This window comes from Psychrobacter sp. WY6 (genome assembly GCF_018448495.1).
GTDB lineage: Bacteria > Pseudomonadota > Gammaproteobacteria > Pseudomonadales > Moraxellaceae > Psychrobacter.
Genome location: NZ_CP049902.1, coordinates 1,787,815 through 2,018,500 on the forward strand (window position 1 = coordinate 1,787,815; position 230,686 = coordinate 2,018,500).

Annotated in this window: 218 protein-coding genes, 2 tRNA genes, 1 other RNA gene, 44 pseudogenes and 1 other annotated feature (2 of these 266 running past the window's edge); of the genes and pseudogenes, 143 read left to right on the plus strand and 122 right to left on the minus strand. The window is 43.0% G+C overall.

What is annotated here, in order from left to right:
* Positions 1–712, plus strand: partial view of a chorismate synthase gene (aroC, locus tag G7Y90_RS08820; RefSeq protein WP_201501569.1) — the 3' portion only. The gene continues 392 nt to the left of window position 1, outside the view; 712 of the gene's 1,104 nt are visible here — the last part of the coding sequence; the start codon falls outside the window, past its left edge; its stop codon occupies positions 710–712.
* Positions 713–864: 152 nt separating this feature from the next.
* Here aroC and G7Y90_RS08825 read toward each other — a convergent pair whose 3' ends face one another.
* The 3 genes from G7Y90_RS08825 to G7Y90_RS08835 all read right to left on the minus strand — a co-directional run bounded on the left by G7Y90_RS08825 (position 865) and on the right by G7Y90_RS08835 (position 3,900).
* On the minus strand, positions 865–1,065 hold the full coding sequence (locus G7Y90_RS08825; protein WP_193009458.1) for a hypothetical protein: 201 nt from the start codon (positions 1,063–1,065) through the stop codon (positions 865–867).
* 162 nt (positions 1,066–1,227) lie between these two features.
* On the minus strand, positions 1,228–3,039 hold the full coding sequence (creC, locus tag G7Y90_RS08830; protein ID WP_201553615.1) for a two-component system sensor histidine kinase CreC: 1,812 nt from the start codon (positions 3,037–3,039) through the stop codon (positions 1,228–1,230).
* 69 nt (positions 3,040–3,108) lie between these two features.
* Complete coding sequence (locus G7Y90_RS08835) at positions 3,109–3,900, minus strand: response regulator (RefSeq protein ID WP_250162175.1); 792 nt, start codon at positions 3,898–3,900, stop codon at positions 3,109–3,111.
* 358 nt (positions 3,901–4,258) lie between these two features.
* Between G7Y90_RS08835 and G7Y90_RS08840 the strand changes: the two genes are divergently transcribed.
* Both G7Y90_RS08840 and ssrA read left to right on the plus strand, forming a co-directional pair.
* Complete coding sequence (locus tag G7Y90_RS08840) at positions 4,259–4,930, plus strand: alpha/beta hydrolase (protein ID WP_201553616.1); 672 nt, start codon at positions 4,259–4,261, stop codon at positions 4,928–4,930.
* Between the two features lie 90 nt (positions 4,931–5,020).
* Positions 5,021–5,398: a transfer-messenger RNA gene (gene ssrA, locus G7Y90_RS08845) on the plus strand.
* A 71-nt stretch (positions 5,399–5,469) separates the two neighbouring features.
* Here the strand turns inward: ssrA and G7Y90_RS08850 are convergent.
* The 14 genes and pseudogenes from G7Y90_RS08850 to G7Y90_RS18990 form a co-directional block, all read right to left on the minus strand.
* The gene (locus G7Y90_RS08850; protein WP_250162176.1) at positions 5,470–5,787 is read right to left on the minus strand and encodes a hypothetical protein; all 318 of its coding nucleotides are present in this window, start codon (positions 5,785–5,787) and stop codon (positions 5,470–5,472) included.
* A gap of 10 nt (positions 5,788–5,797) precedes the next feature.
* Positions 5,798–6,954, minus strand: a pseudogene (locus G7Y90_RS08855) (tyrosine-type recombinase/integrase).
* 192 nt (positions 6,955–7,146) lie between these two features.
* Complete coding sequence (locus tag G7Y90_RS08860) at positions 7,147–7,350, minus strand: hypothetical protein (RefSeq protein ID WP_250162177.1); 204 nt, start codon at positions 7,348–7,350, stop codon at positions 7,147–7,149.
* Between the two features lie 11 nt (positions 7,351–7,361).
* Positions 7,362–8,243 (minus strand): DNA polymerase III subunit beta family protein, encoded by an 882-nt coding sequence (locus G7Y90_RS08865; protein WP_250162178.1) that lies wholly within the window; start codon positions 8,241–8,243, stop codon positions 7,362–7,364.
* Positions 8,244–8,259: 16 nt separating this feature from the next.
* The gene (locus tag G7Y90_RS08870; RefSeq protein WP_250162179.1) at positions 8,260–8,604 is read right to left on the minus strand and encodes a penta-EF hand family protein; all 345 of its coding nucleotides are present in this window, start codon (positions 8,602–8,604) and stop codon (positions 8,260–8,262) included.
* Positions 8,597–8,776 (minus strand): hypothetical protein, encoded by a 180-nt coding sequence (locus tag G7Y90_RS08875; protein WP_250162180.1) that lies wholly within the window; start codon positions 8,774–8,776, stop codon positions 8,597–8,599. The genes G7Y90_RS08870 and G7Y90_RS08875 overlap by 8 nt, the downstream gene beginning before the upstream one ends.
* 16 nt (positions 8,777–8,792) lie before the next feature.
* On the minus strand, positions 8,793–8,990 hold the full coding sequence (locus G7Y90_RS08880; RefSeq protein WP_250162181.1) for a TraR/DksA C4-type zinc finger protein: 198 nt from the start codon (positions 8,988–8,990) through the stop codon (positions 8,793–8,795).
* A 1-nt stretch (position 8,991) separates the two neighbouring features.
* Entirely contained in the window at positions 8,992–9,117 is a 126-nt protein-coding gene (locus G7Y90_RS17855) for a hypothetical protein (protein WP_284143704.1), read from the minus strand.
* An 8-nt stretch (positions 9,118–9,125) separates the two neighbouring features.
* Positions 9,126–9,293, minus strand: a complete 168-nt coding sequence (locus G7Y90_RS08885) for a hypothetical protein (RefSeq protein ID WP_250162182.1) — start codon at positions 9,291–9,293, stop codon at positions 9,126–9,128.
* 769 nt (positions 9,294–10,062) lie between these two features.
* The gene (locus G7Y90_RS08890) at positions 10,063–10,332 is read right to left on the minus strand and encodes a hypothetical protein (protein ID WP_250162183.1); all 270 of its coding nucleotides are present in this window, start codon (positions 10,330–10,332) and stop codon (positions 10,063–10,065) included.
* A gap of 63 nt (positions 10,333–10,395) precedes the next feature.
* A complete protein-coding gene (locus tag G7Y90_RS08895; RefSeq protein ID WP_250162184.1) occupies positions 10,396–10,587 on the minus strand; it encodes a hypothetical protein in 192 nt (63 codons plus the stop codon).
* 78 nt (positions 10,588–10,665) lie between these two features.
* Positions 10,666–10,842, minus strand: a pseudogene (locus G7Y90_RS18985) (HIRAN domain-containing protein); the annotation flags it as partial.
* Positions 10,843–10,908: 66 nt separating this feature from the next.
* Complete coding sequence (locus tag G7Y90_RS08900; RefSeq protein ID WP_250162185.1) at positions 10,909–11,514, minus strand: S24 family peptidase; 606 nt, start codon at positions 11,512–11,514, stop codon at positions 10,909–10,911.
* Positions 11,507–11,668 carry a helix-turn-helix domain-containing protein gene (locus tag G7Y90_RS18990; protein WP_502937343.1) on the minus strand — a complete coding sequence of 54 codons (162 nt, stop codon included), beginning with the start codon at positions 11,666–11,668 and terminating at the stop codon, positions 11,507–11,509. Before G7Y90_RS18990 ends, G7Y90_RS08900 begins: the two co-directional genes overlap by 8 nt.
* Positions 11,669–11,792: 124 nt before the next feature.
* Between G7Y90_RS18990 and G7Y90_RS08905 the strand changes: the two genes are divergently transcribed.
* The 29 genes and pseudogenes from G7Y90_RS08905 (at position 11,793) to G7Y90_RS09035 (ending at position 26,252) form a co-directional block, all read left to right on the plus strand.
* Positions 11,793–12,014 carry a transcriptional regulator gene (locus G7Y90_RS08905; protein ID WP_250162186.1) on the plus strand — a complete coding sequence of 74 codons (222 nt, stop codon included), beginning with the start codon at positions 11,793–11,795 and terminating at the stop codon, positions 12,012–12,014.
* A 54-nt stretch (positions 12,015–12,068) separates the two neighbouring features.
* On the plus strand, positions 12,069–12,509 hold the full coding sequence (locus G7Y90_RS08910; RefSeq protein ID WP_250162187.1) for a phage regulatory CII family protein: 441 nt from the start codon (positions 12,069–12,071) through the stop codon (positions 12,507–12,509).
* 2 nt (positions 12,510–12,511) lie between these two features.
* The gene (locus tag G7Y90_RS08915) at positions 12,512–12,709 is read left to right on the plus strand and encodes a hypothetical protein (RefSeq protein ID WP_250162188.1); all 198 of its coding nucleotides are present in this window, start codon (positions 12,512–12,514) and stop codon (positions 12,707–12,709) included.
* A 40-nt stretch (positions 12,710–12,749) separates the two neighbouring features.
* The gene (locus G7Y90_RS08920) at positions 12,750–13,451 is read left to right on the plus strand and encodes a Rha family transcriptional regulator (RefSeq protein ID WP_250162189.1); all 702 of its coding nucleotides are present in this window, start codon (positions 12,750–12,752) and stop codon (positions 13,449–13,451) included.
* The gene (locus G7Y90_RS08925; RefSeq protein ID WP_250162190.1) at positions 13,451–14,833 is read left to right on the plus strand and encodes a DUF1376 domain-containing protein; all 1,383 of its coding nucleotides are present in this window, start codon (positions 13,451–13,453) and stop codon (positions 14,831–14,833) included. The genes G7Y90_RS08920 and G7Y90_RS08925 overlap by 1 nt, the downstream gene beginning before the upstream one ends.
* On the plus strand, positions 14,830–15,150 hold the full coding sequence (locus tag G7Y90_RS08930) for a hypothetical protein (protein WP_087814132.1): 321 nt from the start codon (positions 14,830–14,832) through the stop codon (positions 15,148–15,150). Before G7Y90_RS08925 ends, G7Y90_RS08930 begins: the two co-directional genes overlap by 4 nt.
* A 12-nt stretch (positions 15,151–15,162) precedes the next feature.
* Positions 15,163–15,360 (plus strand): hypothetical protein, encoded by a 198-nt coding sequence (locus G7Y90_RS08935; RefSeq protein WP_250162191.1) that lies wholly within the window; start codon positions 15,163–15,165, stop codon positions 15,358–15,360.
* Entirely contained in the window at positions 15,357–15,707 is a 351-nt protein-coding gene (locus tag G7Y90_RS08940) for a hypothetical protein (RefSeq protein WP_250162192.1), read from the plus strand. The genes G7Y90_RS08935 and G7Y90_RS08940 overlap by 4 nt, the downstream gene beginning before the upstream one ends.
* Positions 15,704–15,844 (plus strand): hypothetical protein, encoded by a 141-nt coding sequence (locus G7Y90_RS08945; RefSeq protein WP_250162193.1) that lies wholly within the window; start codon positions 15,704–15,706, stop codon positions 15,842–15,844. Before G7Y90_RS08940 ends, G7Y90_RS08945 begins: the two co-directional genes overlap by 4 nt.
* On the plus strand, positions 15,841–16,308 hold the full coding sequence (locus tag G7Y90_RS08950; RefSeq protein ID WP_250162194.1) for a hypothetical protein: 468 nt from the start codon (positions 15,841–15,843) through the stop codon (positions 16,306–16,308). Before G7Y90_RS08945 ends, G7Y90_RS08950 begins: the two co-directional genes overlap by 4 nt.
* A 327-nt stretch (positions 16,309–16,635) precedes the next feature.
* Positions 16,636–16,812, plus strand: a complete 177-nt coding sequence (locus G7Y90_RS08955) for a hypothetical protein (RefSeq protein WP_250162195.1) — start codon at positions 16,636–16,638, stop codon at positions 16,810–16,812.
* Entirely contained in the window at positions 16,812–17,123 is a 312-nt protein-coding gene (locus G7Y90_RS08960; protein ID WP_502937426.1) for an HNH endonuclease, read from the plus strand. Before G7Y90_RS08955 ends, G7Y90_RS08960 begins: the two co-directional genes overlap by 1 nt.
* Before the next feature lie 88 nt (positions 17,124–17,211).
* Positions 17,212–17,673 (plus strand): terminase small subunit, encoded by a 462-nt coding sequence (locus tag G7Y90_RS08965; RefSeq protein WP_250162196.1) that lies wholly within the window; start codon positions 17,212–17,214, stop codon positions 17,671–17,673.
* 2 nt (positions 17,674–17,675) lie between these two features.
* Positions 17,676–19,394: a terminase large subunit gene (locus G7Y90_RS08970; protein WP_250162197.1), complete on the plus strand. Its 1,719-nt coding sequence runs from the start codon at positions 17,676–17,678 to the stop codon at positions 19,392–19,394.
* 10 nt (positions 19,395–19,404) lie between these two features.
* A complete protein-coding gene (locus G7Y90_RS08975) occupies positions 19,405–19,611 on the plus strand; it encodes a YhcB family protein (RefSeq protein WP_250162198.1) in 207 nt (68 codons plus the stop codon).
* Between the two features lie 56 nt (positions 19,612–19,667).
* Positions 19,668–20,306, plus strand: coding sequence for an HK97 family phage prohead protease (locus G7Y90_RS08980; RefSeq protein WP_250162199.1), 639 nt, complete (start codon positions 19,668–19,670; stop codon positions 20,304–20,306).
* 3 nt (positions 20,307–20,309) lie between these two features.
* On the plus strand, positions 20,310–20,807 hold the full coding sequence (locus G7Y90_RS08985; protein ID WP_250162200.1) for a hypothetical protein: 498 nt from the start codon (positions 20,310–20,312) through the stop codon (positions 20,805–20,807).
* Positions 20,774–21,103, plus strand: a complete 330-nt coding sequence (locus G7Y90_RS17860) for a phage major capsid protein (protein ID WP_284143705.1) — start codon at positions 20,774–20,776, stop codon at positions 21,101–21,103. The genes G7Y90_RS08985 and G7Y90_RS17860 overlap by 34 nt, the downstream gene beginning before the upstream one ends.
* Positions 21,100–21,648 carry a phage major capsid protein gene (locus tag G7Y90_RS17865; RefSeq protein WP_284143706.1) on the plus strand — a complete coding sequence of 183 codons (549 nt, stop codon included), beginning with the start codon at positions 21,100–21,102 and terminating at the stop codon, positions 21,646–21,648. The genes G7Y90_RS17860 and G7Y90_RS17865 overlap by 4 nt, the downstream gene beginning before the upstream one ends.
* 113 nt (positions 21,649–21,761) lie before the next feature.
* Positions 21,762–21,950 carry a hypothetical protein gene (locus G7Y90_RS08995; protein ID WP_250162201.1) on the plus strand — a complete coding sequence of 63 codons (189 nt, stop codon included), beginning with the start codon at positions 21,762–21,764 and terminating at the stop codon, positions 21,948–21,950.
* A gap of 152 nt (positions 21,951–22,102) precedes the next feature.
* Positions 22,103–23,238 (plus strand): annotated as a pseudogene (locus G7Y90_RS09000) (phage portal protein).
* Positions 23,231–23,524, plus strand: coding sequence for a head-tail connector protein (locus tag G7Y90_RS09005; RefSeq protein ID WP_250162202.1), 294 nt, complete (start codon positions 23,231–23,233; stop codon positions 23,522–23,524). Before G7Y90_RS09000 ends, G7Y90_RS09005 begins: the two are co-directional and overlap by 8 nt.
* 118 nt (positions 23,525–23,642) lie before the next feature.
* The gene (locus G7Y90_RS18995; RefSeq protein WP_502937427.1) at positions 23,643–23,765 is read left to right on the plus strand and encodes a hypothetical protein; all 123 of its coding nucleotides are present in this window, start codon (positions 23,643–23,645) and stop codon (positions 23,763–23,765) included.
* A gap of 17 nt (positions 23,766–23,782) precedes the next feature.
* Complete coding sequence (locus G7Y90_RS09010; protein ID WP_250162203.1) at positions 23,783–24,016, plus strand: hypothetical protein; 234 nt, start codon at positions 23,783–23,785, stop codon at positions 24,014–24,016.
* A 5-nt stretch (positions 24,017–24,021) separates the two neighbouring features.
* A pseudogene (locus G7Y90_RS19000) lies at positions 24,022–24,377 on the plus strand (phage head closure protein).
* Positions 24,378–24,554: 177 nt separating this feature from the next.
* Complete coding sequence (locus G7Y90_RS09020; RefSeq protein WP_349773330.1) at positions 24,555–24,977, plus strand: HK97-gp10 family putative phage morphogenesis protein; 423 nt, start codon at positions 24,555–24,557, stop codon at positions 24,975–24,977.
* Positions 24,978–25,053: 76 nt separating this feature from the next.
* Positions 25,054–25,416 (plus strand): DUF3168 domain-containing protein, encoded by a 363-nt coding sequence (locus tag G7Y90_RS09025; RefSeq protein ID WP_250162204.1) that lies wholly within the window; start codon positions 25,054–25,056, stop codon positions 25,414–25,416.
* A gap of 28 nt (positions 25,417–25,444) precedes the next feature.
* Complete coding sequence (locus tag G7Y90_RS09030) at positions 25,445–25,930, plus strand: phage tail tube protein (RefSeq protein WP_250162205.1); 486 nt, start codon at positions 25,445–25,447, stop codon at positions 25,928–25,930.
* 76 nt (positions 25,931–26,006) lie between these two features.
* A complete protein-coding gene (locus G7Y90_RS09035; protein ID WP_250162206.1) occupies positions 26,007–26,252 on the plus strand; it encodes a phage tail assembly chaperone family protein, TAC in 246 nt (81 codons plus the stop codon).
* 30 nt (positions 26,253–26,282) lie between these two features.
* On the opposite strand, the gene G7Y90_RS17875 is transcribed toward G7Y90_RS09035, so the two are convergent.
* The gene (locus G7Y90_RS17875) at positions 26,283–26,417 is read right to left on the minus strand and encodes a hypothetical protein (protein ID WP_284143709.1); all 135 of its coding nucleotides are present in this window, start codon (positions 26,415–26,417) and stop codon (positions 26,283–26,285) included.
* A gap of 284 nt (positions 26,418–26,701) precedes the next feature.
* Here G7Y90_RS17875 and G7Y90_RS09040 point away from each other — a divergent pair, with 284 nt between their 5' ends.
* From G7Y90_RS09040 to G7Y90_RS09110, 15 genes are all read left to right on the plus strand, one after another.
* On the plus strand, positions 26,702–27,418 hold the full coding sequence (locus G7Y90_RS09040; protein ID WP_250162207.1) for a hypothetical protein: 717 nt from the start codon (positions 26,702–26,704) through the stop codon (positions 27,416–27,418).
* Positions 27,419–27,667: 249 nt separating this feature from the next.
* The gene (locus G7Y90_RS09045; protein ID WP_250162208.1) at positions 27,668–28,894 is read left to right on the plus strand and encodes a hypothetical protein; all 1,227 of its coding nucleotides are present in this window, start codon (positions 27,668–27,670) and stop codon (positions 28,892–28,894) included.
* On the plus strand, positions 28,870–29,262 hold the full coding sequence (locus tag G7Y90_RS17880) for a transglycosylase SLT domain-containing protein (RefSeq protein WP_284143868.1): 393 nt from the start codon (positions 28,870–28,872) through the stop codon (positions 29,260–29,262). Before G7Y90_RS09045 ends, G7Y90_RS17880 begins: the two co-directional genes overlap by 25 nt.
* Positions 29,263–29,363: 101 nt before the next feature.
* Complete coding sequence (locus tag G7Y90_RS09055) at positions 29,364–30,611, plus strand: hypothetical protein (protein ID WP_250162210.1); 1,248 nt, start codon at positions 29,364–29,366, stop codon at positions 30,609–30,611.
* A complete protein-coding gene (locus G7Y90_RS09060) occupies positions 30,608–30,973 on the plus strand; it encodes a hypothetical protein (RefSeq protein ID WP_250162211.1) in 366 nt (121 codons plus the stop codon). The genes G7Y90_RS09055 and G7Y90_RS09060 overlap by 4 nt, the downstream gene beginning before the upstream one ends.
* 105 nt (positions 30,974–31,078) lie before the next feature.
* Positions 31,079–31,606, plus strand: a complete 528-nt coding sequence (locus G7Y90_RS09065) for a DUF1833 family protein (protein WP_250162212.1) — start codon at positions 31,079–31,081, stop codon at positions 31,604–31,606.
* Entirely contained in the window at positions 31,603–31,977 is a 375-nt protein-coding gene (locus G7Y90_RS09070; RefSeq protein ID WP_250162213.1) for a hypothetical protein, read from the plus strand. The genes G7Y90_RS09065 and G7Y90_RS09070 overlap by 4 nt, the downstream gene beginning before the upstream one ends.
* A complete protein-coding gene (locus G7Y90_RS09075) occupies positions 31,952–34,813 on the plus strand; it encodes a host specificity factor TipJ family phage tail protein (RefSeq protein ID WP_250162214.1) in 2,862 nt (953 codons plus the stop codon). The genes G7Y90_RS09070 and G7Y90_RS09075 overlap by 26 nt, the downstream gene beginning before the upstream one ends.
* Before the next feature lie 38 nt (positions 34,814–34,851).
* Complete coding sequence (locus G7Y90_RS09080; RefSeq protein WP_250162215.1) at positions 34,852–35,175, plus strand: hypothetical protein; 324 nt, start codon at positions 34,852–34,854, stop codon at positions 35,173–35,175.
* Positions 35,176–35,481: 306 nt separating this feature from the next.
* Positions 35,482–37,044 carry a M14 family metallopeptidase gene (locus G7Y90_RS09085; protein ID WP_250162216.1) on the plus strand — a complete coding sequence of 521 codons (1,563 nt, stop codon included), beginning with the start codon at positions 35,482–35,484 and terminating at the stop codon, positions 37,042–37,044.
* 136 nt (positions 37,045–37,180) lie between these two features.
* Positions 37,181–37,444 (plus strand): hypothetical protein, encoded by a 264-nt coding sequence (locus G7Y90_RS09090; protein ID WP_250162217.1) that lies wholly within the window; start codon positions 37,181–37,183, stop codon positions 37,442–37,444.
* Between the two features lie 99 nt (positions 37,445–37,543).
* Positions 37,544–37,942, plus strand: a complete 399-nt coding sequence (locus tag G7Y90_RS09095; protein ID WP_250162218.1) for a hypothetical protein — start codon at positions 37,544–37,546, stop codon at positions 37,940–37,942.
* Positions 37,943–37,989: 47 nt separating this feature from the next.
* A complete protein-coding gene (locus G7Y90_RS09100; RefSeq protein ID WP_250162219.1) occupies positions 37,990–38,499 on the plus strand; it encodes a hypothetical protein in 510 nt (169 codons plus the stop codon).
* The gene (locus tag G7Y90_RS09105) at positions 38,496–38,774 is read left to right on the plus strand and encodes a hypothetical protein (RefSeq protein ID WP_250162220.1); all 279 of its coding nucleotides are present in this window, start codon (positions 38,496–38,498) and stop codon (positions 38,772–38,774) included. Before G7Y90_RS09100 ends, G7Y90_RS09105 begins: the two co-directional genes overlap by 4 nt.
* A gap of 23 nt (positions 38,775–38,797) precedes the next feature.
* Complete coding sequence (locus G7Y90_RS09110; RefSeq protein ID WP_250162221.1) at positions 38,798–39,568, plus strand: hypothetical protein; 771 nt, start codon at positions 38,798–38,800, stop codon at positions 39,566–39,568.
* Between the two features lie 242 nt (positions 39,569–39,810).
* On the opposite strand, the gene G7Y90_RS09115 is transcribed toward G7Y90_RS09110, so the two are convergent.
* From G7Y90_RS09115 to G7Y90_RS09125, 3 genes are all read right to left on the minus strand, one after another.
* Positions 39,811–40,467: a GerMN domain-containing protein gene (locus G7Y90_RS09115; protein WP_250162222.1), complete on the minus strand. Its 657-nt coding sequence runs from the start codon at positions 40,465–40,467 to the stop codon at positions 39,811–39,813.
* Between the two features lie 142 nt (positions 40,468–40,609).
* Positions 40,610–41,134 carry an IS630 family transposase gene (locus G7Y90_RS09120; protein WP_201541007.1) on the minus strand — a complete coding sequence of 175 codons (525 nt, stop codon included), beginning with the start codon at positions 41,132–41,134 and terminating at the stop codon, positions 40,610–40,612.
* Positions 41,109–41,375 (minus strand): IS630 transposase-related protein, encoded by a 267-nt coding sequence (locus tag G7Y90_RS09125; protein ID WP_349773331.1) that lies wholly within the window; start codon positions 41,373–41,375, stop codon positions 41,109–41,111. Before G7Y90_RS09125 ends, G7Y90_RS09120 begins: the two co-directional genes overlap by 26 nt.
* 680 nt (positions 41,376–42,055) lie before the next feature.
* Between G7Y90_RS09125 and G7Y90_RS09130 the strand changes: the two genes are divergently transcribed.
* Positions 42,056–42,472 (plus strand): hypothetical protein, encoded by a 417-nt coding sequence (locus G7Y90_RS09130; RefSeq protein ID WP_250162223.1) that lies wholly within the window; start codon positions 42,056–42,058, stop codon positions 42,470–42,472.
* Between the two features lie 325 nt (positions 42,473–42,797).
* Here the strand turns inward: G7Y90_RS09130 and G7Y90_RS09135 are convergent, their stop codons facing one another.
* The 8 genes and pseudogenes from G7Y90_RS09135 to G7Y90_RS09170 all read right to left on the minus strand — a co-directional run bounded on the left by G7Y90_RS09135 (position 42,798) and on the right by G7Y90_RS09170 (position 50,828).
* Positions 42,798–43,289, minus strand: a complete 492-nt coding sequence (locus tag G7Y90_RS09135) for a GW dipeptide domain-containing protein (RefSeq protein ID WP_250162224.1) — start codon at positions 43,287–43,289, stop codon at positions 42,798–42,800.
* Positions 43,286–43,804: a toxin-antitoxin system YwqK family antitoxin gene (locus G7Y90_RS09140; protein ID WP_250162225.1), complete on the minus strand. Its 519-nt coding sequence runs from the start codon at positions 43,802–43,804 to the stop codon at positions 43,286–43,288. The genes G7Y90_RS09135 and G7Y90_RS09140 overlap by 4 nt, the downstream gene beginning before the upstream one ends.
* Before the next feature lie 145 nt (positions 43,805–43,949).
* Positions 43,950–45,167 (minus strand): annotated as a pseudogene (locus G7Y90_RS09145) (IS3 family transposase).
* Positions 44,776–44,892: a sequence feature (AL1L pseudoknot), on the minus strand. It overlaps the preceding pseudogene by 117 nt.
* A gap of 266 nt (positions 45,168–45,433) precedes the next feature.
* Positions 45,434–46,318 (minus strand): LysM peptidoglycan-binding domain-containing protein, encoded by an 885-nt coding sequence (locus G7Y90_RS09150; RefSeq protein ID WP_250162226.1) that lies wholly within the window; start codon positions 46,316–46,318, stop codon positions 45,434–45,436.
* Positions 46,319–46,584: 266 nt separating this feature from the next.
* The gene (locus G7Y90_RS09155; RefSeq protein ID WP_201541007.1) at positions 46,585–47,109 is read right to left on the minus strand and encodes an IS630 family transposase; all 525 of its coding nucleotides are present in this window, start codon (positions 47,107–47,109) and stop codon (positions 46,585–46,587) included.
* On the minus strand, positions 47,084–47,434 hold the full coding sequence (locus G7Y90_RS09160; protein WP_201541006.1) for an IS630 transposase-related protein: 351 nt from the start codon (positions 47,432–47,434) through the stop codon (positions 47,084–47,086). The genes G7Y90_RS09155 and G7Y90_RS09160 overlap by 26 nt, the downstream gene beginning before the upstream one ends.
* 161 nt (positions 47,435–47,595) lie before the next feature.
* A complete protein-coding gene (locus G7Y90_RS09165; protein WP_201553631.1) occupies positions 47,596–48,339 on the minus strand; it encodes a hypothetical protein in 744 nt (247 codons plus the stop codon).
* 47 nt (positions 48,340–48,386) lie between these two features.
* Complete coding sequence (locus G7Y90_RS09170; protein WP_250162227.1) at positions 48,387–50,828, minus strand: DUF2345 domain-containing protein; 2,442 nt, start codon at positions 50,826–50,828, stop codon at positions 48,387–48,389.
* A 143-nt stretch (positions 50,829–50,971) separates the two neighbouring features.
* On the opposite strand from G7Y90_RS09170, the gene G7Y90_RS17885 reads away from it, so the two are divergent.
* The gene (locus G7Y90_RS17885; protein ID WP_284143710.1) at positions 50,972–51,535 is read left to right on the plus strand and encodes a formylglycine-generating enzyme family protein; all 564 of its coding nucleotides are present in this window, start codon (positions 50,972–50,974) and stop codon (positions 51,533–51,535) included.
* The gene (locus G7Y90_RS17890) at positions 51,492–51,953 is read left to right on the plus strand and encodes a formylglycine-generating enzyme family protein (protein ID WP_284143711.1); all 462 of its coding nucleotides are present in this window, start codon (positions 51,492–51,494) and stop codon (positions 51,951–51,953) included. The genes G7Y90_RS17885 and G7Y90_RS17890 overlap by 44 nt, the downstream gene beginning before the upstream one ends.
* 51 nt (positions 51,954–52,004) lie before the next feature.
* Here the strand turns inward: G7Y90_RS17890 and G7Y90_RS09180 are convergent, their stop codons facing one another.
* The 6 genes and pseudogenes from G7Y90_RS09180 to G7Y90_RS19005 form a co-directional block, all read right to left on the minus strand.
* Complete coding sequence (locus G7Y90_RS09180; protein ID WP_250162228.1) at positions 52,005–52,463, minus strand: hypothetical protein; 459 nt, start codon at positions 52,461–52,463, stop codon at positions 52,005–52,007.
* A gap of 53 nt (positions 52,464–52,516) precedes the next feature.
* Entirely contained in the window at positions 52,517–53,275 is a 759-nt protein-coding gene (locus G7Y90_RS09185) for a hypothetical protein (RefSeq protein ID WP_250162229.1), read from the minus strand.
* A gap of 56 nt (positions 53,276–53,331) precedes the next feature.
* Positions 53,332–54,930 carry a hypothetical protein gene (locus tag G7Y90_RS09190; RefSeq protein WP_250162230.1) on the minus strand — a complete coding sequence of 533 codons (1,599 nt, stop codon included), beginning with the start codon at positions 54,928–54,930 and terminating at the stop codon, positions 53,332–53,334.
* Positions 54,878–55,258: a hypothetical protein gene (locus tag G7Y90_RS09195; protein ID WP_250162231.1), complete on the minus strand. Its 381-nt coding sequence runs from the start codon at positions 55,256–55,258 to the stop codon at positions 54,878–54,880. The genes G7Y90_RS09190 and G7Y90_RS09195 overlap by 53 nt, the downstream gene beginning before the upstream one ends.
* Complete coding sequence (locus G7Y90_RS09200; RefSeq protein ID WP_250162232.1) at positions 55,258–55,944, minus strand: DUF2345 domain-containing protein; 687 nt, start codon at positions 55,942–55,944, stop codon at positions 55,258–55,260. Before G7Y90_RS09200 ends, G7Y90_RS09195 begins: the two co-directional genes overlap by 1 nt.
* A gap of 253 nt (positions 55,945–56,197) precedes the next feature.
* Positions 56,198–56,302 (minus strand): annotated as a pseudogene (locus G7Y90_RS19005) (hypothetical protein); the annotation flags it as partial.
* Here G7Y90_RS19005 and G7Y90_RS19010 point away from each other — a divergent pair.
* On the plus strand, positions 56,303–56,455 hold the full coding sequence (locus G7Y90_RS19010) for a hypothetical protein (RefSeq protein ID WP_502937344.1): 153 nt from the start codon (positions 56,303–56,305) through the stop codon (positions 56,453–56,455).
* On the opposite strand, the gene G7Y90_RS19015 is transcribed toward G7Y90_RS19010, so the two are convergent.
* The 3 genes from G7Y90_RS19015 to G7Y90_RS09215 all read right to left on the minus strand — a co-directional run bounded on the left by G7Y90_RS19015 (position 56,442) and on the right by G7Y90_RS09215 (position 58,030).
* Positions 56,442–56,630 (minus strand): hypothetical protein, encoded by a 189-nt coding sequence (locus tag G7Y90_RS19015; protein ID WP_502937345.1) that lies wholly within the window; start codon positions 56,628–56,630, stop codon positions 56,442–56,444. The genes G7Y90_RS19010 and G7Y90_RS19015 overlap by 14 nt on opposite strands.
* Positions 56,631–56,728: 98 nt before the next feature.
* Positions 56,729–57,331, minus strand: coding sequence for a hypothetical protein (locus G7Y90_RS09210; protein WP_250162234.1), 603 nt, complete (start codon positions 57,329–57,331; stop codon positions 56,729–56,731).
* 30 nt (positions 57,332–57,361) lie between these two features.
* Complete coding sequence (locus G7Y90_RS09215) at positions 57,362–58,030, minus strand: contractile injection system protein, VgrG/Pvc8 family (RefSeq protein WP_250162235.1); 669 nt, start codon at positions 58,028–58,030, stop codon at positions 57,362–57,364.
* A 341-nt stretch (positions 58,031–58,371) separates the two neighbouring features.
* Here G7Y90_RS09215 and G7Y90_RS09220 point away from each other — a divergent pair, with 341 nt between their 5' ends.
* From G7Y90_RS09220 to G7Y90_RS09350, 28 genes and pseudogenes are all read left to right on the plus strand, one after another.
* A complete protein-coding gene (locus G7Y90_RS09220) occupies positions 58,372–58,623 on the plus strand; it encodes a hypothetical protein (protein WP_250162236.1) in 252 nt (83 codons plus the stop codon).
* On the plus strand, positions 58,620–58,817 hold the full coding sequence (locus G7Y90_RS09225; RefSeq protein ID WP_250162237.1) for a hypothetical protein: 198 nt from the start codon (positions 58,620–58,622) through the stop codon (positions 58,815–58,817). Before G7Y90_RS09220 ends, G7Y90_RS09225 begins: the two co-directional genes overlap by 4 nt.
* 19 nt (positions 58,818–58,836) lie before the next feature.
* Entirely contained in the window at positions 58,837–59,622 is a 786-nt protein-coding gene (locus G7Y90_RS09230) for a tetratricopeptide repeat protein (protein WP_250162238.1), read from the plus strand.
* A gap of 21 nt (positions 59,623–59,643) precedes the next feature.
* Positions 59,644–60,153, plus strand: a pseudogene (gene tssB / locus G7Y90_RS09235) (type VI secretion system contractile sheath small subunit).
* 3 nt (positions 60,154–60,156) lie between these two features.
* A complete protein-coding gene (tssC, locus tag G7Y90_RS09240; protein WP_250162239.1) occupies positions 60,157–61,650 on the plus strand; it encodes a type VI secretion system contractile sheath large subunit in 1,494 nt (497 codons plus the stop codon).
* 51 nt (positions 61,651–61,701) lie between these two features.
* Positions 61,702–62,205, plus strand: a complete 504-nt coding sequence (locus tag G7Y90_RS09245; protein WP_025651832.1) for an Hcp family type VI secretion system effector — start codon at positions 61,702–61,704, stop codon at positions 62,203–62,205.
* Positions 62,206–62,303: 98 nt separating this feature from the next.
* Complete coding sequence (locus tag G7Y90_RS09250; protein ID WP_250162240.1) at positions 62,304–62,582, plus strand: hypothetical protein; 279 nt, start codon at positions 62,304–62,306, stop codon at positions 62,580–62,582.
* Positions 62,554–62,793: a GPW/gp25 family protein gene (locus G7Y90_RS09255; protein ID WP_250162241.1), complete on the plus strand. Its 240-nt coding sequence runs from the start codon at positions 62,554–62,556 to the stop codon at positions 62,791–62,793. Before G7Y90_RS09250 ends, G7Y90_RS09255 begins: the two co-directional genes overlap by 29 nt.
* A 77-nt stretch (positions 62,794–62,870) precedes the next feature.
* Positions 62,871–64,097 (plus strand): type VI secretion system baseplate subunit TssF, encoded by a 1,227-nt coding sequence (gene tssF, locus G7Y90_RS09260; RefSeq protein ID WP_284143712.1) that lies wholly within the window; start codon positions 62,871–62,873, stop codon positions 64,095–64,097.
* Positions 64,088–64,691 (plus strand): annotated as a pseudogene (locus G7Y90_RS17895) (type VI secretion system baseplate subunit TssF). Before tssF ends, G7Y90_RS17895 begins: the two are co-directional and overlap by 10 nt.
* Positions 64,655–65,692 (plus strand): type VI secretion system baseplate subunit TssG, encoded by a 1,038-nt coding sequence (gene tssG / locus G7Y90_RS09265; protein ID WP_250162242.1) that lies wholly within the window; start codon positions 64,655–64,657, stop codon positions 65,690–65,692. Before G7Y90_RS17895 ends, tssG begins: the two are co-directional and overlap by 37 nt.
* Positions 65,693–65,912: 220 nt before the next feature.
* Positions 65,913–68,863, plus strand: a pseudogene (gene tssH, locus G7Y90_RS09270) (type VI secretion system ATPase TssH).
* A 93-nt stretch (positions 68,864–68,956) separates the two neighbouring features.
* Positions 68,957–69,354: pseudogene (locus G7Y90_RS09275) on the plus strand (type VI secretion system protein TssA).
* Positions 69,355–69,476: 122 nt separating this feature from the next.
* Entirely contained in the window at positions 69,477–70,004 is a 528-nt protein-coding gene (locus G7Y90_RS09280; protein ID WP_250162243.1) for a hypothetical protein, read from the plus strand.
* 106 nt (positions 70,005–70,110) lie between these two features.
* Entirely contained in the window at positions 70,111–71,235 is a 1,125-nt protein-coding gene (locus G7Y90_RS09285; protein ID WP_250162244.1) for a contractile injection system protein, VgrG/Pvc8 family, read from the plus strand.
* A gap of 89 nt (positions 71,236–71,324) precedes the next feature.
* Positions 71,325–73,019 carry a DUF2345 domain-containing protein gene (locus G7Y90_RS09290; protein WP_250162245.1) on the plus strand — a complete coding sequence of 565 codons (1,695 nt, stop codon included), beginning with the start codon at positions 71,325–71,327 and terminating at the stop codon, positions 73,017–73,019.
* 2 nt (positions 73,020–73,021) lie between these two features.
* Entirely contained in the window at positions 73,022–73,381 is a 360-nt protein-coding gene (locus G7Y90_RS09295; protein ID WP_250162246.1) for a hypothetical protein, read from the plus strand.
* Positions 73,382–73,544: 163 nt separating this feature from the next.
* The gene (locus G7Y90_RS09300) at positions 73,545–74,471 is read left to right on the plus strand and encodes a hypothetical protein (protein ID WP_250162247.1); all 927 of its coding nucleotides are present in this window, start codon (positions 73,545–73,547) and stop codon (positions 74,469–74,471) included.
* Positions 74,472–74,960: 489 nt separating this feature from the next.
* The gene (locus G7Y90_RS09305) at positions 74,961–75,284 is read left to right on the plus strand and encodes a hypothetical protein (RefSeq protein WP_201553640.1); all 324 of its coding nucleotides are present in this window, start codon (positions 74,961–74,963) and stop codon (positions 75,282–75,284) included.
* A 1-nt stretch (position 75,285) separates the two neighbouring features.
* Complete coding sequence (locus tag G7Y90_RS09310) at positions 75,286–76,956, plus strand: DUF2345 domain-containing protein (protein WP_201553641.1); 1,671 nt, start codon at positions 75,286–75,288, stop codon at positions 76,954–76,956.
* A gap of 64 nt (positions 76,957–77,020) precedes the next feature.
* A complete protein-coding gene (locus G7Y90_RS09315; RefSeq protein ID WP_250162248.1) occupies positions 77,021–78,457 on the plus strand; it encodes a hypothetical protein in 1,437 nt (478 codons plus the stop codon).
* A gap of 7 nt (positions 78,458–78,464) precedes the next feature.
* Entirely contained in the window at positions 78,465–79,001 is a 537-nt protein-coding gene (locus G7Y90_RS09320) for a hypothetical protein (RefSeq protein ID WP_250162249.1), read from the plus strand.
* Positions 79,002–79,087: 86 nt separating this feature from the next.
* The gene (locus G7Y90_RS09325) at positions 79,088–79,387 is read left to right on the plus strand and encodes a hypothetical protein (protein WP_250162250.1); all 300 of its coding nucleotides are present in this window, start codon (positions 79,088–79,090) and stop codon (positions 79,385–79,387) included.
* A gap of 140 nt (positions 79,388–79,527) precedes the next feature.
* On the plus strand, positions 79,528–79,989 hold the full coding sequence (locus G7Y90_RS09330; RefSeq protein WP_250162251.1) for a hypothetical protein: 462 nt from the start codon (positions 79,528–79,530) through the stop codon (positions 79,987–79,989).
* Positions 79,990–80,104: 115 nt separating this feature from the next.
* Positions 80,105–80,899: a DUF6708 domain-containing protein gene (locus G7Y90_RS09335; protein WP_250162252.1), complete on the plus strand. Its 795-nt coding sequence runs from the start codon at positions 80,105–80,107 to the stop codon at positions 80,897–80,899.
* On the plus strand, positions 80,896–81,105 hold the full coding sequence (locus G7Y90_RS09340; protein ID WP_250162253.1) for a hypothetical protein: 210 nt from the start codon (positions 80,896–80,898) through the stop codon (positions 81,103–81,105). The genes G7Y90_RS09335 and G7Y90_RS09340 overlap by 4 nt, the downstream gene beginning before the upstream one ends.
* Positions 81,106–82,871: 1,766 nt before the next feature.
* The gene (locus tag G7Y90_RS09345; RefSeq protein WP_250162254.1) at positions 82,872–83,420 is read left to right on the plus strand and encodes a hypothetical protein; all 549 of its coding nucleotides are present in this window, start codon (positions 82,872–82,874) and stop codon (positions 83,418–83,420) included.
* Positions 83,421–83,470: 50 nt separating this feature from the next.
* Positions 83,471–84,211, plus strand: a complete 741-nt coding sequence (locus tag G7Y90_RS09350; RefSeq protein WP_250162255.1) for a hypothetical protein — start codon at positions 83,471–83,473, stop codon at positions 84,209–84,211.
* A gap of 730 nt (positions 84,212–84,941) precedes the next feature.
* Here G7Y90_RS09350 and G7Y90_RS09355 read toward each other — a convergent pair.
* From G7Y90_RS09355 to G7Y90_RS09385, 6 genes and pseudogenes are all read right to left on the minus strand, one after another.
* Positions 84,942–85,028 (minus strand) — tRNA-Leu (locus G7Y90_RS09355).
* Positions 85,029–85,550: 522 nt separating this feature from the next.
* On the minus strand, positions 85,551–86,495 hold the full coding sequence (locus tag G7Y90_RS09360; protein ID WP_250162256.1) for a formate dehydrogenase accessory sulfurtransferase FdhD: 945 nt from the start codon (positions 86,493–86,495) through the stop codon (positions 85,551–85,553).
* A gap of 300 nt (positions 86,496–86,795) precedes the next feature.
* The gene (locus tag G7Y90_RS09365; RefSeq protein WP_087815048.1) at positions 86,796–89,168 is read right to left on the minus strand and encodes an FdhF/YdeP family oxidoreductase; all 2,373 of its coding nucleotides are present in this window, start codon (positions 89,166–89,168) and stop codon (positions 86,796–86,798) included.
* Positions 89,169–89,314: 146 nt separating this feature from the next.
* Positions 89,315–90,621, minus strand: a pseudogene (locus G7Y90_RS09370) (RNA-guided endonuclease InsQ/TnpB family protein).
* Positions 90,622–90,908: 287 nt separating this feature from the next.
* A complete protein-coding gene (locus G7Y90_RS09380) occupies positions 90,909–91,877 on the minus strand; it encodes a c-type cytochrome (protein WP_250162259.1) in 969 nt (322 codons plus the stop codon).
* Complete coding sequence (locus G7Y90_RS09385) at positions 91,877–93,253, minus strand: cytochrome c (protein WP_227675911.1); 1,377 nt, start codon at positions 93,251–93,253, stop codon at positions 91,877–91,879. The genes G7Y90_RS09380 and G7Y90_RS09385 overlap by 1 nt, the downstream gene beginning before the upstream one ends.
* A gap of 254 nt (positions 93,254–93,507) precedes the next feature.
* Here G7Y90_RS09385 and G7Y90_RS09390 point away from each other — a divergent pair, with 254 nt between their 5' ends.
* Genes G7Y90_RS09390 through G7Y90_RS09405 form a run of 4 tightly spaced genes read left to right on the plus strand, consistent with a single transcriptional unit; the run spans position 93,508 to position 96,321 of the window.
* The gene (locus G7Y90_RS09390) at positions 93,508–94,482 is read left to right on the plus strand and encodes a phosphate/phosphite/phosphonate ABC transporter substrate-binding protein (RefSeq protein ID WP_250162260.1); all 975 of its coding nucleotides are present in this window, start codon (positions 93,508–93,510) and stop codon (positions 94,480–94,482) included.
* The gene (locus G7Y90_RS09395; RefSeq protein ID WP_250162261.1) at positions 94,440–95,420 is read left to right on the plus strand and encodes a histidine kinase dimerization/phospho-acceptor domain-containing protein; all 981 of its coding nucleotides are present in this window, start codon (positions 94,440–94,442) and stop codon (positions 95,418–95,420) included. Before G7Y90_RS09390 ends, G7Y90_RS09395 begins: the two co-directional genes overlap by 43 nt.
* Positions 95,398–95,607 (plus strand): hypothetical protein, encoded by a 210-nt coding sequence (locus G7Y90_RS09400; RefSeq protein ID WP_250162262.1) that lies wholly within the window; start codon positions 95,398–95,400, stop codon positions 95,605–95,607. Before G7Y90_RS09395 ends, G7Y90_RS09400 begins: the two co-directional genes overlap by 23 nt.
* A 36-nt stretch (positions 95,608–95,643) precedes the next feature.
* On the plus strand, positions 95,644–96,321 hold the full coding sequence (locus G7Y90_RS09405) for a response regulator transcription factor (RefSeq protein ID WP_176393072.1): 678 nt from the start codon (positions 95,644–95,646) through the stop codon (positions 96,319–96,321).
* 100 nt (positions 96,322–96,421) lie between these two features.
* Here G7Y90_RS09405 and G7Y90_RS09410 read toward each other — a convergent pair whose 3' ends face one another.
* The 6 genes and pseudogenes from G7Y90_RS09410 to G7Y90_RS09435 form a co-directional block, all read right to left on the minus strand.
* Positions 96,422–97,216 (minus strand): ABC transporter ATP-binding protein, encoded by a 795-nt coding sequence (locus tag G7Y90_RS09410; protein ID WP_045446787.1) that lies wholly within the window; start codon positions 97,214–97,216, stop codon positions 96,422–96,424.
* 31 nt (positions 97,217–97,247) lie between these two features.
* Positions 97,248–98,147: an ABC transporter permease gene (locus G7Y90_RS09415; RefSeq protein WP_045446789.1), complete on the minus strand. Its 900-nt coding sequence runs from the start codon at positions 98,145–98,147 to the stop codon at positions 97,248–97,250.
* A 430-nt stretch (positions 98,148–98,577) separates the two neighbouring features.
* The gene (locus tag G7Y90_RS09420; protein WP_087815043.1) at positions 98,578–99,618 is read right to left on the minus strand and encodes an ABC transporter substrate-binding protein; all 1,041 of its coding nucleotides are present in this window, start codon (positions 99,616–99,618) and stop codon (positions 98,578–98,580) included.
* 173 nt (positions 99,619–99,791) lie between these two features.
* A complete protein-coding gene (locus tag G7Y90_RS09425; protein ID WP_250162263.1) occupies positions 99,792–100,844 on the minus strand; it encodes an ABC transporter substrate-binding protein in 1,053 nt (350 codons plus the stop codon).
* Between the two features lie 312 nt (positions 100,845–101,156).
* Positions 101,157–103,269: pseudogene (gene metG / locus G7Y90_RS09430) on the minus strand (methionine--tRNA ligase).
* 396 nt (positions 103,270–103,665) lie between these two features.
* On the minus strand, positions 103,666–105,081 hold the full coding sequence (locus G7Y90_RS09435) for a GntP family permease (protein WP_250162264.1): 1,416 nt from the start codon (positions 105,079–105,081) through the stop codon (positions 103,666–103,668).
* A gap of 343 nt (positions 105,082–105,424) precedes the next feature.
* Here G7Y90_RS09435 and G7Y90_RS09440 point away from each other — a divergent pair, with 343 nt between their 5' ends.
* The 9 genes and pseudogenes from G7Y90_RS09440 (at position 105,425) to dcd (ending at position 113,086) form a co-directional block, all read left to right on the plus strand.
* Positions 105,425–106,138 (plus strand): CoA transferase subunit A, encoded by a 714-nt coding sequence (locus G7Y90_RS09440; RefSeq protein WP_198329730.1) that lies wholly within the window; start codon positions 105,425–105,427, stop codon positions 106,136–106,138.
* 175 nt (positions 106,139–106,313) lie between these two features.
* Positions 106,314–106,943, plus strand: a complete 630-nt coding sequence (locus G7Y90_RS09445) for a CoA transferase subunit B (RefSeq protein WP_045455208.1) — start codon at positions 106,314–106,316, stop codon at positions 106,941–106,943.
* Between the two features lie 61 nt (positions 106,944–107,004).
* A complete protein-coding gene (locus G7Y90_RS09450; RefSeq protein WP_250162265.1) occupies positions 107,005–107,805 on the plus strand; it encodes a 3-hydroxybutyrate dehydrogenase in 801 nt (266 codons plus the stop codon).
* Positions 107,806–107,976: 171 nt separating this feature from the next.
* Positions 107,977–109,328, plus strand: a pseudogene (mgtE, locus tag G7Y90_RS09455) (magnesium transporter).
* 171 nt (positions 109,329–109,499) lie between these two features.
* A complete protein-coding gene (apbC, locus tag G7Y90_RS09460) occupies positions 109,500–110,723 on the plus strand; it encodes an iron-sulfur cluster carrier protein ApbC (RefSeq protein ID WP_201559744.1) in 1,224 nt (407 codons plus the stop codon).
* A gap of 652 nt (positions 110,724–111,375) precedes the next feature.
* Complete coding sequence (locus G7Y90_RS09465; RefSeq protein WP_250162267.1) at positions 111,376–111,552, plus strand: hypothetical protein; 177 nt, start codon at positions 111,376–111,378, stop codon at positions 111,550–111,552.
* Positions 111,527–111,814, plus strand: a complete 288-nt coding sequence (locus tag G7Y90_RS09470) for a hypothetical protein (protein ID WP_250162268.1) — start codon at positions 111,527–111,529, stop codon at positions 111,812–111,814. The genes G7Y90_RS09465 and G7Y90_RS09470 overlap by 26 nt, the downstream gene beginning before the upstream one ends.
* Positions 111,815–111,929: 115 nt before the next feature.
* Entirely contained in the window at positions 111,930–112,316 is a 387-nt protein-coding gene (locus tag G7Y90_RS09475; RefSeq protein WP_250162269.1) for a DUF2804 family protein, read from the plus strand.
* Between the two features lie 199 nt (positions 112,317–112,515).
* A pseudogene (dcd, locus tag G7Y90_RS09480) lies at positions 112,516–113,086 on the plus strand (dCTP deaminase).
* Positions 113,087–113,193: 107 nt separating this feature from the next.
* Here the strand turns inward: dcd and G7Y90_RS09485 are convergent.
* The 6 genes and pseudogenes from G7Y90_RS09485 to G7Y90_RS09510 all read right to left on the minus strand — a co-directional run bounded on the left by G7Y90_RS09485 (position 113,194) and on the right by G7Y90_RS09510 (position 119,597).
* A pseudogene (locus G7Y90_RS09485) lies at positions 113,194–113,630 on the minus strand (ClpXP protease specificity-enhancing factor).
* Between the two features lie 252 nt (positions 113,631–113,882).
* Positions 113,883–114,496, minus strand: a pseudogene (locus tag G7Y90_RS09490) (glutathione S-transferase N-terminal domain-containing protein).
* A 192-nt stretch (positions 114,497–114,688) separates the two neighbouring features.
* Entirely contained in the window at positions 114,689–115,402 is a 714-nt protein-coding gene (locus G7Y90_RS09495; protein WP_250162270.1) for a cytochrome c1, read from the minus strand.
* Positions 115,402–116,618, minus strand: a pseudogene (locus G7Y90_RS09500) (cytochrome b). Before G7Y90_RS09500 ends, G7Y90_RS09495 begins: the two are co-directional and overlap by 1 nt.
* 1 nt (position 116,619) lies before the next feature.
* A pseudogene (gene petA / locus G7Y90_RS09505) lies at positions 116,620–117,200 on the minus strand (ubiquinol-cytochrome c reductase iron-sulfur subunit).
* Between the two features lie 471 nt (positions 117,201–117,671).
* A pseudogene (locus tag G7Y90_RS09510) lies at positions 117,672–119,597 on the minus strand (ATP-binding cassette domain-containing protein).
* Between the two features lie 86 nt (positions 119,598–119,683).
* Here G7Y90_RS09510 and G7Y90_RS09515 point away from each other — a divergent pair.
* The 3 genes and pseudogenes from G7Y90_RS09515 to G7Y90_RS09525 all read left to right on the plus strand — a co-directional run bounded on the left by G7Y90_RS09515 (position 119,684) and on the right by G7Y90_RS09525 (position 123,424).
* The gene (locus G7Y90_RS09515) at positions 119,684–120,115 is read left to right on the plus strand and encodes a SlyX family protein (protein WP_250162271.1); all 432 of its coding nucleotides are present in this window, start codon (positions 119,684–119,686) and stop codon (positions 120,113–120,115) included.
* 221 nt (positions 120,116–120,336) lie between these two features.
* Positions 120,337–121,529, plus strand: a pseudogene (locus G7Y90_RS09520) (OmpP1/FadL family transporter).
* 392 nt (positions 121,530–121,921) lie between these two features.
* Positions 121,922–123,424, plus strand: a pseudogene (locus tag G7Y90_RS09525) (outer membrane protein transport protein).
* 764 nt (positions 123,425–124,188) lie between these two features.
* Here the strand turns inward: G7Y90_RS09525 and putP are convergent.
* Together putP and G7Y90_RS09535 are read right to left on the minus strand one after the other, a co-directional pair.
* On the minus strand, positions 124,189–125,685 hold the full coding sequence (gene putP / locus G7Y90_RS09530) for a sodium/proline symporter PutP (protein ID WP_250162272.1): 1,497 nt from the start codon (positions 125,683–125,685) through the stop codon (positions 124,189–124,191).
* A 477-nt stretch (positions 125,686–126,162) separates the two neighbouring features.
* Positions 126,163–127,035 carry a LysR family transcriptional regulator gene (locus G7Y90_RS09535; RefSeq protein WP_045446822.1) on the minus strand — a complete coding sequence of 291 codons (873 nt, stop codon included), beginning with the start codon at positions 127,033–127,035 and terminating at the stop codon, positions 126,163–126,165.
* 476 nt (positions 127,036–127,511) lie between these two features.
* Here G7Y90_RS09535 and leuC point away from each other — a divergent pair, with 476 nt between their 5' ends.
* The 7 genes and pseudogenes from leuC to G7Y90_RS09570 all read left to right on the plus strand — a co-directional run bounded on the left by leuC (position 127,512) and on the right by G7Y90_RS09570 (position 134,072).
* The gene (gene leuC, locus G7Y90_RS09540; RefSeq protein ID WP_201559757.1) at positions 127,512–128,930 is read left to right on the plus strand and encodes a 3-isopropylmalate dehydratase large subunit; all 1,419 of its coding nucleotides are present in this window, start codon (positions 127,512–127,514) and stop codon (positions 128,928–128,930) included.
* Positions 128,931–128,955: 25 nt separating this feature from the next.
* On the plus strand, positions 128,956–129,213 hold the full coding sequence (locus tag G7Y90_RS09545) for a hypothetical protein (protein WP_250162273.1): 258 nt from the start codon (positions 128,956–128,958) through the stop codon (positions 129,211–129,213).
* 247 nt (positions 129,214–129,460) lie between these two features.
* Positions 129,461–130,111 carry a 3-isopropylmalate dehydratase small subunit gene (gene leuD / locus G7Y90_RS09550; RefSeq protein ID WP_201559759.1) on the plus strand — a complete coding sequence of 217 codons (651 nt, stop codon included), beginning with the start codon at positions 129,461–129,463 and terminating at the stop codon, positions 130,109–130,111.
* A gap of 141 nt (positions 130,112–130,252) precedes the next feature.
* Entirely contained in the window at positions 130,253–131,014 is a 762-nt protein-coding gene (locus G7Y90_RS09555; RefSeq protein ID WP_198329721.1) for a hypothetical protein, read from the plus strand.
* Between the two features lie 310 nt (positions 131,015–131,324).
* Positions 131,325–132,426 (plus strand): annotated as a pseudogene (leuB, locus tag G7Y90_RS09560) (3-isopropylmalate dehydrogenase).
* 450 nt (positions 132,427–132,876) lie between these two features.
* Positions 132,877–133,752, plus strand: coding sequence for a peptidoglycan-binding domain-containing protein (locus G7Y90_RS09565; RefSeq protein WP_250162274.1), 876 nt, complete (start codon positions 132,877–132,879; stop codon positions 133,750–133,752).
* Entirely contained in the window at positions 133,725–134,072 is a 348-nt protein-coding gene (locus tag G7Y90_RS09570) for a L,D-transpeptidase (RefSeq protein ID WP_250163959.1), read from the plus strand. The genes G7Y90_RS09565 and G7Y90_RS09570 overlap by 28 nt, the downstream gene beginning before the upstream one ends.
* 304 nt (positions 134,073–134,376) lie before the next feature.
* On the opposite strand, the gene infA is transcribed toward G7Y90_RS09570, so the two are convergent.
* The 9 genes and pseudogenes from infA to dinB all read right to left on the minus strand — a co-directional run bounded on the left by infA (position 134,377) and on the right by dinB (position 142,873).
* Positions 134,377–134,598 (minus strand): translation initiation factor IF-1, encoded by a 222-nt coding sequence (infA, locus tag G7Y90_RS09575; RefSeq protein ID WP_045446828.1) that lies wholly within the window; start codon positions 134,596–134,598, stop codon positions 134,377–134,379.
* A gap of 121 nt (positions 134,599–134,719) precedes the next feature.
* Positions 134,720–135,504 (minus strand): annotated as a pseudogene (gene truA, locus G7Y90_RS09580) (tRNA pseudouridine(38-40) synthase TruA).
* Positions 135,505–135,614: 110 nt separating this feature from the next.
* Complete coding sequence (locus G7Y90_RS09585; RefSeq protein WP_198329822.1) at positions 135,615–136,700, minus strand: asparaginase; 1,086 nt, start codon at positions 136,698–136,700, stop codon at positions 135,615–135,617.
* A gap of 176 nt (positions 136,701–136,876) precedes the next feature.
* The gene (locus tag G7Y90_RS09590; protein WP_198329718.1) at positions 136,877–138,505 is read right to left on the minus strand and encodes a FimV/HubP family polar landmark protein; all 1,629 of its coding nucleotides are present in this window, start codon (positions 138,503–138,505) and stop codon (positions 136,877–136,879) included.
* Between the two features lie 51 nt (positions 138,506–138,556).
* Entirely contained in the window at positions 138,557–140,311 is a 1,755-nt protein-coding gene (locus G7Y90_RS09595; protein WP_250162275.1) for a type IV pilus assembly protein FimV, read from the minus strand.
* A gap of 111 nt (positions 140,312–140,422) precedes the next feature.
* Positions 140,423–141,574: a tRNA preQ1(34) S-adenosylmethionine ribosyltransferase-isomerase QueA gene (gene queA / locus G7Y90_RS09600; protein ID WP_250162276.1), complete on the minus strand. Its 1,152-nt coding sequence runs from the start codon at positions 141,572–141,574 to the stop codon at positions 140,423–140,425.
* Between the two features lie 242 nt (positions 141,575–141,816).
* Entirely contained in the window at positions 141,817–141,939 is a 123-nt protein-coding gene (locus G7Y90_RS17900) for a hypothetical protein (protein ID WP_284143713.1), read from the minus strand.
* Positions 141,887–142,129, minus strand: a complete 243-nt coding sequence (locus G7Y90_RS18470) for a DinB/UmuC family translesion DNA polymerase (RefSeq protein ID WP_349773417.1) — start codon at positions 142,127–142,129, stop codon at positions 141,887–141,889. Before G7Y90_RS18470 ends, G7Y90_RS17900 begins: the two co-directional genes overlap by 53 nt.
* Before the next feature lie 33 nt (positions 142,130–142,162).
* Entirely contained in the window at positions 142,163–142,873 is a 711-nt protein-coding gene (gene dinB, locus G7Y90_RS09605; protein WP_250162277.1) for a DNA polymerase IV, read from the minus strand.
* 607 nt (positions 142,874–143,480) lie between these two features.
* Between dinB and G7Y90_RS09610 the strand changes: the two genes are divergently transcribed.
* The gene (locus tag G7Y90_RS09610) at positions 143,481–143,624 is read left to right on the plus strand and encodes a hypothetical protein (protein WP_250162278.1); all 144 of its coding nucleotides are present in this window, start codon (positions 143,481–143,483) and stop codon (positions 143,622–143,624) included.
* A gap of 65 nt (positions 143,625–143,689) precedes the next feature.
* Here the strand turns inward: G7Y90_RS09610 and G7Y90_RS09615 are convergent.
* Together G7Y90_RS09615 and G7Y90_RS09620 are read right to left on the minus strand one after the other, a co-directional pair.
* Positions 143,690–143,775 (minus strand) — tRNA-Leu (locus G7Y90_RS09615).
* A gap of 143 nt (positions 143,776–143,918) precedes the next feature.
* The gene (locus tag G7Y90_RS09620) at positions 143,919–144,692 is read right to left on the minus strand and encodes a ferredoxin--NADP reductase (RefSeq protein ID WP_055124273.1); all 774 of its coding nucleotides are present in this window, start codon (positions 144,690–144,692) and stop codon (positions 143,919–143,921) included.
* A 553-nt stretch (positions 144,693–145,245) separates the two neighbouring features.
* Here G7Y90_RS09620 and tsaA point away from each other — a divergent pair.
* The 8 genes and pseudogenes from tsaA to gspK all read left to right on the plus strand — a co-directional run bounded on the left by tsaA (position 145,246) and on the right by gspK (position 153,249).
* Positions 145,246–146,090 (plus strand): annotated as a pseudogene (gene tsaA, locus G7Y90_RS17905) (tRNA (N6-threonylcarbamoyladenosine(37)-N6)-methyltransferase TrmO).
* Between the two features lie 72 nt (positions 146,091–146,162).
* Positions 146,163–147,950 carry a type IV pilus assembly ATPase TfpB gene (gene tfpB, locus G7Y90_RS09635; protein WP_198329714.1) on the plus strand — a complete coding sequence of 596 codons (1,788 nt, stop codon included), beginning with the start codon at positions 146,163–146,165 and terminating at the stop codon, positions 147,948–147,950.
* A gap of 148 nt (positions 147,951–148,098) precedes the next feature.
* Positions 148,099–148,887, plus strand: a complete 789-nt coding sequence (locus G7Y90_RS09640; protein ID WP_198329713.1) for a TatD family hydrolase — start codon at positions 148,099–148,101, stop codon at positions 148,885–148,887.
* A gap of 233 nt (positions 148,888–149,120) precedes the next feature.
* On the plus strand, positions 149,121–149,771 hold the full coding sequence (locus G7Y90_RS09645; RefSeq protein WP_250162279.1) for a TetR/AcrR family transcriptional regulator: 651 nt from the start codon (positions 149,121–149,123) through the stop codon (positions 149,769–149,771).
* Positions 149,772–149,976: 205 nt separating this feature from the next.
* Complete coding sequence (locus tag G7Y90_RS09650) at positions 149,977–150,804, plus strand: prepilin-type N-terminal cleavage/methylation domain-containing protein (RefSeq protein ID WP_227675913.1); 828 nt, start codon at positions 149,977–149,979, stop codon at positions 150,802–150,804.
* A 3-nt stretch (positions 150,805–150,807) separates the two neighbouring features.
* Complete coding sequence (gene gspI, locus G7Y90_RS09655; RefSeq protein ID WP_198329712.1) at positions 150,808–151,302, plus strand: type II secretion system minor pseudopilin GspI; 495 nt, start codon at positions 150,808–150,810, stop codon at positions 151,300–151,302.
* Positions 151,299–152,075 carry a type II secretion system minor pseudopilin GspJ gene (gene gspJ, locus G7Y90_RS09660; protein ID WP_250162280.1) on the plus strand — a complete coding sequence of 259 codons (777 nt, stop codon included), beginning with the start codon at positions 151,299–151,301 and terminating at the stop codon, positions 152,073–152,075. The genes gspI and gspJ overlap by 4 nt, the downstream gene beginning before the upstream one ends.
* Before the next feature lie 118 nt (positions 152,076–152,193).
* Positions 152,194–153,249 (plus strand): type II secretion system minor pseudopilin GspK, encoded by a 1,056-nt coding sequence (gene gspK / locus G7Y90_RS09665; protein WP_250162281.1) that lies wholly within the window; start codon positions 152,194–152,196, stop codon positions 153,247–153,249.
* A 57-nt stretch (positions 153,250–153,306) separates the two neighbouring features.
* On the opposite strand, the pseudogene G7Y90_RS09670 reads toward gspK, so the two are convergent.
* The 5 genes and pseudogenes from G7Y90_RS09670 to ychF all read right to left on the minus strand — a co-directional run bounded on the left by G7Y90_RS09670 (position 153,307) and on the right by ychF (position 157,347).
* A pseudogene (locus tag G7Y90_RS09670) lies at positions 153,307–153,986 on the minus strand (TetR/AcrR family transcriptional regulator).
* A gap of 104 nt (positions 153,987–154,090) precedes the next feature.
* On the minus strand, positions 154,091–155,497 hold the full coding sequence (locus tag G7Y90_RS09675; RefSeq protein ID WP_198329709.1) for a deoxyguanosinetriphosphate triphosphohydrolase: 1,407 nt from the start codon (positions 155,495–155,497) through the stop codon (positions 154,091–154,093).
* Between the two features lie 62 nt (positions 155,498–155,559).
* Positions 155,560–155,748 carry a hypothetical protein gene (locus G7Y90_RS09680; protein WP_250162282.1) on the minus strand — a complete coding sequence of 63 codons (189 nt, stop codon included), beginning with the start codon at positions 155,746–155,748 and terminating at the stop codon, positions 155,560–155,562.
* The gene (locus G7Y90_RS09685) at positions 155,732–156,070 is read right to left on the minus strand and encodes a hypothetical protein (protein WP_250162283.1); all 339 of its coding nucleotides are present in this window, start codon (positions 156,068–156,070) and stop codon (positions 155,732–155,734) included. Before G7Y90_RS09685 ends, G7Y90_RS09680 begins: the two co-directional genes overlap by 17 nt.
* Positions 156,071–156,255: 185 nt before the next feature.
* Positions 156,256–157,347 (minus strand): redox-regulated ATPase YchF, encoded by a 1,092-nt coding sequence (gene ychF / locus G7Y90_RS09690; RefSeq protein ID WP_201501482.1) that lies wholly within the window; start codon positions 157,345–157,347, stop codon positions 156,256–156,258.
* A 363-nt stretch (positions 157,348–157,710) separates the two neighbouring features.
* On the opposite strand from ychF, the gene G7Y90_RS09695 reads away from it, so the two are divergent.
* The 5 genes and pseudogenes from G7Y90_RS09695 to G7Y90_RS19020 form a co-directional block, all read left to right on the plus strand.
* A complete protein-coding gene (locus G7Y90_RS09695) occupies positions 157,711–158,679 on the plus strand; it encodes a UvrD-helicase domain-containing protein (protein WP_284143714.1) in 969 nt (322 codons plus the stop codon).
* Complete coding sequence (locus G7Y90_RS17910; RefSeq protein WP_284143715.1) at positions 158,672–158,914, plus strand: UvrD-helicase domain-containing protein; 243 nt, start codon at positions 158,672–158,674, stop codon at positions 158,912–158,914. Before G7Y90_RS09695 ends, G7Y90_RS17910 begins: the two co-directional genes overlap by 8 nt.
* A gap of 14 nt (positions 158,915–158,928) precedes the next feature.
* Positions 158,929–159,336, plus strand: a complete 408-nt coding sequence (locus tag G7Y90_RS09700) for a 3'-5' exonuclease (RefSeq protein WP_250162284.1) — start codon at positions 158,929–158,931, stop codon at positions 159,334–159,336.
* A complete protein-coding gene (locus tag G7Y90_RS09705) occupies positions 159,260–159,760 on the plus strand; it encodes a 3'-5' exonuclease (RefSeq protein ID WP_502937346.1) in 501 nt (166 codons plus the stop codon). The genes G7Y90_RS09700 and G7Y90_RS09705 overlap by 77 nt, the downstream gene beginning before the upstream one ends.
* Positions 159,730–159,900: pseudogene (locus G7Y90_RS19020) on the plus strand (hypothetical protein); the annotation flags it as partial. The gene G7Y90_RS09705 and the pseudogene G7Y90_RS19020, both read left to right, overlap by 31 nt.
* Positions 159,901–159,949: 49 nt before the next feature.
* On the opposite strand, the gene G7Y90_RS09710 reads toward G7Y90_RS19020, so the two are convergent.
* The 4 genes from G7Y90_RS09710 to G7Y90_RS09725 all read right to left on the minus strand — a co-directional run bounded on the left by G7Y90_RS09710 (position 159,950) and on the right by G7Y90_RS09725 (position 164,586).
* On the minus strand, positions 159,950–162,046 hold the full coding sequence (locus G7Y90_RS09710) for a PDDEXK-like endonuclease domain-containing protein (RefSeq protein WP_250162285.1): 2,097 nt from the start codon (positions 162,044–162,046) through the stop codon (positions 159,950–159,952).
* A gap of 292 nt (positions 162,047–162,338) precedes the next feature.
* Positions 162,339–162,713 carry a hypothetical protein gene (locus G7Y90_RS09715; RefSeq protein ID WP_250162286.1) on the minus strand — a complete coding sequence of 125 codons (375 nt, stop codon included), beginning with the start codon at positions 162,711–162,713 and terminating at the stop codon, positions 162,339–162,341.
* Positions 162,671–163,360 carry an AAA domain-containing protein gene (locus G7Y90_RS09720; RefSeq protein ID WP_349773418.1) on the minus strand — a complete coding sequence of 230 codons (690 nt, stop codon included), beginning with the start codon at positions 163,358–163,360 and terminating at the stop codon, positions 162,671–162,673. Before G7Y90_RS09720 ends, G7Y90_RS09715 begins: the two co-directional genes overlap by 43 nt.
* Entirely contained in the window at positions 163,309–164,586 is a 1,278-nt protein-coding gene (locus G7Y90_RS09725; RefSeq protein ID WP_250162287.1) for a hypothetical protein, read from the minus strand. The genes G7Y90_RS09720 and G7Y90_RS09725 overlap by 52 nt, the downstream gene beginning before the upstream one ends.
* A gap of 392 nt (positions 164,587–164,978) precedes the next feature.
* On the opposite strand from G7Y90_RS09725, the pseudogene G7Y90_RS09730 reads away from it, so the two are divergent.
* Positions 164,979–166,225 (plus strand): annotated as a pseudogene (locus tag G7Y90_RS09730) (NAD(P)/FAD-dependent oxidoreductase).
* Between the two features lie 59 nt (positions 166,226–166,284).
* On the plus strand, positions 166,285–166,623 hold the full coding sequence (locus G7Y90_RS09735) for a RidA family protein (RefSeq protein WP_055124581.1): 339 nt from the start codon (positions 166,285–166,287) through the stop codon (positions 166,621–166,623).
* A gap of 600 nt (positions 166,624–167,223) precedes the next feature.
* Here G7Y90_RS09735 and G7Y90_RS09740 read toward each other — a convergent pair.
* Both G7Y90_RS09740 and G7Y90_RS09745 read right to left on the minus strand, forming a co-directional pair.
* Positions 167,224–168,036, minus strand: a complete 813-nt coding sequence (locus tag G7Y90_RS09740; RefSeq protein ID WP_201559764.1) for an enoyl-CoA hydratase — start codon at positions 168,034–168,036, stop codon at positions 167,224–167,226.
* Between the two features lie 192 nt (positions 168,037–168,228).
* The gene (locus G7Y90_RS09745; RefSeq protein ID WP_201559765.1) at positions 168,229–168,729 is read right to left on the minus strand and encodes a lactoylglutathione lyase family protein; all 501 of its coding nucleotides are present in this window, start codon (positions 168,727–168,729) and stop codon (positions 168,229–168,231) included.
* A 107-nt stretch (positions 168,730–168,836) separates the two neighbouring features.
* On the opposite strand from G7Y90_RS09745, the gene G7Y90_RS09750 reads away from it, so the two are divergent.
* Positions 168,837–169,706, plus strand: a complete 870-nt coding sequence (locus G7Y90_RS09750; protein ID WP_201559766.1) for a LysR family transcriptional regulator — start codon at positions 168,837–168,839, stop codon at positions 169,704–169,706.
* 33 nt (positions 169,707–169,739) lie between these two features.
* On the opposite strand, the pseudogene G7Y90_RS09755 reads toward G7Y90_RS09750, so the two are convergent.
* Together G7Y90_RS09755 and G7Y90_RS19025 are read right to left on the minus strand one after the other, a co-directional pair.
* Positions 169,740–170,928 (minus strand): annotated as a pseudogene (locus G7Y90_RS09755) (glycerate kinase).
* A 118-nt stretch (positions 170,929–171,046) separates the two neighbouring features.
* Positions 171,047–172,306: pseudogene (locus G7Y90_RS19025) on the minus strand (GntP family permease).
* A gap of 225 nt (positions 172,307–172,531) precedes the next feature.
* Between G7Y90_RS19025 and cobT the strand changes: the two are divergent.
* From cobT to G7Y90_RS09785, 3 genes and pseudogenes are all read left to right on the plus strand, one after another.
* Positions 172,532–173,559: pseudogene (gene cobT / locus G7Y90_RS19030) on the plus strand (nicotinate-nucleotide--dimethylbenzimidazole phosphoribosyltransferase).
* On the plus strand, positions 173,559–174,434 hold the full coding sequence (locus G7Y90_RS09780) for an adenosylcobinamide-GDP ribazoletransferase (protein ID WP_201581174.1): 876 nt from the start codon (positions 173,559–173,561) through the stop codon (positions 174,432–174,434). The pseudogene cobT and the gene G7Y90_RS09780 overlap by 1 nt, the downstream one beginning before the upstream one ends.
* Positions 174,435–174,471: 37 nt before the next feature.
* Positions 174,472–175,023, plus strand: a complete 552-nt coding sequence (locus tag G7Y90_RS09785; RefSeq protein ID WP_250162289.1) for a histidine phosphatase family protein — start codon at positions 174,472–174,474, stop codon at positions 175,021–175,023.
* Between the two features lie 10 nt (positions 175,024–175,033).
* Here the strand turns inward: G7Y90_RS09785 and G7Y90_RS09790 are convergent, their stop codons facing one another.
* The 8 genes and pseudogenes from G7Y90_RS09790 to ppsA all read right to left on the minus strand — a co-directional run bounded on the left by G7Y90_RS09790 (position 175,034) and on the right by ppsA (position 180,541).
* Entirely contained in the window at positions 175,034–175,342 is a 309-nt protein-coding gene (locus G7Y90_RS09790) for a hypothetical protein (protein ID WP_250162290.1), read from the minus strand.
* Between the two features lie 258 nt (positions 175,343–175,600).
* The gene (locus G7Y90_RS19035; RefSeq protein ID WP_502937429.1) at positions 175,601–175,726 is read right to left on the minus strand and encodes a hypothetical protein; all 126 of its coding nucleotides are present in this window, start codon (positions 175,724–175,726) and stop codon (positions 175,601–175,603) included.
* Positions 175,690–176,019, minus strand: coding sequence for a 50S ribosomal protein L9 (rplI, locus tag G7Y90_RS19040; RefSeq protein ID WP_502937428.1), 330 nt, complete (start codon positions 176,017–176,019; stop codon positions 175,690–175,692). Before rplI ends, G7Y90_RS19035 begins: the two co-directional genes overlap by 37 nt.
* Positions 176,012–176,119 (minus strand): hypothetical protein, encoded by a 108-nt coding sequence (locus G7Y90_RS19045; RefSeq protein WP_502937347.1) that lies wholly within the window; start codon positions 176,117–176,119, stop codon positions 176,012–176,014. The genes rplI and G7Y90_RS19045 overlap by 8 nt, the downstream gene beginning before the upstream one ends.
* Positions 176,120–176,138: 19 nt before the next feature.
* Positions 176,139–176,366: pseudogene (gene rpsR, locus G7Y90_RS09800) on the minus strand (30S ribosomal protein S18).
* Positions 176,367–176,382: 16 nt separating this feature from the next.
* Positions 176,383–176,783: pseudogene (rpsF, locus tag G7Y90_RS09805) on the minus strand (30S ribosomal protein S6).
* Between the two features lie 409 nt (positions 176,784–177,192).
* Positions 177,193–178,033, minus strand: a pseudogene (locus tag G7Y90_RS09810) (RDD family protein).
* 140 nt (positions 178,034–178,173) lie between these two features.
* A pseudogene (gene ppsA / locus G7Y90_RS17920) lies at positions 178,174–180,541 on the minus strand (phosphoenolpyruvate synthase).
* Positions 180,542–181,132: 591 nt separating this feature from the next.
* Here ppsA and ppsR point away from each other — a divergent pair.
* The 4 genes and pseudogenes from ppsR (at position 181,133) to sthA (ending at position 184,307) form a co-directional block, all read left to right on the plus strand.
* On the plus strand, positions 181,133–182,029 hold the full coding sequence (gene ppsR / locus G7Y90_RS09840; RefSeq protein ID WP_045446910.1) for a posphoenolpyruvate synthetase regulatory kinase/phosphorylase PpsR: 897 nt from the start codon (positions 181,133–181,135) through the stop codon (positions 182,027–182,029).
* 142 nt (positions 182,030–182,171) lie between these two features.
* Positions 182,172–182,576 (plus strand): DUF4377 domain-containing protein, encoded by a 405-nt coding sequence (locus G7Y90_RS09845; RefSeq protein WP_045446913.1) that lies wholly within the window; start codon positions 182,172–182,174, stop codon positions 182,574–182,576.
* 81 nt (positions 182,577–182,657) lie between these two features.
* Positions 182,658–182,789 (plus strand): hypothetical protein, encoded by a 132-nt coding sequence (locus G7Y90_RS17925; protein ID WP_284143718.1) that lies wholly within the window; start codon positions 182,658–182,660, stop codon positions 182,787–182,789.
* A 31-nt stretch (positions 182,790–182,820) separates the two neighbouring features.
* Positions 182,821–184,307, plus strand: a pseudogene (gene sthA / locus G7Y90_RS09850) (Si-specific NAD(P)(+) transhydrogenase).
* A 147-nt stretch (positions 184,308–184,454) separates the two neighbouring features.
* Here sthA and G7Y90_RS17930 read toward each other — a convergent pair.
* The 12 genes and pseudogenes from G7Y90_RS17930 to G7Y90_RS09910 all read right to left on the minus strand — a co-directional run bounded on the left by G7Y90_RS17930 (position 184,455) and on the right by G7Y90_RS09910 (position 190,886).
* Positions 184,455–185,111 carry an ABC transporter permease gene (locus tag G7Y90_RS17930; RefSeq protein WP_284143719.1) on the minus strand — a complete coding sequence of 219 codons (657 nt, stop codon included), beginning with the start codon at positions 185,109–185,111 and terminating at the stop codon, positions 184,455–184,457.
* On the minus strand, positions 185,054–185,500 hold the full coding sequence (locus G7Y90_RS17935) for an ABC transporter permease (RefSeq protein ID WP_284143720.1): 447 nt from the start codon (positions 185,498–185,500) through the stop codon (positions 185,054–185,056). The genes G7Y90_RS17930 and G7Y90_RS17935 overlap by 58 nt, the downstream gene beginning before the upstream one ends.
* A gap of 29 nt (positions 185,501–185,529) precedes the next feature.
* Complete coding sequence (locus tag G7Y90_RS09860) at positions 185,530–186,336, minus strand: hypothetical protein (RefSeq protein WP_250162293.1); 807 nt, start codon at positions 186,334–186,336, stop codon at positions 185,530–185,532.
* Between the two features lie 2 nt (positions 186,337–186,338).
* Entirely contained in the window at positions 186,339–186,944 is a 606-nt protein-coding gene (locus tag G7Y90_RS09865; protein WP_250162294.1) for an ABC transporter permease, read from the minus strand.
* A gap of 12 nt (positions 186,945–186,956) precedes the next feature.
* Positions 186,957–187,337, minus strand: a complete 381-nt coding sequence (locus G7Y90_RS09870) for an HlyD family secretion protein (RefSeq protein WP_250162295.1) — start codon at positions 187,335–187,337, stop codon at positions 186,957–186,959.
* Positions 187,309–188,139 carry an HlyD family secretion protein gene (locus G7Y90_RS09875; protein WP_250162296.1) on the minus strand — a complete coding sequence of 277 codons (831 nt, stop codon included), beginning with the start codon at positions 188,137–188,139 and terminating at the stop codon, positions 187,309–187,311. The genes G7Y90_RS09870 and G7Y90_RS09875 overlap by 29 nt, the downstream gene beginning before the upstream one ends.
* Before the next feature lie 48 nt (positions 188,140–188,187).
* A pseudogene (locus G7Y90_RS19050) lies at positions 188,188–189,052 on the minus strand (YihY/virulence factor BrkB family protein).
* 210 nt (positions 189,053–189,262) lie between these two features.
* On the minus strand, positions 189,263–189,607 hold the full coding sequence (locus G7Y90_RS09890) for a TolC family protein (protein ID WP_349773419.1): 345 nt from the start codon (positions 189,605–189,607) through the stop codon (positions 189,263–189,265).
* Positions 189,502–189,948, minus strand: coding sequence for a TolC family protein (locus G7Y90_RS09895; protein ID WP_250162299.1), 447 nt, complete (start codon positions 189,946–189,948; stop codon positions 189,502–189,504). The genes G7Y90_RS09890 and G7Y90_RS09895 overlap by 106 nt, the downstream gene beginning before the upstream one ends.
* Before the next feature lie 68 nt (positions 189,949–190,016).
* Positions 190,017–190,184, minus strand: a complete 168-nt coding sequence (locus G7Y90_RS09900; protein ID WP_250162300.1) for a hypothetical protein — start codon at positions 190,182–190,184, stop codon at positions 190,017–190,019.
* Entirely contained in the window at positions 190,177–190,593 is a 417-nt protein-coding gene (locus tag G7Y90_RS09905) for a hypothetical protein (RefSeq protein WP_250162301.1), read from the minus strand. Before G7Y90_RS09905 ends, G7Y90_RS09900 begins: the two co-directional genes overlap by 8 nt.
* A gap of 44 nt (positions 190,594–190,637) precedes the next feature.
* Complete coding sequence (locus G7Y90_RS09910; protein WP_250162302.1) at positions 190,638–190,886, minus strand: hypothetical protein; 249 nt, start codon at positions 190,884–190,886, stop codon at positions 190,638–190,640.
* Between the two features lie 696 nt (positions 190,887–191,582).
* Between G7Y90_RS09910 and glpK the strand changes: the two are divergent.
* The 4 genes and pseudogenes from glpK to G7Y90_RS09930 all read left to right on the plus strand — a co-directional run bounded on the left by glpK (position 191,583) and on the right by G7Y90_RS09930 (position 196,145).
* Positions 191,583–193,170: pseudogene (gene glpK / locus G7Y90_RS09915) on the plus strand (glycerol kinase GlpK).
* Positions 193,171–193,436: 266 nt separating this feature from the next.
* Positions 193,437–193,946 carry a hypothetical protein gene (locus tag G7Y90_RS09920; RefSeq protein WP_250162303.1) on the plus strand — a complete coding sequence of 170 codons (510 nt, stop codon included), beginning with the start codon at positions 193,437–193,439 and terminating at the stop codon, positions 193,944–193,946.
* 243 nt (positions 193,947–194,189) lie between these two features.
* Entirely contained in the window at positions 194,190–195,218 is a 1,029-nt protein-coding gene (locus G7Y90_RS09925; RefSeq protein ID WP_201581177.1) for an endonuclease/exonuclease/phosphatase family protein, read from the plus strand.
* A gap of 238 nt (positions 195,219–195,456) precedes the next feature.
* Positions 195,457–196,145: pseudogene (locus G7Y90_RS09930) on the plus strand (TetR/AcrR family transcriptional regulator).
* A gap of 142 nt (positions 196,146–196,287) precedes the next feature.
* Here the strand turns inward: G7Y90_RS09930 and G7Y90_RS09935 are convergent.
* The 14 genes and pseudogenes from G7Y90_RS09935 to G7Y90_RS10000 form a co-directional block, all read right to left on the minus strand.
* Entirely contained in the window at positions 196,288–196,809 is a 522-nt protein-coding gene (locus tag G7Y90_RS09935) for a hypothetical protein (RefSeq protein WP_250162304.1), read from the minus strand.
* Positions 196,810–196,851: 42 nt separating this feature from the next.
* Positions 196,852–197,061: a hypothetical protein gene (locus G7Y90_RS09940; protein WP_250162305.1), complete on the minus strand. Its 210-nt coding sequence runs from the start codon at positions 197,059–197,061 to the stop codon at positions 196,852–196,854.
* 164 nt (positions 197,062–197,225) lie between these two features.
* Entirely contained in the window at positions 197,226–198,746 is a 1,521-nt protein-coding gene (locus G7Y90_RS09945; protein WP_250162306.1) for an outer membrane protein, read from the minus strand.
* Complete coding sequence (locus tag G7Y90_RS09950) at positions 198,743–201,097, minus strand: SdrD B-like domain-containing protein (protein WP_250162307.1); 2,355 nt, start codon at positions 201,095–201,097, stop codon at positions 198,743–198,745. The genes G7Y90_RS09945 and G7Y90_RS09950 overlap by 4 nt, the downstream gene beginning before the upstream one ends.
* A 122-nt stretch (positions 201,098–201,219) precedes the next feature.
* Positions 201,220–202,032, minus strand: a complete 813-nt coding sequence (locus G7Y90_RS09955; RefSeq protein ID WP_250162308.1) for a hypothetical protein — start codon at positions 202,030–202,032, stop codon at positions 201,220–201,222.
* Positions 202,001–202,552, minus strand: a complete 552-nt coding sequence (locus G7Y90_RS09960; RefSeq protein ID WP_250162309.1) for a hypothetical protein — start codon at positions 202,550–202,552, stop codon at positions 202,001–202,003. The genes G7Y90_RS09955 and G7Y90_RS09960 overlap by 32 nt, the downstream gene beginning before the upstream one ends.
* A gap of 201 nt (positions 202,553–202,753) precedes the next feature.
* On the minus strand, positions 202,754–202,978 hold the full coding sequence (locus G7Y90_RS09965; protein ID WP_250162310.1) for a hypothetical protein: 225 nt from the start codon (positions 202,976–202,978) through the stop codon (positions 202,754–202,756).
* Between the two features lie 37 nt (positions 202,979–203,015).
* Positions 203,016–204,224 carry a hypothetical protein gene (locus tag G7Y90_RS09970; RefSeq protein WP_250162311.1) on the minus strand — a complete coding sequence of 403 codons (1,209 nt, stop codon included), beginning with the start codon at positions 204,222–204,224 and terminating at the stop codon, positions 203,016–203,018.
* 82 nt (positions 204,225–204,306) lie between these two features.
* A pseudogene (locus G7Y90_RS09975) lies at positions 204,307–205,387 on the minus strand (IS3 family transposase).
* A 68-nt stretch (positions 205,388–205,455) separates the two neighbouring features.
* Positions 205,456–205,716 carry a hypothetical protein gene (locus tag G7Y90_RS09980; protein WP_250162312.1) on the minus strand — a complete coding sequence of 87 codons (261 nt, stop codon included), beginning with the start codon at positions 205,714–205,716 and terminating at the stop codon, positions 205,456–205,458.
* 1 nt (position 205,717) lies between these two features.
* Entirely contained in the window at positions 205,718–206,047 is a 330-nt protein-coding gene (locus G7Y90_RS09985; protein WP_250162313.1) for a hypothetical protein, read from the minus strand.
* Positions 206,044–206,502: a hypothetical protein gene (locus tag G7Y90_RS09990; protein WP_250162314.1), complete on the minus strand. Its 459-nt coding sequence runs from the start codon at positions 206,500–206,502 to the stop codon at positions 206,044–206,046. The genes G7Y90_RS09985 and G7Y90_RS09990 overlap by 4 nt, the downstream gene beginning before the upstream one ends.
* A 337-nt stretch (positions 206,503–206,839) precedes the next feature.
* Positions 206,840–207,679, minus strand: a complete 840-nt coding sequence (locus G7Y90_RS09995) for a hypothetical protein (protein ID WP_250162315.1) — start codon at positions 207,677–207,679, stop codon at positions 206,840–206,842.
* Positions 207,645–208,463 carry a hypothetical protein gene (locus G7Y90_RS10000; RefSeq protein WP_250162316.1) on the minus strand — a complete coding sequence of 273 codons (819 nt, stop codon included), beginning with the start codon at positions 208,461–208,463 and terminating at the stop codon, positions 207,645–207,647. The genes G7Y90_RS09995 and G7Y90_RS10000 overlap by 35 nt, the downstream gene beginning before the upstream one ends.
* Positions 208,464–209,091: 628 nt before the next feature.
* Here G7Y90_RS10000 and aceE point away from each other — a divergent pair.
* Positions 209,092–211,904: pseudogene (gene aceE / locus G7Y90_RS10005) on the plus strand (pyruvate dehydrogenase (acetyl-transferring), homodimeric type).
* A gap of 24 nt (positions 211,905–211,928) precedes the next feature.
* A complete protein-coding gene (locus G7Y90_RS10010; RefSeq protein ID WP_250162317.1) occupies positions 211,929–213,665 on the plus strand; it encodes a 2-oxo acid dehydrogenase subunit E2 in 1,737 nt (578 codons plus the stop codon).
* A gap of 227 nt (positions 213,666–213,892) precedes the next feature.
* On the opposite strand, the gene G7Y90_RS10015 is transcribed toward G7Y90_RS10010, so the two are convergent.
* Positions 213,893–214,537, minus strand: a complete 645-nt coding sequence (locus tag G7Y90_RS10015; protein ID WP_250163967.1) for an OmpW/AlkL family protein — start codon at positions 214,535–214,537, stop codon at positions 213,893–213,895.
* A gap of 842 nt (positions 214,538–215,379) precedes the next feature.
* Between G7Y90_RS10015 and G7Y90_RS10020 the strand changes: the two genes are divergently transcribed.
* A complete protein-coding gene (locus G7Y90_RS10020; protein WP_087814355.1) occupies positions 215,380–216,363 on the plus strand; it encodes an ion transporter in 984 nt (327 codons plus the stop codon).
* A 112-nt stretch (positions 216,364–216,475) separates the two neighbouring features.
* On the opposite strand, the gene G7Y90_RS10025 is transcribed toward G7Y90_RS10020, so the two are convergent.
* The 5 genes and pseudogenes from G7Y90_RS10025 to G7Y90_RS19065 all read right to left on the minus strand — a co-directional run bounded on the left by G7Y90_RS10025 (position 216,476) and on the right by G7Y90_RS19065 (position 221,346).
* The gene (locus tag G7Y90_RS10025) at positions 216,476–217,123 is read right to left on the minus strand and encodes a TerD family protein (RefSeq protein ID WP_201559782.1); all 648 of its coding nucleotides are present in this window, start codon (positions 217,121–217,123) and stop codon (positions 216,476–216,478) included.
* 88 nt (positions 217,124–217,211) lie between these two features.
* On the minus strand, positions 217,212–218,330 hold the full coding sequence (locus tag G7Y90_RS10030) for a helix-turn-helix transcriptional regulator (RefSeq protein WP_201559783.1): 1,119 nt from the start codon (positions 218,328–218,330) through the stop codon (positions 217,212–217,214).
* A gap of 241 nt (positions 218,331–218,571) precedes the next feature.
* Complete coding sequence (locus G7Y90_RS19055; protein WP_502937430.1) at positions 218,572–219,696, minus strand: Lon-insertion domain-containing protein; 1,125 nt, start codon at positions 219,694–219,696, stop codon at positions 218,572–218,574.
* A gap of 111 nt (positions 219,697–219,807) precedes the next feature.
* Positions 219,808–220,766, minus strand: a pseudogene (locus tag G7Y90_RS19060) (AAA family ATPase); the annotation flags it as partial.
* Positions 220,735–221,346 carry a Lon-like protease helical domain-containing protein gene (locus G7Y90_RS19065; protein ID WP_502937348.1) on the minus strand — a complete coding sequence of 204 codons (612 nt, stop codon included), beginning with the start codon at positions 221,344–221,346 and terminating at the stop codon, positions 220,735–220,737. The pseudogene G7Y90_RS19060 and the gene G7Y90_RS19065, both read right to left, overlap by 32 nt.
* A 372-nt stretch (positions 221,347–221,718) precedes the next feature.
* Here G7Y90_RS19065 and rsmG point away from each other — a divergent pair.
* The 10 genes and pseudogenes from rsmG to G7Y90_RS10085 form a co-directional block, all read left to right on the plus strand.
* A pseudogene (gene rsmG / locus G7Y90_RS10040) lies at positions 221,719–222,433 on the plus strand (16S rRNA (guanine(527)-N(7))-methyltransferase RsmG).
* Positions 222,434–222,653: 220 nt separating this feature from the next.
* Positions 222,654–223,431, plus strand: a pseudogene (locus tag G7Y90_RS10045) (ParA family protein).
* Positions 223,432–223,583: 152 nt separating this feature from the next.
* A complete protein-coding gene (locus tag G7Y90_RS10050) occupies positions 223,584–224,729 on the plus strand; it encodes a ParB/RepB/Spo0J family partition protein (RefSeq protein ID WP_201581187.1) in 1,146 nt (381 codons plus the stop codon).
* Positions 224,730–224,813: 84 nt separating this feature from the next.
* A complete protein-coding gene (locus G7Y90_RS10055) occupies positions 224,814–225,548 on the plus strand; it encodes a MotA/TolQ/ExbB proton channel family protein (protein ID WP_055124227.1) in 735 nt (244 codons plus the stop codon).
* 100 nt (positions 225,549–225,648) lie between these two features.
* Positions 225,649–226,080 carry an ExbD/TolR family protein gene (locus G7Y90_RS10060; protein WP_025651795.1) on the plus strand — a complete coding sequence of 144 codons (432 nt, stop codon included), beginning with the start codon at positions 225,649–225,651 and terminating at the stop codon, positions 226,078–226,080.
* A 94-nt stretch (positions 226,081–226,174) separates the two neighbouring features.
* A pseudogene (gene msbA, locus G7Y90_RS10065) lies at positions 226,175–227,957 on the plus strand (lipid A export permease/ATP-binding protein MsbA).
* 85 nt (positions 227,958–228,042) lie between these two features.
* Positions 228,043–229,182 (plus strand): tetraacyldisaccharide 4'-kinase, encoded by a 1,140-nt coding sequence (lpxK, locus tag G7Y90_RS10070; protein WP_201581188.1) that lies wholly within the window; start codon positions 228,043–228,045, stop codon positions 229,180–229,182.
* Positions 229,183–229,218: 36 nt separating this feature from the next.
* On the plus strand, positions 229,219–230,031 hold the full coding sequence (gene kdsB, locus G7Y90_RS10075) for a 3-deoxy-manno-octulosonate cytidylyltransferase (protein ID WP_201581189.1): 813 nt from the start codon (positions 229,219–229,221) through the stop codon (positions 230,029–230,031).
* Between the two features lie 84 nt (positions 230,032–230,115).
* Positions 230,116–230,391, plus strand: a complete 276-nt coding sequence (locus tag G7Y90_RS10080) for a hypothetical protein (protein ID WP_250162318.1) — start codon at positions 230,116–230,118, stop codon at positions 230,389–230,391.
* Positions 230,310–230,686, plus strand: the 5' portion of a protein-coding gene (locus tag G7Y90_RS10085) for a DNA polymerase III delta subunit-related protein (RefSeq protein WP_250163968.1). 577 nt of this gene lie beyond the right edge of the window; 377 of the gene's 954 nt are visible here — the first part of the coding sequence; it begins with the start codon at positions 230,310–230,312; its stop codon lies off the right edge, out of view. The genes G7Y90_RS10080 and G7Y90_RS10085 overlap by 82 nt, the downstream gene beginning before the upstream one ends.

A 230,686-nucleotide genomic window follows, 5' to 3' on the forward strand; every position in this document is an offset into this window, starting at 1 on the left:
TGCGATGCGCGTGGCGGCAGGTGCTATCGCTAAAAAATATCTACAAGAGCGCTTAGGTGTGCAAGTCCGTGGTCATGTCACCCAAATTGGCAGTGAGTACAGCAATGTCCTAGACTCAAGCCAAATTGATTGGGACTTTGTGAATAGCAATCCGTTTTTTTGCGCCGATGCCGATGCTGTCAGTCGTTTTGAGACCTTGATAGATAGTTTACGCCGTGAAGGCACTAGCTGCGGGGCACGCCTAGAGATTATCGCTAGCGGTGTGCCAGTCGGACTTGGCGAGCCAGTATTTGATCGTTTGGATGCAGATATTGCCCATGCGATGATGAGCATCAATGCTGTTAAAGGCGTTGAGGTCGGCGACGGCATGGCAGTGGCAGGACAGTTCGGTCATAGCTCTCGTGATGAGCTGACACCAGACGGTTTTACTGCCAATCATGCTGGTGGTATTTTGGGCGGTATCTCTTCAGGGCAAGACATCCGTGTCAGTATTGCCCTGAAGCCAACCTCTAGTATTACGACGGCTGGCAAGAGTATCAATACACAAGGCGAGTCGGTTGATATGTTGACTAAAGGTCGTCATGATCCTTGTGTAGGGGTACGTGCCACGCCTATCGCAGAAGCCATGCTGGCCATTGTTTTACTCGATCACTATTTGCGCCATCGCGGCCAAAATGCGGATGTGAAGCCGCCAGTAGCATCTATTACTTAGATTGTTTACCGTAAAATTATAAACCCTCTATCATTTCTAACTAGCGTTTCTAACTAGATATGATAGAGGTTTTTTTTTGACTGATTTTTTATAAATAATTAACAAGCCAGCAATTCAGTTAATAAGATTTAATCATTAAATTGAATGAATTCTTAAGCTGCTACTTGATAGTGGTCAACTGCCACACATTGCTGGTGGCGAAATACCAATAGTAGTTGTTGACTGGGAATGGCTAACCAATGCCCAAAAGCGATACTATCAATCCCTTCATCTGACAGCGCTTGTAGGCAAAAATGGCGACTACCGCCTAAACAGTTTTCTATAATTTGGTTTTGTTCAATAGCGTCTTTCATGGTCTTTCTATCCTTAATAGGGGTTACGAATTTGAATAACGCTATCGTAAAACAAGCAGATAGAAAACCTGTGTAGGAATGATGGAAAATCCATGAACTGGCATTATTGCCAATCGAAAATAATTTAATGAATTTGAGTAACTGTCTATTTTATCTAAGCCTCTATTCTTTAGTCAAAGGCAAGGTAATACTAACCATCACGCCTGAATATCGCTTAATAGCAGCGTTTTTTTCATTACTATTTTGATTACTGTCATCGCTATTTTCTTGAATATTAGTAATGGCAACATGACCGCCATGATGCTCAATAACTTGCTTCACAAGAGTTAAGCCAAGGCCAGTGCCTTTTTTTAGGGTATTGCTAGCCATGCTAGGCTGTATCTGCGTAGTATCGAATGTTGAGTGATTCTCTACTGAAAAGTCTGATAGATGCTCTGAGGTTTTTTCAGCAGCTTGACTCTGATGCGATAAGCTAAAATAACGGTCAAACGCTTTATCAACGGCATACTCAGGGAGTAATTTACCATTATTAAAGATATCAATAGTGACAGTTTGCGCTGTGTTATGAATATGAATACTGACAATGCTATCGGCAAAATGAATGGCATTGTCCAATACATTTTGCAGCACTTGTACCAACCAAAACTGGTCAGCGAAAACGCTGGTATTTGCCAAGGCATTTGGTGATAAAGTCGCTGTTTCAGTCACCCATTTATCATTAAGATAGATGTCGATAGGCGCTAGGTGCTGCTGTTGCAATTTAGCGCTATTGTTTTTTGCAAGGGTTTGCAACAACGGTAGTAGAGGGGTCAGCTGGCGATTCAGCTTAAAAGTCGGTTGCTCAACTTTGGCAAGTAATAGCAGCCGATCAATCAATTGCTGCATTTTGATACTTTGTTCACCAATGGACTGGATGAGCATCTGTTGATCTTCTTTATCAAGCCCGTCGTCTTCTAGCAACTCACTACTGGCACGAATGGCGGTTAACGGACTTTTGAGCTCATGGGTCAGGGTATGAACATAGTCAGTAACATAGGCGCGATTTTCCAATCGATGTTTCATAGACTCAATGGTATCCGTTAGGCTATTAAGTTCATGACCTAAGTAAAAATAGGGCTTTTTGGTGTCTTCTGCCAGTGCACTGGTATATTGGGTCACCAAACTGATGCTTTGCTTGAGCCACCATGCGACCAGTCCTGCTAATATAAGGGCAGCAATACTCATGAGCAGTGCTGTGATAAGCATGCGATTGCGCGTATCGTCCAAATAAGGCAACACGCTAGCGACAGGTTTGCCAACGCTGATGATACCAATCAAGTTGCCAGTTTCATCCTTTATCGGCTGTGCCACATACATCACCGTACCATCTCGCTGATTATGATCTAGCGTTGTACTTCTCGCGCCATATTGACCATTTAACGTTAGATAGACATCATTCCAGCGGCTGTAATCTTGTCCTTCATCATTGTCAGGTTCGGGTAGTGAGTCGTATATGACAACGCCTTTATCATCGGTGACATATATCCGAAAGCTGCTAGGGCTTTTATTTTTATATTCTGGATCTGTTGTTTTACTTATCGTGGGCGTGCCGATAAATGCCGCATCGAGTTTCGTTTGATACTGCTCATCGTATAGCTGTCCTGAAGATAGCGGCATCTGCAAACTTGCTGCCAGCAATTTGCTGGTATCTAACAACGTATCTTCGATCACTTGCTGCGCCGTCGGTTTGACATAACCAAACAGCTGAGTAAATGCGACCACACCGCAGATAATCAGCACTAACGCCAACGCGAGCCAAATCCTAAAAAATATACTTAAATTCAGCAGTCGTTTTGGTTTAGTCGTTTGCTGCGCGGTGCCGATAGGATGCAGTTTTGCATACCAATTGCTTTGGCTGGCATGCGCGCTGTTATCAGCCTTATTAATATGAGTATTAGGATGGCTGTTAGCACTATCGTTGGTTTTATGATTCATATTTTTAGGTGTATTATTTGACGTTATAGAAGGTCGGTTTTAATCAAAATATGGCTATGGGTAGTGCAGCTAGGCGGGACACAAGGCGTAACCCAAGCCGCGATGGGTATGGATAACATCAATGCTGGCATCGACGGTCGCTAGTTGCTTACGAATGGACTTGATATGACTGTCTATAGTTCTCGCCAAGCGATGATCAGGGTAATCGCTCACCGCGCTCAGCAGTTGCTCACGGCTAAAGACTTGATTGGGCGCTTTTAACAGGGTCAATAAGATTTTGCGTTCGGTGTTACTCAGCTCAAGCTTCTGCTCTTGCCACATTAACGAATAATTAAGTGGTTGGTAGTGCCAGATGCCAGACTGACATTCAAACGTTAAGGCTTGCCCCGACATATTGCTAGAAGAATTGTCATTAACGGTATTATCTGCTGCTGTTGTATGATTAGTAGACTGGGACAATAATTGCTCACGTCGCCAAATGGCTTTTAGGCGAGCAACCAACTCGCGCGGGCTAAATGGCTTGGCACAATAGTCATCGCCGCCCATTTCCAAACCCAAAATACGATCGACCTCATCGCTACGAGCCGTCAAGAAGATGATAGGAATGTCCTTTAAGCCAGCAATATCAGGGGTGTGGCGTATTTGTTGACAGAGACTGAGACCATCACCATCTGGCAGCCCAACATCCAAAATAATTGCCGATAGATCTTGCGCTTCAGCACTATTATGTAAATTGCGCAGAAAAGGCAACACGCTACTGGCGTTATCAAGCCAAGTGATTTGCCAGCCTTCACGCTTGCAAGTGACTTTCAGTGACATCGCGATAGCAGGATCGTCTTCTACCAATAAAATATGGGTCATAAGCTCTATATCGCTATAAAGAAAAACTGTTTAAGATAAAGGGGTTATTAATATCTAATGAGATAGGAACATTGAAAAATGAGTGTAGGGCATCATACAGTAGCTAGAGTCAGTAGCTATGTTAATAAATTTATCGTAGCACAAAAGTCGCACTCGCTTTTGCTATCAGGCCTTAAAAGATGTGAAAAGTTGATGGAAATTGGCATTATTAGCGAAGATTTTTTGACTGGCGGTTTTGATGAAAGGCTGTAAAATAATCAGTATTATTATAAAAAATATTGAAATATAGTGCGAATATCAGTTTTACTAAAAATAAGTTTGATGTACCTACCATTTTTATTTAAAGGAATTTAAAAATATGAGTGACTATTTAGATGCGGTCATCGTTGAGCATAATCCAACGCAAAAAAAGATAGATAGAGCCGTTATTTGGCTACATGGTTTGGGCGCGAGTGGTCATGATTTTGAGCCAGTGGTACCACAGCTAGGTTTAGCGGATAATATGGCAGTGCGTTTTATTTTCCCGCATGCACCAAAGCGCCCAGTGACGGTGAATGGTGGTATGGTAATGCCAGCATGGTACGACATCTTAGAGATGAGCCTAGAGCGTAAAGTCGATGTCGCTCAGATTGAAGAGTCTGCGCAGCAAATCCGTGATTTGATCAGCCGTGAGATAGAGGGTGGCGTTAAGCCTGAACACATTGTGATCGCAGGATTTTCGCAAGGTGGGGCAGTGGCATATCATGTGGCACTTGGCTACCCGCAGCGTTTAGCTGGCTTGATGACACTCTCTACTTATCTAGCGACTAATGATAATATTAGCTATAGCGCTGCTAATAAAGATATGCCAATATTGATTGAGCATGGTACGCATGATCCAGTTGTTCCTGTAATTTTGGGCGAGCAGGCGCAGCAGTTATTATCCGCTAAAGGCTATAATGTTGCTTATCATACTTATCCGATGGCACATCAAGTTTGCATGCCGCAGATTCAAAATATTGGTAAGTGGTTCAATAAAGTACTGGCTTAGAGCGCGCAGCTGTAACGTAACGTAATGTAATATAGATATTATATATGTTGAAAGTCGACCTATAAGTCCTATATAATTGATGACCTTATTGGGGATGTTCTGGCTTCGACGCTGGTAATGAAACTCAATGATGCATGTCGAGAGTATATGTCCTCTCGTTAATCAAACATATATTGTTATAGTCGCAAACGACGAAAATTACGCTCTAGCAGCTTAAACCCTGTTTACATGGTTTAAACCTGTTTACTTAGTTGCTGATCACCTACAGTTGGTCAACTAAGTTGAAGCGTCCGCATGTAGGCTCGCCACAAGTGATTGTCTCAATCGCTTGGGTTCAAAAGTAGAGAATCGTCCAATCCATCCTGACTGTCGGATCGGTGCGGATTAAATCTAAAGACAGAAACTAAACATGTAGATTCATGAGCGTAATGCTGGCGGACGCGGGTTCAACTCCCGCCATCTCCACCAAATATATCAAATAAAGTCAGTCACTTAGGTGGCTGGCTTTTTTCTTGACATGATTTTGACATGATTGGTTTTTATATGTCATAAAATTTAAAGCCAGGGGTATATCTTGGTATGCAATATTCATCATTTTGTAGCAGGTCAAGTTCTATCGTTTCACGTTGTATCTCCATATTTATCCTATACGGTTGGCCTAGGTGATGCTCTACTGTAATTGGTAGCCCCTGCCAGATTTGGCAGATAGTAGAGTGGTTACATCTAAAATAAGCGCGCTTTTCTAGCTCTCTATACAATTCTAAAGAAACATCTACACTTAAAGTAGCTTTAAGCCCAGAGCTTAGTAAGCGCAAAACCTCTGCTTCTAGCTTATCGATAATTTCTTGTACTTCCACAACACACTCCTCACTCTATATTTAACTTCGATATCTCAAGTTTGTTCTGATCACCATGCAGCCAACGTCCATATCGCTTAATTAGCATCTGCAAGCTATGGCCCAATTGGTTGGCAACGAATACCGGATTCACATCTGACATTAATAACATTGTGGCATAGGTGTGCCTAGCATTATATGCTGGGCGATGTCTCACCCTCGTAGATTGCATTGCTTCAATCAAGCGCATTCGGGCAGGCTTTTCATTGTAGAACGGCTCATTCGTTTCTGGACATATCATCACATAGTCATCACTCAGCTTCATAGCGTCCAGTGCTTCAAATGCACGCTTCGAGCGGTCATTCAAATATACTTCACGTGCTGTATGAGTTTTAGTGACTTGTTTCTCAACGCCGCGCACACGGCTTTTATTGATGATCACTGAGCCGTTGAACCAGTCAATATCTTTCCATCTTAGAGCATTCAGCTCACTAGGACGACACCCTGTCCAAAAGGCCACTTCAAAATACCAATAATAAAAATGGTCTTTATCTGTCAAATTCTTATCTAACCAATTTAGTAATGCATTCATTTCAGCGCGGGTAAATGGGTCGGGTAGTCCTGACTGTACTTTTTTATTCTTAATCATGGCCATGGGGTTTTCTGCAGGCGTGATTAATCGCAGCTCAATGGCTTTATCAAAGACACCGCGTAGTGGTACCAGGCAATTATTAAAGGTCTTGTCAGATTTAAAGTTAATGTCAGATATGATGTCACGTATTAGATCAGAGACGTTATTTCGTGAATGGGTATCAGTGCCATTTCAGGCATCCAGTGCTTGTTCAATGCACTCACGTAGTCTTTTTTGGAGTCAGTATTGGCTTCACAGTGCTTCAGATACTTTTGGGCGATTTCTTGGAATAGGGCGCCATCACCGACGATAACGCTATCATCATTAACCATTTCGCCTTTAGCGCTGGCGAGGTCTGCTTCTGTGAGCACACCCCATTCAGCCTTTGTGATTAGGTCGCGTCTAATTTTAGCAGCTGCCTTGATGCCTTCCGCAGTGACTGGGTGCGGGAGCGTGACGTGATAGGACTTACCGTCTCGTCTAAAGTAGATCTGGATACGCCCCGATCTAAGCCGGACGCCCTCCGGTAACGTTGCTCTGCTTGCTGAGTCATCCATTTATTATATCCTCTCATTGAGTAATACAGATTACCAGCTTCCTTCATCCAAACAACGTTTTCTGGCCACTCTCGCTTACGGTGAGTAAGCTTTTGCTCGTCGATACCAGTTAGCGCGGCAAACTGCTTGGCGTCCACCCAATCAAGCGGCGTTAGACCCATTTGGTGGAGTAGGTCGATTATGGCTTGAGATTCATTTGGCATCTTCACTCTCCTTTAGTTTATCTAGCTCTTTAACCAAGTCGTCGCGGCTATCTAGAGCAGATGCATAAATCAGGTTTCCACCGCGCCACATATCAGCATTCGTCATCAAACTTGCAATCCGTTGGTATCTGGGATCGTCTTTGTCGTCAAAATGAACTGCGAATATGCAATTAACCTCCTGTTTTTTACTCACAATCACTCTCCTTATGCAGTAACGGGATTTGGCTCAACAGCGTCAATGAAATGCACAAAACGCCAAATTTTGCCTGTTGAGTCCATATAGCCATCGTCGTCATAATCAACAATAACTTTTCGATTTATAGCAAATTCACCAAAGCCTTTGGCGTCATCTGGAGATTTATTGCTGACGCTGCATATCGCTCCAAAACCTTCGTCAATCCATTGCTGAGTTTCATTTTTTGGGATTGGGTATTCATCAAGCAAAACGGCATGATGCTCTTCATCTGTAGTGCCTGCAGACCGGCAACTGGTCACGATATACATAAGATTTTTGTTGCCGTTGAATGTAAATATATTAGTAATTGCATTCACTGGTTTTGAGCTATAAAGACGTATTGGCACATCTTTGATTTTGTAATGCTTTCCGACTGTTTTACCTATCTTGCTTAAGCTTTTTAAGTAGCTGGCATTGATCAATATATTTTCATCTTTCTCTGACTTCATGTTGTCAACGTAGCCTGAAACCGCACGCTTAACGTCTGGGTACTTACCATCAATCAAACCTTTAAATGCTCTGAAGTCTTCATCTTTAGCGCAAACAAGGTCACCAGTTGAGGCTTCCAAGTGAATATAGTATTTAGTTTTGATGGCATCTTTAATAGCACGACGATTAATAATGTAAGAGAAATCTTTACCTTGATAGTCTTCACTCACAATCCAGCGCAGTAGCTGACGACCATCAGTAGAGTAGGCCAATACCTTGTTTTCGCCACCGACGAAGCACACGCCTTCCAAGTAATACCTAACATCCGATTTGGCGGCTGCGCATAACATAGCTTTTAAATAAGCTCTTTTTAATTCGATTAGGTCCACGGTATATTCCTTTTTGCGTTCATTTACGTTCATTTACGTTCATTTACGTTCATTTACGTTCATTTGCGTTCTGCACACTGCACTGATAGTTATCAGCGATACATAGCGATTTGCCGTATCTAGCGATGACACCATCAATGACTGACACCCAATAGCCCGCTTTGTCTAGCACTGGCCTACGCTCGAAGTATGCAACAGCGCCACTCTTATCGATTGCACGCCATGCCATATCAGGATATTCCCAGCGCACTTCTTTGATGGACTTAGGTACTTGGATACCACTTCTTGACGATGGAGGCTCTACAAACATATCTGGCTGAATACTGCCAAACCGAGCCTCAAAGTATTGAATCAAGTCTTCAGGATCGGCATTTAAGTCAACCGGCTCAGCCAAGCAATGCTGTGCGCCATTGAGTTAGCAGGTTGTCTTTGATAGCAAAGCGCTGCGCATGCTTATGTCTGATAACACCAGCCTTGGTCACATCATCGAATACAGCGTACATACGGACTGCATCAACACCATTGACGGTATCGCGTGCTACTGAGCTGTTATTTAGTCTTAGCATGTGCCAATCCTTACGTTCAACGACGCCCTTCAAAGTGATTTTGACAATCAACGCACCGGGTAACACCACCAATGGCACGTCGCTTGCTTGGTATTTCTTCACCGCATGCTTGGCAATCAAGCAATGAAGGCATACTAAATGTTGGCAGGATGCGCAGACGAGCTGCCATCTCAGCATCTATGCGCTCACCAGCGCGATCAATATCATCAGCCATCTTAATTACTCTCCATGTTGCTGCCACAGATAGGGCAAGTCTTTGCTGGCATGTCTAGGTTTAAATCAATAGCCAACAACTCTTCGGCTAAGGCTTCCATTTCTTGCGGTGATTTATAGTCTGGCATGGGTATCCCTAAAACGTATCGGTGATGAAGTTGCGAATACCAAGCATTTCAGCATTTTGCTTTAGATTGGTGGTTTCGATGTAAGGGCGATTTAACCTATGCTTACTACGTTCAATGTAGGCAGTGGCAGCTTCATGCGTGAAGCAAGCAGTAACGAACTTAGGTACAAGCATCACCGTCAACTTAATGTATCATCTAACGGTTACCTCATTAGCTCCGTCAGCAAGCTCTTCGAGTGCAGTGAATCGGTCTTCCCAATCCTCATAAGTGTTACCTTCGCATCGTCAAGCAACCAAATCTCTTCAGTTTTATAAAAACCGCTGAAACGACCTTCTTCATTGGCGCATACAAGGTCAATCTCATATACGCAAAACAACTGACGATAAGAGCTAACATCATTAAGGCGTCTAAGCTCTGTTGCTGTTTTAGTCAAATTAACCAAGCTCATTACTCTCTCCCGTAAGCGCTAGAAATAAAAAGATTGGCATGCCTTGCTGTACCTGCCTGCTCAGATGCATACACCTCATCATCAAAGCCATTCATCGGGTCGGTAACATAGTTGCCATCGTCGCTAGGCAGTGACAGGCCTTATGTTCAGCAATCATCGCGTCGTGGCCTGCTTGCGAGCGGTCAAATGCCTTATTTATTGTTGCACGCCAGCCGTTGCTGCTGTCATACCAAGTACTAATAACGTGAGGATGCCAATGCTGGCTAGAAAGTCTTTTATTGAGTTCATAACAGTTACTCTGCTTCGTTGTGATGAATATAATAACCATAGTTATAATTACTGTCAATAACTAAAGTAATTAAATATATAAATATTTATTACTTTGGCTCTTTTATAACCACTATAAAACTGTAAGTAATTGTTAAAATGAAATATGAGGCATAAAAAAACCGCCCATATAGGACGGTTATTAGAGTCTAAGAAGGAGATTTTATGATTTAGTTTTTTAGCCAGTCGGTAGCGCCTTTTTGGACGTTATATGAGTGCCAATTATCTACATCTACTTTTATGACAAACAAAATATCATCATGATCAATGTAATTTAACAAAAAATCTCTAACTTGCTCAGACGTCTTTTCAGAATGTATTATCCACTGAGATGCTGTTGGTTTAGCCCAAGCGTCATTAGAAATATTTTTAATACCACGCGCTATCTTTTCATAGTCTCTGTTCCTAACTAAATCATAAGTTATAGAGTAAAAAGCCATTTTCTCACCTCATGCTGTCGCCAGTCTCAAGCGCGCTGGCACGGACGCTTATTATCCTTAGCCTTAAAAGACTATTGAGAAAACAAAAATCAATATTATCGCGCCTACGACAATCGTTGTCATCGATATTTTTTGTTTAGGGCTTTCCGGAATTGGTGGTGGTGTAGGTTGGCTCGGCGTATCGTTATATTTTTTTAAACTTTGCGAAGATCCAGCTAAGTCCTCCAGATTTAAATCAACCCAAGCACCGTACATAGGATGATCTCCTCTATATATCTTACATCTTACAGACAGAGTATCTCTATTGCCTTCGCATAGGTGGCGATAACGAATAGCATCTTGCTTGGATAAATACCCTAATACCCCATGAGCAGAAACAACAGCTACTGCATTTTTGTCGTAAGGGTTATTTGGCTCATATACTAATTCGACATCAACAAAAGCGGATGCGCCTTTCTTAAAAGAATTAGGGTCTTTGTAGTTTTGTCTAAAGCGGGTTGGTAGTTCGATTCACCCACAATTGGGGTGTTGAACTCATACCCAAAATGCCAGTCCGTCATCTGCAAAATCCTTTTATTAATGTTTTAAAAACGAATATCGCACCCGTCCAAATAGCGCAAACTGATTAAACGTATCACGAGTAATTAACTGATCTGGGTAGGTGTCTTTGTCAGTATTATCTGATTTTAATATCACTGTGCCATCTAGGTTTTTAATGGTGCGCTTACACATCATTTCGCCATCGGCATTAAACACGTAAATCTTATTATTAATAAAATTATCGTATTCGCTCTCATTGGTATTTACTAGCATTAGAGTGCCATGCGGTATGGTATTACCCATACTGTCACTACAAGCGTGCATCAACACCAATCCATGGCCGTCGATAGGCAGGTCGTTATCTCTTAAAAACTCAACGGTAAACGCTTGGGTATGAGAATCAGGATGTTCAAGATTGACGTACCCATTTCCACAGCTGGCTTTGATGTCCAAATATTTAATATCAACCAACCCATAGTCTGTACGACCGCCAATAATAATATGCTCTGATTTATTGGTATTCTTTGAGTAGCCCCTGTCTTTCTCGTTAGACAACGCTGACTTAGTCACGCTTTCTATAGTGCCTTGATCAAGCATCTCTCCAATGCCGTTTGCCAGCCAATCAATATTAACCTCAAACACCTTGGCTAGCTCGCTTATAAATAGTTCGCTTGGTAAGCCCTTTCTCTATCTTGTAATAACTTGGCTGAGACATGCCTGTGGCATCTGCTACATCTTGTTGCGACAGATTTAGCCTATCTCTAGCCAGCTTAACCCTCTCCGCTAATGTGCTCATTACTATCCTCCAGTTATTGTGATCATTCTAATAACCTAGGTTATCAATGTAAAATGCCTAAAGTTATTGATTTATAATAACTAAAGTTATATTATTAAGGCATAAATTACCCAAGGTAATAAAAATGAAACCTAACAACTCTTATGAAGCCTTAGTTAGCTATTTCGGGAATCAGCATAAGACGGCTAAAGCACTGGGCTGTAGCCAGCCTGGTGTATGTAAATGGGTTCAAGGCAAAGCTAATATGTCAGCGCCACTGGCTTTAAAAGCTGAGCGGCTAACCAATGGTGAGATTAAAGCCGTAGACCTTTGCCCTGCATTAGCCTCACTCGAAGCCACTGATTAAATACTACAACCAACCACTCATCAACAAAACGTTTTTATAAATAGGTAGGACACGATGGACGTAATAGACGCAGCACACAGCACAGTACATAACCCAAAGCATGGTGGCAGTATCGCATTGGCAGCACGCATGGGTATGTCGAGCACTGTGCTTAACAACAAGGTTAATCCAAACACAGATAGTCATCATCTGCGCTTAGACGAAGCAATCACCATTATGGAGTACACAGGCGACACTAGTATCATCCAAGCCATGGCGCAGCGTCTTGGTGGCGTGTTTTATCAGGTTGATGGTGAGGCGACGCAGGCAAGCATACTCATGACAGCATTATCTACGTCAGCATGCCAGGGCGACATTATGTCTGAGATGCACAAAGCATTAGAAGACGGTCGTATCGATTGTAATGAGCATGACGCAATTCAAACCGGCCATTCAGCACGCCATCGTAACGTTTCGCACATTGAGCGTTCAAATCGCAAAGCATTGTGGGGCTGATCATGTGTAACGACAAGTGCAAAATCTGCCGTTTAAGAGAGAGAGTCGAAGTCGCTGGTAATGATGCAGATATCAAACGTGAGTTTGAATGCATCGAGCGCAATCAACAGATAATTGATTTGGGTGACAAGTTAGAAGCGATTGATTACCTAAGAGCCGAACAAGCAAAAAGCCCATCAACGGACATTGATGGGCTTTAGGTGTTTCTGTAATACAAACTCTGATAAAAGGAATACTACAATGAATATTCAATTGATGCAAGTAAATAACGATAAGCGCATGTCTAGCCGTGAAATTGCAGAGCTTTGCGATAAACGTCATGAGCATGTTTGCCGTGATATCGAATTGGTTAATAAAGATTATGAATCTGAGGGTCTCCCCAAAATTGGGGAGACCCATTATTACAACGAGCAGAATGGACAGCGCTATCGCCAGTACGAGCTGACAGAAATGCAATGCCTTGATTTGGTGAGTGGCTATAGTCGTCCACTACGTTTCCGTATTAATCGCAGATGGGTTGAGTTAGAGCGTCGTGCACAATCTAATTCTCCAGTAGTAGCGATGCCTGATTTTACTAATCCAGTAACAGCAGCACGCGCTTGGGCTGATGAGCTAGAAGCAAAGCAGGTTGTACAAGCACAATTAACTATAGCTCAGCCTAAGATCAATCATTATGACAACGTGGTTGAGCGTGCTGGCTTGCTCAATGCTACTCAAGTTGCTCAAAAGGTACGCCTATCAGCTGTTGCTATGAACAAGATACTTGATGAGCTTGGTGTCTATAACAAGGCTGTGAAGCGTTCGCGTGTATTCCAGCAATGGTTTATCGATAAAGGCTTGGGCGAAGTCAAACAGACTGACCAAGGCTACTCGCAAGCTATGTTCACCAAGCGCGGCGAAGCATGGATCATTGAGCGTTTGATTAGTGAAGGAGTCGCATAATGCATTTCGTTAATCACAACTTTACTGATATCGACTTTGAAACCAAGCATATGAGCCGTATTGAGAAAACCATCTATCTTGATTTGCGCTCATTGTACTTATCAGCAGAAAAGCCTATCGATGGTAGTGACATGGACCTATTGCAGCGCCGCCTATCTGTCACTGACGACGATGAAAAGGCAGCATTGGCGTTTGTACTAAAAGACAAGTTCAGCAAGGCAGGCAAGTACTACAAGCGTGCAGCTTGGGACAAGATACTCAAAGATTATCAATGGGGTAATAAAAACAAAGGTAACGCTACTCGTAACGCTGTAACGAATGATGTAACGCAGGGTGTAACGTCAAGTAACGATAGCTGTAACGTTACGTGTAACGATGATGATACGCCAATGACTGCTGCTGAACGTACTCGTAAGTCACGCCAAGACCGTAAGATAATGATTGATAGCCTTACTAATATAGGTGTGACAGTAGATAAGAGTATTAAAGCTGCTGACCTAAGAGAGTTATATGCAACTCACGCCGAAACTATTACAAGTAACGTTACAAGCAGCGTAACGCAATCTGTAACGCCTAGTAACGATGACGGTAACGCTAGTAACGCAAAAAACGCTGCTATAACTACGAACCATGAACCAGTAACCAATAACCATAAACCAGTTAGTGAAGACGCACACACAAACACAGGCGAGGGGATTGTGGATAAGTTTAATCATGGTTCTGTGGATAACTCTACTGCCAACAATCAACCATCAAACAGCCAACCAGTACCAGTTGAACCAGTAGCAGCTCAACCATCAGTCAACCAGCCAGCAACCAAAGCTGATCAGATACGTGACCAACGTGCTGATGATATTGAGAATTGGGAAGCACCAACCATCGATGAAATGCGTGGCCAGTTATTCAAGGCAGGCAAGATGATTCAGCTGACTGATGACCAGTATGATTTTGAAGTTTCAGCATTCAAAGCTTACTACGCAGAGCAAGCACTAATCGGCAGACCACTTGCCACAGAATCAAACCGCAAGGTCAGACTGGTCAAATGGATGATACGTGAAGCAAACAACCAAAAAGCCGATCAAGCACGTCAGGAAAAAGCTAAGGGCCGCTTCTCTACTGATAATGAAGATTGGGGCACCACTGCAAGCAAGGGCAGCTCAAACTTTGACAGCGATTTACCGCCTATCTACCACCCCAGTCACAGCACTAGTGATGCCGCTGATGAGTATGCGCCTTTATCTCTGAATGGTTGTAAGCGTCCACCACTGGAAGGCATGACCACTGCGGAAACCGAGGCTTATGTAGATAGATATGTTCAGTCTGGTGAAGCTCGAGTAACAGCATATGATCGTTTATCAAGAGAAATGAAGGAGGCGGTATGAAGCAATTAACGCAAGAGATATTTAATGGCATGCCCAAATGGGTTAAGAGCGCGCGTATAGATGCGAAAGGGAAGCTGGTTGTTTACAGCCTAGAGAAATCTTTAGTCACTAGAATTTTAAACAATGAGATTCTATTGCCGTGGAACTGCGGCATATGGGATTCAGGGTACGACACTACGGACTGGAAAAACAGTGCGATAGATAGAGTTGTTATTGAAGTTAAGCCTGGCTATACATGTGGTGACTGCGGATATCATCACGAGCCGCACCAGTGCCGGACGACATTTTGCGAAGGCTGCGACGCTCTACTTAGTTAAGGTGATGTCAGTATGAAAACCACAAAGGGATTCAACGTCGCAGGACTGCAAAAGTCATTTGATACAAAGGTTTATTCTTATCAAGGCTGGTCTGGTCGAGTGAGAGTGGTTGAAGGCAACCCTTTCTATGATGACTACGCCAAGTGGACAGATAGCGGTAAGGCTAGAGATCATGAATATGGTGATATTAATTTAAAGGATGATAAGTGATGATATTAATCGGTATCGATACAGGCGTTAAGACAGGCTTTGCTCATAGCATTGATGGTGTGCTCCAAGAGGTATCAACACAGACCATTCTTAGTGCACAGGATAGAGTCTTAGAGATTAGAGATGAAGCTGCACAGTCAGACGTTGAGCTGGTCGTTTGCATTGAGGACGTTCGTAAGCGTACATGGGTAGACCCTAGTATTGGTAAGGAGCGCTTGAAAGGGGTGGGTCAGTCACAAGAGATTGCAGCATCTGGCAAGAGTTCTGTGAGCGTAACGGCCTACGTCATATATTGGTACCGCCATCTCACATCGATACCAAACGCAAAGCCAAAGACTTCGCGATGATCACCGGCTGGACGGCACGCACATCTGAGCACGCTCGAGACGCTGGCATGATGATTTATAAATACCATCGATTGATTGAAAAGGGTGTGGTCGACGTGCCAGCAGCCAAGCCGATGAAGAAAGGTGGTAAAAAATGAGCGATATAATCGACAGGGACGTTAAAGTAAAGTTGGCAGCATGGGGTGCTTGGACCCGTAACATCGGTAACACTGGTGGTTGCTCAAGCCCAGCGCAAGCACTTATCAATTGCGCACCAGTCTGCGACAGCGACATCAAACGCTACGCCAGATACGAATCGTTTGAGCATATAAGTGATGATGAGGCGTTGGAAGTGGAAGGCGCTATGGCTACGCTTAAACGCTACTCAGCGCGATTAGATGTAGCGTTAGGGCATATGCTAGAGCATGAGCTTGATGATGATAATCTACTTATCTGTGTATTGATGTATCCAGTTTTGAATAGGTACTACAAATCTGACGAGTCGCTTAGATGTATAGCGAGCCAACTTACCAAGGATCTAGGAAGGAAAATAACCCATGTAAAGGTTCAAGTGATATTAGAGCGCGGCATAGGATTTATTGACGGTAGATTAATGTCTTGACTTTGTATTACAGCATAGGGTAGTATCCATTTATGCTCCGCATTTTATGTGATGAGCCACTAATTCAAAGCCCTACTTTAACGAGTGGGGCTTTTTAATGTCTGATTGATAAGCTGGTGCCCTCATTCATGAGGGTACCAAAGCATTCCTTACCCACGCTAGAAATAGCGTGGGCTTTTTTATGCCTGACTTTCAGCTATGAGGGTTTGTTATGTCTGATCAGTTTAACAGCACAACACACAGCGAACTCTTACATGCATTAGGCAGCAGCTTCACCAAGAAGTATTACACCGTTATGTTTCTTTGTCTGCCTTCTAGCTAACGAGCGTGAACGCCATGTGTGACCTAACCAACCAACAGGCTTATGATTATTACGATGAGCTGACAGAGCAGAGTGCCAAGGACTACTGGCTTGATTTTTTAAAGGCTAGAGCTGACAGAGGTTTCCCTGGTGCCAAGGCGTATGTGGACAAGATTGAATGGTATAACAATAAGGATCAATGATGGCCCTTAAAGCATTAAAGCCAAGATTGGGCACGATGGGTGCCAAGGCAATCGGCAATGATACTCATCAGCCCAAATCAAGATGGGGTCATGGCCGTGGTGGTAGACCATGGCGCAGACTGAAAGATAGAATACTAAAGCGCGATATGCACACCTGTCAGCACTGCAAACGTGTAGGCGGTGAGCTTGAGCTAGACCACATCGTCAATGTTGCCGTTGGTGGCACCGATGAAGATGCAAACTTGCAGATTTTATGCGTTGATTGTCATTTAATCAAAACGAAAAGTGAAAGTAAGGTGGGGGGAGGTTAAAAATATTTCGGCTGAAAGCCAGCGGACACCGCCCCCAATCTCACGCATAAAAAAAATTCCTTCTCAAAAATAAGTTAAAGGATTTGGCATGGCGTTAACTCCGAAAAAAAGGTTGTTCGCTGACTGCCTTTTTTCGGGTATGTCAAACAAAGAGGCAGCCATCGAAGCAGGGTACAGCAAGGCGACAGCATCACAACAAGGCAGCAAACTTGCCAAAGATGAAGACGTACTTCGCTACCTAAAACAATTGAAAGATCAGGCAAAAACTGAGGTTAAAAAAAAACAAGAAGTTAAAGTTTTGCCGGAAGTTAAATACGTTGATGATGACGAGCCTAAAATAACAGACCCTAAAGAAGCGCTACTAAAATTAATGAACGACCCAGATCCTGCAATGCAATTAAAAGCTGCGACTGCATTGATGCCATATATGCACGCAAGAATTGCACCCGCTGGTAAAAAGAGGGTGAGAAAAAAAGCGCAATCGAAGCAACTAAGACTGGTCGATTCGCCACACTCAGTCAGCAGTCAGACAAAATACAATAAGAGATAGTAATGATTACTAAATGGACAACGGCGTTACCTGATTGGGAAAAACGCATAGTCCAAAAACAATCATTATTACCTTGTCCACCACTTAATCAAGAAGTCGCTGACATTGCATTAAGGGTTTTTAATAGTCTTGTACTAGTCGATGTGATTGGTCAGCCAACATTGGGTGAGGCATCACTCAAGTGGTCAACGGATTTTGTGGCATCTATCTTTGGTGCGTATGATCCTGAGACTGGCATACGAATGATTACTGAGTTTATGCTGCTCATCGCTAAGAAGAACGCAAAGAGTACGCTGGCAGCAGGCATTATGATGACTGCCTTGATATTGAATGAGCGCCATTCTGCTGATTTGGCAATCATTGCACCGACTAAGGAGGTGGCCAACAACTCATTTAATCCTGCGCGCGACATGATTGCTGCTGACCCTGAATTGTCAGCTATGTTTAACGTCAGCGAACACACAAGGACAATTACACATTTAGGTACTAACGCAAAACTAAAGGTAATCGCCGCTGAGTCAGAGGCGCTGGCAGGTGTTAAAGCCTCTTATATTCTAGTCGATGAGCTATGGCTGTTTGGTAAACGTGCAAACGCTGGCTCGATGCTACGAGAAGCAACTGGTGGTTTGGCGTCACGCCCTGAAGGTTTTGTTATTTATCTGACAACTATGCCTGACGAGCCGCCAGTTGGTGCAATGAAACAAAAGCTGGATTATGCGCGTGGCGTTCGTGATGGCAAGATTGATGATCCACAGTTTTTAGGCCTGCTTTATGAGTTCCCGAAAAAGTATATTGATGATGAGTTATACCTGCAGCAGCAATGGTGGTTTATAACCAATCCCAATATGGGTGCTTCTGTCAATGAGAAGTACATCGAGCGTGAGTTTAAAAAAGCGGCCGACGAGGGTAAAGAAGAGTTGCAGGATTTCACCGCCAAGCATTTGAATGTGCAAATTGGCGTGTCAATGAGAGCCAATCGCTGGGCAGCTTCTGAGTTTTGGGAGAAGGCAGCAGCGCCAAAGCCATTTACCCTTGAAGAGTTAATCGAAGCATCAGAAGTTATCACCATGGGTATCGATGGTGGTGGACTTGATGATTTGCTAGGTATGGCGGTCATTGGTCGTCTGCCAACTGTCATTCGTGAGTACGAAGATAGAGTCAGTAAAAAACAGGTGCAAGTTAAGCCGTGGTGGGTATGGACCCGCGCATGGTGTCATGAGATTGCGCTTGAGCGTCGCAAGTCTATTGCACCCACATTAGAGGGATTTGCTAAAGATGGCGACTTGTCTATTGTTAAAAACATCGGCGATGAAACAGACGAGCTTGCCAAAATTGCTAAGCAAGTATTTGACAGTGGCAAGCTTGACCAGATAGGGCTTGATCCACTGGGTATCGGCGCATTGATTGATGAGCTCGTTATGATTGGCATACCAAGCGATAAGCTGATAGGTGTCACACAGGGCTTTAAAATGTCCGGTTATATCAAGACCGCTGAGAATAAGATTGCGCGAAAAGACATGCTGCACGCTAGTCAAGATATTATGGCGTGGTCAGTCGGCAACTGTCGCACAGTGGTCAGAGGTAGTGGCACAATGTTATCAAAGGCTGAGAGTGGTACCGCCAAGATTGACCCAGTAATAGGTATGCTCAACGCTGTCGCATTAATGAGTCAAAATCCAGAGCCACCAAACAATTCAGCGCCTACTATGTTTTTTGTATGAGGGTTTAATCATGACGATTGTCATAAGCGATAATGCGATGCTGATGTTGGTTTTTATTGCTGGCTTGATTATAGGTGCTATAGCTTATCGAATAATCACAGCACCACTGAACAACCAAGACAGAAAGAATCTTAAGGCGATGCGTGATGCGCTTGATGCTTTTGAAATGCGCAGCCGTCCACCACCACCCAAGCCTGACTATAACCCACATAAATAATCAGCCACTTTAACGAGTGGTTTTTTATTGCTAAAAATTTATAACGAGAAATCAATATGACCAAAGCTTATAGCGTACTCAAGGTCAAAGCGATAACTGAAGATGCGGACACTCGCACTATCACTGGTATTGCATCGACGCCTTCGCAAGACCGTGACAATGATGTGATGGAAATGGAAGGCGCAAGATTTGCTTTGCCTATTCCTTTGCTATGGCAGCACAACCACAACGAGCCTATTGGCGAAGTTACATCGGCAACGGTGACCGCTGAAGGTATCGAGATCGTAGCAACCATTGTCAAGATTGACGAAGAGGGCGCCTTAAAAAGCCGAACCGATGAAGCATGGCAGTCTATCAAGTCGGGTTTGGTTAAGTGCTTATCGATTGGCTTTCGATTGCTTGAGTATAACTACCTTGAAGATAGCTATGGGCTGCACATCAAGGAGTGGGAATGGTACGAGCTGTCCGCTGTGACGGTTCCCGCTAATCCTGATGCCCTGATTACCAGCGTCAAAAAAATCAAACAAGCATTTTCTGATGCTGATAAATCGAAGTCAGAACCTAAAAAAGAGATCGAGACAGCTCCTATTGATTCAGAGTTGACCAAACCTAGTGATTCAAACCCACCACCAGTACGAATCATCACCTTAGTTGACCCTAATCAGGGCAGCGTATCATTACTATCCGGAGAATAAGTTATGTGGGAAAAACAACGTGCGCAGCTACTTGCGACAATCAAATCAAAAAAGGGTCAGCTTAAAAGTCTGATGTCAAAATCTGCGGAAGAAGGCCGCACTACTGATGACGACGAAGAAGCTAAAGTCAAAGCGGTTGAAGATGACATTGCTCGTCTCGAAGCCAACCTTGCTCGTGTCGAAAGCTTTATTGCCGATGTTGCAGTAGCTTCAAACAATGCGACTCCTGCTGCTGGTGAGAGCGAAGAAGAAGCTGGTGCCAGTGCTGAAGGTGAGTCTGAACCTGAGAAAGCCGCCAAAGGCGAAACTTCTGTTAAGCCAAACAATGCCAAAAAGGGTATTGCGTTTGCACAGCTTGCCAAAGCCAAAGCGCTTGCGGTGCTACAACAAAGAAAGGTAATATTTCTTCTCCGCTTGATATCCCACAAGGCATGGACTCACGAGTTATCAAAGCACTTGAGAAAGCAGTGGTTCTTGATACGTCTAACTCTAGCGCTCTGATTGTAGAAAATCAGCTTGCCAATGAGTTCATTGAGTTGCTACGAGCAGAAACTATCGTTGATAAGTTATCGTCCATGATGCGCGTTGCTCCTTTTAATTCTACTATTCCGGGTATGGCCACTGGTTCTGTTGCAGCTTGGGTAGGTGAAGGTGCTGCGAAACCAGCAACCAATCCTACGTTTAACACTGTTGATATTAAGCATCACAAATTGGCTGGTATCGTGGTCCGTACTGATGACTTGCTAAAGCTATCAACGCCTAGCACTGACCAAATGTTTGCTGAACGACTTGGTTGAAGCATCGACCCCCTTTTGATACCACGTTTATGGATGATGAAGCGCAAACAGCAGTACGACCTGCTGGTGTGTTAAATGGTGCTACCAAAGTCACCGCTACAGGTGTGACTGTCGCTGATTATGATGCGGATTTGGCAAACCTAAACAACAACTTCATCACCAATAACCTGTCATTAACTGGTGCTTACTACATCATGAGCGCCACACGCGCTAGCGCGATGGGTCGTTTACGTGACGCATTGGGTAATCCGTACTATCGTGGTATGGCTAATGGCCCTGGTGATAAAACGCTAGATGGATTGCCGGTCATTGAATCTGAAAACGCTGGCGATGTTATTGCATTGGTCAAGCCATCAGAGTTATATCTTGCTGATGATGGTGAAGTTGAAGTTGCATTCAGTGATCAAGCGACTATCGACATGGGTGCCACTACATTGGTTAACCTATGGCAGCAAAATATGACGGCTATTCGTGCTGAGCGTCATACTTGGGCGAAACGTCGCACTATCGCAGCCGCTTACATCGACTACAGCACCTTACCTTAGTCCTTGGCTTTAAAGTTATAGATTGGCTAAAACCCTGACCACTGTGTCGGGGTTTTTTACGAGTGGGTATTGGTGTTCGCTAGTATCTATTCGTAAAAAACAAGAGGCTGATTATGAAAATAAAATATATCAAAGATGCACCCAATGGTGCTGCTGGCATGAGTGATGATGTCAGTGACTTTCATGGCAATATTTTGGTCAAGGCAGGATTTGCCGAAGTTGAACCTGATGCCAGTGAAGCACCTAGAAAAACCAAAGCCAAACCAAAGGCTAAAGCAATCACCAAAACAGATAGCGAGTAACAATTATGGGCATGCTTGATTGGTTTACAGGTAAGAAATCCGCAAGCACCGCCCAACCTGTCAATGGTGGCGATGTTTGGCATACGATACATGAGCCTAGTATGGGTGCATGGCAGCGTAACGAAGAAATTGAAGTGAGCAAAAACGACCAGATGCGCCATCATGCGGTGTTTGCTTGTGTGTCATTGATTACTCGTGACATCGGAAAGCTGAAAATTAAGACCAAAAAAAAGGTTGATGGTGTGATGCAGCCGTGTGATAGCCGCGTCAATTCATTATTAGCGAAGCCAAATGAGTTTCAGAACTGGCAGCAGTTCGCTGAAGCATGGGCGACCAGTAAATCAACCAGTGGCAACACTTATGTTTTAAAGGTTCGCAATATATTTGGTGATGTATGGAAGTTGCACATTCTTAATCCCGAACGCACTAAGCCGTTGGTTGATCCAAACGGTAATGTTTTTTATCAGGTGCGCCGTGACCGTTTGTTTAACTTAGATGAAGATGTGGTGTTTCCTGCATCTGAAATCATCCATGATCGCTTTAATTGCTTTTATCATCCGTTGGTTGGCTTATCACCTATCACTGCTTGCGCACTATCTGCCAGTCAAGGCATTAGTATTCAGCGCAATGCACAGGCGTTCTTTGCTAATGCTTCTCGACCTTCTGGAATATTGGTTGCACCGGGCGCTATTAGTGAATCGACAGGTGCAGAGTTAAAGGCTAACTGGGATAGAAATTACTCAGGCATGGGTAATGGCCGCACAGCGGTGCTAGGCGACGGCATGACTTATGTGCCTATATCGGTGGCTGCTAACGATGCGCAGTTGGTTGAGCAATTGAAGTTATCAGGTGAGATTGTATGCACTGCGTTAGTGTGCCAGCCTTTAAAGTTGGTCTTGCTTCTTTACCAGGCGGTAAAATTAGTGATCACAATGATATTTATTATAGTGACTGCTTGCAGCATTACATTGAGTCAATCGAAACTTTACTCAATCAGCACTTAGACCTTGAGGATGGTGTTGAGGTTGAGTTTGATTTAAAGGCTCTATTACGAATGGATTCGGGTAGCCAGATGGCATACCTGAAAGAAGGTATTGGTAGCTCGATATTATCGCCTAATGAGGCACGGGCTGAGCTTGGCTACAGTCCGGTTGATGGTGGCAATAGCCCAATGATACAGCAGCAGAATTACAGCCTAGCAGCATTGGCGGCGCGTGACGCTACTAATCCACTTGCTGTAGTCGCAGAGCCTACAGCAGCCAATGACGAGGTGGTTACTAATGACTAACTGGGTGACGCTAGAAGAGGCCAAGTATCACTTGCGCTATGACGATGACAGCAACGATATGATGCTTCAAGGTTATATCGCCGCTGCTGAGGCTGCAACCAATCGATACATCACCGAATCCGTGGTTGCTGAAGATACGCCTGATATCAAAGTGGCTGTATTGCTGTTGGTCGGTTACTACGACTACCACCGTAATATGGATAAAGACATGCCATCAGATGGCAATTATTTGCCGCCACCAGTTCGGGCTTTATTATGGCCTTATCGGAAACCATCTGTTAATTAGATGCTATTAACAAGGACAATGTTATGTATGTGTACAGCTTAAAACGCATGATGATCGGCAGAAAAATCGTGCAAAAGGCGAAACCGTTTCTGTTAGCCAAAAAGAAGGTCGTGAGTTAATAGAAAAAGGGTCTGTGGTTAATGTAAAAACGCCTGACCCTGCGGATTTTAAAGCCAAAACCACTAAGAAAAAAACAGTGGCAGCTGCAGATGCGGTCGAGATTGACAACAATGACTTGTAAAGGATGCGAGGCACGCCGTGAGTGGATTAAACAACGAACCGATGAAGCCAGAAAACGAGCAAAGCAGCTTGCCAAGCTTAATAACACTGGTGACCAAACTGGTCGAACAAAATAACGTACTCATTCAGAAGTCCAGTGAAAAAGAGCAAATCATATTACGACTGCTTGATCAGCATGATGAGATATTAAACGAGCTCGTTGAGCAGCAAGACGACGATGACGAAATGGGCTCTCCGTTTTTAGATGGGTGAATGATATGGCAGTCAATGCTGGCGAGTTAAGGCACCGAGTCACAATACAAGTCTACGCGAAAGGTGGTCGTGATGGCGATGGGTATGAGCTGCCATCGGAATGGATCGAATATAAAAAATCTATGCCAAAATTACACCGCTATCTACTAAAGATTTGCTTAGCGCACAAGCTGCAGATTCTGAAATAACTGCTCGAATGAAAGTCCGGTATAGCACTGGCCTTGATATCGACACCACTATGCGCGTTGTTTGGAAAGGCCGGTTATATGCAATAGATAGCCAAGGTCTTGATGATAGCGATAGTGGCTTGGAATATACAACGTTCGCTCTGTCAGGCGGTGTCGAACAATTTAAGGGCTAACTTCATGTCAAAAATATATCAAGGTGAAGACGATTCGATTGTCGTTATAGAGAAAGTGCGCGGCAAGATTTATTTATCAGATGATCTAGATGACAGCATTATTACTATTTGTCCTAAAAGCTGGCCACAAATAAAAGAGACTAGATAAAAAGCTATCCTCTATAAGTGATGGCGATTATGCCAAATGAAATTACTGGTCTTGACGAAGTGCAGGCAAAGTTACGTCAGCTTGGTAATCAACGTAAAGCCAAGAACGCTGCTACTCGCTCATCGCGCAAAGCAATGAACATCGTTAAAAAAGCGGCTGTGGTCAACGCCAAAGCGTTTGATGACAAAGACAGCCCCGAAAAGATTTGGAAAAACATCGTTACTAAGCCCGGTAAAACTAAGGGTGTTGATAATGTTGTGATGAAGGTTGGTGTAAAAGGCGGTGCGAGAAAGTACGGCACTAATGCAGATAATAGACGTGCAAACCGAATAGGTCGAACCTATCAGACGCAGGGCGATAAGAAAAACCCCGGTGGTGATACCTGGTACTGGCGCTTTAAAGAGTTCGGCAGTGCAACCAATAATGCAGAGCTTTTTTGCGACCGGCACTAAACAACAACATGGCCGCGGTGCAAGCTGAATTTACCAGGGCATACAAAGAAGAGCTCGACAAGGAGATTGCCAAGCTATGAGCTTTATACCGATATACCGAGCCTTGGCAGCCAGTGCTGACGTGACCAGCCTTGTTAATATAGAGACACAAGCGTTTGAAGACGTAGCACCGTTTGGCACAGCACCACCTTACATCGTTTGGCAAACCATGTCAGGGCAATCACAAAACCACTTGGATGAACCTGCAAATTTTGACGACACGCAATATCAGGTGATGGTGTACGCCACCAATGCACGCACCGCATATGAGATTCGTGATGCGGTGCGATCAGCACTCGAACAACACTCTTGGATATTGAACCCATCCATTAGTCAGTATGACAGCAAAGCCAAGCTATACGGTCGCGGCTTTGATGCCAACTGGATACTAGCAAGATAAACCACTTTTAATTAATAGGATAAAGCTCATGGCTAAAGTCGAAAGAGGTGTACTATCACAAGGTACGAAAGTATGGATTAAGCATGGCGATACGCCTGAGCTTACTAAAATGATTTGTATCACTAATATCCAAATTGGTGATGATAGTGATAACGACATTGATGATACGTGTCTGGAAGAGGAGGACGTTACCACCTCAGTGGCAGGCCTAACCACTCCCGGTGAAGGGTCAATCTCTATCAACACCGACCCAAAAAACGCTACACACATGACACTATTACAGCTTGCTAGCGAGAAAGCGGTTATTGAAGTGTTCATCGGATGGAGTGACGGCACTGTCGAACCTACGCTAGCAACTGATACGGTGACGTTACCCGAAGGTCGCACATGGACTTCATTCGTAACTCAGCTAAAAGACACTAATCCTACGTTTGAACCCAACGATCTGGTTAAGCACGCGATACCAATGAAGCGGCAATCGAAGGCTATCACCGCGTTTAAAACAACGCCGTAAACGTGCTGTAATCAGCAATTATCGCTAACACTAAGCCTCTTAATTGAGGCTTAACTATTTTTAGAGGATTGGAAAGATGGCAAAGTTAAATCTAGCAGACATTAAGTCAGGCAGTCTTGTCTCGCAAGTTCGTGATGAAACGGTGACGTTCTTTCATAATGGCGAAGAGTGCAGTGTTGATATTCGCATTAAGCAACTGCCGTTCTTTGAAACCGAGGCGCTATTGAAACGTATGCATGATGGCGAAAGTGTGGCATCAGACTGGATTAGTAAGGCGCTGGTCGATGACAAGGGTGAAGTGATGTTTACCAAAAACAGGTAGAAAATAGCTTTGTACAAACACTGGCTTCTGCTACTTTTGATAAAGTATGGGATACTGATAATATAAAAAGGCGATGCAGGCCAAGAGCAAAAAGGCTTCATAGCTGGTGAAAAGGAGCTTCTTTTTGAGCTTGCGCTGGCTGGCATTGGCGGCAATACCATCCATCAAGTTAAATCAAATCTGACCATGCTTGAGATAAACCAATGGGCTGAGTATCGCCGTAGGGGCAGCCTAACATTGGCAGGCGTGTCGAGCAAGCATCGGCAAACATCATCGCAATGAATATATAAAGCGCTTAAGTTGAAGATTTGGGTGGAGCCGCTTGAGTTTTGCCAATAAGATGACGTTGAGGTGGTTTGAAGAGAAGACGCTAATCTTACAAATGTGCTGATTGTTTTGATGATTTATAGTGATATCTTTATTACCGATGAAGATGGTAGGAATAGAGTATGTCGAAACTCATTAATTGTAAAGATTGTGGAAATGTCATTAGTAAAAATGCAGGCGCGTGTCCTAATTGTGGTGCTAAGGTCAAACGAACGTCGTTCCTTACATGGGTTGCTGTAGTATTTATTGGGATTATGGTTTTATCCGTGGTAATGGCTGGGGTGTCTGGTGATAATGTTGGTAGTGAGGCTGCTACCAATAAAGAATTGCCGTCTGATATTCAATCTGCGCCGTCTTCTTCAGTAAATAGCACTAATGAAGAAGTATTGGTTGAAGCACCAGTCACTACAAGTAGCTGGCAGTACGATGAATCCATCGATGAAATGCGTGGGGAATCATCTTATTTTGCGATTAACAAATCAACCAATGCTGTAGATCTAGGGTTTCCATATGGTCAAGATATTGAGCTTAATATAATAATTCGTGATGACGTTCAATATGGCAAGGATGTATTATTTGCTGTTGATAAAGGTCAGTTGTTTTGTACTTATCAAGATTGTTATGTCAGTGCTAAGTTTGATGATGGTCCTGTACGAAAATTGGTTGCTAGCGAGGCTGAGGCTGGTAGTAGCGAGGTTTTATTCTTGGCAAGCGATATTTCCGGCTTTGTTGAGAAGCTAAAAAAATCTGATAGTGTGATGATTGAGGTGAATTTCTACGATCATGGTAAAGAGCAATTTAAATTTAATGTCTCTGGATTAGAGTGGTCTAGGTTTTAGTTTGAAAAACTGACACGGTTCAATATATATGAAGCACTTCCCGCGCCGAAAGCTACCTGCTCAACAACTAAACTGGGCACAGATATGGGTACAAAATTTAATTGATTATAACCATTGGTCATTAGTTGATTCGATACCAACTGGTTATTACGTGTATCTATATTTAGATGATGAATAAAAACGACAAATAATAAAAACCTCACTCAGAAATGATTGAGGTTTTTTTATCTAAAATAAGGACAACCCATCATGGCCACAAATTCCCTTGGCAGACTAACCCTCGACTTGGCAGTGCGCCTAAGTGAGTTCACTGATGGTCTAACACAAGCTGAGCGTGAAGCAAGAGACAGTACAGGCCGCATTAGTGAAACAGTAACCAAAAACATGGGCAGGGCAGCACTTGCGTTTGGCGCAATGGCAGCGACTGGCGCAGCAGCTATCGGCGTGATGGTTAGAGAGCAGATAGAGCTGGGTACTGAGATAACGCGATTATCTCGTATTGCCAACACTGGCGTAGAGGACATGCAAAAACTGGCGATTGCGGCAAGGTCTGTTGGCGTTGAGCAAGACACATTGGGCGATATATACAAAGACACGCAAGACAAAATTGGTGATTTTTTGAGCAGTGGCGGCGGCGCGATGGCTGACTACTTTGAGAATATAGCACCGCTTGTCGGGCAGACGGCAGAGCAGTTTAGAGAGTTATCAGGGCCAGACGCGCTACAGCTCTACTATGACGGACTACAGCAAGCAAATATAAGTCAATCTGAAATGGTGTTTTATCTTGAGGGTATCGCGTCTGATGCCTCCGCACTAATACCGTTGCTGCATGATGCTGGCGCAGGGTTTGACGTATGGGCAACCGCTGCGCAAAACGCAGGCGCTGTCATGGACGCTGAAACCATACGCGCCACGCAAGAGCTTGAGGCCGCCACAGATCTGATGATGATCTCTTATGACGGTGCAAAAAAACAGTTTACTCGTGCGATTATTCCCGTGCTGTCAGACGTGGCAGGGAAGTTGGTCGAGAACGGCAATGCGGCTGATTTTGCGCGTGAAGCGGGTGAGAGCCTAGCTATCGGGCTAAAAGGCGTTGCAAAAGTGGGTGTGGGCGCAGCAGCCGTCTTTGACACCGTGGGCAGCTCGATAGGCGGTGTGGCAGCGACTATTGCAACGCTCATGGACGGCGTAGACCTTTGGGACGGCGGCATAGCAATTGCTATAAAGATGGCTAGAAACCTAAAAGCTGCTGGCGATATAAATCAAATAGTAGATCAGGATATACGCGCAAAAATTGCCAGTTATGGCGATATGATGCACGAGATAGACAAGATAGGCTCTGGCAATACTAATGAGTTTGTATCTACTGTGATGGCGCAGAATGAGGCGCAGAGAGAGTTGGGACGAACGCTTGGGGTAACTGGGCACAGTATCAAGCTCAACAAGAGGCCATCGAAGCCAGAACAAAAGCATTAGAAAAAGCGCAAAAAGTAGCTGGAGAAGTTAAATTAAAACCAAACGCCAAGGCGCTTGCCAATGCAGAGGACTACGGATTCGCAGGTTATGAGGCTCAATATGGTTTGCCACAAGGATTAATGACTGGCATTCATATGCAAGAGTCACACGGGAAAACTAACGCAACTGGTCCAGCTACCAAGTGGGGAACAGCGAAAGGCGGATTTCAACTTATAGATGCCACTGCCAAGAGATTCCAAGTTGATAACGCTTACAACATGGAGCAAGCGACAGAGGGTGCTGCTAAGTATCTGAGCTACTTATACAAACGTTTTGATGGCGACCTTGAAAAACCATTGCGGCATACAACACAGGCGAGGGCAATGTAGATAATAACCCAATGTCTTTAATCTTATCAGACCGATGGGCTAGAAACAAAAAGACAGGTATTGGCCAGACCAAGGAGTACACCAAAAACGTACTTGCTTATATGAAGTCAGCCACGACAGATACAAGTAAATTAGTTTATGACACCGTGTCCAAGCAAGCGCAAGATGCCCAAAAACTGCAAGAAGAAACTTTGAAAAAGCAAGTATCTCTGCTAGAAGGCTATATGACTGGCGAGGAAAAAATCACATATAACCACAAGAAAAAAATAGAAAGCATTGATGCTGCATTTTCTGAAAACGACAAATACAGAAAAATGCTTACTGACTTACAAAATGCTGAGTATCAAAAAGATTTAGCTAACTTCAAATTTGCATCACAAGCCAAAGCGCGTGAACAAGACAAGATGTACCAATCACTTGCCAATAGCATGAAAGCCAACGGTTTGTCTGCTGCTAGCACTGGTCTTGATGCAATGGCTCAGCGCACTATGTCGGCAGAGGGTTATGCAGGGTGGCGGTTTGGTCAAGACAAAGACGAGGCTTATAACTCGATAGATACGGATTACAAAAAACGTCAGGCTGATATTAATGTAGAAGATGAGCGCGGTGAGTTTGCACTACCAGAGCTTGAACGCTTTGAATTACTAGAGGCTGCCAAGCAAGAACACACTGACGCAATGTGGGCGATGGATCAAGAGTATGCGCTCAAGCAGCAAACGCTTGATCAACAAACAGCAGACGCCCGAACAGCTATACAAGCAAATGCTTTTAGCGCTATGACAAGCGTAGCTGCTATGTTCTTTGGTGAAAACTCGAAGATGCAAAGAGTGGCATTTGCCATGGAAAAAGCTTTTGCGGTGCAAAAAGCACTAATGACAGTGAAAACGACTTACTCAAACACTTTTGATGCTTTATCTGCCATTCCTTTGATTGGTCCGTATATTGCTATGCCAGGTGCGGTAGCAGCATCAGCGATACAGATAGCGCAAGCTGCTGGTATCGGTGGAATGGCAGCGCCAAGCGTGTCAGGGATTGCCCACGGTGGTTTGGATTACGTGCCCAAAGAATCTACCTACTTACTCGATAAAGGCGAACGCGTCTTATCACCGCGCCAAAACAAAGACCTAGCTAACTTTATGTCGAACGGTCAAAAATCCAGTGCCGGCAATATCACAATCAACAACAATTCATCTGCTCAAGTGAGTGCGAGCCGAGGACCTAACGGCGAGGTAACTATTGAAATGGTTGACAAGATGATGGACAAGCGATTCCGCAACATCGGTCGCGCCAACTCATTAGAGAGCAAGAGCATACAGCGCGGCACAACAGCAAGGGTGAATCGCCGATGAATAATTTTGCACTCTGTCCATTACAGCGCGGCTACACGCCAGAAGTGGCAAACAATTTATTAGAGCAAGCACTAATGGGCGGTTTCGCGCGTCAGCGCGTGCAGTTTGTCAATAATGTGCACACCGTCACAGCGTCTGTACTGCTCAGTGAGAAAATCAAACAGCAGTACTTTTGGGCATTCTGGCGCAGTCATCAGGAAAATCCACGTCCGTTTCTTTGGCGATTGATGGTCGATGACACTGAGATGACCACTTACACTTGTCAGTTTGTTGCTGGCTCGCTACAGCTTGGTGAGCGTGACGGCAAAGTCTATAGTGTGTCGTTTGGTCTGCGCCTAAAGCCAAACCCGCAAAGACTTTGACCAAACCATCATCGATCTGTGGGAGTCGGGCGACCCACGCGAAATGCTCAACTTGCTCGAAAAATTGGTCAATGAAGATTTGCCAGATGCACTAGGGAGTTTGTAATGGCAGTAACGATTGATGATATCAAAGACCTGCATCTTGACAGCTCTCCCAGTATCGCCGCGCTCGAGACAATAGAAGTTAGGCACAGTTTATGGCCCACGCCAATACGTATCGTGACTAATCATGCTGATGGTGTTGATGCCATGCTTGAGACTTGCGAAGTGGTGAACTTTGAGTTTGCGCCATTGCTAATCAACCGCGGTAAAACCTCTGATGATCTTGATCAAAGCTTCAATATCACTTTGGGCGACCTGGGTGAGATTGTACCACCGCTAATCAAGCAGATAAGAGCATCTGATAGCGACGAGTACCCACAAGTAATTTACCGCCAATATGCTTACGACGTGACCTCTATGTCCTTTGCTAAGGACAAACCTATCGATGTTGTAAAAGGCTTATTTATTGAACAAATGAGCCGTGACCATCAGGCAACAACGTTTGATGCTAAGACGCCAGATAAGAATACTGTGCCCACAGGTCGAACTTACAGCCTTGAGGAATATCCTGATTTAAAGGCGTTGTTATGAAAAGCATTGATCCTTTATTGAATCGTCAGTTTGACCGTGACAATTATCACTGTGTCCACTTGCTCATAGATGCTGGCAAGCACCTGTTTGATTATGACTTTAGCCATTGCTTTTTGGGATTGACTGGCTCGCTTGACGATACATTAATACCAACCAAAGAAGGAATGGGGCAGGGTGATTTAGTTGCTAGGCCACGTGACGGCACTATCATCCTCATGATGACCCTAGACAATAGACATCATGTGGGCTTGTACTATTGCGGACGCATACTGCATCTATCAGAAAGCGGTCCACGTTTTGAAACCCTTCGAAGCATCAAGAGACAGTATAAAAAGGTGCGATTTTATGATGTTAAAAATTTTTCACAATGAGCTTGATGCTAGCGAATTTGCTGAGCATTTCTATACGTGCTTATTAACCGAATGGATAGCTGTCCGCGAACATTATCCGCAAGCCCGCTTGTATAAAGGCACAATTTGCGTACAGAACGATATTACCCCAAAGACCAAGCTGGACGCATGGGCGCTCAAAGACGTGACTGGCGACTATCAAGTACTATGCCATGCGGGCGAACCAGTTACTTTGGGAATCATTGCTGCTGTTATATCAGTAGGTGTGGCAGTTTACACTTACATGAATATGCCAGAAATGAACGCACCGCAAGATGTGGCAGGTTCACCCAATAATAGCCTTGCCCAGCGTCAAAACAAGCATCGTGTGGGTGAGCGTGTGCCAGACATTTACGGAAGACGCAAAGTTATGCCCGACTTGATATCAACTGTTTATCGATATTATGAAGGCAGTGTGCAAGTCGAAGAGTGTTTGTTGTCTATCGGCACGGGCTCCTTTGCTATAAACGAAGATACGATCAACGAGGGTGAAACTCCTATCAATACGATTGATGGTGCGTCCATCAGCATCTATGAACCTGGTCAATCAACCATAAGTCCAAATCCACAAATACAAATAGGCTCTGTCTTTGATAAGTTGCAGATTGTCGCTAAGCAGGTAAGCGCCATCGATGGCAAACAAACATTACTATCGCCTAACAGCGCTAGAATATCTACGCGCTCAGTAACCATAACCAGTCCAAATGAAATCAGCGTGCCCAGTGACACGATAAATGAGTCTGGCCGTGAGTGGAATGATGATTTTGGCGCTTGGGTAGACTATAAGATTGAAGGTTCTGTTGATTTTTCTTATAAATTTACCGCTGGCGAAAAAGTAACGATCAGCAATGCTATTTATGGCACGGTCGAAGACATTAGATTGTCGGGTAACACCAATGTGGCGATGGATGGTGTACTAACCATTGCAACTTCTATCGATGTGGTTAATCCAGATAATTACAAAAGAGTTCGAATTGCGTCGTTATTAATCAATGACCCAGTAAGCGGGGCACTCGATTTGGCGGGCGAGTATGATGTTGCTTCAATAACAAAGTCAGGTTCACCGGGCGCTTATTTTTACGAGGTCACATTGTCGGACAGCTTTGCTGCTACGAACCCTAGTTTTTCATTACTGACAGAAGACGCTGTTGCACTTACAGCGTCAGTATTGACGGGTAATAGCAATAATGTGGATTTGAGTGGTACATATACAGTCGCTAGTACAAACGGCGGGGTATTAAAGTTAGTGAATCCCGTGGCGACCAATGCGGATTGGAGCAAGGTTGATAGTTTGACCGCCGCTCAAAAACAACAGTTTCTGAGCAGGCAGGTTTTAATCAAGGGCTCAAAGGATAATTTCATTGGTTGGTATTACGCCGGTAGCAAAGACAGTACTGGTTTCATCCTTAACTTTTTAGCGCAAAACGGCATATATGATGGTGACGACAGTAAGCAGGTGACCATTGAGGTTGAGTATCAAATGGTCGTTGACGGTGTGCCCACAGGTCAGGTCTATCGCTACGGTGATGTCATGCAAGGTGTTGCAAATAACAGAAATCCAATTGGTATTACGCTTAGAAAAGAGTTACCACAAACTGGGCAGTTTAGATTCCGAGTTAAACGTGAGAATGATAACGGTGATAGTGCAAGTTTAATAGATGATGTGGTTTTTGAGAGTGCATACAGCTACTACGAAACTAAGAAATCAGTCTATGAGCATGACACGATTGTCAGATTACGGCGCATGGCCATTGGTTCTGGTACCAACGCTAGTGAGCTAAATATGATTGCTCATCGTAAGCTTGATACGCCCAACGGCTTTATGGCAACAAGCAACTTTTCTGACATATCGATTGCAATGGCACTAGACCCTTTCATCGGACGTATGGATGCAACCGAAGTCGACAGCGAATCTTTTTATGATGTTAGTAATGAGATAGCCGCTTACTTTGGCACTGGCAAAGCATGTGAGTTTAACTACACGTTTGATGATAAGTACAGCAGCTATCAAGAAATGATATTTACAGTTGCTGAAGCGGTATTTTGTACGGCTCGTCGTGAGGGTGGCTTGCATTACTTTAGCTTTGAGCGCGAAACACCTAATAGCCTAGCTTTATTTAATCATCGTAATATCGCACCAGAGAGCATGGTGGTTACTGAGTTCTTCGGCATCCAAGATAATTATGACGGCATTGAGTTTAAATGGCGTGACCCATCTGATAATTATAGTGAGGCGATTATCAGGCTGCCTGATGACTTGCGCACCAACTACAAGACGATTGATAGCCAAGGCGTCACCAATTACGCACAGGCTCATTTCTTGGCGCACAGGGCATGGAATAAGCTGCGGTATAACCGTAAAGCCATTGAGTTTACCGCTTATGGTGAGGGTGACTTGGTGACGCGCATGGATAGAATCGCAATCGTTGATTCTACGGTGCCGATACTGTGCAGCGGTCAAATTGAATATCAAGAAAACACGATATTGACTTTAGATTATCCAGTTGAGCTCGATGCTGGCAAGAGCTACGTCATCCACCTACAGCTTAAAAACAGCACAGTCGATGTGATTGAGATCATCGGTCATATTGATGACTATCAGATTGAGCTGGCACGCATACCAATGATGGCGCTAGTCACATCGGGCGTGACTCATGCGGTGTTTAATATCACTGAAGCCACGGAGGTTGAAGCTGATGCGTATCTGGTCAGCGAAAAGGCTGGCAAGGGGGTGTTTGAGTCAACGATAAGCGCAATGGCTTATGACAGCAGGTACTATCCAAACGATAAAGACTTTATAAACGGCTTGATAGCCTAAATTGATTTAAACATACGCCTCCTTGATCGGAGGCTTTTTTGTGGGGAAAAGAAATGCCAGAGATTATGACCACACAGGATTTTGTAGACGGACGATTAGATGTTAAATCGTTAGGCGAAGCTGCTAATGGTGACGAGAACACACAGGTTGTTACGCGAACAGGCGAAACTTATCCGTCTGCTAAAAAAGCTATTAAGACAATGATTGAAAGTGGTGCGCTACCTGCGCCCTTATTTAAGTCTAAGTACCACTTAGAAAGCAGCGGGTTAACTGACGGCAAGTACGGCTATGTTACAGATAGCATCGTTGAGTCAGCGAACGGACGGACTTTGGTACAACGATGCAGGTACGTGGGTTTTTAGTAAATACAACGCCGCAAACAATGTCAAAAACCTATTGCAAGCTATTCAAACTCTTACGTATCCCGTGGTTGCGTCTAACAATTTAGTGAGAGGCTTAACCTCGTAGCTGCTGCTGTCTATAGCGGTAGTCCTGCTATATCAGCGGCGAACGCAGGTAAGCATAGCTACGCCTTAAAAGTCGATCCAAATACTACTTACACGTATTGCGTGGCCGCAAGTATAAGATCAGTAACGCTTCGGGGCTTTTATAGCAAGCCCGAAACTTGGTTTAACTACCAACTGGCGGATACAGGTAGCACCCTGTCTTTGGTTGCTGAGCCGAGCTTGGGTTTCCACGGCACATTCACGACAGACGATCAGACAGAGTGGCTTGTTGTTGATAAAGGCGCTTATGCTGGCTATCTGTTTGCCTTGTTTGATGGTGAATATGATAAGAAAATGTGGGACGGCTTATCAACACTAAATATCAACAAACAAATGGTTATTGATAGTGCAACTATAAAGTCAATAAGCTCAGACGACTTCGTGGACACCAAAAACCTGTTTAGAGGCTACGCTTTTGGCTTGAGAATAAACACTGTGGCTACGCTAGATGCTAACACTACTGATATTTATAGTGGCGCAGGGGCCGTTGGGACAACTGAGAGAGAGCTTAGCATATATTCTTTAATAGAAATTGAGCCTAACACTACTTACACAGTAAGCAAGGCATCGAGTGATAGGTTTAATGTCGGACTAATTAAGAGCGGTGCTTCCGGTAGAGTTATCTTGCGAGATGCAGCAAAGCGCAGTCTTACTATAACGACTGGCGCTGACGACAAGCTACTGTTTGTGCAAGTATCAGAGAAGGGGTTGCGCCCAAAAATTCAGATAGAAAAAGGCTCTAAAGCAACCAGTTATGAGAGTTATGGGCGCAAGTTCAAAGATGCGGCAATGCCCATCGGTCTTGATGTTACAAAAGATGATTATCAGACTGACAACACCTTCATAGATTTGGGCGTACAGACCGACAGGTTTAGATACCCATCGGGCGCAAACACATATAACACAGATACCATATTGAATGAGTTTTATGAGCCGTTGCTAGCCGATTATCCCACCCATGTGACAAAAAACACACTAGGCAAAGATTCGTCAGGTTTATATGATATTTACGAGTATGTCTTTGAGCCTGATAATTACGAGCAAACCATACTACTTACATCGGGTATGCACCCGACAGAGCGAGTTCCACCGTTTGCACTTGGTTTACTGATAAATGAGGTATACAGAAACCCAAGCAAGCACGAAGGGTTAGCGTACTTAAAAAATAAGGTTAAAATTGTAGTCATACCCGTGGTCAATCCGTGGAGCATGAATGCTGAAAACAAAGTTGAGCCTGATAATTACGCTAACTTTAGGGGCGTAAACCCAAATAGGAATTTCCCCTCTCGTTGGGATTTAGTGCCAGTTAATAATGATCCTTACAACCAAAAAGGAGAGTATGCGCTAAGTGAGGCAGAGGCAGAGGTTATATACACTGTTTTAAATCGTGAGCATGAAGACCTGTCATTTTACTTTGATTTGCACACAGCTCAAGGTTGGATTCGTGATTCCCTTGTTTACTGGCTTGAAGATGACGACCTATTGCGACCTGTCATGCAGGGTGTGGTGTCAATGTATAATGACGTTGTTAGGGATAAGTACAATAGAGAGCCTGTGAATTTGACGCAAGAAACACAGAGGGCGCTTGGTTTATACTACTCACACCGCGTATTAGGTGTCCCTGCTGCAACGATAGAATTTGGCGCAGCAGACACAATAAACTTGATAGCTCGCAAACGACTTACTTTGTTAATCACTTATTCAATCACTTGCATTATGCACTAAAAGCGAAGATTAAAGACAGCATAGAGCAAAGCAAAACGAATGAAGATAACAAACGTATATCAGCCTATATAACACGCTCGATGGTCACAGCGAGCCACTTAACGTAGTTTGGAGTTATGCAGAATTACAAGCTAATTTGTATGACAATCTAGACTTGGTTAAAAGCGTGGTCGGCTCTATTAGCGGCGGTTATAACTTAGTCGCTTACACTCATGAGCCTGATAGTTTTGATAACACGATTGTGCTATGTGCAGGTATGTATGGCTCTAGCAAAAAAGACGTTGTATCTTTGGCATTTACTGCGCTAAAGCTATTTACCGACGACAATCCGCATTTAGTTGCATTGCGATCTAATACAAATTGTGGTTATACCTGTCTTAAATCCATACGGCTACGATAACGCAAGTGATTTAAACGCAAACTCAGTCATGGCGTATGCTGGGTTTTCGACTTCGACTGAGCCTGAATCTGTTGCGTTAAAAAATACTTAGATGGTCTTATGCCTGATATGTTGATTCAGTTTGACATACCTAATACTGAGTTAATGCCGTCAGGTTACAAAGATATGCAGGTTGTGATTAACGATAAGGCTAATGTTAATTATAATGCTATGTTTAAAAACCTAGCAATTAAGTACAGCACCAGTCACACCACAAGCGTTGTTAATAATACAAACTACACTGCTAACGGTAATTTTGGTGCATACATTACCTCACTAGGCGCTGCTTATCAGTACATTTACCAAAAGCAGAATGTGCTACCTAAGCGCACCTTGTCAGTCGGAGGTTATAGAGATGACGGGTACGAGCCACATGAGTTGGCATATTACGCTGACTTCGCTCTAAACAGCGTTAATGCAATCAATGAGCGATTAAGTCTGGCTAAGTATCTAATTTAACCCCGCCTCACAGGGCGGTTTTTTATTATCTAAAAATAGGGGGCTTTATGCCAGACCGATACTACTCCGCTGTCAATGCTACTAGATTATTAGCAGCGTCAGGCAGCGGAACGGCAATAAGTGCAGTAAGCGTGATGGTACAGCTTAATGAGCCACACGCTTTTTTGCATTTACAACTGCCATATTGGTATTTTTTAATAGCGACAATAATGCTCGTTTTTGTTGGGGCTGTACTCGCAATGACCAATGACTACATGAAAAAGCAAGGCACGTTTTTGGGTAACTTGCTACTAGCAATCGTCGTCGGCTTTGTTATCTCGTTTGTCATACTGCCAGCCATCAACGATAAACCAACGGTAGTCGTTATGATGCTAACCGCTTTCTTTGGTGGCCTACTCGGTACGATATTTTTACGCATGATACTTGAGGTTGTCGCAGATGACGAACTTAGAGCGTCAGTCGTTAATATCCTAAAGTCATCAATACTTGAGAGCATAGAGCTAATCAGCAATGCACTCAAAAACTTTGTTGGTCGATGGTTCGGGGGTCGCAAATGATACCTTTAATTAATGCGATACTGGCATTGCTAGGGCTTGCTATCTGCACGGTGTTTTTAATATCAGACAGATTTAACACGGCATCAAAAGAGACGATTTTACAGTTGAGCCTGTGGATCACAGTATGGATATTTTTAGTCGAAGCAGCATTGCCGAGTAGCAGCTTTGAACCGTCATGGTCAACGACAATTGCAAGAGCAACGTGCTTGCTGTTAAACGTCTGGCACTTTAAGCAGTTAATTATCAGTCGATGCAAAAACAAACACGCCCCTTAATGGGGATTTTTTTGGAGCTGGATATGAGTGTAAAAGATAGCGTAAAAAGGCTACAGGCAGACATGGGTATCGACCCAGACGGTTATTGGGGTGGCTTATCTCAAGAAGCCCTAGAGGTCGGTTATAAGTTAGATTTTGATTTTGCTAAATTCAAAGAGGTATTTAAAGTCAGCTCAATCAGTCAAGGTTTTTTAGATGGGGTAAACGGCTTGTTTGCAGCCTTTAATCACTACAAAGAATTAGACTCAAGCAATCCGCTATACGTCAGCTACAATCTCGCCACGGCGTATCATGAGACAGCTTTTACAATGCAAGCAATCACCGAGTATGGCGGTGTTAGATACTTTGATAAGTACGACACAGGGCGATTGGCTGAGCGACTAGGCAACACGCCAGAAGCTGACGGTGACGGTTACAAGTACCGTGGTCGTGGTCACGTCATGATTACAGGTTATGGCAACTATAAAAAGTTTACCGATATTCTAGGCATCGACCTAGTTAGCAGCCCTGATCTAGCATTAGACCCTATTGTCAGCGCAAAAATACTAACTATCGGCTCGCTAAAGGGCACGTTTACAACTCGCAGATTAAACCAGTATATCAAGTATGGTCTTGAATATAACGAATGGGTAAATGCTCGCAGGGTGATTAATGGTGTTGATGACAATAAAGCGATTGCAGATTATGCCATTAAGTTTTTACAGTGCATCAAAGTTGTTGCAGCGAATGTACAAGATAGCGTTGTTTGCGAGTGCTGCGGGCATCTATTGCCGCCAGAAAAAATGGCAATCTAAAGATAGGTTAATCGCTCTTGACATGATTCTTGACAGCCTGCCATGATACGCTATCACATCTAATCACATTGCATAATCGTAAGTTATTGATATTATTGATAGTGTATTTGATAGCGTGTGATAGAATATGATGTAATCGGGTTCAACTCCCGCCATCTCCACCAAATATTAAAAATCCGATCACTTAATGTGGTCGGATTTTTTTTTGGTTTAATTTTAAATGTAGATAGTTGAAATAAAAGTTAAAAGGGACAATCAACTGATTCTTCATTAGCAAAAAAAGTTATTTCGTAATTATAAGTATTATTGACGCAAATCTGTGCATCATTAACAGCATCAAATTGCTCGGCTGTTAAAGTGATAGCCATTGTAAAATCGATCACTTGCTGTGGCGATCTCAAATCTTTAGTTAAGTCATTAGCAGTAAAATGAATCTTAGCGATGTGGTTCTCAATTTTCACTGTAAAATTTTCATTGCCGAAATTACTAGACTCAAACCCTAGCTTTTTCTCCTCTGGTGTTAGACCGTTTAAGTATTCTTGAATCGCATTCTTAAGTGGCGATTCTTTATTCACAAATCTAATGACATAGTCTGAGTCATCTAGATTTGGGTTTTCAAAATAAACTTTCACAGCTAATTTGTCTTTAATTGACTGCTTGCTAATTTTATTAAGATAGCTTTTATAGTTTTTGGTATATATAAATGATATCTTAGTCATCATCGCATCAGCTAATTTAGGATTATCTCTTATAGTTGACTCTGTAGCAAAACCCCATAAAAATGGCTTAGAACAACTATCTTTATTACAGATTAAGTTGATAACTTCATTTCCATTTGATAGTTGGACTCTAGAATTTGGAAAAATATTAGCCTCATAACTCTTGTTTTTATAATACATATTTGTAGTTGTAAAAAAATTATATTCAGTCGGAGATAATTCATGGACTTCTATAAGCGAAGGGTAAATTTCATATTCTTGGATTTTTATCTCTTCCTTAAATTTCTCAGAGTTTTTCCAGTAGGTACATACAGTATTATAGTCAGTTCAAAACAAAAGTGTTATGTCTAGGACAAACATCATAAAATAATTTGGATAAGTCATTTTCCATCCACCCTTGGCGTAGAAACTTCACTTGAGCCCATTTTTTCTCAATAGGGTTCAAGTCTGGGCTGTACGGCGGCAGCCATAGGATACGATGACCATGCCTGTTCAGTAATTTTTGGATACGTCTACTTTTATGAAACCGAGCGTTATCCATGACAATCACGCATTTGGTTTTAAGGCTTGGGATTAGGGTGTGTTTGCACCAATCGTAGAATATGCCGCTGTTAATGTTGTGTTCAAAGTAATCCAGTGCAAATAGCATCTTTTCATATAGAGCCCCAATGACGTTGGTTCGCTTTTTACCTTGCCAGTTGTAGCTGTCGATACAGGGTTTGCCTATCGGTGCATAACCATGAGGACGAATGGTCTGGCTTTCAAAACCGCTTTCGTCCATATACACAATGGGATAACCTTGCTGTTTAAAGTTATCAAGCTTACTCTGATACGCCGCTCTTTTTATTGGACATGCTTTTGGATGCTCTAAGGTCTTTTTTTTGACTGATGCCTAGGCGTTTTAAAGCCTCACAAATGGCTGGGGCAGTACAGTTGAACCGTCTTGCTCTCTCATAGTGATAGTCATCAGGGTAACGCTCAACGTCTTTGCGTAGTGCATCATCCGGTATTTTTGATGGCGTAACATTGCGAGTGCTCTTACTATGCAGCCGTTTCTTCCACTTTTGAATAGTGGTTGGACTAATCATAAAAAGAGGCTGCCTCGGCAAAGGTCATGCCATCTGCTAAGCTTTTAAGAACTTGTTTGCGATAATCTAGTGAGTAAGTCATGATAATTGAGTATATCTGTTGAGATGTTTTATCTTATAACATTTTTATACTTAATGCACACTATATCTAGATTAAACTGTGCGCATTTTAATTGAGGTTCGGATGTTTTTGATGATTGCATTTTTGGTTTATCTAAAAAAATATCTTCTTTATTAGTCTGAGGTAGCACTGATTGATTTTTATTCTCCGCATTACTGCAACCTGCTAATGTAATAGATAATATTGTCAGTAAAATCCTATAAATATTTTTTTTCATTTCTCATCCCTCAGGAAATCTTGGATCAAGTATAAGCTTACTATTATGATAAGGTGTGGGTTTGTTTCCAGAAGGAGGATTTTGTAAGTATTTTTCATTAAAGCCACCAGTAAGTAATGGTGATCTTAGAGCAAATCAAGGCGCTAGGATTTTCGATCATTACGTTTTCTTTAATACTTTAACACGTAAGCTATACAGTCAAAACGCCTTTATTAATACCCTATAAAATATAGGCTATAAAGGAGAAGTATTTTATTCAACTTTAAGGACTTTTTAACGTTTGATGAAGTAGGAGGAAGCAAGCTTGCCTAATGATTTAGACATCGTGTATTGTAGGTACATTTGAATAAAACTGAGAGTAAACAATACAATGAAAGCATTAAACCAATTATTTACATTTCTATCAGGTGTAATAACTTTGACTGTTTTTACTTTGGAGTAGCAAATGCCCATAATGAATATGCCATGGCTGCAGCCAAACAACCTAGTGTAGAAGCATACACAAAAGCACACGCAGCAGAAAAAGTAGCTAGGGCAGAAGCCATTGCGAAAGCAGACGTAGCCATTGCAAAAGCGAACGCAGCCATTGCAAAAGTAGAATCTGCTAGGGCAGCAGAAAAAGCAGTTAGGGCAGAAGAGAAAATAGCTAGGGCTAAAGCATACGCAGCTTGGGCAGAGTCCAATGCAGAAGCAGCTAGGGTAAAACCAGAAAAGAGGATTGAGCGACTATCCACAGTTAAGCACTACAACCTACCATAAGTAATTGTAAGATAATAAAGTCCACAGCGTAGCAATGACCTATCAATACAAGGGCCAGAAAGGCGTGCCACTATGACATCGAACTATTAAAGATCAAATGCAATTATGAGCGCCCGAGCATGGGCAATGGTGGCTTTACGCCAATACAGAAACTAAACCATACAGCTTAATTCTATTTGATAAGTGTCTTATGGTTGGGATGATTACCTCTCCACCAAATATTAAAAATCCGATCGCTTAATGCAGTCGGATTTTTTTGGTTTTTTTATTAGCTTTTCTAGCTACTATCATCGGTAAAGCTTGTAATGAATGTCTTTGCCTCGAGTTAGTTTGGTATAGGCGTCAAATCACGCTTATCGATCCAACCAAATTTAGTACCATTTTTATAAGATACTTGTACCCAGTCTTCATTTTGATCAATAGCTTCAATAGTATCTTTTTGGATATAGTAATTTGGTGGTGATCTAGATTCAAAGGTGTCAGACAATATTTCTGCCTTATCTGACGTGACGACGTACTTGGTGGGTGGTGGGGTACAGGGCTTAGTATCATCAGCAGGCGGCATACTATTAGTATATTCTTTTATGTGTTTTTGATTATTATCAATACAATAATATTCTCCACTAGGCATAGACCCTCCCATCGTAGTGGTTGAAACATACCAATCTTTATTTTTAAAGGTAAAAGTAATAATGTTTGGTTGACCTTTACTTGAAAAATATGTGCCAAGAATAAAACCATTATAGTTCGGTCGAGGTAATATATCGTATAAAAAGTAACCTCCATCGCTGGCATAATTTGACGTACTCAAGCTCAATTGTATTTACCACCTTTGTCTCCAATAAGAACATAAAGTTCGTCACCTTGATATAGATTAGCATTATCATTGATACGACTAATCACTAAATCATCTATGCCATCTGCAGTAACATCAAGAGTAAATATTTTAAACTGATTTTTTGTCAAATCCTTTTCGATTTCCTGCAGAGATAGTGGCCCATTAAATATGAATTCTTCAATGGTACCATCTATATTCCATGATTTAGAAATACCAAATCTTTTACCATTCTTATATTTACTGTCAGAGTGATAGATATTAGGATATAACGTGAATTTTGAATAACAGCGACCATTTTTGACACCATGGTCATAAGTGCATTCACCTGTTAGGTCACCTTGCTCATTCCATTTCTTAGATATACCATGCAAAACCCCATCTTTGTAAGTATCTTCACTCTTTTTTTGTCCATTTTCAAAATACTCAATCCAAGTCCCTGTTGGCAAATTATTTTTATAATAGGATTGTATTTTTTTACTACCAGACTCAAACAATACGGTTCTTATTCCTTCCCTTGGATAATAATTATTGGGATGGGCTACGTCCTCGTTATCGGTATAATCAAGCTTTCCCTCTGTCAATATATACGGATCTGTAAACTGAACCGCCCCGACTATATCGGAGAGTGATTTACTTGAGTCAGGCAGCCATGCCTGACAGGATTAAATTATCATAATACCGCTTTTCAAACTCAAAGGGTGACACATAACCAATCGTGCTATGCAGTCGTATTTTATTAAACCAATCCACCCATTCAAGGGTTGCCAGTTCAACATCATTGATACCAGTCCAGTTCTCCTTTAAATAGTCAATTACCTCAGATTTATAGAGTCCATTGACCGTTTCAGCCAGTGCATTATCGTATGAATCACCAGTCGTGCCGACAGAAGCGATGATACCAGAGTCACACATTTTGTCAGTATAGCGAATGGATAAGTACTGAACCCCTCGATCGCTGTGATGAATCACATCTTTGGGATGGTTCCTATCTGCTATCGCCTGATTTAGCGCAGCCATAACCATATCGGTATTCATGCGATTAGATACTTTCCAGCCCACAATAGCGCGAGCAAATACATCAATAATAAAGCGGTATATACCCAGCCGCTAGTTGTTTTTATATAGGTGAAGTCAGCTACCCAAAGCTGATTGGGTTGACGTGCATTAAAGTTACGATTGACTAGGTCATCAGCGCGCTTTGGTCGTCACGGCTGTTGGTGGTAATCTTGCTTTTGCCACGCCAGACACCTTGCATACCATACTGCTTCATTAAACGCTCTACGGTACACCGAGCAACCTTTAACCCGTCAGCTTTCATCTGCTGCCAGACTTTGCGCGCACCGTAACGGCACTTGCTGTCCCGCCAAATACGTTTAATCTCACCGATGTAATAGGCGTCATGCTGACTGCGCAGTGAACGCTTGTGTGGGTTGTCGCTTAAGGCTTGAACACGATAATAAGTTGACGGGGCAATCGGTAGGACTCTACAGATCAGCTCGACCCCATAAAGGTGTTTATTGTCGTCGATGAAGTGAATCATGATTTTAGTCAGCGGTCGAGCTCCGCCTGGGCGAAAAAAGCCGCAGCCTTCCTGATGATTTCATTAGCTTGCTTAAGTTCTTTATTCTCGCGTTCAAGCTCTTTGATGCGTTCTTTATCACTTTGCGCTTGTACTGAGGCAGGAATAGTTTGATCGATGTGCTTTTTATGCCAGGATCGCAGGGTCTCAGGTGTGCAGCCAATCTTAGGGGCGATGGCTTGAATCGCTGACCAGGTAGAGGGGTAGTCGCCTGCCGCTTCAATGAGCATGCGAACGGCGCGTTCTTTAATCTCAGGAGTATAATGTCGTGTTTTCATTGTCGTATTCTCTCAGAATATTAGGTCTCCGACAATCCCGGGGCGGTTCAAAGCTTTAAATGGGCTTTTCAAAAGTTTTTTGCCATTACTCGTAATAGTTGCAGTTCTATACAGATTTTCCCAACTATAATTTAAACTTTCTCCATTTTTTATATTAAATTTATTTCCGACTTCTTCCATTATGTGAGCAAAGAAAAAAGCTTTATTTAAACAGTTATCCATCAGAAAATTTGAATTTACACTATTAAAGGCATCAATACATATCTTTAATTTTTTCGCTGTATCAGGGTCCTGTGAAAAATAAAATGCAGCTCATCAAGAGTCAGTGTTTGACATCTTGGGCAACCATCCGTGGTCACATCAAACTTCGGCGTTCCAGTCTGACCTCTATCTTCACTTGCTTGTGTTTTAATAGGATTTGATGGTTGCTTAGATTGTGATGAATTAGCAGAGTCAGAGTTATCTGATTCTTCATTGTTCTTTCTTTGGGTTGGCTTACTTGGAAAAGAACGAGGACTATCTGCTGATTCTCCCTCTTTAGTACCACTAACGGCATCATTGAAATCTTCAAACCCTTCTTTAAGACTGTCAGCTGCTTCTTTAAGGGCTTCTTGCCCTCTATCGATCAGTCCTTTTTCTTCATTATTAGGGCTATTAGAATTAGAGTTACTAGATGAATTTGGAGGAGTCGAGGGCTTCGCTGTCGGTTCAGCAGTAGAAGGGCGGGCTGAACTAATATCACGCAGCTTAATCGTCTGCCCAGATTTTAGTTTCTTAGGGTCTGTTATGCCATTGAGTCGTTTTAAATCTGCAACCGATACTCCACTTCTTGCTGATATACCTGAAAGGGTTTCATTTTTTCCTACGGTATGTTCATTTTTTAGTGATAAGTCACCATCTTTAGAACTATTTTGGGGACTTGAATCTGTGGAGGTTTTTTGCCTTGCTTTTGTGGGTGGTAATTTTAAAAAGTCCTTTGGTCGTATTTTGTAAGGCTCTTTTAAATTATTAAGTTGGGCTATTTGCTGCCACTTTACTCCATATATTTTGGCAATAGAGGATAAAGTTTCTTCAGCTTCAACTTCGTGAGTTTTTCTTAAAGTCTCCTGCAGACCCTTCGAACATTTTAAGTTTAAATTTGTGCTTTGCAAAAGGAGCTTGCGCTTCGAATGTCATTTCCCTAATAGGTACGATAAGGTCTTTTATGATACTTACCATTGAACCATTACGAGGATCTTTTATAGATATATTAACGAGTGTACCTGCTGGTCTGGTTATCCATACCGTATATCCTCCAGCTATAGACGTTCCTGAACAAGCGGTTCGTCCATTTATCGTTACTATATGGTACAAGCCTTCCAGTGGCATTTTATACAAATCTACAAACTTTATTCTGAATTTTATAATTTTAGTATAGTCAGTTCAAAACAAAAGTGTTATGTCTAGGACAAACATCATAAAATAATTTGGATAAGTCATTTTCCATCCACCCTTGGCGTAGAAACTTCACTTGAGCCCATTTTTTCTCAATAGGGTTCAAGTCTGGGCTGTACGGCGGCAGCCATAGGATACGATGACCATGCCTGTTCAGTAATTTTTGGATACGTCTACTTTTATGAAACCGAGCGTTATCCATGACAATCACGCATTTGGTTTTAAGGCTTGGGATTAGGGTGTGTTTGCACCAATCGTAGAATATGCCGCTGTTAATGTTGTGTTCAAAGTAATCCAGTGCAAATAGCATCTTTTCATATAGAGCCCCAATGACGTTGGTTCGCTTTTTACCTTGCCAGTTGTAGCTGTCGATACAGGGTTTGCCTATCGGTGCATAACCATGAGGACGAATGGTCTGGCTTTCAAAACCGCTTTCGTCCATATACACAATGGGATAACCTTGCTGTTTAAAGTTATCAAGCTTACTCTGATACGCCGCTCTTTTTATTGGACATGCTTTTGGATGCTCTAAGGTCTTTTTTTTGACTGATGCCTAGGCGTTTTAAAGCCTCACAAATGGCTGGGGCAGTACAGTTGAACCGTCTTGCTCTCTCATAGTGATAGTCATCAGGGTAACGCTCAACGTCTTTGCGTAGTGCATCATCCGGTATTTTTGATGGCGTAACATTGCGAGTGCTCTTACTATGCAGCCGTTTCTTCCACTTTTGAATAGTGGTTGGACTAATGTCATAAAAAGAGGCTGCCTCGGCAAAGGTCATGCCATCTGCTAAGCTTTTAAGAACTTGTTTGCGATAATCTAGTGAGTAAGTCATGATAATTGAGTATATCTGTTGAGATGTTTTATCTTATAACATTTTTATACTTAATGCACTATATTACTCACGCATTAGACTCCTGCGATTTTTTATAGAAAATTAATTAGTAAATCTATAGTGGATAAATTTTTTAAATCAGTAGCACTACTATCAGATTATTAATAGTAAATCCACTGACTATCTACTTTATCACCGTCAATGGTTGTCAAGTAATAGTAAGTTGGTACTGAGGTATTGACCGTGATGAAGTAGTAGTTTTTATTATTATGAATAGCTACTTGATTAATATACATGGAATACTCTTTAGGCTCGTATTCGTCCACACAAGCAACATTGTCGTACTGATCAATAGAACAGTCGACGTTTCGATTTTCAGAAATTCTAGAAGGAATACTATCTACTATTTTTTTTAAATGCTTATCTGCTATAGGTATAAATTTGCTATTTTTATATTTGTCATTCAATGCAATAATATTTGAGTCATTAGTGATATCTTTGATTAGAATACAAGCTCTTTTTCTTGTTAATAATATATTTCGATCACTATTTGCAATGTTTGATGTCTCTCTTAGATCATAGGTTATTAGATCGTTACAATTGCTGATTTCAATCTTTCGGTCTAAATAATCAATATCTTTGAATTCGCCATCAATGAACTTGTCAATAAAAGTTAATTGATTATCTTTTTTTATTGGTTTTATGAATCCTGCCGTAAGTTCATTAATATTATAAATAGAAGTATTTTCGATTGAATTGCCACTATCTAAATTTGAAGATAAAGAATCTTCTATGCTTGTAAAAGTATTAGGAATAGGCTCAATACTATCAGGTAGTATTTTCATACATCCTGATCCAAAAGCTAGTACAAACGATGAGGCAACCAAAATTAAAAAAGGTTTCATTTACTGTCTCAATTTCTGTTGTTGATCGGCTAGCAATAAAAGCTCTCTTACGTGCACATTTCTAGAATTACGAATTGTGGTCTATTTGATTCAGTAGCAGCAGATGCGAAATCTTTATTCTTAAGATGTCTATTAAAACTAGGAAATTTCGAAATACCTGTGCTAGATATCCCTAAGTTATAAGCCATATCTAAAATAGCTTCTTGAGCTGGGACTGGATAATTATCAAACTCTGAAAATGCTTCTCGAGCAGAATCGAGATTACCCTGAATATGAGCGAGTGTTATTGCTTTTGCATCTTCTTCTGTCATACGAATTGTTGTCAAAGATTCAAAATAAGATGCTCGACTATTGTTTCTACCGTGAACCGAATTGTAAACTATACGCCACGCTTGTTTTATTTGAACATCGGTTGCTGATACATTTCCGATATAAAAAGGATATTTTGTCGCTTCATCCGCAGACGACAGCATTTTGCCATAGCCTACGGTTACAAGGCTTTTAGGTTCGGCGCTATCAAGATACATGTGATTGTAGAAGCCTTCCTCTTTTACAATTGCTTCAAAGACTTTGTTTAAGTCTAGGTCGTCAGCCTGCTCTAAAGCTAAATCATTCACATCTTCCTCTTCAGAAATATACGATACGCCCCAGTCGGTATCTCTAAAGCCCACATAGGCTTCAACCTCTTCTTCTTTATCACTAATAACTGGTGCGGTACGTCCATGCTCATCTAATGCACCTTCTATCAGTTGCCCATCAGGTCGTAGCATCTGGAACTCGATATCTTCAAAATTGTGCTGATAAAACAAATCATAAACATCTAGCTTATTACTAAACAGTGGAACAGTTTCAGGCATCATCGGTAATGAATAATTAGCTCTTGCCCCACCCACCAAACCCTTCTTCACCGCTTTGATCTTAATCGTCCCCGGACACACCAGCTTAATCCCGCTGTCATCGATCGTAATCGACGCTCCTGCTGACGTTTGCAGCTTGATCCGCTTAGGACTCGACACATTCACCTGTCCTGACGCGCTACCAATCGTCATACCTTGCTGAGAGTGCAATTGCAACTCACCGCCTTGTGCCTGTACCGCCAGTGGCTCTCTATTGGCGCTGATATGTAAGCCTGATAGATCAACTTGACCACCAACCCCAGAGAGCGAGTCAATCGTATTTGCCGTCAGCGTATAATTGCATGCCACCACATCCGACTGGGTGCTGCCTGATTGTCTGACGATTGTTTTCGCCGTCCATAGGGTATTACTTGCTGACGCTAAGATACTGTCTTTACTGACCAGCATCACATCAGCAGCGCCCAATACTTCCGTATTTAGCGTCTCATCGATGATTTGTGCGCTGGTTTTAAACGCTTTTATCGATTGATTGGCGGTCTGCATGGCTGTCGTGGATTGCAAATGTGCCTGCTTGGTCTCTTGAAAGGTCTCACTCAGCTCAGCTCCTAAGCCTAATTGCCGCTGTCCTGCATCATTGACCCAAGCAGACTCGTGCTCGCTTTGACTATGTCTGATATCAAAGGTGGATAGCAGTACACCGGTATCACCAGTGATTTGCAAGCCATGATCGCTTGCCAGATTAATCCCTTGACCACTGGTTGATGATTGATGATTACTATAACGATGACGCAGTACGCCAAGCTCAAGCACGTGCTCATCAGGGGCAAAGGTGGCGCTAGAAGTGATGGTTGGTGTCTCAGCATTGGCACGTGATCCTGTATTCACCGACCACTGCATTCCTATCTGGTTGGGCGTATCATCAAAGCTTAGGGTCACTTCAGAATCAGACGTCAGCCCATATTGAGCAATACCAGAGATCCATCCACTGTGAGTATCATCTTCATTAATTTGCGAATGACCCAAACCACCACCATGCCACCTAGGGGACGCGCCGCCTTGTAAGTTATGTCGATTAGATAAGCCTGCATCACGAGTGGTGATGTCTTTGTCATCGATATCGCCCATACCGATACCGTCATAAAGCGACCTGCTAATTACAGGACTGTCAATATCGCCATACCAGTAATTAAGCAGTACCGACTGTCCCAGCCTTGGCGCAAACTGCCAACCATGAGTGCTACCCGATGACAGCTGCAATGAGCGCAGGGGCGGGGTGGTGCCATCATCATGAGGGCTGATACCTGACCAGACAGACGTAGTAATAGTTTGCTGTAGATTGTCAGTGCTGACACTTGAGTCATAGCTGGGGGAAGCTGATAAACCTGTGTCACCAGTACGAGCTTGGGCGAGACCCGTGTAAGTGCTACTGGCAAAGGATAAAGAACTGGGATAAGGGCAATAAGGAATAGCAGCGTCAAGTAACGTCGCTGATACCCAAACCCCAGTATCACGAGCGATGTCAAAGCCATGATCGGGTATTGAAAAGTGATTGTGATTCATTGCATGACAGTGCATATGCTGAGCAGTGCGCTGTAACCACTGCTTGATAAATACTTGATGATGGTATGACACCAGATATTATAATTTGGGCTGATGTTTTTGATCCTTTTTATTAACCCAATCTATCTCGACAGTAGTTTAATATTTCCACTTAGACAATCCATGCAAATTATATAATCCTCTAAATTCACAACAAAATATCACTGTAGCTTATTATGACGCTTAAGCCTTTATTTTTATTTTTGTCTATTTTGCCGCTATTTACTATGACTGCCTGTGCTAAAGATCCTGCGACTTCGGTTGATAGTAATGGTATCCCCCAAACCCGTAGCAATCTAACGGCAGATGAACAGCAGCAGCTAGATGACTTCTTAACGCAGCAAAAAGCGAACATGCGCTTTATTGAAGGCGGTAGCTATGAGATGGGCGACTTCGGTTCTAAAGTGACTATCAATGATGGTGGTCCTATCAGGAGTGAAAGTGACAATAAACCACTGCACAAGGTGACGCTTGAGAGTTTTAGTATGAATGCTTATAAAACGACTTATAGTGACTTTGATATCTATAGTATGGCGACTAAACAAAAAAAAATTGGTATGCAAGATACTACGATAGAGCTACGTCAATCTAATGCTGCTGCTGGTGTAAACTGGCAAACGGCACAGCACTACTGTCAATGGCTTGGTCAACAGTTAGAGGTTCCAATGAGTCTACCAACCGAAGCGCAGTGGGAATATGCCGCACGCAATCGCGGTAAATATATTATTTCCAACCGATAACGGTAAAATAAATGGTGGACACAATATATGGACGTTTGATGAGAAGTCAGCACTCTCAAGAAAATATAATACTAATTTAGCTATACCTATTGTAGGACTATATCCTCCTAATCCTTTGGGTCTGTATGACATGACCAATCAAAATAATGAATGGATGAATGACTGGTATAGCGAGGATTACTATGCCAACAGCCCTGAGCATAATCCCCAAGGCCCTGACACGGGTACTGAAAAAGTTTTGCGCTCAGTAAACGCTGAATGGGGTTCGGCACAAAACATACAAGCCAATGGGTCAATTACTCTAATGCGAATAAAACGCTTGCCTAATCCACCGTTGATAGAGGAAGCACAAGATGCTAATCAGAATGCTTTTACCTCAGCTCGCTGTGTCGCTAATAGCCAGCAAGCGATAAGTTAATCGTGTTATTAATATCCTCTTACCGAAATAGTCCTTAACCTTGAATAACCCTTAAGCATGGTAGATGCCATCAGCTGGTTTATCCCTTGGATTTAAGATGTTAGCATCAAAGTGCTGTGGGTTTTTAGCTGTATAAAATCTAGGACTAACATAATCGACTTTAGCCAACATACGATACTTCTCATAAGCAGGATCAGTATTAAGGACTACACGCTCGCCTTTAGGATAGTAATTTTTAATGAGTCCACCTAGCATGTTGAGATATTGATCTATAAAGGTATTGCCAGTATCATTTTTTTCAGTGATTTTATCTTTGATATCATTTAATAGTGTGAGCAAGGGCGTGTCTATATTATTAAGACCATAACTTAAAAACCGTAGAACGTGTGCTTCATTTTCTTGACGAAAGCTTTTATTAGAGCGACTACTCAAACCTTGCAAATGATAGTCTTTCACTCCGTCCCTGTTCATGTGCTGTAGTACATTGTCCCACTCAGGATAAGTGGTCACTGTAGTAAATATCTTTATAATGGCTTTTTTGCGTTCAGTAAGCAGTTTTATACTTAAGCCCTAAAAATACTAAAGTCAAAGTCAGGCCAGCTAAGTGCATGACTATACCATCCATGGCGACTGATATTATAAATTAGTATGCCTTTACCATTGGGCGTAGCGCATAATAGCATTTGCTTTTTCTCACCCTTCATAATCTCAATAGCTAGATCATGCCGCTTTGAATCAGTATCTAAGGCATTAGAAAAAGCTCTGAATCTTGTTCCAATATTTATTAGGGATTTAGAAACACTAGAGTTACTTCCTAAATAAATGACAGAAAACTGGGTCAATGCGATAAAAGCCTCTTCTAGGATATGGACGACTTTACGAAAGCCTGCATTGACCAGCTGATAGAATGTCCACCTAAGAAACGATTCGATCTGACCGCCATCCACCTCAAATAAGAATCCAAGCTTGCCTCCTGCCCCAAAGCAAGCAGCGGCTTTGGCTCTGATTTTAAATTTGCCTGCTCGAGCGTCGAGGAAAACATAAAAGTCTAAAGAGCCTCCGATACCGTAGCTACCTGCAACAGTTGCCGATATCGATGCAAAGGATACAAAATCCTCTTCTTCTGGCGGTAGCCACTCTATACCACCCTTTGGCTCTATTCCTCCTTCTACACCGATAAATGCAGAGATAGCTGCAGACCCTTTTACGTTATGCTTCTCTTGTAACTGCTCTATCTCATCATCACTAGTTGGATGACTAATACCTTTATAGTCTAGGCTAAGAGCAGGCATGTTTTTATTTGCATCCCAAGCACTCATCATTGTTTGCCTAGGATCACGAGCGGCTGAGACCAGTTTTTGTGCACCGTCTTTTATTTTTATACTACCAGCCTTCTACCTTCTATCCCGATATTGACGCCTGCAAATCCACTAATCTCACAAGAAACTATCAAGCGTAGTGAGCCTAAATCTATTTTGATACCATCTTCAAAAGTGGCTTTTAAGTGCCACCCTTCTAATGAAGGTAGCGCCATTATAGGAGAGATGCTCGCCTCACATAGAATAAGCTTACCATTTGCATTAAAGCCGCCTTCAATACCTATCTTATCTTCAAGATTCCAACTAGCTGAGCCGTTGGCACCAGCGCTACCTACCATTCGTAGCCATTGTGCCTCGCCATCTACTTGGTATTTATCAGACTTAATAATGAGACCACTAATCTCATTCGCTGAAGGTAGTAGATAGTCTAGAACATTTAAGTCTTTTTGCCCCTCAGTACCTATCTCACCTTCAATTGAAGCAGATATCTCTTTAATCCTATCAGCAAGCGCTTCTTTAGCAAAGCCTGCTGGATCATATAGCAGACTTGGTTCGTCTGGTGGCGGAGGGTCGCCTTCAGGAGTAGGAATGTCTGTCTGTGATTGATTGATACGTGTTGGCTGGATTGTATCTTCGAAATAATCTCTTCTCACATAGCGTCGTTCAATAGTGGTTCCATTTGAGTCCGCACTGGCAACGGCTGTCTTGACTAAGAATATTTCTTTCATATCAGCAATGGTCGAAAAATCCTGCTCAATTTCATCTTGAGCGTCTGCTTCTGCTTTTATCATTGCATCTTCTGCAGTTTTTAGCATACTAGCATCCCTAGCTTTGAGCGCGTCTGCTACTTGGGATCTATGCATGTGCACTTTTGCCATTAGTTTATCGACATTGCTTAGGTTTTTAACAAGGTTTTTGTAGTCATTACTTTTAAATACAGACAACTCTCTACTTTCAAGATCATAAACGATAGGAAGTCGGGTATTGGCAGCTAAAATAGCTTCATGATTAGGTTTGTTTACTGCTGTAGGTATCTTAATTGTTGGTATAGTAAGTGTTCTAAGATAGTCACAAGGTGATGGAACAACATCTCCTTGTGAATCTTTAACATCAAGCCTAGCTGTTACTGGATTACCAGATACTAAAACTTGTACTGTTCTTTTATAGTCAGCACTTATTTTCTCAGTTAAACCTGTTTTAGGATCGACCTTTAGTGTTTTGACCACTGTTTTTTTATAATCAATTAGCTGGACTTTTACATCATTAGGAATATTACTACTACTTTTAGCTTTTACTTTGAACTGTAGAAAGGTTTGTAGCTGGTAGCCTTTGATAAATGGACTGCTTATCTTTTCATCCGACTTTATAGTCAAAATAAGAGGCTTTTGTTTTTCTCCTTTTAATTGCGGGTCATAGAGTCTTCTATTTTTATCCAAAAAATATATCCGATATGCTGTAGAGCGTATTAATGGTATCTCTTTAGTAAATGACAGATTAGAACCTAGCTCTGCTACAGGAGCCGTTTTTCCAGTTACTTTTTTAGACGCGTAGTCTATTTGATATTCTAAGCCATTGACAATACTTGATGCTGTCGATGTACCACTTTTATTTTCTTTTACTAAAGCATAGGTTAACTCGCATCGGTACTGCGACATCATCTAAAACTATACGATCATAAGTAGCAGTTCCATAACTATTACTGTCTCTAAGATGTGGCTTCGAGCTTCTTGAACTTTTGAGTTTAATGGTTTTTTGATTAGGCAAATCTACAACGCTAATATTATCTATATCGTCCCATTCTTTTAAGCGTATTTTAATTTTACCATTAGCAGGCACTTCATAGCTTTTGTTTAAATTATCATCACCTATATATACCTCTCCTTTTTTAATAGGAATCGCACCTCCACCGCTCAGATTTTGTCTTAAAATCCACAATGATAACTCTCTAGTTTTTCTTCTTGGTCTGCCGTCTGCTATTTTTCCCATTACTCATCATCCTCAAAGCTTAATGCAAACCCTTCGTGTTCGTCACCAACGATATGTATACCGACTTCTTCAGGGGTATCAGTGATTACTTGCTCAGTACGACCTTGCGCATTTGTCTTACCACTTTTGACCGTACCGTCTTCCATAAATAATAGATACTCAGTATTAGCGATAGGTTCACCGAACATGTCCTTAGCAACATAAGTCAGATAAGACTTAACCTCTGAGCCACCTAGCGAGGGCAGTGTTGGTGTAATGTTCGCCCCCGCAACCAGCCCTTTCTTCACCGCTTTGATCTTAATCATCCCCGGACATACCAGCTTAATCCCGCTGTCATCAATCGTAATGGATGCTCCTGCTGAGGTTTGCAGCTTAATCCGCTTAGGACTCGACACATTTACCTGTCCTGACTCACTACCAATCGTCATACCTTGCTGAGAGTGCAATTGCAACTCACCGCCCTGTGCCTGTATTGCCAGTGGCTCTCTATTGGCACTGATATGCAGTCCTGACAGATCGGCTTGACCACCTACGCCTGAGAGTGAGTCAATCGTATTTGCCGTCAGCGTATAATTACCCGCCACCACATCCGACTGGGTAGCACCTGATTGCCTGACTATGTTTTCGCCGTCCATAGCGTATTGCTGGCTGCCGCTAAGATACTGTCTTTGCTGACTAACTGACATCGGCTGCGCCCAATACTTCCGTATTTAATGTCTCATCGATGATTTGTGCGCTGGTTTTAAACGCTTTTATCGATTGATTGGCGGTCTGCATGGCTGTCGTGGATTGCAAATGTGCCTGCTTGGTCTCTTGAAAGGTCTCACTCAGCTCAGCTCCTAAGCCTAATTGCCGCTGTCCTGCATCATTGACCCAAGCAGACTCGTGCTCGCTTTGACTATGTCTGATATCAAAGGTGGATAGCAGTACACCGGTATCACCAGTGATTTGCAAGCCATGATCGCTTGCCAGATTAATCCCTTGACCACTGGTTGATGATTGATGATTACTATAACGATGACGCAGTACGCCAAGCTCAAGCACGTGCTCATCAGGGGCAAAGGTGGCGCTAGAAGTGTGTGGTTGGTCTCAGCATTGGCACGTGATCCTGTATTCACCGACCACTGCATTCCTATCTGGTTGGGCGTATCATCAAAGCTTAGGGTCACTTCAGAATCAGACGTCAGCCCATATTGAGCAATACCAGAGATCCATCCACTGTGAGTATCATCTTCATTAATTTGCGAATGACCCAAACCACCACCATGCCACCTAGGGGACGCGCCGCCTTGTAAGTTATGTCGATTAGATAAGCCTGCATCACGAGTGGTGATGTCTTTGTCATCGATATCGCCCATACCGATACCGTCATAAAGCGACCTGCTAATTACAGGACTGTCAATATCGCCATACCAGTAATTAAGCAGTACCGACTGTCCCAGCCTTGGCGCAAACTGCCAACCATGAGTGCTACCCGATGACAGCTGCAATGAGCGCAGGGCGGGGGGTGGTGCCATCATCATGAGGGCTGATACCTGACCAGACAGACGTAGTAATAGTTTGCTGTAGATTGTCAGTGCTGACACTTGAGTCATAGCTGGGGGAAGCTGATAAACCTGTGTCACCAGTACGAGCTTGGGCGAGACCCGTGTAAGTGCTACTGGCAAAGGATAAAGAACTGGGATAAGGGCAATAAGGAATAGCAGCGTCAAGTAACGTCGCTGATACCCAAACCCCAGTATCACGAGCGATGTCAAAGCCATGATCGGGTATTGAAAAGTGATTGTGATTCATTGCATGACAGTGCATATGCTGAGCAGTGCGCTGTAACCACTGTTTGATAAATACTTGATGATGGTATGACACGCTATCGTTGTCAGGCTCAATACCGATTAAGGTAACCGCGATACAATGCGTGGATAAGCTACCAATAGAGGGTAGGTTATTGATACTCACTGGACTACTGACGCTCAGACCACGCAGGGCACCCGTCGCTTGATAAGTTTCGCGCTGACAGCGATTGGCAGATATCCATTGCTCTGCTATATAAGTAGCGGCGTCCTCGCTGTTCACGCGAGAGGGTGCACCAATTAATACCGTGTGTCATCTATCGCAAGCAGTGACATCTACTGCTTGACCTTCATAAATGGTATCTGCCGCCAACCCATCTGCTCGTACTATTACCCTATCACTGCCAAGTTGCTGCGACCTCATTTGTAGCGTATTGACACTATCTTGACCTGATTGTACGGATGACTGAGCATAACTATAGGTCAGCGGTATGAGCTCGCCTGTGTCTAAACCATCAACCAACCACCACGTGCCAAGCTCAACGGAATTCCCTGACACCCATAAAGTCGATATACCAATATCAGCGAGCAGACCGGTAACAAATTCATAGTCGCTGACATCCGACTGTATACGCATGGATAAAGGTGCCGATAAACGTGCGGATGATTCATCATCTGATGACAAAAGAGACTCAGATATTTGCCAATTTAAATCGTAATCACTAAGGATGAGGGTAACAATATCGAGCGTCGATTGATTGATAAAACTGCGGGTATGTATCGACTGTGCCAACTGCCAATCGGGGCTAACAACTTCTAAAGTATAAAAGTGCATCGCGCCATCAGATTGCTGATAACGGATGCCGCGTATCAGCCCAGTACGACAGCTAGCGGTACGATCAGCGGAAAACGTGGTTGAGCATATCGGAGCATTGATTAATGATAAACAAGCGTTCGATTCGATAAAATTATAACTAAACACTAGTATGTCAATATTGTCAGATTGATTAATGCCGCTTGCACCGCAAAACGAAACAGGGTAAAAGGTGTTTATCGTTGGATTAGCAGTATGAACGGTAATTATGTAGACGATTGGTTAGAAGGCATAAGAAGGGTACCGTTACTGCGTATTTTATACCAAGAAAATGGCTTGAATGGGTGATTTACTAAATTATTTATTAAGAAAAGTATAGAGTTTATTGAAATATTGTCAAGTATATGTATAATCAACCTCATTGATTTTTTATGATTAATGAACTTTAGTTATATTTATTTCTTTTAAAAAATCTATCCTTTTATATTTTTAGTGATGATCCTGTTGTTATGAATCCTATTTATCGTACTAAACTTGCCACCGCAGGTCTGCTATCAGTCTTACTTAGCGCGTCTTTATTGACAGCGGGTTGTGGCACCACTGCTCAGAAAAATGTACAAACCACGGTCAGCAAACCGATAGTGAAGCAGTTGAGTGAGCCTTCGCTTGCCTATTTGTCAAACGGCAATCAACTTAGCAGTGAAGCGTGGATGACTATTGCCAAAATAACTACGACGCAAAACGCTATGCACGGGCATTGAGAGCGGCTAATGAGGCTCTAAGCGTTGATAATGAAAGACTTGATGCACGTCAGCTTGCCATGCTTTCAGCAGTTAAAGTGATGGAAAGTAATATTGATGCTTATCACGATAATAGTTTGATGAATAGTAGTGATAAGGCAACACTGAATGAAACGCTCACCAATATCACCACTTTAGTTAACGCGTCTAATTAAAATAATTTTGAGCAGGCACATGTATTTATCTCACACCAATAATGGCGAGCACCGACTTACAATGACCAGTATCAGAAGCAATATTAGAGTCAGTTTTACGCTATCCAAAGCGTTTTTGACAGGTCTGTTCATCATGGGTTCAGCAATGACTACCGCCCATAGTGAACTTGTCATACAAGAAAAAGACCCCGGTTCTAGCATCATAAATCAATTTTCGGCACTCAAAAATGCTGATGCAAAATCACCGCAACTGCATCAACTGGTCGCGGATTTGAATCAAAGAGTATCTCGTAATCCTAATGACTCGCTAGCATGGGAGATTTTGGCGCAGATTTATTCTAACAATGGCTATCATGCTTATGCTGTTTACGCAGCCAGTGAAGCCATTGATTTGGGTCAAAGCACTGCTAAGCTAAAAAAAATACTACTAAATAGCAGCGCTATCGTCTCCCAAAGCCAACTGCAATCAGATTATCTCACTGATGAAGTGGACGCAGCGTTTTTGAAGGAGTATCAGTACGCTTTAAGTAAAATATATGGTGATATCTATGGTTTCAATTACGATGAGTCTTTGCCGAAACCACCAGCGCCAGTCGTCAAGCCTAGAAGCGGTAGCGGTAGATCAGGTACTAAATCAAAACCTCAGCCCCACGTGTCTGTAAAAAAAGCATCGAAGCCTATGAAAAAACCAGCCGTAAAAAAACCGCCACGACCACCAAAAGTTAAGCCTGTTACTAAACCTTCACCTACCAAAAAAAGTAACGCCAAATCGACTGATCCATTCAGTATATTGCGTTCAAACTAGACATTGCTGAGGTAACTTATTATGGCAAAGCAAGACAGTGTACAAAAGAAACTCGCAAAAGTACGTGCGCCTCGGGTGCATCTGACTTATGACGTTGAAGTAGGCGATGCGATCGAAACCAAGGAAATTCCTTTTGTGGTCGGCGTTTTGGGAGAGTTTTCAGGAGATTCAACCCTTGAACAACCACGCTTTAAAGACAAAAAATTTGTCGAAGTAGATTTAGATACCTTTGATGAGGTGATGTCAGGTCTAGCACCGCGTGCGACCTTTCGAGTAAGCAATGACTTAAGTGAAAGGCGGCGAATTCGCAGTTGATTTGGCATTCATAGTATCAACGATTTTCGTCCTGAAGCGGTTGATGATCAAATTGAGCCACTAAAGCAATTGGTACAAGCACGAGATCGCTTAGCAGATTTACGCAATAAAATATCGGCCAACGAAAAACTTGAAGACCTATTAGATGACGTGCTTAAGAACACTGAGCAAGTCAAAAAAATGGCGGAACAAAATCAAACCGATGGTGAGGATTAAACGATGAGTGCCCAAGCCCAGCAAAATCTAGCACCTGATGCGTTAAATAATGACAGTTACGACTTACTCGAAGAAATCGTCAATAAAAGTAACGTTGCCAAGTCTGATGACGAAAAAAATCGTGCCAAGTCGCAAATTGCAGAGCTTGCCAATGAAGTCATGCAAGGAACCGTAACGTTGTCAGATAATTTGGCCGCATCGATTGACGCGCGTATTGCCCAAATTGACGCGTTGATCTCCAAGCAGCTGACCACTGTCATGCACGCGCCCGAGTTTCAAAAGCTAGAGTCCAGCTGGCGTGGCTTGCATTATTTATGTAGCCAGACTCCGTCGGAATCCATGCTAAAGATTCGTATGATGAATACTACGAAGCGCGAACTGACTAAAGATTTTCAATCGTCAATTGATTTTGATCAAAGCACGCTGTTTAAGAAAATATACGAAGAAGAGTTCGGTAGCTTCGGTGGTGAACCTTATGCCGCTATCGTTGGTGACTTTGAATTTACTCGCCAAAACTCAGACATGTATCTGCTTGAGCAATTGTCTCATGTTGCGGCCGCTTCTCATGCACCTTTTGTGTCGGCGGCTTCCGCTGAAATGTTTGGTCTCGACTCCTTTACCGACATTGGTCGCCCGCGAGATTTGTCAAAGATATTTGAAACCGCTGAATATATCCGCTGGCGCGCGTTCAGACAGTCAGAAGATGCGCGATATGTTGCGTTAACCGTGCCTAGCTTTTTAGGTCGTCTGCCTTACGATCCTAAAGATGGCACGGTGGTTGAAGGATTTAATTTTACGGAAGAAGTCTCTGGTAATAATCATGACGATTATCTATGGGTGAACGCGGCTTATGCGTTCGCTTCACGCTTGACGGCTGCTTTCTCTGACTATCGCTGGTGTGCTGCCATTCGCGGCGTTGAGGGTGGTGGCTTGGTTGAAGGGTTACCTGTTCATACCTTTAAGACTGACGAAGGGGATTTGGCACTTAAGTGTCCAACGGAAATCTCTATCACCGATCGCCGAGAAAAAGAGTTAAGCGACTTAGGTTTTATCCCGTTAGTCCATTGCAAAAATACCAATTACGCTGCCTTTTTTGGGGCGCAGTCGGTGCAAAAAGCCAAAACTTATCAAAACGATGATGCCAACGCCAATGCTGCGCTATCGACGCAGATCCAATACATTATGGCGGTGTCACGTATTGCCCATTACCTAAAAGCAATGATGCGCGATAAGGTAGGTAGCTTCTTAGCACCTGGTAATGTTGAGTCGTTTTTAAATGACTGGATTTCTCGTTATGTCTTGCTAGATGACGGCGCCTCACAAGAAGCAAAAGCCCAGTACCCGCTGCGCGAAGCTTCTGTACAAGTTGTAGAAGTGCCGGGTAAGCCTGGTGTCTACAAGTCCGTGGTCTTTTTGAGACCACACTTTCAACTTGACGAACTGTCTGTTTCTCTGCTGCGTCTGGTCACTCAACTGCCGCAATCTAGCAACAGCTGATCGTTTATTAAAAACTAACGTGAAATTTAAATTTTAAAAAAGGTATGTGATATGAAAGATATTTATATTCAGTTCCGCGGTAAATATAAAATTGATGGCGAGTCTCGTGATAGCGAGCATAAAGGTTGGCTTGAAGTAAATACTTGGGATCACTTGATCCGTCAGCCAAAATCAGCGACAGCAAGTAGCGTTGGTGGCCATACTTCTGAGCGTTGTGAGCATGCTGACATGACGTTTATGAAAGATTTGGACTCAACCAGTCCTAAACTATGGGAAGCGTGTTCTGCTGGTTATACTTTTGATGAGATTCAAATTGATTTTTATCGTGCCAACGGTGACAAACGCGTTAAATATCTTGAAGTAAAACTTAAGCATGCGCTGATCGCAAGTGTCGAGCCAACGGTACGTTCTGAAGGCGTACCAATCGAAAAAGTCGGTATCAAATATGCTGCTGTTGAGTGGACTTACACCCAGCAAGATATCGATGGTACTGCTAAAGGCGCTGTGACTAAAAAATGGTCACTAGCCAACAACACTGCTACTTATACCGCCTAATTTAGGTTGTATCAGGTGTCATCTATTGTGTCGTACCGAAAAAGAAAGGTTTATATCTAGGCCTTTCTTTTTTGTTTGTTAAATAGGAATGATTATCAATGAATTACGCCACTAACGCCTCTAACAAAGAAATTGGCTTTCGTCCAAATTTGTTCGAGCAGTTATTTGATGATCAGCCCCGTCATTTGTCGCATGAGCTCGTGGTTCGTCGTCTTAATATCGATGAGCTAAAGTCTTCGGTCGCACGAGACCTTGAAGCTTTATTAAATACGCGTTGTGTGGTGTCAAGTAAGCACAGCCTATCAACACGTGCGCTCATCGATATTGAATTTTGGCATATTAGATTTTGTGGGACTCAGCAGTGCCAATCCTACTGACTGTGATTATATCTGTCGCCAAATAGCCCAAACAGTCGAGCAACAAGATACCCGGCTAAAAAACGTTCGCGTATCGCTAGATATTGGCGCTGTTGATGTCAATCAACTGTGTTTTTCTATTGAAGCATTATTAAAGGTTTATCCAGCACAAGAGCTGGTCAGCTTCGATGCGTTCTTTGAGCCAAGCTCTCAGCGTTACTTAATAAAATAATCATTATCCCATTAATGAAATAACTACTACTACCGCTCAATTTATACAGTTAGCAGCGATCAATATATTGAGGCGTCATGGACAGTTTACTTCCTTACTTTGAGCATGAGCTTAGCCTGTTTAATAAACAGTCAAAAGAATTTGCCAAAAAATATCCCAAAATAGCCAATCGGTTGTTGATGGGGCACGATACCGTCGATGATCCGCATATAGAGCGGTTGATACAGGCTTTTTCGCTCATCAGTGCGCGCATCAATAAAAAATTGGACGATTCATACGCTGATTTTACCGAATCTCTATTAGAAGTCGTTTATCCCGATTATCTCAAACCTTTTCCATCGGTCTCTATTGCACAGTTTAATCTAGGCGTACAGGGCAATGCGATGAGCGAGGCAGTCTTAGTCCCTAAAAACAGCCCTTTCGCCAGCCAAAAAATAAATGGCACGCCTTGCCAGTTTCAGTCAACCCAAGATGTGACCTTGCTGCCGCTACAGATAGATAGCGTCGACTTTGAAACTCGTCAAGAGGTGTATGACAATCAGCATGGACTGCTGAATGGCTGTATCAGTATCAAATTTAAGGGGCTTAATTCAAGCTTTGACTATCAAGCCTTATTAAACCACTCGTTAGATTTGTATATAGACGAGGACGCCAGTCAGGGTACTAGTCTATGGGATTTACTAGGGTGTGATGTCAAGCAAACGCATCTGCATGGTAGGCAGGTCAATAAGATTACGGGTAGTCCGTTTGAGATTATAGGCTTCGATCCTGAGCAGCAAATTCTTCCGAGTCATCGAGTGAGTAATGCTGCCTCTGCCTTATTAAAGGAATACTTCTATTTCCCTGAAAAATTCAATTTCTTGCGCCTTAATCTTGGTAAGGTTTGTCCAAATTTAAAGATCGATAGCAATGGCTTTGAGATTCGCTGTTACTTTAGATTTGATAAAAAAAATACCATCCGCCTAAAAAACTTGCAGCAGCTCAGTGCCAGCAGTATCAAGCTGTTTTGTACGCCCGTTGTCAATTTATTCAAGGCGGCTGCCAAGCCTATTCAAGTGACCCATCGTTCGATCTATTACGATTTAGTGCCCGATACTCGTGCGCTGTTTCAACATGAAATCTATGAGGTTAATAAAGTCATAGAGTCCAAGCAAAGTGACAATCGTTTGATACAACGTGAATATCATCCATTTTATGCGCTCAATCATTATGAGCAGCAAGATGATGGTCGTTATTACCATATCAAACGTGATAAGGATATGGCTGAGTTCAAACAGGGTTTGAATATCAGATTATGTTTGTAGAAAAAAATCGCGAAGATTTATCAGGTGCGGTGAGCATGAGTGCGTCTTTATTGTGTACCAATAGAGATTTGCCGGCTCAAGTGGTATTCGGTCAAAGCCGTGGCGATTTGTTTAGCGAAGGGATGACTGGCTTTAGCAGCTTATCGTTGCTAAAGCAGCCGACCAGAACGGCACGCTTCGACTATACAGGTGAGGAACGTTGGCGCTTGATATCGCTGATTAGTCTGAATTTTTTCGCTTGCCGCCCAAGATGCGGAGCTGATGAAAGAGTATTTATCGCTATACGACATTACCCAGTCTGCTTCTAACAAACTGTTGGTCGAAGGTATTGTGTCTGTCGAAACCAGTATCGAAGCTCGACGTATTCAGCGCTTGCCACAGCCTGGTTTTGTGCGCGGTACACTGATCAATATTCAAATCAACCAAAAGAATTTTGCTGGAGTGAGTATCCGCCAGTTTGCCCATTTATTGGCGCATGTGTTTGGCTATCACGCTAGCTTAAATAGCTTCGTCGAGTTGGCCATCAGTGATGCCGTAACCAAAGAGGAGATATACAGATGTCAGCCACGCAGCGGTCTCAGTCCTCTTATTTAACGGCTTTAATGGCGGCGCCGCAATCTTATGAGTTATTACAAGCACTACGTTTGGTTCGGCATGAAGTCAGTATGGGGTATACACCTATTGAGGTACGTTACCGTGCCTCGTTGTCATTGGCCTATCCGCAAGCTGAAATTGAGTCGATGGCGCTCATTGCTCAGGATAATATGGAAGACAGTGGCAGCTCATTAAAGGATGGTCAAGTAAAGGCTAGTTCATTAAAAATCAGACGGATAGAGGTTTGCCCCGCAATTATTGGATTAACTGGCCCGTTGTCAGCCTTGCCAGCGATGTATACCGACCATCTAGCCTCGCGAGTCAATCATGCAAATAAAGCGGCACCAGCATTTTTAGATTTATTTAACCATCGATTGACGGATTTGTACGTGCAAGCGAGTTGGTTTTATAACTTGCCATTACAGTATGAGATAAATAATAAAAAAGACAACTATCTACTGAGCTTGCGGGCATTGGCGCGTCAGCCGAAGAAGCTAACCGCCATCGATAGCTTGATTGCTTATGCTGGCATGATCGCCCCAGGACGCCTGACAGCCGATCAGTTGTCACATGTACTGTCGCATTTTTTAGATAGCACCGTCAGTGTCGAGCAATTCGTACCGGAGTGGTTTGATCTACCAGCCAGTGAACAGACAGCACTTGGTGGTCAGCATGCTGCCCTTGGGTTGTCCGCATTTTGCGGTGCGCGCGTCGTACAGTTTGATAGCAAGATTAGAATTGTGTTTCATCAGTTGGATGCCAAACGCTATTTAAGACTGTTACCAGCAGGGGATATGTATCAAGTCATTATTGATTTTATCCGTAAATGGTGCGGTGTTTGCTTGGCGGTCGAGATGCAACTCGAGTTAGACAAGCAATACATCACCCCGTTGTCATTATCAGAGAGCAGTTTTGGTGGTTTGGGTCAGGGTGGGTTTTTGATATCGCAGCCTGCGACGCAGCATCATGATGACACTCGCTATGCGCTGCCGATTCAGTAAGTATTTCATGGTTAATAGACAGATTTTACCTATTATGAAGAGCCATGCATCAATTTTATATTGCTGTTTAATAAAAATAATTTATACCATTCACAGAAATTAGAGTGGCAAGGAAAACGAGTGAAAGTACTACGTCTTGTAGGCTAAGCGAGTTTGACACAGCTAATCTTACTTTTTGGGTTTGGTATTAAGTCTAATAAGAATGTTAAAGGAAAAGATTATGAGCCAGTTAAAAGCTGTGATTACCCGCTTAAGCCCAAGCTGTCGACAGTGTTTGCAGCAGGCAGCTAGGCTTTGTATTAATAATGGGCATCGTGAAGTCGATACTGTCCATCTATTGCATGAACTGATTGCCACGCCGCACAATGATGTGGCTCAAATACTTAAATTTAATAAGATTCATCAGCAGTCATTACTAGCAGATATAACTGATTTGCTAAACACCTTTGGTCAGGCAACAGGCTCAACGCCAGTATTTAGTCAAGGTTTGATGGCGTTACTAGAAGATGCGTGGGAGCTAGCCAGTAGCCAATATAATCAAAGTGCTGATAAAAATAGCCCGCTAGAAATTCGCTCTGGTCATATATTGCTCGTGCTATTGGCGTATGAGCGTTATCAGTCGCTACTCAAAACTCTTCCTGAGCCACTACAGTATATCGACCGCTTTACCCTAAAAGATGATTATGAGCGTCAATGTCTCGGTAGTACTGAGGGCAGTGGATCAAGCAGTAATAAAATTACCAATAGTAAAGGCGTCAATAAGGGTGCTGATGATGGTGCGAATAGTGCAGACAATGATGCTAACAATCAAGAATCTTTAGACACTAAGAAAACTGAAGCTAAGCCAACCCCTGCGTTGGATAATATACTTATGACTTGACTGCTAAAGCCAGTTCAGAGCAAATAGACCCTGTCATTGGCCGTGAGTTTGAAATTCATCAGTTGATCGATATTTTGATTCGTCGCCGCCAAAATAACCCTATTTTGACGGGTGAGGCAGGGGTAGGTAAAACAGCAGTGGTAGAAGGATTGGCGCAAAAGATAGTCGCCGGTCAAGTGCCTGATCAGCTCAAAGATGTGACGATACGTAGTCTTGACATGGGCTTGCTGCAAGCAGGGGCAAGCGTCAAAGGGGAGTTTGAGAACCGTCTCAAGCAAGTCATTGAAGAAGTACAAGCCTCGCTACAGCCTATTATATTATTCATTGATGAAGCGCATACTTTGATTGGTGCTGGTGGGCAAGCGGGTCAAAATGACGCGGCGAACTTACTGAAGCCTGCGCTGGCTCGTGGTGAGCTCAGAACCATTGCGGCGACGACATGGTCAGAATATAAAAAGTACTTCGAAAAAGACGCAGCATTGTCACGTCGCTTCCAAGTCGTCAAAGTCGATGAGCCTGATATAGAGACAGCAGTAGCGATGATTCGTGGTCTAAGTGCCAAGATGCAGAATCATTTTGGTATATTGATCGATGACGATGCGCTACAAGCGGCGGTTGAGTTATCCGCACGTTATATCAGCGATAGGCAGCTGCCTGATAAAGCGGTCAGTGTATTAGACACGGCGGCGGCACGGGTGAGCTTATCCAAGACCGCCATACCCAATCAACTTGACAGATTAAACGCCAAAGGGGTGCAGTTAGAGCAGCATATCAATAATCTCAGTCAGCAGCTCGAGCGTATCGGCGGTGTGGACGAAAAAGAAAAAGTCAGCCAAAAAATTGCCGTATTAGATGAGCAGCGCCAAACCAATCAGCAAAGCATTGCTGATATGACCAGTCGTTGGCACGAACAGCGCGAGCTTAATGATCAGCTTGATTCCTTGAATCAGCAGTTGAATGACAAGACAGATGGTTCTGATGCGCTTAGTGCAAAAGAGCGCTTAGACAAACAAGCTGAATATCAAAGTATCGAGCAATCGTTAAAACAAGTACAAGAGACGCAGCGCCTTATTCATCCCGTATTGGATCGTCAGGTCATCAAGCAGATCATCTCAGATTGGACTGGAATACCGCTGAATGATATGGCAGGTAATGAAAAAGACCATATCTTGGGTTTGGCTGATACCTTGCAAGCCCGGGTCATCGGCCAAGATCATTCGGTGGCCGCTATCGTCAAGCGGATTCATACCGCAAAAGCCCGCTTAGATGATCCCAATCGTCCGCAAGGTGTGTTTATGCTCGTCGGGCCAAGTGGTGTAGGCAAGACCGAAACCGCGCTGGCGCTATCAGAGGTGCTGTACGGCGGTGAGCGTAACCTTATTACGATTAACCTGTCAGAGTATCAAGAAGCCCATAGCGTTGCTTCGTTAAAAGGCTCGCCTCCAGGTTATGTTGGCTATGGTGAAGGTGGTGTATTAACCGAAGCGATTCGCCGTCGTCCTTATAGCGTACTCTTACTTGATGAAGTAGAAAAAGCCCATCCAGACGTATTGGATTTGTTTTATCAGGTCTTTGATAAAGGGGTGATGGAAGACAGCGAAGGGCGTTTAATTGATTTCAAAAACACGCTTATTTTATTGACAAGTAATGTTGGTTCGTCTGCGATTATGCAGGCATGTATCAATACAGATCCGAGTGTTACTGACTTTAGCCTGCCAGACAGTGATAGCCTAAAACAAGTCATTAATCCGCATTTGTATAAAGCCTTTAAGCCCGCGTTTTTGGGTCGTTTAACGGTCATTCCTTATTATCCATTAACGGATGATGCGCTCGCAGAAATTATTCGCCTTAAGCTGGACAAAATCACTGGCCGTATTCATAACAATTATGATGTGCCTTGTGTCATTGATGATGAGGTGATTGAGCTGATTTTATCGCGTTGTCATGAGGTCGATTCTGGTGCACGTAACGCCGATGCGATTATCAGTCATACCTTGCTGCCGCAGATGGCGGGTCAGCTACTGGCTCATGATGACAGTCAAAGTGTGTTAAAGAAAATTACCGTATTCGTCGATGCGGACGATAATTTTGCCTACCGTCTGGATACTGATGCCGTTGTGGCGCTCAATCAAATGGCGCAACACAGCGAAGATGAAACTGAATATCAAGTTGAGGATCAAGTTAAAGAACCACCAAGAAAACCCCTTTCAGCTAAAAAGCCGACAGTGAAAAAAGTCGCCAGCAAAAAACCTACTAAAAGGCTATTAAAGAGGAGTCATTATAATGAGTAACGATAACTCTTTAGTAAATAAATTGACACTCTTATTGCGCCGATTGAAGGCAGTCGTCATGGGGTCGGTGAAGACTTAATATTCGATCCACGTATTAATGCCATCGTTGCTGCTCGTCAAGAAGATGACCCATTACTGGCACAAGGCAATTGGGTCACTGAACTAAAAGTGGCTGACTGGGATTTTGTCAAAAACCAATGTGCCGATTTGCTCAGCCATACTAGTAAAGATATGAAGCTGGCATTTGGTATGTCGATGCGTTGAGTCACACCGACCATTTAGCAGGTATTAGTCAGGGGTTAAGTCTGCTACAGACACTCAATGACGAGTATTGGCTCACTATGTATCCGCCGCTAGATGGTGAAGAAGACAGTATGGACATCAGAGCAGGGCTGTTGTCATGGTTCGTCAAAGCGCTATCCGATGATATTAAGCAGCTATCACTTTCTGATACAGACAGAAAGAAAAATATAACTACAATTACTATCTAACCGCGCGTGATCATGATAAGCAGCGTCAGCAAAATCCCGATAGCGAAACGTCCAATCAATTAACGCTAAGTGACTATAACCACGCCATCAAGACCAGTAGTGAGACTTGGCAACAAGCACTGATGAGTAATCTTAAAAAAGTTACTGAGCAGTGGCAGGCCCTGACTGATCAGTTAAATGATTTGATGGGCATGGATGCGCCAGTCTTCGCACCAGTCACGGATTTATTGGTTGCCCTGACCCAACATTTGCGACCGTTGATACCAGAATATTCTGATACTAGTAGTGTTTCTGCTCAAGAAAGCGTAGCCGATACTATGGACAGTATTGGTGAAAGTGCAATGTCTGATAGTAGTGGACAAGCTGCTAGCACAAAAAATATTAGCTCAACCAGTTTTAATCCTAGTAACCGAGATCATCAAAGCAATCGTCAGCAAGCGCTTAAACTATTAGGTCAAATTCAAGATTATTTTTCGACCAATGAGCCGCACAGCCCGGTGACGTTTTTACTCGGTCGGGCGATTGATTGGGCGGATATGCCGCTCGACCAATGGCTCACTCATATCATCAAAAACGAAGATCAGTTAGCGATACTCTCTGACATGATTGGAATCAAACCCAAACGTGATTCATCTGACGATGGCTATTAATTGAATCAACGACAAATGAATACTTAGTTAACGGGCAATCTGTGCACAAATTATAATCTTGCAATATTAAACTTTCCACCTTTGGACTGATAAAAAAGGGCTTACCATGGTATGGACTCAAACAAAGCGGCATGTGCAACTGAGTAGTGCCCATCTTGATATTGCTACCAGTCTCATTCAACAGGCTGACTTGATTGAAAGCTTACTTGGCATGCCTTTGCCCGACAGCGTTTGGAGTAAGCCCGCGCTTATGCCAGTGCCTACTTCCTACCCAAGCCCTTATCATCAAGATCAACGACAGCAGTCTTATCAGCAGCGCCAGCTCGCCCTCTATTGCGGCTACCGTATTAGCATTACTCTACTGCATCCACGGGCAGGACTGGATATAAAGCAATGGCTAGGGCAAAGTCTCTCGATACATTGGCATACGGGCGACACGCTACTGCCAAGCCAAACCCGTCACGGTATCATCACCGAAGTCGTTGCTCTCGGTAGTAACAGTGGTATGGCCGCCTACCGCATCATCTGTGAACCTAACTTAGGTCAATTACGCCTGAACAGTCATAATCGCCGTCATCATCATCTCAGTCTCAGTGAGCTAATTACCGATATTATCAGTCCATACGATATGAACGTTGAGATTGACGAGCGCCTCAGTGATGACAGCAACTATCATATTCAGCACAGCGTCCAATACAACCAAACCGATCTTGCTTATCTAACCCAATACCTTGCTCTCTATGGCATCACAGGCTATTACCGTCACGACATCGACAAGCACACTCTAATCTTACTACCTAGTGATGGAGAAGAATTGCGTCCTGATGTCAATGATATCCAAAGCATCCTCAGTCAAAACCCTGCCAACCTTGCTGATAGACAAGACCGCATCACTGCCATTCGTCCCCGTATTGCGCAGCATACTCAGCAAAGCGACTTACATCGTTATGACAGTCGCTTGATGAGTATCTATACTGGCAGTAGCAGTAGCGAGCAACCTATCGACTCATCAAACAGCACGCATCAGCGCTTTATGCACAGTCATAGCCGTTTTGATGATGACAGTCTCGATAAGCTCGCCACCCGCTACCAGCAGAACCAGCAGCAGCGTGCCAATCTAGGCAGCCTCACTGGTAATATCCGTCATCTGAGTTTGCCAAGTAGCCACTATATCGATGGCAACCCTTATTTAACCGATCCCATCAGTTTAGTGTATTCATCAGCACATTAATAATCATATTCCTACGGATTGGTTGGGGGCAGCACCCTTTGATCCTATTACCTTGCAGTCCAATACGAACCTTGATAATGATGACGACAATGATAATAACGTCCATCATATCAGCGCCTGCTACCTGCCAGCACCATCACCATATTCCCTATGGGGAACAGCTGGACAAACTTGGACAACCGCATCCGAGCCTGACAGGTCTGATGAGTGCCAGTATTATTGATACAGACAGCAGCGCCATTACTCATGACCGTAACCATCGTGCCCATATTAGATATCACTGGCAGCAAGAAGAAGATGGGCAGGATAACAATAGTGACAGCGCGCATTGGATACCCATCGCCAGTCACCTCGTCGCTGACCACATGGGACAGACCCATCCTTTGCGTCATGGACAGCACGTCCTTATCGACTTCATCGGTGGCGACATTACTCATCCTATCATCATCGGTAGCACCCATAACGGCCAGGGTAATTCTGATGCTCAGCACAATAGTCTGACTAGCGATTCTGACCACATAGACGCCACTAGCCCCGCATGGTTTATCAATCAAAGCCATGCTCATCCTATAGACGGTATCAAAACTCAAAGCATCGATAGCAGTCGCAGCGGAGAGGCGACCAAAGACAGCCTCATTAATGGCTACAATCAGCTAATGTTTGATGCCCATCCTGACAGTCCGCAAATTAATGTCTATAGCAGCAGCTTCCAGTCTAGCCTGACCATTGGACATCTGTATCAGCAAACCGACCATACACGTGGTAAAGCTAGAGGACGCGGTATTAGCATCGAAACCCAAGCAGCTAGTACTATACAAGGCAGCAGCGGTATTCATATTAGCAGTCACAATATGAATAATGCATCGAATAGCCACATGGGTCATGACAGTCATAGCAAACTGCAAACTGCTGACCAGCACCAAAAAGCTTACGCTCAGCTAGCTGACATCCATCAGCCCGTGGGATTAGAAAGCAGCAGCAATAACAAGCAAAGCAGTAGTAAAGAAGATGCGCAAACACCTTTTGCCCAATTTAGCGAAGATACCAATGACTCAAGTTTAAGCGAGTCAGGACAATGGCAACAACCTAATCTACTGATCGACTCTCAGCGTCATCTCGCGATGCTAAGCGGACAACACAGTCAGCATACCAGCACCAAGAATACACATAGCCACGCGACAGACAATACTCATCATCACAGCCAGACGCAAATGAATCAGCTGGTGGCAGGAGACATTCACTACTATTCAAACAAAGCCCAAACCCATACCGCCGCTCATGGTGATGTGACTATACAAGCGCACCAAGCGCAAATGCGACTTGATAGTGAGCAAGTCCTACGTATTCATAGTCGAGACAGTATTGAGATTATCGCGCCTGATACGCTAACCCTAAAAGCGGCGGGCAGTGGCATCGAGATATCGGGTGGTAATGTGACGTTTATCACACCAAGTCAGGTGGGCTATAAGGCCAGTAAAGTGGATTGGGGTAGTGGGGGTGGAGCAGGATCTCCTGCTGTACACTTACCGACAGCCAAACTACCTGAAAACTTAGACTATTATCTACGCTATATAGTACATGACCAAGATGATAACCCGCTTGCTTTTACCAAATGTATGCTTATTAAACCTGATGGTTCGACAGAAATTCATATTACTGACTATGAAGGTAAGTTAAAACTATTAGTTGATGAAGAATCGAAGGACTATGAGTTGCATGTGATTGTTCATGAAGTGGAGGAAGCAGTAGAGGATGATGAAGTGGATGTAGAGGGAGAAGACTAGATATGGCTAAATATTATACAAAACTTAAATTAGAAGTATCAGACATGGTCGATATTAGCTTAATTAGATATGATGTTACAGTCACTTATAAGAGTCTTTCGGCAAAACCCACAAGTAGTAAGCCACATTCATTAGGTAAAAATAGAAGGTTCAGTAACAATGGTCTATCTGAAAAACATAATCTCTCTAACCGTGGTGTCGAAGAAGTCAGATATTACATCAAAGATATAAAAGGTAAGCCTATAAAAGATATTACGGCAAATCCACTATCTAAGGAAGGGCGAGCTAGTAGATATAAGCTCAAAACAACGCCAGCATCACTCAAAAGGACCCGAAGAATAATAAATAGTAGGTGTAGATAATACTGAAGTTGCTTGGTATTTAGTTAAAAAACAAGAATCTATTGAAAGTTTTTTAACAAGAGCTTATAAATACACACCAACCAAATTAGAAGAGAACATCTTTCGAGCTAATAATCCACATTTAATCGGTACGCCTGTTCTTACTTTACAACCTGGTGACGTTGTGATTTTATCCAACTCATCTCATAGCAGTAATACTGAACTTCAAAAGATGAAAAAATATGCAAAAGATGCCAAAAATAAAATTGAAAAAATGAAGAGAGAGAAAGGTTTTAATCCAGAGCTTTTTGTTTATTTGTCAGATTTGACCACAAGTACTTTATCTGATGCTGATTTTGTTGGCGTATCTTCAAACCCTGTGCCAACTGAAATAACAAATGATAATAAGGATAGTGATAAAACCCTTCTTGACTATTTTGCAGATGGTTCTAGTGCTGTAATAACATTCTCAAGTCAAACTAATAAAGATACATTAAAGAATTTTGGAACACTAGTGAGTAACTATAATGAAGCACAAGGTACGAAATCTGGTAATTCAAAACATTTCTCTCAATTTAGAACGGACAACGCAAAAATATATAAAGCTTTGAACAATAAATTATCATTACGGTTTTTAAAATGGGATCAAGGGGTAAGAACTGATAAATTGAGTAAGTCGATCAAGTCCGAAATGAAAAGATCGACATCATTTAATGGAGGCTTGGATGCTTACGTAAATAATATGGAGAAAAATGGAAAAGTAACAAAGACTTTGAAACTTGGTGGTAATCTAGTTGTTGGATACAACGCATTTAAAGGTAGTAAAGAGATTCATGACGCATACAAATCTAAAAACTCAGATAAACTTCATAAAGCTGTAGCCATTGAGCCATTAAAGCTATCAGGATCTGTAATAGGCGCTGAATATGGAGCTGCACAAGGTGCGGTAGTTGGCGCTATAATTGTAGGTTTTACTGTAGGAACAGGAGGTATAGGAGGTGTCGTCATTGTAGGTCTCAGTGCAGTGATTGGGGGTTTTGGGGGTGGGTTACTTGGGGGCAGTTTAGGAGAGATAGCAGGTAATATTGTTTATGAAAATACTAGGAATTAAATTGTGAAAAAAAAATCAATCCTACACTTATTATCATTTGTATTCTTCACATTTCTATTTGTTTACTGGTTATTTTTTATTGATAGCAAATCAGATAGTGAGATTTATGCAGTACCGGTTGTATATCTAATGTTCGCAGTAGCTCCTTTACTAAGCCTAGCTTTACAATACGAAGTTATTAAAGATAAGGAGTTTTTCAACAACTTTACAAGTAGCACTACTAAAGTTTTTAAAATGAACGATTATCTGCGCATATCTTTTCTGCTTCTCTATAATTTGGGAGCTTACGCTGGTATTCAGATGAGAAAAAAATTTTAAAAAAAGAATATAGAAAAACAGATATAAGACACATAGAGCTAGTCAATGAAATTATAGATAGGAAAAGGATTTTACTCATTATTCTAACTATTCAATTATTGATAACTATTTTATTTCAGTAGTTTCTTCTTTATTTGAGATGTATCGATAGAATAGTATTGAGCTTGTGGAATGGGTAATAACAGTACCAATACTGATATACAGGTGGGTGACTGGATTATTAATACCCTATGTAATTTGCAGCCTGACCTAATCTCTTTAATCAAACAACAAGAACAAAAGAGCGTCAACACTGACAGACTTTATGACTCATTGAAAGGAGATATACAAGCTTCGTTCACTGTGCTATCAGAGTTCATTGGAAAGAACGAAAGTAAATACGGCAAGTTGTTTGGCCAATTAAGCGGCAATAAGTTATCTCAAGATACAGCAACTGCTATATCAGTGTTGATTTCAAATAGCTATCAAACCATATTGGGAGATCAACGACAATAACGTGCATCACATCAGCGCCTGCTACCTGCCATTTCCGCACCATCACCATATTCCTTATGGAGAGCAGCTTGCTACACTTGGGCAACCGCATCCGAGTCTAACAGGACTTATGAGCGCCAGCATCATAGACACAGACAGCAGCGCTATCACTCATGACCGTAACCACCGTGCCCATATTAGATACCACTGGCAAAGCGAAGGCGGCGACAGCGCGCATTGGATACCCATTGCCAGCCACTTAGTCGCTGATCACATGGGACAAACCCATCCGCTACGCCATGGGCAACACGTACTTATCGACTTTATCGGTGGCGACATCACTCATCCCATCATCATTGGTAGCACCCATAATGGCCAAGGCAATTCTGATGCTCAGCACAACAGTATCGTCAGTGACTCAGGTAGCATTGATGCCACCAGTCCAGCTTGGTTTATCAACCAAAGCCATGCTTATCCCATAGACGGTATCAAGACTCAAAGTATCGATAGCAGTCGAACAGGCGAGGCGACCAAAGACAGCCTTATCAACGGCTATAACCAGCTAATGTTTGACGCCCATCCTGACAGCCCACAGATTAATGTTTATAGCAGCAGCTTCCAGTCTAGCCTAACCATTGGTCATCTATACCAGCATACCGACCATACTCGCGGTCAAGCACGGGGCAAAGGCATCAGCATCGAGACCCAAGCCGCCGCCAATGTGCAAGGCAGTACAGGTATTCATATCAGTAGCCACAATATTAACAGTGCATCGAATAGCCACATGAGTCATGACAGTCATAGCAAACTGCAAACTGCTGACCAACATCAACAAGCTTACGCTCAGCTAGCTGACATCCATCAGCCCGTGGGATTAGAAAGCAGCAGCAATAACAAGCAAAGCAGTAGTAAAGAAGATGCGCAAACACCTTTTGCCCAATTTAGCGAAGATACCAATGACTCAAGTTTAAGCGAGTCAGGACAATGGCAACAACCTAATCTACTGATCGACTCTCAGCGTCATCTCGCGATGCTAAGTGGACAACACAGCCAGCATACCAGTACCCAAAGCACGCATAGCCACGCGACAGACAATACTCATCATCACAGTCAAACGCAAATGAATCAGCTAGTAGCGGGCGATATCCATTACTACAGTAATAAAGCCCAAACCCATACCGCTGCTCATGGCGATGTGACCATACAAGCACATCAGAACGAGATGCGTTTAGATAGCGAGCAAGTACTGCGACTCCATAGCCGAGATAGTATTGAGATTATCGCGCCTGATACGCTAACGCTGAAAGCCGCAGGTAGTGGCATTGAGATATCGGGTGGTAATGTGACGTTTATCACGCCAAGTCAGGTGGGCTATAAGGCAAGTAAGGTGGATTGGGGCAGTGGGGGTGGAGTTAAAACTGAATTACCCTTCTTGCCGTCGGCAGAAATGAAAAATTGGATTGGTCTTAAGCTTTTAGGAGTTGATGGTGAAGGTATACCTGATGTTGGCTACAAGATATTTTTTGATAGCGGACAAGTTATTAAAGGAAGACTCGATAGAAAAGGTGAAGCACATCATGAAAATGTGCCTGAGCAGGCTAACCGTGTTGAATATGAAGAAAAAGATTTTGAAGACGCTACTCCTGATTCATTTCTTAAAGTTTTAGAAGCTGCTAAAAGCTTTATTAAATAATAGAAGGTGCAACTATGAGCTTTTTACCGAAAAAGAAGAACTTTCAAATGCGCTTGCATGGTTTATGGTACCTGTTAATGGCGCTGTGCAAAAGGGTAAAGAAACAGCAAATGATATTGCCGATTGGCTTTGGGTAGTCATACAAGGTGATTTTGCAACGGAACCATCTACTGCTCAAGTCGTTACTGGTACTGTCGTTTCTATGATTCCGTTGGTAGACCAGATTTGTGATGTTCGAGATATCTGCGCTAACTGTAAAAAAATAAATGAAGATGACAGTAATCCTTGGGCATGGGTGGGTCTAATTTTGACCTTGATCGGTCTGTTTCCAGTTTTAGGATCGCTATTTAAAGGAATATTTAAAGTACTACTTGCCCCTATTAGACGCTTCATGATGAGACCTTTATCTAAAGCTGGCAAATTTTCAGGTAGCCTGATATATAAAGCAGTTGAACCAGCTATTGAGCAAGGTATAAAAGAGCTTAATAAGTTTTTAGGACGTCCTGCCGTAAAAAAGCTAATACGCAAAGAAGCCTCTGGGAACGTATACAGGTGGTCAGCTAAGCAACTAAGGAGTTTAAAAGCTAAAGTCAATAAGACGCAGATTTTAACAGTATTTGACGAGCATATTGGCTATCTAAAGGAGACTGTTGAATTTGTACAAAAGTATGGCAGCTCAGGTATAGGTAAAAAAGCAGCTGATATACTTAAAGTAGTAGTAGACATACGAAATCGTGCTAACAGACGTCTTGGTGAATTTTTAGCGCCTGTGCAAGACTTTTTAGAGCGGCTAGCAATACGTTTAGATGCTGAAGGAGGCTATAAAGCAGTAACCAACTTGACAAACGTTGCGAATTTTAGAAAAGTCCATACTGATGGTGAGGTGCAACTTATAAAAATCAGTTCGCCTAAATGGGTAGATGTGACCAGAAGAATTAAATATCCTAAAGTAGAAGAATGTCCCAAAATACCTAAAGGTTATCCCAATATTTCTGATAAAGGTAAAGGACCATTATGGAAAAAGTTTAACACATTTCATGATATGAAGGCAGTAGAACTAAAACAGGGGACGAGTTTATATCGCGTTGTTGACCCTACTAGTAATGATAATAGTATATGTTGGATGCGAGCTTCGGAGTATTTGAAACTTAAAAAACGAGAAGATTGGCGCAGACGTTTTGCAGTATGGGCAAGCTGGAATAGTAATGGAGAAGTCGTCCATTACATTGTTCCTAAAGGTGGTATGAAAGTTTGGGAAGGTAAAGCCGCCAGTCAAATACTTGAAAATAGTAAAGGTCAAATCCAAACGGCTAATGGACGCGGTGCTATGTATGTGTTAGAGGGTGGTGGCAAACAAATTGTACTTGATCCAGCACAATTAATTAAAAGCAGAGTAAAACCACGCAGAAAAACAGGATGGGGCTATGGTAGTGATCTAAAGGGTTTAGAAAATACAGATATGGTTGGCGTGCCAACCCTCAAACAAAACTGGTATAAGTGAGCAAACAATGGAAAACTATATAATAAGACCTCAAGAAATCTATTTATTAGAACGCTACAGCTCACCCGCTTATTTTAAAGAGATGCGCGATGCCTTTGCAACTATGTTAGAAGCTGCTGAGCAGGCGCTTGAGCTGTTTGTCAATGATTTACCGTTTGATTACCGTACACGTCCTATCAATAGACAGCCTGATATCGTCTGGGGCGAACGGGTATTGCCAAACCTGCGTGATACTCTAGACAGCTTAAATGTTGGTTATCAAGAGCTGTTAAAAGGGGATCTAGCGGCAATAAGATATGGCGGTAATGTTGAGAGTGATTTTCGGGCTATCAGTATGGATTATGATATCGATTGGATGCCTGAGCAGCAACAACTTGATTATGAAAAATGGCGGAGAGAGGCAAGCACGCGCGCTTTTAACTTAGAAATAACCAGTTATTTTGGCTGGAAAATTGGTAGTTTAATTGAACGCTATACTACTGAATCGCGAGGACCACTTAACCCACCCGAATCGTGGCCTATTTATCGTCTTAATCCAAAATAGCGTTGAGTTAGGATGAAGTCGTCCCTGTCGCAGGTATTTATGTACCTAGTAGAGCAGATGCCAGTGCTCAAGTGTTATTGGATGGCATGTTAGCAAATGAAGCTTACGTCGGTTATGATCCTGAAACCATGCAAGCGGTTGGTGATGCACCAGTCACTTGGATGTTGGTTGAGCGTATCGCGGATACTGGCGGCGGTAACCATAATGTCGAGCCAAAACGTTTACGTTGTGAGTCGGGTAAACCTTGTCCATTCACAGGCTACTGGTGGTCACCATCAAGTAAAGATGTCAAACACTTCAAAGCAGGCGACATCATGCCAAAGATGAAGCGACTTGAATGGCAAACTATCTGGTATTTCAACGAGACCAATCAGTTAGACGATTAAGTTAATCAATATTTTATCAATCAACTTATAATAAATGAGTTTTACATATGGTAAATCATTCAATTCCAAAGACCTTATTTAAAATGTGGCTGTGTGTGTCCCTACTATTTACGATAGGAGTTAGTCAGTCGCAACTTGCTATGGCAGCTGACACTTCTTATGCTGATAATACGTCCAAGACCGCAGAAGAGTTGAGATTAGAGTATCTCGAAGCGCTTGAAGAAGAGCAGAACAAGCTATATTTTGAAAACTTTGCAACCAATCCTGATGACATTCCGATCAGTGAGTATGAAGGAGGGACAGATCGATACTTTGGCGATTTAAGAGTTGAAGGTGATGAGCTTATATTAGAAATTTCAGGTGGTGAGCTACTTATTATCACCAGAAACGAGCGTCAAGAACAGCTTACAGCAACTTATAAGTTTGTATCAGAGCATAGCGATGTGTCAGTTAATGTTGGCATACAAGGTTTGATAAATGTAGATAGTGAGCCAACGACAGAGGACTTGGATGAATTGGTTCTTGTGAATTACAATAATTTAAAAGCTAACGCCACTCATAATCTTTTTAAGATGCTTAGCACAATTAATGATCAGGAATGAGGTTTGTACTTGATAAGAGTCTGCTCAAACTGCCACGACATTAAGGACAACTAAAAATGAGTGGATTCGTTGTAGACATGGAAGGGCGGTTTCGACTGACAAGAAACCGCCATTTTTGACCCCAGGTTATCAAGCGGTAGGGCAGAAGCTTGTAGACGTTAAAGGCATCCATGAGACAGTGCCTTTGGATAAATATAAAAACTATGATGTGCCATTGCACCCTCAACAAACGGTGGTACAGTTTAACTCGACTTATCTTGAGACTACAGGGCGCAATGAAAGACGACGTGGTGATGCGGTAGGATGGGGATTATGTTTAGGGTTTGTGGGGCTATCTGTGAGTAATGGTATCCTCTATCTGATTGTAAAATCCACAATAGATTTTGACATCGTATTTCTTAGTATTGGTCTTATTCTCGCTTTTTCTATGATTCTATTCTTCGCTCCATTAATCAATGTGCTCTCAACCGAACTATTTACCACATGGCATTATCCCATCCGTTTTAATCGTAAAACCCGTAAGGTCTATGTCCGTCAATACAATCGTAAAGTAGAAGTATATAACTGGGATGACTTAACTTTTTTTATTGCCTATATCAATGAAGATAGAGACATCAGAGCCGTGACCTTTGATAAAAACGGCGAAACCATTACGGGTATGTTTGCACTTGCCTTTCAAAACAATGTCTTTGATAAAAGTTTAATCAGTTATTTTGAGTTTATCCGTCGTTATATGGAAGGTGACGATCAGCAACTAAAAGAAGTCAAAGAGGCCATACGTTACATCTATCCCATACATAAGAAACGTGAAACCCCGCTGATGTCATTTAAGCGTTTGATATTGAACGTAGTACATTACTCTCACGAAAACATGGAGTACCCTGAACGAACTTTTAGGTTTACCCAGTGACAATAGTTATTCTACCTTTATTAGCTCTGCGTTATGTTGGCCGTGTGATCTCAATGCTGACCAGCTACCGCCATCAGTTTAGCAAAGCTATTGAAGCGGAATGTCAGATTGATCCCAATGACCCTTATGATTTAAACAAACATTTACCAGAGGGCAACCTTGAACAGAATAACCGCCTATTTGGAAGACCATTGTTTACAGTGTAGGTTATTGCTACTATTATCATGCTGTTTATCGGTGCATTTATTATAGACATGATAGGCGCGGCAAGACCACATGGTGACTATCCGAGCATGGTCGATAAACTCTGGTATGTGATTGGTTTGGGGTGGTTGTCTTAATAAATCATTGGCTACCTTTTTATTACTGTATGTGATTGCTTAGATAAAAGTAATTAGGGATAATAACATGCCTACGCGATGATTTCGCTACCCACCTTAGTAAGCTTCACAATCCTATTGACCGTCCTTATACCGCCAGTATAGACAAAAGCTTATTAAAGAGCACTGAAGAGATTGAACTTAACAAGAAATTCATGATGTTAATCCTGATTACTTAACCTTCCTACCCGCATACTTCTGGGTGTTTTATTTTGCTGTTGGCTGGGTTTATTTTTCTTCATTTTGGTTAGGTAATTATTTTCTTCAAGATATTGGAGAGGTTGTCTTTATAGATGGTGAATTTAGTATTTTGATTAGTATTCAGCTTCTTATGGATTGTTGTATTTGGTACGCCACTAATTTTATTTCTCTATCAACTCATCAGCGCTTCATTCGTACCCAGTACTACTTTTTAAAAAAAGAACAGAAATAGCTATTATTACCGTCCATTATGGAATTTTAGACAGCCTTATGCGCTTAAGATAGTCGACTATAAGATGTGCATCCAGACTTACATCAAGACCCTATAATCGAGCCTACACACCGCTTAATCTGTATGTCGCTGATCCTGAGACAGGCGATATCACCCATCATAAAGCTAGAAGATATAGAGTCCCCGCGTGTACAATGGGCATTTATCCGTACCTATGGAAAATGAAGCCGATGACTTACCGATAAATCCTGAGTTTCTGCGAAGCTTACCCAGCTGACACTAGTAAATCACTGTTTGCTTGCTGATATTATCTATCGTAAAAACAGCATACTGCCTAGTGATCATTTGGCGGTGGTCAAATCATGGTCATAATAGGCTCATAATAGCCTTAGGTAATCTATTTCAGGCTAATCATTACCAATGTACCAAACGCGCCATCTTGCATCCCGACGTGCAAAAGCTACTCACATGGGACGGTCAAGATAACCCGTATCCAATACAGCCCATAACTTATGAAGCCAAACTAGCGTTTGAAGGTAGAATTGGGAGGTTAATGTCAGATGGGTATGTATCATACTCATCAACGTTGGCTTATTTGTATGGGCAGTGGTGGCTTATAATAGCTAGTTGCTAACTACATTGTATAACTATGATCTTACCTGTTCCTCCTATACCTCCTGTCGGTAAAATACTCAGTCGCCCTTATGAAGGAGAGATTGGTAATTTCCAAGAAAAAAAGCCAGTATTGATAGAATAAGTACACTTATTCATGATGTGAATCCAGACTATCTGCTATTTCATCCTATCATTAACTCTATTCAAAATGTATGGCTTTTAGCGTCATATTGTGGTGCATGGTTGTTTGGACAGTTTTTATTTTTATTTTTATATGTAGTTCTTAAATATTTTTTATTGAAGAGTTTGAGCTAATAGTTTTATTTCCAATTATTATGCTTATAATATTCCTAACATGCTTGGCTTTTCACCATATTTAACTCTAAAGCAACTAAAAAGAAAGCAATCTCGATACCATAAAATTCTACTACTAAAAAATACCCAGCAGATTGCTTACTACGAACATAACGGTAAGCAAGCCCCTATCTTTCATCTGATTAATTATAAAGATATCACAGCCTCCATAAGGCGTAATGAAGGTTTGGTGTATGAAGTACTGAATCTGCATGTCATCGATGAATCAACAGGAGAACCAAGCTTATCTATTAACTTTGAAGACATGCAGCTTAACCCTTATGACCAATGTACGTTTATCCGTACCTATATGGAACGTCCCGCTGACGAGTTACCGCTTGACCCACGATATGCTCATGCCTGTCCGACAGACATCAGTACCTCACTCTTTGCCTGTGCTGATATTGCTCAAGAGAAGAAAAACAAAGGCTTAACAGGACTACGCCACGAGGTGACTTTTATGGGTTGGTTGCGCGCTTGTACGGTTAGCTACTTAGATTTAGCCGAGGGTAATATATACCAGTCGAGCGCTAATCCTGCACTACATCCGGAAGTTCAGCGTCGGCTTATGTGGGATGGTCAAAACAACCCATATAACATCTTGCCTGTCACAGCAGAGCGCCAAGCAGCTTTTGCAAACCAAAATCAAACCGTTAAGCGGAAATGGTATTCAGGTATTGCTGTGAATGCGACATGGTTTATTAGCTCGATACTGTATGTGATGCTGGTGATTGCTTAGATAAAAACTTATCAGCCAACCTCTATTAAGCAGTATGAGAACCGCTAAAAATGAACAACTACATCATCAGACCGCAAGAGATTTACTTATTAGAACGCTACAGCTCACCCGCTTATTTTAAAGAGATGCGCGATGCTTTTGCGAATATGCTAGACGCTGCTGAGCAGGCGCTTGAGCTGTTTGTCAATGATTTACCGTTTGATTACCGTACACGTCCTATCAATAGACAGCCTGATATCGTCTGGGGCGAACGGGTATTGCCAAACCTGCGTGATACTCTAGACAGCTTAAATGTTGGTTATCAAGAGCTGTTAAAAGGGGATCTAGCGGCAATAAGATATGGCGGTAATGTTGAGAGTGATTTTCGGGCTATCAGTATGGATTATGATATCGATTGGATGCCTGAGCAGCAACAACTTGATTATGAAAAATGGGAAAGAGAGGCAAGCTTATGCGCTTTTAACATGGGAATAACCAGTTATTTTGGTTGGTGTTTATACGACTTAATAGAAAATTATAGCATTGAATCAAGAGGAGCGCTCAATGCGCCTGAATCATGGCCTATCTATAGTCTCAACCAACAATATAGCGTTAAGGTAGATGAAGTCGTCCCTGTCGCTGGCATTTATGTACCAAATCGAGCAGATGCCAGTGCTCAAGTGCTATTGGATGGCATGTTAGCAAATGAAGCTAATGTCGGTTATGACCCTGATACGACACCGCTGTCGGTAGAGCTCCTGTTACTTGGATGCTCGTTGAGCGTATCGGAGATGGTGGTGGCAGTAGTGTAGTACTGGAATCTTCACGTTGTGAGGCAAATCAGCCTTGTCCGCAGACAGGATATTGGTGGTCACCTGCCAGTCAGGAGTTGCAACATTTTCAAGCAGAAGACATCATGCCAGACATGACTAAAGGAAGGTGGGAAACCATTTGGTATTTTAACGCAACCAACCCGATGACTATTCAACCTACCACGAGTTATATAAAAAGGAAAAGAGCCAGGCGACTCAAAGTTACCAACGACACAATGGAAATGCGTATTTAAATAGCTCTGTTAAACATGCCTTTTTCACTATGATCATCGTAGATATATCGATTCTGCTGTTTGTGAACAAACTCGCGGTCCTTTAATCTATGAGCAATTATTAAAGGCTATCTTTATGCAGGCACTGTGTTTATTTATGCTCACGGATTCCAAATTAATGCTTGCGCTGGCTAGTGTCACCAATAGGCCGTTAAGTACTATGAAAGTGGCTGCTTTTTTTATCATGTTAGGATCGTTCTATCTATTTTTATTACGACACAAGGTTTGCCTTTTCAGAATGGGATAATAGGATGTGGCTAACTATTGATTATAACAATTGATATAGCTTATTACCCTAAACGTGAGAAGGACGTTAACAGTAAAGCTAGCAGTTCATTACTAGTAAATTGTCTAAATAGTGGAAAAAAATTAGTTTAATAAGAGAAAATGCACAATAAGAAAAAGGCTTCCAATTGCTTGGAAGCCTTTTAATATAATGGTACCCGGAGCCGGACTTGAACCGGCACGCTATTACTAGCGAGGGATTTTAAATCCCTTGTGTCTACCAATTTCACCACCCGGGCAAAACTTGTATTATCTAAAAGTAAGCTTTCTACTTGTTAGATAGTGGTCGCTATTATAAGCATTTATATTAATAAAGCAAGCTAAATTAATATAATATGAATAAAATTTTAACCTAAATAATTGGAGGGGAGGTCGGAATCGAACCGGCGTTAACGGAGTTGCAGTCCGCTGCATGACCACTCTGCCACCCAGCCAATCAAGGACGCCTATTTAGCAAAATAATTTAAATTACAAGTTATTTTTTAGCTAAATGCGAAATCTACTCAATTCTCCTTATTTGACCATAAATTAATGGCTATTCAAAGTATTAAGAGGTCAAATTAAGCTATTATCAAGCTTAAAATTAGGAATGGTTCGTCAAAAAACATCATAATTATCAAACACACAACGAAATAATATCTTATTATTTCGTTGTGTGTTTGATAAAACGAGATAGGGAATAGATAGTGTTTTAAAAAGGTCTTGTTTGAGCTAAAAAGGAGACCGTTTATTATCGAAAAATCAGCGTTATATGTCTGTCATTAAAGCGCTGCAAATGAGAGTTTATGAATAAGTGCGCTTAATGAGAGAGTCGAGCATAAAACTTTATAGGTCTGAATAATTTGATAGTAAGTGACTCTGTTATCACGCAAAAAACCCGCTAATCCTAAGCCATAACGCTCAGCGACACGCACTGCGGTACTGGTAGGTGCAGACATACCGACTAGCCAAGGGATGCGCCCACGAATCGATTTTTGTATCAGTTCAATCGATAGGCGCGAGGTCATAAGGACGCAGCTAATCTCTATTTTATTGCGCAGTTGCCAACCGATCAGCTTATCAAGCGCATTATGGCGTCCTACATCTTCGAATAGGTATAGCTGCTGATTATACATCGTCGCAGCGGCGTGTACGGCACCAGTCAATTGGTGAGTATGCTGCATCGCATCGACTTGCTGGCGTATTGCTAATAGACAGTCAAGACTTGGTGTATCTGCCTTTTGTCTGTTTTGACGATAGATACTCAAGTCAGGCAGTGCTTGTGTTAGCCCTGTGATGCCGCATATACCACAACCTGTACGCCCTGCTAGCTGACGTTTTTGCGCTTGGATACGCTGATGGCAACGCTGGTTTAGTACTAGCTCCACCACATAAATGTCATAATCTTGCAGTGACGATAAGCTTTGTTCAAATGCTGCAGATTCAAAAATTTCATCCGTAGCATCTCTTATAAATCGTTCCTTTATAAATGAATCTTGCGTGAGATTTTGATAATCTGCAATATCATTCAGTTGGGTAACTTCCCAATCAAGCAGCTCATGACTATGCTGAATTAAGCCTTCGCTAGACAAAAAGCCGACGGCTAAATACTCTAGCTGGTGAGGGCTTGCCATCAGTACCGCATAGTGAATACCATTGATAACGATAGCAACCGCAGCTTCCACTGCTAAGCTCGCTGATTGGCAGTCGATACTGATTTGCTGCATATGGGTCTGTGCAATATTAGTCTTAGCAACACGGGTCTCAATAATGTTGTTAGAGTTATACTTATCTGTCGGATAATGATGCTTTTGCGCCCAATGATTACGTGCAAGCGGCGTTGCAGATGACTCTATAGTTTCTGACGTCTTATCTGTTAGGGTGTTTACCGAAAAATTATCGCTATATTTGCGTCAGTTTCAGTATCACTTTGGGCAATCATAATACCTCGTTATATCGTATGGTCATTACCAAAATTATCATCTCCTTTAAATATATGCATCATTCAATGATTCGCCCGTTGCTGACTATGCATGATCGGTCGTAACAGCATTTGCCTCAACGCGTTGCAAAACAACGGTCGTCGATTTATACGCTGGTATGTGAGAGTCTGGTGCATGCGTGTCTAAATCAAATAAATCATTACATTCAGGATAATAAGTTGCGACAGCGTTAGCGGCGATATCCATCTCAGTCAATACTAACGGCCCTAGCGTGCGTGGCTGAGCGGTACCGTCTGTGTTATTTGAACCATTTGAGCTGGCATGGCGAGATACCATTACTCGGTCACCTGCTTGCCAACCCAAACGAGTCATTTCATCTGGGTGCATAAACAACACATCACGGCGAGTGGTTTGGCGATAGCGATCTTCAAATCCGAAAATCATGGTATTAAATTGGTCATGGCTACGGACACTGGTCAATTGCCAAATTTTTTGTTCATTGTTTGGCGCACTATTAGTATTATCATTGGGTTTTTTGTCATGGTGAAAGGCTAAAGAGGTCTCTGCCATTTGTGCTGCGACGTAGGTGATAGGGTATTGTGGTACTTCAAATTGCGCTTTGCCACTGTCAGTATTCCACACACGATGCCGCGCAGAATGGTACAAATGAAAGCCACGCTCGGTTTCGCGAATACGCTGATTAAAGTCTTCAAAACCGTCAATCGCTTGGGCGATATAATCACGAACGATGTCAAAGTCTTCACTCATTGCTTGCCAAGGAATGGACGAATCAGCACCAAGCACATGAGTGGCGATATCTGCCACAATTTGTGCTTCAGACTTCAACGTATCGCTGACAGGTTTCAGGTTGCCTCGAGTGGGTACAATCTGACACATGGAATCTTCGATAGTGGCAAATTGCTCACCTTTGGCAGTAATAATACGTTCGGTACGACCTAAGCAAGGCAGAATAAGATTATTCGCGCCCGGATACAGCATAGTTTCATTAAGTTTAGTACCGACAAAAATATTGAGCTGAGTGGTGGTTAAAGCTTGTTGAATCGCACTAGTATCAGGTGCTGCCACGGCATAATTACCGCCCATACTCATAAATACTTTTAGCTTACCGGTAATCAATGCTTTCGCACCAGAGACCACATCAAAGCCATTTTCTTGCGGCATCGGACGTTCAAACACACGCTCAAGGCTGTCTAGTAGCTTTTGTGCAGGGCGCTCATGGATGCCCATGGTACGGTCGCCCTGTACGTTAGAGTGACCACGAACGGGAGACGCGCCTGCGCCATCAATACCAATCATCCCCATCAATAATAATAGGTTGGTAATCATCGCTACATTATCATCGCCTTGGACGTGCTGAGTGATGCCCATACCCCACGTGCAAATGGTCGCAGGACTCGCCGCTACCAGTTTTGCTATATTAATGATTTCCTCTTTACTGATACCAGACCCACGTTCCACATCCGGCCATGATTGTTGGCGGAGCCATGCGTCGAGTGCCTCATATCCTGACGTATGCTCATCGATAAAGCTTTGATCGATTTTATTGTTTTTAGTCAGCCACTTAGCGATACCGGTCAAGAGTGCTGCATCGCCGCCGATCTGAATTTGAATGACCTCATCGACCATCTCATCACTTTGACCAGCTGCCATATGCGTGGGCTTTTGCGGATTTCTAAATTTACGTAAGCCTTGTTCGCGCATAGGGTTGATTGAGAGGATTCGACAGCCTTGCTCGTGAGCATGAGCAAGCATTTCAAGCATGCGTGGATGATTGGTCGCAGGATTTTGTCCAAACATCAATATCAGTTTGGCTTGCTCAAAGTCTTCCAATTTCACGGTCGCTTTGCCAATACCCAACTGTCTACCGAGCATTACCGACGTTGGTTCGTGACACATATTGGAGCAATCTGGTAAATTATTGGTGCCAAAACAGCGCACAAACAGCTGATACATAAAGGCGGGCTCGTTGGTCACACGGCCTGAGGTATAAAATAGCGCCTCATCTGGCGAATCAAGCTGTCCTAACTGCTCAGCGATACATTGATAAGCAGCTTCCCAAGAGATTGGTAAGTAGCGGTCTTGCGCGGCATCATAATATACAGGCTCTGATAAACGACCACTATGCTCAAGCTCATAGCCCGACCAGCCTTGTAATTCAGTGACGCTATGTCGCGCAAAAAACTGCGCATCGGCTTTTTTTGTCATGGTCTCACTAGCAATGACTTTGATACCATTTTCACAGACGTCGATGGCTTTATGTGATTTGTGGTCAGGCCAAGCGCAGCCCGGACAGTCGAATCCGCCTTTAGGTTGGTTGCTTTTTAGCACACTTACGCTACCCCGTAAAAAAGTCTGATAATCCATCAGCTTACGAGTAGAGGAAATCAGCGCAGGCCAACCGGCAGCAGGGTGGGAGTAGACAGGAATTTTGCGCATGACAGACCTCATAGTAAATGGCGGTAGCGAACTTTGATATACAGCAACTATATAGTGACGAGCGAGAAGTTTGTAGAAGCATTAACTTTGACATACTCCCACCACTTTCGCCAAGCTCAAGTGGGGGATTCTAAAAGCAGATGCTCTTAGGCGACTTTCTCACGAAGGTCGCTTGTTTTCTGTTTCAACGGGCGACCCTTACTGCATCCTCCCTCCGCAGACAAAACGGCATGTCCTGCCGCTAATATATTACGAGCCGCATTAAAATCAGCGTTCGCAACATACCTACATTTGACGCACTCAAATTTAGACTGAGTTTGTCTATTCTCTTTAGCAATATGCTGACATTGAGAACAGGTTTGACTGGTGTAGTGTGGGTTTACCTTGATCAGTAACCCACCGCGCCATTGCTGTTTGTACTCAAGCATATTAACCATCATGCCCCAGCCTTGATCTAGGATTGATTTGTTTAATCCCGACTTGGCTTTAACATGACGACCTTTGTTCTCCACCGACCCGCTGGCTGATTTCGACATATTAGCGACCTTTAAATCCTCACAAGCAATCATGGCGTGGTTTTTGCTGATGCGGGTGGTGACTTTATGCAAGTAGTCATGGCGAATATTAGCAATGTGGCTGTGTAGCTTTTGAATCTTGCGGTTTTGCTTTTTCCAGTTTTCACTGAATTTTACTTTCTTTGCTAACCCTCGTTGCAATTTGGCAAGTTTGAGTTGATTGGTTTTAAAACTGTTTTTCGGTTTGATGTACTGACCGTTTGAAGTGGTGAGTAGTTTGCTGATACCCATGTCCAAGCCAATGGCGCTTGTGGCAGGGTGACGAGGGTTCTCATCCAGTTCTCGCTCCGTACCAAAAGACACGTACCAGTGCCCTGATTTCTTGCTGATGGTGACATTTTTAATTGTACCAATGATGTCTTGCGACTTCCTAAACTTCACCAGGCCAATGCCATTAGGCAGTTTTACTCGATTACCTTCAACACGGCAATATTTATCAAACTGAACCAAGCGAATTGAGTCGCAGCCATCGGATTTGCGCTTAAATCTTGGCATCAACGAGCGTAGCTGGATTTCTGTGCCGTCAGCCAGTTTAAAGAACTTGGGTTTGCGAGGTTTCTTTTTATTGTCTTTTAATCTGGCATGTACTTTAGGATCAAAGAACCGCGACCAAGCCGATGCCAGATCGCGTACTTTTTGTTGTAAAGACACAGCGTTTGAGCTGCTTTTTAGGAAGTTAAAATCAGGATTACTTTTTAAATCTATAATTTTATTAACCAGATTGGTGGCATTAATAAACTCATCTTTAGCAAACATCTCAAATGAGATTGCCAGCATTTGATTCCAAAAAAACGTGCAGAGCCGACAAGATTATTTAAAATAACCTCTTGCTCCGTATTAGGCTCAAGCCTAAATTTATACGCTTTGTTGATTTTCATAAATGCTCGTGGTGAGTTATAAGTATTACAATAATTAATTATTATACTGGATTCAGGCGCATATTATGTAATTTAAACATTGAAAATGATGCGAAATTCACCGCCACCCTAATGTCGGATGGCGTCCTCTTTCGCGGGTTTGATAGATAACAAAAAAACCTTTAAGAAAAATGCATTTTCTTAAAGGTTTATCGTGTCAATGCTCACTCACAAGCGAGCATAGAATGATGTCTGCTAAGTGAAGTCCTCTTAAGTAAAGTCTTTATAAATACCGTCTTCTTAAGATATCAGTAACGCGCGTCTTTAGGTTTTTTACCATTTGGCCAATCATTGACCTTACCAGCAAAGTCAGGGCGCGGCTGATGAGTAAAGAAGTGCGCCACATCGACGGCATCTTGATCGCTCAGCACATTTCCGTGACCCCATAAGCCTTTGGTCTGAATACCCATGGGCATGTTGTATTTTACAAAGGCTGCCGCCTTGTAAGTACGTGCCATACCAGCACCGATATTAAAGGATTCATCGCCCCACAGTGGCGGGAACACGATATCGCCGCGACTGTCTTTGATGCCTTCGCCATTATCACCATGACAAGTTGCACATTGAGCTTTATAAATTTGTTCGCCGCGGACAGGGTCTGGGGTTAATGATTCATCCACTTTACCCGTATTTTGGATATCGACTTTTTGCTCTTTTGGGGTGTTTTGCGATAGCCACTTCATATAAGCCAACATTGCCAGCATTTCAGGGGATTCAGGTTTCAACGGTTTGCCATTCATTGAGCGCTGGAAGCAGCCATTAATACGTTTGGTTAAATCAACTTCCTTACCAGATCGTGGCATCACGCGCGGATAGAAGTTATAACTATTGATGTACGGATCACCCAGTGGAATTTTACCTTGTGAAATATGGCAGCTGTTACAGTTCATTTGCGCGCCCACATGCTCTGGCAGTAAGCGCTTAGTTTCGTTTAATAAGCGTTTACCATAAAATATCTCATCAGCATTTGGTTCATCCAAGATAGCCGTATCTTGCGGCAGCACATAAGTGCCGATATCTTCGTTGGCATCATCAGTGGTGACTAAGCCGTACTCAGGTGCATTCTGCTCGATAGGCTCGGGCTGCGAGCAACCACTACTGATAGCGGCGATACTAAGCGCTGAAGCAGTAAGGATAGCGGTGGTTAAGTTGCCTATGGTCATTTTTTGAGAGATAACGCGAGCAATAGTAGGCAAGTTGAGTAGAGATTTTTTCATTATTTTGCTCCTTTTGTTTGCGCGTCAATACTTAAGTCTGGAGCAATATCCGTACTGGTTTTTGGTTTTTTGGCGAGGAAAGCCCGCATTTTTACCACGTCATTGACATCGATTTCAGGCGCTTGGTTGGTCCAGCTATTGCGGACATAATTGACCACTTCTGCCACATCTGCATCGCTAAGATTGCTGAATTCAGGCATAGTAAATGCCATACGGTCATGTGGAGTTTCAGGCATACGACCACCGCTCAAGGTAATCTGTAAGACCGAATCGGCATTGTTAGAATAAACCGCACTATTGCCATCAAGCGCTGGGAAAATACGCGCGACTCCTTTACCATCGACACGGTGACAAATTTGGCAATATTCGGCGTACAAAATCGAACCGCGCGAATCATAGTCACCATCTAGTAATTTTTGCGTAGTGATGTCTTTTTTCGCAGGCAGTGTGGCTTCTTTGTTTGGTGCTGGCGTTAATGTTTTTAGATAAGATGACATGGCGTTGATGTCGTAGTCGGTCATATACTGGGTGCTATGCTCAACCACTTCGGCCATGGCACCAAAGGCAGCAGTGGTATCAGTACGACCAGTTTTGAAGAAGTCATTTAATTCTGCAACCGTCCAAGTGCCAAGTCCGCGATGCTCACCGCGGATACTTTTGGCGCGCCAACCATCGATGATGGCACCGCTCAAATACTTGTTAGAATCTGCATTACTTAGAGCGATTTCTTGAAAGCCAATACCGCGCCCAGTATGACAAGAGCCGCAGTGCCCAGGACCTTCGACTAAGTATTGACCACGAGTCAATAGTGCGTCGTCTGTCTCAGGGACAAAGTCACGCTTGCGATCAAATAAGACCTGCCAGTATGCCAAGGGCCAGCGCCAGTTTGCTATCGGAGGTAGCTCGCTTTTTAGATTGGCTTGCTTGACGGCTGTGACATCGGACATAAAGAAGGCGTACATCGCGGCTAAGTCTTCTTCTGGCATGAGCTGGTAAGAGGGATACGGCATAGCAGGATATAAGGCTTTATTATCACTGCGTACCCCATGCTTAACGGCATTTTTAAAGTCGGCGAAACTGTAGTTGCCGATGCCAGTTTCTTGATCGGGTGTGATATTGGTCGAGTAAATTGCCCCAAGTGGCGTTAGCATAGGCAGACCGCCTGCATAAGTCTCGCCATCGAGCGTGGTATGACACGCAATACAGTCAGCAGTGCGAGCGATATATTCGCCCTGCTTGATGAGAGCAGGATCAGTGATATTGACCTCGATATCGTTACTGCTGGTGCGCATATTTGGCAGTAATTTCCCAATAATAAAGGCAACCACCAGCCCGATGATGGCTGCTATTATTATAATCAGTGGCCATTTTTTCATAAGCCCGCCCTCCATAAGATATTTTTACCAAGCTTATAATTCATCACCCATATTTCATGAGGTGTATTAATCATTCTTATTGAAATCAAAATTGAAATCGAATATTTGTGACTTAAGCTCAGCGAATTAAAAGTTACACGACTGTCATCTAGTATAGGGTAGCGGGTAATATTGTGATATTGTGGAAAACCACATTATGATTAAGGTTTTTAATTATAATGTACGTTTGGTAGGTCAAATATAAGGCTAGGTGTATGCATAAAAAGTCTAAAATTTGGACTATCTTAAAGGCTTGTTTTATTACCGTGGTAGCATGGGCTGCTTGGTTGCCGCTATCTAATGCCACCGCCCAGACTTACTATTTGGGTGTGCTGGCACCGCAAGGCGAGACAGCCGCACAAAATCGCTGGCAGCCGTGGCTTGACGAGCTTAATGATCAGTTATCAGATGACACCGTGATATTGGTACCTTTGGCGCTGGAAAATTGGCAACAGCAAATAGAAGCACAGCAGTTTGCGCTAGTGCTTGGCCCGCAAGTGCAGTTTATAAAAATGAATACTATCAGATGGCGCTGGCTGGCTACCTTACAAACAGAGACGGCTCAATTAAATAGCAATGCGCAAAACGCTCGTGATAAAAGTTCTCGTGATAAAATTTTTAGCAATCAAGGATTTGATGCTGAGGGTATTAATGGGCAACAATCGCAAAATCAGCTATCGACGACAGTCACCCTCGCCAATGAATTTAATAAGCTAAATGAATATACGCCATTAAAACAGCCGAGTGCGATGGAAGAGGTCGCCAGTGCTTTATGGGTCGCTGCCGACAGTGATATTTATCGTTTGCAGGATTTGGAGCAACGTCATATTGCTGCCGTCGACACTGACGCATTTGGCGGTTATTTATTGGGCGCACATTTATTACAGAAAAATGGTATTACGCCAAATCACTATCAAACACAGTTTGTCGGTTATCCGATAGAGCGCACTTTGCATGCCTTGGCTAGTGGCAAAGTAGACGCTGCCATTACGCCGCTTTGTTTGATGGAGGATATGGCAAGGCGCGGTCAAATCAATGACAAGCAATACCGTCTCATTCATCTCGCCACTGTATCCAGCTGCCACTCTTCAACGAAATATATCCAAATTGGACACTGGCAGCGACCGAGCAAGCGCCAGATGCTTTGGTGCGCCAGATCAATCAACATCTATTTGGCAAGCGTCAATTAGAGCAGCGCTGGTTACCAGCAGAATCAAGTAGCGATGCTGAGCGCATCCTTTATGAGATGAATCGCCATCCCGCCCAAAAGCAGCTGAGCGCGCATATGATCGACTGGATAAAGGCGCATCGATTATGGATGGCTGTGATTATTTTGGTTGTCCTGATATCGACAGTAAATTATGCTTGGATGAGCTGGCTGGCATGGCGGCGGCAAAAAAAGATAGTGCGGCAAAATAGACTAATCCGTGATTATGATCAGCAGTTACACCAATCAGAGCGCTTTGCGGTCATCGGTGAGATGAGCGGTGCTATCGCTCATGAAATCAATCAGCCGCTGGCAACCATTCAAAATTATGCGCAAGGATTATTGATACGCAGTCAACATGCAAGGTTGTCTAAAAATGCTATCGACATAACGCCACTTGACAATGCGGCAACAGAGAATGCTCTACAGCAGATTGTCAATGAAACAGAACGCGTCGCTGCTGTGGTGACTAATATCCGCCGCTGGGCTGGACGGTCGCAAGCGAATGAAACTCGTGTCGATATCGCAGCTATCTATCAACAGTGCATCTTATTATTGGGTGAGCAAGCAGTAGGTGTCAATTTTTGGCTGGCAAGTGATTATCAGCATTTAACCTTGCCAAATTTATTATTAGATCAGTTACTGATAAATAGCATGACCAATGCTGCACAGCAAGGGGCGACCAATATCATGCTACGCTGTCAGGCAGAGAGGTATAATAATAAGCAATGGTTGGTATTGCATCTAAGCGATGACGCTGGCGGCTTTGATCAAACTCAGCTGAATAGGCAGCACCTACCAGAGAGCCTACCCAGTCAATATGCTACCCAGTCTACGAAAACACGGTCTAGGATTAGGACTGATGATATGTCAGCGCTTATGCAAGTCGCTGGGCGGTATGATGCAGCTAAACAATATTGATGTCGAGCATGAAATTGAGCAAGTTTACCAAGTAATGAGCAGCGAGCAGCACCGCTTTAAACGTAGCTTAAACGGTAAAATCCAACTGCTACAAACCAATGCTAACTATCAGCTGTCAAACACGGTGGGCGCACAAATATCTTTTTATCTGTCATTATCTTTAGCGAATAATGACGAAAAACTCTAATGAATATCAATAATGTATTTAGCCATAAGGTCACATATGACGTCTAATCAACTCTCAAATGAGCCTACGTGCTGGCAAGATGAAAGCAGTCATCTGTCTGACGATTTATCAGGCATTACGCCAGAATCGCTTATCATTCATATCATTGACGACGAAGAAAGTGTGCGCATGTCCTGTGATTTTTTGATTAGCAGCTTAGGGCTATCGACCCAAGTGTGGGCAAGTGCTCTGATATTTTTACAGCAAGTCAATATCTATCGTCCAGCAGTGATTGTGAGTGATTTGATGATGCCAGAGATGAGTGGTCAAGCGCTACAAGTGCACCTTAGTCAACAGGACAGCCCTATGGCATTGATAGCGCTAACGGGAAATGGCGAGATTGCTGATGCTGTCAATATGCTGAAGCAAGGTGCGGCTGACTATCTGGAAAAACCGATTAATAGCCGCCGGCTACAAGAAGCGCTTGCGCGTGCGCAAGACCTCACTCTAAAACGCGCCACGCTTTATGATATTAAAAATCTTTATGCGCAGCTGACCGATAAAGAAAAGCAGGTCGCCAATGAGTTACTGCAAGGCAATCTGAATAAAAATATCGCCAACCATTTAGATATATCGGTCCGCACGGTAGAGGTGCATCGCTCACAAGTGATGAAAAAAATGCAGTCACAACATGTCAGTGAGTTGATTCAAAAGTTAGTATTGCTTGATGCTTAAAAATTAAGACAGTCGTATCAATTAAAGCAGTCATAAAAAAACGCCTGATATTAAACAGACGTTCTATTTTTTCAAGAGTTGAAGAATTTTGCTAAGTTATTTAACTCAATATCAAGCTATCATCTTCGACTTTTTCGCCGCGAGTTTGCTCAAACATATCAAGTAAGTCATGTACAGTCATGCCTTGACGTTTATCGCCAGCCACATCTAATACCACTTGTCCTTGATGTAACATCACTGTTCTGGTGCCATGCGCCAATGCCTGCTGCATCGAGTGGGTAACCATCATCGTTGTAAGCTGATTGTCCGTTACAATTTTATCGGTCAATTCTAAAACGAAAGCAGCAGTCTTAGGGTCGAGGGCAGCAGTATGCTCATCAAGCAATAAAATTTTGGAAGGTTGCAATGAAGCCATCAATAGGCTAACAGCTTGACGTTGACCACCGGATAACAGACCCATACGGTCGGTCAGACGATTTTCTAGCCCCAATTTTAATACTGATAATTTTTCGCGAAATAAATCACGGTTATTTTGGTTGAGTGCAAAGCTCAAACCACGTTTGCCGCCGCGCTTATAAGCCAGCGCCATGTTTTCTTCGATGGTTAATGCTTCACAAGTCCCCGCCATCGGGTCTTGGAAGACACGAGCCACCCAATGGGCGCGTTGGTGCGCGGTCTTTTTGGTGACATCGATACCATTTAATAAGATTGAACCGCTATCGACGCGCGTGGTACCACTGACCGCATTTAAAAAGGTTGATTTACCCGCGCCATTGGTACCGATGACAGTGACAAATTCACCATCAGCGATGTTGAGATTGATACCGCGTAGGGCAGGGTTTTCAATGGGCGTTCCAGGATTAAAGGTCAACCGCAAATCTGTAGCTTGCATCATAATAATTATTCCTTATGGTTGCACATTGACATTAAGCCCGAACTTTACGACTTAAAAATTTATTTTTAGCTTTTGGCAATACCAAGGCAAATACGACGAGTAGCGCTGTAATCAAGTTTAAATCTTGCGGACCAAAACCAATACTACGGAGCGTATCGCTCGATAGCGCCACCTGAATAAATAGCTTGTACAGCACCGCACCGACGACCACGGCAAAGGTAATCAGCCAAATTCGCTTGGCAGGAATGATGGTTTCACCGATGATGACCGCTGCCAAACCGATGACAATGGTACCAATACCGATCGAGATATCTGCGCCACCTTGAGTCTGCACAAACAATGCACCTGCTAGAGCAATCAAACCATTAGAAATCGCCATACCAATGATGGTCATCCATGAGGTATTGATGCCTTGCGCCTGTGCCATGCGGAGGTTGGAACCCGTCGCCCGCATCGAAAGACCCGTTTCGGTACTATAGAACCAGTTTAAAAATAACATGGCAGCTATCACCACGACACCAATAATTAGACAGCGCATCCAATAACCGTTGCCATCAGTGACCAAGGTGCTAAAGACCGTGGTTTCACCCAATAATGGCAAGTTCGGCGCACCCATAATCCGTAAATTGATAGAATATAGTGCGACCATCACCAAGATACTGGCAAGTAGTTGCAGGATGCCAAGTTTGACGTGTAGCCATGCCGTAACAATACCAGCGACTGAACCTGCCAACATACCAAAAGCACAGGCAAGCCATGGGTTGACACCAGCGATGATAGAAATACCAGCGACAGCGCCACCTAGTGGAAAACTACCGTCAGCGGTCAAGTCGGGGAAGTCGAGGGTGCGAAATGAGATCAGCACACCAAGTGCTACTAGGCCATAAATCAGACCGCTTTCAAGTGCACCAAAAAAAGCAATTAAAGACATAAGAGATCAGTAAGTCATAACCAAGCGTTTAGCAACTAACGTTCTAATATCGATTCATAGAATGAGTGCGTGATATAGATCAGCGCTGTCTCATCTATACGTCAATTTTAGCTAAACGACTAAGCGGTGAATTTAACAGATTAAACAATCTGCGGTTAGGGTAAACCAAAACATGTCACGATCAACAGCTATCATAAGCTACCTAGGTTCAAAGCTTTGATTAAAAAAAGGGCAAATTTAGAAATGACGCAAATACTTTATATTTAATCAATGTGGTTTAAATAAGAAGCCCAGCCTACTGATTCATAGCTGGGTTTCTGATGTTAAACATTTAGCCTCATCGCATAAAGGTAGATGACGGCTGACACCAAATCCATCAAACTCGATATCTACCTTATGATAGCTGTAATGAGCTAGCTATAAAAGTGCGTTATTCTACCACTTCTTTTGCTTTATCGATAACCGCTTGTGACAAAGTAATGCCTTCTTCTTTGGCATGCTTTGGACTAACGTATAGATCCAACATTTGCGGGGTGTAGACAGGAATAGCGCCTGCTTTTTCACCATTTAAAATACGTACCACGATTTTGCCTGTTTCGCGACCAAGCTCGTAGTAATTCACGCCCAATGCAGCAACGGCACCACGCTCAACTGAGCTAGTGTCAGACGCAATCAGTGGGATTTTGCTCTCTTTAGCGACTTGATATAGTGATTCGTAAGCCGATACGACGTTATTATCGGTTGAGGTATAGATCATATCGACCTTACCTTCGAGGCTACGTGCTGCCATCGCAATATCAGTACTACGCTGGGCAGGCGCTTCGAGTACATTGATACCTAGTGGTGTCAGTTTTTCTTTTAAGTTTTTCAAGATAATCGTTGAGTTGACTTCGCCTGGGCTATAAACATAGCCGACATTCTTCAGGCTCGGGATGATTTGACGCATCAATTCAATTTGTGGCTCATAAGGCAGGGCATCAGAGCCGCCAGTGACATTGGTGCCAGAGCCATCTAGTTTGGTCACTAGTTTGGCGGCAACTGGGTCAGTGACTGCTGAGAATACTAAAGGGATACTGCTAGTAGCAGCAGCTACTGACTGCGCTGATGGAGTACCAATCGCAACGATAACGTCTGAATTGTCTGCGACGAATTGCTTAGCAATCTGTCCAGCAGTGGCAGTGTTACCCTGTGCGCTTTGGAAATTAACCTTTAAATTTTCACCATCCTTAAAGCCTGCTTCATTAAGCTCGTCGATAACGCCCTTACGGACGTCATCAAGCGCTGGATGTTCGACGATAGCTGTGATTGCGACAGTCTTCATAGCCGTGGCTGCATCGCCAGTCGCAGCTGTATCAGTGGTGCTGGTATCTTGTGCTGATTGATTACAGCCAGTCAAGATGGCAGTACAAACGCCACCTAATAATAGTGCTTTACTAAAGTTAAAATGACCAAAACGATTTTGATACAACATGGGTCTCACTCCTGAAAATAATAATGTGTCCGTACATTATTTAATTTATAGATAAAAGGTATAGATGGATAAAGGGTAAAGCGAGCCATCTATATAGAAGGCTAAATGTTATTTTTCAGTGCTACTTGTCAAAACTATTTATCCGTATTATTTATCCGTATTATTTATCCGTATTATTTATCCGCACTCTGCGCTTGTTTGTCGATATTAATGGCATTTTTTAGCAGCTCATCAGTCAGGCTGAAGCCTTGCTCAGCCGCATGTTTCGGGCTTGCATATAAGGTTAAAGTATTCATCACTTCAGGCTTAACGCTACTAACTGCTTCGCCATTTAAAACACGAACACCCATTTTGCCTGTGGTACGACCAAAGTCATAATCATTGACACCAAGTGCCGCAGTTGCACCACGTCGCACACTGAACTCGTCTGAGGCAATGACAGGAATATCAAGCTCATTGGCAGCACCTGCCATCGCTTCAAAGGCGGATACCACATTATTATCTAGTGAGGTATAAATCACATCAACACGACCAGCAAGGCTACGAGTCGCCATCGCCACATCCGTTGGGCGATTGGCGGTTACGTCTAATATCTTAAGCCCACGCGCAGGCGCAGCTTTTTTTAGTTGATTGAGTACCACCACCGAATTGACCTCACCTGGACTATAAACATAGCCAATGGTTTTTGCATTAGGCGCAATTTTTTGAATATTGTCCAGTTGCGGCTCGATAGGTAGCTCACTAGACAGTCCTGTCACATTAGATTGGATAGGCGTATTGTTCTCATTAATGAGCTTTGCCGCGACAGGGTCTGAAATAGCCGTATAAATAACCGGAATCGTCTTAGTTGACGCAACGATAGACTGAGCTGATGGCGTCGAGATTGCCACGATGGCATCTGGATTGTCTCCTGCAAACTGCTTCGCAATCTGACCTGCTGTCGCTGTATTGCCTTGAGCACTTTGAAAATTAATGGTTAGATTTTGGCCTTCAACATAGCCATTATCTGCCAACTCATCAATAATGCCGCGACGCATCGCATCTAACGAAGGATGTTCGACGATTTGAGTGATGGCTAATGTCTTGGCAGGCTTGTCAGAATCTGCGGCGGCACTTGTATCTGTCGTTGCAGCAGTGTCGGTCGTGTTTGAGCAGCCAATTAATCCAAGCGCGGCGCTCATAGCAGCACCGAATAGGCTGAAGCGTAAAGTAGTAGCAAAGGTCATTTTATTGGGGCTCATAGGTTAGAGAGTGCAGGTTACCCGAGTCAATGTTATGTGCATGCTGAGATAACGGGCTAACATCAAAGTAATCAATCCATTGATCATTACGTCCATATTATGACAGTAATGTAACTTATGGCAATAAGAAATTAAAACGCGTTTGTCATTACCTCTGTAAAGAACGTACTGAATCAATATTCATCGATATTATCTTCTATATAAGCACTGATTTTGGCGATTGACCAGCGATAGTTTTGGGACATAAAAAAGATGCCCAGCTGGACATCTTTTTTGTTTGTTGAGTAAGCCTAACTATTAAGCAAGCACATCGCCAATCACGCAGTTGTCAGGTAAAGTAACCACTGTCAGCTGAGTTTTTGGATTGCCAGTTGATAGCACCATACCTTCTGAGACACCAAACTTCATCTTACGCGGGGCAAGATTGGTCACGCAAATGACCTTTTTATCTAGCAATTGCTCAGGCTCATAGAACTTACGGATGCCGCTAAACACATTGCGCGGTTTGTCTTCGCCAACGTCCAAGGTAAATTGTAAAAGCTTATCTGCGCCTTCGACATGATTGCAGGCTAGAACGTGAGCGACTTTCATCTCAACTTTGGCAAAGTCTTCGATGCCGATATAGTCAGTTTGCTCAGTATTTGTCTCAGCATCTATATCAGTAGCAGCTTCTTTTGCTGGCTTATTATCTTTTTTAGCAACGGCTTTGCTAGCCACAGGAGCAGCAGCTTGAGCCAAAGATTCTTTTGAGGCCTCAACCATCGCGGCAACGTCTTTTTTCTTCTATACGCTGCATCAAAGGCTTGAACTTATTGATCTTGTGCCCCAGTAGCCACTCATTACGGCTGGCAAAGCTTAAGTCGTCAATGTTCAAAAACGCTTTGGCATTGGCGGTTAGCTCAGGCAATACTGGCGCAAGGTAGACCATCAATTGACGGAAGATATTAATCGCGACCGAGCAAACATCTTGAACTTCTTGCTCTGCGCCTTCAACCTTAGCAAGTGCCCATGGTTTTTTCTCATCGATATATTCATTGGCTTTATCAGCACATTGCATAATCAAACGCATGGCACGCGAAAACTCACGGTTCTCGTAAGCGGCAGCAATCTCATCGCCCGTTTTGGTAATATCTTCTAATAAACTTGGCTCAGCGCAGACTTCTGTGAGCATGCCGTCGTACTTTTTGACCAAGAATCCAGCACTGCGGCTAGCGATATTGACCACTTTACCAACCAAGTCAGAGTTAACCTTTTGCATGAAATCTTCTAAATCAAGGTTGATATCTTCGACTTTATCAGACAATTTACTAGCAAAATAATAACGCAGGTATTCAGGATGTAAGTGATCAGCATACGTTTCGGCTTTAATAAAAGTACCGCGTGACTTACTCATTTTTTCGCCATTGACCATCAAGAAGCCATGAGCAAAAACACCCGTTGGTGTACGGAACTCACTACCAGCAAGCATAGCAGGCCAAAATAGCGCATGGAAATAAACGATGTCTTTACCGATGAAGTGATACACCTCGGTTTTATGCTCGTTTTCTTGCATCCAATAACGGTCGAAATCAAGCGCCTCGTCTGTACCTGCGCGCTTATCGCATAGGTTTTTGAAACTCGCCATGTAACCGACTGGCGCATCTAGCCATACATAAAAATATTTGTCTGGCTCATCGCTTGGGGTATTTGGAATCTGAAAACCAAAGTAGGGCGCATCACGGGAAATGTCCCACGTTGCCAGACCTGCTTCAAACCATTCTTGTAGTTTATTGGCGACCGATGTTTGCAAGCGATTGTCACTACGCGTCCAATCTTTTAAGAATTGCTCAAATTCAGGCAAATTAAAGAAGTAGTGCTTGGAGGTTTTTAGAATAGGCGTGGCATCTGATAACGTTGAATGCGGGTCTTTAAGATCCGTTGCATCATAGGTCGTACCGCAAACTTCACAGTTATCGCCGTATTGGTCTGCCGCTGCGCATTCAGGGCAAGTACCCTTGACAAAACGATCGGCTAAAAATAGCTGTTTTTCAGGGTCAAATAATTGTTCGACATCTTTTGTACTGATATGCCCAGCATCATTCAAGCGACGATAAATCAGCTCAGAAAAATGCTTGTTTTCTTCTGAGTGCGTGGAGTGATAATTGTCAAAGTTAATCAAAAATTTGGCAAAATCTGCTTCATGCGACGCTTTCACCGCGGCAATTTGTTCCTCCGGTGTGACGCCATTGGCTTCTGCTTTGAGCATGATTGCCGTACCGTGTGCATCGTCTGCGCAGACATAAGTGACCTGATGGCCTTGCGCTTTCATGGCACGTGCCCAAATGTCGGTCTGAATATATTCTACAAGATGCCCCAAATGGATATGGCCATTGGCGTAGGGCAGCGCACTGGTTACTAGAATCTCACGCACTTTTATCACCTATATTTTTATAAACGGGTTGGTTATCAAACGTCTTAAGCGGTTTTGAGCTATTAGACGCGATACTATTAATATCAAACTATCAATGCTAAAACGTATTAAGCAAATAAAAATTTAAAAAAGTGTGCCTATGATACCGTAATTCGGCCAAATTTGTGACATTACCTGAGTAATTAATATAGTCGCTAATAAAGCGATTAACTCTATACGGTATATAGAGTGTCAATCAATTCTGAGAGATAAATAGTCGGTTGTATTTATAGGTAGTAATGAGAAAGTGCCCATAAAAAACCCACCAAGCAATCGCTCAGTGGGCTCTTTGGTATCAAGCAATAATCGTTAAATTTAATTATCTTTAAGGTTTAATAAATACCTCATTCCAGGACATTAGAACGAGCCAAACATTGTCCCTAAAATGATAACGGCGACCACAGCAATAAGTGGAATCACCATCGTTACCATGGCGACGTTTAGATAAGACTGCTTATGGGTCAAACCACAAATCGCAAGTAAGGTGATGACCGCGCCACTATGCGGTAACGTATCCAAACCACCTGCTGCCATCACAGCAACACGGTGCATGAGCTCTGGGTCAATACCCGCTGCGACCGCCATTCTTAAATAGTCTTCACCCAACGTCGATAAGGCAATACTCAAACCTCCAGACGATGAGCCAGTAATACCAGCAAGCGTAGTCATCGCCACTGCTTCTGAGATTAAAGGGTTGTCAGGCGTTAGATTTAAGATACTATCACGAATGATGAGGAAGCCTGCTAACGAGGCGATAACCGCGCCGTAACCAACTTCTGAGGCGGTATTAAAAATCGGCAACATCGAATCATAAGTACCACGGTTGATGGTTTTTTGCAGATTATTCCAATGACCGATACGTAGCAAAATTAACACCGCACAAGCCACGACTAACGAGATGATAATTGACCATAAACCCAGTGAGCCTGCGATATTTAGATCAGGAAACTGAGCTTGTAAGCCGCTAAAATCCACTGATGGAAAGACAGCGTAAGTTAATAGAGCATTCAAGCCAATGACTAACACCAGTGGAATCATAGCAATAGTAAATGAGGTGTGATGCGTATTTAATACCTCAGCTTCTTTTTTGGCTGCGCCAACGCCGCCCACATCCTCTTCGTCATGCTGACCATAGCCTTCGCCTGCTGCATTGGCTTTTCTGGCGCGTGATTGAAGCCATAACCAACCACAAATAAACATGATGGTACCGCCGATAATACCCAAGATAGGCGCGGCAAAAACGTTGGTATTATAGTAAGGAATCGGAATGGCGTTTTGAATGGCAGGCGTACCTGGCAATGCCGTCATCGTAAAGGTGAATGAGCCTAAGGCAATCGCTGCCGGAATCAAGCGCTTAGGAATATCAGCGGCTTTAAATAAGTCTTTGGCGATGGGGTAAATAGCAAATGCCACCACAAATAACGAGACGCCACCATAGGTTAAAATGGCACAAACTAAGATAACCGCTAAGATGGCTTTGCTGGCACCAAGCTTTTCGACCACGGTTTTGGCAATCGCGGTCGCCGCACCAGAGTCTGCCATCAAACGCCCAAATAATGCACCCAGCAAGAATATAGGGAAAAACTTAAGTAAAAATCCACTCAATGCGCCCATAAAAACATCGGTATAGGCCGGAATCGTGCTTAAAAAATCACCTGATAATAGTACGGCTAATGTCGCCATAATCGGTGCTAATATGAGCACGGAATAACCGCGATAAGCAAAAAACATCAATAATAATAAAGTAATGACAATAGCAAAGGTACTAAACATGCTCGCCCTCCTTGGCAAAGTTCAGTCAGCGAGTATGCAGAACATAGTGATATTGGTCAATAAAATTACTTAAAATAGGCAATATTTGATATTTTATTAAACATAAATCCTGTCTTAATAAGATATTGACCCATCATATATACCGCTACTGCGCTGGCTTGTATATTCCTATAGTTATTCTCTTCTCGCTACGAGAATAATATGGTAAGTTATCACAAGATTTTTAATTATGATATATCGATAGAAATTGTATAATATAATGGAAATATTAAGTGATGTCACCCACTCATAATCATTGATGATAGAAGTTAATAACAAAAAATAGACTTGCAAGGAGATAAGCATGAGTCAATCAAAAGTATATAGCAGTGCCGAAGAAGCGCTAAAAGGCATCGTCAGCGATGGACAAACGCTCGCTATCGGTGGTTTTGGTCTGTGCGGTATTCCTGAAGCGTTAATCGCCGCATTGCGTGATAGTGGTGTTAAAGGGTTAACTTGCATCAGTAATAACGCAGGCGTCGATGACTTTGGCTTAGGATTGCTATTGCAAACGCGCCAGATTAAAAAAATGATTTCATCCTATGTCGGTGAAAATAAAGAATTTGAGCGTCAATACTTAGCAGGCGAGTTAGAAGTTGAGCTGACGCCGCAAGGGACGTTAGCGGAAAAACTACGTTCGGGCGGCGCTGGTATTCCTGCATTTTACACCGCCACTGGCGTTGGCACACTGGTCGCTGAAGGCAAAGAAACCCGTGATTTTGATGGTCGTACTTATATACTTGAGCACTCATTACGCGCTGACGTGTCATTAATCAAAGCGCAAAAAGCGGACAAAGCGGGCAATTTAATTTTTAACAAGACGGCGCGTAACTTTAATCCAGATTGCGCCATGGCAGGCAAAATTACCATTGTCGAAGTCGAAGAAATCGTAGAGACAGGTACGTTTGATCCTGATTATGTGCATCTGCCGGGTATCTTTGTGCAGCGTATCGTCTTGAATAGCAATCCTGAAAAGCGTATTGAAAAAACCACGATTAAGGCCGTTGAAGGCGCTTAGTTAAAGGCTTTATAGCATTTTTTTAAAGTGTTAAATTAATAATAGAATATTGTAATACTATTCCTAAAAATTTGAGTGGCAAGAAAAACGAGTGAAAGTGCTACATTTTAGACTAAGCGAGTTTGACACCGCTCATCATATTTTTTGGGGTCGTTATAAAAATAAGGAAGTTATCATGGCATGGACAAGAGAGCAGATGGCACAGCGTGCCGCACAAGAGCTACAAGACGGCTATTATGTCAACTTAGGCATTGGACTACCAACCCTAGTCGCCAACTACATCCCTAAAGATGTCGATGTTTGGCTACAGTCTGAAAATGGTCTATTAGGTATCGGCGAGTTTCCAACGGCAGAAAATGTCGATGCAGATTTGATTAATGCGGGTAAACAAACCGTCACTGCCGAAGCGGGTGCCAGTTATTTTAGTAGCTCAGAGTCGTTTGCGATGATTCGCGGCGGTCATGTTAATCTTGCAATATTGGGTGCGATGGAAGTGTCAGAAAAAGGTGATTTGGCCAACTGGATGATTCCCAAAAAAATGGTCAAAGGCATGGGCGGTGCCATGGATCTAGTCGCTGGCGTGCAGCGCGTGATTGTACTCATGGAGCAAGTCAATAAACACGGCGAGCCAAAAATCCTGGCCAATTGCGAGCTACCATTGACGGGCAAAGGGGTGGTTGATCGGATTATTACCGAACTTGCTGTACTAGACGTCACTGACAATGGTCTAAAGCTAGTTGAGCTGGCAGAAGGTGTTAGCTTTGATGAGCTACAAGAAAAAACGCCAGTGAGCATTGCTCAATAAGCTTGTTAGATATATTCGGCACAGACCTCTAAAAAACCTATTTGATAATGGACTATAAAATATGGCGACCACATTACAACAAGATTTGACCGGCAAAGTGGCATTGGTTACAGGCGCTGCCAGCGGTATCGGACGTGATATCGCTGAAACTTATGCCAAAGCAGGCGCAGCGGTTGGTATTGCAGATATTAATCTTGAAGCGGCTCAGAAAACCGTTGATGCTATTGAAGCGGCAGGCGGACGCGCATTTGCCATTGCCATGGATGTGACTTCAGAGGAGGCGGTAAACGCTGGTGTGCAGCAGCTTGTCGATACCTTTGGTGGTATTGATATTCTTGTCTCCAATGCTGGTATTCAGATTATCGACCCGATTCATAAAATGGCGTTTGAGGATTGGAAAAAAATGCTTGCTATTCATTTGGATGGGGCGTTTTTGACCACCAAAGCGGCGATACAGCATATGTATAAAGATGACAAAGGCGGTACGGTCATTTATATGGGGTCAGTCCATTCGCATGAGGCATCCATGTTTAAGGCGCCTTACGTCACAGCGAAACATGGGTTACTTGGGCTGTGCCGTGTATTGGCAAAAGAAGGCGCTGAGCATAATGTACGCACGCATGTAATTTGTCCAGGGTTTGTTAAAACGCCATTGGTCGAAAAGCAAATTCCGCAACAAGCGGCTGAAAAAGGCATCAGTGAAGAATCTGTAGTCAATGATATTATGCTGGTGAATACGGTAGATAAAGAATTCACGACCGTCGATGATATTGCCCAATTGGCATTGTTTTTAGCAGCCTTCCCGAGCAATGTATTCACAGGTCAGTCTATCGTTGCCAGTCATGGTTGGTTTATGAATTAACAGCATGGTCAATGGATAGGTTCGCAGGCTGTTTGATTGATTTAAAAATCATGGGCTTGCTAATAAAAGACCAATCCATTAGCATCTAGTTTTATATTAATTTGAGCCAATTAGATTGGCTCTTTTTTATGAGCGCTTGAATAGCGTTTCGGGTCGCACGGAGTAAGTATAATGAATGATAAGGATTTTGCAAAAACGCTTGCAGCAAAATTAAGCCGTGCTATCGAGCAACAGCAGTTTGAGCAATCAATCAATCAACTTCAAAATTTGCGCCCGATTGATATTGCCGATGTTCTAGCACTCATGGAGCCAAATCTTGCATGGCAGCTACTTGAGCATCTGCCCAATCGTTCTACCGTGTTCTCCTATTTAGAAACGGATATTCAGGTTGCACTTGCCTATGTATTTCCTCGGGCTATATTAGCAAAGATAGTAGGCGAGATGCCCGCAGATGAGCGTACCGACTTATATAAGCACCTCAATCAGGAGCAGCGGGATGCTTTGTTACCCGCATTGGCACAGGCACAACGTGAAGATATTCGTAAGTTATCTGCCTATGAGGAGCGCACTGCTGGTGCGTTGATGACGTCTGATTATGCGACTTTAGCTGCTCATATGACCTTCTCTGAGGCATTGGCAGCACTGCGTCTAGAAGCACCTGATGCCGAGACTATTTATCATGCGTATGTGATTGATGACGAGCGTAAGTTATTAGGCGTTGTCTCTTTACGAGTACTTATTTTAGCGGCTCCTGAACAGCTGATTAATGACATTATGATGAGTACAGTAGTGTCTTGTAATGTCAATGATGATCAAGAAGACGTTGCGAAAGTCGTGGCTCGCTATGATTTAATTGCGCTGCCTATTACCGATGATAGTGGTGCTTTGGTCGGTATTGTTACCCACGATGATGCGATGGATGTGGTGAGTGATGAGGCAACCGATGATTTCCATAAGTCGGGCGGTGTCTCGACCATGGTTGGCAAATTAAAAGACGTCAGCGTTCGAGTGTTATACCGTAAGCGCGTATTCTGGCTAGTGTTTTTGGTATTTGGTAACTTGCTCTCAGGGTTGAGTATTTCCAATTTTGAAGATGTGATTGCCGCCAATTTGGTATTGGTGTTCTTTTTGCCTTTATTGGTCGACAGTGGCGGTAACGCCGGCTCGCAGTCAGCGACCTTGATGGTGCGAGCTTTGGCGACTGGCGATGTGGTCATGCGTGACTGGTTTTCATTATTGGGTCGAGAGGCAGTGGTTGCGTTGATGCTTGGGGCGACGATGGCGGTGGCTATCTCAATCATCGGTTATGTACGTGGTGATGCAGTGGTGTCGTTAGTGCTGGCACTGAGTATGATGTCGGTGGTGATGATTGGTTGTGTGATTGGTATGAGCTTACCTTTTGTGCTTAATAAATTGGGTTTTGACCCTGCCACTGCCAGTGCGCCTTTGATTACCTCTGTCTGTGATGCCTCGGGTGTACTTATTTATTGTTTATTGCTTCACAGTTTTTGTCTATCGGTTAACGCTGCTATAAAGCCTAGTCCCACTAGCGTTGTGGTTTTTTTATAGTGGTAATTCAGCTACACTGTCACTATAAAAGGTCTGGCTAAAACGCTCACGAGCGGTATTGTTCACGACAGTATTTGCTGAGTTTTTGTCATGCCCACTCACTTGTATAGGCAGTAATAGTCGCTATGTTTAACTTTATGAAGAAAACCTCCACCAAAAAATCAGAAACACCAGAGCAGCGGGCAGAGCGCGATAGTGCCGTGGACAAGGTGCTGCTTGGTTATGAGGTAGGTACTGTCAGTATTGCCACCATGGTAACGGGGCTCGAACGTGATGGTGACCAGCTCACCTTAGACTTGCGTCTACCCGTAAATAGTAATCCTGAAATTATCCAACAAGAACTTGGGCAACTGTTACATCCGCACGGGATCAAGACTATTCATATGAATGTTCGTCTGCCCGCACCGACGAAAGGCTCGGGGTCAAGTCTGCCAAAAGCAATGCCAAAAACCACTAATGCCATGGACAATCAACATAAACCAGCGGCAAATGCTGATAGCAATACTACTGTTGAACCACCAATTACCAAAGCCGCACCGACACAAGCGTCACTCGCCGCGCATCCGCGTATTCGTCATATTATCGTCGTGGCGTCGGGTAAAGGCGGTGTTGGTAAATCAACGACTACCGTGAATATCGCCTTGGCATTACAAAAGCTAGGCAACCGTGTTGGCGTACTGGATGCCGATATTTATGGTCCTAGTATGCCAACGATGCTGGGCGTCGATAATGTCAAACCTGAGCTGGAAAACGAGCAGTTTGTTCCTATCAATGCGCACGGCATGGCAATGCTATCGATTGGTAGCTTGCTCGATGGTGACAATACTCCTGTCGCATGGCGCGGACCAAAAGCCACTGGTGCGCTGATGCAGCTGTATAACCAAACCAACTGGCCGCAGCTAGATTACTTAGTCATTGATATGCCACCGGGTACGGGCGATATTCAGTTAACACTGGCTCAGCGTATTCCCGTAACGGGTGCCGTGATTGTCACGACGCCGCAGCATATTGCCTTACTTGATGCGCAAAAAGGCATTGAGATGTTTAACAAAACCAATATCCCAGTACTCGGCGTGGTCGAAAACATGGCACTGCATACCTGTAGCAACTGTAATCATACCGAAGCTATCTTTGGCACAGGTGGCGGCGAAAAAATTGCTGAGCAATATCAGGTGCCGCTGTTAGGTCAGTTGCCATTGGCCAGCGGTATTCGTGCACAAGTGGATAAAGGTGAGCCGAGCGTATTAGCCGATGATGAGTTTGCGCCGTACTATCTTAGCATTGCTAAAAATATCGAAGCCAATATTAATAAATTCGCCAAGCCTGTCGATGATAAACGTATTTTTTAATAGTGGTTTTTAATAAGAATGAAATAGCTTAAGTGGATAGTATTTAAAGTGCTTTTATCTTTAAAAAGGGAATATGTGAGCTTATCGATTTATCAAGGTCATTTAGATAGTATTCCCAAAAAGTATAGGTGACTGAAATTATTCCGTTCGCCGATATATGTGATTGAGCTCTCAAACAATCAAGTGATTGCCGTTTGCTACTATAAAGATGGGAGTAGTAAACGCCATCAGTCAACGCCGACTTTAGCAATCGCCGCATGGTGATTGCTGACTTTAACAAATTCTCACAGGCATTAACTGACCTCTTACTTAAGTTTCCGAGACATTTCTTATGGATGAGCGCGATAGCCGCTACCGATGTGACAGAAACACTGGCAGATGGATTGACCAGTATTGAAGTTAAGCTGATAACGGAAGCGTTTTTTGGGGTTCTGCGAAGGCAAAAGAAAAACTGTACATACTGCCGTGAGTTATCAAGGAAAAATAGTACCTTTAGAAAAATTTGGCTAGGATGCCTTAATCATGAATCAAAATCGCAATGACCAAAACCAACACACTTATCTACCAGCATTAAGCCAGTTGTGCTCGATGAGCTGATTAAAATGGTCAGCCTATTTTTGGTGTTTTTGCTCACGTTAAAAATATCAATTATTTGGACTATTACAGTCATCTTATTTCGCAAAAGGCGCTGCCAAACTGGCGCAAAGAGTTAAAAGCCAATCAATTTTGCTTTATTCAAATTATCCAGCCGCCTTATCGGGTTTGTCTGGCATTGGCAACGATTAAGTTGGCAACGAGTGCCTTTGTTTATCTTTATAACGATGAGTGAGACTGAGCAGCTAGAGGTTTGTGAAGCATTGCAGCCGTTAACGCGGCAAACACAGTTAGAAGGCGAGTGCTATCAAGGGCAAATGGCATTCATCCATAGTAGTCTCACATTAACATTGGACTTTACGCCTTCACAAATCGCAGTAGCATTGGACAGTAAACACATTACGCTTGATGCGACGCTACAGCGGCAAGCAGTGCCATTAGCAGTCTGCACACCAACGGGCAGCGCGGCTGGACCTTCACCCAAAAAGAACCGTTGACGGGTATATCTGGTTGTTTACTTATTAAATCCCATTCAAAATTTAACACTGATGCTCAAGCCAAACAAACTTTTCCAAAACGACTATCGCCAATCTCGATTGGACGCTTGGTTATATGCGTCACAAGACCAATTGGTTTTGGAGTTGTATCAATAGTTATTTGCCAGACGGTCGTCATTTTGTCCTAAATCTAGCGATGGGCGTCAATGAGACCGGTGTTAGCGAAAATGCGTGCTGGCTGGATGGGCAGATTTATTATTTACCGCCTGTGATGTTTGTTCGTGATGGTTTAAATTTGCCAGCTAATGAGCAAGATGATACTGCTAAAACCATAGATAATACGCGACAGCCTTGGCGCATCTATCATCAAAACCTAGGCTGGAGCAATGTTGATATTGACTTAACCTTCACGCCGATAACCGTTTATAAAAAGACGGATAACTTGGTGTGGCCAGTATATTTGAGCAATGGCTTGGCTTTTATAGTGGTGAGATTCGTCTAAAAGATGACGTGATTAAAATCGATAATAATGGGCTTAGCAGAAGATCATTTCGCAAAATGGTAGGCGGTTGTCGTATTGATTGTAGATTTATATTAAACGCAGGCAAGCCTATAAATTGAGCGCTCAATTCCGTATAATCGTCGCTATCAAAATACACTTCATATCGTAAATTTTATTTTATAGCTGCTAAGGAACAAAAATGTCTATCAAGTCTGACCGCTGGATTCGTAAAATGGCTGAAGAACACGGCATGATTGAGCCGTTTGAAGCGGGTCAAGTACGTTTTAATGATGCAGGCGAGCGTTTGGTTAGCTACGGTACGTCAAGCTATGGTTATGATGTACGCTGCGCGCCTGAATTTAAAGTTTTTACCAATGTTCATTCAGTGATTGTAGATCCAAAAAACTTTGATGAGAAAAGCTTTATTGATGTCATCGGTGACGAGTGCATTATTCCGCCAAACTCGTTTGCGCTAGCACGCACCATGGAATATTTCCGTATTCCACGTGATGTGTTGACGATCTGTCTTGGTAAGTCGACGTATGCCCGTTGCGGAATTATCGTCAACGTGACGCCGCTGGAGCCTGAGTGGGAAGGGCATGTGACTTTGGAATTTAGTAACACCACCAATCTACCAGCGCGTATTTACGCAGGCGAAGGAGTGGCACAAATGCTGTTTTTCCAAAGTGATGCTGATGACGTATGTGAAACCAGCTATAAAGATCGCGGCGTATCAAGGTCAACGCGGCGTGACATTGCCAAGAACCTAGTAATCTTATATGCTAACTGAAAGTGCACAATGATAAATCTTTTAGATTAATCACAAAAAGGCTGACCGTATATAATACGACCAGCCTTTTTTATACCGAAAAATTGACTATTTCAACACTTTTAAACCAGCTTTATTATCACGTTTGGCTTTAGGTGTCGCAGTAGGGCTCTTCTGTGAGCTTACTATCGCATCATCTTCAGGTTGATAGTTGTCATATTCATTGGGGTCAAAAACATCCCTTGCGAGTTTTCTTTCGCATAAATACCTAATACCGATGTCATTGGTACCCAAATCTCTTGTGACACGCCGCCAAAACGCGCACTAAAATGAATATAATCATTTTCCATACTCATATTACCAGTCGCACGGCTGGCGATATTCAATACGATACGACCATCTTGCACGTGTTCCCTTGGAATCTGTACGTTTTCGGCAGTGGCATCAACCATCAGGTAAGGCGTTAGTTGATTGTCTTCTATCCACTGATAAAGCGCGCGCACCATATAGGGACGTGTTGGGGTAATAGAGGTGGTTTCGCTCATCTAAGGGTTTCCTATACTGATAATTTGAATATAATACTTAAAGGTATTTTTTTGTTTTCTATTTTAAGACAGCGGTTAAGCATTGTCTAGGGTGTGTCCTACTCTTGCAAATGGTGATAAAAATTGCAGCCAAACAAGAAAATAGTACTGATAATATCGAAATATAAGCGAGTTATTTGACACAGTTTGACAAAGATTTAGTCATTTTTATCCCATTTAAGGTTTAATGCTCAGATTGAGAATACACCCTAATTAACGCACACTTTTTTGAAAGCTAGTACGTTCAAAGACCCGCTGTTGATAATCAAATAAGGGGCGACTAATTGCGCGTGGCAGCTCAATTCCCATTTCTTCAAGTCGCCATAACAAAGGTGCTAACAATACATCACACCAGCCAAAATCGTCTGCCATAAAGTAAGGCTTATGAGCAAACAGTGGTGACAAAGTAATCAAAGAATCGCTTAACTGTTTTTTCGCAATAGCAGCTTGTGCTTTATTAAAGCTATTAGGGTGCACGAGTAGACGCTTACCGAGTACCAGCCAATCATGCTGAATACGCCAAGCCAGCTGGCGAAATTGGGCACGCTCTTGCGGGTATCTGGCAGTAGCTTGTTTGTATGGTAACGCTCTTCAAGATACTCAAAGATAACATTGATCTCATACAGTGCGATTTCACGTTGTTGCAGAACAGGTAAGGTGTGATAGGGATTCAGCTCGGTTAAATCTTCAGGCCGTTCAGAGTGCAAGCGTGATAGATAATAGGCAAGCTTTTTTTCCTCAAGCAATAGGCGCACTACATGACTGTCGTAGCCGTCATCAGCGTATAAAATCAGCTGACTACTTGGAATGTCGTTCGCATCAATCATGAAAGCCTAATGTTAATAGTAAAGCCTATCATCGTAAACAAAGTTGCCCTGATTATCAAGGCAAGGTACGTAAACATTGCGGGTGAGCCTTGTTTTAAATAATGGTTCAGTGTTTTATGGTCTTTTAAGAGACAAAAAAGGCACTACCAGAGTAGTGCCTTTTTTTCGATAAAAATATTTTTTAATACTTAATTATTTTACATCTTTCCAGAATTCTTTGTTCAAGTAAACTGGAATGAGTAATACTAATAAGAATAAAATCACAAAGAAGCCAATCACTTGACGGTCATGACGGTTAGGCTCTGCCATCCACGCCATAAAGTTAACCAAATCACCCACTTCAGATTCAAACTCTTCAGCACTCAGCTCTTCTTGCATATTATGCAAGACATGAGGCATCGCCGCATTGGCAAGTACTAAGTTATTGGCACCCCAAGGACGGCTTGGGTCTTCATAAAACGATAACAGGTAAGTATATACCCAGTCATCGCCACGTAGTCTGGTTTCAAGTGATAAGTCTGGTGGTGCTGCGCCAAACCATGATGCTTGTACTTCAGGATCAATTTCAGCATTGATATGATCACCGATTTGATCGGTGGTGACCATCAAATACTTTTCGACCAACTCAGGTGGTATCTCTAAATCTTTAGCAATGCGCGAGTGACGAACATACTGTGCAGAGTGACAACCAGCACAGTAGTTCATAAAGATTTTCGCACCGTTTTGTAGCGAGCCCTTATTGGTAAAATCAATAGGAGCAGTACTACAAGCTAAGTGTTCTTCAACACCCTCAGCATTGGTGAATGTACCACATCCACCGCCACCAGCTGCCAGTGCAGTACCAGCCGTCAAGGTTAATGCCGCGCCTAAGCCTAGACCCGCTAGGGATTTAATTAGCGTGTTCATTAGTGACCTCCGGTAACGCGTTCTGGTGGCTGTTTACACTTCTCAATAGAGGTATAAATTGGCATCAGTAAGAAAAACAAGAAACAAACAGTGAAGATACGAGCCATCAATGTTGCTGTTGGTGTCGTTGGCGTCGCGCCTAAGTAACCTAAAACTAAGAAACTAATCGCAAACACGGTTAAAGCAATTTTAGATAAAATGCCTTTATAACGTATAGAGCGTACAGGCGATCTGTCTAGCCATGGTATCAAGAATAGTACGGCAATCGCACCACCCATCGCAATCACACCACCTAACTTGTCAGGAACCGCACGTAAAATGGCATAGAATGGCGTGTAATACCATACTGGTGCAATGTGTGCTGGCGTTTTCAATGAATTCGCTGTCTCAAAGTTTGGTGGCTCAAGGAAGAATCCGCCACCTTCTGGGAAGAAGAATACCACTGCAAAGAACAAGATAAAGAAGACCACGATACCAATCATATCATGCACTGTGTAGTACGGATGGAATTCAATACCATCTAAGGGCACACCATTTTTATCTTTTAGCTTCTTGATATCAATACCATCAGGGTTGTTCGAACCCACATGGTGTAGCGCTACAATATGCATGAATACTAAGCCCACAAGTACAAGCGGGATAGCAAACATGTAGAGCAAAGAAGCGGTTTAGGGTGATACCTGAGATAATATAATCACCACGTACCCATTCTGCAAGCCCATCACCAATCACAGGTAGAGCAGCAGGAAGGTTCAAGATAACCTGTGCACCCCAAAATGACATATTGCCCCAAGGAAGTAGGTAACCGAAGAAACCTTCTGCCATCAATGCTAAGTAAATACCCATACCGATGAGCCAAATAAGCTCACGTGGTTTCTGGTATGAACCATATAGCAGTGCTCTAAACATATGCAGATATACGACCACAAAGAACGCAGATGCGCCAGTTGAGTGCATATAACGGATGAGCCAACCACCTTTGACATCGCGCATGATGTATTCAACAGACGCAAATGCCCCTTCGGCACTTGGGTTGTACATCATGGTCCAAATACCTGTTACCAATTGGTTAACCAATACCACCATTGATAACACGCCAAAAAAGTACCAAAAGTTAAAGTTTTTGGTGCATAGTACTTTGACATATGGTATTCATAGGTTTCGGTCGCTGGAAAGCGTGCGTCCCCCAATGCATTAACTTTTTACCCATGCTCATATTAAGCCTCCCCAATCGTCAAGATGGTACCATCCATGTTGTAATCTGGGACAGGTAAGTTAAGCGGTGCAGGAACGCCACTATAAACGCGACCCGCCAAGTCATATTTAGACCCGTGGCATGGGCAGAAAAATCCGCCATACCAATCATTACCACCCAAGTCAGCCGCGCCAACATCAGGACGGTAGTTTTGCACAACCTAAATGTGTACAGACGCCTTCTACTACCAAGACTTCTGGCGAGATAGAGCGTTCTGGATTTTTACAGTATTCAGGTTGTAATGATGCATCAGATTCAGGGTCAGACAGTAAAGGTTTTACTGACGCTAAAGTCGCTAGCATGTCTTCTGTGCGTTTGACCACAAAAAGGGTTTACCGCGATATTTGACAACGATCATCTGTCCTGCTTCGATAGAACCAATGTCTTGGGTCACTGCAGCCCCTGCAGCCTCAGCTTAGCGCTTGGGTACCAAGAACGGACAAAAGGTGTTGCCACAGCAGCTACCCCAGCTGCACCAATCGCGGCAGTCGAGGCAATAAGAACTCTACGGCGTTGTACGTTAACGCCTTCGGCTTGGCTCATTAATACTTCCTCCAGGTGAATGAAATGGGATTATCCCACACTGGGTTTGTGGCTTAGAAAATGTACAATATCAAGCCACTTTGGCTGTGCCTAATTTTGCTAATTGTTGCTATTCTAAGCTATTTCGGTGATAAAATAAATTATTGCGTTAAAAATAAAGCAACCTTGATAGAACATACTCTAAGGTTGAATAGGAGAATTGATGCAAAATAGCTGCATTATCAATGTCTCACATAGATTTTTTGGCAAGGATTATAAGCGTGATGACCTTATAATTAATAAGGATATTTTGCAATAGCGAATGATACTCGAAATTAAGGTAATGTTCACTAACTTTCAGTACCTAACTACTATGTAAGTAGTCGTAAACCAATAATCACCGCTTTATAAAAACAAAACGGTGATTATTTCATTATTTTTCATATCTTATAAAACTCGAAGTTTTATAAAACATCGCTTCAGTCGCTAACGTTAGCTCTCAAGCGCACTCCAACGCTCAAGCTTATTCATCATCTCATCTTCAATCGTCAGTAGGCGCTCACTTGCGGCAGTCGCTGCATTAACGTCAGTGGTGAACCATGAGCCATCTGCTAGTTTTCTTGCAATTGCGCTTGTTCAGCTTCTAATGCAGCGATTTCTTTTGGCAAATTATCCAGTTCACGCTGTTCATTGAAATTGAGCTTTTTGGCAGATTTGTTAGGTTTTGCTGCGGTTGTCTTATTGGTAACTTTACTGGCAGTATTTGCATTATTGGCTGGTGCTCTAGCCGCGTGTGCGGCTTGCTCACGGTTTTTCTGTACCAAGTATTCTTGATAACCACCGACATACTCTTTGACGATACCTTTGCCGTCTTCATCTTGGTCAAATACCCAAGTAGAGGTAACGACATTGTCCATAAATGAGCGGTCATGGCTGATTAGCAAATTGTACCGCCAAAGCTGGCGACTGACTCTTCTAGTAGCTCAAGTGTCGCCATATCCAAGTCATTGGTTGGCTCATCGAGTACCAGAATGTTGGCAGGCTTTAATAGCTGCTTGGCAAGTAGCACGCGGTTACGCTCACCACCTGATAGTGCTTTGACAGGGGTACGCGCACGCTCTGGGGCAAATAAGAAATCTTGTAGATAGCTCATGATGTGTGTCTTACGACCGCCCACTTCGACGAAGTCTGAGCCTTCTGAGACGTTTTGCGCCACACTGGCTTCAAGGTCTAACTGATCGCGCAACTGGTCGAAGAAAGCGATTTTAAGGTTGGTACCTAACTCAACACTACCAGTCTTGGTGACTTCATCATCAGACATATCGAGTAGGGCTTTAATTAGTGTGGTTTTTCCCGCACCGTTGGGTCCAACAATACCGATTTATCACCGCGCATGATAGTCGTCGTAAAGTTATCAACCAATACGTTGCCATTATACTCAAGATGTAAGTTTTTGACTTTACAGACCAGCTTACCGCTTTTCTCGCCTTGACCCATGGTGATATTAACGTTACCGACTTGCTCACGGCGATCGCTACGCTCTTCACGCAGTGCTTTTAGCTCACGGACACGGCCTTCATTACGAGTACGGCGGGCTTTGATACCTTGGCGAATCCAAACTTCTTCTTGCGCCAGTTTTTATCAAAGTTGGCGTTATTTTTTTTTCAGCGAGTAACTGTAGCTCTTTTAGCTCTTGATAGCGTGCATAGCCACCTTCGCCTTGAGTGACGTCATAGCTGGTTAATTGACCACGATCTAGCTCAATGATGCGCGTCGATAGTTTGTTGACGAATGCTCTATCATGGGTGACAACAATGTTAGACCTTGCCAATCCAATAAAAAGCGCTCTAGCCATTCAATACTATCAACGTCTAAATGGTTGGTAGGCTCATCGAGCAGCAGTACATCAGGTTTGGTGACCAATGAGCGTGCTAGTAGTACACGGCGCTTACGACCACCTGATAATGAAGACAAATCATCATCTGGATCCAGCCCCATGGTTTTGATCAGGCGGGTGGCTTCTCGTTCTAAATCCCAACCGTGTACCGCATCGATATGCTGCAAATCGGCCATACGCTCGCAGGCATCCATGTCGCCATTGGCACATAAATCTGTTTGGGCATTGTAGTTGATAAGCAGCTCAGCCGTGCGGCTGCTACCACCCATAACGATGTCTAGGATACGTCCGCTTGTCTCGGGAACGTCTTGTTCTAGCATCGCAACGCGCACGCTGCTATTGATAATGACTTCGCCGCTATCAGGTTGCAAGGTACCGTTAATTAGCTTAAATAAGGTGGATTTGCCTTCGCCATTACGGCCAATTAAACAGACACGTTCACCTGCTTCAATAGCAAAATCAATGCCATCAAGAACAGGAGCGACGCCAAAAGCAAGGTGGATATCTTTTAAATGTATCAGAGAGAAGAAATCTTAAGCTTATATAATAGTGAGGTAGGGGTTGCTGCAAAATTGCGAGCAGTATAACATGCCATCACGTGACTGTAGTGAGCGTAAATGATTTTATCCGCACTATTTATGACTTTTGTTCAAGGCTGCTATTTTATAAAGAGCATCGTCGTCTAATTGCTACTTTTTATCGGTCATCGAGCCATTTTATTAATGAATCCTACCAGTCTTATGTTTATGATAATTCAGAGAAAAATATGAATCAATTTAATCCTAAAGATAAAGCTCAGAACGAGGCTTTATCTGTGCACACGGACCTACAAACGCAACAAGTCATTGATTTACAGATGAGTATGGCGCATCTAGAAATGACAGTAGAGCGACTCGATGAGGTAGTTGCGCGGCAAGATAAAGATATTCAGACATTACAACGACAGTTGCAGCTGATTTATAAACAAGTGGAAAGTCAGGATCCTGAAGGCGGCATTGCACCTTTTGATGTAATGGCAGAAAGACCCCCTCATTATTAATATCTGCAAAATTAATATCTGCAAAAACTGAATGGTTGAAAATTTATGACTATTATATTCGCATTGTGAAATACGGATACTGTTCAGTCATAATCAGGAAATAATGTGTTTTTGCAGTTGTTTTAATGTTCGAAAATCATTACTATCCTCCACCTCGGATGCTGCTTGCTTATTAAAATTAAGTAAAGTAGTAAAACAATGCGGACGTTTGGAGATACATAATGCGCGCAAATTTTCATTTGAAAACTCTCACAGTAGCTGTCGCTGCTCTTTCTATTGCTAGCGTTGCTAGTGCTGCTGGTCTTGATCGTTCAGGTCAAGATATCACTGCATTCTTACAAGATGGTACTTATGCTGAAGCTGTTTATACGTATATCGATGCTGATGTGACTGGTGAAGACGAATCAGGCAACAAAATTGATGACATCGCAGAAGACTATGACTTTTTCCGTTATGGTGTAAAAGCAGATATCAATGAAACCTTTAGTATTGGTATCTTATATGACGAGCCATTTGGCGCGGCTGCGGATTATAGCGGTAAAAATGACTTTGTATCTCATGAACCGAATCCTAATTTTGGTGGGCTCATACAACCAAACGGTGAAGAAACTAACGTAGAAGTACGTACTGAGAGCATTACTGGTATCCTGGGTGCAAAGCTTGGTATGAATAAAGAGTTTCAAGTGTACGGTGGTCCAGTAGCCCAACGTGTAAAAGCAGATGTAAAGTTGCGTGGCAAAGCTTACGGTTTAGCAGACGGTTACACTACGCATATTAGTGCTGACCAAGATTATGGTTGGTTAGCCGGTGTTGCTTACAGCAAGCCTGAAATTGCTTTACAAGCTGCGCTGACGTATCGTTCAGAAATTGACCATACTTTACCTATTTCAGAAAGCTTCCCAGCACTGGCTTTCCAACAAAAAATCCAAATAGAGCTGGTAAAATTGATATTACTACACCTGAATCTGTAAACTTTGATTTCCAAACGGGTATCAATCCGACGATGCTTGCGACTGCTAAAGTCCGTTGGGTACCATGGAGTGATTTTGCTATTGTTCCGCCTCTTTATAATGAAGCGAGTAACCTATCACTAGTAAGCTATGATGAAGATCAATGGCAAGTTGAACTAGGTCTCGCTAAGCGCATGACGCCAGCATTAGCAGTGACAGGTACTGTTGGTTGGGATAGTGGTGCTGGTAATCCTGTAACCTCACTAGGTCCTATTGAAGGCTATTACAGCGCTGGTTTGGGTGCCAAGTATAATGTGACAGAAAACTGGGCAGTATCAGCTGGTGGTAAATACTTATGGTTCGGTGATGCTGAAGGACAAATACCGAACAAAAATATTGTGAGTGATTTTGAAGACAACGATGGTTTTGCACTCGGCATGAAGCTTTCTTACCAAGCAAACTAATGTAATTTGCTAAATTATAAATCTATAGCCTAGATAATAAAAAGCGATCCTGATTGGGTCGCTTTTTTATGCCAGCGTGTTTAAGTTTAATAAGGAAGAGTGTTTTAGAATTATTAAATTATAACAGATAAGTATCTGCCTGCTATCTCTAAAAATACTGAGAGCAATTTAAAAAATATCAGAATGAAAAACTAGATATTAGTTTTGTACGTGTATCTTATTTGTACTGTCCAGTCATATTCGGGAAAAAGCACTTTAATTGTTGTTTTAGTGTCAAAAAGGCATTAGTATTCATCTCAGGACACGACTTTTATAATCATAAAGTTATGCGCAGCAATGCTAAATATTGATTATTTAAGTAGTAAAACAACAAGGACGTTTGGAGATACACAATGCGCAATACTTTTCATTTAAAAACCCTTGCAGTAGCAATTGCCGCTTTTTCTGTAGCTAGCGTAACCAATGCTGCTGGTCTTGACCGTTCAGGTCAGGATGTCACAGCCTTCCTCCAAGATGGCACCTATGCTGAAGCTGTTTACACCTATATCGATGCTGATGTTAGTGGTTATGATAATGGCCGTGTCGCTACCGATGATGCAGGTTATGTTCAAGGCAATAAGACTGGCGATATCGCTGAGTAGATTTCTTCCGTTATGGCGTAAAAGCGGATGTCAACGATACGTTTAGTGTCGGTATTTTATATGATGAGCCATTTGGTGCAGCAGCAGCTTACACTGGAGATAGTAACTTTACAGGTGCTCCAACTGCAGCAATAGATGGGCTTATCGCCTCACAACTAACGGAAAAGTTCCTGGGCAAACAATTACTAGCGCTGAAGGTCTCGATACATACGTTACAGGGGTTCAACAACAATTAGAGACGGGTAGAGAGCAAGTTAGACAAGCTGAAGCAGCCATTGCAGGAAACCCGGCTCTTGAACCAACGTCCCAGATTGATGCCGGTAAAGCACAAGTTGCAGCCGGTGAAGCACAGCTAGCTCCTTAGAAGGGTTAAATGGTTATGCTGCTGGCCTTGCTAATAATGAAGGCACGAACGTTGAAGTACGTTCTGAAAGTATCACGGCTATTTTAGGTGCCAAATTTGGTGCTAATAAAGAGTTCCAAGTTTATGGCGGCCCCGTTGCTCAGCGGATTCAAGCTGATGTCAAATTGCGTGGCAGTGCATATGGACCTGCCACTGGTTATACCTCACATATTAGTCCAGATCAAGACTATGGTTATATAGTAGGTGCATCATATAGCAAACCTGAAATTGCTTTAAAGGCGGCGTTGACCTATCGTTCAGAGATTGATCATAGTATGAAGATCGCTGAAACGTATCCGTTAGCAGGTTTATTAGCGGGTAACCCAGCAGAAGCCAGCCAAACTACGGCCATGGAAATCACTACACCGCAGTCAGTAAACTTTGATTTTCAAACGGGTATTAACCCAACAACCTTAGCCACTGCCAAAGTACGCTGGGTACCATGGAGCGACTTTTCTATTGTACCGCCGTTATATAATCAAGTAAGTAAAAACAACCCTACCTATGGTCCTGATGGATTAGCACTCGTAGAATATGATGATGATCAATGGCAAGTAGAGCTTGGTCTTGCCAAGCGTGTTGCGCCAGCACTTGCAATTAGCGGTACCGTTGGTTGGGATAGTGGTGCTGGCAACCCTGTCACTTCGTTAGGTCCTATCGAAGGCTATTACAGCGCTGGTTTGGGTGCAAAGTATAACGTGACAGAAAACTGGGCAGTATCAGCGGGCGGCAAATACTTATGGTTTGGTGATGCAAAAGGTCAGTTACCGACTAAGCAGATAGTTGGTGATTTCCAAGACAATGATGGATATATCTTCGGTGTGAAGTTGTCTTACCAAGACACTAAATAATACGCATATTTAGCAGTATCAATACATAAAAAAAAGCGATCCATGATGGGTCGCTTTTTTATCGGTGTTCGAAATAGAAGTTGATATAAAAGAACATTAAATCAACGACTTTAAAGTGTGCATAAAGGTTTTTAGCAAAATAATAAATTTATTTGACAGTTTTTTTAGATGATGTCTAAGACGGCAGTGATTGGTTTCTTGCCCGCAATTAAACGATATTTGCTTCAAACATAAATCACAACATCATTGAGTTATTACGATCATAAGTATATTTCAGCTGAAATATACGCTTCTTGAAACACACTTAAATCCAAGACTCATTGACCTCTCAGCGCTAATAGTATGTCTTCTTATAGATGATCTTATATCCTGATGACTCTATGGTGCTCGGTATTGTGCCAGCGCTAATGGATATCATAACCGCCATATCTCTAACTCTTTAGCCTCGCTGAGGTAGTTCTGCTTATCCATTTATCTTTGATATTTGAGGTGAATTATAAATTTATTCAGTAGTATATCTTACACTAACAAGTTAGATGATTAATGACATAGCATAAGTGGCTACAAGCGTGATGATTGAGTGAAAAGTTAACACCTGAATTATGAAATGTTATAGCGCTATTAGTTAAGTATGAGATCTCTAATAGAAATAACCATAGCTTACTTATGTACAAATGTCCTAGGTATTATATTTAATAGTCATCAATAAAAAACCTCGCCAATGATGGCGAGGTTTTTTTATAGTGATAATTATATCGATAAGCTTATTTATTTAAATTGAGTTCCATTTCTTTAAATTTCGCAGTAACAGAGGCTTTTGGACCGCCTGTCATGATACTTACCGCAAAAATGGCGATTGTACTTAAGATAAAGCCCGGAACGATAGCATATAACCAGCTATTGAGTGCCATGCCATTCATCTGGAAAGGACCGTAAATCCATAGGATAACCGTCAATGCACCGACGACCATACCAGCAACTGCACCGTTACGGTTCATACCGCGCCAGATTAGGCTGAAAATAACCAACGGTCCAAATGCGGCACCAAACCCTGCCCAAGCGTTAGAAACCAAATTCAATACTGAGCTTTCTGGATTAGAAGCCAGTAAAATGGCAACAACGGCGACAATGATTACGGAAATGCGGCCGACCAATACTTGACGCGCCTCAGGTGCATCTTGATCAAAAAAACACTTATAGACATCTTTAGTCAATGAGCTTGATACCACCAATAGCTGTGATGAGATGGTACTCATAATCGCAGCTAAAATTGCAGCTAATAAGAAGCCTGAAACCAATGGATGGAATAAAAACTGCGTAAATACTAAAAAGATGGTTTCAGGATCATCTAAAGTCATCGCTGTCTTTTGCACATACGCACGACCAGCAAAACCTGTCATCAGTGCCCCGATAAGGCTGACAATCATCCAGCTCATACCGATATTACGGGCAGTAGGGACATCTTTGACTGAGCGAATGGCCATAAAACGTACAATGATGTGTGGCTGACCAAAATAGCCTAAACCCCATGCCATTAATGACACAATACCAAGGATACTCATACCATTAGTAATGTTAAGCAAGCTTGGATCGATATTTCTAACCGCTTGAGTAGTGGCTGAAATACCACCCAGATCAGTGAAAGCGACGACAGGAACAATGACCATCGCAAACATGATGATACCCTGTACAAAGTCAGTCATCGAAACAGCTAAGAAACCACCGAATAACGTATAAGCAACGACAACGCCAGCGGTGACCCATAGACCAGTGCTATAAGAAAGATTGAGCGAGCTTTCGAAGAGTTTACCACCGCCTACTAGGCTTGCAGCAGTATAAACCGTGAAGAATAAAATGATAACCACGGCTGAGATAACACGCAGCATATGCGACTTATCTTCAAAGCGGTTGGCGAAATAATCGGGTAGAGTGATGGCATTGTCAGCCACTTCGGTATAAACGCGAAGGCGCGGTGCCACGATAAGGTAGTTTAAAAATGCACCAAGTGTCAAACCAAGTGCGATCCATATACTCACGACACCGTCAGCATACATATAGCCGGGCAAGCCAAGTAGTAACCAACCTGACATATCTGATGCACCTGCCGATAGTGCAGTGACTGCTGGACCTAAACTGCGTCCTCCTAACATATAGCCTTCAGTATCATTGGCTTGCTTAAAGTAAGCGTAAATGCCAATACCAATCATCACTAAAAAATAGGCGCCAAGTGATACCAGCACGCCACTAGAAACTCCGTTCATATAAATTGTCCTTAACCAACATGGTTGGCGGTAATTATTTTAACTATAAAGATTAAGTGTTATAAGACGATGTCCCAAACAATATCTAAAGACGAAAAAAGCCATTAAGTAGGACATAATGGCTTTTATTCAATATCTGCTGTTAGTTTTATATGATTGATGCTGTTCTAGGGCTAATACGAATTCGCAGTGCTTAGAGATCAATAAGAATGTCATATTACATCATATCGATTGCTCGCATTTGCGACTCATTTATCAGTATCGGCCACCTATATAACCAATCATTTAAAACCATTAAACCTACTGTTAACCATCATATATTACTCGAAGTGTTCAATATATGACTATCAGTGTTCTTATAGTAAATTTTTGTTATAAAAACAACGTCAAGCGTATTATAACGCATGAGGGTCGTAAATGCGAATAGCGTGCTTTTTATATCCCATAGCACGCTCTAATCCTCATTTAGCGAGAGTCTTATTCAATAGGTGCTAACAAGTCTAACAAAGCTGTAACGCTGCTAGATTGCGTCAATTTCGGATTGATAACCACACCCAAATAGCGCTGTAACTCTATATTGTCTGCCATATCGATACGTTCTAAATCTTGACTAATCATGGTTTGCGGTAATACAGACCATCCCAGACCAACAGAAACCAGCATGCGAATAGACTCAAGAGGATTGGTGCTCATCGTGGCATAGGGTTTCAGATTGTGCTTGGCGAATTCAGCCAAGGTAATTTGACTGGTAAAAGTATTGGCAGAGGGCAAGATAGCAGGGTAGCGCGCCAATTGCTCTAGTGTCACATTAGATTTGGTCGCTAAAGGCGATAGCGTACCTGTCATAAAGTAAAGAGGGTCTGACCATAGCGTATGATAGGTCAAGCGCTTATCATAAACGGGCGGCAGTGTTAAAAATGCTAATGATAAATCGCCATCGAGTACGGCTTTGTGCGCTTTTTCTGAATCAACAAAATGTACTTCTAGTTGTACGGCAGGATAAGCTTGGATAAAATGCTTAAGTACAGGCGCTAAATGGTGCAAGCCAATATGATGACTGGTACCGATCACTAATTTGCCAGATACGATATGCTGAGAGTGTTGCAGATTAATCTTAAAATTCTCATAATCTTCTAGCCAACGCTTGGCGTGCGGCAGCATTTCATTGGCTGCTTGGGTCGGTACAATGCCGCGTCCCACCGTATCAAACAAAGTAATGTTGAATTCATCTTCCAAATTTTTGATGCGTTTACTGACGGCAGGCTGTGTGATAAACAGTTTTTCTGCGGCACCTGAGATGCTGCCAGTGTGCATAACGGTAACGAATGTCGTCAAGTTTGTGGTGTTCAAACGGATGTCCTTAGCTACTTTGCGAGCTATAAATAAAAGTTGGCTGACCCAATCACAATGTATTAGAAATAAAAGTTTGCGTCTGGGCAAAAATCATCAATTATTATTATAGGATTAGCCTGCTATAATCACAAGACATCAAGGCGTATTGTGACATATTTATTCTATTAAATTGACTATTTGCAGCTCATCGCACGTTTTAAGTGCTGATAATGGTCATCAATGTAAAATCGCCAATATAAAAATATCGATTTTGATACAAGCGCTGCTGACGATGCCGCTGATGATAAAGTATCGCGACGTATAAAATTTTTACCATAGGCTATAGTCGAGTCAATTTAAAAGTAGTACAAGGCAACCGAGTGTAGATGTATATTAAATACTTCAAGCGAGGTTAACGCTGTAATAATTTTATAGTGGAATGACTATAAGCAAGTAAAAAAACCAGTAATTAGCAACCAATAAAGGATAGCAACATGGCAGGTCAAACGTTATATGACAAACTTTGGAATGCTCACGAAGTCACCAAGCGTGACGATGGTTCGAGCCTGATTTATATCGACCGCCATCTGTTGCATGAAGTGACCAGTCCGCAAGCATTTGAAGGCTTGGAGTTAGCCAATAGAGCACCGTGGCGCCTGTCGGCTAATATCGCCAGTCCTGACCATAACGTACCCACAGTCACTAAAGAGCGTTTAGAAGGCGTGCCTGGTATCAAGGACAAGGTATCACGCTTGCAGGTAGTGACATTGGATGAAAATTGCGCCAAATTTGATATCGCTGAGTTTACGATTAATGATGCTCGTCAAGGCATTTTACACGTCGTTGGCCCTGAGCAAGGTTTGGTGTTACCGGGTATGACGGTTGTTTGTGGTGATTCGCATACTGCTACTCATGGCGCGCTTGGCTGCTTAGCGCACGGTATCGGCACATCAGAGGTTGAGCATGTATTGGCAACGCAGTGCTTGATTCAGAAAAAATCAAAAAACATGCAAATTCGCGTCACTGGTAAGCTTGGTGCTGGCGTGACATCAAAAGACGTGGTACTTGCTATCATTGCCAAAATTGGCACGGCTGGCGGGACAGGGCATGCTATCGAATTTGCTGGGCAAGTATTTGAAGAGATGAGTATGGAAGGTCGCATGACCGTTTGTAACATGGCGATCGAAGCAGGTGCTCGCGTGGGTATGGTTGCAGTCGATGACACGACCATCGAGTACGTCAAAGGTCGTCCTTATGCGCCAACCTCTGAGCAATGGGCGCAAGCGGAATCTTACTGGCGTACCTTATATTCAGATGATGACGCGGTATTTGATACTGTTGTTGAGTTGGATGGTAGCCAAATAGCACCACAAGTCTCTTGGGGCACCTCTCCTGAAATGGTTGTCGATATCACTCAATCGGTACCAACACCTGATCAAGCCACTGATGAAGCACAAGAAGAAGGCTGGTTACGTGCTTATACCTATATGGGTTTAGACGCTGGGCAAAAGATTACCGATATCCAGCTTGATCGTATTTTTATTGGTTCATGTACCAATTCGCGTATTGAAGATTTGCGTGATGCCGCCGCAGTCATTAAAGGTCGTAAAGTCGCTGACAATATCAAAGAAGCCATCGTTGTGGCAGGTTCTGGGCAAGTGAAGTTGCAGGCTGAAGCAGAAGGCTTGGATGCCTTGTTTACTGAGGCTGGATTTGAGTGGCGTGAGCCGGGTTGTTCGATGTGTCTTGCCATGAATGCGGATAAGCTTGAGCCACAAGAGCATTGCGCTTCAACGTCTAACCGTAACTTTGAAGGCCGTCAGGGCAATGGTGGTCGTACCCATTTGGTCAGTCCAGCGATGGCCGCCGCCGCCGCATTGGCAGGTCACTTTGTCGATGTAAGAACGTTTTAACTTTGCATTTCTATAGAGCATAAAAATGAAAATGCTGTTTGTTTTATTTTGCTTATTGGGTAGCTCTCAGCTAGCGATGGCTCGTGATTACTGTAATGGAAGATTTGCCTATTGTGTCGATGTGCCAAATCAATTGATATGGTTGCCTGAGGCAGATAATGGTGATGGTCGTCATTTTAAGCTACCCAATTCTAATGCCACTATTTTGGTCTTTGGGAGTAATACACCAACTGTTTTCTTTTATACAGATAGTGATTATATAAAAGAGAAGCCATCGATATAAAACAGGCATGACAGTTACTTACGAGCTGTTAAAAGATAAAACCTATACAGCAAGCGGCTATAGAAAAGACGGTCAAGTTTTTATCATGTTATTAAGTTAAGGATGGTCAGGAAGCAGTATTACATCTGAATTATCCTGAAAGTGAAAAAACTAAAATGACAAGTATTGTTAAACAAATGGCACGCTCTTTTGAGATTCATTAGACCGTCAAAAAAATTTACGTTAGTAATCGATATTTTGAAAAACCATGCAAGCTTATAACACTCAAACGGGTATCGTTTGCCCATTAGATCGCGCAAACGTCGATACCGATCAAATTATTGCCAAGCAGTTTTTAAAATCCATTAAACGCACGGGCTTTGGCGTCAATTTGTTTGATGATTGGCGTTATCTCGACGAAGGCTATCCGGGTCAAGACAATAGCACCCGCGTTATCAATCCAGATTTTGTGCTAAATAAGCCGCGTTATCAAGGCGCGACTATTTTGCTGGCACGCCGCAACTTTGGTTGTGGTTCTAGTCGTGAGCATGCGCCTTGGGCGTTGTCTGAATATGGTTTTCGTACGGTGATCGCGCCAAGCTTTGCAGATATTTTTTATAACAACTGCTTTAAAAATGGCATGCTGCCAATCGTCTTGGATGAAGCCATTGTTGATACCTTGATGAAAGCAACGCTTGCCAATGAAGGCTATGAGCTAACTGCAGATCTTGAACGCCAAGTCGTCGTCACTTCGACAGGTGAAGAATATGCATTTGACGTAGATGCTTTTCGTAAACATTGCTTGTTAAATGGCCTTGATGATATTGGTTTAACCTTGCAGCAAAGCGATGCCATTAAAGATTATGAGCATAAGATGATGCAAAAAACACCATGGATATTTAATGATGTACGAGCATAAATCATGAATCTGCAAGCCATTACTTATAAAACTGCTGAACAGTAATAATGTAGCGTTGAGTTATGGCGGTGAACTGGCTAAAATGAAGGGTAGTTTTTTTACGATATTTTATTATTTCTCTCATAAATAGTAGCCGCCATTATGAATAAAAAACGTTATGCTTTATGGACAAGTACGGTTGTTGCCGCAAGCTTATTGTTGTCAGGCTGTCAGCTATTGACTGGGTATCAGAAAATAGATGAGGCAGAAAACGCTAAAGCATGGGCAGGTAAGATTCAACCGATTGCGGGTGAAGTCAATATTGCCTGTATAGGAACCTATCATTGTGAAATTGCACGGATAGATAAGACACGAGTGATAGGGGCTGATACGCATGAGCCTATCAATCCTGCCATGCTGGTCGCGATGAAAGATATGAGTGCAAATGGCAGAAGTCATACCAGCAGTCATACCAGCAATAAGCATGCACAAACATCAATGCACGCAAACTTAGATATGACACCACTCGCTCATAAAAATGAGATTAAAATTGTACCATTGTCTGCTTCAGGCATGCCGGGTCTAACCAATTATTATGCGCGAGTAAAACCTGCAAAACGCGAAGTACAGGTGAATTTCTATCCAGAAAACAATCTGGGCTATGTTGAGCGTTTTACTTTAATTCACGATTTTATTGACGCTGATACTTATCAATTACGGGCTTATCAGAAAAAGTCTAACGATAATTCTGGCAGTTTATTAGACACCGCTTCACCACAGCCGCTATGTGTTGATCTGTATCAAGGCAACACTGTACAGCGCCGCTTTTGTAAAGAGCTGTCTGCTGAGCACCAAGGAGAGTTTGTAGAAACTCGTATCGTGAAAGCATTGCCTGCATCATCGAAAGTAAAAGCCAAAGCTTAAAGCCTATTTGATTTTCGAAAATAGCAACTAGACCACGGTTTTTTGTGCTATTGAAGGCACTAAAAATCGTTTTTAGGAAAATATCGTAAATTTGTAGTATTAGGGCGAGTCCTCAATTCAATTGATTATCCTCTAAATGAGTTGAAAATGGCTAAATTTTGCCAAACATCGTTAAATAGCTTATCAATATCTCGATATTATTTGCGCTACTTTCCTTGTTTGACGGTAATTTATCTCATTTTTATCACCATTTTTAAAATGAGGGCATGCCCTAACATAAATAAAAAACTACCTACCCACAAGGATTAGCATGGCAACGATTTTAACATTAGCGGGCGATGGTATCGGTCCCGAAATCATGACTCAAGCTATTGACGTACTGAATGCGGTCAATAAGAAATTTGCGTTAGATTTGACACTTGAATCTGGATTGATTGGGGGTGGCCATTGACGCAACGGGCGAGCCCTTGCCAGATGAGACGCTAGACCGTGCCCGTGCAGCAGATGCGGTATTGTTAGGAGCGGTCGGTGGTCCTAAATGGGATGGTATTGAACGCAGCAAGCGCCCTGAACGTGGTTTACTTAAAATACGTGGTGAGCTTGGTTTGTTCGCTAATCTACGTGTGGCAAAGCTTTACCCGCAGTTGGTCAATGCGTCTAGTATCAAACCTGAAATTATTTCAGGCTTGGATTTGCTTATCGTTCGTGAGTTAACGGGTGGTATCTATTTTGGTGAGCCACGTGGAATCCGCACACTAGAGAATGGTGAACAGCAAGGCTACAACACCATGGTCTATAGCACAAGCGAGATTCAGCGTATCGGCAAAGTTGCTTTTGAATTGGCAAAAACGCGTGCGCAAGCAGCAGGCACAGCAGCGAAAGTCTGCTCAGTGGACAAAGCAAACGTATTAGAAGTCACCGAGCTGTGGAAGCAAACGATGACCCAAATGCAGCAAGCAGATTATAGCGACGTGGCGTTATCGCACATGTATGCTGACAATGCTTGTATGCAATTGATCAAGAATCCTAAGCAGTTTGATGTCATGGTGACAGGCAATATGTTCGGTGATATCTTGTCTGATGAAGCTGCTATGCTCACTGGATCTATCGGTATGTTGCCATCAGCCAGTCTTGATGAAGCAGGCAAAGGCATGTATGAGCCGTGTCATGGTTCAGCACCTGATATTGCTGGGCAGGACAAAGCCAACCCATTGGCGACTATTTTATCGGTTGCGATGATGCTGCGTTATACCTTTAAGCAAGAAGCAGCGGCACAAGCGATTGAGCAAGCAGTGAGTGATGTGCTTGATGACGGTTTGCGTACGCTGGATATCTTGGACAGTAGTGAAGCTGGATTGAAGCAAGTAGGGTGCCAAGAGATGGGTCAAGCAGTATTGGCTAAATTACTCTAGTCCCACTATAGTGATATAGATTAAATTTTCCCCTGTTTTATTTCGATAGGGAAAAATTCTAACCTTTATCATTTATCGTCGTTCTAAACCCATAGTTTGCTCAGCAAATTATGGGTTTTTTTTATGTTCATTATTGATCGCTTTCTAGCGGTAACACACTAAACCAGATAGTTGTAAAAAAGTACTTGTTTTAACAGAGACACCGCAGGACAAGGGCTTTATTAACATAAAGCTGTTATATGCTCACAAGGTAATATGGCACTATTAACAGCTTACAAACCACTAGAATCTTAGACTTTCACGTTATCAGACTTTCACGTTAGAAGAGAGCTGATGAAAAAGTGTTTGAGTAAAGTTGGGTAGTAAGGCGTTAAAACTCAAAATAACAAGCCTTGATGACAACATAACAAAATAAAACTTATTATTTTTATAAAAAATTAGGAGCATGAGGTGTATCAATTAAAAAAAATCAGCACGGCAGTAGCGATGATTGGTTTTTCTACGGCAGTTTTCATGGGGCAAAGCGTTGCAGCACCACTGGATAGTGTAAATGCTAACAATCAAGCAACGACCAATAACTCTGACAACCAAGCACCGACCAATAACGATGAAGCCAGTATTAGCAAAAATAATGCTAATAAGGCGAATGCTGCTGAAGAGGTCAGCCCTGTGACCAATGGCGTTAGCCAAAAGCTAGCACGTGATAGCAAAACCGCAAATGCTTCGAACAAATTTTTACCTACTATTAAGTATACGACAGACAATTTATCAGTTGCTGCGCAAAAGGTGAATAAGGCCACTTGGAAAGAGGGGATGAGTATCGACCGTGTCATCGGTACTAAATTGCAAGCCTTATTAAATTGGCATCACAATGGTGTAGGCCCTGTTGATGGTTATTGGGGCAAAAATACTCGCAAGGCCATGCAAGCGTTTCAACAAGCAAATGGTTTGGCAGTCACTGACACGCTAAACAACGAAACATGGCAAGCGCTGACAAAGAATGAAAAACTCACGGTGCAGCCAGTGTTGGTCAGCTATCAGATAACTGATGCGGATGTTAATATTAAAATGACAGAAATACCAGCTGGTGCTGAAGCCAAATCCAAACTTGAGGGATTGTATTACGAGAGCATCACGGAAGGGCTAGCAGAAAAATTCCATATTAGTGAAAGCTATCTCAAAGCGTTAAACCCTAAGGCTAGCTTTACGGCGGGTGAAACCATCACAGTTTATAATCCTGGCAATCCAAATACCAAGCCTGTCAGTCGAGTCGTTGCTGATAAAGCCACTGAAACGCTATATGCTATGATGATAAAGACAACTTAGTTGCCAGCTATCCGACCACAGTAGGTAGTACGGCAACACCGTCACCAACAGGGACGCATACGGTAGAGGTGAAGGTACATGAGCCTAATTATACTTATACTGCTAAAGACGGTAGCAAGTCTATTCTTCCACCTGGCCCTAATAATCCAGTGGGCTCGGTATGGATCGGGCTTAGTAAGCCTTCTTATGGTATTCATGGCTCACCAGATCCTGATCGTATCAGCCGTCAAGCTTCAGCGGGTTGTATACGCCTGACAAATTGGGATGCACTTGCTTTGCTAGGGGTGATCCAAAACGGTGCGACTGTCGAGTTTAAATAATGCCTCACTATTTCTTAATCATGCTACTTATTAATCATGATTTAAAAATTTGAAAGTAAGTCAACTCATAAAATTTAGACAAAAAAATACCGCTGAAATTTAGCGGTATTTTTTATGATAAAAACAAATAACTAAGACTGAATCACTAAAATATTGATAGGCAATAATGAGCAGGTTAGCATTTTCATTATTATTATCAGTTAAACCACCCAAGCGTCTATATCAGCTATCAGCGAAAAGAAGCCATTTAGCAACCAGCTGTATTTATATAAATGCTTTTATAACCATTTTAGTTTATAAGAAATTAGTTTTTGCCACGATAAGTAATACGACCTTTTGATAGGTCATAAGGTGTCATTTCGACCTTAACTTTATCACCTGTCAAGATACGGATATAATGCTTACGCATCTTACCTGAGATGTGAGCAATGATTTCGTGTCCGTTTTCTAAACGAACTCTAAACAGGGTATTCGGAAGGGTGTCAATGACTTCGCCTTCAAATTCAATAATATCGTCTTTTGCCATAGTTGGTATCAATCAATTAAAAATAAGCCCATATTATACGTAAGTTAGCGGATTAAAGCAATACAGCACTAGGTTTTTACTTGACAGCCTGTAATCGTTATGTATGCCAACTCCTATTTATTTAGTCAGGTAAATTTAGCCAAATGGGGGTTAAAGGAGCATTTGGCAGTCGTTGTTGAAAATGCTCAGGATAGTAAGCATTGATAAATATAGACCATCACCAGAGGCAGTAGGCGGTGCGATAGTACGATCTTTTTTGGCTAAAATATCTAAAAAGGCTTCCGGCTGCAACTCGTGGCGACCGATGGCATACAAGGTGCCCATTAAGTTACGAACCATATGATGCAAAAATCCATCTGCTTGAATATCAAAAACGATAAACTGACCATGGGCAAAGAGTCTTGCGTGACTGACTGAGCGTACCGGTTGATTAGACTGGCAAGCAGCGGCGCGGTAGCTACTAAAATCGTGAGTACCGACGATCTCAGCCGCCGCCAGTTGCATCGCTGCTAAATCGAGCGGTTCATAGATGTGAGTGACTTGGTGATTCAAAATAGCAGGGCGCTGTGCTTGATTCAGCGTGATGTAGCGATAGCGACGGGCAATGGCACCAAAACGCGCATGAAAGTCGTCAGGCATTGGTTGAATCCAGCGCAGGGCGATATCATCAGGCAATAGACTGTTTACTCCGCGCAGCCAGTTATGAGTAGGACGATAGGCACGTGTCGTAAAGTGGGCAATCATATTACTGGCATGGACGCTTGCATCGGTACGACCAGCCGCGACGACTTCTACCGCCTCATTTGCGACTTTACCGATAGCGGTTTCTAACGCTTCTTGTACGCCTAATACTTCTCGTTGTCGCTGCCAGCCATGATAGCGCGTGCCCAAGAACTCAATTGCAATGGCTAATGTATAGGTTGTGGGCGTTCAGCGTTGCTGCTGTTAATCTCGGACATGTTAATCTTGAATATTTTCGTATTGGCGCTTATAAAGTAAATATATTTAACGATAGTCTAACGTTTCTTAATAGTGGTGCCCGCCTGATTGACATTGTTCAACCAACGCTGTCTGCGCCGAGTGGGATTGTCATAACGCAGCAATAGCCATAATAATCGTGCATAGATAGCAGGAATCGTTAAGCGTCCGCCAGCAATCACATGATACTCATATTGCCAACTACCAGCCGCATAGCTGTCACTGACACCGCCAAATGGAGACTGGCTAGCGCATATCACCATGTGGCCATTTTTATAAGCAAGCTCTAGTGCCTCTGCTAGCGCTTGTGAATAAGGAACATTACCTGCGCCAAATCCTAATAGAATAATGCCACATGGCGGCTGTGATAATAACGCCTGTAGCTGGCTAGTCATTACCTCAGTGTCGTTTGGCAAGCAATATAAAGCATGAATGCGTGCTTGCTCAGCTCGAGATTCGATATGGTTAATCATTGCTTGCTGATCATCGAGCCAATGCTGGCGGCGGGTATCCGGTAATTTTTTGATATAACTATTGGCAGGATAGGAGGCTCTGGAGTGACCCGCAAATGCCATCAAATCATGGCTATGAATTTTTTGTACCGTTTGCGCAGGCCAAGACTCACCGCCAAAAGCAATCTTCACACCCGACTCACCAGCAGCAGCCAGTTTTAGTGAATCGCTGAGGTTATCCCATGCGTCGCTATGGTCATCGATATCATAGGAATGTATCACCTCGCTGTCTAACAGTGGGCGCATACTACCAGTGACGACTATACAAATATCACTGCCAGCAAACGCTTCTGCTAAAAACGCACCCAAATAACTCAAAGTATCTGTACCAGTGATGAGCACAAAACGCCTGTCGCCTTGTGCATAGGCTGCTAGCAAAAGCTGATAAAAATGTACAAAGTCGTTAGGGGTAAGTTGGCTACTGTCTTTAATTAAGGTGTTATCCAGCCATGAGATTTGAGGCAAGTGGTTAGCGTTATCTTGGTCAGTCAATAGCTTTTGTAAAGTCGGTAAGAATGCTTCTGCTGATAACGGTGCTAAGGGTCGTCCATAGCTACCAAAAGTACCGCCAGCATAAATGATTTTGACAGGATTGGATAATGTATTTGTCATAGCAGAAAATGGCATAGTATGAGCCGTAATAAAGAAGTATGTGATAAAAAAGGAGTTTAAGGTTGGATGCTAATAGCGCTCAGTAATAATAAATAGTATAAAGGTTAAATGCAAAAAAAATCAGCAAGTATTCTTAGTGTTATAGAATACTTGCTGACCAAAGAACGATGGGGCTTTTACGCAGTACGATCTAGTAATACTTTTGCTTGGTTCTGTTGCTCACTAGTGCCCTGAATTAATACCTCATTCAATAAGCGTTTGGCACTGTCGTATTCACCCAATTGTAAATATTGGCCTGCCAAATCTAGCGTAACTTGGGTGCTATCTAATGATTTGACAAAGTCAAAGTCGGCTGCAAAGCGCGAGGAAAAGTCTTCTGCTGTTTCAGCAGCATCTTCGGCGGTAAGGGTAGACTCGTCCTCAATTGGAGCAACTGGGCTGAGTGCTGTTGAAGAGTGAGTATCGAATTCATTGTCTAATAAAGAGTTATCATCGAATAGCAACGGGGCTGTCGGTGTTACACTAGATTCTTCAGCAAGAGTATATTCTGAATCATTATTATCAAGCGCTTGTGCTTCGAGATTAATATTTTCAAAGCTTTCAGTCTCAAAGCTCTCAGTTTCGAAACGATCTTCTTCAATAATGAAGTTATCAGTATCACTATTCTCTTCAAGTACAGGCGCTTCGCTTTCTGTTAATGTTTCTATGTTGTTTGGCGCATCGAGACTGTCTAAAGACAAAGTGAAATCATTTTCTTCGTCATTCTGGACAGTGTTGATAGACAATGCTTCAGCAGTTTCGTCAACACCTTTATCGACATCAGTTGCTAGATCATCAAAGTCTAAAATGAACGCGTCATCTTCTAGCGTCATTTCATCGTTGATACTATCAGGGCGGTCTGGAATGACAGAATCCGTTGCCTGCGCATCAGTTTCTTCAGATGAATCAAAGCTGAAGTCAAAATCACTAAGATCACTAAGATCATTATCTTCTGCGGACACCGCGACATCATTATCAGTTCTGTCGATATTGGCAGTGTTCAGGCTTTCATCATCTGTCATCTCTAATGATGAAGTGACTGGCGCCGTATCAGTCGCCTCAGATGCGCTAATATTACTCTCTAAATCACTCAGCGTAAGATCAAAGTTATCTTCTACATTGTCGCTAGTAAGACTGGACTCATAAGATGTGTTTGTTACTGCCGAATTAGACATGCTGTCATCTATCAGCGTACTACGGTTGTCTTCAGAGGTTACTGGCTGATCAGATAGCGCGTTCTTACTATCGATTTGATTAATCGGTAAGTCAAAATCTATGCTTTCAAAATGGCTATTATCTTCTACGGGTGCCTCTTTTGCTGCGACTTGATTCTGCTCTTCTGAAAATAAAGTTTTTAACTCATCAGCTAGCGCAAGACTTTTTGGTTCGCTTTGCGTCTTGATGGCATCATAAACTTTGTTAAAGTTCTCTGGCTGATTAATAGTCGCGTATATACTGAGTAATTTAACAGACAATTGACCATCATTCGGTTTTTCGCTTAGGCCGCGACTGAGGGTTTCAATGGCTTTGTCATAACGCTGCTGATCCATGAAGCGCTGGGCAATCGTAATATGATCAAATTTATTGTCATCATCTTTGTGGCTTTGGGCAGGAGTTTTGTGATCCGTTTTTGGCATCGGAGCTGGCGTAGTGGTACTCATTCCCGGCTGCGCTGAGGGCTTTTGCGCTTTCTTTTTGTACAATAGTAAACCGGCTACTATTAGAATAAGTACCAATCCGGCGATGATATATAGCATATTGTCCATAGTTACTCCCACGCCTATGATCACAGCACACTGCGTTGATCAGTTAGGCAATTATTGATTGCGTAGTTTTTTGAGACGAGCTTGGAGCTCAGCCAGTTTTTGGTTTTGTAATTGAATTTTTCTTGTATAGCTATCAAGTGCATTGCTGGTTTTTGACAGTTGCTGAGCTTGAGCTGCCGTACTTTGTCTTGAGGCCTTGAGCGTAGCTAATATATCTGTGCTGAGACCATTACCTGTTGCCGCTGCTGATGTTGCTTGGGTGCCATCTGCGTTGCCATTACGACCAGGTGCGAGCACTGAAAATTGTGCTTTTGGCAGCGTTTGTGTTTTAGTAATCATGGGTTTTTTACGCTGTTTAGCGACTTGATTTGTTTCAGACGGTTTTTTAGAGGGTGCTTTTGCAGCCTTTTTTACCACAGGTGAGTTTGCTCTGCGGCTATATTGTCTTTGCGCTTTAATAGCCGCTTCTAGTTTTTGTTGTGATGGTACAACATCGTAACTGGGTAAGCTAAGCTTGGCATCCGCTTTGAGTTGACCCGCGTCTTTATTAATAAAGGCATCAGGGTTTTGTGTCTGAATCTGCTTCATTACTGTTTGAATGTCTAAGTCATTTTCTTGCGCAATTTGCTGTGCAATAACCCATAGACTGTCGTTGCGCTGTACTTGATATTGGGACGCAGTAGTAGTGCTGGCTGCCGTACTGATAGAGGCGTTGTTGGTGACACTAGATGGGACAGTGGCGACAGCTGTATTGCTGGTATCAAGACTGGCATTTGGTGTACTCGCTTTGTTTTCACTCGGCGTTGGCATAATAGGAGAAGCGGCCATCATGCCAGCTTCTGATTTGCTACTCGGCTGTATCTGGCGAGTGACTTGGATATTCAAAATATCGAGCTGTTTATCAGTGACAGCTGTCGCTGATAGACTATTATCTATTGGCATGGTCTTGTTATTGACTAGGGCTGTATCATTCGCTACATTCTTAGCAGAATTGAGGTTGATATTGCTGTTACCTATTGTGGTAACGTTGCCATTTGCACTCAAGCGACCATTGTCTAATCGACTGGTTGGATTACGATCATTGTCGTTAGCGTTAAGAGTATTGTTAACGTTGTTTAAACGACCATTATCTAGCCGGCTAGGCGCATAAGCAAGATTGTTGCCTTGCGAGGTAGGAGTCTTTGTAGGTGCTTGGATATTAGGTGCTGGCAATTTAGACGCCACCAACTCGCTCGTTGACGAGTGAGTAGTCGCTAGCATGGGCGATAATGTTAATGGCGGCGGTGCACCTTCTCTAACGGTCAACGGTTTAGCCGTATTAGAGGACACACTGGGTAGATTCGGTTTTTTTGCGCCAGTAACGATATTTTTAGGCGTGTCAATGGGCAGACGGCTATTGAGCGGCATCAACAATGTCTTGGGAATGACGTTGCGTTGACCCTTATCATTTATGTTTAAAACCACATCAGCAAAAGGTGTGGATACAGGTTGTGAAGTAGTAATAAATACTTCACCGCTGGTCGCTGAGGTAGGTTTAAAACGTACGGTCATCGAATCAGTTTGGGCCAAGCCCATTTGCTGATAAATAGTAGAGTTTGCCAAACTTGCTGAAAAGTCAGCGGCTCGAATATCACTGACCACAATGCTCGCAGCTAGCGGCTCATGTTGGGCAGAGGTGACAACAGTCTTACCAATCGTTGCAGCTTGTGCACTCGATACGAGAGCCGCATAGCCTACGGAACAAAGTAGTGCCATCGAGACCGCGCGATGTACCGTAGTCAACCGATGAGATAAATGACAAGACATGTGCAGACCTTTAAGATATAAGTTATCTGTGCTGTTATAACAAAATACCATTTAGTTTACCAGTTTATTTCACAACTGTTGTGGACAATACAAAAAATGTTTGAGTATTGTTTAATCTCGCTTTCTATCGAGCAGCATTGCATCACCATAACTAAAGAAGCGATAGTGTTCTTTAATCGCATGTTGATAAGCATGCTCAATGGCATCTTTATCCGAAAATGCCGACACCAGCATTAACAACGTTGATTTGGGTAAATGGAAATTGGTCAACAGTCGATCTATTACACCAAACTTAAACCCTGGGTAAATGAATATATCGGTATCACCAGACCAGCTGGAGAGAGGCTGCCCGTTAACGGCTGTTTTTTGATACGCCGTTTCGAGCACGCGTGTGACCGTGGTGCCAATAGCGATGACTTGTTTACCATTCGCATGGGTTTGATTGATGAGCTCAGCGGTTGCTTGTGGTAAATGTGCATACTCACTATGCATGGTGTGATTGAGCAGGTTGTCCGTTTTTACTGGCGCAAATGTACCAGCGCCAACGTGTAAAGTCACAAAAGCCGTACGAATACCTTTTGCCGCAAGTTTGCTCAGTACCGATTCATCAAAGTGTAAGCTTGCAGTCGGTGCAGCCACACTCGCAAGCTTGGTTGGATCATGAAAAACCGTTTGATAACGAGTATTGTCTGTCTCATCCGCATGGCGTTCAAAGTAGGGGGGAATAGGTAGTTCGCCATAAAGCTCTAAATGCGGCAAGATCGGCGCATCAAACGCTAAAATAAATAAGTTGTCTTGACGACCAATCATCACCGCCTTCATATGACCGTCAGCAAGCTGCAAGTGTTGTCCAAGTTTGAGCGCTTTACTGGCTTTAACATGGCAAAGTGCAATATGTTCTTGATTCACGGGTTTGTCATTTGCAGCTTCTACAGATTTTTCAGCCTCTACATATAAAGTCGCTGTCTCTAAATCTGAGATATCAACCAAACGTTCAATCAATACTTCAAGCTTACCGCCAGTATCCTTTTGTCCGAAGAGGCGTGCTTTCATCACTTTTGTATCATTAAATACAATCAAATCACCTTCATTTAATAACTCAGGTAACTCAGTGAATAAGCGATCTTCTACAAGCGTAGAGTCTTTTTGATTATTGGCGGGCAAATACAAAAGTTTTGAGGCAGAACGCTGTGAGAGAGGATAGCGTGCAATCAGGCTGTCTGGCAGCTCATAATCATAATCATCAACGCTCAAATAATTCAAATCATTGTTGTTTTTTCGGCATCAATTGAGGCGGCAGTAGTAGAGTCTATAGTGTGAAAATCGTTCATAATTAATCTTTAAATGAATGTAAATTTTGGCGTAATTGTAGCAGAAACCATGTCATGAAAGGGCAGTTTAGTAAGGACTTATGCGCACAAAAGGGTTTGTATATTAAATAGCCTAAGCATTAATTTAGAATAATATAATAAAAGCGATGAGCGTCAGTATGTTATTCAAACAATTTAACTGCGGCAACATTGGGCGGCAGGTGCTAATGAAGAGAAAGTAACACCGACTAAGCGGATAGGTAGCTCACGAGGAATGTCTAAAAACAGTTTGTCCAACCCAATGGGCAGAATCAGCACTGTTAAAGGCAGTCGATAGCGTGTGTGAGCGGGTGATTTGAGTGAAGTCTGCGTATTTAACTTTTATAATGGTATAGGCGACCAGCTGTTGCAGTTGATGAAAGGCATCAGCATTTTGTTCGTAAATTTGTATACGTAATTCATGGTTATTACTTAGATTGTCTTTGAATGTGGTCTCAGAACCCCAGATTTATGCGCGCGCTCAGATTTGACAGCACGCTCATCACGCCAGGGCAATATCGTGATAAAACTGCCCACGCTTGCCGAACTCTTGCACCAATACAGCCGCTTGCATTCGCTTGAGATCCGCGCCAGTACTTATACCCATTGCATGTAAGCGCTTGGCAGTGGCTTTACCAATACCATGAAAGCGCTCGATAGGTAGCGTACTGATAAAAACATCAGCGTCCGCCGGCGTGATAATGGCCGTACCATTGGGCTTATTGATATCAGAAGCAATTTTAGCCAGCATCTTGTTAAACGACACACCTGCTGAGGCCGTTAATCCAGTATGCGCTAGTATTTGTGCCCTTAGCCAGTTCGCCATCAAGGTCGCTGAGCCTTTATGGACTTGGAGCCCTGTAACATCGAGATACGCCTCATCTAAAGACAATGGTTCAACGTGTGGCGTTAAGCGGTACATAATCTGACGAATATCGCTACTAACTGCGCGATAAACCTCAAAACGTGGCCTTACAAAAATGACTTCTGGGCAACGTTTACGCGCCTCATAACAAGACATGGCAGAGCGTACACCAAATTTACGTACCTCATAGCTGGCTGCCGCGACCACACCGCGACCACTTGGATCGCCACCAACCACCAATGGCTTACCGCGCAGTTCAGGAAAGTCACGCTGCTCCACACTGGCATAAAAAGCATCCATGTCTATATGAATGATTTTACGAGGGCTAGCATTTATAGAAGTTGTCATACTCACTATTTTACCTGATTCAAGCGCTTTGATTGAGTATCAAAATTTGGATTTATCGATAGACAGCTTTGCTAGGTTAGCAGGATGCTAGCAATGATATATGAATAATTTTATATGTCATAAATCTTATATATCATAGAGTTAGTTAATGATAAACAGTGATGTTAATTCAAAAAAATCGTATTTAGCAAACATATTTTTGCTCTTGAATGATCTAGGTCTACTGTAAATCAAACTCATTTGTACTCTTGCACCATCTGTCGTATCCACCTCACCGTTTGTCATAAATCTCATATTTAGATGTTACAGTTTTGATTCTGGTGTTTTACAATATAGTATCCGCGCTAATGGATGACTGTAAAACAATAAGTAATGCTTGTGCGCCTCTATGACCATTTAAAAAAGACATTGCTTATCGCTCATGCCAAGACGAAAATGGAGTTTTGGTAAAATTAACTCTTTAAGACGCTTGATGTTAGAGAGTTTAGAATGACTAAGGAGCTGATGATGAATAATGAACTAAAAGGGAGCAATTTAACAAGGGCGATGCTAGCACGCGGCGATAAAAAAGTATGGTGCGGTTTGTGATGATAGTGATGAGCAAGCAATGATGGATCATTGTGGTAATGATTTTACGGCTTATATCGTGTCATTTCGTGACGGACATTTTTATTGCAATGCTGGCATGCCGTGGGAGTTTGCCGTGCCCATTAAGATAATTGCGGTGCTGCAATCTGAAATAGAGAAGTAAGTATAGCAATAATATTACCGGCACAAAAAAACCTCCTAATGAGGAGGCTGATTTGTTATTAATATTGGTACCAGTGGTCGGACTCGAACCGACACGCTTATTAGGCAACGGATTTTGAATCCGTCATGTCTACCAATTCCATCACACTGGCATGTTAGAAGATAAGGTCTATTAGATAGAGATTATCGAATTGGGCTACAGGGTTAACTCTGTATAGGCTGCATATTATAGCAGCCTATTTTTATCCGTCAAGAATTATTTGATATAATTTTCAATTAAATCAAAAAAAATGGTTTAGCCTACAAAAGCACGTTCAACGGCGTAATCTGCTTGGACACCCATACGTGGTGAAACGGTCAAACCAAAATCGTCCAAAATCGCTGAAACTTCAGCATTAAATGGCATGCTACCGCAGATCATGACACGGTCGTCTTCTTTATTCATCGGTGGTAAGCCAATGTCTTCAAAGAGTTTTCCTGAGGTCATTAAGTCAGTCACGCGACCTTGATTTTTGAAATCCTCACGAGTCACTGTTGGGTAGTAGATGAATTTTTCACGGTACCATTCACCAAAGATCTCGTCGTTAGGTAATTCGTTTTCAAACATATCACGATACGCCAAATCATCGATATGGCGCACACCATGTACCAAGATGATTTTTTCAAAGCGTTCATAGACTTCAGGATCACGTGCCAACGATAAAAATGGCGCCAGTCCAGTGCCTGTAGAGAGCATATAAAGGTTTTTGCCAGGCAGTAAATCATCTAGTACCAAAGTGCCCGTTGGTTTTTTGCTGACCAACAGCTCGTCACCGACTTTGATATGCTGCAAGCGCGAGGTTAATGGGCCATCTTGAACCTTGATAGAAAAGAATTCCAAGTGATCTTCGTAGTTCGGGCTAGCAATCGAATAAGCGCGCAATAGCGGTCTGCCATCGACAACGATTCCGATCATCGCAAATTCGCCATTACGAAAGCGCAGGCCATCGTCGCGAGTTGTCTTGATGCTAAATAAAGCGTCATTCCAGTGATGAACCTCTGTGACCGTTTCGGTGCGAAGTTTTGACATAAAGTCCTCGTTAATAAGTTGCTATCGGTTTTATTAAGTTTAAATGAGTGTTAAATTAAAATTTTCAATGAAAAAAGGTATAGAAGAGTAGTAAATTTTCAATCACTATTGGAACAGCTAATCGTTTAAAACCTCTGTCACGCAAAGTAAGTAGCATAGCCGATGTTTTAACCAACGTCATGGGGCGATATTCTAACACCTTATTAAGCATTTAAAATCAGGAGAGGGACTGATAAAGTCTAAGGATAGATATGATTTAATCTGTCTCCTGTAAAACCACGGCAATGGCTGTTGCTGTAGATGGCTTATAAGGGTTGAAAAATAAAGGCTCTCATCGAATTTATGGCTCATAATACCAAAATTTAAAATAAAAATCCGTCTGGCAGCGACGATGCGGCATGATAAAATGGAATATCGTTAGTGAGTAATTTTGTATCACTGGATAATATGCGCTAAACGCTCTCATAAAAGCAGATGCTTACTATTGAACGGTTTTTTGGAGAAACATGATGTCCGATGATATATCTCTTTGGCGGGTTACCACCATGCGCCAATGATTGGCTACCATCGTGCCCCGTTGTCACAGAAATTTGGTGCGCCACGCCAGCCGAATTTGGTTGCGCTCACCAGTATCATTGAGATGATAGCGCCTTATGACTCGCCAGCAGCATTTGCCGGTTTAGACGCGTTCAGCCATATCTGGATCAGTTGGCAGTTTCATCATAACTATACCAATAAAGACACTCACATTGGCAAAAGCGGCACTGGCTTTCGTGCGCAAGTCCGCCACCAAGGCTCGGTGGCAATCAAAAAATAGGGGTGTTTGCCAGTCGCAGTATGTATCGACCTTCAGCGCTTGGGTTATCTGTCGTCAAGCTTGAAAGTATCGAGGTTGTAGAAGGGCGCGTGTTACTTATTATTAGCGGTGCAGATATGATAGATGGTACGCCGATTATCGATATTAAGCCCTATGTCGCTTATAGCGATGCGCTCAGCAATGCAAAAAGCGGGTTTGCGCCAACTGCGCCAGATTTATTAGAGATAATTATCACGGAGTCTGCTTACGAGCAATTTATGACGTTGGTTGATGCTGGACGATGCGATAAAAATGACAATGACAATGACAATGGGACTGAGACTGAGAATAAAAATAATAAGAAAGCTATTCATGCAAAAAATAATAGTGTAGCGACGCTTATTCAACAAATGCAAGAGCAATTGCTTATTTCCGATATCGAGACTATTAAAGCGTTAATTGCACAAGACCCGCGTCCAGCTTATCGTCGCGCGGAGATAAATACGCCGTTTGTCATGCGTTATAAGTCTGTCGATGTGAGCTTCCAGTTGATAGAATCAGGGCAATTGCAGATAATGGCTGTTGTCAAAGTGAGCTTATAATGTCCAGTGACGCCATTACTGCCGCATGAATTATCCATAAATCACTCCTCAATAATAAAAGAAGAAAAAAATATGTCTGCTCAGAAATACTCAATCGTGATTGATTTACGTTGGTGCTTAGATGAACTATTGGCAGATAAGGTGATTGATCAGCGTGGTTACAATTTAGTGATGACGAGCCGCCGTGATAAAGCGCAGCATCCACTCCTGACCATCAGTGAATTTGGTCTGCCAAACGGTCATGCACTGGATAAAAATGTTGAGCATAAATTGACTTTGGTATGGTTGAATCAATGGTTGGCTGCCAAAGCAGGCATGGCACTTGTCCGTATTGATCCATTAAAAGTCGATGTCCCAGCCGTGACCCAACTGATGTCCTTTGAATATGCCCGCTCACAGCATATTTTGCCCATTGAAGTGACGAATGATGAAGTCGTCATCGGTACAGACCAGCCGTTTTGTACTGAGTGGCAGACAAGTATCGAAAAATTAATCAAGTCTAAAAGCTATCGTACGGTTTATATCAATCCTGAGCAAATCAATCGCTACCGTCAAGAGTTTTACCAAGTCACCCAAGCGATTGCAGGAGCAAATAGTGTACATAAGCGGGCGGCGGCTGATGTCACCAATGTTGAGGCATTACTGCAACTGGGCGACAATACCAACCCCGATGCCAACGATCAACATATTGTCAGAGTTGTCGATTGGTTGTTGCAATATGCTTTTGAGCAGCGAGCCAGTGATATCCATTTAGAGCCTCGCCGTGAGACGGGTAAAGTCCGTTTTCGTATTGATGGCGTGTTGCATACCGTCTATGAGATGCCTTTGGCAATCATTGTCGCGGTGACGGCGCGGATTAAAATATTAGGACGACTGAATGTGGCAGAAAAACGCAAACCACAAGATGGCAGGTTGAAAACCCGTACGCCAAAGGGTCTGGAAACTGAGCTGCGCCTATCGACGATGCCGACTGCCTTTGGCGAAAAGCTGGTGATGCGGGTATTTGATCCTGAAGTGCTGGTGCGCTCGTTTGCTCAGCTTGGTTTGTCAGGTAAGCAGCTCGATACTTGGCATGAGCTGACCGCGCATCCAAATGGCATTATCTTGGTTACGGGTCCGACTGGTTCAGGTAAGACTACGACGTTGTACAGTACGCTTAAGCAGCTCGCCACCGAGCAAGTTAACGTCTGTACGATTGAAGATCCCATCGAGATGATTGAGCCTGCTTTCAACCAAATGCAGGTCAATCCAGGGGTTGATTTGCACTTTGCCGATGGTATTCGCTCTTTGATGCGCCAAGACCCAGATATCATTATGGTTGGTGAGATTCGCGATGCCGAAACCGCCAATATGGCAGTACAAGCATCACTCACTGGACATTTGGTACTCTCGACGTTGCATACCAATGATGCACCAAGCTCACTTACTCGCTTGCATGATTTGGGCATTCAGCCGTTTTTAACCTCAGCGACGATATTAGGCGTCATGGCGCAGCGTTTGCTACGCACGTTATGTCCGCATTGCAAAAAAGCCCTAGACGTAGTCCCAGACAGTGAAATTGCTGTTCAGTGGCAGGAACTGGTTCAGCCTTGGCGTGCGCCCGCTCCAGCGCAAATTTATACGGCGCAAGGCTGTGAGCATTGTCGCCATACGGGCTATCAAGGTCGCGTTGGTCTGTACGAGATCATGCCGTTGTCAAATGAGCTAAAAAAACTGGTCGCCGCCGATGCCAATTTAGATGTGCTTAAGCAGCAAGCGTACCGCGAAGGTGTGCAGCCATTGCGCTTATCGGGTGCAAAGCGTATTAGTGAAGGGCTGACGACCATAGAAGAAGTAATGCGAGTGGTGCCGCTTCATTAAAAGCTGCCTTTGTACTAAAAATAAGTTTGCTAATCATGACTTGAAAAGCGCACTTATCAGAGCAATTAATGCTCTTACGACTACTAATTTTATGTTGTAAGTTATTGTTCTAACAAATTTTATTTATTTTTTAATAACGAGATTATTTATGTTTACTGATAGCCATTGCCATCTTAATCGCTTAGATTTAACCAAGTATGATGGTCAATTATCTGGCGCGATTGACGCGATGAAAACTGCTAATGTCACTCGGGCAATGGCAATTATGTGTGATTTTGCTGAATATGATGAGATTGCTCATATTGTCAGCACCTACGGTGATGAGGCGCTAAATCTTGGCATGAGCGTCGGTATTCATCCTTGTGAAGATATTAGTGTCTTGCAATCAGCGACAGTTGAGCGTTTGATCGAAACGGCTGATGCTGACCATGTATGGGCGATTGGGGAGACAGGATTAGATTATTACTGGTCAACGGAAAACAAAAAAGAGCAGCAAGCCAGTCTTGCTCGCCATATTCATGCCAGTCAAAGCCTGAAGAAACCACTCGTCATTCATATGCGTGATGCCAAAGAAGATACGATTGATATCCTAAAATCAGAAGGCGCTGAACACGGTATTATTCATTGTTTTACCGAAGATTGGGAGACGGCCAAGCGTGCACTTGACTTAGGGTTTTATATCTCATTTTCGGGCATTGTTAGTTTTAAAAATGCTCAAATGATTCAAGATGCAGCAAAAAACATGCCTAGAGACAGACTGCTTATCGAAACTGACAGTCCTTATCTAGCACCGGTGCCCAAGCGTGGTAGACCGAATGAGCCTGCCTACGTACCGTATGTCGCCAGTTGTCTGGCAGAGATGTATGGCTGTAGTAGCGATGATGTTGGGGTATTAACTGCAAAAAACTTTGAGAATTTACTGGCACAGTATCACTAAAATGGTTATGCTATGACCACTCAGTCATTTATGATACAGTCCTGTTGCTTTACGTTATTTGTACTTATGATGTGGAGCGTAAGCCTATGATTATCAATGACTATTTAGCAAACATAAGCATATTTCCTTTGGTGGTTTTCGAGCAGACTTTGTATGACGTTATACGCTTGTCGCCGATGCATTCATCCACACGATGGTCATATGCTTAATCTTGTCAGGTTTTAGGAGAGATTATGAGTCGTCAGCATCAGTTCAAGGCACGAGAAGAGAATATCTTAGCGATGGCAGAGCAATTGCTACTTGAGTCGGGCGATGGTGATATTACTTTAGACAGTTTGGCAGACCAGCTGGATCTGGCTAAAGGTACACTGTATAAGCATTTCTCCAGTAAAGATGAACTCTATTTGCGTATTATTATCCGCTATGAAGAACAACTGTTCGAGATTAATCGTATTGATGATTGTCCATCAGCAGGCGTTGCTCGTATGATCTTTCAGCAGTTGTTTAACCCACAAAAAGCCATGTTGCTCAATCAAATCGAAGAGCGTTTGGCGGCATCAGTGACGGGTCTCAATCGCTTGTTTGGTGAGCTATATGATATTCGCCGTCAGCGTATGAAACGCTTGATTGACATTATCAGCGCGTATTTACAAGAGCAGCACAGTAGTTTGAGCACGCGCGACTATTTGTCCTCGATTTGGGCGATGGGTCAGGGCGGTGCTGGACTATTAAATTCAAGCTTTTACCAGCGGTATTTGGGTCGCCGTGATACCCTACGTTATGCCTTCGTTCAGCAAATGCTTGAGTTGCCGAGCCATTATCCTGCGGCTGACGATGAGGTGATGGATGAAGATATGCAGGAGTTGGTCGAGCAATCGATATGATCAGAAGAGCACCGTAATACCAGTTATTAATATCTTTATTCAACTTATGGTCTTTTAACGCAAGTTTTTTAAATTCGTGTTGCTATATTCATTATCGCAGCACGGTGCATCCATGCTAAAAATAGATATATGCTTACCAGCTTTAGCGCCCAATTATAGTTTTATTCTTCATGCCACAACCTACTCATAGGTTTATAGGTGCAATATGCCGGTCACTGCCAAGATTCCGTCCAGCTCAGCGGTCACTTGCTATTCACACTTAAGTCATCAATATTTGCAGTATAAAAACACGGATAGATATCTCTTACCTCTGGTTTATCAGCATAAATCCTTTCCAGTACACAACGCTTACGTTTCCCCTTATAAATCCTCAAGCCTTGCTCAGGCACAACAGGGTTTCACCCTTGTCGAAATTGTAGTGGTGGTCGTTATTCTATCTATCTTTGCCGGCATGATGAGCTTGTCGGTGGGCAGTAGTGAATCGCGTAAAAACCGTGCGTTTTATGAGCATTTAACGGATTCACTGAGCTATGTACGGTTGTTGTCTGCTGAGCGTATGCAGCCGATGGGTTTAAGTTTACAAGCAGATAAACAAGGTCAAGTAGCTCCTGTGATTGTGACTTTATCAAATCCTTATATTGCCTATCAGACCAATGATACCCCGTCAAATAGCATGGACAGCACGCCTAAAAATTCGATGGAATTGTCTGCTGACCTGACAAGTAGGTCGGGGGCGATGGGAAAGCAACAGCCAGTGCCTAGCTGGGAGATTGAGCCAGAAGTCAGTTTGCCAGAGTTACCTGCTGGGGTTAGTTTAAGGGTGCAAAGCTTGGAGGCTGGCAATCTATCAATGCCTGAACAGGGGCAAACATTGCAGCCTTGGTTTGCCGATCAAGCAGTCCCACAGATATTATGGTTTGGTACAGGGCAAGCAACGCCTGTCACCATTGAGGTGCTGCATAATTCGCGTCTGGTGGGCGAGGTCATTACCATTATGCCTGATGGTAGTATGACGATCGGACAAGGACTGTAGCTGATGATAGATAAGGATGGCATTATATCTGCTGATATAAACAAAAAGCCAATGCTATCAAAGCATGAAAGCGGCTTTACTCTGATTGAGGTAATGGTGGCGTTAGCGATTTTAGCAGTTGTTGCTGTGGCTGCTAGCCGTGCCAGTAGTGCTTATCTCAGCTCAGTGGATGTCTTACGCACACGTACATTGGCACATTTTGTCGCACAGAATGCGGCCGCTGATTTGCGTATCCAAGAGACATGGCTGACGGCCAATCGCACACAAACAATCCATGCTCAAGGGCGTGATTGGCAAGTAGTGATGACGGTTAGTGATGCCATTACGCCCGCTTTAAAAGAGGTGAATATCGCTGTCGCACCCATTATAGATGGACAGACGCGTACCGCCGTGACTGATATCAACGTAATATTGAGCAATGTGGAGCAAGACGTTGGCAGTTTGGACTTAAGCAGTTTGGGTGCTGATATTGCAGGGCAGTCTGGAGGCAATCCGTGAAGTCGCAGCGTGGATTTACGCTACTTGAATTGATGGTTGCCATGGCAATATTTGCGATGCTGGCGGTGGCTGGCTGGCAAGTGTTTGATAGCGTCAACCGCGCTCGCGAACGTGCACAATTTCATGCTGATAACTTAGCTGTTTTGCAATATGCCTATTTGCAGCTACAGCAAGACATGGGTCAAATTATCCCTTATCAAATACCAAATACTCAAAATATCAGTGTGACAAATAACAGTACAAACGCCAGTGATAGCACAAACAATAGCGCCCAAGCCAATGAAACAGTGCCTGAGCCTTTTGTGAGCTTGGATGGTGAGCATGTCAGCTTTGTTCGTTTTGCCGACCCTGATCCACGTTATCAAAGTAGCATGAGTGTCCAACATATCGAATACATTTTTGCCGATGAGCGTTTAATTCGCCGTCAATATACCAGCATCGATGGTGGGCGCGATAGCATCAGCCTAGACAGTGTATTACTCGAAGGCGTCACCGCAGGGCGTTGGCAAGCATATTTACCTGAACTGAGCACCAAATTTCCCAATAAAGACAGCAGTAATAACGGCAATAGCAGTACAAATCAAACCTCTGGGCAGACGACCAATGCTGTAAGCGCCAAGCCAGCAGTGGTTTTATTGCCCAAAGGCATTGCTGTCAATTTTACTTATCAGGATATGCCCATCACTTGGCAGTGGGCGCTTGCTCCTCAACCAATGCCAATTAACAATACCAACAAAAGCAATAACAATGCTGCTAATAATGGCAATGGGTAGCAATAACGATAGTAGTGATAAGACTAATAATGACGACCCGAATAGCAATGTAAATAACAATGCAGGAAGTAATATTTAAAATGTACCACTGGGTCAATAATAAAGGCGGCTTAAGTCAATGATAGCGCACTCTCAGCGCGGAGTAGCGCTGCTCACTATCTTACTATTGGTGGTCAGTATTACCGTGGTAGCGGGAGCGATGCTTGCCAGTCAAAAGATTGCTATTAGGCGCAGCGGCTTATTGTTTGATCAAAATCAGCTGTCACAAGATATCAATGCTGGTCAGCAATTAGCCATCACGATGATTCGTGCTGACGATAAGCTGAATGACACAGATAGCGAGCAAGACATTTGGGCGCAGCCATTGCCGCCTTATTCTTTAGCCAATCATAGCATCAGTATCGAATTGCGCGATGAAGCCAGTCGTTTTAATATTAATAACTTATATCAGAATGGCGCGGTTGATAGTGCCGCCTTAGCCATATTTCAAAGACTGTTGACACAATTAAATCTGGAACCTGATATTGCTATTGCTGTTCTTGATTATCAAGATACGGATAGCGACGTTTATCAAGATGGTGGTGATGAGAGTGTGGTTTATTCTCAGCAATCAAGTGGCTCAGCGAGTAAGACTTTGCCCAATCAAGCATTGGTCAGTGTCGATCAATTGCAAGAGATTCGAGGGGTAAATGCTGAAGTATTAGCGGCACTACGTCCTTATATTACGGCGGTTCCATATTATGTGCCTATTAATGTCAATACGGCCAGTCCAGTTTTGCTGGCTGCACTGATAGATGGCGCAACCAGCCAACAGATGCAGGGATTGGTCGATATGCGGGCAAAGCAGGCGTTAGCCTCTATCGATGATGTGTGGAAATTGCCGATGTTGAGCAGCTTAAATGATGATCAGCGAAAGGCATTAAACCACTGCTCGCAGTCGATAGCCAAGCCTTATGGCGTTATTACCGCAACGGATAGTGCAAGTCTTGGTCAACAAAGACAACGGTTTGCAACCGTATTGATTAGTAAAATTGCGACTGATACTGGCGCGGCAGTAGGGAGTAATGCGAATAACAGCACGCCTAACAATAATAATGAGAATGGCAATAATAAAAAAGCCAAAGAAATTAAAGTGGTGACACAGCGTTTATGGGCATTTAGACCCAGTTTCTAACGTTGAGTCACCTAAAAAGAGTCTCAATCAGTGCCGAGGTAGTATATCTGACGCCACCTAATCTCCTAAGTGCGTCTCTTCCGTAGATTTCCAGTTATAAGCACCATAAAAAACATCTGTGCTTGGCGAGTGCAATTATGGAGCATCAGCTGTTTATTTTCTTCAATCTCGTTCAGATCGATTTCATCATCATGGTCTTCAGTATAAGTCAGCTCCAACCAATCGATAATCCAAGAAAAGAACATATTTACCCCAGCTTCAGCCAGTAGGCGACGGTCATAGGCATTGATATGAGTAAAAGCAGGCTGTAGCGCTAAATCATCAGCCAAGCTTTGAGCATGTTTTTTGACAAGTTCATTAATAGCTTTGCGTACAGCTTCTGAGCCACCGTAGCGCTCACTGACTAAAAATTGCCAGTAATAAGGCTGATCACTAACCATATACAAGAACAGCTGAATGCTCTTAGCAATTTGGCGATCAAAGCTACGTTTACGCCCAATTTGCAAGCTATCGCTTAGGATCGCCAGCGTACCGCCTAGCTCTTCTACCACCAATGCTCGACCAAGCGATTCCATGTCATCGAAATGCCGATAAAATGCGGTCGGCACCACGCCAACCTCACGCGTTACTTGCCGGAGGCTGATAGAGCTAAAAGACTGCCCTGTCATACATAAATCAAGCACGGCATTAAAAAAGGCGTGCCGAGTTTGAAGTTTCTTTTGTTCGCGACTGCTCATAATATTTCAAAATTGTCCAATAAGGGTTTATCATACTCATTTCAGCGTAAAAATACGACTGAAATACGCAACTTGTGTTAATTTACTAGACCTGCACGGGTCTTTTAAACCATTGTACCCCAATGGCCTTGTAACTCTTGTGCCAATCGATACGCCTCATGATCATTCATCCCAGTGATAAAGTCCAATATATTTAAGATATTATGATAGACATTATCTGATAATACCCGCCGATGCTCATCCAGATGTGGCTGTAACAACATTAGTAGGCGCTGCTGCTCAAAGGAGGTGGGGGTAGCTTTTGCGTTTGCCCAAGCCAGTGGTATAAAGGCGTCTAATAATCGGTGCAAGCATTGATTGGCCATCAATTCCATACGTACTTTACTTGGGTGATTGAATATTTTTTCGCGTGCCAATTGCTTGGCCTGCAAGATGCCATTTTGCACATTTGCATCACAATGGGTAAATAAACTGCCTTGTAGTGTACCAGCCAGCAATGCATCACTGTTGGCGACAAAAGCATCGGTCACGGTATTGACCAAGCGCATCATCGCACGGGCTCGCAATGACGCTAAGCTCTGCCTGACAGACATGTGTACGGGCAGATTGATACTGTTAGGGCGCTTACCAATCAGCTCATAAAATATGGCGGCAACCTCACTATAGGTCAGCATATTGAGATTGATACCATCTTCTAAATCGATCAAGGCATAGCAAATATCATCTGCCGCTTCTAGTAAATAAGCCAGCGGATGACGTGCAAAACCATCGTGCTGTGTTGAGCGCGGTAAATGCAAACAGGCTGCCAACTCTTCTAATTGTGCTGACTCGCTATAAAAACAGCCAAATTTTTGTACATTTTGATGGTATTTATCATTGTCATCGTTGCTGTGAGAGGCAAGCCACGGATACTTCATAAAAGCGCCTAAGGTCGCACAAGTGAGACGCATACCACCTTTATCGGGATGGTGCTCATTACGCGCCAACAGTCGAAACCCTTGTGCATTACCTTCGTAGGCCAGCAAGTCCAAGCGCTCGTTGCTACTTAACTTTTGTAATATCGCTTGAGGGTCAGGCTGCCTAAACCAATCTCGAATGGCATACTCTCCCGCATGACCAAAAGGCGGGTTGCCAATATCGTGAGCGAGGCACGCTGCTTGTACAATGACACCGACATCGGCTGGCGATACGCCTGCTGGTAGACCGCTGGCCAATTTATCATGGAGCTTTTCTGCTGCCATCATTGCTAGAGAGCGTCCAATAGAGGAGACCTCAAGCGAATGAGTCAGACGTGTATGGATACCGAGCTGATTGGTTAATGGATGGACTTGGGTTTTTTGATTCAACTGCCGAAAGGAGTGAGAAAATACCAGTCTGTCGTAGTCTTTGTGAAACTGAGAGCGAGTACTCGTATTGGTGTTAAACTTTTTGGCAGCACCAAGACGCTGCGAGTTGAGGAGATGAGACCATTGTGTGGTAGGAGACGGCAAAGAGGTTGGAGTAGTTAGCATATTGAAACATCCGAAACCAAGGAAGCCTCTAGCATAGCAAAATAGCGCCCTTGGTACAGCTACTAAGATTTCTGGCAGTTAAAAAGCACTTCTTCCTCTTCGATAGCTACATTGCTGCCCAATGTTTTATTTCGCAACGTTGCCTTGTCACTATTTACTTGCCATATAATGCCATGGGTGTTATCTAATCCGATATCACTAGTATAGATGGTTTTTTCAGTACTGGCGTCGCTATCAGAGGTAGCGGTCAAATCGTATTCGATACCATCGATCAGTAGGTGCACTGTCTTGTGGTGTAGTATCATCATGGTAGGACACGCCGATAGTAGCCGTAGGCTCACAAGAGAATGGTGTGCTGTTGCTGGCATGTTCTGCATGATCGTGTCCTGCATGCGCGCTTTCCTCGTGGCTATGACTTTCATGACTATGTCCTTCATGACCTTGTTCCATAGCATCGTGCCCTTCGTGCTCTTCATGAGCATGTTCAGCGTGATCGTCTACGGGTGTTATTTCTTCAGATACTACCGTATCACTTTCTGCATTAGGCTGACAGCCCAATAGAGAGCCTGTCATGATACTTCCTACAAGCGCAACACTGGCAAATCTAGAAAAAGAGAAATAGTCAGTCACAGTATAAGTCCTCAAATAGTAAAATAAAGATATGTTATAATATAACAATGTTAAGATAAAATAAAGCCGATGATGGAGAATTTCCAACATCGGCTTATTAACTATCAGTCAGGATGCACCGCTTAACGTTACACGTTAAATCTAAAGTGCATGATATCGCCATCTTGTACGATATAGGTTTTGCCTTCTAAGCGTGATTTGCCAGCGGCAGCTGCGCCTTTTTCACCGTTGTATTCGATAAAGTCGTCATACGCAATGACCTCAGCACGAATGAAGCCGCGCTCAAAATCGGTATGAATCACGCCAGCAGCTTGCGGAGCCGTTGCGCCCACTGCAACCGTCCAAGCACGCACTTCTTTAACACCAGCAGTAAAGTAAGTCTGCATATCTAGCAAGTCATAACCACCGCGAATCACTTGATCAAGACCAGCTTCTTCCATATCCATCTCAGCTAGGAAGTCTTTTTTGTCGTCTTCATCAAGCTGAGCGATTTCAGATTCGATTTGGTTGCATAGAGCGATAACGATAGAATCTTCGCCAGTCGCATAGTTGCGTACCGCATCAAGGTAAGGGTTGTTTTCAAAGCCATCTTCACTGACGTTGGCGATATACATGGTTGGTTTTAGGGTGATTAAACCATAACTTCTGATAAGTTTTTTCTCATCAGCATCTAGGTTCGCTGCGCGTGCCGCTTTACCTTCGGCTAATAAAGGCTCAACTTTTTTGAAGATATCAAGTAATGCTTGCGCGTCTTTGTCGCCACCTTTAGCCTTCTTGGTTTGGTTGTGAATGGCACGCTCAACGGCCTCTAAATCTGCCAATGCCAATTCGGTATTGATGGTTTCGATATCATCAATCGGGCTGACGCGACCATCAACGTGGACGACGTTGTCATCATCAAAACAGCGTACGACGTGCGCAATCGCATCAGTCTCACGGATATTGGCTAGGAACTGGTTGCCCATGCCTTCGCCTTTTGACGCGCCAGCGACTAGACCTGCGATATCCACAAACTCCATCGTCGTTGGCAATACGCGCTCAGGCTTAACGATATCAGCCAGTTTCTTTAGGCGTGGGTCAGGTACTGGTACGATACCTGTGTTGGGATCTTTGGTACAAAATGGAAAGTTTTCAGCGGCGATTCCCGCTTTGGTCAACGCATTAAACAAGGTGGATTTACCCACGTTTGGTAGGCCGACGATGCCGCAATTAAAACCCATAACATTCTCTCAATATAGTAATAAAATCAGTTGGTATAAAGATTGGTTAAATGATAAATCAAAATTGGGCATATTGTAGCAAATTTACCGGAATAGGGGTGAGGGTTGTTGTATTGTATACTGAGATTTTGCGTTTGGTCATGACTGGTAATTTTGCTGTTTTATCGATTATGGTAAGCTGTGCTATAAAACGATATTTTGGCTTGTCGGCGTATAAAAGGTAAGCATCTGTGACTCGGTACACTGTACGAGCAATCCTCATTATGAGCACCAAGCGCTCTCAGTCAAATCTGCAAACCACTATGTATAAATACGCCATATCGATATAGGCCGCTAAAATAAAATGAAAGGCAAAATCCTATAATGACCAACACGATTTTTGACACGCGCCACTACAATTATCCCCAGAATTTCATGGAAATCAAGCCCAAGCTGGCACGACTTGAGCAGGCGATTAAAAAGCTAGAGGCAAATTTAATCGATGCTAATAATGCTGCAAATATTGAGCTGTTAAATGAAAGGCTGAATGGTGAATTAGGATTCAAAGTAGACTACGCCCGTGAACTAAATCCTGACCAATTATTAGCAGCCACAACTATCGAAGGCAAAGTGCTAGTGATTGCAGGTGCGGGCTCCGGCAAGACTAAAACGCTTACGTACCGGACCAGTTATTTGTTAGAGAGCGGGGTCACGCCCAAAAGCATCTTGCTACTGACCTTTACGCGTAAAGCCGCCAATGAAATAAAAAGCCGCGCCAAAACCTTACTTGCAAACACCTTATTTGATAAACAGTCTAATGAAGATTGGGCCAAGGATAAACTGCCAACCGATAAGCGGCTCAACGATATCACCAGTGGTACTTTTCACTCATTCTGCAATATGCTGCTGCGTCAATATTCAGGTTTATTGGGCATTAATCCGCGATTTACGATTTTAGACACGGGCGATAGCGAAGATGCCATCGACTTAATTCATAAAGAAAAGAAGTATCCTGCTCAAACCAAAAGCCAAGCCTTTCCGCGTAAGAAGACACTGCAAAATATCATTTCTAGCTCTCGGAATAGACGCATTCATATCCGCGATTTAATCGAAAGCAGTTATCCTGATATCGCTGTGCACATTCCGATTATCGAGCAATTGGCAGTCGATTTTCATGAGTATAAGCGTGCCAATCATCTCTACGACTTTGACGATATTATCAGTCAGGTCGTGCGTCATTTGAAGACGAATGATACCTTTCGCCAAATATTACAAAACCAATATCGCTACATTATGGTTGATGAGTATCAAGACACCAATATTCCGCAAAAAGCAGCTGATAGATTTGATTAGTAAACCTGAGTCGGTATCGCTGATGGTCGTTGGTGATGACAACCAGAGTATTTATGCTTTTCGCGGTGCCAATTACGAAAATATTCTGTTATTCGGTGAGACCTATCCCGATGCCAAGCTGATTAAGCTCGAGCAAAACTATCGCAGTACGCCTGCTGTTTTGGATTATATCAATGCTCTGTCAGCGCAAATCACACTAGGCTATCAAAAAAATTGTACTCTGGCGTATCGATAAGTGGACATAAGCCAGTGTTTAGTCGCCTAAGCAATGAGACAAAAGAAGCAAAATATATCGCCGATAAAATCATTGAGCTAAAATCGAATCATGACTACGATGATTTTGCGGTACTGTGTCGCACATCCTTTCAATCTAACTATGTCCAATTAGAGTTTATGGAGCGTCATATTCCATTCATTGTGGTGGGCGGTATCAAATTTATTGAAAGGCGACATATCAAAGACGTTTTGGCCTTTGTTAAAGTCCTCTACAACCCGAATGATACGATTGCTTGGCACCGTATTTTGACCTTGTTTCAAGGCGTGGGGACAGTCACCGCGACGCGTTTGACCCAAGCGATTAATGCCGATAACAACTCCTTTGAGCCACTACTCACGCCAAAGTTTGCTAAAAAAAGCGCACAGCTTGAGCCTTTATAATACGCTGACTAAGGCAAATCAGGCTGAATCCGTCGAGAGGGTCATTGAGCATATTTTAGAGTTCTATATTCCTGTCTTAAAAACAATTGAGGAAAATTGGCGAGAGCGCAACGAGGACTTTCGTGTGCTCAAAAATTTGGCAATAGAACACAGTAGCCTTGATAACTTCTTAGAAAATTTGGCACTCGATCCGCCTAATGATTCGGTCGCAGCCATGGATAAACCAGAGGATAATGACACAGATAAAGTGACTATTTCGACCATTCACAGTGCCAAAGGGCTGGAGTGGCCAGTGGTGTTTGTTAACTCATTGGTCGATGGTATCACGCCGCACTATCGCTCTTTGGATGATTTTGAGGAGCTAGAGAAGAACGAAAATTATTCTACGTTGCTTGTAGTCGCGCCAAGAGCAGACTGTATCTAACGGCACCTGATTACTTTGCCAGTTATTCAGGGTATTTTGACAAGCCATCGCGGTTTATCGCTGAGCTGTCTGCTGATGAAGTGACTGTAGATATAGCTAAACATCCTAGTCTGGAAAATGATGATCCAGTGTGGTGGTGATATTGTGAGTATATTACCACCGCACTGGTATTGACTGACTCTTATATATTTAAGCATCAGTCTCCGTTTCAATATCGATCTGTGGTGCATCAACAGTCGTGACGATTCTAGATTCAACATACGAGCTGCTATATGCCGTGTCGGTAGTGATTGGATAAATCTCTAAACGTTCCAACTCTGCTAATAAATCTTGGATGACTTCTTTTTTACGAGTGACAAAAGTAGAGGCAAAGCAGCGCCAGAATTTCCAGCCAGCACGCTCCAAAATACGCTGACGTTGCATATCGCTGTCCCATTTGTCAGGCCCATGATATCTATCGCCATCACATTCAATGGCTAGGCTGTTGTCGTTTTCACCTTCGACAACCATATCGATTCGGTATGCACCTGCTTTAACCTGTGGAACCACTCGATAGCCTCTCTCCACCAGAAGATCAAAGACTTCCGTTTCAAAGGGTGACTCACATTTATCACGCAAGTCAGCTACTTGCTCTTCATTTTGCATAAATGGCGCTTGAAAATGTTTGATGAGTTCAGCGCGATAATGGTCAGCTTGGCTAAGCTCATCTAGCTCAATACTACGTACTAAATACATTCTATCGCGCGCTCTTGAGGCCGCGACATTCATACGCTGAGCGAAAGTATCTCTCGTTTGTGCATGGGCAGCTCCAGGTGCCACTACCAATGACAAAAACATGATATCGCGCTCTTTACCTTGAAAGGTTCTGGCATCACCGCAAGCGATATCAAAAGCAGTCATTACCGCCTCATCTAGTTCTTTGTTGAGTATCTCCATAATATTATGTGCTTGCTTATTGCCTAGCAATGAGACAACACCGATGGTTTTACCTTTATAAGCTGGATCAGAAACGAGGGTTTTGATTTCATCGATAATAAATCTGACTTCTGATGGGTTAATATCAGAGCCTTTAATCCGATAGCCATCGGTGACATAAATATCAATCAATGGAGGGTCTAAGCGCTCTGAGGGTTTTGCTTTACGCAAAGGTATCAGCTCATGGTTGTAAAACTCACGTTTTGAGAACTCAATAATAGGTGCCACACTACGAAAATGTTCTTTTAGCATCACACTGCTATCTGCAAAAACGACTTTGAATAAATCATAGATTGAACGATCAGGCGACATCTGTGAGCGATAGACAGGGACTTGATTGCTCAAATACTGTGCCATCAGATTGCGAATTTTTTCGATATCGAGACCGACGCCTTCTGGTGACACTTGCTTATCGTCACCAACGATTAACACTTTTTTGGCTCTCATGATGGCTGGCAATGCCGTTAAATCAGATTGAGAGGCTTCATCGATGATAACCAAGTCAAAACTGCCGAACTCTGCTGGCAAGGATTCAGAAATGCGATAATGCGGCATAATCCAACACGGAATAGCAGCACTTGCTCCTGCAGAGGCTTCGCGCGCTTCACGGCGATAATAGTGCGCACCTTTGCCCGTTCCTTTACCAATACGCATAATGGCAGAGCGGTATTTTTCTAAAGACGCTCTCACGTTTGGCGTTGCATTTTCTGCGACTTTTAACCAAGCTCTTTTGGTGATGGCTTCTTGATAGAGTCTTGCCAGATTTACTTCTAAATTGCCACGAGTTTTGGCCAGTTGAACCAACTCCTTGCGACCATCGATGCTGTCTATAAAGCTGGTCAATCTAGCAATTCGCCAAATCTGCTGCCAGTTATCTGATGCCAAGGTGTCTTGAGAATTATTATGAGGTTCATAACGCAATTTCTTCGCCCAAAGTGGGGCGCCGTTATCTTCAATGAGTTGGGTAACGTCAGCGATTGTCTGTAAGTCTGTTGCAAGATTATTCACGCGTTGCAGCTCATTTAACAGTTCTTGATAGTCTGTTTGTAATTCATCGTCAGATAAACTCGGATCACCAATATTTTGAGTGACAAAGGCCATCATTTTTTCACTAATTGACCCTTTGCAGTCGGCAAGATTAGTAAGTAAGGTTTCTTTTAACGTGAGACTTTCAGCCAGATTATGTCTCTTTAAATGTTGTTTAAGAACACTCTCAATTTCAATCAAAGTATCTTTGTCATAAGGTGCTGCAGAAATAACACTCCAATCTACGAATATAGTGCTTAACGCCTGCTTGATACTGTGCTGCAAGTTGTGACTAGCAACGATTTCATCGTATAGATGAACGGCTGAATGTAACGCAGACAGATTATTGGGCGATACCTCAAATATCGGTAAGGACAGCTCATTTGATAAAGCGTTCCAGCGAAGGATAAGCGCTTGAGATTTTTTCTAAATGCTATAAAGCTGGATATATACTGCCAGTCTGCCGTACTTGATGGTGCTGACGAGACTATCGTAATAGACTCAAGGTTTTTCTTTTCAGCAGATTTGCCAAAAATCCCAGCGAGACCAAATGACTTTTTGCCTTCAGATAAATTCTTCACCGCGTCAACGAGCTCTGGATTTTTATCAAATCATCAGCCATTGTAATAGGTTTGGTTAAATAAATAGTTCTCTCATCAAAAAGCACTTTGATCTCATCGTTCAGTATAGTGAGATGGCCGATAATGTCTTGCTTAGTCTCATTAGCTAAATGCTGTTGAATATCCGTCGTCCAGCGCTGCCCAGCCGCGACAATTTTTTGTAGTAGGTCAGTTAGACGAGATGTATTAGCAGTGATTTCCTGAGCAATATTTATTGTACTAGCACTGTCATTGATTAAGCTTGCCAATTCTCCTTGCTGCTCAGCTGCTTGTGACTCATTGAGATAGCTTAAATCCTTATGAAGTTGCTTGATAGCGTTGGTAGGAGGCATGTCTGCAACGGCAGGAATTTTTTATTAAGATAACTCAAATCACTGCCGAGGCTTACTCTTGCGTCTTTTAGGGCTGTGATATCAGCATGAGTAAATCGAGGTTTAAAGGTCTCTTCGATACCCAACTTATCGGGAAAGCTTTCGGTAAGCTGTCTGTTTTGAGCAACCTCAGTCGCGGCATCTATGGGCTTGATAGTTTCATTATCGATAGTGATATCATCAAGGTTCAACCGTGCCCAAGCCGTAATTTTATGATCAGTGCTGGCCAACTGTGCATGGATGGTATCAATTTGATTGTCAAACATGAGGATGTCTTTTTTGTAGGCCTCGCGATTGATACTAGATACTTCGCTCGATATTTTTTTGATGGTATGTTCAAACTGCTTTAGACCCTCGTTTTCACTGGTCAGTAGGCTAACGGCGAGCGGGCGAATAGATTCAGGCAGTTGTCCTTGTAGTACCTTTAGCGCGGGGTCTTTCATCGATGTGACCAGTACCCGCTTGCCAAGTGCTAAGTAATGACAAATGACATTAGCAATAGTATGGGTCTTACCTGTGCCGGGCGGGCCTTGAACGACGACTCCATCGTGGACATCTAACTGCTGTATGATTTGTACTTGTTCATCGTTGAACGCTTTGGGGAATATAGCTCGGCTGGCGTGCCGATATAGCTATCACTGCCACTCACCATAGACAAACCACGATAAGCAGGCAGTATATTTTCTTTGTTTTCTGTAGCAGGCTCTGTCAGCATTGCCTTAAGGGCGCTCGGTAAATCAATGTCAGTGACCGATTCTAGCTGAATGGATAAGTTGTTTAAGTCTTGCAAAAAGATATTGTTACTTCTAGGACGCGCCATAATGACCCATGTGTCAGTAACAATCAGGTTGTTTTGCGCTTTAGGGATTTTTCGATCATCTGCACTAGTATGATCTGGTTGATAAACGCCAGAGGAGTCAAGCAAAGTAACCGCTGATTTTAAGATAGGCTCATAGCTACTCGGTAAAAAAGGACTTAAGGACACATCTTCTGAATCATAAAAATCTTTGCTGTTCTTTAATAACTTCGCTAAACCCTGATTTTCTTCTATAGAAAAAGGCTCCGTTTCAAGCGTGGGAGCAGATAGGGTAGGCTTGATGAGTAATGCCATTGTCTTTTGATCTAAGGTGATTTCAACAGATTGCGTCAATAGTGGATACTTTATCTGCTTGCTACTCTGCTCATCGTCCGTGCTTTTTCGTGTGGCAATACCCACACCCCACACCAACTCTAACTGTGCATCAGCGAGATTGCCCTGAAGCTGTTGGTTAAGCATGAATAGACTAGAATACAAAGCAATGCTTTGGCGAACGAGCTTTTCTTCTGCTAGCCAAGGTTTCCAAATATCTTTGAGGTAATTGTTATATTCCTCTTGTAAAGCTTCTCTTTCAGAGAAATCTTTTAAATAAACTTCTGTCTTTAATGTCTCGTCTGAATCTAACGATTCATTTTTATGATTTTCAACTTCAAACGGAGTGAATACCTCTGTAGCGCCCGAGGACAAAAGACCATCATCTATGAATGATTGCACAGATGCTTTTTCTTTTAGTGACGGTGGTTCGCTAAATTTGGCTGGAAACTTTAACCAATGTGCTAACAGTGCGCTGTTGGGTTTAGGTGCTGAGTTTTCACGCAATCGCTCTAAACGGAGCCAAACGTCCTCTGAGGTATCGTCGGTGATGTTAAGATTGATACCCGGCAAGCCTAATAATTGCTCCTCGGTACAAGTGAAATCACTGTGTTTAGCAAAATCTTGAGTAGGCGCTTTTTTCATCAAAGCACACTGCTTGATGAACTCAATTTGAGAGGCCAGTCTTTGTGCGTAAATACTCATTTGTTAAACCTTCCAAATCATCAAAATATTAGCCCTGACCTTGCTGGCACATCATAAATACTGTTTATCAGACTTTATAATTAAAATGCTTAGGCGGCTGATCATTTATAAATTAAAAAAAATACCAAACTATAGCACAGAAATTGATAGCACTAAGTCGCATCTAGTATTTTTAAAAATGATGGCTAATCATTACTATTTTATCACCCAAACTCTCATTATTCCTATCAAAAATACCTTTTCAAAAACCCCATAACCAAAAGTATTTAATAGCAAAAATATTTATGAGATTGGGGTTTAATATTCAGCTCAATGCGTTACTATTACCACCTTATTCCGTTAGACCCTCATATTAGATACTCTGTATTAACACCATAAGAAAAGGATAGGTTATGCGCTATGAAGTGATCGTTATCGGTGCAGGTATGGTTGGCACGTCAGTCGCGTGGCATTTACAAAAAATAATTCAAAAGTACTGATGTTAGACAAGAAGTTGCCAGGGTCAGAGACCTCGTATGGCAATGCAGGATTGATTCAGCGCGAAGCCATTCATACCCATCCTTTTCCTCGTCAACTGACTGAAATGATCAGAGTATTGCCGAACCAAGGCACTGATATTCGCTATCGTATTCCAGCAATTTTGCGTTACCATCAAGCGCTGCTACAGTACTGGAAATACTCTACGCCCGCTTCGGTCAAAAAAATAGAATCAGAATGGCAGACACTGATCGCGCATTGTACCAGTGAGCATCAGACAATGATTTCAGCATCTGGTGCTGACGAACTAATCACTCGTGACGGCTGGTTGCAATTGCATCGCTCGGAAGAAACGTTTAAAGAAGCACAAGCATCAGCCATTGATGCGCGCAATCAAGGCGTTGAGCATAATGTACTAAACCTTGAAGCGCTAAAAGCCATGGAGCCTAGCGCTAATTTTGAAGGTTTCGTTGGTGCGATTCATTGGAAAAATTCTTGGCAAGTGTCAAACCCAAGTTCGCTAGTAAAAGCCTATGCGAAAAATTTCCAAGAGATGGGCGGTACAATTAAAGAGAGCGATGTAAAAGAAATCGTACAAGACGGTGAAGGTTGGAAAATCATTACTGATAATGACACTTATTATAGTGATAAGTTGGTTATCGCAGCAGGTCCATGGTCTAATGATTTGATCAAGCCACTTGGCTATAATCTGCCATTGTTCCCAATGCGTGGCTATCATCAGCATTTCAAAGTGACAGAAAAAAACACCATCAATCACAGTATGTTCGATATGGACAAAGGCTTTGTGATGGGGCCAATGCAGCAGGGTATCCGTATCACGACCGGTGCTGAGATGACTACCATGGATGCACCAAAGAACTTTGGTCAATTAAAAACGGTTCTGAAGCTGGCAAGAAAAATCTTACCGTTAGAAGACGCGGTAGAGTCTGAAGCATGGGCAGGATCACGTCCTTGTATGCCTGATATGAAGCCAGTTATTGGTCCTGCAGACAAGCATGAAAAACTATGGTTTGCCTTTGGTCACAGTCATCAAGGCTTTACTTTAGGGCCTATGACAGGGCGTCTGGTTGAAGAGATGATTCATGACAAGCCATTATTAGTAGATGTTGCGCCATTCAGTGCTCAGCGTTTTTCTAATTAACAGCGCATTTGACAGATTTAGCACAGACTTAAATTAATAAATTGAAGGTATATAACATGATTAAGAAGCTGCATAGCAATCAACGTATGAGCAAAACTGTAATCCATAACCAGACTATCTATTTGTGTGGTCAGGTAGGTAATGCAGAAGACGATATCAAAGCGCAAACATTGACTTGTTTGGAAAAAATTCAAACGTTGTTAGAAGAAGTGGGTAGCGATAAATCAAAGCTACTATCAGTAACGGTTTGGATAAAAGATATGGCAGACTTTGCTGCTATGAATGAAGTCTATGACCAGTGGTTTGAAGGCATTCAGCCGCCAGCTCGTGCTTGTGGCGAGTCTGCATTGGCACGTCCTGAGCTGTTGGTTGAGATGATTGCCATCGCCGCTGAGTAAGTAACAGATTGATTGTAGTAGTTGTTTAAAAAAGGCCATGATAGCGATATCATGGCCTTTCTTGTCATCTTATGGTTTGGTTGTGAATATGTTTTTATAAACGATCAAAGCAGATTAAGTCATATTTATTCAACTTATGTTTTATAATATTGTATTTTTCACGTTACCTGTTATTATACGCCAGCAACAGTCCTGAGATAATTCATATATATTGAGAACTTGTAAAGTGCTTTAGCACTGATAGCAGCAATATTATGACTCTCTTTTTTAGCTAATTATAAGTTTGCCTTTTATTAAAGTTTTTGAGGAAATTCACGTGGAGTTCATAGGTGTTATTTTACTTGTCATCGCAAGCATCATGTGCATTATTTATAGTATTAAGTTAATTATTATAGCCTTCCAAGAGTCGGTACTGTGGGGGCTGTTATATCTATTTCTTCCATTTGCCAATTTATACTTTATTATCACTCGCTGGGCAGAGTGCAGTTCACCATTTTTGAGATCACTCATAGCCGTTGCATTTATGATTGTGGGCGCTTTAATGGCTTCATAATAATAGCAACGTCATCTTTCTTTAGTCAGAGTGTTTTTGTCAAACCGTTAGCATCCTTTCCATACGGCTTGGCGCTTTTCAACAAAGGCGTCAATACCTTCACTCACGTCGTCTGCCATCATATTACAAGTCATCACTTCACTGGCATAGTCATAAGCATCTTCGACGCTCATATTCAATTGCTTATAAAACATATCTTTGCCAGTTCTTACCGCTACTGGAGATTTGGCGGTGATAGCTGTGATTAAAGACTGCAAGACTTGCTCTAATTGTCCCGCTGGCGCTACTCGATTAATCAATCCATATTGCAAGGCGGTATGTGCATCGATAAACTCACCAGTAATCAGCATCTCAAACGCTTGCTTACGAGGTAGATTGCGACTGACGGCTACAGCAGGTGTGGAGCAAAAAAGCCCAACGTTTATCCCTGAAGTGGCAAATTTGGCTTCATTAGAGGCAACGGCTAAATCACAGGCGGCAACCAGTTGGCACCCTGCTGCTGTCGCGATGCCTTGCACTTTTGCAATCACGACTTGCGGCATACGATTAATAGTGAGCATCATGTGACTGCATTGTTGGAATAGGGCGCGCTGAAAGGCTTCATATGAATGTGCGCGCATCTCTTTTAGATTGTGACCGGCACAAAACGCTTTACCATTTGCTGCAATGACGACTACACGGATATTGTCATCTTGAGCGATACTGTCCAGTTCCGCTTGTAGCGCAGAGAGTAGCTCAACGGATAAGACATTGAATTGCTTTGGTCGGTTTAAGGTGAGAGTGACCACGCCACTTTTTCTATCATCTTTTCTAATAACGAGAAAGTCGTCCATGGCTAAGGCAACGTCAGAGTTTGTCATTTATCATCCTTGATAATGGGTTGTTTCGTTTGGTAGATGCTATGTATAGCTACCTAAATAGTAGCATGGCTTACCTCTTATATAATAGGTAAGCCATGTAGAAAGCAGACAAATAAAAATAGCGATCTCATATTCTGAGGTCGCTATTTGTTTATCAGTCAGATACACGCCAAGGCTGTATTTACACTGAACTTAGTATGCGCCTTCGCTATAAATAAGCTCGTAGCTGTGGCTGTATATCTCGACGATATTGCCAAACGGGTCTTCCATATAGATCATGCGGTAAGGCTTTTCACCAGGGTAATAATAGCGTGGTTTTTCCATACGCTTTTTACCACCTGCTGCAACGATGCACTCAGCCAACTCTTCAACATTTGGATCTTGAACACAAAAGTGAAAGATACCTGTTTTCCAATATTCAAAGTTATTTTCAGGGTTTTCTTGATTTTTAAATTCAAAAATTTCAACACCGATACGGTCACCAGTAGATAGGTGAGCAATACGGAAACTGCCCCAACCTGAACCGAATACTTCAGTACACATCTCACCAATCGGGCTATTATCTTCAACAATCTCTGTTGGCTCCATGATGGTGTACCAACCCATTACTTCAGTATAAAATTTTACGGCGGCTTCTAAGTCAGGGACTGACAGGCCGATGTGCGAAAAACTCCTTGGATAAACGTTGTTCATAGCTTTTGCTCCTGTTAGTTGTACTCTTATTTAACGTGAGGCCAGTATACAAACATACGATTATTATGTAAAATTATCAAATATTATATAAATAATTATGTATCGTAATGATAAATATCACATGGTTGCGCACTTTTTGTGCGCTTGCCGAGTTCGGGCACTTTACTCGTACGGCTGAACGCTTACACATGACCCAATCTGGCGTGAGTCAGCATATACGTAAGCTAGAAGATCAGTTGGACACAGACTTACTGATTCGTCAAGGAAAGCAGTTTTCACTGACCAATGCAGGTGAACAGCTCTATAAAGAAGCAGGGGAGATATTGCAGCGCTTATCAAATCTGGAGCAGCGCATCGGTGAAGATCCTCATTATGAAGGGTTGGTACGTTTGATGTCGCCTGGTAGTGTGGGACTCAAGCTATATCCGCAGCTTTTGACCTTACAACAGCAGCATCCAAAGCTAGTGATTGATTATCGCTTTGCTCCAAATTCTGATATAGAGAAGGCGCTTGCCAATCATGAGATTGACATTGGTTTTATGACGGATGTCTCAGATGAGGAGACAGTCAGTTGTAAGTCTATGGCTCAAGAAGCGCTAATATTAGTAACACCTGCAACTACGGTGGAGCCGAGCTGGGAGCATCTCACCGAGCTTGGTTTTATTGATCATCCAGATGGTGCACATCATGCAGGTATGCTGCTAAGCGCTAATTATCCTGGATTCCAGCACATCAATGATTTTGAGAAAAAAGGCTTTTCGAATCAGATAGGATTAATCTTAGAGCCAGTGAGTAGGGGTATAGGCTTTACCGTGCTACCTGCACATGCAGTGGCTGCTTATCAAAAGCCTGAGCTTATTAAAAACCATCATCTGCCTGTTGCCGTTAGCGAGACGCTATATCTTGCAGTAAGACGACAGCATGCACTCTCTAATAGAATGCATACTGTCATTGATGAAGTAACGAAATGGCTATAGATATTTTGAGAATGAATGATAAATGCACAGCTATCAAAGGTTAAATAGCTGTGCATTTAATAGAAGTCTCTTATTTAATAGACTATCGTTTTTCAAGTTTTGCCCAAGTTTGATACTTGCAGCGATATTTACAGCCGTGGTTTCAATATTTTCATAAGCCTGACTCAGTACGTTTTCAATGGTATCTACTTTTTGAATACTGGGCATGATGACCTCGAACTGGCTGGTTTGCGCAGGTTTGAGTCCGTCAACACTACCACAAATAGCAATGACTGGCGTATGGCTGGCTTTGGCAAGCTGACTGATACCACCTGCCACTTTACCCATGGCTGTCTGCGCATCAAGCTTACCTTCGCCAGTGATAACGAGATCAGCCTCTGCGATATGCTTCGACAAATGAGCCACCTCAGCAACTGTGTCAAAGCCTGATTTTAGCTGAGCTTGAAAGAACGTCATCATCGCGTAGCCAAGACCACCAGCTGCTCCAGCGCCTTCGGCATGTTGGCAGTCCTCATAACCGTGATGACCACACATGGTGGCAAAGTGACTGAGTGCTTTGTCTAAGGCTTTGACTTGCTCTGGACAAGCGCCTTTTTGTGGACCAAATACTGCGCTCGCACCCAAAAGACCACATAATGGATTGGTCACATCACAAGCGACTTCAAATACTGTGTCTAATATCTTTGCATGAAGATTTATATTATCAAGCTTATGTAGGCTGGCAAGTGCGCCACCACCATGAGTGAGTAGAGTGTCATTGATATCGTGAAATGTGATGCCTAATGCCATTAGCATGCCAAGACCTGCATCATTGGTTGCGCTACCACCTAGACCAATCACGATGCGTTTAGCCCCTTCTTCTAACGCATCAGCAATCAGCTCGCCGACACCGTAACTACTAGCAATGACAGGATTGCGTTCATCGCTTGTCAGTAGATGTAACCCGCAAGCTTGAGCAACTTCGATGACAGCCGTAGCGTCGGGCAATAATAAATACTTTGCCGTTATCGGTCTCATCAGTGGATCATTGACCACCACTTCTTTCCAGCGTCCACCCAATATATGACAATACCGCAGAGGTGCCTTCGCCGCCATCAGCCATCGGCAATAGCTTATAATCAGCCTCTGGAAACACTTGGCGGAAGCCAGATTGAATGGCGTGGCAAACATCCAGTGCGTCTAAGCTTTCTTTAAATGAGTCGGGAGCAATTAAAATTTTCATGAATGTCTCTTTGAATCTCTTTAAATAAATACCAAGGTTAATAGCCAGATAAATACGATGCTGGTCACGCCTTGAATACCCGTTGCCATAGAATGGGCTTTGTAAGCCTGCGCCACACTCATACGACTAAACTGACTGACAATCCAAAAAAGCTGTCATTGGCGTGCGAGATAGTCATGGCACCTGCACCAATGGCCATCACACAGAATACGCGACCAAGCTCACTGTCGAGACTAATTTGATCCAATAACGGCGCGATCATCGCAGAGGTGGTGACCAAGGCGACTGTGGTCGAGCCTTGTGCCGTTTTTAACGCAGCAGAGACAATGAATGGCATAAAGATACCAAGCCCCAACGCAGACAATGTCGTGCCCAAATAGTCACCAATCGGTGTGACCTTTAGCATGGCACCAAATGCACCACCTGCGCCAGTAATCAATAGGATAGGGGCTGCCACAACCAAACCTTGAGAGATGCTGTCGCTAATTTGCTGTGTTTTTTGCTCAGTGTTAATTAGTAAGAAGACAAGAATAAACCAATCAGTAATGCCGTGAGTGGATTGCCGATAAACACTAAAATATCTGTCAACGTGCCACTGCCAAATGGCGCACTTGGGAAGTTCGCAACAGACGATAAGCAAATCAATACGATAGGGACAATAATAGGCAAAAACGCCATTGTTGCGGATGGCATGCTGCTATAGTCGTCGCGTGACTTCATGTTTTCAGGCAAAGTCGCTGCTGGCGCATCCAGTGCATCGATATTGTCGGGAGCGACATTCAAGAAGCGATTAGACCACCACCAGCCAGCCAGTACAGCAACCGCTGTCACCACCACACACGACCATAATAACCAAGCCTAAATTGGATTCTAGCCCTAAGTTACCTGCTGCGGCAATTGGACCTGGGGTTGGTGGTACAAAGGTATGGGTTGCGTATAAGCCTGTCGCTAAGGCAATGCTCATCGCCACACTGGATACGTGTAAACGCTCGGCCAATGTTTCTTTTAATGAGTTTAAAATAATATAGCCAGAGTCACAGAATACTGGCACTGAAACCACAGCACCAACAATAGACATGGTCAAAGTAGGGAAGCGTGGTCCCAAAACTTTGATGACCGTTTCTGCCATTACAATGGCGGCACCTGTTTTTTCAAGGATTAGCCCGATGATAGTACCAAAGACAATAACCAGACCGATGTAACCTAAAATACCGCCAAAGCCATCAGAGATGGTTTTAGCAACGGTATTAAGCGGCACTTGGTAAAATAGCGCTACTAAAAAGGCTGATAATATCAATACTAAAAAAGGATGCCACTTTAACTTTGCTGTGGCAAAAATAATAAAAAGAATGGTCAGCACAAGCCAAAATACGATCATTACTGTCTCTACATGTAGGGTTGATAGCGATAATTGTGGATGCTGCTACTGAGCTATTATTCATTAATAGCAGCATCAATAGGTATATGGATTTTTAAAGGGGCATATTCTATAGTAAATCCAAGCTGCTAGGGAATCTATTCGGCTCATATTTGATTTTATTCATGGTAAAGCTTAGATACTCTGCTAGTATGTGCTTTTTGCTTCACACGTACCATTATCAGGATGCCTACCTTGACCATAAATATAGAAAATGATGAATTACGTCTGCAGCTACAGCAGATTATAGACCTAAAAACCAAGCCGCTGGGCGCGCTTGGGCGAATAGAGGCACTCGCTGTGCAGTTGGGCATGATTCAAGGAACGATCACACCGCATATTGAGCAAGCGCAAATACGAGTGTTTGCGGCAGACCATGGTTTGACTAAGCATGGTACATCAGCGTTTCCTAGTGCTGTCACTGCGCAAATGGTTCATAATTTTTTGCAAGGCGGTGCCGCCATCAACGTACTGGCACGCCAGCATAATATTGAGTTAAAGGTTGTTGACGCTGGGGTGGATGCCGACTTTGCTCCTCATCCAAAATTGCTAGATTACAAGGTTCGCCATGGTAGCCGAGACGCGCTAACAGAGCCTGCAATGACAGAAATAGAGTGTTTAGCAGCGCTAGAAAACGGCATGAAAGTCGTCAAGATCTAGCGGGTAATCTGTTGATTGTTGGGGAGATGGGTATTGGTAATACTTCGGCGAGTCTCTTGCTGGCGAGATTGGGTGATGTACCACTTGCTGATTGTATTGGACGTGGTACCGGTCTTGACGATTCAGGATTAGAGCATAAGACGGATATTTTGACGCAAGTATTAGAGCGTCATCAACAGGCACAAGCACCGTTTGATGTACTCGCTGCATTGGGCGGGCTTGAGATTGCTATGATGGCAGGCGCGCTGATTCGGGCTGCTAGTGAACGGCGTATTCTCCTGATTGACGGTTTTATTGCCAGTAGCGCATTATTGGTGGCTGAACGCCTAGCGCCCGGTGTTGCTCAATACGCGATTTTTGCTCATCATTCTGTTGAGCCGGGGCACGCGCATTTATTGAAATCACTAAATGCTGAGCCTTTACTTAATATGGGCATGCGCTTAGGCGAGGGTAGCGGGGCTGCGCTCGCGTATCCATTGTTGCAATCCGCTTGCGCCATTATCAATGAGATGGCAAGTTTTAGTGACGCCGGTATCAGTGAGCAAAACAACTGATGTCACAACCATTAAACAAACAATCAAATCAGCTAGAGCCATCAAAACCGTCTTTGCCTAGACGAACCCTTGTTCAATTGATAAAGCATGAATGGATATTGTTACTGGTCGCCGTTCAATTTTTAACGAGATTATCAGTACCACCATTTAAGCATTATGATCCGCAATGGTTGCATCAGAGCAGTCGCCATTTCCCCGCAGTCGGTTTACTGGTGGGCTTACTCTGTGCTGGCGTGTTTTGGCTGGGCAATCTGTTATTTACGCCGCTGGTTGCTGCAGTGCTGAGCACAGCTTTTGGAATTAAGCTCACTGGCGCTTTTCATGAAGATGGTCTGGCGGATAGCTGTGACGGTCTCGGCGGTGGTCTGACTCGCGAGCGCACACTGACTATTATGAAAGACTCACGCCTAGGTACTTATGGTGTATTAGGTTTGGTATCGGCGTTATTACTCAAAATTAGCTTACTTGCCTCGATGCCCATACCGATAGCTGTCATCGCGCTTATCATAGGACATACCGCGTCGCGTTTACTTTGCATTAGCCTGCTGTCTTTACTGCCTTATGGTGGAGAGATAGAACACGCAAAAGCCAAACCGATGGCGCAGCAGTTGACGCCAATACAAGGGCTATATAGCAGTGGCTGGCTAATATTGGCTATTATTTTAGTCGCCCTTATATTTCCCAATACGATGCAGCAGATTGGGCTTGCTCAATGGTTGTTAGCATTTATATTGGCGCTGATAGCCACTGACTACATGCGACGTTTATTGCGCAGGCGCTTGGATGGTTACACGGGCGATGGGCTCGGCGCGACGCAGCAGCTTAGTGAAATTGCTATTTATATCGGACTGGCTGCTTCTATACCGTTTATCTGATATAAAAATGATGCTCAAAATAGGATAGTAACAGCAAATGATTTTTCATATTTGGCGTCATCCCAAACCGATGAATACTGAAGGAATTTGTATTGGACAAACGGATGTCGGCGTCGATAAACGTAAGTTGAAACGTCTTGCCAATAAAATCGAGCGCTTTGTGCGTTTGCATCAATTGCCAAAAACAATTTGGGTCAGCCCCTTACAACGTTCACTAAAAGTCGGGCAAATATTAGCGCAACGTGGTTTTGAGTGTCGAGTCGCACCTGAATTGGCTGAGATTCATTTTGGCGAATGGGATTGTCGGTGGGCGCAAATCACCAAGCAAGAGATTGATGAGTGGTGTCATAATTTTGCACATTTTGCCCCCAGTCATGGAGAGAGCTTGCAGCAGCTATTTGAGCGTGTTGAAGGTTGGTTGGTTAAGATTTCAGCTGAACAAGAAGATAGCCCAGTATTAGTCATCGGTCATACAGGCTGGATAAATGCAGCCAAGATAATAGCTGCTGACCAAGAGTGCCGAAAACAGCCGCTGAGTGGCCGCGCTCTGTCGCATATCTATCCTGTAATCGTATTGATATTTAATTAAAAAACGGCCATTATGTTGACCGTTTTAAATTTTGAATGCTTTTGAGTGCTTTTGAATAATTTAGGAGGCTGCTAGCTTTCAGCTTGTAGCTCATCGATTTTTCAAAGTAGGCTCTCTCGTTTTCTGCTAATCCTAGGTTTGAATCAAAGCTCACATAAATGCCTCTATCATCCAGTGTTGCATACCAGTGGTCTGCATCATTATCGGTTAGGATTTGAAAGTATTTATTATTAACGATTCTACCCACCTTATAAATTTCACCTTCGCTATAAAAGTGATTGCCTTGGGTACATCGTAATTTGTCGTCAGTATTTATCATGTCATTGCAGCCTATCGTTATCTAAATAAAATCTATCAATCAAATACAACGAGCATATCAAGTCAGGTGACAATAATAAAGATGACTTTATAGGTAGTATCTTATTGTTAAGTATAGGCTTTCCAAGCTATTATTACAATAGTTGCTAGATATATCACTGTTCAAGATACCTGATAAAATCTTAAATTAAACGCGATAGCAAAACGCAAAAAAGCCAGCAACATGACGTTACTGGCTTTTTTAGACTAGATCTAGATATCAAAAATTACTCTTCTGAATATCTTCGTTCTCGTCTTCAACTTCTGTTGCTGACTCTTCGTTGTCGCCATCTTCAGAAAGAATGGTAACTAGAATAGTAGCGGTAACGTCATGATGTAGCTGAATATCAACATTGTATTCGCCAACTTGACGTAAAGTGCCTTCAGAAGCTTGATTTCAGCACGGTCTACTTCTAGACCTGAGTTAGTCAATGCTTCAGCAATATCGCGAGTACCGATAGAGCCGAATAGCTTGCCTTCGTCGCCTGATTTAGCACGCATGATGACATTAACGTCAGTTAGCGCATCAGCACGTTCTTGAGCAACAGCTACTTCTTTGGCTTCTTCAGCTTCAAGCTCGGCACGACGTGCTTCGAACTTTTCAATGTTAGCTGCAGTAGCAGGTAGTGCTTTACCCAAAGGGATAAGAAGTTCGTCCGTAACCTGGTTTCACATCGACAGTTTCACCGAGTTTACCAAGGTTGACGATACGCTGTAACAAAATAATTGCATGAGTCATTCCTAGTTAAAATTAACGGTTAACCCTGATGGTTATCAGTGTATGGAAGTAGCGATAAATAACGAGCTTGCTTGATAGCAGTAGCTAGTTGACGCTGATATTAGTAGATGTACCGGTAATGCGGCTTGGTACGATTTTACCATTATCACTGATGTACTGTTTTAGCAATTCAACATCTTTATAATCGATGAGTGATGCCTTCAGCAGTGAAACGGCAGAATTTGCGACGGCGATAGAAACGTGCCATGAGTATTCTCCTTTAATTAGTCTTCACTGTTGTCGTTGTCGTCATTATCGTTTTCACGACTGTCTGGACGACGAGTAGTTGCTTTGCGTGCGCGTTTTTCATCGGCATTCTTGGCTAACTGCGACTCTTCAGTGACAGCGTCGTCACGGCGCATAACTAGACTACGAATGATCGCGTCGTTATAACGGAATAATTCTTCAAGTTCAGCTAAAGTTCACCGTCAGTTTCAATGTTGAAAGAACGTAATGAGCTTTGTGAATCTTGTTGATTGGATATGCCAATTGACGGGGCCCCAATCTTCTAAACGATGAATAAACACGTTTTGTCTTGAACTAACTTGATGTAGCTCTCAACCATGCCGACCACTTGGTCGCTTTGGTCTGGGTGTACAAGTAACACCAGTTCGTAATGTCGCATTATGACTCCTTACGGATTAGTAGCTATTAACCCTATGTTAATAGCAAGGAGATTTATAAGGTAAGCCCGATTTCTAGCTATTATTATAAAAAAATAAGAAATAAGCTTAGTTTATAAAGCGCCGTATTATAACAGTACTCGGCAACTAACACAAAGGTTAATCACTGAGCCACCGTTAATAAATTATAACAATAATTAAAAATGCTCGGTTCATAAAAAGCAGCGATATCGCGCTGCTTTTTTATCAAAATAATAAGATGGATTGTTAATAAACAAGCTATTTTATTTTTGGTTCTTTCAACTGACTGCTATCTGCTTTTACCACTAAGGTTTTGGCCAACTTGTCATGCCAACCGATATTTTCAGGGCTTTTCGATGCATGTATAATGAATAGCAATAATCACGAACCCTAAGAAGCTGGTAAACGAGAACAATAAGTTTTAAAAATAAACAATAACAAGTACGCACACCAATAAGCTTGGTAAAGAGGGCAGCAGATGAGTGGTTGATCCACCACGCGAATACCCGTAATCAGCTTACCGAGTGACTGACCACGCAGTGTGATAAATACCAGTTGTAGCGCAAATAAGCCAAATACCATCACTTGCGACATCATCAATGTGCTACTAGGAAGACTCTCCATCAGTGTCATTGAATACTGATAAGCCGCATCCATGTCTTGGATATTTTGGAATTTGGTATAATCCACATCCATTTTTGTCAATGCCATCACTAGCGGAAAAATAGCCAGTAGATAGAGTAATCCATTGATGGCTGTTGCTAATACTCGCGACATAATCGGTGCAAGTACCACATTGCCGACGACTTTGTCTTTGCTAGACGCAGCCTGATTGCTATTAGCCTTGTTTAGTGACACATTATTGTGCGGTGTTTGCTGACGATTGGTGGTCATGTCAGCTTTCACATTTTTATCCGTGTCTTTCGGACGTTCAGGCTTGCCATACAATCTATCTAATGAAACTGATTTGCTATCCGAGCTATTGCTAGCGTTATCTTCAGGAAAAACAGTTACATTATTGATAATAGAGTCATTAACCTGAGGCTTGCCAAGGTTGGTAGGTCGATAAACCGTTTGATTATTGGTCAAGTTACCGACACGCTGCCATTGGTCTAAGCCTTCATGCCATCAAATCATCCAGCAGTACTTCACCAGATGCCAACATGATATTTAGCTGCTCCAAATTGTAGGGACCAGCTTGTACGTTATTTCGAGCAAGGAAAATCTGCATAATTGCCTGCATAGTTAGTCATATCTTAAGTCACTATATATGATACATATATTAGGGTCTATTTAATATTTTTCAAATAGACCCTAATCATTGTTTCTTTAATGACTGTGTGAATTATTGCTGTGACTGAACGTTACGGCTTACTTCGCTTCTTCACCAGCTAAGAAGAACCAAGTATCTAGTACAGAAATCAGGGTTCAATGACACTGAGCTGATACCTTGCTCCAGGCCAGAACGCGAGATCTGGATGGTCTGATGGACCCTGACCACAGATGCCGACATAGTTTGCTTTACGGCACGCATCAATCGCCATGGTCAATAGTTTCTTAACCGCAGGATCACGCTCATCAAATAGATGTGAGACGATACCTGAGTCACGGTCAAGACCAAGGGTCAACTGAGTCAAATCGTTAGAGCCGATTGAGAAACCATCGAAATGCTCTAGGAATTCATCTGCCAATAGGGCGTTGGTTGGTAGCTCACACATCATGAACGCGTAAACCGTTTTCGCCACGTTTTAGACCGTTTTTCTCAAGTAATTCGATGACTTTTTGGCTTCGCCAACGGTACGAATGGAATCATAATCTCGACGTTGGTCAAGCCATCTCATCACGTACGCGTTTTAGTGCTTTACACTCAAGCTCAAAGCAGTCACGGAAGTTGTCAGACACATAACGACTGGCACCGCGGAAACCAAGCATTGGGTTTTCTTCTGATGGCTCTATAATTTACCACCAAGCAAGTTAGCATATTCGTTTGATTTAAAATCTGACATACGAACGATAACTGGCTGATCCATAAAGGCAACGGCTAGCGTTGAGATACCTTCGACCAACTTATCAACATAGAAATCAACCGGTGAGGCATAACCAGCGATACGCTCTTGGATGGCTTGGGCGATTTCGCGTGGTAAGCTGTTCATGTTCAGTAGTGCTTTTGGATGCACACCAATCATACGGTTGATGATGAATTCTAAACGCGCAAGACCAATACCTTCGTTTGGCATTTGCGTGAATGAGAAGGCACGATCTGGATTACCAACGTTCATCATTACTTTGAAGGCAAGCTCTGGCATAGACTCAACAGAGTTGGTCTGTACTTCAAAATCAATTTGGCTTTCATAAATGAAGCCGTATCACCTTCGGCACAAGAAGCAGTGACGTCTTGACCATCAACCAATAGCTCAGTGGCATTACCACAACCAACGATGGCTGGAACACCTAGCTCACGAGCGATAATCGATGCGTGACAAGTACGACACCACGGTTAGTAATGATAGCAGAAGCACGCTTCATGACAGGTTCCCAATCCGGATCGTCTCATGTCTGATACCAGTACAATCACCTTCTTGTTTATCCATCTCATTTAGTTGCTAACGATACGGACTTTACCTTGAACCGATACGCGATGACCGATTGAACGACCTTCACACAATACTTTAGCATTAGTCGTGTCGATGATTAAACGTTCCATAACATTGCTGTCTTGGCGGCTCTTAACGGTTTCTGGACGCGCCTGAACGATGAAGATTTCGTTGGTATCGCCGTCTTTTGCCCACTCGATATCCATCGCTTGGCCGTAATGCTTTTCGATCGTCACGGCTTGTTTAGCAAGAGAAGTTAGCTCTTCAGTTGATAATGAGAACTGCATACGATCTTGCTTTTCAACATCGACAGTTTTTACTGATTTAGTGGTGCTACCTTCATCACCATAAACCATTTTCTTATGCTTGCTGCCTAGGTTACGGCGAATCACCGATGGTTTGCCATTGGCTAGTAATTGCTTAGAAATATAGAATTCATCTGGGTTAACCGCGCCCTGTACAACCATTTCACCTAGGCCATAGCTTGAGGTGATAAAGACCACTTGATCAAAACCGCTTTCGGTATCTAGCGTGAACATCACACCCGCCGCGCCAGTTTCTGAGCGAACCATACGCTGTACAGCAGCCGATAAGGCAACGCCTTCATGCTCAAAACCTTTGTGTACACGGTAAGAGATGGCACGGTCGTTATAAAGAGATGCAAACTTCTTTAATCGCAATCAGAACGTTATCAATACCGCGAATGTTCAAGAAAGTCTCTTGCTGACCCGCAAATGATGCATCTGGCAAATCTTCGGCAGTCGCAGAAGAACGTACAGCAACCGCGATGTCTTCGCCGCCGCTCATCGTTTCAAACGATTGACGTACTTCTTGCTCAAGATCACTTGGCAGCTCTTGCTCAATAATCCAAGTACGAATCTTTTTACCCGTTTCTGCAAGTTTTTTGACATCGTCAACATCTAGCGTTTTAGTTCGTTGTTGATTTTGTCAAGCAGGCCAGTTTCATTCAAAAAGCGGTTAAATGCATTTGACGTGGTGGCAAAGCCGCCTGGAACACTAACACCCAAATCAGACAAATGGCTGATCATTTCACCTAATGAGGCGTTCTTGCCGCCGACCATTTCAATGTCGTCTTTTCCTAGCTGATCAAGATTGATTACAAGTGCTGTAGATTGCGCTGCCATGATAACTCCAGAAAATAAGGTTATTTAGTAAAGATTAAACGGTGAATTATACCGCTATATTTGGAGAATTTCGAGGGGTTGAACCAATATTTTTGTCAAAAATACAAATTGTGGGCTTTGCTACATAATTAGTAGAAGATTATTCATTTTTCTATTTTTGAGATGATGTAAAAATGCGAGTCAAGACCACTCTAATTATCAAGATATATCTATAAATCGGCTGATAAATAGAGGATTTAAAATAAATAAGAGAGAGTATTAGGATGTTCTTATAGTATTTGCCTTTATATATAGCAGGTAATGCTGCGCTAGTATGAATAACCAGTCAGCACAATAATGGTTATTAATCGGCATGATAAGATTAAGGGCACTGTGGCTTTCTAAGTGTACGCCTGTAACATTGATTTCTATTAGGTCGTCTATTATGCGTATAATGTAGAGCATAAATAGTAGCGGTTTATCCTGATATAAATGTGTAATATTAGCGCTTATACAAAACGAAAATTACGTCTGAAAATCAAGTCTAAAGCCGATCAAAAATAAAAGCCAAATGAAAATTACCATTGTGTTTTCAATCGAGGTGCCAACGTTATGTACTCAAGTAATCCAGCTGAACAACTGAATCCCACTATTCAAAATCGCAACGCATTAAACTTAGACAGCTCTCAAGCCGTTCGAACCGCGTTTTTTATCTCAGATGGCACAGCAATTACGGCGGAGACGCTTGGCCGCGCTATCTTGAGTCAGTTTGCTTCAGTACCTTTTGAAACACGAGTGTTGCCATATGTCGATAGCTTAGAGCGTGCAGAAGACGCCGTTGAGCAAATCAACATGGCGTATCAACGAGATGGTCTGTTGCCATTAGTCTTTGATACGATTGTTAACCCTGATATTCGTGAAAAGATCAATTCTGCCCAAAGCTGTAACTTGGATATGTATGAGGGTTTGATAGGTCGCGTCGCTGAAGAAACGGGTGTGGAGCCTGACGGACATTCGGGTCATGCACACGACGATGTGGATTCTGAGACTTATAAAGAACGTATCGATGCGGTGCATTTCGCTTTAGACAATGATGATGGTGCGCGTACGCGTCATTACGATGCGGCCGATATTATTTTGGTGGGCGTATCGCGTTCAGGCAAAACACCGACTTCTTTATACTTAGCCTTACAGTTCGGTATTCGAGCAGCAAATTATCCTTTGACCGAAGATGACTTGTACGATAATCAATTACCAAAAGCATTGCGCGAGCACAAAGACAAGCTGTTCGGTCTATTGATCGATACCGATCGCTTGGTGAAAATCCGTCAAGAGCGCCGTGCGGGCAGTCGTTATTCGAGCTATCAGCAATGTCAGCAGGAGCAGCGGGCGATACAAGGGATTTATATCACGCATGGTATTCCAAGTCTTGATGTCTCTGAGATGTCCGTTGAAGAAATCGCTACGCGCATCCTGCAGATGACGGGTCTCAAACGTCGTATCGGCTAATAAAATATAAGCTATCAATGAATTGCTTGAAGCAATTAACGATTTAGCAATAACGATTGCTCAAAAAAGAACCATTATTTAAAGCATCACTATTATTAATAACCATCATTTAATACCATCTGATTATCACATAGAGAATATTATGAGTTCATCTTATAAGTCTAGCAAGACCCCTTTATTATTGGCCAGCTTGCTGAGTGCGGTCAGTTTACTGAGTGCTTGCCAAACGTCACCTTTTTCACGTGAGCCAGTGCCTGAGCCACGTTATATCCCAACCATTGTATTGGGTGAAGCGCAAACGCTAACAATCATGCCCAATCGTGTGGCCTGCGCCTCGGCATTACCGATGCAGTGTTTACTGGCCAAATCAAGCAAAGATGGCAGCGTGTTTCAGGTACCTTATGATTGGATTGATGACTTTAAACCAAGCCTTGGCACAGAATATGTGATTAGTGCGCGTCCACAGATTGATGAGGGACAGAAAAGCGCGACTGGGCATTGGACACTGCAAAATATTGTGTCACAACGTATGGTGGGCACGCCTTAGTCGTGTGGTTTTGACTCAAGCAATTATTGATTCATACACAGTCTAAAAATCAAATAAATAAGTAAATGTAAAGAGGACACGATGGGAACTAAAAAACCAAGCGACGCGACCAATGATATTGGTAAGGACATTCATACCGAAGTATCGAATAAAGAAGTGGTCGCGTGCCGAATCCTGAGCATACTGAAGGCAAAAATAAAAAACAAAATATGAACAAACCCATGAGCAGGTCACTGATGATGTCATGCACCATCCTGATCTTATTAATCCGCTTGATGATACGCGAATCGATATCAAGTCTGGTTATACGAAAGATTCACGTCGCTTAAAAGGCGATAACCACGAGTATGAGTATGATGCGGTCGTTTTAGGAGCAGGTCCTGCTGGCGAAGCGGCAGCTATGAAACTGACTAAATCTGGCAAAAAATGGTGGTTATTGATCCACGTGATCAGGTAGGTGGTAACTCTACCCATGTGGGTACAATTCCAAGTAAAGCACTGCGCCAATCGGTATTTAACCTCATTAACTTTCGCCGTGATCCTATGTTTACCAAGGCGATGGAGTACAAGCAAGTTCCTCTAAATAGAGTGCTTGCCAATGCTCGAAAAGTCATTCGCAATCAGGTTAGTACGCACACCCGATTCTATGAACGCAATCGCATTGAAGTAATTCAAGGTTGGGCAAGTTTTATTGATGCTCATACTTTGCGTGTTGAAACCGATGACAATGTCTTTGAAACCATTACCTTTAATAAAGCCATCGTAACGGTTGGTAGTCGTCCTTATCGCCCTGAAATTTTAGACTTTAACCATCCGCGCGTTTTTGATTCTGATAAAATTTTGCAAATGGATTATGTGGTCAAAAAAATTATCATCTATGGTGCGGGCGTGATTGGTTGTGAATATGCCTCTATCTTTACGGGTCTTGGTTATAAGGTTGATTTGATTAATAACCAAAATCAATTGCTCAGTTATCTCGATAGCGAGATTAGCGATGCTATCGCGCATGACTTTAGACAATTTGGCGTATTGATTCGTAGTAATGAAGAGATTGATCATCTTGAAACGCATGACGATTATGTTGTCTTGCATCTAAAGAGTGGTAAGCGCATCAAATCTGATGCCATTCTTTGGTCAAATGGTCGCTCAGGTAATACGGAAGGTTTAAACTTAGAAGCGATTGGTCTAAAAGCAAACAGCCGTGGTCAATTAAAAGTTGATGATACCTATTGTACTGAAATCGAAAATATCTATGCGGCAGGCGATGTGATTGGCTGGCCATCTTTGGCTTCTGCCGCTTATGACCAAGGACGCTGTGCGGCGGCCTTTATGGTTGGTGATAGCGATGCGGAACCAGTGTCAAGCGTGCCAACTGGTATCTATACGATTCCTGAAATTTCTTGTATCGGTAAAACTGAGCAAGAGCTAACCGACGAAAAAGTCCCATACGAAGTGGGTCAAGCATTCTTCAAGCATTTGGCACGTGCACAAATCATTGGTGAACGCTCAGGCGTACTAAAGATTTTGTTCCATCGTGATACGTTGGAGATTTTAGGCATCCATTGCTACGGTAACCATGCATCAGAGATTATCCATATTGGACAAGCCGTGATGAAGTGTAAGAGTAATAATACACTTGAGTACTTTGTGAATACTACTTTTAACTATCCAACGATGGCAGAAGCCTATCGTGTGGCGGCACTAAATGGTCTTAATCGTGTTTTTAAGTGATAGAATCTTAAAACGTTATAAAAAAAAGCGTCTGCTATGTTAGCAGGCGCTTTTTTTTTGATTCAGGATTATTGATTTGGCTTTTATTGATGGTAGGCGCTAATGACATGCAATCGTCTTTTGCTTTAGGACACTGTTTTAAGTGCTTTATTCCAGCACCACCCACATAAGTAGCGCAAAGTAAAATACCCATAAGGCGGCTAGTGCATAAAATCCAGTAGAAACTTGGGAAATACTAGCCCCCATTTGATTAAGCTGGACGGAGGTATTGATACCCGGTGTCGTGGGTACGAACCAACGTATGATTTGTAAAACTGTGGGCAGCTGATCTGCTGGCCACGGATAACCACTGACAAAAAACATCGGTAGTGAGCTAAAAATTAGGATTTGCATACTACGTTCGCGCTGGCGAAACCAGAGTCCAAGCACGCAACCAAGTGTCGCCACGGTTGGACAAAATAACAGAAGGAACAGTAAACTGCCAAGCATGTTTTGCCCACGCGGATAGTGGTGTAGCTCAAATGTCCAGCCATAATAAAAGCAGCCAATAATGAAGCTAAACATGCTGAGCGCAGCAATTCGCCCAAGCCAACCACGGATACTCGTCGCATGTCGCCGCTGCTCATACCACGTACCAATCAGCATCGCTGTGGCGATTAATAAGGTTTGTTGCAAAATTAGAATAGAGACCGCTGGCACCACGTAAGCGCCATAACCTTCTGTTTGATTGTATAAAGGGATAATTACTAATGGCACCGCTTGAGTATTAGCAGCCGCTGTTGCTGAATAAGCACCTTGCGCCACATTTTTTTGACTTCAATCCCTGCTGATACCGTACTGACTGCTTTTAAAAACCCCATCTGTACGTTTTTATTTAACAGAAAGTAGCCGCCATTGCCCAATACGCTGACGCTCGCTGCTTTTCCCGATAGTACTTGCTGCTCAAGCCCACTTGGAATGACCATGTACCCAGCGATTTCATCTGACCATATGGCCTCTTTAGCCTGCTGCTCGTTGAGAAAAAGCTGAGTGTCTAACTGCGGACTGGCACTCGCATAGCGAACGATGGTTCGTGATAGATTGCTATTGTCGTTATCAATGATACCAACAGGTACATGGTTGACCACTTCTGTCGAATACGGCCAAGGATAAAAGAAGCCATAAATAATAGGGGCAATCAGTAAGATACACACCTTTATCAGAAAAGATGTCTTTAATGGTCTTAAAAACTACCTAAGAAACTTGGTGTGAAGACTGCTTGATTGAATCTGACGTTGTCGAAGATAAATGGTCTTTTGGTGGTAATGACATTAGCGCGCCCCCCAACGTTCAGGATGCGCCAGCGCGCGTTTGGTAATAAAGTAGTCAAGCTCATCGCAATCGTCGTGGCAATAGCCAGACCATAGACGATCGGTAATGACACAGCAACAGGCGCTTGCATCTGTAATTGTGCAATGTGCAGTTTTAGATAGTGAGTGAGTGGTAGTGCATCTGACCAATGCCGAGCACTGTCACTGATAGCAATATAAGGAAAGGTCACACCAGCAAAGGCATAAGAAGGTGCTGAAATAAAACCAGTAGCAGACAAGCCCATGCGTAATGAAAATGAGCCTAAGGTAAAGATAGCACCCAGCCAAAACGATAGCATTATTAATAATATCAAACCAGCATAAGTTGCAAGCACTGAGCTCATGGCAACGGATTCTTGCGGCGTGGCAAGCCATAGAGCCAACATCGCCCAAATGCTAAAGGCCAATGTCGGCCAAAAGTATTTGCCTAACAGACCAAACAATAATACTAAAACGTTTGCACTCTCCATCATATTTTCATTCGCATGGTTAGAGACTGAGATTTGATCGTCTTTGCTCAAGTATTGGTTACTGTCTACGGTATTTGATATTTGTCCCGATGTTGACTCGTTTTGTGTGGTTCGCGTCAAATCAGGATGACCTGTACTGATAAAGCGATACCAGTGACCAAGTCGTTTATCACGCAGTTCGCGACCAATTGTCGTTGCACCAATCACCATCGCTAAATGTGCAGCAGTGCAGGGATGACGGTTGAAGCCAAAAACTGCTGATAATCAGTGGCCGCGTTAAACAAGCTGATACGCTGTATACCAATCGGTGAGTAAGCTATTGCAGCTTGCGACGGTGCCATGCCTTGTTTGACTAAACGCTGTATCTCAACGCCTGCCGATAATGTCCCAGCGACAGCTTGAACGCTGGTTTGGATAATTCCCGAATGTGTACCGTATTGTGCATTCACTTGCAAAATCAAAGGTGCAGGCTTACCAGATAAAATATGCCGAGAAAAATCTTCAGGGATAATGACAATAGCGTAAATATCACGCTGCAAAATAGCCGCTTTTGCCTCAGCCTCTGAGTAATAAAGCTGTTTAACCGTTAGAGTAGGGCTGGCTTCCAAATAGCGTACTGCGGTATTGGCAATCGGGCTATTGTCTTGGTCTATCACCCCAATGGGCAAATCCGTAATCTGTGTTTGTGAAAATATCCACCAAATCAGTAGGACGGTTGCCAGTGGTATCCAGACCACCATACTAAAGTCCCACGGATTTTTGGTCAAAAACCGTCGCTCATAGGCAGCACTACGTAAAAAAGCCTTACTTAACTTCATCAGATGCATGGCTTACTCTTGGCTTGCATTAGTAAGTGCTGGATTGACGCGTACAATAACGCTCATACCTGAGCGAATACGTGCATCGGGAGTCGTCGGACGTGCCTTTACTTCAAAGGTACGTACATCAAAGCCGTCATCATTATTGGTCGGGCGCCAAGTGGCAAAGTCAGACAATGTTGACGTAGCATAAACGGTGAACTGTTTGGTATAAGGCTTATTTGCTGATGACAGCGCAGGAATCGTACCAGTAAATTGCTGACCAATCGCAAACTGGTTTAAGTAGGATTCGGTGACATTAAGTACGACCCACTGCTCATCGGTATTGACCAACGTCAAGATAGGCACGCCTTGTCCGATGACTTCACCCGCGCTGACAATGACATTGTCCACAATGCCTGCAATAGGACTTTTTAAGTTGGCTTCTTCTTTTGCCACCAGTGCTTCTTAGTTGGGCATCGACTTGTGCTACTTGTGCTGTCGCCGCTGATTTATCTTCACTGCGTGCGCCTTCTTTAGCCAAGTCGTATTGTAAGCGTGCCGCTTCAGTTTGATCTTGAGTAGCCAGATATTGCGCATACGCCTCATCGCGTTTTTGCCGTGCCATAAGGCCTTCTTCATACAGGCGGTTGACACGCTGGTAAGTGTTCTCTGCCAAATCAGAAGCAGCTTTGTTGGCTTGCCATGCCGCTTTTGCTTGAGCGATCTCTTGTGGACGGGCGCCATTTTCGGCTTTATCTAACTGACTTTGTGCCATTTGCTTGCCAGCCAGCGCTTGATTGATCTTTGCGTTAATCTCAGGCGAGTCCATTTCAATCAGCTGTTGCCCGACCGTCACCGCATCACCTTCTGTGACCAGAATTTTGGCAATACGTCCCGGCACTTTTGCCGCGATGGAGGTTTGCTGCATCTGCATCTGCCCTTGCAAAGTCACGACTTCAGGCTCGCTATGCTGATTGCTTTTATATAGACCATAGGCAATAACACCTAATACAATCAGAACCAATAGCGCCAGAAGTGCCTTTTTTATCATGGCAGATTTATCCGCTTTTTCTGCATGGCGCTTATAAGTAGGCACTGCTTGCTCATTTTCAGCATCAGTTGCTTGATCGTTATGGTTATTGACTGAGTCAGTAGATTGCTCTGAGTCGTTTAACTTGCGCGAGTCGTCTGATTCGTTGGTAGATTCAGTCATGACAGTGAGATTCCTAAAGCAGCAAAATTGAGGATAAAGGGTATGTTATTAGTACATTCGTACAGCATAAGGTTTGGCGCTTTCTAAGGCTTCAGAATTAAAAATCGCACCAAAGGCAACGATAAATGCTGAATAATAAAGCCAGAGCATAATGACCACGGCAGCTGAAAGCGCGCCAAACTCAGCGCTATAGTTATTAAAGTTTTGCACATAAATCGAAATAGCACAGACAATACAATCCAAAGAATGGTCGCCAGAGCTGCTCCTGGCACCAGTTTTTTTAGCGCGACGGCGTCACGGTTTGGGGCTAGGCGATAGAGGCTTAAAAAGCTCAAAAATATGATACCAGCCAATATAGGCCACCTGCTCCAAAGCGCAATCGTTTTAGCTATTTGCGGGAAGGGGAAATAGGCTGCCCCTACAGGAATAATAGCAATAGAAGAGACCGCTATAATCAAGATTACTACCGCCCAAAGGTTAAGCTGACTGCTAAAATATTACCTTGTATGAAGTTACGCTCTTGAGTGATATGAAAGGCAAGATTGATAAGAATAATTAAAGATTTAACACCTTTAGAGCCAGCATATAGGGCGAGTAAGGTCGATAAGACAAGACTGAACGTGAGTGCGGATGTGGTATTAGAGACCAATGCGCTTAGGCGTGAATTGAGGACTTCATACACCGTATCAGGTATAAACGGATGCAAAATCGAGATTTGCTCTTGCATCTCAGCTGGTGAAAACGCGAGACCATAAAGCAGCACAAACACCGCCATTAATGGAAAAATTGATAAAAAACCAAAAAATCCCACGCTCGCGCAGTGTGCCCAAACATTAGAGTTGTTCGCAATACGCCACGTCTTTAATGAAGGCTGCAGCCAGTTATTTATTAATTTAGAAGTCGGGTTTTTCATAAAACAGTATTCGCAATAGAGTTAGCAATAGTATGGTTAATGGCAGCTTCATGATAATTAGTATGGTCAGGCTACTATAATAGTATTGCGGCGTTAACCTCGCTTGAGGTATCAAATATACCTCTTCGCTCAGCTGCCTTGTCATACTTTCAAATCGAATCAACTATATAAACGATTATCCACACTATCTATATTTTTCAAATTAAATCATTACTCAGTATACAAAGTCGGTAATCGAATATCAGCAGCATTAAGATAGGCGTTAAAGGCAAGAGGCGTACCACAGCTTTGCATGAGTGCGGCCAGCGATTGTACATAGCTGTTCGCCGCTTGCGCTTGTTCAGTACGTGCTTTAAGCGACTGCGTTTGTGCTTGGACTACCTCAATCGGTGTATTTACACCTTCTTGTAGCCCCAACTGGCGCAAACGCAATACTTCTGCGGCCAGATCTACATTGCTTTGTAATGCCTGATAACGAGATTGGGCATTATTAACATCGTGCCAGTTTTTTTCGACCAGTAATAATAAATTGTCACTGACTTCGATTTCAGACAGATCCGCTTGGCGTATTTTGGCATTCTCGATGCGAGTGACGCATTTTTATCAAGACCACCCCACAGCTTCCAGCTGGCTGATATACCGGCTACCCAACTGGGGTCTTTTTCAATTTTTCCGTAGCCATAGAGCATGACGGTAGGCTTGTGACCAGTATCTGATAGCGCATGTAGCTGCTCAGCTTGTGCGCGTTTGGCGGCGACTTTTTGTAGACCTGGGTGATTGGTGAGTGATAAATTCTGAAAATAGTTTACATCGGGTAAAGGACGGCTAGAAACGAATAACGGTGTCGTGGGTTTGATACGATAGTCGGTACGCAATAGCCGCTGTAAAGCCATCATCGCAAGACGAGCATCGTTATTGGCATTGACGGACTCACTTTTTGCATCGGCAAGCGCAGATTGTGCTTCTAAGCGATCAACACGTGAGATAAACCTTCTTCAAAAAGCCGCTGCGCCATATGGTCAGTCTGCTGCAAGGTATCATAAGCATCTTCACGTAAATAAGCGGCAATGATGGCCAGCTGTGCTTTAAAGTAACGCTCAATCAGGGTGTTATAAAGCTCGTTTTTATCCAATAGACTGTCTGCGACGGCTTCTTGGGTACGGGCATTGGAAGCACCTGTCAAAGCGTTGGTACGTCCAGTCAGTATAGATGGGCCAAACCACGCCCAGACCTGCACCAGCCGTTGAGCCTGAGCGCTTTAACTCATAAGAATCTGGGATACGCTCACCGACCAATTCACCAAAATTTGGCAAATCTGGTAACGGTGGAATAGGCGGAATCACATTATCGATACCATTGTTAACGTCATTAACAATACCGTTTTTCAATGATGATAAGTCAAGATCCGCGTCTAAGTTGTAAGCGTTGGCTGATAATTGGGCAAACACCAATGGATTGTCCAAGGTTTTAAGCGCATCCGTTTGGTATTCACTAGCAGCAATCGCCGCTTGATTCGCGGCCAGTTTCGGTGACACTTGCAATAAAATATTTTGAGCTTGCTCAAGGCTTAACAGGCTAGATACTGCTAATGGATACTATTATCAATACTTTTATGGGTAATGGGATCGATAAGCGTTGTTAAGCCAGTTTTTTGCTCGGCTTGACCCATGTCTGTATCTGTCGTTGACCTTCTATTTTGAATCTCATTTTTTTGAGTACTGTTTTGAACGCTGCTTTGAGTACTTTTTTGAGTGTCAGCGTCGATAATTTGCGTCACTGCAACGGCTGTGACCTCATTCGGTGACTCGATATTATGATCATTAGCGCTTGCCAAAAGTAGGCGCCGCTAAACCCAGAACGTGAATCGTCAGCACCGCAGTAGACAGAGTCGATTAAAGCAAATTTCATAAGTCACATAAGCCATTAATTAGAATGCAAAGTATTTTAGAGTCAGGCAAAAAAGTATCAAAAATATCAACTGTTATGGTCAAACCCTGTCCAAACAGTTCAATATGGGCAACCATTAACAGAAGCCAATATTTTGTTATGGGTAACAAGCGCTACACTGTAGTGGCACAATGGTGACGGGTCAATGCTCAGTATTTGCTTACTGTGCGTTGAATAAGCCGTGATTTTATGTTAGAGGTCGGGTGTTAAGACAAATAATAACATCATTTGTTAATTAATAATAAAAGGTTTATCAAGTCATTAGCACTTAAATCGATTTTAGATCACTTTTAAAAGCTTTTAGCGAAAATGATGGTTAGTGATGATTGTTGTATTACAAAGCAGCTTATAAACTATACATAATAGTGGTGTGTGCTATATTTCAGCACCTTATAGCGTTGAGCAAGATTAAAATGAACGGCATTTATTTTAACTGTCGGCAGTTGTTCATTGGCGCAGTGCTAATGTAAATAAAACTGGCTATTGCGATAAGCGTTACTCCCAAAAAGTACGTGCTATCAATAAAGACTCGGCTATAAAATATAATTGTAAAAAATGAATGCGACAAAATAGGATATGAGTAATGGCAGGATATATTTTGGCTTTGGATCAAGGGACGACATCGAGTCGAGCGATATTGTACGATGATCGTGCGCGTCCGATAAAAATGGCACAGCAGCCCACCACTTTACAAACCCCAAAAGCGGGCTTTGTTGAACAAGACGCGCAACAAATTTGGCAAACGCAGATTAGCTGTGCCCATGATGTGATTAATCAAGCAGGGCTACTTGCTACCGACGTCACCAGTATCGCGATCACCAATCAGCGTGAATCTATTGTCATGTGGGATAAGCAAACGGGTAAACCTTTAGCCCCTGCCATCATTTGGCAAGATCGCCGTACGGCGAACTACTGTAAAACACTCGCAGCTGAGAGTACCAGTAGCATGATGAATGGCAGCCATGATGATGTGACAAGCGAAGTGCAACGTATTACAGGCCTACGTTTAGATCCATATTTCAGTGCCAGCAAAATCGCTTGGCTACTAGAGCACAATCCGAAATTGAGCGTACGAGCCAGTAGAGGAGAAATAGCGGTTGGTACTATAGACAGTTGGCTCATATATAAGCTAACCGGTGGCGAGCATGTCATTGATGTGACCAACGCTTCCCGTACTTTATTATATGATATCCACAAGCTTGAGTGGTCAGAAGAGCTGTGCGCCCGTTTTGCGATACCCATGAATATTTTGCCTAAAGTCCTAGCATCTGATGGTGACTTTGGTAAAACCAAAAAAGGACTATTTGCCAAACAAATTCCTATTCAAGCGGTATTGGGCGATCAGCAAGCGGCACTTTTTGGACAAGGCTGCCTCGATGCGGGCATGGCCAAAAACACTTATGGCACTGGGTGTTTTATGCTGATGAATATTGGTCAAAAACCCAAACTTAGCGAGCATAAACTACTAACGACAATCGCTTGGCAACGAAAATCCACACCGACTCGTCCAGACAATTTATCTTTCGATCAAATTGTACAGTCAGGCAAACGCATGTTGCAGCCACCCAGAAAGGAAGTCACTTATGCCTTGGAGGGTAGTGTTTATGGCAGGTGCTATTGTCCAATGGTTACGGGACAATCTGGGTATGATTCAACAGAGCAGTGAAGTCGAAGATTTAGCTCGCCAAGTTGATAGTAGTGAAGAGGTGGTGTTACTGCCTGCATTTACAGGGCTAGGAGCACCCTATTGGCGCTCCGATATCAGCGCCAGTATTACTGGTATGAGCCGCGGCACGACTAAAGCCCATATTGCTCGTGCTGCGTTAGAGGCGGTTGCCTATCAAACTTATGATGTGCTCATTGCCATGCAAAAAGACAGCCCTCATCCATTAACTGAGCTAAGAGTAGATGGCGGCGCGGCTAATAATGACTTATTGATGCAGTTTCAAGCTGATTTACTCGATGTGCCTGTCCTGCGTCCGAGAGATACAGAAATCACTGCCAAAGGTGCAGCATTACTCGCAGGTTTAAAAACGGGGCTATATGATGAAGGGACGATGCAAGCATCATGGCAAGTCGATCGTGTTTTTGAACCCCAAATGTCCAGTGATATCCGTGAACAACACTTTAAGTGGCAACGAGCCATCGATAGAACATTGACATCCTTATAAGTATTCAACAGACACATTAAAATATTGTAACAACTCAATGAAAAATTACTTAAAACGCTTCACTGTCCTACAAAATCATTATAAAGATACAGGCTGTAACGCAAGACAATCGCAATCTGGACACAATTTACACAACCTATCTATCTGTTGTTATCCATAAATTTCTATACTTTAGGCGACTCAAGTAACACATGATTCGAGTAAGACTGCTAATTTTTAGCACTTAATAAATCTAAAATATAACAAATTAATTTAAGGATAAAATTATGAGTAACTATGACGGTATTGATCGCAGTGAAGTAAAGCATATGTCAAAAGAAGCTAAGCAGGATCTGAATGCTGATATCATCACAGGTGAGCCAGGTTCGCATCCAGTAGGCACAGCTATTGGTGGTCTTGGCGGCGCAGCGGCGGGTGCAGCAATCGGTACAATGGCAGGACCACTTGGCACACTTATTGGTGCGATTGGTGCTATCGTTGGTGGCGGTGCAGGACATGCAGCAGCAGAAGCGATTGATCCAACACGTGAAGAAGCTTACTGGCGTGCAGAATATGCCAATGTTGATTATTACAAAGAAGGTTATGACTTCGACCGTGATCTACATCCAGCTTATGCAGTAGGGTACGCCAACCGTGCTCGTTATCCTGCGGATGCACGTTTTGAAGACCATGAAGCTGAATTAGAGCGCTCATGGCATGAAGTAAAAGGTGAATCACGCATGGAGTGGGAAGAAGCACGCAAAGCATCGTATGACGCATGGAATCGTGTATCGTAATAAGCGAAACTAACAGCAGATTTAAGTAAGTAGACAGTATATAAGCTTACTACCTTATCACTGGGCTTAGCCTGATTGTAGACTTGGGTCTGCTGATAGACTAAATACTTTCAATTTATGCTATTTTAAAGTCTTCAAAGATTTCTTTGGAGGCTTTTTTGCTGTATATTACTAAGTATGAATATATTAAACAGCCAATCATCTTTGGAAGCAATATTCTAGAATAAAAATAATAGGTAATCTATGAACAATAATGCGGAAGCTAAAAGCGCCAGACAATTTTATATCGCCACTGCCAACTTGCTCAATTTTGCCAACCCTAACCGAATTTATTATGACAATGCGCCAGCTTACAGTAACGATGAATACGAGCACAAGCTAAGCGGCATCACCGATTTATTAGCAAAAGCACATGCTGATATTATTGCGGTGCAAGAAGTCTGGGATAGTAATGCGCTTGAAGCGTTGGCGGTATCATTGGGGTTTAAGCCCGAGCATGTCGTTGTTCCGTTAGCAAGTAACGACCGTTCAAGCCCTTATACCCATGGCAAAGGGGCACAAAATACTCCTGCCGTTGGTATCATTAGCCGCTTTGAGCAATTAGAAAGCCGCTTGCTTGAAGATATTGCGCCAAAAGCGGTGATTGATATCCCTGATATTGGTCCTTACCATCGCTTTAATCGTCCACCATTGCTAGTACGGGTCGATGCCTTTGGTCAACCGATAACGATTATTACGGCGCATCTAAAAAGCAAACGGGCATTTTTCTTGCGTGATGAAAGTGGCAATTTGTTAGAAGACATGGACGATCCAAATATTCGAGTCCGTGCCAAGCTCCGTAGCTTATGTATGCGCGCCGCAGAAGCAGCCTCTATTCGCATGTCTATTATAGAGCGCTTACGTCATACTCGTGAGCCATTGATTTTGTTAGGTGATATGAATGATGTCACCGGTAGCGTCACCACCCAATTGATGGCTGAGACTGGTGAAGTTAATTACGATAAAGGCATGCGCGATGTTGCATTATTCGATGCTGCGCGTATCCAAGCACGCTATGGTTGGATGAAAGATGTGGCATATACCCATATATATCAAGGTATGCCAGAAGTGATTGATCAGTTATTTGTTTCAGAAGAGTTTCTTCCTGATAGCAAGTTTTCACTGGGTCAGGTTGAAAGAGTAGACTATTTCAATGACCATTTAAAGTGGGACTATGCAGATAGGGTCATCGATCATGGTATTATAAGAGCGAAAATTAAACTCAAAGATTAAATTTTTTACATTACGTGGTCAACGCTATTAAATGGTTGACCTATACATTAATTTTTAACCCATTTATCTCCCTTGCTTGATAGTGTACAAGCGTTTATGATGCCTCTCCATTAGACATAGTAGCGCTAATATCAGTGCTACATTATTAGCTAATAGGATGTAATTCTTCAATTTAGGGCGAATACTATCTATTGAAGATTATATTTATAAAATAGGGTGTAACATTAAGAGACTTATGATGAGCGAAAATAAAGACGAAAATTGAAGATGTGTTGGTAGATTCGGAACTGGCAAAAAACTGGTCCCGAATAAGTTTAAGTTTACCAGCCAACAAGGCCGTGCGCGCCGTCAAAACTTTTGGCTGGTGCCAAGAAGTTAAGTGAAACCCAACCTATCAATGACATTACTTTGGCGGCTGTATGTGAAGAAGCAGGCATTCCAAGAGCTTCTGCTTATCACTTTTTTCCTAACATCGAAGCGATATTTTTAGCATTGCGTTTTTTGAATGCTATCGAAATATTAGAGATAGTAGAAACAGTAGATATTGGTAATTATGACAGATGGCAGGGCTATTTGACGGCGCTTATTGATAATTGTGTGACGATATTCCATAACGACGAAACCAAAGCCAAGCTCATTTATGACACGAACACGCCTGATTTTGAAGGTGATAGTTTTGGTGAAGATATCGATCATCAAATCGTCGATTTGGTTTATAAGCGTTTATCAGAGCGCTATGAGATGCCGAGTTTCCACGATATTCAAGACACGCTATTGATTGCTTATAGCATTATTAATGCGATATTCACATTGTCTTATCGTCGTCACCAAAGCATTACTAATGAATATATCCAAGAAGCAAACACTGCGTTTATCGCTTATTTGCGTTGCTATCTACCAGAAAAGCTACCGCGTAAGAATCGCTAGTTTTTTTCGCTATTTAGATGATGCATAGACATTAGAGTGTGATTAACATGCTCTAATGTCTGCTAAGTAAATACAAAAAAGCCGACATCATATGTCGGCTTTTTTGTATTTACTGCATTGATGAGCAGTGGTAATAATGGACTTAACGGATAGGCATCAATACTTGCCCACGGCAACTATCAGCACTCGCATCTAATGTCTCATATTGCTTATAATAGCTGACGATCAGCTCTTCCAAAGCGACGTTGGTCTGTGAATCATGGGTATTGACGTATGCTTCGCGGGCTTGTTCAAGCCAACGATCTGCCATGCGAAAATGGATGCCTGATTCCCGCCAGCCGCGCTCGCACTGGTTCGTAGCAGCCCAAATTAAAGCGACCTCGCTGAAGGCTATCTCTCGTGGTGCTGACTCGATACCACCGCTATCTTTTAGCGCGTTTAAGGTTGCCCATAGATCGGGGCGCATGAGAGCAGAGTTTGAGGGTATGTCTTGAATAAGGTTGAGATCTTGTTCCTTGCCATTTCTTAAGGTAGTCAAAATCGTCTCTGCTGCCTGTGCTGCTTGCTGCCCAGCAGGTGAACGACTATTTATGCTGTCTTGATGGATGGCGTAGTTAAGCCAAGCCTGAGCTTTATAGGCAAAGTATTGCTGACGTGCACTCATGTTTTTTTTGTTGATACGCTTGTAACTCTGTCAACATACAGTTCATAGCACGTTGGCGCGTACTTTGGTATTTTGGGTGGTGAGACTGAGTTTGAACATCATTGCACAGTGATTATCGTCATGGGTTACTGCCACTTCAGGAGTATGATGACTCGCCGATGCAACCGAGGTCATTGTCAGGAAAAAAACGGTTGATAATAAAGCCTTTATAGGCTGTTTATAATGGGCTGCTTTGTTGGCATGATTAGGCATGATGCAAAACCTCATATTAAGCGGATCAGTATCAATATTGGTATTGGTACTTGCGGTTTTTGGCGTTGATCTCATCACTTATTAAAATATCTTTCATATAATATGATGAACAGCGCGATAACGCCCGCATTGTCGTCAGATAATAACACGACAATGGGGATAAATTACAATGTAGAGTGAGTCGTCAAACGCTGGTTCTTACGTGGATCATCACGTTTGAATAGGTCTTCGTCAAACTTGAAGCGTAATCTAAAGTAAGCGCCTTCCATAGTGCTATCGTCATAAGCGATGTCTTCATCCTCAAAGCCCATAAAGTTATAACCTAGTGACAACCAAAGATTGGTCATCGGGCTATAGCCCACTTCCGCACCCAGCATATAAGACATATCATCTGCTTGTTTGTTCCAATAAGTGCCTGCTTGCAAACCCACATCCCAGCGCTCACTGATGTCATATAGACCGCGAGCATAAAGCGCATGGGCTGTATTGTCGCTACTAATATCATCAGCATCAAACTGAGTATATTTACCCGCGTAACGGCCTGATAACGTCAACGGACGCGTTGGATGATAGTTACCACTCAATGACCAGATAACGGCGTCTTTTTGATAGGCGTCATCGCCAGTACTGTTATCATCTAAGCGATACTCAAGCTTGGCTAACATGTCTAACTGATTGCTATCATAATCACGATAAGCAGCTCCTAGCTGGAAGCGATTAATCGTGCGATTGCCATCGTCATAATCGACGCGCGAGTAGATGTCTTTGGCCAACAGAGTCACATCGTCAGTATAGCGATAAGCAATACCAGCGCTACCTAGCAATGTGTCACTGGTCTCACCCCAACGCTTCTCAAAACGCGCTGAGGCTTTGTAATCTTCTTTCGCAAGATACTCTATACCAATGCCAGCTGCCGTTGCGGTGTTTTCGGTATCGCCCTCTAATGATTCAACACGCTCAAATAAGGTGTTTAAAGTCAGACCTTCTTGAACATACCACTTGTTTTTTAGACCGATAGCAGCTTCAGCTTCGCGAGCACTAATGGCGTCACTCATGCGATATTCGCTATAGACTTTGCCATCTTTCATATAAGCGGCATCAAAACCGAAAACCGTACGCTGACGTTCTTCAGTATCATCAAGACCATAGCTACCAGATAGACTGTTGATCAAGTCATGACGGGCGTATAGGCGGCCTAAACCACCTAGCGGCGTCTCGCCTCCGATGGAGGTGGCATTACGATTACTGTTATCAATATCTTGCTCATATTCTGCAAATACTAAAGAGTCATTGAGCTTGGGCAACCGTGCCGTGATGCGAGCGCGGGCGGTAGTACCTTCAATATCTTTTTCAGAATCACTGACATTATTTAGCGCCGATTGATTGATAATATCGTCATTAAAGAGAGTGTTATCAGTCACATCTACGACGTCTGTTACCGCTTGGATATTGCGTGAAGCTGCCGTTGCATCTTGCTTATAATAACGTAAGCCAATCTCGCCAACGATGTTGGTGCTCAAACGCTGTTCAATACTGGCTAAGACACCTTGGCGGCTAGCATCAGTGGTATGATCTTTAGTACGTACGCCTTCTAGTTTTAGCGCGGTCTTTTTGTCATTAATTAAATGAGTGACTTCGACGCCCGATTCAGCGCGCCCAGCAGTCTGCGGCGAGGCACCAGTCACGAAACCTTCGTCAGTATCATTATAATAAGCTTTGGCACGAGTGTTTTCTTGTTATCAAAGTCAAGCTCGATACGCAAGGCATTACCTTCTGCGTCCTGACCGTCTAATTCTGTCGCATTGATTTGATTGCTTGGCTGAAAATTTGGATTCTCAGCTTTATTCATCGCGTATTCAGCGACCAGTTTTAGCTTATCGTTAAACTTGATAACGCTGTTGACGCTAGCCAGCTCTTCTTTGTTAAGAGGGTCATCACTGTTGACATAGCTACCACCGATGGCGACTTTATCAGTCAACTGCTGCTTGGCAGCAATGCCACCGACCAAGTATTTTTCGCCGCCTTCATCGACTTCTACAGTGACTCGTAGATAAATAGGGTTGCCATCGATGTCTTGGCTAGCGATAGGGGCTTTTAAAAATAAGCTACGGCTGATAGGGTCAATTTCATAATCGGCAAAGCGGGTAAGGGTCTCACGGCTAATGATCAAGCCTGGATTGTTAGCGTCACGAGTGATCACTTCGACAGTTTCTGAGTTTTCTAATACGGCATCAAAGTTTTCAGCCAATGGATAAGGGCCTGAGATACCAAGACCACGAGTCTCATTGACGCGCTGGCTAGTACTCGTCTCCGCGACAAAGGCAGTAATGCGAGTATTGCTATCTTCATATTGGGCTTTTAGGCCAGTCAACGTACGGTTATATTGACCTAATTTAATACCTTCATCGTTATCGATTTGAGTTTTTAAGTCGCCATACATAGCAAATGAGCGACCCTTGTCCAAGCGCACATAGAGTTTGCTGGTAGATTGCGCATCAAAGCCCTTGGCTGATGAATCACCATAGACAGGATAGTATTCACCAGGCTCGATATCACGGAACAGACGCTCGCCTTTTTTGTCGCTGTCATAAGCCAAAGTGAGCAAATAATCGCCACGTACTTTGCCTTTAAGGAACATCGCGGCGCGACCAGAAGCGGTATAGTCATCGTTACCAGCGAAATCATTGAGCTCTTGCTCAAAAGCGCCTTGGGCGTCAGTAATGCTGCTGCCATCAAAGTCTTTAAGTGAGATCGCGCCTTCGACGATGCCGACGGCAATGAGAGGACGTAATTGCGCGGTAAATTGTAACGGGATAATCTGTTTACTGCTACCAGTGTCGATGACCAACTCACCTTTACCCGGTACACTTGGTGCAGTCACGGGTATGAGTAGCTCACCACCTGAGACAATAACTTGCGTACCAGCTTGATCTTTACTGCTGTCATTAAGATTGATACGGCCGATATTGGTATCGATAGTGATAGGTGTTGAGGCGATATAAGGACGGCCATCACGGTCTTTTAGGCTAATAACGACTTGATAATCGCTAACGCCATCTGCCGGTACTAGCTGCGCTTGAGTGCGATAGTCAATGGCTTGTAAATTGTCTGGCGTTGATACTTTAATGGTTTGCTCAGAGATAATTTTGCCATTCACGTCAGTAGCGACACCGCGAAGGGTATTGTTGCCGCGTTTTAAGTCGACGGCATAGTAATCAAAGGCAGTCACATTCTGTTTTTCTTGCTCAGCTGTTTTGCCGATTTGTTGTTCTGATACTGCTTTTCCATTGGCATATAGTGTAAATATTGAACCCAGTGGCGCTTGCACCTGTACCATTTGTTTATAAGTGCTGAGCTGTTGACCTTCGTTTAAATTGATAAAAGCCACGTCATTGTTAGCCACTTCTTTGAGATATTCTTCCAACTCTTTTTCTACTGGCGGTGCTACCGTAGTTACGGTCATATCAACACGATTGGCGGCTGGATTGATCATCTCATTGACGATAGCAGAGTCACAGTTGCTGCCCAGATCTAAGTCGCCATTGATGTTGCAGCCACTGGCGTCTACATTATCATCGTAGTCACGATTGTAGTCAGGGTCTAGGGTTAGCTCGGTTTTTACTGCTTGCTCAAGGCTATCATTCTTAGCGCTCACTGATTTGCTACGAGCGACAAGCTCTGTATTCAAACGCTCAGTGCTATCGCCCATACCGACCACGATACCGAAATCGGCACGATGTAATTCGCCATATTTTAAGTCAACGAAACGGCTGCCAGCATCACCAGCATTGCGATTACTTTGGGTGACCATCTCGGTTGAGTGAGGGATGGTGGTGCGGTCAACTTTTAAGACGTGAGTTTTGGCACTGACACCATAGAAGTTATATTTACCTTCAGGATCAGTCACGACAAAGTTACCATTTTCCATGTAGATACGCACTCCTGCAACGCCAAGTTCGCCATCTTCTTTTTGTTGAATGCCGTCACGGTTGATATCGTGGTAGACCTTACCGATGATGATGCCATCAGTATTCATGAGGCCGCGCTCTACTTCAATCTTCCACTGTGCTTCTCTTGAAACTAAGCTTTTACCTTGTTCATTGCTAGCAACGGCAGTCGCGCGGTTGATGCCATCACCGCCTAATGATGAGGAACCGATTAAGACACGATACGTGATTTTTTACTTTCGCCATTTGCCATATTACCTAAATTTAGCACCTGATATTTACCATCAGCTTTAAACTCAGTGGTTTGTGCTTGGTCGATACTGATATCAGCAGTTTGGTTGATACGTACACTACCATCTACATAAGCAAAACCACGGGGTAGGGCGTCTTTTAGCTGTACATCGTAAGCGGTAGAGTTGCCACTATTGGTGATATTAATGGTGTAGCTAACATAATCACCAAATTCAGCGCTTTTAACGTCGCTTTCTTTGGTGACGACTAAGCTTGGGCTATCATCGACGATATTGATTTGTGTATCTAAGTCATCGATACGTACGGTGAAGTCACCTTCGCTTGGTAGCTGCTCAGCGCCAGTGCCGACAGAAGGCGCGATACAGGCGTCTAGACTTGCAGTCAACGTATCATTTGCTAGAGTCTGAATAAATTTGTCATTGATAGCGTTGGCATTGTTTTGTGTTGGTGCTGATAGCTGGTATTTACCAGTACTATTGCCCGTCTCAATCGCTTTCAATGCGTATTTGTCACCCGTCAACAAAGAGGTAATCGTGACCCATACTTGATCTGGCTTATCTAGCTGAACGTTACACTGCGCATAGCTGGCATCGATATAGACGTTTTCATCGATTTGTGAGGTGGTTTTGTTTTCGTCAAACTTAGGCGTTGTAAATTTGATTTCAGGCTCAACGATGATCAGTCTATCAATCGCGTTGACACTCGATACGGATGGGTCTTCCAGAACGACAGCGCCAATTTTAATATCTGCAGTATCGCCACTTTTGCCCATCTGATAAAGCTTGCACGATGAACTGGATACTTTCACTGTGTCCAAGTTTGATTTGTGCGCTTAAATTATCGAAAATAACTTCAGTATCACCATTATCAACGACGCCGTTTTTATTTAGATCTTGATAGACTTTTAAGTTTGAGAGCGTTAGCGATACAGCCAATGTTAGCTCAACAGTCTGGTTGCTATAGCTGGTATTGCTGAGGACATTTACCCAGTTAACTAAGGCGTTGGGCATAACGGTGAGTAACGGCTGTTGAGTGAGTTCAATACCGTATTCAGGAAGGTCTGAGGCTTTGACTTGTACTTGGTTTGAGGTGCTAGATATTGTGACGTCAGTCTGGTTATTGACGTTATAGCTAGCATTTGCAATATTGTTGATGATTTGCAGATTAGGGTTTGCTGCATCAGCTGCAATCGCGATATTTGATTGCATAAGCAACATTGCCAATGACAGCGCAGAGATCTTTGCTGAACACAATGCAGTACGATTAGACGGTGTCATGGTAGATAGAGTCATATGTCGCTTATCCAATAAAATATCAGTGAGGGTAAGGGTAGAGATTCTCTAGCTTGAATAATGAAAAGTGATTAATTCAAGCTAGAGGGGATCTATAAACGTCTATTGAGGCTTATAGATTTAGAACCGAAAATTATTTATGGTGTAGTAGTAGCATTTTAATCTTAACTTTAAAGCTTAAGCTAGCAGTACCTTGAGGAGCTAAAACTCTGTACCAGACATAGCGGCAGTAATAGCAGTAGCATTTGCAGTGGCGTCACCAATAGAAGAGCTGGTAGTAGCAGAAGAAGCAGCCGTACCACTTACATAATCAGCACCAGCTGAGAAGTTAGAAAGTAAATCTGTTATGGTTAAGCCTGTGATATTAAGCCAGAGAAGCCGCTTTTGAATCTGCAGTTTGAATAGCCGAGGAAGTATTAGTCGCATTAATACGATAATATACATTGATCAGGTTTCGCACCAGTTATCGCATCTTTACTAAATAAGCTGCAGAAAAGGCGCCTGTACATGTTGCATCTAGTGCTTGAAACTTCTCTAAAGTTAACCCTTTGACATTAGTTTTATCTGTAACTGTAGTAGCAGTAGGAGCACCAGTACCAGTAGGGGTTAAAGTTACGATAGTATTTTCGCTGCTACCTAAAGCTGCAGCTGTAGTAGCATCTTTAGGATTAGTTACATTGCCTGATGAAATGTTATAACTAATCGTAAATGTACCACCATTAGGAATACCACCATCAGGTAAAGTAGTACCGTTAAGAGAGTATGTATTACCACTAGTAGTGGTAGGTGAAATACTTCTTGTAATTGATGTTGTTGAACTGGCAGGCGTATAAGTGATACTGACAGGACCAATGACAGGTCTGACCGCAGTATTCAAACTATCATCTGCAATAGTGAAGTTTAAAGGGTTAGCATCAGTACCTTCAGTGTCTCGACCGGTATTAGTGATAATAGTCGTGTGCGTAGCTTGACTAGTACTACCTGAGGCAGGTGAAATCTCTCTTACTGTTGGATTACTTAATGCCAATGCACGCTTAACCGTTAATAGTGGCTGCGTAGAATCACCACCTGTACCAGTTGGATTAGAACCATTGATGTTTTCTACATCATCACCTGCTGGGTAATAGGTAGCAGTATTTTCATTTGCGCCTCCATTCTCAGTACTATCTTTGATAGTGACATTACCTACAGGAGCCTCTACATGAGCGTGGTTGATGAGAGGCGAAGCAAGTGTCTCCAGGTCATCTTGTAAAACTCTGAAAGTAACGGTAACGATTGCACCAACTGGCAGATTTACATTGCCAATCTCAAAGCTATCAATAGCATTACTTGTACCATTACTACTTGTAGTAGCAGTATTACCTATTGTTCCCTTCGTACCACTTGGAACAAGCAATCCTGAGTTATCAACAGTAGTAACTATTGAACCTGATACCAATTTTAGACCTGCTGGTAAGCTATCAATAATTTTTACATTAGTGGCATCAGTAGCGTAAGCAGAATCCTTATTGTTTTTGACTGTAATAGTATAGGTTGCCTCATCAGTCGGATTGCTAAGATCTAATGTTTTAGTTACTCTCTTCACAATACTGAAAACAGGAAGTCTAACAATACTCTGGTTCTCATTTGTAAGTATGGTTCCAGTACCAATGAAAGCACTTGAAGCTGTCAAAGTACCTACACCTATCTGACCACCAATTTGATTTGCACTAGGTACGGTAACCCTCCCAACTTAAGACACCTAATAAATAGAATTAAGCTGCCTGATTGAGTTTCTGTATCGGTGTAAAACCGCCATTGCCCATGTTTGGGCGCTTATGATTATAATGGTATAACCAGTTTCTGCTTGTGCGCGTACCTGCTCTAGATTATCAAACAGCTCCTGATTTAACCAATCATATCTCATGGTTCTGTTAAAGCGCTCTACATACGCATTTTGCTGGGATTGCCAGGTCAATATAGCTTAAGATGATACCTGCTGCTCAGCCCAGTCTTTGAGCGCATTGCTGATGTATTCAGGGCCGTTATCGCATCTTATCTGCACAGGTTTGCCTCGGTACTCAATAAGCTGATTAAGACTGCGTATGACCCTCCCGGCCGGTAGCGAGAAGTCGACTTCAACGGTAAGTGCCTCACGGTTGTAATCATCAATGACATTGAACAGTCTAAAGCCGCGGCCATCAGTTAAGCTGTCGTGCATAAAGTCCATGCTCCAGCTTTGGTTAATCCTATCAGGTACTGCTAATGGTATTGGTTTAGCACGTTTAATGCGACGCTTAGGCTTGATTCTAAGGTTGAGTTCAAGCTCGCAGTAGATGCGATATACCCGCTTATGGTTGTACTGCAGTCCTAGCATATTACGCAAGGTTAAAAAGCAAGCCAAAGCCCCAGTTCTTGTTCTCATCAGTCAGTTTGATAAGTAAGTCCGCTATTTGCTGGTTCTCATCTGTTACCACCGACTTGTGATAAAACAGGTGACGCTGATGTTAAAGATACGGCAAGCACGGCGTATGCTAATGCTACGATCTTCAATGTAGTGACAAACCAACGCTTTGCGCCTTTGGGGCGCTACCACTTTTTTGACATAGCATCCTGTAGGATGTCGGATTTAAGACATTCATCAGCGTACATCTTCTTTAAGCGGGCATTTTCAACTTCAAGCTCTTTAAGACGGCTGATAAGTGTGGCGTCCATACCACCATATTTAGATCGCCAGTTGTAGAAGGTGCTTTGGCTGATGTTATGCTCACGGCAGAGCTCGGTAATAGGGACGCCTTGTTCGGCTTGTTTTAGGATGTTGACGATTTGGTTGTCGCTAAAGCGTGTCTTTTTCATAGGATTCTCCTGCTGGTGTATTTTAGCAGTTAATCTCTATTTGTAAGTGTTCTTATTTATTGGGGGGATTACCGTACAGGTACCTGATAAGACAAATCTGCAGTTAAACCTGGTGCCAATTTAATAGTGCCACCACTGGTTATGTTTCCAGCCACCACTGTAAGTCCCAATGCTTGCCCTTCAGCTAAGGTTAGAGCGGTACCATCTGAAGTGCGTTTGATCACAAAGGCGATACTATCGTTGTTAGCTTTAAAAAGATAATTTTGACTTGCTGTAACAAGGGTAGCGTCATCACTAGCTAGAGCTCTAACCGTATAAGTATCAGTCACGTTACCAGTGTTGCTCAAAGAATGAGTGAAAGTTTGTACCACCAAGAGTAGCTGCCTGATTTGAGTTTGTATTATTATTATTATCATTGTCGACAATAGTAGCTATTAGTGAGAAGTTAGCCGTTTCATTAACATTAACTGTGACAGTATTAGAAGTAACCGTAGGTTGAACAACAGTACCAACGCTGTAGCTTGCGGTTGCTACGTTATTAATAGCCCCTGCAGCCTTGGTTGTATCAGTAGCCGTAGCCGCCATAGCCCCAGTAGAGATACCCATCACCGCAGCAACACCAACGGCTAACAGGCTATAATTAAAATTATTTGATTTCATATAGATATCCTAAAATTAGAAGAGCAAGATTTTGTGAGTTGAAGGAGAGGTCTAGTTGACGATCGTGTTAAGTGCCACGGCGGCAGACTTCTGTGCTGGTAATAACTTGATATTCCAGCGCGCAGGGTACGATATTCAGAAAACGGAATTTTAACCATTTTGCCATCGACTTTACGCATCAGTGGCATATCGGCATAGTTCTTGCCATCGATACTGGCTTGAGCACTGGTAGGATTAGCTTCACCAGTGAAAGCCATATTGGCAGGGATAGGCAATACGACCGCCAGATCTTGGATATCTTTGTTAATAATATTGCTGTATGTTGCCTTATACTGAATGACCGTACCCGCTGGAGCATTACGAACTGGTAGATAAGAGATCTTACCTTCGGCGTTTTTGGTGACTTGATTGGCTGTTAAATCCATTTTTAAGGCATCATCTGGCGTGAGCAGCACTTAGTGCTATTACCGACGCTAAGCTTGCTAATATGGCACTGCGTAAAAAATTAAAACCTTTCATATCGTATTCCTTGCTTAAACCATTATTATCAAGTCAATCTTGACTTCGTCCCATGCAATGTAAAAACTGCAATCAACTATGAATAAGAGATGCTGATAAAGTTAGAATTGTTCCTTAATGTGATTGTCACGCAAACAATACAAATATTCACCACAAAAACGACAAATGGTATTTTGGAGTACACAAACGGTAAAAGCCCTATCTATAGAGATAGGGCTTTTGTCAGTAAAAAATATTCTTTAGGGTTGATAATATAGCAAGGGGGAATAGTTACTAAGGGTTCACAGTAGTGCCGTATTTGGTGTTGAAATAAAAATCACTTTTGGTATTTTTTTGCAACATCAATGCAGTAGTTTTGACCGTACCATTCAAACCAAGAGCGACACTATCAGTAGCATAACTGCCATTATTATCGGTAGGCGCCACACGTATAGACGTTACCTGTGCATTATTTACCCCTTTCTTTTGAAGCACATCACTCATGATAAAGTCACTAATAGCAAGATTGGCGCGATTGGTCGCGGTTATCTTATAAGCAATACACTGCTGCGGAGTGATATTATTTTGGATAGGATCCATACTGAACCCAGTTCTTGGATCGCCAGTCATCGGAACTGAGGCGTAAACTAAAGTACTGGCATTGCAATCGTTCACAAACTGGTACTTCTGCAGAACCAAAGCTGCATTCGCAGCGATGACTCTACCAAAGTTGTTATTAGGATAATTATAAGTGGTTGCTGAGAAACCAACATTTCTGCTCTCACTACTAGTGCGAATAGGATAAGTAGCCCCTGTTCGACTTTCTACCAAACAAAGATTAGTATTATTAGCCAGTGTTGTTTTAGGAATACTGATTTGATACTCACCGACAGAAGCCCCGTTTCTAATTACCGATTGGGTTGGATAAGTAATAGAGTTGTTTGCGCAATTGGCTAATCTTACATTACTCCCACTAATACCTAATTCCTGAGGGGTATTAAATACACCGTTAAAGTAGTTTGGTTTATTAAAATAGGTACCACTAGTAATATTGGCGTTATTAGCATCAGCTTGGGTATCAGTAATACCACCGTTATCATCAAATACTGTACCAGAGAATATACTGAGGAACATAGCAGTAATTGTCCACTCGAAAATCAATTTCCTGATTAGTTGATGTACGAAGATACCCTGTATTGGAGTAACGAATTTTAACAGAACTAACTGGCTGAGAAAATTGTACAGATCCTTGACATTGGGTGCCAAGATTTTTGGCTGGGCAATTAGGGTCGCTGACTGTTCTAGTTAACAAGCCTTGTAAAGAGTCGCTGAATGTAATATTTGAGCCAGTTACAGATTGAAAGGTGCCAGATATAGTAGTCCCAGCTTCGTTTACTCCAGTAATTTGTACAAAATCATCAAAAGTGTTGCCATTACTATTCGCATAATCAATATCAAAAGCGCTAAGAGCAACATTAGTTAAAAAAATTGGTTGAGTAGTTATACTATTACGAAAATCAAGATTAATATCGGTGTAAGCAGACGTATTAGGGAATGTACGTCTGACATTTATGGCTCTAACACTATCAAAATCAGTGACAGTAAGAGCATTCAATGTAGTATTCGAGCTAGACTCTTCAGTGCTGATCTTAACCTGCAATGGAATACTGCCAGACGCATTACCTGCAACTTGTACAAAGTTTCCTGAAGATATTAAGCTATTATAGTCATTATTGGTTAAACCCTGAGACGCCCCTGCAATACCAGTACAAGTAGCCCCAGGATTGGGAGCAAGTGCTGAGGCAGAGTTACTAGCCAATAGCAATATCATAAAACCTGTCAAGATTAGTATCTGATACACGTATTCGCGCAACAAATAAATACTTATTGAGTCTGAAGTGAACTGGACTTTATGCATATCTTGTTCCTATAAGCTAAAACTTGCTATAAGCGTTTAACTAGTTCTCAATTATTTCACTAACTAAACTAATGTATATATTACGTAACTTAACATATTAAGCAATAATTTCGTAAAAGTCCTACGAAGTGGATGAATGGCAGATATTTCATGACCAGCTACAGTATCTGGTTATAGATGTTAGCTTGTTAGCAAACAATTCTTATATTTCATTGAAACACATTTCTAAAAAAACTAATGATTATTTATTTCAAAAATACTTGTCATATCACCATTTCTTTACAGCTATAAACAACTGCAGCATAAGAGCCTATAATAAAGAGTTATTATCATTTGATAATTGACTATAAAAGTTGGGTTAGCATCTTATTATCTAACCACTTTTAAATACTCAGTTCATATGCGATAGATAGTAGCGCTGTTTTTATTTTGGCTATGTGAGGCTGCTCCAGATTATGAGTTGGTCAAATACTGCTACATAACCGCACCCTACTATAAATCTCACTTCTTAAAATTAACAAGGAAGTCATTGAGAAAATTATTCCCGCACGACAATATTGAAGTAACACTTTGATTTAATAATATCCTGTCTTCGGGCAGGACTGACTGATAAAAAAGGACAATAGTGATGAATTATTATAAGGATGCTGATAGCACCGAAACCCAAGAGTGGCTGGAAGCGTTTGAATCTGTTATCAAACATGCAGACAAAGATCGTGCTCAGTTTCTGCTAAAAGCTTTATACAATATGGCAGTTCAAGAAGATCTGCCGTTCAATCGTCTCGATACCGCTTATATCAATACTATCGCCGTTGAAGATGAACCGATGTACCCTGGTGACCTAACCATTGAGCGCAAAATTCGTGCTTTGATTCGCTATAACGCATTGGCCATGGTCATGCGTGCAAACAAAAATGACGACGATTTGGGTGGTCACTTAGCGACTTTCGCTTCTAGTGCCACGCTGTATGAGACAGGTTTCAACCATTTTTTCCGTGCTGCCAGCGATCATTTCGGTGGTGACATGATTTATTATCAAGGTCACTCAGCACCCGGTATTTATGCACGTTCTTATTTAGAAGGTCGATTGACCGAAGATCAACTTGATAATTTCCGTCGTGAAGTCGGCGGTAAAGGTTTATCAAGCTATCCGCATCCGTACCTCATGCCAGATTATTGGCAATTCCCAACCGTATCGATGGGACTTGGTCCGATCATGTCGATTTATCATGCCCATGTACATCGCTATATGGAAAACCGCGGTTTGCTAGAAAAAAAGGTCGTAAGATTTGGACATTCTTGGGTGATGGTGAAACGGATGAGCCAGAAAGCTTAGGGGCTATTTCTCTCGCTGGTCGTGAAAAGTTGGACAACCTAATCTGGGTCGTCAACTGTAATTTACAGCGTCTTGATGGTCCAGTCCGTGGTAACGGTAAAATTATCCAAGAGCTAGAGTCTGTGTTCCGCGGTGCTGGCTGGCGGGTGATTAAAGTTATCTGGGGTGGTAAATGGGACAGCTTACTTGCCAATGATAAAACTGGCGTGCTCAAACATCGTATGGAAGAAGTGGTCGATGGTGAGTATCAGCTATACGAAGCCCGTACAGCTGAGTTCACTCGCAAAGAGTTCTTTGGTGAATATCCTGAGTTAGAAGAGATGGCCGATGCGCTATCTGATGAGGATATCTCGCGCTTGAATCGTGGTGGTCATGATCCAATGAAAGTGTATGCTGCATTCAGTGAAGCGATGAAAACCAAAGGTCAGCCAACCGTTATTTTAGTCAAAACTGTTAAAGGCTATGGCTTATCGGCTCAAACACAAGCGGTCAATAAATCACATCAGATTAAGAAACTCGATCAAGAAGCGTTGATGTATTTCCGTGATCGCTTTGATTTACCATTTACTGACGAGCAGTTAGAGACGCTACCATTCTATCGCCCTGAAGAAGGTTCAGCGGAGATGAAGTACCTTAAAGGTCGCCGCGAAGCGCTAGGTGGTCATTTGCCAAATCGCCGCAGTGGGCATATCCCATTGAATATTCCTGAACTGTCAATGTTTGATCGGGTACTAAAAGGCAGCAATGGTAAAGAGCAATCAACGACGATGGTGTTTGTGCGCTTATTGTCAGCCATGCTAAAAAACAAAGACATCCAAGATCGCGTCGTGCCTATTGTACCTGATGAAGCACGGACTTTCGGTCTAGAAGGTATGTTCCGCCAGTTGGGTATCTACTCTGCGGTTGGTCAAAAATATACGCCAGAAGACAGTGAAGCTTTGATGGGCTACAAAGAAGCCATCGACGGTCACATGTTAGAAGAAGGTATCAACGAAGCAGGCGCAATGAGTACGTGGATTGCGTTGGCAACCAGTTATTCTGTGAATGCGTTGCCGATGATTCCGATGTATATCTACTACTCAATGTTTGGTTTCCAACGTGTGGGTGATTTGGCTTGGGCGGCAGGTGATTGTCAAGCACAAGGTTTCTTACTGGGTGCAACAGCTGGTCGTACCACCTTGAACGGCGAAGGCTTGCAGCATCAAGATGGTCATTCGCAGATTCTATTCAACGTCGTTCCTAACTGTGTGACTTATGATCCTTGCTTCGGTTACGAGCTAGCAGTCGTCATGCACGACGGTCTACGCCGTATGTATGGTGAAGGCGAACGCGTTTATTATTACTTAACACTCATGAATGAAAACTATGAGCAACCTGAGATGCCAGAAGGCGCCGAGGAAGGTATCAAGCGCGGTATGTATTTGCTTGAAGACAATGGTTCAACCCAAGTGCAGCTATTAGGCTCTGGCGTTATTTTACGTGAAGTACAAAAAGCGGCGCAGATTCTAAAAGATGAGTTTAATATCACCTCCAACGTTTGGAGTGTGACCAGCTTTAACGAGTTGACTCGTGACGGCATGGTCTGTGATGACTACAACCGCTTGCATCCAATGGATGAAGAGCGGGTGCCTTGGGTGACTGAGCAGTTAGCGCCGCACGAAGGTATCGTCGTCGCTGCGACGGATTATATGCGCAATTATTCGGAGCAAATCCGTGCTTGGTTGCCAGATAATCGTCCTTATACGACTTTAGGGACTGATGGCTACGGCCGTTCTGATACTCGTGAAAATCTGCGTAGTTTCTTCAACGTTGATGCCGCACATATCGTGGTTGCCACGCTCAAACGCTTGGCCGATGAAGGTGAAGTTGAGATGCGTTTGGTAAAAGATGCGATTTCAAGCTTAGGCATCGATGTGGATCAGCCACCTGCATGGCAACAACAGCCTTATTATGATCATTCTCCTGATGCACCAGCACCTGGTAATGTCAATCCAAATCCTGTCCCTGAATTTGTCGCTGAAGATGATGATGAAATCAGTAATGAGGGTCGGGCTGAAGATCAAGCTGATGCGACTTTACTTAATAACGGTGATGTCAAAGAATAATATCATAAGACTAGGAGATAAATCATGGATATTAAAGCCCCCGATTTGGGTGTTGATAGCGCCGAAGTCAGCGAAATTATGGTAGAAGTGGGTGATGTCATCGCAAAAGATGACAACATCATTCTATTAGAATCTGACAAAGCCTCGGTTGAAGTACCAAGTTCCGCTGCTGGCACAGTCACCAAAATCAGCGTTGCTGTTGGTGATCAGGTCAGTGAAGGTATGGTACTGATTGAGCTTGAAAGTGAAGCAGACAATGCAGAAAGCAATGTAGACACTAAAGAAAATAGCGCTGCTGACGAGAAGCAAAAGGCAGATGAAACGGCTGCTAAACCAGAAACAAAACCTGAGCCTGCGGCAACTGAATCAGCCTCGTCTGACGCTAATGACAAGCCTGCGTCTAACGCTGGTAAATCGACCACTCATGCATTGCCAGATTTAGGTGTTGATGAAGCGCAAGTTTCTGAAATCATGGTCAGTGTTGGTGACATCGTGACTGCAGATCAATCAATCCTATTGATTGAATCTGACAAAGCATCGGTAGAAGTACCCGCACCAGTCGCTGGTAAGATTGAAAAAATCTTAGTTCAGACTGGTGATATGGTTGCTAATGGTCAAGACTTTATCGTTATCATGAGTAGTGGTGCAGATGCTGCTGATACAAGTGAGTCTACATCAGATAGCGCTGAGCAAAAGCATTCAGCACCAGCCAAAGTAGAAGAGAAAGCTGCTGCTAAAACAATGGGTGAGGCAAAACAGGCAGAAAAATCTACAACGCCTAATGCGGTCGCTAGTAAGCAAGCTGATAAGTTGACTGAAGCACAGGTCAATGAAAAGTTGGTTGACGTATATGCAGGTCCAGCCGTACGTAAGCTAGCGCGTCAGTTAGGTGTCGATATCACCCAAGTGAATGGTTCGGCGCTGAATGATCGCATTCTAAAAGAAGACTTGTTTGCACATGTTAAAGAAAGCTTAAGCACTCAAAAAGCGGCACCTGCCAGTGGCAATGTAGCCAGCGCTAGCCTGCCAAGCTTACCTGACATGAGCAACGTTGAGATTTGGGGTGAAACAACAACCCAAGACCTTAGCCGTCTACAAAAAGTATCGATACCGCAGCTCAACTATAATACCTTGTTGCCACAAGTGACCCAGTTTGATTTGTCTGATATCACTGAGACAGAAAAACTGCGTGGCGAGCTAAAAGGTAGCATGAAAGCTGAAGGTATCGGCTTCACGATTTTAGCGTTCGTGGTCAAAGCGACGGCCTATGCCTTAACGCAGCATCCACTTTTTAACAGTCATTTAAATGATGACAATACGCAAGTTATCTTGCGTAAAAGTGTCAATATGGGCATCGCGGTGGCAACGGATGATGGTCTCATCGTACCTGTTATCAAGAATGTACAGGATAAAGGCTTGAAGCAAATCGCCATTGAAATTGGTGAGCTTGCGGTAAAAGCGCGTGACAAAAAACTCACTACTAAAGATTTGCAAGGCGCAAGCTTTACCATATCAAGCCAAGGTAACTTGGGTGGTACTGCCTTTACGCCCATTAGTAAATTGGCCTCAAGTGGGTATTTTAGGTGGTCTGAGGCAAGCATGCAGCCACGTTGGGATGCTAAGAAGCAAAGCTTTGAGCCGCGTCTCATGTTGCCATTATCATTGTCTTACGATCACCGTGTGATTAATGGCGCAGATGCTGCCGTATTTACCCGTTATATCGCAACATTGCTGGCTGATCCGCGCCGTATTTTGCTGTAAGAATCGTTTGTACTAAAAGGATCTGAAAAAAGAAGACTGTCTTAGGATGGTCTTTTTTGTGCTTAAAATTTGTTGCTAATGGTCGCCAGATTTTTAGCGGTTAATGACTTTAGCACAATCGTTTTTATCTATAATCTTTTTATCTATAATCATTGCCGCTTAAACTTTAGATACAAAAAAGCCGGCGATTAAGCCAGCTTTTTTTATTCACATTACTTTATGTTATATTAGAAAGTCTTAACAAAAGCAACGCCATATACCCAAGGGCTGATGTCAACTTCACCAAGTTCAATGGTCTCACCATTAGCTTTTTTTACGCTGGCGTCTGTTTTGATGTCCATATAGCGAGCATCAATACGGAAGTATTCAGTTGGGGCAAAAGGTATGTCAAGACCGATGTGACCAGCAACGCCGACGCTATCATCAAGTTCTAATTTTTCGAAAGCATCGCTATAGATTTTTTCTTTAAAGAAAGTCGTATAGTTCACACCAACACCAACAAATGGCTTCACATTCATAGGCATGTTGTAGCCATCGAAGTGATACTGTACCGATAGAGTCGGTGGTAAATGCTGAGTTTTAGCATCGATAGTAGCATCGCCAGCAGTTAAGGTAATGTCATGATGGAATGGTGTAGCCGCTAGTAATTCAATACCAATGTTATTGGCAACGAAATATTCGCCGCTAATGGTTGGTTGAACATCACTGTCTACGTCGACACCAATAGTGCCATCTGCCAGAGTACCGTTATCGCTCTTTGGGTCAACCATGTGAGCGCCAGCAGCGACAGACCAAGTACCAGCTGGTACAGCAAATGCTGTGGTCATAGTAAGTGCAGCAGCAGTGGCTAAAACTAGGGATTGTAGTTTCATCATTTGATTCCTTAACGTGATAGAAGATTATCGGTGGCTATCTAACGAGGGATGACATTAGGTACCGATACACAATGTTATGATTATTGACTAACCTGTAACATTACAACGCCATTATAATACAAAACCATATTTACTGTAAGGTTTTAAATGCATGTTAATGGCTTTTATGGCATAAATTTACCGTAAAAGGTATATTTGTCGAGGTAATTAAAAATTACTTGGGACAGTTAGTGTTTGTGAGGCAGGACTTAGATTCTATCATACCGATGTTATACAGAGGCACGGCGCTAGAATTTGGTCGATAGTCAATGATGCTAAACTCTCGCTGATACTTTTAGCGTATTAAAATGTCAAAAACTTAGAGCCGGTAATGATAGTCTCATTACTTTTCGAATGAATAATGAGAGTGGGAAAAGAGGGGTAATATATTATGCTTGGCTATTGTAGTAATTCTCCTCTACGCTGCACAAACGCACGTTCTGTGACGATATTGGATCGCATGGACTCTTGCTGTCCTGAATGCAACTTATTTTTGCTGCCTGCTCAAGATATCAGTCAGCAATTACGCGCTGACGAACGATTTTTACGCTTCGCTATCATCGCCATTGTGCTGATGCTAATTTTGTTTGCCTACATGTATTATTTAAATTTAGTATAATCACCGATCATGATTCATACTAAATAAGCCAGTCCTATCACTAGTAATGCTTTAAGAGCACTACATCGTCAAGTAGTGATGGGTATGAAATACTGATGGTGACCGAGCATTAATGTCATATTCTGTGATGACTGCTTTATTATATTAATATAAGACCGGTGTTTCACCGCATAGGGACGGCATGCTATTCCAATCTATACGGCGCTTGCGTCTTTTCGTATACGATATTCTGCAAAATGATGAGCACGATACGCTGTTTAGCCGTTGCGTTGACTACTTTTTAATATTTCTAATCATGACCAATGTAGCAGCGGTCATTGCTGAGTCGGTTGACAGTTGGTATTACCCTTATCAGGAGTATTTTACTTGGTTTGAAAATTTCTCTATCGTGGTGTTTTCTATTGAGTATTTGCTGCGTTTGTGGAGTGTGGCCGAGGAAAAACCAGATGACACTACTTGGCGTCAGCGTTGGGAGTGGTTGAAAAGTCCTTCTGCGTTGATTGATTTAGTCGCCATTGCGCCAGCTTTCCTGAATTTCTTTGTTACGATTGATTTACGCTTCTTACGTATTTTACGTTTATTCCGCATTCTCAAACTGACACGCTATTTTGCTTCGTTACGCATCTTATTGGTGGTCATTAGTAAAGAAAAAGGCTCGTTCCAAGCGGTTATTTTTATTTTAATAATTATGATTGTGACGGCATCTAGTGGCATTTACTTGGTTGAAAACCACGCCCAGCCAGAAGAGTTTGAGTCGATACCTAAAGCGATGTGGTGGGCGGTGGTGACGCTAACGACGGTGGGCTATGGCGATGTCACGCCGATTACCAATGCGGGTAAAATATTGGGTGCGGTTATTACCATATTAGGTGTGGGTCTGGCGGCATTACCTGCAGGTATTTTAGCGACTGGTTTAGCAAATGAGCTTGCTCAGCGCCGTGAAGAGCTTGAACAAGACTTTCGAGCGCAGCTGATTGATAGCGATTTTGATTTGGTGAAAAATCAGATGATGATCGATAAAATTCGCCGTGAGCTGGGACTGGATAAAGAGCAGGCGCAAAATATCGTATTGCAGGTATTACGCGAACAAGAGCTTGAGCGCCGCGAAAGAGAAGTGGAAGAACGACAAAAGAACTTTTGCCCACATTGCGGTGAGCCACTGTAAGTCTTTTATAGTAATTATTTCAGGTTTCAAAAAATGGGTGTTTAACAAAAGGGTGCAATGTTATCAGAACGTTGCACCCTTTTATTAGCAATAAACGGATATTTTATGGTATTTAGATAGCTTGTGGAATGGGTAGCGCACGGGCCAATTCATGGGCGACTTGCTGCGCCGCCGTTGCTAAATCTTCGGCAGTAAGGGGTAAGTTTTGTAGTGTGAGATGCCAATCATCCACTTCTCGGCGTAAATGTGCCACCCACAGCGTCGTGCAATCACGTGGCAGTTGCTTTAGATTGACTTCAAAGCATCGATTGCCTTCATCATCGCTTAGATGAATCTCGCCTTTTTTGACTCTTGAAAACGGATGACCGTGGTAAGAGTTGGCTATCATAGCAATGTGGGTGATATGTGCTGGGATTTTATCTAAGTAAAGCCTGATTTGCTCTTGGTCAAGAGGTGCCAAATACATCGCTTGTTCGCCGCGATCTTTGCCATTGAGACTGTCGCCTTGATGTTTCACTGATTCCGCTTTATCGCGCAATTGTTTGAACCACACGATATCACTGATGGTGCAATTGTCGTCATATAGTACGCAAGCCAAATCAATATCAATAGCGCTCTGGTTTTTTTTAAAGCGCTTAAACATGCCTTTTGGCTCAATCTTGGTAAATTCATAGTTTAGCGCAAAAAATAAGGTTCCCGCGTCTAAGCCCAGTCCTCTTAAACTGTCTGACAGTAATGGCAATGAGGTAGTGGTCGGCATAACATTCCTTATCTACTTTCGTTCTTCATTTTTAAATAATGGTAATCGTCTGAATACGGTTAAATTTGAGCATCATTACTCGCAGTTGTTATTTATGATCAAAAAACTTATCCAATACGGCTTGATGTAACAATGCTGGTTTGGCATTCAATAAACCATTGCCAAAACCACGCAACCACCAAACCAGTTGTGAAGTTAGGTTGACAGTGGCTTGAATAGTCAGCGTGTCATCATCCAACGTAACAGTTTGGTCGTCACTGAGCTTGCTTTCAGTCAGGCTTTTGCCCGCTTGTTTGGTGAATTGTAGCTCAATAGCGGTGTTTTTGCCATGATTAGGCAGCTCACCGAATAAGGGGTGGCTAAAGCCCATACCACCCGCATCCAAATAATTATCGAGTTGGAAACTCTCAGGTGTTTGTGCGGCGCTTTCAAGAATGTCAACGCTAGCAAATCGATGTAGGGCAAAGGTACGAATGGTAAAGTTTGGATCATCAGTACGAGTTGCCAGCAGATAAATAATCACACCGCGCTGGATAATAGCGATGGGATTCAAAAGATATTCACTGGCCTGTGATTTATTGCTGCGTGTGTAGCAGGCTTTGATTTGTAATTGATAAAATAGCGCATGGTAAATATTGTCTTTGCTATCCAAGTCAATATGCGGCGCGATTAGTGGCTGAGTGGCAGGCTCAATACGCACTCTGTCGATCCATGAATGGGTGACTTTACTGTTTTTTAGCTGCCGCCTTGCCAAGTCAAACCACGGAAATAATTCATCTAAAATAACAGGTGGTAGTAGCTGAGTTAGATTGGCTTCAACCATATTAAAGGCGACTGCTTGCGATAGATTCATGTGCGGTAAGCTTTGGAGTGGCGCGTCATCACGCCAGCGCCAGCCTTGTGGGTTGGCGTTGTTTTTTTCTATAGGAAAGCGTTTTGCTAGCGCATTTAAGTCGCGTTGAACAGTGCGTAGGCTGATGTCAAAACCTGCCATCATCAGCTGCTCGTAGATATGGGTTGTGCCCACCCAGCGGTTGCGCTGTAGTTGCGATAGCACTTGCCACTGGCGCGCCGTCGTCGCCGCGCCATGGCGATTATCGTTGTTATCTCCTGAGACATGACTGTCCGCTGCCGCTACAGTATTAGCTTGCTCAACAGAGTTCGTTTGAGCATGAGAGTGGTCGGCGTCAGTAGAATGTACAGTCATTAAGCGATAACCTTTATGAAATTACGAGTTGGCTTTTGTATAGCTTAGCGGAGTATTAACCATTCATCATCGCAGAAAAGTATCGTAGCGTCTAGGGCATGTCTTCAATTAGCACACTGACTTATGGATTGGTTTTGATACAGCTAAATTTCACTATAAATCAGCTTATATGGCGTCAATGGGCGTTTTAGTGGCATTCTTATCGATACCTTGATTGATGCTTTGGTTGATACCTTGATCATCATTTATACTGACTTCGTTGTGCTCCGCCTTGTCTTTGTGTTTTTCCTTTTTTCTCTTGTCCCGTTTTTTTTGACGTTTTGCTTTCTGCTTTTTTATCTTTCTTTTTGGACTTTTTATCATCCATACCATCGTCATTGTTATCTTGATTTTCATCCCATAACATCAGACGACTTAAAACTTTGCCAAACAACGTGTCTTTACGATAGCGACCTTTCTTGTTCATGGTATCGATAGGCAAACCAGTCATCAGCGTCAATGCTTCGCTCAGTGTATAGACACCATAAATATGAAATTCGTTCGCTTTGACGGCAGCAATGATGTCGTCACGCAGCATGAGCTGTTTGACATTGGCCATTGGAATGACCACGCCTTGCTGCCCAGTCAATTCTTGCTCGCGGCATGCATCAAAGAATCCGGCGATTTTAGAGTTGATGCCACCAACCGCTTGCACTTCGCCCAATTGGTTCATAGAGCCAGTAATGGCAAATGATTGATCAATCGGGACGTTTGCTAAGGCAGATAGCAGCGCACAGCCTTCGCTGACGGTAGCACTATCGCCATCGATATGGGCGTAGCTTTGTTCAAAAGCGAGCGAGGCGCTAAAGTTGAGCGCATGATGTTGGCTGAATAATGCGCGCAAATAGCTGGTCATAATCAGCATGCCTTTGGCGTGTAAACTACCGCCCAAGTCTACATCACGCTCGATATCGAGAATCTCACCTGTACCGATATTTGGTTGAATGACGGCAGTCAAGCGGGCGGGCATGCCAAACTCGCTATCGGCATAGCTGACCACTGTCAGCGCATTGACTTGTCCGACAGCGCTGCCTTGAGTTTGAATAAGCTGCTGACCGTTTCTTAGCTCATCCCAATAGAGGTCACGCAGGTATCCTGAACGCTCGTCCATATCATCGATGGCTTGTGTGACATGATAGGCATTAACAATGTTTTTTCCGCTTAAATGCGCGTGGCGGTTAGACTCATGCAACAGCTTGATTAATAAATCACTGTGCAAGCTTAAGCGGTCTTGGTCTTCTGCTTGTAAGCTTAAATGCTCAAGTAGGGCAGCTTGCGCGCTACGATCAAACGGATAGAGATTGGCATAGTCAATGATATCAGCCATTTTCGCGACTAACGCCAATTCGTGCTCACTGCTGCGAGGCACGTCATCGTGAAAATCCGCACGTACTTTAAATACCGCATCAAACTCAGGCTCAAGCTCTAACAGCTCATAATATAAGTCTGCTTCACCAAGCAAAATCACTTTAACATCAAGGTCAATGGGGCAGGTGCTAACGATAAGCTGCCTGTTAAGGTCAGCATTTGTTCAAGGCTTGAGAGTTTGATTTTGCGTGATTGTAACGCCCGCTTGAGACCCTGCCAGGCATACGGATGCTCAAGTAAGTGACTCGCTTCTAATAGTAAATAACCACCATTAGCACGGTGTAGAGCACCCGCTCGAATCATACTGACATCAGTGGTGACCGTGCCCAATTGGGTGATTTGCTCGACATGACCTAACAAGTTCAAGTGCGTCGGTAAGTCCTCAAAGATGACGGGTGCACCGTCGTCCGGCATGTGACTGACAATGACGTTGACCGCATAGCGACTTGGGGTTGTGGCCAAAACTGCCGTTACAAACTCTTCGTCATCGCCATTGACGATGCGCTCGACATGCGTAACCATGTCGGCAAATACGGTCTTGAGATAGTCAATGACCAGTGGGTGACTGGCAAATTGCTCATAAACAGGGGCAAATAACGGTTGTAATGCACGACGTGCAATATTGCGATGCAGGGCTTCTATCGCATCATTGGCTTCGTCCTCTAACTGCTCTAACGCGATGGTCAACTGACTTAAGCGTTTTTGCATATGGTTTTTTTGGACAAAGTTATTTAGCTCAGCTTCGTATTCACTATTGCCGTATTCAGTATTGTTTTTATTCTGCTCTGCATTTATAGGATCGTTATACTCGGTGCTAAGAATGCTCGGTTCACTACTATTATCGCTCACGGATTTATTTTTGTTGCTAGCAGATGGTTTGTCATTACTACCACTAGTTTCTGTCGCGAGTTGACTGGGATGTACAAACACCGCTTTATTATCAAAGGAGCGAAACGTCAACGCCAAATCATATTGTTTGCCTTCTGCATTGAGCACATCAAGCCTGACTTTCTTTTTGATGCGTGTCATTTTTGATTGCTTCGATTTTGCTTTGATATTGATCACTACGAAAGCGTTGGCTCAATCGCTTTTTGGCTTGTTGCCATAAGTGAGTGACTTGCTGCTGCAATAAAGAGGCTTGCCCAGCAGGTAGTCGCAAGGCTAAAGGGGTACGTGGATCGGTAAAATTATGCACATATACCCAGTCGTCAGGTGTGGGTGCATCGGCGGCAATACGCGTTAGCAAGCGGCTGATGACGGTGCGTTTGCCCAAGCCATTTTCACCAGCAGCAAACACATGATAGCCACTGGCTTTGATATCCAAAGCTGTTTGTAAGGCTTTTAGTGCACGCTGCTGACCAAAGCCAACGTCTAGATCTGGTGCCGTGCGAGTATCCGAGGGCAATTCATCAGGATCGCTATAGCGTTTTAGTTGCTCAGCGGTGACAAGGCAGCGCTGCTTGATATCAATAAAGCATGGATGCGGTGCATTCGGTGTTGCTGATTTGGTGCTTTTTAATTCAATGATGGGTGTTGCCATATTATTAGCGTCTTTTTTATTAGCGTCTCTCGATAATTGAGAGGTAGGGATGTGTGGCTGTTTGGTCATAGGTATAAATTATATCGTTTGTGGAAAGTGGCGTGGTTATTAAGTGCTATTAAGTGTTATTAAGTTTACTAATGAGTGCTAATACTTGGTTTTTTCTAGTTAATTTGCATCGTTCATAAAAACATCTTACAAGATAAAACGGTGTTTTAAATAAATCATTAAAAGCAGTTTTGTATCATTAGCAGGCTCTGTCAAAACCGCCTATATAAGTAATCATTCATCATCCATTTAAGGCGATTAAAGAACAATAACGCCTCAATATAGGCTCAGATAGTATAAGATGTCTCACATTGGCGCAATCTGCAACTATTCAATGGGCAGACTGCATGATAAAATAGACGGTTCACATGTCAAAACTGGATAACTCGTTGTATGTCAGACTTTACTAAAACATCTTCATCCTCTGCTAACACGGGCAATATCCGTATTGATCCGACTGGCTTTGTAAAGCTTGGCGCACAGTTGCCAGCGCTGGCGAATACCTTGGCACAAGCGGTCAATGAGCTCAATTTACCCTTGAGTGAGACGCAGCAGCGCACATTATTATTGTACTTAGACCAGCTTTTGTTGTGGAATAAAGCGTATAATCTGACCGCCATCACTGATCCAGAAGAGGCATTGATCAAACATATAATTGATTGTTTGGCTATTATAACGCATTTACCGTCAGGGTCACTGTTAGATATTGGCACAGGAGCAGGGATGCCAGCGGTTATTATTGCGATTTGTCAGCCAGAGCGTCAATGCACCGCACTTGATAGTAATCAGAAAAAAATTCGTTTTATTAAGCAAATCAGCAGTGAGCTTGGCTTGAATAATATGCAGCCAATTGCTTCTCGTATCGAGGCGCATGACGCCAGCTATGACGTTGTGACTTCTAGAGCCTTTGCCAGTTTGATCGATTTTGTCGAAGTGGCTCAGCCGCGCTTAGCAGATAACGGTTACCTATGCGCGATGAAAGGCAAAGCGCCAGCGATGAAGAACTACAGCGCTGGACAATGACTGGCATATTAAGACGATTAAGCTTAAAGTGCCTCGTTTACATGATAGTCGTCATTTAATTGAATTGTCCTATAAAAATGTCTAAGCTATGAACACCTTTTAAGTGATACATGTCGGTATCACATGATTTTGTGGATATTTGAATGGACATATTCAAAATATAGTGATGCAAATCGTGCTAATTAGATAAAAGTCGTATTGTTTACGCTTATGAGTATGATGCTATGCAAAGTTTAGCGAAAAATTGATTGTGTAAGCCAAAAGTAAAATAACAGTAATAGACCCTAATTAAATTGAGTGAGTGTATGGAAATCATAGCAATTGCGATCAAAAAGGCGGCGTGGCAAAACCACGACGGCAGTAAATTTGACCGCCAGCTTGGCTGCGAAGCGCAAGCATGTACTGCTGATTGACTTAGACCCACAGGGTAATGCGACCAGTGGTACGGGTGTTGATAAAAACGAGCTTGGGCTAACTATCGCTGACGTATTATTGGATGGAGTATCGCTGTCTGATGCTATTGTTACCAGTCCGGCGGGGTTTGATGTGATCGGTGCCAATCGTGATTTGGCAGGCATGGATATCACCCTAATGAACAAGACCAATAGTCATGAGCTGTTTAAAACAGCAATGGTGGCTTTGGTTAATGATCAGCTAGCTGCTAAAAAACCTGCTTACGATTATGTGGTTATAGACTGTGCACCCAGCTTGAATTTGCTGACGATTAATGCGTTAGTTGCTACAGATAGCGTTATTATTCCTATGCAGTGTGAATACTATGCATTAGAAGGCTTGGCTGATTTGTCGCAGACGATAGAGCGTTTAACCGAGTTGAATCCAAAGCTATATATCCGCGGTGTGGTGAGAACATTATTTGATGCACGCAATACACTGGCTCGGGATGTGTCTGCCGAGCTTGAAGCGCACTTTGGCGATATTATGTATAAAACCCATATTCCAAGAAATATTCGTTTGGCAGAAGCGCCAGCGCATGGTTTGCCAGTTATCGCTTACGAGAGATGGTCAAAAGGTGCGCGCGCTTATCAAAAATTGGCGGCTGAAGTCATGAAACAAAGTGACTAATATGCATGTATGCATTTTTTTAGCACCAGTGATAGAATGTCAGCACAAGCGACTAAACAGATATTGAACATTGAATGTCGTATTTATAAGTAATGAGTAAGCTGTATTAATAATTATTTGGCTTTTATTTTAGCGTTAGAGGATAGGTAATCATGGCGAAGAAAAGAGGGTTGGCTGCCAATCGAGGCTTAGATGCCTTGTTGGGGTCAATCAAAAAAGAAAAGCAAATCACCGCCTCTGCCTTGCAAGACGACATGGCGGCGCGTGAGAGTACTTTGCCAGCTGAAACGCTAAACGCTGATAGATTAAATATTAGCACGCCTGCTCAATCTGATGATAATGAGACCAGTGAAAAACCAACGACCAAACCTATTGCCTCTGACACCACTGCCAGCAGTCGAACCACACGGTCGCCGCGCACGATAAACAAAGGTACGGCTAATAAGAATCGTGTTAATGGAACAGATACTAGTGCCTCTGAAGACCAGATAAGCTTGGTGCAAATAGATGTCACGCGTTTGCAAGCGGGTAAGTATCAGCCACGCCGTGATATGAGTGAAACGGCGCTTGCAGAGCTGGCGTCTTCGATTGAGCAGCATGGCGTTATGCAACCGATCGTTATCCGTCCGTTATTGGCCAATGAAGACAAGAGTGAAGCATTCGTTACCCATGAGATCATTGCTGGTGAGCGTCGCTGGCGTGCAGCAAAAATGGCAGGTAAAGCCGTTATTCCAGCGATTGAACGTGCTTTATCTGATGAGCTTGCCATCGCACTGGCCTTGATTGAAAATATCCAGCGTGAGGACTTGTCCGTGATTGAACAGGCCGCTGCATTACAACGTTTTCATACTGAATTTGGTATGAGTCATGCGATGATTGCCGAAGTCGTTGGCAAGGCACGCACCACCGTATCAAACCTGCTGCGTCTCAATCAACTGCATGATACAGTCAAAGATCATTTGGCAAATAGCACCCTAGATATGGGTCATGCGCGCACGCTCTTGGCATTATCCTCTGAGCAGCAGCCGATTATCGCGCAAAAAATTATCGACGGTGGTATGACGGTACGCGACGCTGAAAAGTTGGTTAAATCGATCTTACAGCCTGCGCCTAAAGCCAATCGTGCTGAGCAAACGCAATCTCGTGAGGTTGAGCGCTTGACGCAAAGACTGACAGATATGTTAGGGGCTGAAGTCAAACTCAAACATAAAAAAGATGGCCAGGGTAGTGTTGAGATATTTTTCCATAACCAAGATCAGTTAGCAGCTTTGATTAAGCACATAGAAGCACAGGCTTGATATCGCTAACGAGTTTGTTGATGCTGTAAATATTAAGATATTTTGATAACCGCTATTTTTATAAAAATATAAAAGAGAGTCAATATGTGGGAGTTGGTAAAAGCGGGTGGTTGGTTGATGACGCCTATCGTGGTGTGCTCAATATTGGCATTGGTTATCATCATCGAGCGTAGTCATACTTTACAGTTTAATAAAGTTGCTCCGAGTAGATTGCGCGAACAGCTAATCACGCGCTTACGTGAGAATGGGGATATTGGTCGTACACAGTTGATGAATGTCAAAGAAAAAACACCTTTGGGAGATATTTTAGCGACAGGGCTGCTGTATCGTCAATATGGCTTAGACTCGATGACGATGCATATGCAAAACCGCGCTAGCGTACAAGTGCATCAGTTAGAAAAAAACATCAATATGCTTGGGACCATAGGGGCGATTGCGCCACTACTGGGGTTGTTAGGCACGGTGTTAGGCATTATTTCGTCATTTTTGGCGATTACTGATGGGGCGATGCAAGACCCAACGATGCTTGCTGCTGGTGTGTCACAAGCGTTGATTACGACTGCTGCTGGTATGATCGTGGCTATTCCAGCACTGGTTGCCTATCGTTATTTTCAGCGCCGTATTATCGATATTAATGCCCAGTTTGAGACGCAAGCGGGACTCATGATTCAAGAGTTGTATGATTATCATTTACTGGAAAATACATCTACTGCTGGCTTGAATGTGCCTGCACATCGTGCGCCATCGGATGACGTTGTAGATAATGAGTATGCAGTGGATGGATTAAGCTCAAATAATGGTGTTGCCGTCACTTCTTAGTATTTATTTTTTAGCATTTATTTTTTAGTATTTGTGACTGTTCAACACGCACTAATAATCCATCAAGCACATGAGTATCTAGTAAATTAAAGAGAGTGATATGCGCTTTAGAAAACCGACTGTTGAGCCGCTCGAAATTAACTTGACCCCGATGATTGATTGTTTGTTGTTTTTGATTGTGTTTTTGCTGTTAGCAACGTCGTTTAATCATTTTAGTCGTTTAAATATTATTCTTCCTGAAGCTGAAGGTGTTGCGCTGACAGAAGAGAAAAACAGTATCGAAGTGGCAGTACAAGAAGATGGCAGTTATCTGGTGAACGGTATTACGCTTGCTAGTAGCAATGAGGCAGAGTTGACAAGTATGCTACAACAAGAAGCTGGCAGTAATCGTGACATGCTATTTGTTATTGCTGCGGATGCCAATGCCACCCACCAATCGGTTGTGCGAGTGATGGACATTGCGGGTAAACTGGGATTTTTGAATCTTAATATCAGTACGGTCGTGCCACTTGGTCAGCCGTTACCGCAGTAGCCTATAGCTACTTTATTGCCATTGATAGATGTTCTTATAAAACTGTAATTTTAACGCAGTCCATTCATGTTATGACCCCCAAATTGAGGCTTTTATGAGCCAAGCATATCAACCTGACTCTGCAAAAACTGCTGCTAAAAAACTATCAGCAGAGCCGTCAAACATACCTAAACATAAGACCTTGCTGCGTTTGCTGAGTTATTTAAAACCATACTGGTGGGCATTAATGCTTACTGTGTTGGGCTTTGCGATTAATGCGGCGACAGAGATTTGGATTGCCAAATTACTTCAATACATCACCGATGCCATTAATCAGAACGATCAAAGCAAACAAGATTTATTTCCATTATTGATCATTGGTCTGTTTTTTGTCCGCGGTGTTGGTAGCTTTTTGGGTAATTACTATTCTGCTCTGGTCTCACGTAATTTGGTATATGAGCTGCGAGTGGAAGTCTTTAATAAATTGCTTCGTCTGCCAAGCTTTTTACTTAGCCAATCCTGCTGGTACCATTTCATCCAAGCTGATATTTGATGTTGAGCAAGTCACCGCCGCTAGTACAGACTCTATGAAGACGCTACTGCGGGATGGTTTGACAGTCGTCGCCTTGATAGGTTTCTTGCTTTATAGCAATTGGCGTTTGACGTTGATTTTATTCGTTGTGCTACCGCCAATATTGTGGCTTATTCGCATCGCCTCAAAGCGTTATCTAAAGTTGTCTAAGGGTATTCAAGAGACGATGGGTGATGTCAGCCATATTACCAATGAAGTGATTGGTGGCTATCAGGTTGTCAAAAACTATGGCGGTCAAGCATACGAAGCCGCACGCTTCGATAAAACATCGAAAAAGAACTTACGCCAAGGCATGAAGGTCGTGGTGACCAACAGTATCAATACGCCAGCAGTACAGCTGCTAATGGCTGTCGCCATGTCAGTTGTGGTGTGGCTCGCACTACGCCCATCGGTGATTGACAATATCTCAGCGGGTGATTATCTCATATATTGCCGCTGCAGGTTTGCTCAGCAAGCCGGTACGCTCATTGACTGACATCAATCAGAAACTGCAAAAAGGTATCGCGGCAGGTGAGTCTATTTTTGCCTTGTTAGATGAGCCAGAAGAAACAGACACTGGTGTGCTTAGCCCTGCTTTGACGGGCGAAATCAAGCTGGATAATGTCAGTCTGATTATCCTGACTCAACGGTCGCTTTGCGTGACTTTACGTTAGATGTAAAAGCGGGTGAGACGGTTGCATTGGTAGGGCGAAGTGGTGCTGGTAAGTCATCTTTAGTAAACTTACTGACGCGCACCTTATCGACCTCTTCTGGGCAAATTACCTTGGATGGTATACCGATTGAAGACATTAAGCTTGAGAGCTTACGGGCGCAGATTGCGATGGTCAATCAACAAGTAGTCCTGTTCAATACCACGGTATTTAACAATATTGCTTATGGTGGCTTAGCCAATAAAACCCAAGCTGAGGTTGAGCGCGCCGCAAAAGATGCCTTTGCTCATGATTTTATTATGAAAATGCCAAACGGCTATCAAAGTGAAATTGGTGCTGAAGGTTTGCAGCTGTCTGGCGGGCAGCGTCAGCGCTTATCGATTGCTCGTGCGCTATTAAAAGACGCGCCGATTTTAATTTTAGATGAAGCAACCAGTGCGTTAGACAATGAATCAGAGTATTACATTCAGCAAGCGCTTGATAATGTGATGAAAGATCGTACCACATTAGTCATTGCACATCGACTGACCACCATTGAATCAGCCGATCGTATCGCCGTGTTAGACAGCGGTCAAATCGTCGAGTTGGGCACGCACGATGAGCTTATGCAATTACAAGGTCATTATGCGCAAATGTATGAACGCGACTTTGAATAAAATTATCGGACTATTCTTTGAGCAGCTTTGACGTTCAAATCGTGCTAAGTTCAAGTTTAGCTGAATAGGTAAGTGGTCAATTATCATGAGTATTGAAACGACAGTGACGCGTGCCTGGCAACGTCAAGCCGCTTGGCTATGGCTATTGCTACCTATTAGTTGGTTGTACGGACTTATCACCACGCTGCGTCGTCAAGCTTATAAAGCTGGGCTGTTAGCAAGTTATCGTGCGCCTGTTCCCGTTATGGTGATCGGCAATATTAGCGTGGGCGGTAGTGGCAAAACACCATTGATTATTGCTTTGGTTGATTATCTACAAGAACGCGGAATAAAGGTAGGAGTCATCAGCCGTGGTTACGGTGGCGACACCAGTCAAATGCCCGCTTTGGTCGATGCCGCCAGTTTGCCCAACGTGGTAGGGGATGAGCCTTGTTTGATTGTCAATATGACAGATGCACCCATGGCAGTATGTCCCGATCGTAAGCAAGCAATTATGACCTTGTTAGCTGCCCATCCTGACTTGCAATTCATTATTGCCGACGATGGCTTGCAGCATTATGCACTGCAACGTGACATTGAATGGATTGTGGTCGATTCAGAACGGGGCTTTGGTAATCAGCAACTCCTGCCAACAGGGTTTTTACGTGAACCCATGTCGCGATTGCAGGGTGCAACTGTCATCTACCATGAGCCACTAACAACAGATTCAGTGGACAATAATAAAGATAATAGCAATCTGTACCGAGCCCATCGTTTGACAATGCATCTAGAAGCGGATGCTCTGCAACTCTTATGGCAACCTACTTTATCTTATTCTCAAATTGATGCCCCTAAAAAGGGTTGTAGAGTGCATGCGGTGAGCGGTATTGGTTATCCGCAGCGGTTTTTTGATACTTTAAGTTCGCTAGGCTTCGATGTCGTTGGACATGCTTATCCTGATCATTATGATTTTGAGTTGGCGGAATTATTGCAGTATACCGAATATCCAATCGTAGTCACCAGTAAAGATGCGGTAAAAATAAGAGCGTTGCTATCGAAAGCTACTACTGATAAAGCGCTAAATAATGAGTATCAAACGCTGATAAACAGACTATGGGTACTGCCAGTAACCGCCGAACTCTCTGACAGCTGTTATGATAATCTGCAGCAGCAGCTAAAAAAGCTAGGTATCGATATCGCAAACGATAACAGTACCAATAATAATACCAAAGCAAATAATAGATGATGCTTTAAACCGTATAAAAATTGCTATAGGAAACCCATGTCGTCAGTGATTATGCCCGCCAAAACTCATATTGTTATCCCTGCTCGTTTTAAGAGCACGCGGCTGCCCGGCAAGCCATTACTAGAGATACATGATAAGCCGATGATTCTTTGGGTTGCTGAAAAGGCGCAAACAGCGCACTTCGCTGATGATATGTGTATTGCCACGGATGATGACGATATTGCCAAGATATGCATAGATGCAGGGTTTGATGTGGTGATGACCAGTAGCGAGCATGCTTCAGGCACTGACCGTTTGGCAGAAGTTGCCGCCATTAAAGGGTGGGCTGACCATGATATCGTGGTCAACATGCAAGGCGATGAACCGTTAGTGCCACCGTTATTATTGGAGCAGGTAAAGGCGCTTTTGGTCGCAGACAGTGATAGCGTGATGGCGACTTTGTGTGAGCCTATCGACGACTATGAGACTTTTATGCGTCCATCAGTGGTTAAGGTGGTCAGTCAACACTCTAATGACTTGCAACGTGCGCTTTATTTTAGCCGAGCACCCATTCCTTGCGACCGTGATGTCGTATTGTCCAATGATGGTCATAGAAACCCACCAAAAAATGCTTATCGTCATTTAGGGTTATATGCTTATCGCGTCCGTTTATTGCAGCAGTTTGTGCATTGGCCGCAAACGCCACTTGAGACACTTGAGAGCCTAGAGCAGTTACGCGTTTTAGAAAATGGAGCGCAGATTGCTATTGCAGTTGCCGCTTGTCATCTACCTGCAGGGGTCGATACCCAAGAAGATTTAGACCGCTTAAATGCCATGAGTTTGACTGAATTTCAGAGCCCCATTGGATAGATAGCCTAAGCAAAAATATTTCATCTAAAGCGTCATGAACACGCTATATCCTGAATAATCAAGCGAAGTGATAGGACGTTAGCTATGAGTGATAAGACGCAAAATACAGGCACAATGGATACTACAGACCACATTTATTTCGCCGCGTTATTGCCATGGCAGAAAAATCTGTGGTCGCAATTGACCAAGCGAGTTTTGACATCACAGCAATCTTTGCCACATGCGCTATTAGCTGCTGGTATGCAGGTAGGTTGGGCAAGCGGGCTTTTGTATGGCGTTTGGTCGCTTGGCTATTATGCCGTAAGCGTGATAGCCATCCCACAGGGGCTTGCGGCGCGTGTGAAAGTTGCCAATGGCTAAGATCTGGCACGCATCCAAGCTTACAGGTATTGCCACTGATCAGTATGCCGATCAGTGCAGATAGTGCAGATAGTGCTGATAATCAAGAAAAATTAAGTAACGCTGCAAAGGATAAAAAATCATCCAAAACAGCCAATAACAGTGCTCTTAAGATTAAAGTGGATGATATCCGCAACTTGCAGCCTTTTATCTACCAAGGTGGTCAAGGGATGCGTATCTGTGTGTTAGACCATGCAGAGCAAATGACGATTGCTGCGGCCAACGCGCTACTCAAAACCTTGGAAGAACCACAAGC

Coding starts and splice junctions, on each gene's coding strand:
- G7Y90_RS08825 (WP_193009458.1), bottom strand. CDS start 1,065: ATGAAAGACGCTATTGAACAAAACCAAATTATAGAAAACTGTTTAGGC.
- creC (WP_201553615.1), bottom strand. CDS start 3,039: ATGAATCATAAAACCAACGATAGTGCTAACAGCCATCCTAATACTCAT.
- G7Y90_RS08835 (WP_250162175.1), bottom strand. CDS start 3,900: ATGACCCATATTTTATTGGTAGAAGACGATCCTGCTATCGCGATGTCA.
- G7Y90_RS08840 (WP_201553616.1), top strand. CDS start 4,259: ATGAGTGACTATTTAGATGCGGTCATCGTTGAGCATAATCCAACGCAA.
- G7Y90_RS08865 (WP_250162178.1), bottom strand. CDS start 8,243: ATGAACGTAAATGAACGCAAAAAGGAATATACCGTGGACCTAATCGAA.
- G7Y90_RS08875 (WP_250162180.1), bottom strand. CDS start 8,776: ATGCTAAGACTAAATAACAGCTCAGTAGCACGCGATACCGTCAATGGT.
- G7Y90_RS08880 (WP_250162181.1), bottom strand. CDS start 8,990: ATGGCTGATGATATTGATCGCGCTGGTGAGCGCATAGATGCTGAGATG.
- G7Y90_RS17855 (WP_284143704.1), bottom strand. CDS start 9,117: ATGCCAGACTATAAATCACCGCAAGAAATGGAAGCCTTAGCCGAAGAG.
- G7Y90_RS08890 (WP_250162183.1), bottom strand. CDS start 10,332: ATGGCTTTTTACTCTATAACTTATGATTTAGTTAGGAACAGAGACTAT.
- G7Y90_RS08895 (WP_250162184.1), bottom strand. CDS start 10,587: ATGTACGGTGCTTGGGTTGATTTAAATCTGGAGGACTTAGCTGGATCT.
- G7Y90_RS18990 (WP_502937343.1), bottom strand. CDS start 11,668: ATGAGCACATTAGCGGAGAGGGTTAAGCTGGCTAGAGATAGGCTAAAT.
- G7Y90_RS08905 (WP_250162186.1), top strand. CDS start 11,793: ATGAAACCTAACAACTCTTATGAAGCCTTAGTTAGCTATTTCGGGAAT.
- G7Y90_RS08910 (WP_250162187.1), top strand. CDS start 12,069: ATGGACGTAATAGACGCAGCACACAGCACAGTACATAACCCAAAGCAT.
- G7Y90_RS08915 (WP_250162188.1), top strand. CDS start 12,512: ATGTGTAACGACAAGTGCAAAATCTGCCGTTTAAGAGAGAGAGTCGAA.
- G7Y90_RS08920 (WP_250162189.1), top strand. CDS start 12,750: ATGAATATTCAATTGATGCAAGTAAATAACGATAAGCGCATGTCTAGC.
- G7Y90_RS08925 (WP_250162190.1), top strand. CDS start 13,451: ATGCATTTCGTTAATCACAACTTTACTGATATCGACTTTGAAACCAAG.
- G7Y90_RS08930 (WP_087814132.1), top strand. CDS start 14,830: ATGAAGCAATTAACGCAAGAGATATTTAATGGCATGCCCAAATGGGTT.
- G7Y90_RS08935 (WP_250162191.1), top strand. CDS start 15,163: ATGAAAACCACAAAGGGATTCAACGTCGCAGGACTGCAAAAGTCATTT.
- G7Y90_RS08945 (WP_250162193.1), top strand. CDS start 15,704: ATGATCACCGGCTGGACGGCACGCACATCTGAGCACGCTCGAGACGCT.
- G7Y90_RS08950 (WP_250162194.1), top strand. CDS start 15,841: ATGAGCGATATAATCGACAGGGACGTTAAAGTAAAGTTGGCAGCATGG.
- G7Y90_RS08960 (WP_502937426.1), top strand. CDS start 16,812: ATGGCCCTTAAAGCATTAAAGCCAAGATTGGGCACGATGGGTGCCAAG.
- G7Y90_RS08965 (WP_250162196.1), top strand. CDS start 17,212: ATGGCGTTAACTCCGAAAAAAAGGTTGTTCGCTGACTGCCTTTTTTCG.
- G7Y90_RS08970 (WP_250162197.1), top strand. CDS start 17,676: ATGATTACTAAATGGACAACGGCGTTACCTGATTGGGAAAAACGCATA.
- G7Y90_RS08975 (WP_250162198.1), top strand. CDS start 19,405: ATGACGATTGTCATAAGCGATAATGCGATGCTGATGTTGGTTTTTATT.
- G7Y90_RS08980 (WP_250162199.1), top strand. CDS start 19,668: ATGACCAAAGCTTATAGCGTACTCAAGGTCAAAGCGATAACTGAAGAT.
- G7Y90_RS08985 (WP_250162200.1), top strand. CDS start 20,310: ATGTGGGAAAAACAACGTGCGCAGCTACTTGCGACAATCAAATCAAAA.
- G7Y90_RS08995 (WP_250162201.1), top strand. CDS start 21,762: ATGAAAATAAAATATATCAAAGATGCACCCAATGGTGCTGCTGGCATG.
- G7Y90_RS09005 (WP_250162202.1), top strand. CDS start 23,231: ATGACTAACTGGGTGACGCTAGAAGAGGCCAAGTATCACTTGCGCTAT.
- G7Y90_RS09020 (WP_349773330.1), top strand. CDS start 24,555: ATGCCAAATGAAATTACTGGTCTTGACGAAGTGCAGGCAAAGTTACGT.
- G7Y90_RS09025 (WP_250162204.1), top strand. CDS start 25,054: ATGAGCTTTATACCGATATACCGAGCCTTGGCAGCCAGTGCTGACGTG.
- G7Y90_RS09030 (WP_250162205.1), top strand. CDS start 25,445: ATGGCTAAAGTCGAAAGAGGTGTACTATCACAAGGTACGAAAGTATGG.
- G7Y90_RS09035 (WP_250162206.1), top strand. CDS start 26,007: ATGGCAAAGTTAAATCTAGCAGACATTAAGTCAGGCAGTCTTGTCTCG.
- G7Y90_RS17875 (WP_284143709.1), bottom strand. CDS start 26,417: ATGGATGGTATTGCCGCCAATGCCAGCCAGCGCAAGCTCAAAAAGAAG.
- G7Y90_RS09040 (WP_250162207.1), top strand. CDS start 26,702: ATGTCGAAACTCATTAATTGTAAAGATTGTGGAAATGTCATTAGTAAA.
- G7Y90_RS09045 (WP_250162208.1), top strand. CDS start 27,668: ATGGCCACAAATTCCCTTGGCAGACTAACCCTCGACTTGGCAGTGCGC.
- G7Y90_RS09055 (WP_250162210.1), top strand. CDS start 29,364: ATGAAGTCAGCCACGACAGATACAAGTAAATTAGTTTATGACACCGTG.
- G7Y90_RS09060 (WP_250162211.1), top strand. CDS start 30,608: ATGAATAATTTTGCACTCTGTCCATTACAGCGCGGCTACACGCCAGAA.
- G7Y90_RS09065 (WP_250162212.1), top strand. CDS start 31,079: ATGGCAGTAACGATTGATGATATCAAAGACCTGCATCTTGACAGCTCT.
- G7Y90_RS09070 (WP_250162213.1), top strand. CDS start 31,603: ATGAAAAGCATTGATCCTTTATTGAATCGTCAGTTTGACCGTGACAAT.
- G7Y90_RS09075 (WP_250162214.1), top strand. CDS start 31,952: ATGATGTTAAAAATTTTTCACAATGAGCTTGATGCTAGCGAATTTGCT.
- G7Y90_RS09095 (WP_250162218.1), top strand. CDS start 37,544: ATGCCTGATATGTTGATTCAGTTTGACATACCTAATACTGAGTTAATG.
- G7Y90_RS09100 (WP_250162219.1), top strand. CDS start 37,990: ATGCCAGACCGATACTACTCCGCTGTCAATGCTACTAGATTATTAGCA.
- G7Y90_RS09105 (WP_250162220.1), top strand. CDS start 38,496: ATGATACCTTTAATTAATGCGATACTGGCATTGCTAGGGCTTGCTATC.
- G7Y90_RS09110 (WP_250162221.1), top strand. CDS start 38,798: ATGAGTGTAAAAGATAGCGTAAAAAGGCTACAGGCAGACATGGGTATC.
- G7Y90_RS09115 (WP_250162222.1), bottom strand. CDS start 40,467: ATGTATTATAAAAACAAGAGTTATGAGGCTAATATTTTTCCAAATTCT.
- G7Y90_RS09125 (WP_349773331.1), bottom strand. CDS start 41,375: ATGATTAGTCCAACCACTATTCAAAAGTGGAAGAAACGGCTGCATAGT.
- G7Y90_RS09160 (WP_201541006.1), bottom strand. CDS start 47,434: ATGACTTACTCACTAGATTATCGCAAACAAGTTCTTAAAAGCTTAGCA.
- G7Y90_RS09165 (WP_201553631.1), bottom strand. CDS start 48,339: ATGAAACCTTTTTTAATTTTGGTTGCCTCATCGTTTGTACTAGCTTTT.
- G7Y90_RS17885 (WP_284143710.1), top strand. CDS start 50,972: ATGACGCTTAAGCCTTTATTTTTATTTTTGTCTATTTTGCCGCTATTT.
- G7Y90_RS17890 (WP_284143711.1), top strand. CDS start 51,492: ATGCCGCACGCAATCGCGGTAAATATATTATTTCCAACCGATAACGGT.
- G7Y90_RS09185 (WP_250162229.1), bottom strand. CDS start 53,275: ATGATGAGTGCTTGGGATGCAAATAAAAACATGCCTGCTCTTAGCCTA.
- G7Y90_RS09190 (WP_250162230.1), bottom strand. CDS start 54,930: ATGATGTCGCAGTACCGATGCGAGTTAACCTATGCTTTAGTAAAAGAA.
- G7Y90_RS09195 (WP_250162231.1), bottom strand. CDS start 55,258: ATGGGAAAAATAGCAGACGGCAGACCAAGAAGAAAAACTAGAGAGTTA.
- G7Y90_RS09200 (WP_250162232.1), bottom strand. CDS start 55,944: ATGTCAGTTAGTCAGCAAAGACAGTATCTTAGCGGCAGCCAGCAATAC.
- G7Y90_RS19015 (WP_502937345.1), bottom strand. CDS start 56,630: ATGACGGTATCGGTATGGGCGATATCGATGACAAAGACATCACCACTC.
- G7Y90_RS09220 (WP_250162236.1), top strand. CDS start 58,372: ATGAATCCTATTTATCGTACTAAACTTGCCACCGCAGGTCTGCTATCA.
- G7Y90_RS09230 (WP_250162238.1), top strand. CDS start 58,837: ATGTATTTATCTCACACCAATAATGGCGAGCACCGACTTACAATGACC.
- tssC (WP_250162239.1), top strand. CDS start 60,157: ATGAGTGCCCAAGCCCAGCAAAATCTAGCACCTGATGCGTTAAATAAT.
- G7Y90_RS09245 (WP_025651832.1), top strand. CDS start 61,702: ATGAAAGATATTTATATTCAGTTCCGCGGTAAATATAAAATTGATGGC.
- G7Y90_RS09250 (WP_250162240.1), top strand. CDS start 62,304: ATGAATTACGCCACTAACGCCTCTAACAAAGAAATTGGCTTTCGTCCA.
- tssF (WP_284143712.1), top strand. CDS start 62,871: ATGGACAGTTTACTTCCTTACTTTGAGCATGAGCTTAGCCTGTTTAAT.
- tssG (WP_250162242.1), top strand. CDS start 64,655: ATGTCAGCCACGCAGCGGTCTCAGTCCTCTTATTTAACGGCTTTAATG.
- G7Y90_RS09280 (WP_250162243.1), top strand. CDS start 69,477: ATGAGTAATCTTAAAAAAGTTACTGAGCAGTGGCAGGCCCTGACTGAT.
- G7Y90_RS09285 (WP_250162244.1), top strand. CDS start 70,111: ATGGTATGGACTCAAACAAAGCGGCATGTGCAACTGAGTAGTGCCCAT.
- G7Y90_RS09290 (WP_250162245.1), top strand. CDS start 71,325: ATGATAATAACGTCCATCATATCAGCGCCTGCTACCTGCCAGCACCAT.
- G7Y90_RS09295 (WP_250162246.1), top strand. CDS start 73,022: ATGGCTAAATATTATACAAAACTTAAATTAGAAGTATCAGACATGGTC.
- G7Y90_RS09305 (WP_201553640.1), top strand. CDS start 74,961: ATGGGTAATAACAGTACCAATACTGATATACAGGTGGGTGACTGGATT.
- G7Y90_RS09315 (WP_250162248.1), top strand. CDS start 77,021: ATGGTACCTGTTAATGGCGCTGTGCAAAAGGGTAAAGAAACAGCAAAT.
- G7Y90_RS09320 (WP_250162249.1), top strand. CDS start 78,465: ATGGAAAACTATATAATAAGACCTCAAGAAATCTATTTATTAGAACGC.
- G7Y90_RS09325 (WP_250162250.1), top strand. CDS start 79,088: ATGTTAGCAAATGAAGCTTACGTCGGTTATGATCCTGAAACCATGCAA.
- G7Y90_RS09330 (WP_250162251.1), top strand. CDS start 79,528: ATGGCAGCTGACACTTCTTATGCTGATAATACGTCCAAGACCGCAGAA.
- G7Y90_RS09350 (WP_250162255.1), top strand. CDS start 83,471: ATGAACAACTACATCATCAGACCGCAAGAGATTTACTTATTAGAACGC.
- G7Y90_RS09360 (WP_250162256.1), bottom strand. CDS start 86,495: ATGCAGCAAATCAGTATCGACTGCCAATCAGCGAGCTTAGCAGTGGAA.
- G7Y90_RS09365 (WP_087815048.1), bottom strand. CDS start 89,168: ATGCGCAAAATTCCTGTCTACTCCCACCCTGCTGCCGGTTGGCCTGCG.
- G7Y90_RS09380 (WP_250162259.1), bottom strand. CDS start 91,877: ATGAAAAAATCTCTACTCAACTTGCCTACTATTGCTCGCGTTATCTCT.
- G7Y90_RS09385 (WP_227675911.1), bottom strand. CDS start 93,253: ATGAAAAAATGGCCACTGATTATAATAATAGCAGCCATCATCGGGCTG.
- G7Y90_RS09390 (WP_250162260.1), top strand. CDS start 93,508: ATGCATAAAAAGTCTAAAATTTGGACTATCTTAAAGGCTTGTTTTATT.
- G7Y90_RS09400 (WP_250162262.1), top strand. CDS start 95,398: ATGATGCAGCTAAACAATATTGATGTCGAGCATGAAATTGAGCAAGTT.
- G7Y90_RS09405 (WP_176393072.1), top strand. CDS start 95,644: ATGACGTCTAATCAACTCTCAAATGAGCCTACGTGCTGGCAAGATGAA.
- G7Y90_RS09410 (WP_045446787.1), bottom strand. CDS start 97,216: ATGATGCAAGCTACAGATTTGCGGTTGACCTTTAATCCTGGAACGCCC.
- G7Y90_RS09415 (WP_045446789.1), bottom strand. CDS start 98,147: ATGTCTTTAATTGCTTTTTTTGGTGCACTTGAAAGCGGTCTGATTTAT.
- G7Y90_RS09420 (WP_087815043.1), bottom strand. CDS start 99,618: ATGTTGTATCAAAATCGTTTTGGTCATTTTAACTTTAGTAAAGCACTA.
- G7Y90_RS09425 (WP_250162263.1), bottom strand. CDS start 100,844: ATGACCTTTGCTACTACTTTACGCTTCAGCCTATTCGGTGCTGCTATG.
- G7Y90_RS09435 (WP_250162264.1), bottom strand. CDS start 105,081: ATGTTTAGTACCTTTGCTATTGTCATTACTTTATTATTATTGATGTTT.
- G7Y90_RS09440 (WP_198329730.1), top strand. CDS start 105,425: ATGAGTCAATCAAAAGTATATAGCAGTGCCGAAGAAGCGCTAAAAGGC.
- G7Y90_RS09445 (WP_045455208.1), top strand. CDS start 106,314: ATGGCATGGACAAGAGAGCAGATGGCACAGCGTGCCGCACAAGAGCTA.
- G7Y90_RS09450 (WP_250162265.1), top strand. CDS start 107,005: ATGGCGACCACATTACAACAAGATTTGACCGGCAAAGTGGCATTGGTT.
- apbC (WP_201559744.1), top strand. CDS start 109,500: ATGTTTAACTTTATGAAGAAAACCTCCACCAAAAAATCAGAAACACCA.
- G7Y90_RS09475 (WP_250162269.1), top strand. CDS start 111,930: ATGCGTCACAAGACCAATTGGTTTTGGAGTTGTATCAATAGTTATTTG.
- G7Y90_RS09495 (WP_250162270.1), bottom strand. CDS start 115,402: ATGAACACGCTAATTAAATCCCTAGCGGGTCTAGGCTTAGGCGCGGCA.
- putP (WP_250162272.1), bottom strand. CDS start 125,685: ATGAACGGAGTTTCTAGTGGCGTGCTGGTATCACTTGGCGCCTATTTT.
- leuC (WP_201559757.1), top strand. CDS start 127,512: ATGGCAGGTCAAACGTTATATGACAAACTTTGGAATGCTCACGAAGTC.
- G7Y90_RS09545 (WP_250162273.1), top strand. CDS start 128,956: ATGAAAATGCTGTTTGTTTTATTTTGCTTATTGGGTAGCTCTCAGCTA.
- leuD (WP_201559759.1), top strand. CDS start 129,461: ATGCAAGCTTATAACACTCAAACGGGTATCGTTTGCCCATTAGATCGC.
- G7Y90_RS09555 (WP_198329721.1), top strand. CDS start 130,253: ATGAATAAAAAACGTTATGCTTTATGGACAAGTACGGTTGTTGCCGCA.
- infA (WP_045446828.1), bottom strand. CDS start 134,598: ATGGCAAAAGACGATATTATTGAATTTGAAGGCGAAGTCATTGACACC.
- G7Y90_RS09585 (WP_198329822.1), bottom strand. CDS start 136,700: ATGACAAATACATTATCCAATCCTGTCAAAATCATTTATGCTGGCGGT.
- G7Y90_RS09590 (WP_198329718.1), bottom strand. CDS start 138,505: ATGGACAATATGCTATATATCATCGCCGGATTGGTACTTATTCTAATA.
- G7Y90_RS09595 (WP_250162275.1), bottom strand. CDS start 140,311: ATGTCTTGTCATTTATCTCATCGGTTGACTACGGTACATCGCGCGGTC.
- dinB (WP_250162277.1), bottom strand. CDS start 142,873: ATGACAACTTCTATAAATGCTAGCCCTCGTAAAATCATTCATATAGAC.
- G7Y90_RS09610 (WP_250162278.1), top strand. CDS start 143,481: ATGATGGATCATTGTGGTAATGATTTTACGGCTTATATCGTGTCATTT.
- G7Y90_RS09620 (WP_055124273.1), bottom strand. CDS start 144,692: ATGTCAAAACTTCGCACCGAAACGGTCACAGAGGTTCATCACTGGAAT.
- tfpB (WP_198329714.1), top strand. CDS start 146,163: ATGTCTGCTCAGAAATACTCAATCGTGATTGATTTACGTTGGTGCTTA.
- G7Y90_RS09640 (WP_198329713.1), top strand. CDS start 148,099: ATGTTTACTGATAGCCATTGCCATCTTAATCGCTTAGATTTAACCAAG.
- G7Y90_RS09645 (WP_250162279.1), top strand. CDS start 149,121: ATGAGTCGTCAGCATCAGTTCAAGGCACGAGAAGAGAATATCTTAGCG.
- G7Y90_RS09650 (WP_227675913.1), top strand. CDS start 149,977: ATGCCGGTCACTGCCAAGATTCCGTCCAGCTCAGCGGTCACTTGCTAT.
- gspI (WP_198329712.1), top strand. CDS start 150,808: ATGATAGATAAGGATGGCATTATATCTGCTGATATAAACAAAAAGCCA.
- gspK (WP_250162281.1), top strand. CDS start 152,194: ATGATAGCGCACTCTCAGCGCGGAGTAGCGCTGCTCACTATCTTACTA.
- G7Y90_RS09675 (WP_198329709.1), bottom strand. CDS start 155,497: ATGCTAACTACTCCAACCTCTTTGCCGTCTCCTACCACACAATGGTCT.
- G7Y90_RS09685 (WP_250162283.1), bottom strand. CDS start 156,070: ATGACAGGCTCTCTATTGGGCTGTCAGCCTAATGCAGAAAGTGATACG.
- ychF (WP_201501482.1), bottom strand. CDS start 157,347: ATGGGTTTTAATTGCGGCATCGTCGGCCTACCAAACGTGGGTAAATCC.
- G7Y90_RS09695 (WP_284143714.1), top strand. CDS start 157,711: ATGACCAACACGATTTTTGACACGCGCCACTACAATTATCCCCAGAAT.
- G7Y90_RS09705 (WP_502937346.1), top strand. CDS start 159,260: ATGCCGATAACAACTCCTTTGAGCCACTACTCACGCCAAAGTTTGCTA.
- G7Y90_RS09715 (WP_250162286.1), bottom strand. CDS start 162,713: ATGCCTCCTACCAACGCTATCAAGCAACTTCATAAGGATTTAAGCTAT.
- G7Y90_RS09725 (WP_250162287.1), bottom strand. CDS start 164,586: ATGAGTATTTACGCACAAAGACTGGCCTCTCAAATTGAGTTCATCAAG.
- G7Y90_RS09740 (WP_201559764.1), bottom strand. CDS start 168,036: ATGACAAACTCTGACGTTGCCTTAGCCATGGACGACTTTCTCGTTATT.
- G7Y90_RS09745 (WP_201559765.1), bottom strand. CDS start 168,729: ATGAACAACGTTTATCCAAGGAGTTTTTCGCACATCGGCCTGTCAGTC.
- G7Y90_RS09750 (WP_201559766.1), top strand. CDS start 168,837: ATGATAAATATCACATGGTTGCGCACTTTTTGTGCGCTTGCCGAGTTC.
- G7Y90_RS09780 (WP_201581174.1), top strand. CDS start 173,559: ATGTCACAACCATTAAACAAACAATCAAATCAGCTAGAGCCATCAAAA.
- G7Y90_RS09785 (WP_250162289.1), top strand. CDS start 174,472: ATGATTTTTCATATTTGGCGTCATCCCAAACCGATGAATACTGAAGGA.
- G7Y90_RS09790 (WP_250162290.1), bottom strand. CDS start 175,342: ATGATAAATACTGACGACAAATTACGATGTACCCAAGGCAATCACTTT.
- G7Y90_RS19045 (WP_502937347.1), bottom strand. CDS start 176,119: ATGACTCATGCAATTATTTTGTTACAGCGTATCGTCAACCTTGGTAAA.
- ppsR (WP_045446910.1), top strand. CDS start 181,133: ATGTACTCAAGTAATCCAGCTGAACAACTGAATCCCACTATTCAAAAT.
- G7Y90_RS09845 (WP_045446913.1), top strand. CDS start 182,172: ATGAGTTCATCTTATAAGTCTAGCAAGACCCCTTTATTATTGGCCAGC.
- G7Y90_RS17925 (WP_284143718.1), top strand. CDS start 182,658: ATGGGAACTAAAAAACCAAGCGACGCGACCAATGATATTGGTAAGGAC.
- G7Y90_RS09860 (WP_250162293.1), bottom strand. CDS start 186,336: ATGGTGATTGGTGCAACGACAATTGGTCGCGAACTGCGTGATAAACGA.
- G7Y90_RS09865 (WP_250162294.1), bottom strand. CDS start 186,944: ATGAAGTTAAGTAAGGCTTTTTTACGTAGTGCTGCCTATGAGCGACGG.
- G7Y90_RS09875 (WP_250162296.1), bottom strand. CDS start 188,139: ATGACTGAATCTACCAACGAATCAGACGACTCGCGCAAGTTAAACGAC.
- G7Y90_RS09895 (WP_250162299.1), bottom strand. CDS start 189,948: ATGATGGCTTTACAGCGGCTATTGCGTACCGACTATCGTATCAAACCC.
- G7Y90_RS09920 (WP_250162303.1), top strand. CDS start 193,437: ATGAGTAACTATGACGGTATTGATCGCAGTGAAGTAAAGCATATGTCA.
- G7Y90_RS09925 (WP_201581177.1), top strand. CDS start 194,190: ATGAACAATAATGCGGAAGCTAAAAGCGCCAGACAATTTTATATCGCC.
- G7Y90_RS09935 (WP_250162304.1), bottom strand. CDS start 196,809: ATGAGTGCACGTCAGCAATACTTTGCCTATAAAGCTCAGGCTTGGCTT.
- G7Y90_RS09940 (WP_250162305.1), bottom strand. CDS start 197,061: ATGCCTAATCATGCCAACAAAGCAGCCCATTATAAACAGCCTATAAAG.
- G7Y90_RS09950 (WP_250162307.1), bottom strand. CDS start 201,097: ATGAATACTGATGGCATCATCATCGGTAAGGTCTACCACGATATCAAC.
- G7Y90_RS09955 (WP_250162308.1), bottom strand. CDS start 202,032: ATGGGCAAAAGTGGCGATACTGCAGATATTAAAATTGGCGCTGTCGTT.
- G7Y90_RS09960 (WP_250162309.1), bottom strand. CDS start 202,552: ATGACTCTATCTACCATGACACCGTCTAATCGTACTGCATTGTGTTCA.
- G7Y90_RS09965 (WP_250162310.1), bottom strand. CDS start 202,978: ATGCGACTAATACTTCCTCGGCTATTCAAACTGCAGATTCAAAAGCGG.
- G7Y90_RS09985 (WP_250162313.1), bottom strand. CDS start 206,047: ATGAAATCAAATAATTTTAATTATAGCCTGTTAGCCGTTGGTGTTGCT.
- G7Y90_RS09995 (WP_250162315.1), bottom strand. CDS start 207,679: ATGTTCCTCAGTATATTCTCTGGTACAGTATTTGATGATAACGGTGGT.
- G7Y90_RS10000 (WP_250162316.1), bottom strand. CDS start 208,463: ATGCATAAAGTCCAGTTCACTTCAGACTCAATAAGTATTTATTTGTTG.
- G7Y90_RS10010 (WP_250162317.1), top strand. CDS start 211,929: ATGGATATTAAAGCCCCCGATTTGGGTGTTGATAGCGCCGAAGTCAGC.
- G7Y90_RS10015 (WP_250163967.1), bottom strand. CDS start 214,537: ATGAAACTACAATCCCTAGTTTTAGCCACTGCTGCTGCACTTACTATG.
- G7Y90_RS10020 (WP_087814355.1), top strand. CDS start 215,380: ATGCTATTCCAATCTATACGGCGCTTGCGTCTTTTCGTATACGATATT.
- G7Y90_RS10025 (WP_201559782.1), bottom strand. CDS start 217,123: ATGCCGACCACTACCTCATTGCCATTACTGTCAGACAGTTTAAGAGGA.
- G7Y90_RS10030 (WP_201559783.1), bottom strand. CDS start 218,330: ATGACTGTACATTCTACTGACGCCGACCACTCTCATGCTCAAACGAAC.
- G7Y90_RS19055 (WP_502937430.1), bottom strand. CDS start 219,696: ATGGCTGATATCATTGACTATGCCAATCTCTATCCGTTTGATCGTAGC.
- G7Y90_RS19065 (WP_502937348.1), bottom strand. CDS start 221,346: ATGACCAAACAGCCACACATCCCTACCTCTCAATTATCGAGAGACGCT.
- G7Y90_RS10050 (WP_201581187.1), top strand. CDS start 223,584: ATGGCGAAGAAAAGAGGGTTGGCTGCCAATCGAGGCTTAGATGCCTTG.
- G7Y90_RS10055 (WP_055124227.1), top strand. CDS start 224,814: ATGTGGGAGTTGGTAAAAGCGGGTGGTTGGTTGATGACGCCTATCGTG.
- G7Y90_RS10060 (WP_025651795.1), top strand. CDS start 225,649: ATGCGCTTTAGAAAACCGACTGTTGAGCCGCTCGAAATTAACTTGACC.
- lpxK (WP_201581188.1), top strand. CDS start 228,043: ATGAGTATTGAAACGACAGTGACGCGTGCCTGGCAACGTCAAGCCGCT.
- kdsB (WP_201581189.1), top strand. CDS start 229,219: ATGTCGTCAGTGATTATGCCCGCCAAAACTCATATTGTTATCCCTGCT.
- G7Y90_RS10080 (WP_250162318.1), top strand. CDS start 230,116: ATGAGTGATAAGACGCAAAATACAGGCACAATGGATACTACAGACCAC.